Raw genomic sequence first — 230,686 nt, 5'->3', positions numbered from 1 at the left:
ATTGCCGCCGCTGGTCAGAAAGACGATCACGGGCAAAGTCACCTGGCCCGACGGTTCGCCGGTCCGCGGGGCCTGGATCGGAGTCGTCGATATTGAGTTTGACCTCGGCAAGTCGTTTGGAAACGCAAGATCTGACATTAACGGAATTTTCAAGGTGGATGGTTTTGTCGGCCAGCGTTATCAATTTGGGGCGATCATCTTTGAAAAACTAGTGCTTCAACCGTTCGAAGATCCGGGCGAGGTCATCGGTTTTGGTGAGACCGAGATCATCAAATTTGACGGTACTAACACCACGATCGGGATCAAAGTCCGGAGATCCAAACGAAACCAGCAAATAATGGACAAATATCTGGGTTAGATATTCAGGCTTCGTCGACCTCGATAACCACTGAACATGGATTTATCCGCATTTTTGTATGTGGTAATCTCTTGTAAGAGAAAAATGAAGCCCTTTTTTATCCGAAATATCAAGATCGATCCGCCGCTCATCCTGTCGCCCATGGCGGGCGTGACGGACTATACGTTTCGCCGATTGATCAAACGCCGCGGCGGTGTTGGCCTGGTGGTGTCTGAGTTTATATCGGTCGAGGGGTTGACGCGGCATAATCCTAAATCGAAGCGGCAGATGCGTTTTGATGAGGAAGAGAGGCCGTATGCGGTCCAGATATTTGGTGGCAAGGTCGATCGAATGGCGATGGGAGCCGAAATGGCCCAGGAGGTCGGAGCTGATATTCTCGATGTGAACTGCGGCTGCCCGGCGCCGAAGGTCGTAAAGAACGGCGGCGGTTCAGGCCTGCTGCGCGAACCGGCATTGCTCGAATCGATCCTCAAAGAGATAAAGAAAACTATTACGATACCGCTGACGCTCAAATTGAGGACCGGATATACCGAAGCTTCGATAAACGTAGTTGATATTGCCAAAATGGCGGAGCAGTGCGGCGTCGAGCATATTCAGGTCCACGGCCGAACCCGTGAGCAGGGCTATAAGGGCCTCGCGAATTGGGACGTGATCCGTTCAGTAAAAGAGGCCGTCAGCATACCGGTCTCGGGCAATGGCGACATCACGACGATCGAATACGGCATGAAAAAGTGGCGTGAGACCGGCGTTGATGGTATTTTGATCGGCCGCGGGGCGATGCAGAATCCGTGGATATTTCGGCAGTTTGCCGATGTTCTTGCCGGCGGCGAACCGTATCAGCCCGATCTGCAGGAAAAGAAGGATGTTCTGCTCGAATTTTTCTCGATGTGCCGCGAAGAGATGGCCGAGATCATCGCATTGGGAAAGATGAAGCAGCTCGCGGGGCAGTTCACCAAAGGGCTGGTCGGCGGTGCGCAGTTTCGACAGACGCTCTATCATTCGCATTCGGCCGATGAGATATTGGACAATATAACCACGTATTTCGAAACCCTCACCGAACGCGAAACGTTTGGTGACGGATTTGTCGAGGCGGATGCGGACAATGACCTGGAGTTCGAAACGTGTGAGAGTCCTTTGGTAGTGCCGACACGATCCAACGTTATCCAGGCAACGAATCTTTAGACATTTTTCGCATAACTTGAGGTAAATAAAATGAAAAGATCTTCAATCGGAATGACCATGTTTCTGATCATTGTTGGCCTACCGATGTTGATCAGTGCTCAAAAGATGAAGGCGGAAGATGTGATCACAAAACATCTGGAGTCGATCGGGACGTCCCAAGCCAGGGAAGCAACGAAAACATTGATCGCAGTCGGTATGGGCACGAGCAAATTCACCTCGACAAAGGATATCACCTTACAAGGCCGGATCGTGTTGGCCTCTGACGGGGCAAATAATCTTCTCGGGATGAACATGAACTCAAGTCTCTACGCAGGCGAGAAATTTGGTTACAACGGCAAGGACGTTTATGTGGGATTCGTAAACATGTCATCTCGCTCCGTACTCGGTAATTTCGTGCAGGCCAATAGCTCGATCGTTGCCGATGGTATGGTCGGCGGTGTGCTCACGACCTCATGGGCATTGTCACGGCTGTCCACCAACGGCGGAAAGATATCGTACGACGGGACGAAGAAGATCGGCGGAAAAGAACTTTACGCAATTGGCTATTCCCGTAAGGGCGGCGGCGATCTGGATATCACATTCTATTTTGAAAAGGATACTTTTCGTCATGTGCGGTCTGAATATAAGCGTGTTTCGTCGGCGGCAATAGGCGTGTCGCCCGAGCAATCTTCGAGATTTAGTGAAACGCGATTTTTGTTTGTTGAGGAATTTGGCGATTTTAAAGATGAGGCAGGATTAACATTACCGCACTCCTACCGCATGTTCTATTCGACGACCGGAGGGCAGGGAACCACGGGTATTCAATGGGAATTTGTACTGGATGAATTTGCCGCTAATAAAAAATTTGATCCTTCTACTTTTATCGCACCGAAAAATTGATCGCTTTCGAATAAAATGAGATACATTGTTTTCCTGATCGTGATCTTTGTGACGCCGATTGCCGCGATGGCACAGTCCTCCGGGGGCAGCGGTTTACCGGCCGGTGATGTCGGGCCGATCCGTTCGTCGGCTGCTTATGCCGAGGTTTTGCTCCGAAAGACCGAATTACAGGCCGAACTCGAAGCGGTTCTGCCGGATTACACTGAGGAAAACCCAAAGGTGATCGATGCCCGTTTTGAGATCGGCATTCTGACCCGCGACATCGATCGGATCTATGCGGTACGGCCGACAGAGGTCGGCAAGCTCACGCTGGCACTCGGCAAACTCCTTGTCAAACGGGCCGCTCTCGAGACCGAATTACAGCGATTGCAGAGAAGCTACAATAAGGACCACCCTGAGGTGAAACGGGCAAAACGCCGGATCGAGATATTTGAGAGTTCAATTAAGCAGATTTTGGGTTAGTTTCTAAGACCAAATAAAAATGGCAAAGCGAGATAAGTATCGCCTTGCCATTTTTGGTTCAATGAATGATGCGTCTAGTTGCCGGGCTTTTCCTTGCGTTCATCGGCAAAAAGGATAGGCGATACAAGCGGGCGATATGATTCGCTGATCTTGATATACGAATCACTGCGAAGCTGGGACATGAACTTTCGCTGCTCCTCGGGTGCTCGTTCGCGCATGATCTCCAGCCGGACAGCATTTTCATCGTACTGCGATTCATTACTTGCCGCAGTTCGTTCGTCGATCCGAAGGATCGTGACGCCGAGGCCGTCGATCTCGACCGGATCGGTATAACTGCCGGGCTTCAGATCTTTGATAACTTTCGCAAATCTCTCATCCAATTCTTTAACCACAACTGTGTCAGCCTTGCCCTTATTTTGAGCGGCATTTGGACGGTCGGAATTTTGCTCAACGAGCTTAACAAAATCGGCGCCATTTCTGAGCTGGCTCACCAGATCCTTTGCTTTTGCCCGAACGGCCGCTTCGTCACGCCCGGCAAAATTCAAATAGATCTCGCTAAGGGTAACAGTTTCCGGTTTGGTAAATTTCGATTTGTTCTTTTCGTAGTAGTCCTTTAACTGTTTGCCGCTCGAATCCCAATATATTTTAGCTTGTACCTCTCTCTGAATGACCTTTTCGCGAGTAGCCTGTTTCCGCCACATCTCACGCATTTCTACCGGATCGACGTTCTGCTTTCGCATCTCCTCATACAACGAGTCGAGCGTTTTGAGATCGTATTGTTTCATTATCTCGACGAAACGTTGGTTAAGCGTGGCTTCGACCTCATCGGCGACGCCGATCTCCTTGGCCTTTTGGATGAGCAGCTCTTCATTTATCAGATTAGCAATAAGTTCGCCTTGTTTGGCATCAACAGCCTTTTGGGCATCTTCGCGCTTTTCGCCGGCCTGCACCTTACCTTCAACGATGTCTTTTGCTTCGCGGCGAATTCGTGAAAGCGTAATGACGCCGTCATTTACCTGAGCAACGACCTCATCGACAACTTTCGTTTCGGTCTCCTGAGCCAATGCGGCCAGAGGGAATACAGCAAAACAAAGGCCCGCGAGCAGAATATATCTATAAAGTTTCATGAATTACTCCAAAATAGGTCAAAGAAGTTTATATCTTTACCGACCGATATTTGCAAACTATGATGCACAAAAGGGGTCTCGCGTTTATTGTCAGAAGTTACAAAAAATAGTATGAAAGTCGGCCCCATTCGATGTTTCTAACTAATAGAGGGCGAAAACTCCCTCACCGCCCCAAAAGATGTCCAAAAAATGCGTTGAGTGCCGTCTCGTTCATTATTCGTCAGCCGCGACATGCGAACGGTGCGGCGGCGAACTTCGCAATTTGAACGGAACAATGGACCGTTTGAATAATTTTGCAGCGACGATCGCACGGCGGGCCTCGGTCTGTGCGTTGGTCTTGATCATCGTATTGGCCGGCTTTTATCTGTCGCTCATCGGCTCGGCAAGGTCTCTATCATACGACGACAAGCAGACGGTAAAGCGTTCGATCGCCATATTACGCGAAAGAGGATTTACAAACGAGGCTTTTTATCTTGAGAATTTGGCAGCGTTCCGCGGAAGCGACAATTGGTTGAATGCGTCTGTCGCGAAAGAGAATGCATATGCCGCGACCAATTTTCCATTCGAGATCATCACGCTTTATTCCGACTTTTTCACATACCCTGTCGATGACATCGAACGGGCGGCCATATTGCTGCATGAAGCGAAACACCTCGCCGGCGCCGACGAGCGCGAAGCTTACGAATTCGTATGGAAACACCGAGATCAACTTGGCTGGACATTTACCGAATACGCCGAGTCGACGGTTTGGCATAATATCCGAAAACAAACCAAGGAAAACGTGCCGGAGCTATTTACCTGCACAGAGCTCGCTTATTTCGATTGCACCGAACCTCGAATTCGATAGCTATTGACGAACAGATCCCAACACTTCGATCGAACGAACGATCGGGTCATTTCCGTCCGGCAGATCAAACCGAAGGATGCCGCTGGGCGAAAATGTCGAGCCTTCATTGTCGCTGAGGAATTGCATCAATTTTTCAGGCGAAACAATCGCTGATTCACCTAGTTTTATCGCAACACCATTTGCGGCCCGGTCGATCGAGACGATGTGCATTCGCTCGCCGAGTTTTCGCAGACGGCCATAGGCAAAGAGATTTTCGACCGACCGCGGAATACGGCCGTAGCGGTCTTCGATCTCGGCGTGGATCTGTATCAAAGCCTCTTCAGTTTCGGCGGACGAAATTCGCTTGTATGTTCGCAGACGCTGGCTTGCCTCGGAAATGTAATCCTTCGGAATCGAAACATCAACGCCCAGATTGATAGAAACGCTCGTCTCATCGGCGATCTCGTCGCCGCGGATCTCCGCGATCGTCCGCTCGAGCATTTTCGTATACAGGTCAAAGCCAAGAGCATCCAGGTGACCGGATTGCTGACCGCCGAGGATATTTCCGGCACCTCGCAATTCCAAGTCGAGTGCCGCAAGGCGGAAACCGGCGCCGAGGTCCGAGAATTCACGTATTGCGCTCAAACGCCGCCTAGCGATCGGCGTCAGTTCTAATTCACTTGCGATCAGCAAATAGGCGTACGCTCGGCGATTTGAACGGCCGACACGGCCGCGAAGTTGATAGAGCTGCGAGAGGCCGTAGTTGTCGGCTCGATTGATGATGATCGTGTTTGCACGCGGGATGTCGATGCCGTTTTCAATGATCGTCGTAGCTACCAAGATATCGTATTTGTAATCGATGAAATCGAGCATCACCTGTTCCATTTCCTTTTCGTTCATCTGGCCGTGGCCGATGGCGATGCGGGCATTTGGAACTATCTTTTGAACCAATGCGGCGACTTGCTCGATCGTTTCAACGCGATTGTGGATGAAAAAGATCTGACCGTTGCGGGCGAGTTCGAGTTCGATCGCCGAGCGGATAACGCCCTCGGAAAACTGCACGACCTGTGTGTTGATCGCAAGCCGATCACGCGGCGGCGTTTCGATCACCGACATATCTCTCATACCAAGCAGCGACATGTTGAGCGTTCGCGGGATGGGTGTTGCCGATAGCGTCAGAACATCGACCTTTTTCTTAAGCTGTTTCAATTTCTCTTTGTGGCCAACGCCGAAACGCTGCTCTTCGTCAACGACGACAAGCCCGAGTTTTGGCAGTTTCACGTCGTTCGAGAGAATGCGGTGCGTGCCGATGACGACATCGACCTCGCCTTTTGCAGCAGCTTCGGTTACGGCCTTTTGCTCGGCGGTCGAGCGGAAGCGCGATAGCAGTTCGACCTTGACCGGAAACGCCGCGAATCGCTTTTTGAAAGACTCGAAATGTTGATATGCAAGCACAGTCGTCGGTGTCAGCACGGCGGCCTGTTTGCCGTCCATAACCGCCTTAAAGGCTGCGCGCATCGCGACCTCGGTCTTGCCGTAACCAACGTCGCCGATGATGAGGCGGTCCATTGGCATATGCGATTCCATGTCGGATTTGACGTCAACGATCGCCGATGCCTGATCGACGGTCAGGTCGTACGGAAATGCATCCTCGAACTCATGCTGCCACGGTGCGTCTGGCGGAAAGGCATGGCCGCGAACAAGTTTGCGTTCAGCATAAAGCTTTAGCAGCTCGTCCGCCATATCACGCATAGCGCGTTTGGCTTTGGCCTTGGTCTTCTGCCAGCCCATCCCGCCGAGACGGTCGAGCGTTGGCGATGTTGCTTCACCTGATGAATATCGCGACACGAGATCCATTCGCTCGACTGGAACGAAAAGCTTTGCGTTCTCGTTGTAGATCAGCAGCATGAACTCGCGATCCGAGCCCTGCGACGAGATCGTCTGCAAACCGTCAAACCGCCCGATCCCGTGATCGACGTGAACCACGTAATCGCCCTGCTTAAGATCGCGAAAATCAGATATGAACGCGCCGAGTTTGCTCTTAGTACGCTGACCTTTCGGCGTGGCAAGGCGGCGTTCGGCCTGCGTGGTCTCACCAAATATGTCGTTCTCGGTAAAGAGGATCAGATCGAACTCCGGCAGCTCAAAACCGCTCGACAGATCTCCAATAACGATCGACTCCGACAATAACGGAGCGTCGTATTCGCGCAATATTTCCTCGATGCGCTCAGCCATACCGTGCGTTTGCGGAATGATCTTGATATCAGCTTTGGAACTTGTCGCTTTCGCCGTTATTCCATTCACAAATGCCTGAATATCGCCATGATATTTCCGCGTCGAGCGAGACTGCAGATCGATCTCAGTTGACTTCGCAGCCGTTGGAAACAGAAACAGCGGCTCCGAGGCAGAAACACGACCGGTAGGGAGTGTTTTCTTCTCGCCCGACGTCGAGGTGCCATCCACGTCCACGGCAAACTGCTCATCAATTCCTGCCGCCGTTCTCCCCAACGACCGCAGTTCGAGCCGAGCCGACTCGCTTAATACAGTTCTCAACTCTACCGGCATCACAAACAGTTCTTCCGGATCGAGGCCCACATCGCCTGTTTCGCTCAGCGCATCGAAATGCTGTTGCAAATGCTCGTAAAAACCGGTCAACGAATGCTCAATTGCCGTCGGTTCGTCGATAACAAAAACACATTTAGGTAGATGGTCGAAAACAGTCGCATCGAGTGTGCGTACCAGCGGCATGAGGAATTCCCAGCCTGAGAATGTTTCGCCTTCGTCGGCGAAATCTGTGCGGTCCTTGAGGTTTCGTTTGAATTTGTCGTCGGAGAAACGTTCCCGGGCAAAGAATGCCCAGTCCTTAAAATCCTGCGGCGAAACGGCGATCTCACGCATCGGGGCGATGCCGATCTCGGTCAATTGTCCGGTGGAAAGCTGCGTTTCCGCATCAAATGTCCGTATAGAATCGACCGTATCACCAAAGAACTCGACGCGAACCGGAGCATCAGCATCAGGCGACCAAACATCGATGATTCCCCCGCGTACAGAGAACTGGCCTGGGCCGAAAAGAGGTTCTTCGCGGACGTAACCTCCGGCAAACAGCCGTTCGATCAGCTCTTCGGGCGGAAGATCTTTGTCGCGGGTCAACACGCATCCGAGAGCAGCGATCTGGTCCGGCGAAACTGTTCGCTGGATCAGCGAACGGGCTGAAAGGATCACAAGATCATTCCCGCCGCGAAGCATTTGCCACAGTGCCAAAGCACGGCGTTCCTGAGTTTCTGCATGAGGTGAAACGCCGGAATACGGATCGGCTTCGAAGGATGGAAGCGTTATGATTTTGGATTCTGGATTTTGTATTTTGGATTGAAAGAAGTCAAGATCAGCTTCCCAAGATTCCAGTTCCGTATTTGATTCGGTTACAACAGCAAATACCTTACCTGTTTCTGCACGCAGACGCGTCAGGACAAACGCCTTCGCTGCCACAGAGGTCAGTCCGCTGAGGCTGATCACACGTGAACCTTTATCGATCTCACGCTTTAATTTATCGAACTCACTCGCCATAAACGCACTGATGCGCAGAAAACGCTGAGCCACAGGGCGTTGCGTTTTCGTGCAGTGTCACTATTGTGCCATATTCGCGAGATGTTTGCCGTGTTCGCGGCTGTTAACTATAATCAGAGATTCAATTATGAGCATTCCAGCATTTAACGAGATCATCGAACAAAACGACCAGACCGAAGCTCGACGGGCTTCGCTTGACGCAATTGCCGGCTTGGTCGGCAATGTGTATCCGAATAAATTTGCGCGCACTTCGGTCAGCGGCGGCGAAGATACCATCACGGCACTCAAACATTTCGACAAGATAGCCGGCGTCGAAGCGAAGATGGCTGAGATCAAGGCGAGCCTTGCCGAAGGCGAGCGTCCGCCTGCTGAAAAGAAAGATGCGCTCAACGAAGAACTAAAGGCACTCGGAAACGTTCGAATTGCGGGCCGCCTGACTACGCCGACGCGTGGCAATTTTGTCCATCTGACCGATGGAATGTCTAAGCTGCAGGTATATTGCAATAAGAAAGGCCCGCTTGCCCTAGTGCGGAACGATGGTGAGAATACGCTTGACGAAGAAAACGGTTGGGCGTTGTGGCAGCTGCTGGATCACGGCGACTTGATCGGCGTCGAAGGCTATTTATTCGTCACCAACACCGGCGAAGTGAGTGTTCATGTCGAGAAACTCCAGTTCCTCGCCAAAGCGATGCTGCCGATGCCCGACAAAATGCACGGCATCGCCGATCCTGAACTGCAGCGACGCTATCGATACGCTGATCTGATCGCTTCGACGCTGCAGGTCGAGCACGAAGGACTTACGACGCGCGAAGTTTTCGAGCGCCGGGCCAAGTTGATCTCAGGGATGCGTCGGTTTCTAGATGATGCGGGCTTTATCGAGGTCGAGACGCCTATGTTAACGCCAAAGGCGACCGGCGCAGCGGCTAAGCCATTCGAGACGCATCACAATGCGCTCGACATTCCGCTTTATGCACGCGTAGCGCCTGAGCTTTATCTCAAACGTCTGGTCGTCGGCGGCTTTGAAAAGGTTTACGAACTCAACCGCAACTTCCGCAACGAAGGCCTCTCCCAGCGTCACAACCCCGAATTCACCATGCTCGAGTTCTACATCGCCTACATGGATGTGAACGGGATGATGGACTTCGCGGAGAAGATGATAAAAGAAGCAGTCGCGAAGGCGAATGACGGCAATCTTGTCGTGAAATACGGCGAGAACGAGATCGATTTCGGCAACTTTGAGCGGATAACGATGCGGGATGCTGTCGCGAGAGTGTCAGAACCGCCTGCGTCAGCGGGCGGCGTGAACTCGACGGGAACGGAGTCTGATAAAAACGAGACTGGTATGGCTATAACGTCCGTGCCGCCCGCTCACGCAGGCGGTTCTGACCTGCTCGCCGCGTTCGAAGAGCACATCGAGCACACACTTATTCAGCCAACCTTCATCATCGATTACCCGAAATCAATCTCACCGCTTTCGAAGGCTGATCCTTCGAATCCGAACATCGCGGAGCGGTTTGAGTTGTTTATCAATGGTATGGAAGTCGCGAATGGTTTTAGCGAGCTAAACGACCCGAAAGAACAGTACGAACGCTTTGTGGATCAGATGTCGGAGCGTGAGCGCGGTGACGAAGAGGCGATGGTGCTGGACGAAGACTATATTCGCGCGCTTTCTTATGGAATGCCGCCCGCCGCCGGCATCGGTATCGGGATTGACCGGCTCGTCATGCTCCTAACCAACAAACACTCGATCCGCGACGTTATCCTTTTCCCGCACATGCGACCTGATCGGAAAGAAGGGGAGAAGGGGAGTGGAGGAGAAGGGGAGAAAGAGGCGTGAGATCGGTGCTTTAATTGCTCCGTCTCGCCGAGCGGAAAAGCTTTGCTTTTCCGTTGAGCCTCTAATATTCTTCGCGGCTACGCCGCTGCTTTGGATATTGCTTTTTAAGACCGCGGCATAGCCGCCAGAGTCATTCTTCAGACTTTCGGAAAAGCATAGCTTTTCCGCTCGGCGATTTGATCAGTCAGATAAACCGGTCATCTTAGCGACTAGAATGCCCATTCAAGCGGCTAATATGCACAACTTAGTGACTAATATGTCCAACTTAGAGACAAAGTTGTACTACTTTAGAGTTGAAGTTACACAACTTTGAAACAAAGTTACGCAACTTAGCGGCAAAGTTGTACTACTTTAGAGTTAAAGTAGCCCAAGTTAGCGGCTAATGTGTACTACTTTAACGGCAAATATGTACAACTTTTCGGAAAACATGTACTACTTTAGAGTTAAAGTAGCCCAACTAAGCGACAAATCAGCCCAACTTTAGAGCCAAAGCACACCAGTTTTGACCGTTAGATGAAGGTATTTTTCTATACAGCGTTCGCGCTTGTCGCGTTTGCGTTCAACTCGATCCTCTGCCGCCTCGCTTTACGCGGCGAAGAGGCCGATGCTGCGGGTTTTACGGCTGTTCGGCTCGCTTCGGGGGCTGTTGCGTTGGTCGTGATCGGATATTTGGTCACCAAAGGCGGAAACCTGAGCGGTAGCGAGGGTGTTTCTTCGTTCGGCGAAGACGCACGATCGGGTAACGAAGAGGACACACTCCCTACCGGTCGTGTTTCCGCCTCATGGCTGTCTGCCTTTTACTTATTTGCATATGCTGTCTGCTTTTCGTTTGCGTACCTAGGGCTGACGGCGGGGACCGGCGCGCTTGTTTTATTTGGCTCTGTGCAGATGACAATGGTCGCGGCGGCGATCGTTAAGGGCGAGCGCCCGACGCCTTTGGAATGGATCGGACTGAGCATTGCGGTCTGCGGTTTGATATATCTTGTGCTTCCGGGCTTAGCATCGCCGCCGCTCACGAGTTCGATGCTAATGGCGGCCGCAGGAATGGCGTGGGGAGCGTATTCTATTCGCGGCAAGGGCAGCGCCGATCCGCTGCGCGACACCGCAGGCAACTTTGCGCGTTCGTTATTGTTTGTTGTTCCGCTCGTCTTGCTCTACATTCCGGCGTTGCAGCTGACGTTACGCGGCTGGCTGTTCGCTGTTTTGTCCGGTGCGGTCACATCCGGCGTTGGTTATGCCGTTTGGTACGCGGCACTCAAATTTCACACTTCGACTCGAGCGGCTGTTATGCAGCTTTCCGTTCCGGTTGTCGCGGCAGTGTTTGGAATTATCCTGCTCGGTGAGACCGCAACCGCGACCTTGGGCGTCGCGGCGGCGTTGATTTTGGGCGGAATTGGACTTACGATCGTCGGGAAGCGACGCTAATTACTCATTAACCATCACTTCGACAGGATCGATAGCGGATGCGCGCCACGCCGGATACAATGCGCCGATCAAACTGCCGCCGACAGCGATCGCAATTGCCCAGAGTGTCCATTGGAGACTGTATTCGAAAGCCAGTTCAAAATTGCGGCTTATCAACTGCGACGCAATAAACGCCGTCGCAAAGCCAAGAATTATCCCAAGAATGCCGATCATAAGTGCTTCGCCTTCGATCGTCTTGATAATGAATCCGTGCGATGCGCCGAGCGATTTGAGGATACCGATCTCTTTGCGGCGTTCGGTGATGGTCGTGTACATCGAAAGCAGTACGAAGATCGTCGAAACGAACGCTCCGAGGCCGACGAGAACCTTGAGAAATGTGTTGAGGCCCGGAATTCGGTCGCCGGCGTCGATGACGAGATCGCTCGTGATATTGATCTTATTGCCTGGAAGAGCTTCGTTTATCTTGGCCGCGATCGCATTTACATCAGCGCCGTCTTTCACTTTGACAAGGATGTACGTGCATTTGTTTGGAGCCTCAAGTGCAGATTGCAGTGCTGCAAGCGACATTTTGATACGGGCACCTGATGGCGGTTCGAAAACACCAACGACCTTGTAATGCTTGTCGCCGAAGACGTCAACGGTATCTCCAAGGCTGACCTTTTCCTCACGCATCTGCCGATCGTCGAGGATAACTTCGTCTTCAGCGACCGGCGCACGTCCTGCAGTCAAACGCATTTCGTTCATCTCGGCAAACTCTGCCCAGGGTACACCGTCGATCTGCTGTATTCCCCAACGCCCTTTTGAACTTGCCGATATATAACGCCCAACTGGCACGACCGACTTTACGCCTTCGATCTGCTTAAGACGTTCGACGTATCCGACGCTGACGTTCATATTCGAACTCGTCGTCTCCATTCCGCCGGCACGGGCAAAGACTATCTCAGCTTTCCAATTCGACGCACGCTTAGCCATGTCGTTGGTCATGCCGCGTGCAAGGCCGGTGAAAAGCACGACCAAAACAACGCCGAGGGCAACGCCGACCACGCTGATCAGCGTGCGGATGGGGCGGACCTTAAGATTTGCGAATACGAGTTCAAGCATCTGTTAATGGAATATAGTCAAAAGACTTAGCGGCCGCAATGTCGGTAAATAGTTCCTTTCGAGTCTGAAAATCCGCGAACATCTTATCGTACGTCTCGAGCAAACGGTCGGTCGAACGCTCACGGGTGTTTTGCTCGGCAGTTGCGAGTGCGTTGGCGACCTTTTTCACGCGCAAACTGCTGTCGCTGACGATCTGGCGGACAGCGGCGGCGAAGTCCTCGCCCTTTGGCTCGACCAGCCACGCATTGTCATTGGTCGCGTATGAGAGTATGCCGCCGGCATTTGGTGCGAGCGTCGGCACGCCTGACGCCATTGCTTCGAGCGGTGCAATGCCGAACGGTTCTCGCGGATTAGGATGAACAAATACGTCGGCATTCGCATAAAATCCGGCGAGCAGATCTTTATCGAGATGCCCAAGCTGAATGATCTTTCGCGGAGCGTACTTGTCGCCCTGCTTTTTCAGCCAATCGCTTTGCGGACCTGCTCCGGCGACGAGAAGGCGAAAATCATTCTCGCTGTCTTGCGATAATATCTTCATCATATCGACGAGTAGGCCGATATTCTTCTCAGGAGACAGGCGGCCCGCGTAGAGCAGGATCGTCGCTGTTTCGGGAATGTCAGCGAGCTTTCGCATCTCTGCACGAATCTCGTCCGACTTTCGTTTTGGAGAATACTGGGCGATATCAACTCCGCGTGGGCAGACAAAGATGCGTTCGGAGACCGGCACCCGGGGAGCCTTAAAAAACCGCCAGCATGCGTTCAGAAACCAATTCGACCTACGCGGATTTACATCGGTAGTTAGCGAATTGAAGAACTCTTCGGCCGTGTAGGTCGAATTTGCGATGTGGTAGTCAAAATTCGGCATCGTGTAGTTGCCGATCACTCGCCGAGCGAACCATTTCCCGAGCTTGCCGCCGGTGAGGAACGATCCGATATTGTCGTCCATTCGCTCGCATGAAAAATGAACCAGCATTGGGCGGCCAAGCTTTTTGAAGTTGTTTGTGCGGATCATTACGCCGAGCAAGCTGAGCGTGTATTTGTCGGTGACCTCGACGATGTCGGGCATTTCTTCAAGCAAAATGCGGCGAATGACAGTGTCCTTGAGCATGTACTGCCACGGCATCATTACGCGATACCGTTTGTCGAAAACAGGTGAATAACGTGCGGGGACGTAATAGATCCTGGCGTACTCGTTCACGTCCTCGACCGATTCGGTCTCGCCCGGAACTATGAGCCGTACCTCGCGTTTATGACGGTCGGCAGCGGCGAGCAGATTGTTGAACGAAGTACTGATCCCGCCGGAGTTCTTGTGGTAGTAATTCGTGATGTGGACCGATTTGACGGCTTTGCTCATAAACTCCGACCCCGCAGGAAAATATCGAAGTCGGAGTTTAACATTTCGTCAAAGCACCTGCAAAATTGGTGGACGCGGGCGATGCGGTGTAATCGAAAAGTTCCGGGCTCGCGATAAACTCACGGTGCATACGATCGTAGAGTGCAAACAGTGCGTCGGTCGATGTGTCCCAATCATAAAGATCCGCAGTTATTACGCCGGCTTTTAGCTTTGATTCGCGAACCGATTTGTCAGCAAAAACGCTTTCGATCGCCTCGGCGAAACTTGCCGACCTCGGGTCGGAAAGCCACGAGTTTGTATCGTTCGCGTACGACAGCAGGCCGCCCGAATTTGGTGCAACTACCGGCAAGCCTGACGCCATTGCTTCGAGCGGCGTGATGCCGAATGGTTCGTGCGGGTTTGGATGAACGAATACATCACAATTTGCAAAAAGATCGGCGAGTTTTTCTTTATCGGCGATCTGACCGAGCATATGGACACGGCCCGGTGCAAGCCTCTCCGACTGTTCAGCGAAATGTTCAGCACCCGGCCCGCTTCCGGCGACGAGTAGGCGATAGTCATGTTGTTGGCTCTTGCTCAGTCGAGCGATCGTTTTGATCAGCAGGTCGGGGTTCTTTTCGGGTGAAATTCGGCCCGCGTACAGCAGTAAGCGTGCATCAGCAGGAAAGCTAAATTCTTCGGCCAAGTCCCGGCGTTTCGCGTCGTTCCTTCGCCTGTCGTCGAACGTCGTATTGTCGACACCGCATTGATTTATAAAGACCCGATCTTTCAATTTCACCTGAGCGGCCCTCAAATACCGCCAACACCAATTGAACACACGGTCGGAGCGATTAGGATTCTCTAAAGCACACGTCGATTCGAAGAACTCCTGCCCCGTGTATTCGGAATTTGCAAGATGAAAATCGAACATCGGCAAATTATAGTTTGCGGTATACCGGCGGGTGAACCAGTTCGATATTCGTCCTGCTGAGATGAAAGAACTTACGTTGTCGTCCATCCGCTCGCACGAAAACTGCACCAGCATCGGCCGTTTGCTGCCGACGTTCATGATGTGCTTTCTGAGCAATCCGGCCATCAGACTCAATGTATATTTTTCGCCGATCTCGATCAGATCGGGCTGTTCATCGCGGAGGATGGCCTTGATCGGGGAGCTATCGAAAATATAGGTCTTCCACGGCAGCATCAGGCGGTATCGCTTATCAAAAAGCGGCGAGAAATCCGCCTTTACGTAGTAGATCCTGCCAAACTCCCCTACCTCTTCGACCGACGATTCCTCGCCGGGAACTATCAACCGGACATAGCGTTTGCGGCGATTGGCAGCCTCGAGAAGTTTGTTGTAAGCAGTACTGATCCCGCCGGAATTCTTGTGATAGTAGTTGGTAATATGGACAGATTTTAATGGCACGATATTTTAGTTGAAAAGCCCTGAATATTTGATTCGGAATGCCCGGAATGCGTTGGGTCAGGCTCTAACCTTCTTATCGTATGATGCACAAAGATCGTAATAGCCGTAGGTTTTTTTGAAGATCGCGTTCCAAGAATGTTCAATTGCAAATCGTCTTGCTTCGATCCGCATCGGCTGAAGTACATCTTGGTTCTGTATGACCTCGGCGACCCTGACCGCGAGTTCGTCCTCGGTGTTGGCGATAAGCCCGCTTTTGTTGTCCTCGATCAGAAATTTCGGGCCGCCGACGGGGAACGCAATTGCCGGGACCCCTGAGGACATAGCCTCCAGAACAACATTTGCGAAGGCGTCAGTTAACGACGGAAAGACAAAAAGATCCATGTTGGCAAATGCCTCGGCAACTGCTTCGCCGCGAATTTCGCCGGTGAATTCTGCCTTCGACAGGTGCTTTTCGAGCCACGGCCTTTCGTCGCCGTCGCCGACGATCAAAAAGCGGTAGTTCGTCACCCCGGCAGACTGCAATGCGGCGTCCAACCGGCCGAGTGCCCGAACATTTTTCTCGGCCCTGAGCCTGCCGACGAAGCCAAGCACAAATTCATTGTCGTCCGACGTTCTCGTGCGCTTAGCGGGCGTGAGCATCTCGATATCGACTCCGCGTCGAAGTAAGAATGACGGCCTTTTTGTCATTCGGCCGATCTCGTCGACAAGGTCCTGATTTGGCGCTAGCTGCATTTGGGCGAGAAAATAGAGCTTCATCAGGCCAAACATCGTCGCCCTTTCGATCGCCGTGCCGATCTTGCAGCGGACAGTTTTCGGCAGCCAATTGCCGAGGCTCAAAAGGCGTTCGGCAGCATATTCGTGGGTGTTCGTATGCCACGTCGCGACCGCCGGGATGTTCATAAAATGGGCGTGGACAAACCCAAATTGACTGATGTCGTTGAGGCCGGTCAGATGAATAACGTCGGCACCGAATTCCTTCAACGTGCTTTTGACTAGAGCCCTTTTACGCCATAGGAGCGGATCGTACTTAAATTCTCCGTCAAGCGGTATTGACGCCCGGTTTCGTTTGAGATCAAGATAACGGACCGAACCGTCGTTCGTGAGCTTTGTTTCGGCTCCGGATCTAATGCACAAGAGCGGATGGCCGTTGTCCTTGGCATACGACGTCAGCCGCCGCAAGAAGTTCGCGGCGCCGTTTATCTCGTGAAATGTGTCGGCAAACAGGGCTACCCTTGGTGCAATGTCCATATCGCCAGCCTTAAACTCAATGTCATATCTCGCTTCGGCCCATAACCGGGGCGCTAGGAGACACTTACAAAATCCGGGAGGTTTGTCTGGTCAAAATCCAGATGAGGACTATTTAGAATTCTTTTTCTTAGACTTTCGCCATGTCCAGACAAGCGGAAACGACAAGAATTCAAGTGCGAGCCATGGCATTCGTCTAAGGTCGCGCCAGATCGATTGTTGGCTTTCGTCTTTCACCAAAAGTGCCCCGCGGCGCATTGCAAACAGGTTGAATACGGCCGAGATCGCCGAAACAAGCACCGATATGGCGATCGCCTTTCCTTTCCCGTTGACGCCGGTCTGATTGTCGTACAGCGTCTGGACACCGAATTCGATAACGTGGCTGATGGTTGCCAGCACCAGAGGCACCGTCAAGATGGCGTGCCACGGCGGCTCGACCTTACTGAATGATTGAATGATCGCTCCGTTTACACCGCCGAAAATAAAGCGAAAGACCGATTGGGCAACCGCAGCACCGATCGCAAGCTTCAATCCATCCTTCTTGAACAGATATGTAAAAAAGAAGATCGGAGCACGAAGCATCGCGCTCAAAACCGCTGCCTTCCAATTCCATCGAAGCACAAGAGTATCGATCGGATGTCGCAGTAGGTGGAGAAATACTGTTTTTAGGCTTTGTTTGGGGGTTTGGGTGTCCTCGTTACCGAAAACTGGATCTGTCTCTTGATCGATCATTTCTTCAGCGAAGCTTTTTTCTCCTGTTCCAGTTTGATCGCCTCGGCATATCCGTCATAAACGCTCTCGAAGATCGAATCCCACGACTTGGACAATGCGTTCTCACGCGAATCAAGTTTCATCTTAGCTAGTTTTTCACGGTCGCGATACAACTCGAGTGCGTATTTCGCAAAGTCGCTTGTCTCGTGCGCCACAAATCCGCTTATGCCTTCGCTGATAATGAATTTTGGCCCGCCCTTGTCCGAAACGATCGCCGGTACTCCTGACGCGTTAGCTTCCTGAGCGACATTGCCGAATGCATCGGTCTCGGAAGGGAACAGGAAAACGTCCATATTAGCATATGCCTCGGCTAAAGGTTCGCCCTCGATAAAGCCGGTGATCACCTTACGCCTCATATTCTCTTCGAGAAATTGCCGTTCAGTGCCTTCTCCAACGATCAGGAACTCATAATCTTCGATCCCGGCATCGATGAACGCCCTTTCGACATCGACGAGAACTTTGACATTTTTCTCGGCACGAAGCCGGCCGACGGAGCCAAGCCTAAAGATATTGTCATTTACCGTCCGCTTTTGAGGCCCGAAGAACTGAGGATCCACGCCGCGGCCCATCAAACGCGACGCCCGGCCCGTTCGCCTGCCGAGGTCATCGACCAACTCCTGATTGGGCGAGAGGATCACTTTCGGCATTTTGTAGTACAAGATGCAGCCCTGCATGATCTTGTGTTCGGCAAAGCCCGCGATCTTCTTGACAAATCCGCTAGGCAGAAACCCAAACATCCTCTCGATCCGGCTGGCAGCGAATTCGTGGATATTTGTGTGCCACGAGCCAAGCAGCGGTATTTGCAGTTTCCAGGCTAGATAAGCCCCGATGATACTCACATCATTCAGGCCGGTAATGTGTATCACATCGGGCTTGAATTCAAGCAGCTGTTTCATTACGCGCGACGCGTGGCGTTGAAACAGCGGGTCGTATGCAAGTTCTTCATCGAGTGTGATCGCGAGCGGCGAACGCTTTAGGGATAGATGTGTGACGCTGCCATCGACGGTAAGTTCGGTCGCCGGCCCGGCGTGAACGCATAGGTACGGACGGTTCTTTCGACCGGCAAAATCCGTCAGCCGTCTGCATGTCATTGCGGCGCCGTTTACCTCCAGATATGAATCCGGAAAAAAGGCAACGCGTATATTCTCAGTCACAAAATATCCTAATAATTACAAATGGCGGGCTGGGCCCGCCGTATAAATGAACAATCGTAAAATGTTGCCTAGACCGTTTCCGACGAGAGCTCTCTCGAAAGGTCGTCGAGGTCCGGGATCTCAAACTTAGTACCGGCCGCATTTACGGGCACCCGGTCAACCTTCTTTCGTGCAATACGAAATATCGGCCGGGCAGTCGGGCCGCCGAGAAATGCGAGCGTCTTGATCGCCCAACGGAGCCATACCGGACCGCCGAGTTTCCATCCGCGATGCGAAAGCGGCACGAGGCCTTTTTCATCGCCCGTGTCAAAGAAAACGCGGTCGAACCAGCGTCTGCGGTGCTCGGGAAAATCGGGATAAAGCGAGAGTATCTCAGAAAACGACTGCAGTTGACGCGAATGTAGCGGCCGTTCGTACTCGGGCATCAGGGCGACCTGGCTTCGTTTCTCGACGCGGATCTCTTCGACAAATTCTTCGAACGTGGCGGCATTTGTCAGATTGATGACCGTATTCGGACGGCAACCGTGACGATCGCCGCCGGTGGCAATAGGAATACCAAGAGCCTCGGCCATTTCGATGACCTGCTTATTTTCCGACCAGCTTCGAAAGCCATTGATCTCAAAAGCGTGAATCCAGCGGCCGTGTTCGCGGATGAAATTCTTGAGCAGGATCTCGTGCTTTTCCTTGCCGACCATTTCGATATCCCAGATCGGATGATTCAGGATGACCAGAACCTCAGGCATTTCGTTGAGCATCGCAAACAGCTCGTTGAGCCGCTCGACGCTGTGCAGTTCCTTGGTGAATGTATAGTCGATCAGCGTTTTGCTGAGTTCCTCGGCACGGTCCTTGGGCAGGTTATGGACGCCGACGTGAAAGAACCCGTACTCGAAGGGAACTGTCCATTCGAGTGAGATGGGGATGTTCTTTGCTTCGATCGGCTCCGAGACCGTCAGGTTGGCGGCGATGTTGTCGTGGTCTGTGATCGAGACAAAGGCGTCGAGGCCGGCCTCGTTTATCTGTGCCTTTTCGATGTCGTAGACCATTTGACCGGTCAGCGGCGGCGACCAAAATGCCGTCGAGAAATCGGGGAACTTGCCTTCACGCTCAAAGTACTTTTGCTTCTCGCGTTTCCAGAAAAATGAGATGATCGGCAGTTTGTTGGCGTAATGCGGAACAAAATCCAGCATTTCCTTAGAATGTTCCGTGTGGCAATGCAGTGACACACCGGTCTTCGCCCGATCCGATAGATCGGCCGTTTCGCGTAGGATATGTAAGTGCGTTCGTTCTAAGTTCATTTATTTACCGCCTGATCGCGCCATCTAAACACTAGAAAATATCAAATCTGTCGAGCAATGTAAATCACACGTTCACCTCGAAGAGAGGCCTTAAATCAAATTCACTCGCGGAGTAGACAGACGTTTCCCGGAGACCAGAAAGATTAGGATGCGATGAATCGAAATCAGGTAGCCAAGAATGTTTTTTGGGGGAAGACCGAACCTGTATTTTTTACCTCGGGTTTGAATTGTGGTACGTACCACAATTTGATCAGCAAAATTGACGAAAATGCCGTAAAAATGCGTTCTGCCACAGTTTTTAAGGGGGTCAGCGACAGTGTTTTAGGGGGCTTGCGACAGCAAAAAACAGGGTCAGCGACAATAAAAAAGACCCCCAGCGACAATCGTAAAACGGCTGCAGCAAACTGTCGCTAGCCTTGCCGGAGCCCGAGTTCGAGCGAAAGAGCCTTTCTCTGCCTTCCGATAAGAGCGATCAGAACGAAGAAGTTGATCGACCAGAAGAGATCGATAGGATCCGGCAACGAAACCTCACCTCATCCGCATAAAATCGGCCCAAATATCCAAACCGGCCCGCCGCCCGCGAATGATAACAACCACAACGATCGATTCGACTTCGCCGATCACCGCGATCGAGCCTGATGCTGCACGATACGGCTTCACCTGGGGTGAGTAGAGGTTTTTGAAACGATGTTTCTATAAACTTTTGATCCCACCAGGATAGGGCGCGGACTCAGCGAGAAAAAAATCAAGTATTTTCTTCGATGATCTGTCATAAATCATCCAAGTGTGGTGTTTTATTTCCAGAGAGCGGAAAAATTCCACATTTATACGGAGACGGCATCATGAGTTGGTTATATACATTAATTTTTTCAGGGCTTATTTTTTCAACGAATTCGGGAACGGGCCAGAATGCACCGCAGGTCGTTCCGGCGGAGGTCCCGGCGGCGTCCGCACCGTTGGTCCCGGCGGCGGGCGATGAGACCGAGCGGTTCGAGCAGACCTATCCGCTCAGTGCGAACGGCCGTGTGAGCGTTTCAAATGTCAACGGTTCGATCACGATCGAGGCATGGGACCGCAACGAAGTGCAGCTCGTCGCCGTCAAGGTCGCCGACAGCAAAGAACGTCTTGCCGAGGTCGAGATCAAGGTCGATGCAAAGCCCGAGAGCATTTCGATCGAGACCGAATACGGCGATTGGAAACGACGCACCAACGGCGAACGTTGGGGTGAGCGGGGCAAGCTGGAGGTCAACTATAGCCTTAAAGTACCGCGAGGTGCTGTTCTGAACGAGATCGAAACTGTAAACGGGTCGGTCACCGTGTCGAACTTTACCAATATGACCAGGGTCTCGGCAGTGAACGGAATGGTCAAGGCGACGAACCTGCGTGGAACGGCGAGCCTCTCGACCGTCAACGGCGAGGTGGCCGCCGACTTTGACCGGCTCGATGCGGGCAGCAAGATCTCACTCGAGACCGTCAACGGCCGAGTGAATCTTGTGATCCCTTCGGATTCGAACGCCACTATTCGTGCCGAATCAGTGAACGGGAATATCACGAACGAATTCGCATTGCCGGTACGCAAGGGCAAATACGTCGGCCGCGACCTGTACGGCAAGGTCGGCAGCGGTGAAATTCCGATCAAGCTAGAAAGCGGCAACGGAGCATTGACCATCGGACGAAAAAATGACGGCAAGAGCCTCAGTCCGGCCACTGATCTCTTGCCGCAAAAGTCGACCGACGAAGAAAATTGGGACGAGGTCGATGCGGAAAAGATCGCCTCTAATGCCGCAAAGGCCGATAAGGTGATCGCCAAGGCGATGAAGACGCAGGTTCGCGTCTCCGAAAAAGAAATGGAACGGGCTCGCGTCGAAATGGAAAAAGCTCGTGTGGAAATGCAAAGGCTCGGGCCTGAACTGGCGAAGGTCATGTCGGAAAGCGATTTCGCATCTGCCGCGATCGTCAACTCAAAGGCGATCCAGGACGGTCTCGAAAAACAGCGGGCCGCTATCGCAGCATACGCCGACGCCGGATACAGGATCCCGAAGATCGAAAAGCGAAGTGGTGTGTTCCCCGTGAAAGGCGTGCCTAAGATCACCGTTGACGCGACCGGCTGCTCGGTCAAGGTGATCGGCACCGACGCCTCCGAAGTGCGTTATACGGTGACCCAGAGCGTCCAGAGCCGCAGCGGCGAAACTGTGCAGGTCAAAGAGGAACACACCGAGTCGAGCGTCGGGCTAAAGGTGATCAATACCGATCCTGACAATTCGCCAGGCATCTTTTTTCTCGATCGAAGCAAAGTTCGTGTCGAGATCTACGTTCCTAAAAAGACAAATCTTAAGATCGTAACAAACGGCGAGATCCGCCTCGAAGGCGTTTCCGGCGAGATCGACCTGACGGGCGGCGATCAGTCGATCAACGTTCGAGATGGCGATGGTTCGCTTAAGGTCGGGAGCCTCAATGGCCAGATCCGCGTGATCGGTTTCCGCGGGGACATTGACGCGAGGACTGCCGACGGGCAGCTCAATCTCGAAGGTGAATTCTCAAAACTAACGGCTCGTGCCGACACCGGCAATGTGACCCTGACGCTGCCGGACAATGCAAATTTCGATATCGACGCTCCGGGAATGGGCGTCACGTCAGACGGCTTCGAACTGAAACGCACCGGCGGCGACATGAACTCAAAATATCGTGTCGGCAGCGGCGGCAAACAGTATCAGATCAGATCGGACGGTAACGTTCTGATCCGAAGCAAGAGTTCACTAACCTCACAATTTTAACCAAGGAAGCGCAAAAAGGATCCGAACGGGTTCTTTTTTGTTGAAACTAAATGACTGAATTTGCGTTTTAGTCATTGTCCTTTGCTGTCGATCATATATATTCATTCATTTTCGATCGCGGCACTTTATAGGAGCAATAATGAAGAAATTAGCAGTAATTTTGTCGATGCTGTGTTTCGCGTCGATGGTTCGGCCGCAGGAAGGCCCGACCGCAAGCGTTGTATCCGAACCGAATCCGCCGGCAGTTAAACCGGCAGTGACCAAACGATCAAAGGTCGATGTGCCTGCGGAAAAATTGAGGCCGATCACGATCCCAAAGATCAATCCCGGCATCACGATCGACGGGAAACTCGACGAAGAGGACTGGAAGGTCGCCGCCGTCTTCAAGGATTTCTACCAAACGAGTCCGGGCGACAACATTACACCGTCGAAACCGACCGAAACCTACATGATGTACGATGAGAAGCATCTGTACATCGCATTCAAGTGCTGGGACGAAAAGGACAAGGTCCGGGCGACGGTCGCCAAACGCGACGACATATTTGGCGAGGACAATGTCCGGCTTTGGCTGGATACCTATAACGATCAGCGTCGGGCGTACATTCTCGGATTCAATCCGCTCGGAATTCAGCAAGACGGTATTTTTACCGAGGGCCGCGGTGCGGATTTTTCGGTCGATATCATCATGGAATCGAAGGGCGTGATCGAAGATTGGGGCTGGTCGGTCGAGGTCAAGATACCTTTCAAATCGCTGCGCTACTCGGCCGGCAAAGGCAAGATGTGGGGATTCAATGCGGCACGAAACATCGATCGATTCAATGACGAATTTGATCAATGGCTGCCGGATGACCGCAACGTTTCGGGGTTTTTGGTCAAGCACGGCAAGATCACAGGGCTTGATTCGATCAAGTATGAACGCACGCTCGAGGTGGTTCCGAGCATCACCGTCTCAGAGACCGGCAGCCGCAAACGGACACTGCCCAATTCGGCGTTCTCGCAGTTTGGCCGCTATCATCCGATATTTAATCCGATCGGCATCCGCGATCCGGGCAAATTCGTCAACGATCCGATCAAACAGGACCTCAGCGTAAATCTAAAATACACGCTGTCGCCGAATATCACGCTCGATGCGGCGATCAATCCTGATTTTGCCGAGATCGAGGCCGATGCTCCAGTGGTCGCGGCAAACCAGCGGTTCCCGATCTTTTTCGAGGAAAAGCGGCCTTTCTTTCTCGAAGGTAAAGATATTTTCAATTCACCGCTGCAGCCATTCTATTCGCGAACGATCGTCGACCCTGACTTTGCCGCGAAATTGACAGGCAAGATCGGAAAGACGACGTTCGGCTTTCTCGCTGCGTCCGACAATGCCCCGGAAATTATTCGGACGATGAACGCGGCGAACTGATCAACTGCCAGCGTGCCCGTGAATTCGATCCTCCGAATAACAAGCGGCGTTGTGCGATCGAAGATTACGTCGACAAAAATGCGCTCTTTAGCGTGCTGAGGCTAAAGCAGGATCTCGGCCCGGGTAACAACGTCGGTTTTTTTGCAACGGCAAGAATATTTCCGAAGAACCGCAATTTCACCGGCGGATTTGACGGCACATTCAAACTCAAACCAACGACCGTGATGACGTTTCAGGCACTCGGTACTCATTCGCGAAAGACCTTTTACGACCCGAACACCGACAGTGCCAAATACCGCACGGGAAATGGATTTGGATATTATTGGAGTCTCGATTACACGACCGACCGGCACGGCTGGTATGCCGAGGCCTCGGGACGTACCGGCGATTATCGGGCCGATTCGGGATTTACACCCCGGACGGACTCCAACACTTTCTTTTTTGCAAATCGTGTGAGTACCAAGTCCAATCCAAAGGCCGCGCTGATCCGAGCAAACTGGAGCCAATTTGCCCGTTACGGAATGGACTGGAAAGGTAGGACGCAGGAGGCAATGATCGGCAGCAACCTCAATTTCAATCTGCAGGGAAGCCTGTTCATCTACACCGAGTTCGGGCTGCAATACGAAAAGATCTACGAACGGGAATTCGGGGCAATTAGAAATCCCGCCGTGAATCAGCAAGGTGCATTTTTTGGCGAACCAACGCGGTCGGCGACACAGCCGTATTTCAGTGTCAATTTCAACAAAACGGTCAATAAGAAGTTTTCGATCTACGGATTCGTCGGCTCGATCATAAATTCATTCGATTACGATTTTGGCGGCGGCAATCGTTTTCAGCGTGCGAGCCCGGCATTTATCAATTATCTGAACAGCCCGCAGTACCAGAGTTATATCCAGGGCCTATACGCATACCAGGCTGACCCGACAAACAATCCGTATCCGAATTTTGCCGAACCTCCGCAGCTCGATCCCGGCAGAGGCTGGCAGTTTGATGCGGAGGCGGGATTCCAGTACAAACCGATCGATCCGCTGCGAATTTCGGCGAATTATCGAAAGAGCAAGTTAACCCGTAACGACACCGGCGAAACTGCGTATGACACGAACATCTTTACGCTGCGAACGACGTATCAGTTCACACGCTTCATCTATGTTCGGGCGCGGATCGATTACGATACCCTTCGCTCGAACGCCAGCGGCCAGTTCTTGTTCGGCTGGAACCCGACACCGGGCAAGGCCTTGTACGTCGGATATAACGACAACGTCAACTACAACGGATTCAGCCCGTTCACCAATCAGGCCGAGCCCGGATTTATGCGAAACAGCAGGACGTACTTTATCCGAATGTCATATCTGTTTCGGAAGAGTTTCTAGCAGTTGTTCCTCCTGAACGCTGTTTTCGGCAGTTGGCTGTACACAGCCAACTGCCTTTTTCATATTTATCCTATTGATCGAAGGGTGCTTAAGCAGTTCATTATCTTCTTATGCAAAAATAATTTGCGTTTACATCAAAAAACTTCTTGTAAAAGCTGAGGTAATAATGTATAACTTACAGCGGATATTACATTTCTTGCCTTTACCGGCTAAAACAAAGGAGAAACAATGAGATTAAGCAGAAATCTATTCGTAGTGATTCTGAGCCTTTCGTTAAGCAATTTGGCATTGCCAATGCTGTTAGCATCTAACGCTTCTGCTCAAACGGCGAACCTCAACATCGCATTACAGCGTGGTTATCGTACCGGTTATTCTGACGGTTACATGGCCGGCTATCGCGATACCATTGACAGTCTGGCAAAGAGCTTTAGCCGCCATGCCGAATACACCAAGGCCGACCGTGCCTATAACAAGGACTACGGTACGATCGACGAATATCGCGACGGATATCAACAGGGATTTGAGTCGGGCTATAACACCGGTTTTGAAAAGAGGTCGTTCGAATCGAGCCTCCCGACCGATCTGAAACGCCGCGGTGCCGCGACGACAGCCGCGACGATCAACAATAATCTCGCAGAGAACACCACCACCACGAGCAGCCAAAATCAGACCGTCATCGGCACCACCAACGCAGATCTGACGACAAGCGTCGCGACCCAAACGTCGCAGTCGACCTACCAACCGGTTTCCGATGCCGTTATCATCATTCCGCGTGATACGGAGTTGATGCTCGAAATGCAGACCGACGTCAGCACCGAAAAAAGCCGCGAGGGCGACAAATTTACGGCCAAGATCGTTTCCCCGGCCGAGATCGCCGGTGCGACCGTAGAGGGCCGGATCAGCAAAGTAACAAAACCGGGACGCCTCAAACGTCGGAGCGAGCTTTCGCTTTCGTTCGACCGAATAATCCTGACCGACGCCCGCTGGTCGAATTTTAGTGCTGTCCTGACCGAAGTGATGCCCGTGAAAGGCGACAACGTGAAACGCGTCGATGCCGAAGGCACCGCGATCGGCAAGAGCTCGTTCAAAGATGACGGGATCAAGGTCGGAGCGGCAACAGGAGCCGGACTGGTGATCGGAGCGGTTGCGGGCGGGCCCGTCGGAGCTGCGGTCGGAGCCGGTGTCGGAGCCGCATTCGGGGTCGGAGCAGTTGTGATCCAACGGGGCAAGCACGTCAACATCAACCAGAATCAGCAGTTAAGGATCAAGACGAGTTACGAAAGTCAGATCCGTTAGACAGATCTGACTTTTTCGAGCCGTGCGGCAAACCAACCGGCGGCTCTGCTCATCCTAATAATTCTGGCAACTTTTACCCGCGAGATGCGGTGCGGTTCTGTTTGGTTCTCCTTTGGGAACCGGCCGCCCCTCGCGGGTAATGCATTTTAAAAGTGGGCCACGATCAATCTCAATTGGTCAGCCCAATTTTCGCCGCTTAACTTGTGTCTGAAATCGCGCTTAGATAAGATATAAGTTTGGAGATCATATTAGATTTGTAAGGTGTAAAAATGAGTACAGGAACAGAAACTACAGCAGCCGCAGCAGCAGGATTAAGAGGCGTGGTCGCCGCACAAAGTGCGATCGGCGATGTTAATGGCGAGCAGGGAATTTTGATCTATCAGGGCTACGATATCCACGATCTGGCCGAGCATTCGACATTTGAAGAGGTCGTTTATCTTCTCTGGCATGGCCGGTTGCCGAACGCAGCAGAACTTGCTGAACTTAATGCTGAGATCCGTGCGAACTACGAAGTGCCGGCCGAGATCATCACTCTGATGAAGCAGTTCCCGAAGACGGCCGATCCGATGGACGTGCTGCGGACATCGGTCTCGTCGCTCGACTTTTTCGATCCCAACGGACACGGCACCGATCGCGAGAACGCGACCAAAGCCGCGATCAAGCTGACCGCTCAGATCGGAACGATCGCCGCAGCCTGGGATCGCATCCGCAACGGCAAAGAGGTCGTCGCCCCGGACCACACATTGAGCATTGCGGCAAACTTTATGTACATGCTTCGCGGCGAGCGTGCAGATGCCGACGAAGAAAGGATGTTTGACGTCTGCCTGATCCTGCATGCCGATCACGAACTGAACGCCTCGACATTTACGACGCGTGTCGTCTCGGGAACGCTTGCCGGAATGTACGGTGCGGTGACGGCCGGCATCGCGGCTCTCGCCGGCCCGCTCCACGGTGGTGCCAACACCAACGTGATGAAGATGCTCATCGAGATCGGCAGTCTCGAGGCCGTCGACGGCTGGCTCGAAAAGGCCCTTGAAGAAAAACGCAAGATCATGGGCATCGGCCACGCGGTCTATAAGACGGAAGACCCTCGTGCTACCTGGCTACGTAAATATTCGCGTCACATGGGCGAAAAGAAAGGCGAGTTGAAATGGTTTGAGATGTCGCAGCGTATCGAGCAGTTGATGCTCGAAAAGAAGGGAATGCATCCGAACGTTGATTTCTACTCGGCATCAACGTATTACCTGATGGGGATCGCTCTCGACATGTACACACCGATCTTCGCCGTCAGCCGCATCTCAGGCTGGACCGGCCATATTCTCGAGCAGTACAGCCACAATAAACTCATCCGTCCGCGAGCTGAATACATCGGTGCCCGCGACCTGAAATACGTCCCGATCGGGGAACGGTAAGAGTCGTATTAGCTGCAAACAAGCACAACAGGCACGAACAAGAGTCGATCTCGTTCGTGCCTGTTTTATGTATGGTCACGGTTAGACTCCTAGTTCGAACAATACCGCGTCACCAATGTCAGCGGCGGAAAATAATTGTTTGGTGTGCGGACAGCGGTATTTGTTGGTTTGCATGAACGTGATCACGGACGGCAGCGGTCGGTCTTCAAAGGCATCGGCGACCGGCGTACGGTCGAGGCCGCCTTCGTCGAGTTCGAGCTTCACATTTACCGCATGCGGCTGGCCGCATTGGTCGCATACTACGTAGACATCATATTTAGGCATAAAACCGAGTGTACGCTGATTGCCCTCGATTGTCGTTGTCAGGCTTGGGTTTTCGATCTTAGGTCAATGGTCGCTATCTAATATCAAGGATTCAGAATCTGACATATGAAATTTCGAATATGAGATCTGACATATCAAAGACGAAAGGCCAAAAGCCATCCGCTTTGTGCATTCCGAAACAAACCAATAGAATTTAGCGTAATTAGCCACAGAATTTGCCTAATTCAAAGGAGCCTAAAATGATCAAAGGATTGTTGTGTATCGCGTCTCTGTTTATCATTATTGTTATCGGCAACATCACCATCGTTGCTCAAGCTATGAAACCACCCATTGCAAAGAAAGTACCCAAAGTATTGAAGATCCACGGTTATGAGATCACGGATAACTACGCCTGGATGCGCGACCGCAACAAGGAGAAGGATCCCGCGATCATCGAATATCTGACGGCGGAGAACAATTACACCGAGTCATTTATGGGCAATCACCAGCCGCTGGTCGATACGCTCTACAAGGAAATGCTCGGCCGCATCAAACAGACCGACCTCAGCGTGCCGACGAAGATCGGTGACTGGTGGTATTTCAACAAGACCGAGGAAGGCAAGCAATACGCGACCTACCTGCGAAGCAAGACCCGTGACGGTGCGAATCCTGAAACGCTGCTCGATGTCAACGAAATGGCAAAGGGCTTTAAGTTTTTCTCGATCGGAGCATTTGAGGTCAGTGACGATGGCAACGTTCTCGCGTATTCCACCGATACAACGGGTTACAGGCAATACACTTTGCAGTTCAAAGATCTGCGGACGGGCAAGACAATGCCTGAGAAGATCGAGCGCGTCACGTCGACCGAATGGTCGGCTGACGGCAAGTATTTCTTTTACGGGCAGGAAGACGCTGTCTCAAAGCGCAGCGACAAGATCTATCGGCACACCGTCGGCACGACCGACGCCGACACGCTCATTTACGAAGAGAAGGATGTCCTATTCAATTCCGGCATCGGCCGTTCGCGTGATAAAAAGATGATGTTCATCCAGTCCGGTGCGGCGACGATGACGGAATATCGCTATCTGCCCGCCGAAACGCCGCTCGGCGAATGGAAGATACTTAGCCCGCGTCGCCCCGATCACGAATACAGCGCCGATTATGACATGGGCGAGTTCTACATCGTGACCAACAAGGACGCGGAGAATTTTAAGGTGATGCGTGCACCGGCCGCCGATCCATCGGAGGCGAACTGGAAAGATTTTATCGCTCATGATCCGGCGGTCAAGATCGAGGGAATTAGCTTTTTCAAGGACTACGCCGTCGTTTCCGAGCTCGAGAACGGCCTCGAATATCTCAAGGTGATGGACCGCAAAACACGGCGTGCCAATATGCGTATTCCGACTCCCGAGAGCGTTTATGCAATGGGGCTCACCAATAACCCTGAATACGATACGCCGTATGTCCGATACAACTATTCATCAATGATCACGCCGAATTCGACCTTCGAATTCGACCTCAAGACGCGTCAAAGTGAACTCGTCAAACAGCAGGAAATTCCGAGCGGCCACAACAAAGACAATTACGAAACAACGCGCGTATGGGCGATCGCACGCGACGGCGTCAAGGTTCCGGTCTCGATCGTGATGAAAAAGGGCACAAAGCTCGACGGCAAGTCGCCGATGCTGCTTTATGCGTACGGTTCGTATGGTGCGTCGATGACGCCGAACTTTTCGACAGCAAGATTGTCGCTCGTTGATCGCGGCATGATCTACGCGATCGCTCATATCCGAGGCGGATCGGAATTAGGTGAAAAATGGCGGCAGGACGGCCGTATGTTCAAGAAGATGAACACGTTCCACGACTTCATTGATTCGGCAAAATGGCTCATCGCCAATAAATACACGTCGTCCGATCGCCTCGTTATCCAAGGCGGCTCGGCTGGCGGCCTGTTGATGGGCGTCGTCGTCAATCAATCGCCCGAGACGTTCAAGGCTGCGATCGCGCAGGTGCCGTTTGTTGACGTTATGAACACGATGCTCGACGACAGCCTGCCGCTTACAACCGGCGAATGGATCGAATGGGGTAACCCGAACGAGAAGAAAGCGTGGGATTATATGGTCACTTATTCGCCGTATGACAACGTCAAAAAGCAGGCTTACCCGAACATGCTCATCGAGATCTCGCTGAATGACAGCCAGGTCCCGTATTGGGAAGGCGCCAAGTGGGCGGCCAAACTCCGCGATATGAAGACCGACAAGAACGTCATCCTCCTGAAGACCAACATGGGGGCCGGCCACGGCGGAGCCTCAGGCCGCTACGACCGTCTGAAAGAGGTCGCGTTCGATTATGCGTATGCTCTGACACAGGTCGGAATTACAAAGTAGACCTAACTCATCCTGGTTAGAAAGCGGCTTTCGTGATCACGAAAGCCGTTTTTTTTGCGCGAAAAAAGTATTGACACGTTGTTTAACAGTGAGTATTATGTCGGCATAACTATAAACAAAGTTCGATGGGCCGCAATCCTATGACTTGTCGCGCGTCGAACGTCCGGATTCGCTCGTTGCCCCGACGCGCGTCCGGAATCCGTGCCTGTTGAGGCGGCTAACGCCGCTTCGCGTTTATCAGATATTGACGGCGTATCGAAAAGTAATGGCTTTCATTTCAGTATTTGCCGTTCACTCGAATCTGGCGTGATATATCTGGGTTTACGAAGGAGAAGATGTAATATGAGAAAATTTAGTTTTGGTTTTCTAGTCAACATATTGGTATTTGCGTGCATGGCCGCTGCGGCAATGGGGCAGGGCCAAGTCATTTACGATAGTATCCCGAGCCCGCTACCGGGCAACGTTTCGAGCCAGCCATTACAAGCACAGCAAGCTTCAGAAGTGGGGGATAGAATCCAATTTGCATCCGGAGGACGCTCACTATTTAGGGTAACTCAAACCATGAGCAGTTGGGCCTGCCAAAGTGGCGGGTGGAGTACTTTCGACTGTGTCACTACGCCTGGTGCAACTTTCACCCATCCGATAACCCTTAATATTTACAATGTTGGCCCTGCTAATTCAGTCGGATCTTTGATCACTTCGGTCACACAGACTTTTTCGATTCCGTATCGGCCGTCGGCGGATCTGGTCAATTGTACCGGCGGGCGTTGGTACCAGGCATCTACGGGAACTTGCTTCAACGGGTATGCAGCTAATATCACGTTCAATCTGACAGGTCTCGCGATACCAAATGAGGTTATCTACGGAATCGCTTACAACACTTCCAATTATGGATATACACCGATTGGAACTATGCCGTGTTCTGCTACTTCCGAAGGATGTCCATACGACTCGTTAAATGTTGCTTTGGAGGGCGTGACTTCGGTAGGAGTGAACCCTGATCCGGACAGTGCCTATTTTAATACACTAACAGCCGGTTGGTATTGCGATAACGGAGTTGGTGGGGTCGGTTCATTCCGTCTGGACAGTGGGTGTTGGACTGGATACAAACCGTCGGTCAGATTCGCTACGCTTAACATTCCTGCAAATGCAAACCAATGTAAGAACAATGGATGGCAAACGCGTACACGTGCTGACGGTACTCTGTTCAGAAACCAAGGCGATTGCATTCAGTATGTAAATACGGGCAAGTAGTTTGGTGAACTACAATTTCCCATCAAGCGGGCGGCTTTTGGCGGCCCGCTTTTTTTGATGGCTGGTATCAATTAAAAAAAGACGGTGCCGAGAGATTTGCACCGTCTTTTCTGTGAGAACCGTTTTGGCGTTTCCGTTTAGTAATAGACACGGATCCAGCGGTAAACGCGGGTGCCGTTCGTCCAATAAGATCGTCGAACGGTACGGTAGCGGCGGTTGCCGACCTGAGTCTTTCGATACTGGCCGTAGTTACGGTATCCGTGATTCCATTTAGGTCCCTGTCGCTTTCTTTTGCTTCGCCAAACCTGCCGCTGCCGACCCGGTTGGACGTTTGAGCTGACACTGCTGCCGTACCGATCTTTCGCCGAAACGGCGCTATCAAACGGCAGGATCAAAAATGACATAGCGAACATCATCGACAAAATAATTAGCTTTCTTTTCATAATATTCTCTCCCTCTGCGCCATTTCTGGCGACAACATCAATGTAATCACGCCGAAACCCACGAGTATGTACACTTTCGCACATTCGCGTCCAAACGCCGGGATCGCCATGGATCTCGATAGACCGAAATCTGGTCAAGATGAATGAGCAGGTCGGTCAATCTGACAGAAGGGCAAAATGCCCGGCGGCGGCGGTTCGATTCGGAATGCAGTAAATACAGGCATCCGAGCAAATTCCGGCGTGGTGGCACGACCATTGCGATTAGAATCGTGGGAAAGTTCCCTTGAATATCCGCAACGCTCAACGAGCGAAGAGAGGGTACATTATGAAACTTAAAGATCTGACCAAGATGTTGACCGCCGTGATCATCCAATCGATCGTATTCAGTACGATCGCTTTTGGACAGGTTGCGGCCGTCAACACGCCATCAGGCGAAACTGCCGCATCGACAGTGCCTGCTGCAAAATATCTGATCGAGGTTAGTGCTTCCGCCACTGATACCGACAGCAATTCACAGGCGTCCAAACGCATCGTGGATATTTTTGCGGCACGTACAGGTAAGAGTGCAGTTTTGATCGATGAATATGGATATGCACGCGACGGCGTGCTGCAGGCTGTCGCGCAGCGGTTGAACGGCGTCGGCAAGAGAGTATTTCGGGTCGATTGGAACGCGCTATATTCCAATTCGCCTGACCAAGCGGCTCTTGCTTCTGAGATCGACCGCTTCGCGGCATTCACAGCATCGTCCGATTCGGTTCTTTATATAGACGATCTTGCCGGATTTTCTACGGCGACACCGATGTTCGGAATGCAGGCTGCAAAGAGTCTCGGTTCGGCAGTTACGAGCGGAAAACTCCGTGTACTGACCGCATCGAGCGAGTCCGAATATCTCGCGACCACTGCGGACGCAAAGCTTCGCACGAAATTTGAAAGAGTAGATGCCATTGATTCGTCCGACGGATTCGTAGGCGACAAACTTTCACCAGATCTGAGGGAATTAGTAGCTGGCGCCGACCAGGATAGGACCGTTAAGGTTATTCTACAGTCGGATGATATAGACAATCCGCAGCTGCAAGCGGTGCTCAACCGCAATGGTGTGGTCATCGCGGACCGTATCGAATCGCTCAACATGCTGGTTATCGAACTGCCCGTTCGTGTAGCCGAAGAAGTTGCTGCGGTTCAGAGTGCCAAACACCTTTCGCTGGACAAGCAGGTACAACTTCTCGGCCATATAGAGACGACCACTGGGGTCTCGCTTGTCCGGACACAGACGCAGACCGTTTTGAATGCTCTGGGTGTGGCAGTCAACAGTACCTATCAACTCGATGGCACAGGCATTGGCGTCGCTGTTGTTGACTCGGGCGTGTATGAAGGTCACCGTTCATTCTACGATAATGTAAACCTGCTCGGCGGCGACCGTGTCACCAAGCACATGGATTTCACGGTCAGCAGCGGTAGCAATTCGTCGACGAGCCGCGACCCGTTCGGTCACGGTTCACATGTTGCCGGCCTGATCGCAGGCGGCAAGGGACAGAGCGGCGAACTGACGCAGTACCGCAGCATGGCACCGAATGCCAAGATCATCAACGTCCGCGTGCTTGGCAGCAACGGAACTGGTACCTCCGCCGGACTTTTGCAGGGACTCGATTGGATCTACACCAACCGTGCGGCCAACAACATCAAGGTCGTCAACATGAGCCTTGGTACGCCGGCCGTCGAAACATGGCGGAACGATCCGCTTTGCCGTGCAGTACGGAAACTGGTCGACGCCGGGATCGTAGTTGTCGCCGCCGCCGGGAACAACGGCAAAAAATGCCGCCGGGCAGAAACAGTACGGAGCGATCCACAGTCCGGGCAACGACCCGTCGGTCATCACCGTTGGTGCGACCAATACCTTTGGTACAGATTCACGCAGCGACGATGGCATCGCGACATTCAGTTCGCGTGGGCCAACACGTTCGTTCTATACGGATGCTCAGGGCAATAAACAGTACGACCACGTCATTAAGCCTGAGATCGTAGCACCCGGAAACAAGATCGTTTCCGCAGCCGGACGCGACAGCATCCTACTCGAGAACAACCCGACGCTCGGTGTTTATCCGACCAGCTCGAACAACGACGAAGTCACCATGATGTACCTTTCAGGTACGTCGATGGCGACACCGATCGTCGCCGGTACGGCAGCACTGCTGCTTCAGGCGAATCCTAAGCTGACGCCTAACATGGTCAAGATGATCTTGATGTATACGGCCCAGCCGCTCGCGGGATTCAATCATCTCGAACAGGGTGCTGGTCAGGTCAACGTAGAAGGCGCAGTGAGACTCGCAAAGCTAGTACGTCAGGATCATACGAACACGACAGCTCTTGGTTCGCCGATGCTGACAGCCACTACTTTGCCTACACATCAAACGACGATCGCCGGACACACGTTCCTGTGGTCGAGCGGCATGATGGTCGATCGCGGATACGTCTCGGGAACCAAACTGATCTCTGATTATCAGAGAGTTTACGGAACCGGCTATCTGCTGAGCGACGGCCTGCTTGTCAGCGACGGACTGCTCGTCAGCGACGGATTGCTTGTCAGTGATGGATTGCTTGTCAGCGACGGCCTGTTGGTCAGCGACGGCCTCCTCGTGAGCGACGGTGTGCCTTTCATCGACTACAGCCAGATGTTCGGCTCCGGGCTTTTGGTGAGTGATGGATTGCTGGTTAGTGATGGTTTGCTTGTGAGTGATGGTTTGCTTGTGAGCGACGGCTTGTTGGTCAGCGACACAACGTTCGGAAGCAGCAGTCCTTTGATCTCAGGTGACAATACGCCTTCGATGTATTAAAAAAGTTAGTTCTTTAAGTAGACCTACAGTCGGAATAGAAAACAAGACTTCGGGTACGGCAGAATTTTCTGCCGTACCCGTTTTATCTTTTTTCAAAACAACAAAGATTTTTGTTGGCAAATAACAAAGTTTAACGTATGATTATATTTGTCGGATTCCTCCGGCGGTCCGCACTAGGCCCATTCCGGGTCGATATTCCCAAATAGACTGTCGCAATCACAGGCTTTTCACCGGCCACGATGGATAGAAAAGACAAATATATTAATCTCTTCACGGCTATACTCTTGCCGCTCGCGCTATTTGCTCTCGGGTGGGCGTTCGCCGGAAATCCGATCGCGCGTATCGATGCCGGTGTTATTACGCTAACCGTTCTTACGATCTTTTGCAGCTGCTTTTTGCGAATACAATTGCCGCGCATCAACATTCACCTGACGATCTCGGACGCTTTGGTCATTATCGCGATGATCAAATATGGCGGCGAGATCGCCTTGCTCATCGCCATGCTCGACAGTGCTATCGCATCGTTAAATCTACGCCGCAGGGCGTCGCGATCAGAAACGCGAACGATCGCGATCAACACAATGGTCGCGGCGGTCGGTGTATTAATTACCTCGCAGATCGTATTATTCATTTTCGGCCCGACCGATGTGATTCTCGAACGCCATGAGTTGACGGGATTCGTCTGGCTGCTTGTCGTAATGGCGTTGTCTTTGTTTGTTGTCAATTCGGTCGCTGCGTCGGTTTTTTCGGCGATTAAAGAAGAACGCTCGTTCCTGGACGTTTGGACCAAAAACTGTGTCGACGCACTCGTAATGTATTTGAGCGGGGCGTTCATGGAGGGGCTGATACTCAAGGCTCTCGAACAAGTCAATATATTTCTATTTGCAGCTGTCGTAGTATTTTTTGGGATAATGTATCTGACGTTCCGACATTTCGTAAATGACGTGCGGAAAACGTCGGAATATGCGAAAAAATCCGAGCGTGAACGAGCTGAACAGGCCGAAAAACACGTTCGCGAACTCGAGCACTATGTTGAAGAGTTAGAACGCAGCAGTTCGGCACTGCAGGAAAGCCACGAGAATTTTCGTCACGCCGCCTATCACGACGCTTTGACGGGACTTCCGAATCGCAACTTTTTCATCGACAAGCTCAAGGACCTGTTGGTCCAAAGCCGCGAAAACAGCGAGGTCAATTTCGCGGTTCTGCTGCTCGATCTTAATCGATTTAAGACGATCAACGACAGTCTCGGCCACTCGATCGGAGACCGTTTGATCAAGAACGTCGCCAAACGACTGACAAACATGGTTCGCGAAGAGGACATGGTCGGCCGGTTCAGCGGCGACAAATTTGGCATTATCCTGACCGATCTGCTGATGAAGGACGAAGCTACGGCGTTCTCAGAACGACTTGCCAAGCGCATTGCCGAGCCGTACACGCTCGACGGACGTCAGGTCTTTACCAACGTCAAGATCGGCATCGCGTTCGGCAATTCGAAATACGCCGAGGCCGAAGACATCCTTCGCGACGCCGATATCGCGATGTATTACGCCAAGGACCACAACGAAAACCACGTCATCTTTGACCAAAAGATGCACATCCGTGCAGTCACGCGTCTGCAATTGGAGACCGATCTGCGGTTTGCGATCGAGCGTAAGGAATTTGAACTATATTATCAGCCGATCATCGGGCTCGAAACTGCATCGCTCGTCGGCTTCGAGGCCCTCGTCCGCTGGAATCATCCGCAGCGCGGCCTCGTGCCGCCCAATGAATTCATCCCGATCTCGGAGAGCACCGGACTGATCATTCCGATGACGATCCAGATCCTTCACTCGGCATGCAATCAGGTGGTCGCGTGGCAGAAAGAACGTCAGGGCGAAACACCGCTAAGCGTGGCGGTCAACCTCTCGGGCAAACACTTTGCCCATCCCGATCTTGTCCAGCAAATACAGGACGTCCTCGACCAGACAGGCATCGCCCCGTCTTCGTTGAAATTAGAGCTGACCGAAAGTGCGATCATGGAAAACGCCGAGACCGCCATCCTGATGCTCAAACAGATCAAGGAAACCGGCGTGCAAATCAGCATCGACGATTTCGGAACGGGCTATTCGAGCCTCAGCTATCTACAACGCTTCCCGATCGATCTGCTAAAGGTCGACCGTTCGTTCGTCAGTGCGATGGAGGGCAATACTGAGAACGGCGAGATCGTCCGCACCGTCATCGCCCTCGCCAAGGCCCTCAACCTCAAGGTCGTCGCCGAAGGCATCGAGAGCATTCACCAATATCACCAGCTCCGCATCCTCGGCTGCGAATACGGCCAGGGCTACCTCTTCTCAAAACCCTTAAAGGTCGAAGACATCAACCGTCTCCTCGAAGACAAAACCCGCTGGCAAAACATCCTGCCCCCGGCACCAGGCATGATCCCCCAAAACCCGAACATCTCGCACCTCAGACTAGCGCAATAGCGCAAGTAACGGGTCCGCACTTTGATCGCCGGATGTCGGCCTGCCGCGACGGTTCGACACCGTTGCGGTATCGTCGCGTTTAGTGTTACATTTCCGCAGTCCTAATGTTTTGAACCGGAAGGCGAGATCATGTGTTGTCAATGGAGCGGCTGCGACAAGCTTGCAGAAAAACATGTCCAATACGGGCTGCGGGCCTTTGGTGAATTCAAACCGCAGATCCCGCTGAATGTGCCGTTCCAGGTCGAACACCGCAAGCTGTGCGCAGGCCACGTTCACGATACCCAAGTTTTATTTCACTTTGTCTCGACATTCGAAATAAACAAATGCCCCGACAACTGCCAGGATCGGTGATCATTGTCTGCGCTCAAGGTCGCCGTGCCTGACACGTATCTCTCTCCGGAGCGATCTCGTAAAACGCTCTTCGAGCGGAAAGCAGGTGATCGAGCGAAAGTGTGGCATTATTTTCAATTCTCGGAACCTGAATTGGTCATCGATGCGATCCGACAGGTCTTAGAAAATTAATACAGGAGCAAAAAAATGAACCTTGCGATCAAGATCAGTCTCTTATCATCCGGGCTTTTCCTTTTGGCCGGAATGCTCATTGGTATCGTAAAACACCGGCAAATGTTGAGCAGCTCGGACCATATGGCTCCGGCGTACATTGATATCGCCCATCGTGCCGCGTTTCTGTACAGTTTTGCGATGCTCGTCATCGCCAAGCTGCTCGAATACAACCCGTATTCCGAAGGCGTCCAGCTCTTGGCGACGGCGTTGGTGCTGGCATTTCTGAGCATCACGATCGTCGGTTATTTCGTTACCGGCATGATGAATAAGACCGACAACCTGTTTCGGCAACGCGATTTCAGGACGACGTGGTATGTATATATGCTGGCCGCCGGTGAGATCGGCGGGTTATCGATCATCCTCTGGGGCTTTGTTTCGACGCAGTTCCTGGGCGGGAAATAACTAAAGAGGAGTGAATATGGAATATTTGATCGGTGCCGCTGTCGGACTGGGAGTTTGCATCTTTACATCGCTCGTCGGCATGGACCGCGATCGGGCGCTGTACCCGGCAATGTTGATCGTTATCGCGTTGTTATATGATCTCTTTGCCGCGATGGGCGGCTCGAACCAAGCTCTGATCATGGAATTCGCGGCCGGTGTCGTCTTTATCGGCCTCGCCGTGGCCGGTTTTAGATCAACACTCTGGTTCACCGTCATCGGACTAATAGGTCACGGCATCTTCGATCTCTTCCACGGCCAATTCATCCAAAATCCCGGCGTCCCGGCCTGGTGGCCGGCGTTCTGCCTTTCAGCCGATGTCGCGATCGGTGCCTATCTTGCCGTCCTGATCTCGTCGAACCGCATCCGCCCCGTCACATGATCTACGAAACCTCATACTGATCGCAATGAGCAACCTCTTCCCCGCCAAGATCACGGTCGCTGCCCGCATTTAACGTCCGGCTGTAACCCGTCATGGACGGCTTAGAAACGCAACAAAGCAGGAACACCCCCGATTGCTCTCACGGATTTGAGGGGAATGTGCAGGCACAGTATTCCGAAGACCACCAGATCATCTCAGACTATTCCACTCGTCCGCCGAAATATCGCGATCGATAATTTCCGCGACTTCGCGAATCATCATTTTCAATTGCGGGACTGAGAATTCTGAATTTGAGGGGACAGTCAAACGATCTTGACCGATCGTCATGAAATGATGCTTTCAACCGGAATACGGGCCGTCGAACCCGAGCCGCCGCAGTCCCCGGATGAATTCGTTTCGTTTACACGGACTCCAATGGCTCATACACGGGCATTGTATTCAGGTTCAAGCTTCCTAGTAGCGGCAGTTGATGGCCGAGTTTTAGCCCTACCAATACCCAATCTTCTAAGGTCGAATGCAATTCGGCCTCGCATTCACGCAGAGTTGCACCAAATGCAACAACACCTTTGCAAGACGGAATCTTCCCAAAAAAGGTGCCATCTTCGAGTTTGTCGTATTCGGCCTGGGCCAACGCCCTCGCCACATAATCGCTCAAGATATATGTTCCTGCCATAGCAAATATTTTAACACGTCCGCGTCCACGTTTACGAGGCTATTTCGACAAGCGTTTCGGCATTTCGCATGTACCATCGTCGAGCAAACGTCGTTCCTGCGGAATAGATCGTAAAGAGGATGACTAGAGTTAGCGACCAAAATTCGTTCTCTCGTGAAGCATGAACGATGAGCAGGTAACCGACACCAATATCCGCAGCGGCATTGAGAAGCACACAAAAGATCAAAAACAAAGGAACGCCACCACGCCGCACGTAAGTGTAAATCTGAAAAAAGCCGATTCCTATGAAAACAACCGCGGTAACACAATAAAAGTACCCGAGAACCAAAACAATGTAATAAAGCATATCCTAGTTCACCCTCCTTTTATTGACTAGTGCGTACAGACCAAGCGTTAATAAGGCTATTAGGATTCCGAGGGCAAACACCAAAAGAAAGCCCGCGATCTTGGTACTGTAATAAGGGTCAGGCCTTTTTTACTGCTTTTCGGCCGTTATAACCTTCACTAATCTCAGCACACGCGGCCTTAAACTCATTGTCATTCCCGATCCGGAATTCGGTATCGTCTACCCGTCGGCGGCCGGCGGCCGATAGCACAGGTTCAAGTTTATTCTTCGCGTTCCTCGCGGGCAAGAGCGGTGGGCCAGGCTCAGGATGGTTGAACTCGTCGTGTTGCGTGGTCAGTTTGGTCGATCGTCTCGGACTCTTCGAATTCGGTCTTTTGACGGTGATCGAGGACGCTTGATGCTCGCTTGTGGTCGGGGTGTTGAGGTGTCAATAAAATGGACCTCACTTGGTGCTGTTCGCACACCTCCGCTGTGCTGTTCGCGGGGCGAATTCGGCCGCGTCAATAAGTACTTTGGTGCTCTCAAACCTCCGTAAAACGTGCTGTTCAGCTCAAATTGTGGTACGTACCACAATTTTTTTCAATTACTACCTGGCGCGCGTTTCAAAAACACCGAAATTCAGCTTTCCGGAAACCGTATTTTCTGGGTTTGCGACCCCCGATTGGACATCTGCGCGACCGGGATGAAGGCCGTTTTGCCAAAGGCGTAACGCGTCTATTCGATGCCGGCATACACGGGCGGTTTAGCGCCGAGCGGGAATGCGGTCTCGTATTGGTGTGTCAGGTTGAAGAGCGTGGGCTCGGACCAGAAGTTGCCGACTAGCTGAACGCCGATCGGGAGGCCTTCGCCGGAGATCCCGCACGGAACGCTGATCGCCGGAACGCCCGCGAGATTGGCCGAGACCGTGTAAATATCGCTCAGATACATCGCGATCGGATCATCGCTTCGTTCACCGATCTTGAATGCAACATCAGGCGAGGTCGGCGTCAGGATAGCGTCGCAGCTCGCGAATGCTTTGACGTAATCCTGTTTGACGAGATTGCGTACCTTTTGCGCTTTCGAGTAGTAAGCATCGTAATAACCGCTCGACAGCACGTATGTCCCGAGCATGATCCGGCGTTTGACCTCCGCCCCGAACCCTTGCTCGCGCGTCTTGAAATACATTTGCCGCAATTCGTGAGCTTCCTCGGCACGAAAGCCGTATCGAACGCCGTCAAACCGAGCCAGATTGGACGAAGCCTCGGCGGTCGCGATGATGTAATACACAGCGATGCCGTATTTTGCGTAAGGCAGCTCAACATCGACCGTGGTCGCGCCGAGCGACTCGAAATTTGCGATCGACGCCAGCACACTGTCGCGAACTTCGTCGTCGATGCCTTCGCCAAACAACGCACGCGGAATGCCGATCACTTTTCCTTCGAGGCTTTCGTTCAATGCGTCGGAATAGTTTGGCACGGGAACGTCCGCAGATGTCGCGTCGTGTTCGTCACGCCCGGCAATAACACTAAGCACGTCGGATACGTCCTTCGTCGTCTGTCCAAAGATACCAATGTTGTCCAACGAAGAAGCAAACGCCACCAACCCGTAACGCGAAATGCGTCCATAGGTCGGCTTGAACCCGACGATCCCGCACAGCGAGGCCGGCTGACGAACGCTGCCGCCGGTCTCAGATCCCAACGCCGCACGAACGACTCCCGATGCGACCGCAACCGCCGATCCGCCCGAGCTTCCACCCGGAACACGCGTTACATCCCACGGATTTTTCGCCGCACCGAAAGCCGAAGATTCATTAGAAGAGCCCATCGCGAACTCATCCATATTCGTCTTGCCAACAATGATCGCACCCGCGTCGTTTAATCGAGAGATCGCCGTCGCATCGTATTGCGCTTTGTAATTATGCAATATCTGCGACCCGCACGAGGTCCGCATTCCCTTGGTACAAATGTTGTCCTTGACCGCAATTGCCACGCCCTCGAGCAGCCGTTCGCCCGGCTCGGCATCCAGTTCGGCAGCACGCTTGAGCGACGCGTCACGCTCGATCGACAGGAACGAGTTCAGCTCCGGATTCAATCTCTCTGCCGCTTCTATAGTCTTTTCGATGTTTGAAACTATGGTCATAAATTCGATCTTACTTTGCCTTAGCAGGGGAAACACTGTCCACCAGCCATTTATCGTCCTGCTTTACCATTTCTACGGCGATCTCTTTCTGTTCACTGCGTTTATCGTCACGCCAGAGCATAAGAACTTGAAATTCTGTCTTCTCAGGACTTTGGGCCTTACATTCACCAACACGAAACGCCTTTGGAAAATCAGATGCGGCCGTGAAATAGTCTTGAGAGTCCTTTGTCACCGCTGAAACAGAATTAAACAATCTCGCAGTCAAATATTGCTCCCGAGCCTTCAAATTCTCGGTCGAAGGAGTCATGTCGTTGCCAAAATGAAACGAGTAGAACCGTTTGATATGATCGCGAGCCTCGCTGCATTGGGCAGTTTCCAAACTCGGAATACTGCCGCAAGCAACGGTAACGGCGGCACATATCATACTAACGAGAACATATCGCCGCCAACCGGAACCTGACAACCGTCCACTGACAACTGCTTTCATAACACCTTTGGCACCTGAAAATGTCCGGCGACCGGCGACGGAGCCTGATCCAATGCCGCCTTTTGGCCGAGCGAATTGCCGGCGATGTCTTCGCGGATCGTCTGCGTTGCCTTGCCTTCGTCGGTCAGCCCGCCGAGCATCGGTTCGACGTTGTCGGTGTCGAGTTCGTTGAGCTGCTCGATATATTTTACGATGTTAACCATCTGCGGCGTGTACATCGCGACCTCGGCATCGGTTATCTCAAGATGCGCCAGTTTTGCTACTTGTCGTACGTCCATAATTTCTTGGATCCTTAGATATCAAACCTAATATTTGAAATCTGAAATCTCAAATTTGAGATCGATCGGTTCGTTGCCGGTCGAGATAAACACTTGCCGCGGCGAGGAAGTTTTCTCCTGAATACTTCGTCGGCGATCGCATTCGCAGCGTTCTTCAGATCTTTCGATACCGGCGGGACCCTTTTGATCACTGCTTTTTCAGCCGCGTGTTTTGCTTCGAGCGCCTTTTTATCTATACGAAACTCAATGAAAATCACCGTTCCATAGCCGAGTGACGAATTGATCTTGGCGAGCATAGTCGAGCTCAGATCTTCGAGATGCCGCTGCCAGGTCTGGTCTTCGACGGCGATGATCAGGCGTTTCTTTTCAAATGAGAGCGGCACTGTTCTCGCTCGAAGCATTTCTCCGGCGCATCGCGACCAGGCGGCAAATACGATCGCTTCATCTGCTATCGTATCGTGCGGAATATCGGTAAAAACCGCCGGAATTGCACCAAAAAGCTGTTCCATTTGTCATTCGCCGCCAATCAACTATCATTTTAGACGAGATGATAGAACTTCCAAAAGAACTTGATACTTGCATCAGGCAGCCCGCGAAGGTCGGAGATACTGACATCGGTCGGCTGGGATTTTGAAAAACACATCGCCGATATAGACGAAACCTCGCGGAACGGCGAATCACCCGAAGATTACGTTGTTCGCCTGGCGCGCGAAAAGGCTGAGGCCGTAGCGGTCGATTTCCCGGATATGCCTGTTTTAGGTGCGGACACAACGGTCGTTATCGACGGCCAGATCCTCGCAAAACCTACGGATCTCGAAGATGCCCGGAGAATGCTCCGGATGCTTTCGGGCAATTGGCATGTTGTGTTGACCGGCGTTGCAGTGGTTCATGGCGGAATTACTCGTTCCGACATTCAGAGCACACGCGTCAAATTCGCGGAAATGTCTTATGCCGAGATAAACCATCTCGCAATGCTCGGCGATCCGCTCGACAAAGCTGGTGCCTATGCCGTTCAGGCGCAGGCCGCCCTGTTTATCGAAGGGATCGAGGGAGATTATTGGAATGTTGTTGGTTTGCCGATAAGTTTGGTCTACAGACTTCTTTCAAAACCGCCCGCGTAAGCGGGCGGCGAAAAACTCGAAGAAAAATTAGCCGCAGATAAATGCGGAAAACGCAGATCAGAAATGAATTCTGTATCTGCGTCATCCGCGAATATCTGCGGCCAGTTTCGTTTTCACGTCTACGCCGCCCGCTTACGCAGGCGGTTCTGACTCTAGAGCAACTTGTCGATCGCCCTTGATATGGGAACCGTGATGTCGTATTTGGGGTCGATACCGCCGAATGGTTCGCCGGCGACGTTGCCGTTCTTATTCAGAATTACAAATGACGGGACCTGTTCGACATTGTATTTTTTAATGGTTGACGCACCGTCGGGATCGAGCAAAACGGTCGAAGTCAGTTTGTTTACGCCGGCAAATTTGCGAATGTCGGCGATGCTCGTATGGTTGTTAGACCGAGAATTGGCAGAATCCGTCGCGACGAAGTAAAACACTACGTTCTTTCCGGCGTATTTCTTTGCCAACGCATTGGTAAACTCAATTTGTTTGGCCGACAGCGGAAGCCAGGCAGCTCCAACCGCCAAGACGACGACCTTGCCGTCTTGTGATTCGATATCGACCTTTGCGCCGTCAACGGACGTCAAGACCGTCTGAGCAAATGCCGAAGCCGACAAGACCAGCGTGAGAGAAATGGTTGCGATGAAACCTGTAAGGTTTTTCATATATTTAGGGAATCCGACACTGCGGCATTCCCACGTTGGTTTGATGCAAGTTTGATACCAAACTACTGCTTTCGATTGAGTATCACATTATCGATCAATCTGACGCCGCCGATCCGAACTGCGATTGCTATCAAAGTCTCTTCATCTCCAATCCTGTCAACACTTTGCAGTGAATCACGATCGACAACGGCAACATAGTCAAGTTCGGCCGCGGGTTCGGCGGCAATTCGATCTTTGACCATTTCGGTGAGATGCACGGCATTTCGTTCACCCTTTTTGAAAGCCAATTTGGCTTCGCGGAGCGAATCTATGATGACCGCCGCTTTTTTACGGTCTTCGGCGGACAAACGCTCGTTTCGCGACGACATTGCGAGGCCGGATTCCTCGCGGACAGTCGGCACGACGACGATCTCTGTCTCGAAACCAAGATCGGTCGTAAGACGTTTGATCACAGCAACCTGTTGAGCGTCCTTTTGACCAAAATATGCACGATCAGGCCGTACAGTATTAAACAAGATCGTAACAACCGTGGCGACGCCGCGGAAATTGCCGGGCCGCGATTCGCCCTCGAGAGTGTTGGTCAGACCTTCGACATTAACGTAGGTAGCGAATCCGTCGCCATAGATCTCGTGCGGTTCGGGAGCGAAGATATAATCGACCTCGTACTCGGCCAGAATTGCCGCATCGGCGGTCAGATCGCGAGGGTATTTTGCGAGATCGCTCTTGTCATTGAACTGCGTTGGATTAACAAATATCGAGACAATTACAACGTCGTTCGCGGCCCGAGCCTCTTTTACGAGTGTCAGATGACCCTCGTGCAATGCACCCATCGTAGGCACAAATCCGACGGTTTTAGCCTCACGCCGTAATTTGCGCGAGATCGAGAACATTCGTTGGCGGCGGTTTATGATCTCCATTTACGCACCCTTTAATTCGGTCAGGGTTTCTTCGGTCAGGCCATACGATTCTTCATCGTTCGGGTATGCACCGGATTTCACGTCGGCGGTCCAGCGCTGGATGGCGTCGGTCATTACGTCGCGGACGCTGGCGTATTGGCGGACGAAACGCGGTTGACGGCCAAAGGTCATGCCGACGAGATCGTGAAGGACGAGCACCTGAATATCACATTCGAGCCCCGCTCCGATGCCGATGGTGGACATTTCGAGTTCGGCGGTTATCATGGCTGCGACCTCACGCGGGACCAATTCCAGGACGATAGCAAAAGCTCCGGCGTCCTCGAGCATTTTGGCGTCCTCGATCAGTAATTTCGCTTGTTCGGCGGTTCGGCCCTGGACGCGGTAGCCGCCCATTTTATAGACGGATTGCGGCGTTAGGCCGATGTGGGCGACGACCGGTATCTCTTCGCTGACGAGACGCTTTACCAGCTCGACACGGTTGCGGCCGCCTTCAAGTTTAACTGCTTCTGCTCCGCCGTATTTCATCAAACGAAGAGCGTTGCGGACGCTCTCGTCCTCATTGACGTGGTACGTACCAAACGGCATATCGGCGACGACCATTGCCCGTTCGGTGCCGCGTTTGACCGCGATGCAGGCCGATGTGATCTCATCCAGCGAGACCGGTATGGTGTTTCCATAGCCGTGAATGACGTTGCCCATGCTGTCGCCGACGAGGATGATATCGACGCCGGCTTCGTCAACGATACGTGCCGTCGGGTAATCATATGCTGTCAAACACACCAGCTTTTCGCCGGCCTCTTTCGCCGCTCGGATCGCCGGCAAGTAAACTTTGCCCGGTTTGTCAGGCTGTAAATATGCCATAAAAGTGACTCAAGTCTAGCTGTTTGCTATGTTTTAGTCTAGCTGTTTGCGGCAAGTTCGTGTTGGAAGTCCGCGTTTGGGTTCCAGCGTCGAACTTCGCTTGTGTCCTCGAGATCGGCGAGAATATCAATGATTTCGCGGCCGAGGACAGGATGGACAAAATTAGGAGCGATCTTCGACATCGGTTTGAGTACGAATTTGCGGAGATGCATTCGCGGGTGCGGCAATGTCAAAAACTCGGTCTCGATCTGCGTATTACCAAAAAAGAGCATGTCGAGGTCGACAGTTCGCGGTTTTTTCAGGTTCTTGTCCGTTCGGCCAAGCAAGTACTCGATCCGCAGCAGCCGAGCCATCATTTGAGTTGCGCTGACGTTAGTGACACTGATCTCAGCAACCATGTTGAGGAATTTGTTTTCGCTCTCAACTTCGACCGGCTCCGTTTCATAAACAGGTGAAAGGCGGTTGATAACAAAGCTCGCCTCGACGATCGAGCGGACCGAAAGAAGCAGATTGCCTGCCCGATCGCCCAGATTTGAACCCAGACCGATGTATGCTGTTGTGATGCCGTTGTCCATGTGAGATAGCTACATAGTAGATAGAGCAAATGGCGTGGGATGTCAACGCGGGTGGCGGTCAATGACCGGCGTAAATAGAAAAGGCCGTCATTTCGGACGGCCTTCACCGGCAGAAGCAATTGGCCGAAGCCGAAGTTTCAGACCTTAGGGGGAACGAGATCAGTGGTTATCTTCGAAGGTGGAAATGCGAACGCCGCCGTTGGTGGTCGTTACCTTGATCGGTGCACCGCCGCCGTTGAGATTGGTCTGGATCGTTTTATTTTGGGGGCGGTAATAGTCGCCTTTTATGTCTTCGGTCGTGATGGCAAGTGCCGGGATCTCAGTCTTGTAACCGCCATTGATAGTACCGGTTTCGACGTTCGCACTATAGTCCTTGGACATCATCAAATTGACGCCGCCGTTCGAGGTGGTGACCTCGAGGCCGCTGCCGTTCCAACTTCGGCCGGTGAGTTTGATGTTGACGCCGCCGTTCGTCGTTCTGCCTTTGACAGAGCCGTACAGGCCGATGAGCGACACGCTGCCGTTGGTGGTTTCAAATGACATCGCACCGTTAACGTCCGAGATCGAGATCCCGCCGTTGTGGGCCGTGAGATTCAAATTGGTATTCCGCGGGACGCGGATCTCATATGACACCGACCAGTTCTTTTCCTCGACCGAATTATCGGCCTTAATGGTCTGCGAAGTGTTGATCTTGACGCCGTCTGCGATCGCCTTTGCCTCGGCTTCGGTCTTGGCCCAAGCCTGTACACAGGCACGCACGAGAACATCGCTGCGGTCTTCGCCCTTGACGCTGACACCGCCGTTGCGATTGCCGTCAACACTGATCTCGCTGCTCGACGGGATCGTCGTTTCGCGAAGATCCCGAACCGAGACGTTGTCGTCGTTCGACCAATTATTGTTGGAACAGAATTCACGTTGATATGACTTATGTTCCGCTATGTAGGCTTTACTATCGGATCTGACGGGCTGCCCAAAAATAGCGGTTGCGGTTACGCCGATTACCAATGTGAACATCGCCGCGGCGATGTTGGATAAATTACGAGATATGAATTTCATTGAGACAAATTCCTCCGAGATGATTTGGATTAAGAAAACTGTGCTTTCTGTAATCAAAACACCGTGGAGATGAAATTTGTGACAAATACGAAATTCACCAGAGAGGTCACAAAGGTCACAGAGCTAGGAATTTGCACTTTCGGCCGAGTTCATCACTGTGACAATCAATCCATCTGTTTGGAGATTCCAGTCTAAGACTCTCGCTCCGTCGTGAGCTGTTAGAGCGACCTCGACATCGCTGCGTCGGCCTTCTTCGCAATAGAACGCGATGCATCCGCCGCCGCCGGCCCCGCAGACCTTGGTGGCGATGGCTCCATTGGCGTGTGCAGCGTCGATGAGCAAGTCCATTTGGGGCGTGGTGATGTTGGGGCTGAGGCGTTTGCGGTTGGGGAAGGCACGACTCAAAACGCCGCCAAGCTCGTCCCAATCATTTGCGAGCAATGCTTCGCGGGCATTTACTGCGGTGTCGCGAATGCCTTCGAAAATGTCAAAGATCTCGCGGTCGCCGTCGATGTGGCGTTTGGTGATCTCCCAATTATTCGTGCCTGAATTACGCGGTTCGCCTGTATAACAGATAGCGATGCGGCGTTCGAGTGTGTCGGTGTCGATGTCCAATGCCTCGCGGTGCATGCCCGCAGGGCCGAAGTGAATTGCCGAAACGCCCCCGTATTGAGCCGAATAATAGTCCTGATATCCCGTAGGGACCCGAATAACCTGACATTCGACCGCCGCTGCGATCGGTATAAAGCGATCAGGTGTATATCGATCGCCGACAAGCGTATTCAGGGCACCGATGCAGGCGATATTCAGCGTTGACGAACCCGCAAGGCCGGCACCGGCCGGAGCTTCCGATTCGGTAGTCATCGTAAATCCCATTTCCGGGCGGAAGAAATAGACTAGTTTCGACAGTAATTCCAGTTTTGGCTCGTCCTTCAGCGAAGCTATTTCAGCGACGGTTGTCTCGACGCTTGAATCTTGATCAATAGAACGAAGAATTATCCGATCGTCTTCGCGGGTTTCGATACGGCATTTTGCACGCATGCTGACGGCAAAATTCACGGTTGCTGCTCCCTCGTGAAACAGAAAAAGAGGCGGAATATCAATAGTTCCGCCGGCAATGTCAACCCTGGTGGGTGCTGATGATTCGATTATCATGTTCAGTCGTCAATGGTCAGTGGTCAGAGATCAGTGGTCGGGAGGCTCCGTTATGTTTCTCGATCCTACCCCTCTTTTTCTCCCTTTTTTCTCTTTTCCCCTTCTTCCTCTTTCACCTTCTCTCCTTCTTCCTTAGTAGGTTCACGGGTCAAATGCAGGCGTTCGGTGAGATCGTGAAGCGTGGTCAGGCCGATATCTTCAACAGCCTGTAGTTTTTCTTCGATCTTTTGGATCGTCTCCGGATCGGCGTCTTCGACCTTTTCGGAAATGTAGTAGCGCTCTAAAACATAGAACACAATGATACCGAACATTACGACAAAAAACAGGGCGAACCCAACTTGTTTGAAGTCACCTATGATGCCCGTAATAGCGCCGCTGAAGAAATATCCGGTCCCCGACAAGATAAGCACCCACAGGAAACAGCTGAGAGCACTCGCACCAAGAAAACGCCAAAACGGCATTTTACTCACACCGTAGGACAGACAAACCGCGACGCGAATTCCGTAAATATATTTGGAGATGATGATCGCCAGGCTGCCGAACTTCGCTGTGAGCTTTTCGACGCGAGGTTGAGCGACCTGATAAAAGCGGTAATCTTTTGCGTTTTCGTGAAAGACGCGGCCAATACCATATCCAACACAATCGCCGACGACACCGCCCAATGTTCCTGCGACCAACACCTTTGCCCAGCCCCAGTTGCCAAACAAGCCTCCATGGGCCATCGTTCCCGAGATCAACAGCGTGATGTCGCCCTCAACTGTGCAAAGCGCAAAAACGGCGTAAATACCGTATTGTGCAATTACATCATATAGCTGTTGATCCATAAAAAAACGACGACAAGAGTGAGTGCTTTCTTACCCGAAATCTCTCTGCAAGATTAACTTTCCAAAACAGTACAGTCAACGCGGGCTTCTCTACCCGATCCTTATTGACACATGGTTAGCCAGTGTCTAAAATCGCGTTTAGTTTCGGGTTTGACAGTGTTTGTAAAAGGATTCGCTATATGAGTGATGTTGTAGGGAAGTGTGTTGGGATCGAGGTCGGAAAAACCTCGATGACGGCGGTCTGTGTTGACGAAAGCGGTGCGATAACGGGCGTTCAAACGGCTGAAGTGAGTTTTGCCGAGCCGTCATCGAGCCAGTTGATCTACTTCATCTCGAGCCTTAAGTCGAGTTTTGGAGATTTTCAGAGGGGCGGTGTCGCCGTGCCGGGCCTTGTCGATCGCGGTGCACGAAAGGTGGCCTTTTCATCGCATATTCCAGAACATTCGGGAATGGATCTCGGCAGCGAGATCGAAATGGCAGCCGGCGTGCAGGCATACATTGAGAATGACGCAAACGCCGCCGCGTATGCGGAATACCGTTTGGGCGCCGGGCGCGGAAGCGAAAATATGTTTTACGCCACGCTCGGCCTGGGCGTCGGCGGATCTTTTATTTTCGGCGGAGAGATATGGCGCGGCGCGGCAGGCTTTGCGGGCGAGTTCGGGTACGTGCCGATCGACGAAGAGGGAACCCGACTCGAGGAGGTCGCATCGTCACCCAATATCATTCGACGGACCCGGAGCCGATTTCACCAGGACAGCACATCGTCACTTGTCGATCTGGACGAAAACTCGATCACGATCGCCGATATAGTCGCAGCCGCGAATGCCGAGGATGATTTTTCAAAGCTGATGCTCGAGCGGACCGGCCATTATGTCGGCACGGGCATCGCCGCCGTTATTAATCTCCTTAATATTGAGCGGATCGTTATCGGCGGCGACATTATGCAGGCCAAGCACTTGGTGCTTGATGCGGTCATCGATCGAGCCAAAGAACTGTCGTTCGCACCGTCGTTTGGCTCAACGACCATTGTCGAAGGCGAGTTGGGAGCGAATGCCGCTGCTGCGGGTGCGGCTCTTTTGGCTTGTCAGGGTTAGTTTTCTTAATAGATATGAAAGATTTATCCAACTTATGAGGAAAACTAATTAGTGAAAAATTGCACAAGCTGACCTCAGCGCGTTATTTTTTCAATTGTGCAATTTGCGGATTTTAAGAGTTTTAGTAAAATCGTATTCAGTTTTACGGTTCGCATTCTTTAGAAAATAATCTGTTTCGCCGAATTTTCCGAAATTTCGCAAGAAATTTGGGGCTCGGCGGAGTTTAGTTATTGCGGGTTAGCGGAAAGGCAAGAGATATTCAATGGCACAAATTTTTCCTAAAAGTGCAAATAATATCGCCAAGATCAGTATGATCATGGTGGTAGTGCTGGGCGGGACGGCGTTCTTTGCGTACACGCAGCTCGCCCGTTCGTCATATTTAACGAACCAGTATCTGGAAAGGACGCAGCCGGTCCAGTTCAGCCACAAACACCACGTTGGTGACGACGGCATCGATTGCCGGTATTGTCATCAAACGGTCGAGACGACCGCGTCAGCCGGGATGCCTTCAACACAAACGTGTATGAATTGCCACAGTCAGATCTGGGCCGATAGCCCGTATCTTGAACCTGTGAGAGCAAGCTTCCGCGACAATAAACCCATCGAGTGGGAAAGGGTCCACGATCTGCCTGAGTACACCTATTTCAACCACAGTATTCACGTTGCGAAAGGCGTAGGCTGCTCGACCTGCCATGGAGCGATCGACAACATGCCCGTGGTGTTTCAGGAAAATACTCTACAGATGGAATGGTGTCTTGCTTGTCACAAAGCACCTGAGCAGTTCATAAGGCCGAAATCAGAGGTCTTCAATATGAATTATCAGCCCGGCGATATTGACCAAAAGGACCGCGACAAGCTCAAGGTCGACTATAAGATCCGAAGCAGGGAAATGATGACAAGCTGCTCTACATGTCATCGATAAACGGCGAAAAGTTAGAGGAATCAGTAAATAATGCCCAGTCCAGAAAATAAACCAAGCTTTGCAATGCTGCGTGAGCAGGTGCTTGCGCAAAACGGTAAAGAATATTGGCGAAGCATCGAGGAGCATGCCGAGTCGCCTGAGTTTCGCGAATTTGTCTCGCAGGAATATCCTCACGAGATCGAGGAATGGGACAACAGCCTCAGCCGGCGTAATTTTGTTAAGGTGATGGGGGCATCGCTCGCCCTCGCGGGTTTGAGCGGCTGTGTCATTCAGCCTCCTGAAAAGATCGTGCCTTATGTTCGCCCGGTCGAGGGGATGCTGCCGGGCAAGCCTTTGTTCCTGGCAACCGCAATGTCGGTGGGCGGCGTCGCGACGGGATTGTTGGCGAAGGCTTTTGACGGCCGTCCGGTAAAGGTCGAGGGAAACCCTGATCATCCTGGCAGCCGCGGTGCTACAGATATTTTGGCTCAAGCGTCGCTTTTGGGCATGTATGACCCGGATCGATCGCAGGAGATCCTCTTTAGAGGCGGCCCGAAGAGCTGGGAAGCCTTTATGTCCGAGTTTCGGGTGAAGATCGAAGAAAATCGTGCAGACGGCGGGGCCGGAGTTCGATTTTTGACCGAAACAGTGTCGTCACCCACGCTGATCGATCAGTTCAAAAAGGTCAACGCCGAACTGCCCAACGCAAAACTCGTTCAGTACGAACCAATAAACAGCGACAACGCTATGGCGGGAGCCAAAATGGCGTTTGGTTCGCCCGTCAACACGGTGTACAAGTTTGACAAGGCAGAGCGGATACTCTCGCTCGATGCTGATATTTTTTCGGGCTATAACGTTGCGTACATCAAGGATTTCGCAAAGGGCCGTGCCCGCACCGATGAAAAGAAGCAGATCAGCCGCCTGTATTCCATTGAAACGACGGTGACTCTGACGGGAGCTAAGGCAGATCACCGCATCGGTGTTAAGCCAAGCCAGATGCCCGAGATCGCAAAAGCCGTCGCGAAGGCCGTCGGGGTTGCCGGTGCGACATCGACCTACACAGAAAATGCGGCATGGATCGCGGCCATGGCCAAAGATCTGGTCGAGCATAAAGGCAAGTCACTGGTGGTCGCCGGCAACAACCAGCCGCCGATCGTGCATGCTCTGGCTCACGCAATGAATGCGGCACTCGGAAACGCTGGCCAGACCGTTGTCTACACCGACTCGGTTTCCCCAGGTGCTGACAAGCTGCAGATCGAACAGCTTCGCGAACTGATTGCCGATATCGACGGCGGCAAGGTCAAAATGCTTGTTATTCTGGGCGGCAATCCCGTTTACAACACGCCTGCGGACCTCAAATTGAACCTCGAACGGCTGAACAAGATCGGGCTGCGGGTGCACCTCGGGCAGCATTTCGATGAGACCGCAGAGCAGTGCCATTGGCACGTTCACGAGAAGCATTATTTGGAAAGTTGGAGCGACGGACGTGCATTTGACGGCACGGCAACGATCGTTCAGCCGCTCATTGCACCTCTTTACGACGGCAAGAACGCACATGAGTTGGTCCAGCTTTTCATGAAGGAAGGCTTCGATAAGAAAGATTACGACATTGTAAAGGCCTATTGGCAGACGGCGAATATAACGCCGGCAGCCGTGGCAGCAAAGACCGAAGCAAAGGTCGAACCGAAAACGGAAGCAAAGGTTGCCGAGCCTTCGGGAACGGCCCCGAAAGACGCACCGAAGACTGCCTCACCGGCAGCGTTAAAACCCGACACCCCCAAAACCGCGACTCCGGCCGCTGCACCTGCGGCAGCTGTTTCGCCGAAGAGCTTTGAAGATAACTGGCGCAAAGCCGTTCACGACGGCGTTATCCCAAACACGGCAGCCGCTCCGAAGGCGGTCACGGCGACGACTGCATTTTTGAGTCAGCCTGAAGTGAAAACGAACGGTTCGGGAAGTCTGGAAATCTCGATATTGCCCGATCCGTGCGTTTATGACGGCCGTTTTTCGAATAATGGCTGGCTGCAGGAACTGCCGAATCCGCTTAATAAGGTGACATGGGAGAATGTCGCTCTGATCAGCCCGAAAACTGCGATAAAGCTGGGTATCAACAAGAGTAACGATCCGCGTGACCACGTCGGCGGTGCTCAAGGTACGAGTTTTATCAATACAAAGGGCGGCAATCAGTTCTCAGACACCGTTACGGTCAAGTATCAGGGTGCAGAGATCGAGAAACCGGTCCCGATGTGGATCACGCCGGGCCAGCCCGATGATGTGATCACGATCTACATGGGCTATGGACGCACGCGTGCAGGCAAGGTAGGAACGGGCCTTGGCTACAACGCTTTCGACGTCAGACGGTCGGATGCGATGGATCACGGCTTTGGCGAGATCACGAAGCGCAACGAGGCTGCAACGATCGCATCTACGCAGATCCATTTCAATATGGAAGGCCGCGACTTGCTTCGGTCATGGGACATAAATCATTTCGATGAAGAGGTCCATGGCGGCGAGCAGGAAGATTTCTACGACAAATCGATGTACCCGCAGGAGCCGTTCAAGACGCTCTACAATCAGAATACGAAGTGGGGAATGTCGATCGACCTCAATGCGTGTGTCGGCTGTAATGCATGCGTCATCGCCTGCCAATCTGAAAACAATATTCCGGTCGTAGGCAAAGAACAGATCAACCGGAGCCGTGAAATGCACTGGCTGAGGATCGACGCCTATTACGCCGGAAGCGATATCAATAATCCGGAAGGGCCGTATTTCCAGCCGGTTCTTTGCCAACAGTGCGAATTGGCCCCGTGCGAGACCGTATGTCCGGTCCACGCGACGGTTCACAGTGCCGAGGGTCTCAACGACATGGTCTATAACCGCTGTGTCGGAACTCGATATTGTTCAAATAACTGTCCATACAAGGTTCGACGCTTTAACTTCCTGCTTTATCAGGATTGGAATACGCCCCAGTACAAGCTGATGCGCAATCCTGAAGTGTCGATCAGAAGTCGCGGTGTGATGGAAAAATGCACCTACTGCACCCAGCGAATTTCAGCGGCCCGCATCGAATCGCAAAAGGACGGTGCACGTAAGATCCGCGACGGCGAGGTCGTAACTGCGTGTCAGGCGGTTTGCCCGACCGAGGCGATCGTATTCGGTGACATGAGCGATCCGGAAAGTGCAGTTTCGAAAGCCAAGAAGGATGAGCGTGATTATATTCTGCTCAACGAACTGAACACGCAGCCGCGTACGACCTATCTCGCGGGGCTCAGAAATCAGAACAAGGAAATGCCCGATTACATTCCGTTTGTCGCGAAAAAAGGACATTCGACCGAAAAGAAAGCACCGGGAGGCGAGGCACACTAGTCTATGCAGGACGAAAAGGACCTACTTAAAAAACTCCGCCCGGCTATGATCGAGGGCGATCACACGCTGGCCAGCGTCACCGACAAGATCAGTGACGTTACCCTGAAGAAGCGCACGCCGTTCCATTGGTTCATCGGCTTCGCCGTTGCCTTTATGATCGCGCAGGCGTTGCTGTTCTCTACGGTCTGGCTGCTTGCGAACGGTATCGGCGTTTGGGGAAATAACCAGCCGGTCGGTTGGGCGTTCGATATTATCAATTTTGTTTGGTGGATCGGTATCGGCCACGCGGGAACACTGATCTCGGCAATTTTGCTGCTTCTGAACCAGAAATGGCGAACTTCGATCAACCGTTTCGCCGAGGCAATGACGCTGTTCGCCGTGGCCTGCGCCGCGATGTTCCCGTTGTTGCATACAGGCCGGCCTCGGCTTGCTGCTTATTGGCTGTTCCCGTATCCGAATACGATGGGCATCTGGCCCAACTTCAGAAGCCCGCTGATCTGGGACGTTTTTGCTGTATCCACATACGCTACGGTCTCGGCTTTGTTTTGGTACGTCGGCCTGATACCCGATCTCGCGACACTTCGCGACCGGGCCAAGAATAAATATTTCCGCTTTGTTTACGCTGCCCTTTCGTGGGGCTGGCGCGGATCTGCACGGCACTGGCATCGTTATGAGATCACATATTTGATACTCGCCGGTTTGTCCACACCGCTTGTGCTTTCGGTCCACTCGATCGTTTCGTTCGACTTCTCGGTCTCACAAGTGCCCGGTTGGCACGCGACCATCTTCCCGCCGTATTTCGTTGCGGGAGCGATCTTTGCCGGATTTGCAATGGTGCTGATCCTCTGTATCCCGCTCAGACATCTGTACAGGATGCAGGATTTTATCACGCACACGCACCTGGTCTTTATGGGCAAGGTGATGCTCGCGACCGGTTTGATCGTCGTATATGGTTATGCGATGGAAGCGTTCTTTGGCTGGTACAGCGCTTCGCAGTACGAAGTGTTCATGGTCAAGAACCGTATCTGGGAAGGCCCTTATTGGTGGTCTTATTGGCTGCTGATCCTGTGTAACGGCCTTTCGATCCAGTTGTTGTGGTTCAAGCGTTTTAGAGAGAGTGAATTTTGGCTCTTCCTGATCTCGATCGTCGTTAGCGTTGGTATGTGGCTCGAACGCTTCGTCATTATCGTTACAAGCCTGCATCGCGACTTTTTGCCGTCGTCATGGGCAATGTACAGCCCGACGATCATCGATATCTCGATGTTTACGGGTACGATCGGGTTCTTCTTTACACTCATCTATTTGTTTGTTCGATTTGTACCGATCATTTCGATATTCGAGGTCCGGGCTTTGCTTGAGGAATCGAATGTTCACGGCCATCATCAGGATTTTGAGGAGAATGTCAACGAGGTCGAATATACGTACGACCGCACCGATCCTCCTAACGAATAGGCAGGAGTCGGTACACAGTAGGCAGTTAAGCTACTGAATTCAAAGAGCTATGGCAGAAAATATCTACGGAATAATGGCGGAATTCGACACGGCGACCGAGCTCGTCGATGCCGCCCGCGAAGCACGCGACGCCGGCTACACCAAGACGGATGCCTTTTCGCCGTTTCCGCTCCACGAGATCGATGAGGCACTCGGTATAAAACGTAGCATCCTGCCTTACCTAATCTTTGCGGGCGGGTTGACGGGATTGTTATCGGGGCTTGGCCTTGTTTATTTCGTTCACGTTTTTGATTATCCGATCATCGTCGGAGGCAGGCCGCATTTCAGTTTGCCCGCTTTTATTCCGCCGATGTACGAACTGACGATCTTGTTCTCGGCAGCAGTTGCGGTATTCGGGATGTTGTTCCTGAACGGGTTGCCGGCTCCTTACCATCCGGTATTCAACGTCCCGCGATTTGCGTTAGCGACCCGTGAGAAGTTCTTCCTCATCATTGAGGCGAAGGACGAAAAGTACGATTACGAGAAAACACGAAGTTTTATGGAAAGCCTGAAAGCTCAGGAGGTATTTGATGTACCTGAATAGTCAAGAGGCGGGAGTCAAGAGTCGAGGGTCGGTGGCTTTTGGCCGGAAGGCTTTTTACGGCGTACTGCTTGGGGCGTACTGCCTGCTGGCAGTTGGTTGCGGTGTGCGTTTCGATATGCAGGATCAACCTCGTTACAAGACGTACAAGAAGAGTGAGTTTTTCAGCGATAAGCGAGGTTCCCGTGACCTTCCGGCCGGAACCGTTCCTCGCGGCCAATTGAAAGATAATAAGGCGTTCTACACCGGTCAGATAGACAATCCTACGACGACTCCGGTCGAGACAACGACAAACGCGGCAGGAAACACGATCGTTACCAGTTTCCCAAATGCGGTCGACGAATTTCCAATCCCCGTTACTAAAGAATTGGTTGACCGCGGGCAGGAACGATACAACATTTACTGTATCGTCTGCCACGGCCCGGTAGGCAACGGCGACGGTATGATCGTCCGACGCGGATTTTCAATACCGCCGACCTATCACGACGATCGCCTCAGAAATGCACCTGTCGGACATTTCTTTGACGTTATATCGAACGGTTGGGGCAAGATGAGCAGCTACGCCGATGCAATTCAGCCGGCGGATCGATGGGCTATTATTGCGTACATCCGTGCTCTGCAAGTGAGCCAGAATCCGGATCAGAATCTTAAAATGAACAACACGACCACGTCGAACCCTGCTGCTCCTAAAGCAGCGGCGACGCCCGACGCTAACACTCACGGAGGTGGAAAGTAGATGGCGGAACTCGACAAATATTACGCTCCGCAGGAGATCAACCGCTTTCGTTCGCTAGCTCTCGGAGTCGGCGGAATAGCGTTGATCGCCTGGGCGGTCGGCACATATTTTAGCCCGGAACAGGGCCTTCGCTCATGGTTGCTCGGTTTTATTTTCTGGGGCGGCATCACGATCGGCGGTCTGGGTGTTTTGATGCTTCAGTATTTGACCGGAGGTGCATGGGGCGTCGTTATTCGGCGGATCTGCGAGGCCGCATCGCGGACACTGCCGCTGTTGTTCCTCATGTTTATCCCGCTGGCAATAGGCGTCTATACCCATGCATTCATGGAATTTACGCATCTGCCTCCCGATGATCATGCCGTTCTTCATCGTGGTGTATTCATGGCTCCCTGGGCGTGGATCGTGCGAACAGTGATCTATTTCGCACTCTGGGGTGTGATGGTGCATTTGCTCAATAAATGGTCCGCCGCACAGGATCAGACCACAGACCTTGCAGGAGCCGAGCGTTTGCTTGAACGATGTTCACGGTTCTCGGGGCCGACGATGGTCATTTACAGCCTCGTTGTCACGTTTGCTGTGGTCGATTGGGTCATGATGCTCGATCCGCACTGGTTCTCGACCATGTGGGGACTTCTGTTCGTCGCCGGTTGGGCATTGAGCTGTTTTTCGTTTGCGGTGGTCATTCTTGCGTATTTGTCGGACAAGGCACCGATGGACGGCGTAGTGACAAAGCGACATTTTCACGATCTCGGCAAACTCATGCTCGCCCTCGTGATGGTATGGGCGTATTTTAATTTCTCGCAGTTCCTGATCATCTGGTCCGGCAACCTGCCCGAAGAGACGACCTGGTATCTGACGCGTATGAAGGGCGGTTGGGGATACATTGGTGTATTTCTGATCGTGTTCCACTTTGCGTTCCCGTACCTGATCTTGCTGCAGCAGGATTTCAAACGCCGTGCAAAAATGCTCGCGACGCTCGGCGGATTCATCCTGCTGATGCGTCTTGTTGATATGTTTTATCAGATCGCCCCCACGCCACGCGTAACGGCAGGAATCGAGAACGGTGCGTTTATCATCAGTTGGCTCGATTTTGTCGCACCGGCAGCGGTTGGCGGAATTTGGCTTTGGTGGTTCTTCGGCGAATTGATGAAACGTCCGTTGGTTCCGGTGAAGGATCCGTTTTTTGAAAGTGCCGTATCACACGGCCGAGCTCATCAGCATTAAGAAGTTAGTATTAGAACGTTATGTCTTCAAAAAAGCATGAAATGACTCCGGCCGATCTTGAAAAGGCCTATGAGGCAAACGAGATCGGGCTAAAGGGTATCCTTGGCTTTGCGATCGGCCTGTTTTTTCTCATCGTCATTACTTTCGGTTTGATGTACGCGCTGCTTAACGTCTTTATTGACAACAACAAGGCGACTGAGACCGCCGGGCCGCAGAATCCATTACGGATGACGGACAAAGAGAAACTGCCGCCCGAGCCGCGACTTCAGAGTGCACCCGGATTTGGTGTCGATTCGGAAAAGGGCCGCGTCAATTTGGAACTTCGCGAACCGCAAGCAGAATATCGCGAGCTAATGAAACAGTGGGAAGTGATATGGAAGAACGGGAAAAAGGACGCTAAGACCGGTACCGTGACGATGCTTCCCATTGACGAAGCGAAAGCAAAACTTCTGACGCAGAACGTGAAGGCAAAAACGGGGCCGGAAGCAGAGGCCATTTTGAAGTCGTCGCATATGTTCATCTCGGACGCGAGTGCGGGCCGCATGGCATCGGAAACTAGAAGGTAAGAAAGCACAGCATAGTATTGAGCGAAAAGTGAATAGTAAAAGATCAACAGTCTATGGTTTCTTTGCTCGGTGTCGTTCTGGAAAGATGGCTCTTTTCATGGCACTGTTCACTGTTTACTGTTCATTATTCACTGTTTCGGCTCAGAAGAACGAGCATTACAATTCGCCTCTTTACAGTCCGCGGACATACGATCCGAGTGTCGACACGACGACCGGATTGCCGCCGGTACTGGACAAGGTTGGTATCGAGCAGAAATTGGGCGACCGTTTACCCATGGATGCCGTATTCAAGGACGAGAACGGCAACGCCGTTATGTTGAGTGAACTTTTTGGAAAGCGTCCTGTGATACTCGCGCTCGTTTATTACGATTGTCCGATGCTATGCAATCAGGTACTCAACGGCCTGACCGGATCGCTGAAAGGGATGTCGTTGGAGGCCGGAAAAGATTTTGATGTGATCGCATTGAGTTTTGACGCCCGCGAGAACGACAAGCCTGATCTTGCTAAGAATAAGAAAACTAACTACATGGAGCGTTATGCTCATCCGGGCACCGAGAACGGCTGGCATTTTCTGACAGGAACCCAGGATTCGATCGATAAGGTAACTCAGGCAGTCGGGTTTAGTTACAAGTGGGACGAGAAGTCGAAACAATTTGCGCATGCCGGCGGGATCATGATCACGATGGCCGACGGTACTATCGCCCGGTATCTGTACGGCATCGATTATGCTCCCAAAGATCTGAAATTTGCGTTGATGGAATCGGCTCAAAATAAGGTGGGCAATCCGGCAGAGCAGTTGTTGCTTTATTGTTACCATTACGATCCGTCGACTGGTAAGTATGGGCTCTCGATCCTCAGGATAATGCGTTTGGGCGGCATCGCAACGGTTCTCGGGCTTGGTGCAATGCTCCTGGTTTTTTGGCGAAGGAATAAGAGGAAGGCAGTGAATAGTGATGAGTGATCAGTGAAAAGTGATCGGGTTGGGATCGTCGCCCCTTCAATCAACGGTCACCGCTCACCACTAACGAATTATGCAGAGTACAAATTGGGTACCATTATTTCCGGAACAGGCTTCGACATTTGCGTGGCAGGTCGATTATTTATATTTTTATCTGATCCTCGTCAGCGTTGCGTTTTCGATCCCGATCGTCGCAGCGATCTTCTTTTTTGCCCTTAAGTACCGCGAAAAAGAGAAATTTGCCACGCCGGAAGAGATGCACGGTTCGATGGTGCTCGAAACGGTCTGGTCGATAATACCTTTTGTCATTTCGATCACGATCTTTCTCGGCGGTGCGATCGTATATTTTAATCAGTTCACGCCTCCGACCGACACGATGGATATCTATGTCGTCGGCAAACAGTGGATGTGGAAGATCCAGCACGAGACCGGACAGCGTGAGATAAACGAACTCCACGTTCCGGTCGGCCGCAACATCAAGCTGACGATGACCACGGAGGATGTTCTCCACGACTTTGATATCCCTGCTTTCAGAACCAAGGCCGACGTAGTTCCGGGACGCTATACATATATGTGGTTCCAGGCGACAAAGCCGGGCAAATACCATCTCTATTGTGCCGAATACTGCGGCCTGAATCACTCCGGAATGGGCTGTTGGGTCTACGTGATGGAGCAGCGTGATTTTTACAATTGGCTTAGCGGCAACGTCTCGGGCCAAACGCCGGTCGAAATGGGCAAGGACCTATTTGAGACCCGACTCGGTTGTGCATCATGCCATGCGGGCGGCCCGCAGCAGCGTGGGGCAAAGCTAGAGGGTATTTACAATACGCAGGTCAAACTGGTAGGCGGCGACACGGTGTTGGCTGACGACAACTATATTCGCAACTCGATTACAAATCCGGCAGGACAAGTGGTCGAGGGTTATCAGCCGATCATGCCAACGTTCAAGGGGCAGGTCACCGAAGAACAGTTGAACGCCCTGGTCGCATACATCAAATCGTTAAGTCCGAACGCGACGGCCGCTCCCGGTGCAAGACCGGCGGCACCCGCGGCAATGAATACGGCGACACCGGCGGCCAAGCCCGCGGCAAAACCGGCGGCAACAAGCATTAAGTAAGCAGGTTACAAGAAGATTATGCAAACGGAAGAAGCAATAGTAGCGGGAACAGACGCAAAGCCAAAAATGAGTTATATCGCCAACGGCTCGACGCTGCGTTCGTGGCTGCTGACCAAGGATCACAAGCGGATCGCGATCATGTACTTGATCTCGGTCTCGGTGTTCTTTTTTATGGGCGGCCTTTACGCGGCTGCCATCCGTCTGGAACTTCTGACACCGGCGAGCGACCTGCTCGAGTCCGGAACGTACAACAAAGTATTCACGCAGCACGGCATCTTGATGATCTTTTTCTTCCTGATCCCGTCAATACCGGCGATCTTGGGGAATTTTTTGATCCCCTTGATGATCGGGGCAAAGGATCTTGCACTTCCGCGCATCAACCTCTTAAGTCTCTATATTTATTGGATCGGAGGAGCTTTGACGTTGTTTGCTCTGATGCAGGGCGGTGTTGATACGGGTTGGACGTTTTACACACCTTATAGCACGACGTTCTCCAATACGTTCGTCATGGCGGTCGGCCTCGGCATCTTTATCAATGGTTTTTCGTCGATCCTGACAGGATTGAATTTTATTGTCACGATCCACACGATGCGAGCTCCGGGAATGACCTGGTTCCGCATGCCGCTGTTCGTATGGGCGCATTACGCCACCAGCTTGGTCATGGTGCTCGGAACGCCGGTCGTTGCGATCACGATCCTGATGCTTGCACTCGAACGTCTTGGGCGTATCGGTATATTCGATCCGTCGATCGGCGGCGACCCGATCCTTTTCCAGCACTTGTTCTGGTTCTATTCGCATCCGGCCGTATACATCATGATCCTGCCGGGAATGGGCGTGATCTCTGAACTCATATCTAATTTCTCGCGAAAGAAGATATTCGGATACGAATTCATCGCCTTTTCATCGATCGCGATCGCGGTATTTGGTTTCCTCGTTTGGGGACACCATATGTTCGTCAGCGGCCAGTCGATGTACGCAGGAATGGTGTTCTCGTTCCTGACCATGGTCGTAGCCGTTCCGTCGGCGATCAAGATGTTCAACTGGACGGCGACCATGTTCAAAGGATCGATATCCTTTGACACGCCTATGCTTTATGCGATCGGTTTCATGGGATTGTTCCTGATCGGCGGTTTGACCGGATTGTTCCTCGGGGCGATGGGCCTGACGGTTCATTTGACGGATACTTACTTTGTCGTTGCTCACTTTCATTACGTAATGGTGGGCGGACAGGTAATCGCGTATTTGGGCGGCATCCATTACTGGTGGCCAAAAATGACGGGCAGAATGTATTCGGAATTCTGGGGAAAGATCTCGGCGATGCTTGTTTTTGTCGGGTTCAACCTTACGTTCTTCCCGCAGTTCATTCTCGGATACATGGGTATGCCGCGTCGGTATGCATCGTACCCTGAGGAATTGCAGGTACTCAACATATTTTCGACTGCCGGAGCATCGGTGCTTGGCGTCGGACTGATAATGCCGGTGATCTACCTTGGACATTCACTGATCTTTGGCAAAAAGGCAGAGGATAACCCATGGATGCTCCCGGGACTCGAGTGGAGAACCGCGTCACCGCCGCCGACTGAGAATTTTGAAAAGATGCCGGTCGTAACGTGGGAAGCGTACGAATTCGGGGAAGAAAGCGGGCTCGATCTGGAAGCGGCAAAACGGAGGCACGAAGCGGCACCGGCCACATAGAATTTGACAGTTTAGACAGGATGAACTAAATATCCTGATCATCCTGTAAATCCTGTTTGATTTTCTTAGAAACAAATGTCGACACACGAAGACACACACGAACACAGCCACGCACCCGGACTTCAGCATCAGTTTGAGGACATGGGGCAGCAGGAAGAAAGCGTCTCCATCGGGATGTGGATGTTCCTCGTCCAGGAGATCATGTTCTTCGGCGGGCTTTTCACGGCCTATTTGGTATTTCGCTCGAAGTATCCAATGGCGTTTGCGGCCGGCAGTAACCACCTTGACGCTTTTCTGGGCGGACTCAACACGCTAGTCCTCATCGTCAGTTCGCTGACGATGGCGCTGACCGTTTACTACGCACAAAAGAGCAACCGCAACATGCAGGTCATCCTGATAGTGTTGACGATGTTCTTTGGCGCGGTCTTTCTTGGGGTCAAGGCGGTCGAATACACGGATAAGTACAACCACGGCCTTATTCCTGTGACCGGTTTGAACAAGATCGTTCGTGCCGGTGCAAATAGCGAACACGCCAAGCCTGCGGTCGATCATAAAGAAAAGCCTTGTTACGAGGTAACACACGGCGAAGTTCACGAATACATCAATCCGCGTGGCGAATTTAAGTGGACGGATTGTTAGCTGGCAAAGCTTGGGTTGGATGACAAAATACTCACAACTTCGGAGCAGATCGGGTATTTTTCGAACGGCGAGATCGATGCCAACAAATTCCGCGATAAGGTGCGGATCTTTTTCTGGATCTATTTTGTGATGACCGGCCTCCATGCCTTGCATATGGTCGTCGGCCTTGGGCTGATGGCTTGGCTCGGATGGATGGCTTTCCGCAATACCTACAGTTCTGAATATTACATGCCGGTCGAAATGTCCGGCCTCTATTGGCACTTCGTCGATATTGTCTGGATTTTCCTGTTCCCGCTGCTTTATTTGCTCGGGCGACATTTCATGCATTAGGGAGTAAAAGATGTCGGATAACCACAACGATCATCAGCATATGAACATACCCAAGTATATTGGGGTGTTTCTCATACTATTTGTCGGCACGATCATAACCTATTACGTCGCGCTGACGGACCTGGACGGAAAGTTCTTTCCCGGGGCGAACACGCTCGTAGCTCTGTTCATCGCGTTTTTCAAAATGACGTGCGTTATGTTGTTTTTCATGCACGTATATTGGAGCCCGAAGCTGATCAAGCTATCTGCAGTTGCTAGCTTTTTCTGGTTGGCGATAATGTTCGCGTACACGATGCAGGACTATTTCACCCGCGGAACGGGTGTATTTGGCCAATAGATTCAATATTCGTCGAAAACAACGCGGTGCGAGGTGCTGACAATACCCTCGCAACCGCGTTTTTCTTAATAGCGAAACACAAATCGACGTGCTATCATTTTTGGTTTGGTAAGTTCGGTGCGGTTATTATCGTCGGTCACTTTACAAGTACAACGATAAAGCTAATTCCAAACATCACATTGGGATGAAGTTTTTTGGTAGATCAATTATTCGTGTGTCAGTCTTGGCAGCTGTTGTGCTTGTCGTTTTTTCGACAGGATGCATCTCTGTAAAGAAGCCGGACCAGACGGCTCGGTTGCTCAAGGTCGAGGATGCACCGCAATCGCAACTGATGGATGAGGTCAACCGCTTCGCACGCGTCGGTTCGATGCGGGCGAAGATGTATCTGAAATTTGAGGATAATTCGTTCGCCGAATTTGGCAGTAAAGAGGTCTATCGATCCGCAGACGGCGAGATCGTGGTCCAGCGGCCCGCAAACATCCTGATGAAAGTGCAGGTGCCGGTGATCAAATCGGACGTCGCACAGATGACGTCTGACGGCAATTCATTTCGAGTCGCGATACTGCAGGATGGCGGCAGCGGAAAATACAAGAAATTTGTAAAGGGCACTAACGACGCTGATTACTCAAGACTGCAAAAGTCGCTCAAATCTGCCGATCTCGATAACGGGCAGATCATAAAGGAAAGCGTCAATGCATTTGCCAATCTCAGGCCTCAACATTTTACCGATGCGATGCTGGTAAAGCCGACCGTATCCAGCGATGTTTACACGCGGAGCACGATATTCCAGATGGAGACGGACGAATCGCTTTCAAAGAAATCGCCGCTCCGAAACGTCATGCGAGGTTACTATTTGCTTGACGAATTTGTGAAGCAGGCAGATGGCACACTCAAGATCGGCCGTCGTTTTTGGTTCGATAGAGTCGGAGGAATAAGGCTCGCGAGACTTCAGATTTTGATGCGGCCGGCGAGATCGATTCGGACATCATATATGGAAAAGAAGGCAAGCTGACGGAATCGGCCGAATATGCCAATTTGCCGCTTGAGATTCAGGTGACCCGCCCGAAAGAGAAGTATTCGATGAAGCTGACATACCAGACGCCCGAGGCGGTCTCGATCGGCAAGACCTATCCGGCGGCGGCTTTTGTTCTGCAAAATACATGGGGACTCGAAGAGGTCGATCTCGACGAAAATCTTCGAAAGGCGGGCACCGGCCAGCCTAAGGTCGAACCGCCCAAATCCACAACAAAGTTCCAATAACCCCCTAAATGAGCGTCATACTACGCACCGAAAAATTAACTAAATCTTATACCGTCGGCAAAATGAGCGTGACGGCGCTTCGCGGCGTGAATATCGATATCCAGGAAGGTGAGTTTGTCGCGATCATGGGCCCGTCCGGATGCGGCAAATCGACGCTGCTCCATTTGCTCGGCGGATTACTAAGTCCGACATCGGGGAGCATTATCATCGACGGCGAAGATCTCGCTAAGGTCTCGGACTCGCAGCGAACCGACATCAGGCGGCGAAAGATCGGATTTGTATTTCAGCGATTCAACCTGTTTCCGACGCTGACTGCCGAGGGTAACCTGAAACTCGCTGAAAAGATCCACACCGGCAGCGGCAGCAAGAATTCCGACCGCCGCCGCGAGGTCTTGCGTCTATTGAAACTCGAGGATAAAATGCACCATAAACCGCTCGAGATGTCGGGCGGCGAACAACAGCGTGTTGCGTTGGCTCGTGCGGTGGTAAACCAACCGGCGATCATTCTCGCCGACGAACCGACGGGCAACCTCGATACCGAGAATTCGGAGATCGTGCTTGATATGTTCCGCGATCTCAACAAGGAATTCAACCAAACGATCATTATGATCACTCATAATCCTGAAGCAGCGGCGGTTTGTTCGCGGACGATCCGGATGCGTGACGGACGGGTCGAAGACTAAAAGATGAAGAACATCATTCTTTGGAATCATGAACGCGGGAGTTGGCATTACGATATATTCTGTCTGCTGATCATTGCGTTCATCTTTTTGACGCCGAAAGATTGGTTTGAAAAGCCTGATAAGGCAACTCAAACCGTGTCTGCGACCGTCAAATGAAAGGTATCTTTTGAAAGGTAGTTTTATGATCAAAAATATTTTTAAGAGCACTAATATTGTAAGAACGCTGGTATTTTCAGCCGCAATTGGTCTGATGCTTGCAGGTTCGGCGGCGGCACAAGGGCCGCTTGGCAAGATCCTTAACATTATGGACGCCAATTATAAGAACCTCACGTCGCTTAAGTCGAATGTGACGATGGTCAAGACCGATTCGGTGCTTGGCGAATCGGACACGTACGAGGGCAAGACGAGTTTTCTGCCTGAAAGCTACGCCGGCAAAAAGTATGTCCGGATCGATTGGTCGAAACCTGTGGTCGAGAATATCGTCGTGATCGGCGACAGCTATCAGCTTTATCGTCCGAAACTGAATCAGGTAATAAAGGGCCAGACCAGCAGCGCTAAGAGCGGAGCCGCAGCAGGCGGTGCACTGGCGTTTGTCAGCATGTCGAAAGACCAGCTGAAGGCAAATTACAATGTCGTATTTATTGCCGAAGAGGCGATCAGCGGCGGCGTAAAGACCATACATTTGCAGCTGACACCCAAGGTCAAGACCAGCTATAAGACCGCCGACCTCTGGGTCGATGGCGACGGTATGCCGCGGCAGGCAAAGGTCACGGAAAACAACAACGACACGACCACAGTTTTGCTGACGGGCATCGAAAAGAACACGAAGGTCGATTACGGTTTGTTCAAGCTCGCTTTGCCGAAGAACGTCAAGGTTGTCACTAGCTAATTCAGTTTCAACCCGAAAATAGAGTCCCCGGCGTTTCAAGTGCGGCCGGGGATTTTCTTTGATTTGAAAAGGAGCCGATCAGAACCTATAATTAGAGGTTTAGCACGGGCGGTTATTTCAGTTATGCCAAAGGCGAGCAGTTTCAGCAGATTTACACGCGGGGTCAAACATACCGTCAAGGCGTTTGCCTCGACCAAGCATCCGGTACTGGTGCATATTGTGCCGATGCGGCGGTGCAATCTGGCGTGTACGTACTGCAACGAATACGACAAAACCAGCGATCCGGTGCCGATCGACGTGATGCTGAAACGGATCGATAAACTGGCTGAGTTCGGCTCGTCCGTAATAACGATCTCGGGCGGCGAACCGATGATGCACCCGGAGATCTACGAGATCATCGCCCGCATACGGCACCACGGAATGATCGCCGGTCTGATCTCGAACGGGTATTATTTTCAGGTCGATAAGATCAAAAAACTTAACGAGGCCGGTCTCGATTATCTGCAGATCTCGATCGACAACGTGACGCCCGACGACGTTTCGAAAAAGAGCCTCAAGGTGCTCGACGCTAAGCTCGTCAACCTGCGCGACCACGCGAAATTTAAGGTCAACATCAACTCGGTCGTCGGTGGCGGTGTCGCCAATCCGGACGAGGCGTTGGTGATAGCAAACCGTGCCCGCGAACTCGGATTCTCGTCGACGGTCGGCGTTATCCACGACGAAGACGGCCTCAACAAAGGCCTGACGCCCCGGGAAAAGGAAGTTTACAAAGAGATCAAGAGCAAGGGCCAAAGTTCGTATGCCCGTTGGAACTGGTTCCAGGACGATCTTGTCGAAGGCAAGGAATACGAATGGCGTTGCCGTGCAGGTGCGAGATATCTGTACATCGACGAAGGCGGCATTGTCAGTTGGTGTTCGCAGCAGCGGGGCACGCCGGGCATTCCGCTTCTTGAATATAGTCACGCCGACATGCACCGCGAATATAACACCGAAAAATGGTGTGCCCCGACCTGCACTATTCAATGCGTACATCAGGTTGGCCATCTGGACGCATGGCGCGACCCTCAAATATCGCTCGCCGATTACAACAAAAAGAACGGCAGCGGGCTGAAAAAAGAAACCGTCGCACAGGTACTCGGAGCCGATTAGACCTTTCCTCAAAAGATCGCCAATAGGTTATTCTATCTTCGGACGGGAAAACTGATATGATCCACAACGAAATGCACCGTTCGCACCGCATCGGCTGGCTCCGTGCCGCGGTGTTGGGTGCTAACGACGGGATTGTCTCGACCTCGTCATTGGTCATTGGCGTGGCGGCTGCGGCATCTGGGCACGAGGTTGTGATGCTCGCCGGTGTGGCCGGGCTTTTTGCCGGTGCATTGTCGATGGCCGCGGGCGAGTACGTCTCAGTCTACTCTCAGGCCGACACCGAACGCGCCGATATCGAGCTTGAAAAGAAACATCTCGAAGACGAACCGGAATTTGAATTGCGGGAGCTTGCATCGATCTACGAAGGCCGCGGCCTCACACCAGAGCTTGCGATGGAGGTCGCCGAGCAACTGATGGCACACGACGCTCTCGGGGCTCACACACGCGACGAACTTGGCATTTCTGAAGTTACAAGTGCCCGTCCGCTGCAGGCTGCGGTATTTTCGGCCGTTGCATTCTCTGTCGGAGCCGCTTTGCCGCTTGTTGTAACCTGGTTCATGCCGTTTAATTTCATGATCTGGGCAGTCGCTATCAGCTCGCTCGTATTCCTCGCTGTACTCGGTGCCGTCGCCGCAAAGGCCGGCGGAGCCGGAATGCTCAAAGGCTCACTACGCGTCCTATTTTGGGGTGCCATCGCTATGGCCGTTACGGCCGGTGTTGGTAAGCTTTTCGGCGCGGTGGTTTGATCCGGCCGAACCGCAGAAATTAAATAACCGGCCATACTAGCGCTGTTTATCGCTTTGCAATCCGAGCGAGCGCTGATCCAAGCAAAGAAATATTGACATTTCTTCCAAAAGTCAATTAGTCATAGGCATCGGATTCTAATCCATCGGATAATTGTTTGTTTCCTCACGCCGTATTCGTCATTGTTGCTCCCTCGTCGTCTCCCCTTATCGGTAATTGACTGCGAGGGTCAATATGAAATTAAGATCAATGAGATTGGTAGAAACGGCCGCAGAACAAATCCGCCTGAAGCTCGGGCGCTGTCCAAAATGTATGCGTTGGTCGTTTCGCGGCACCGTGATCAGCTGGTTCGGCGTGCTGCTGCTTAGCCAAGGGTTTGTCGGGGTTTGGACGTTTGCCTTGCCCCGTGCTATTGCGTTCACCTTGTTGTGGATGGCGCATATCGGGCGGTTTGGGGCCCGATATGCTGGCGAGCGACCCGAAAATGAGGTGTCACAGAGAGATCGAATATCTCGACGCGCAATGCTTCGCTTCGCTTACGGAGCTGCTTTGGCCGTTTCGGTTTCGGCGATGCTGCCGACACTTGCGAGCGCACAGGAATGCGTGGCCGGATATCATTTATGCGGTGACAGAAAGCACTGTTGTCCTAACGGAGCCAATTACGCTTGTCCATACAATGAATGCACAAAAGCCCAAAATAAGTGCGTCACACTTAAAACCGACGAAGATTTTGCCTACTATCGGCAATGCTGCCCGGGATTATTTACATGCTAGTTTGACGCAGGCATCACCGTCGAGGGATATTTTCGCCGATCGACCACACGATCACCGAACTTGAAAGGCCTTGGCCGGATAGGCGGCCGGCCATCATTATGATGGTTTCGCCTAGGGTTACTACGCCGGCGTCGATCAGCGTCTTCTCGCCGATCTTCAGCAGATCGCCCGTTTTGTCAGGGCTTGTATTCATCAGGTCGAACATGGTCGTACTGCCGATGGAATTGTCGAGATCAACGGTGGCCAGGTCGGCGTGGTAGAACGGCTTCACGCCCCAGATCAACGAAAGCTGGTTTCTGACATCCTTAGACGTAGTCAGTGCGAACGTCTGCAGACCTGACCGTACTGTCGAGAGCCGCCGTGCCATCAGGCCTGATTCAGTGAAGACCGCCACCTTTTCTGTCATCATCTCTTTTGCCGCGTAGGCCGCGGCCTTGCAGAGTGCCTGGCTCGTGCGGCCCGTAGGTTCCTGAGAGAATTTGATCGGTTTTTTGAGCTGTGCCGGGCTGATCGTTTCGGCGGCATCGATTATACGGACCATCGTTTTGATCGATTCGACGGGATGATGGCCCGATGCGGTCTCGGCAGACAGCATTACGGCATCGGTGCCGTCCCAGACGGCGTTTGCAACGTCCGAGGCCTCGGCTCTGGTCGGGAACGGATTGTCGATCATCGATTGCAGCATCTGAGTGGCGGTGATCACGAACTTGTCGTTAGTGACGGCCTTTTCGATGATCAGTTTTTGATAGACGGGCACGAGTTCGACGCTCGTTTCGACGCCGAGATCGCCGCGGGCCACCATTAGACCGTCGGTCTCAGCAATGATGGCGTCGAGATTGGCGATAGCTTCACTCTTCTCGATCTTTGCGACGAGCAGCGGCCGGCCCAATTTTCTCTTGTTGAGTGTTTTGATCTTCGCCTTTGCCTCGCGGCAGTCATCCGCGGTACGGACGAACGAAAGAGCGATGTAATCAACATTCTGTTCCATCGCCCATTCCAGATCTGTGTGATCTTTCTTGGTCATGGATGGGATCGGCAGGGTCGTATTCGGCAGATTGATGCCCTTCCGTTCGCTCAGGACGCCGCCAACGATGACGCGGCAATTAACATCGGTCTCATTTTTTGATTCAACGATCAATTCGATAGCGCCGTCATCGATCAGGATTCGGGCCCCAATATCCACAACGCGGGGTAAGCCCTCGTAATTGGTCCCCACTTCGTGGATATCACCATCGACCTCACGTGTTGTGATCGAAAAAAGATCGCCTTCGTGAATTACTACGCTAGCCCCTTTTATCAGTTTGCCGGTGCGTATCTTCGGGCCTGAGAGATCGACCAGGATCGACAAAGGCATATCCAGAGACTCGGCAGCCGCTCTGGCATTTGCGATCGTCTGTGCGTGCTCGGACTGTATGCCGTGCGACATATTTATCCGCACGGCATTGAGGCCGGAGCGGATCATGGTCTCGATAATTGGTTGAGTATTTGACGCAGGACCAAGCGTCGCGAGTATCTTTGCTTTTCGCATTGCTATGATTTTAACGCAAAGTCGGGGAGACGCGAAAGGTCGGGCCAGATCATTGGCCAAATGCGGCCAGTTTCGAAAGATAGCTGTTTACCGTCGCCACAAACGTCGAGTGCGACCACGTAAGAGGTGAGACGGAGAGGTGCTTGCCGGTGACAGGATCTATCTGCTCGCCAAGTACGCCCGAGGGAAAGGCATGTGCGGCGACCCAATTTATAATATCGACCGCCGGTTGGAGGTCGTTGGAGGACTTAGCCTTTGCAATGTGATATTCGGCAAGCCAAAGCGTGCACATGAACCAGGAATTACCGATGATCCCCTCGCTTTCACGCATGTAACCGTCATTTTCGAAGCGGGCGACGCCGCCTACGCTTCCGCGATTGGTCAGACGCGACTCAACGGCGGTCATCGTGCCGGAAACCATCGGATCGTCAATATCGAAGCAGCCAAAATAGAAGATCCCAAACAACGATGCATCAACCGTCTCATCAGGAGTGAGCGATTCGTCGCCGTTCGAGTGCAGGGAACGTACAAAGCGGCCGATTTGTTCGCTGTAGAGATGTTCACGCATCGCGTCCACCATTTCGTTCGCTGCCTGATCATATTCGCGGGCCTTCTCAGGCTCATCGTAAAGTTTTGCAAAATTCGCGGCCGCCCTTAGGCCGGCGACGACCGTCGAGCAGGTGAAAGTATGAACGCCGAGTCGGTCTTCCCAAAGATTCCAGCTCGGCTTGGGCAGTTTCGTCTCCGGATCGCGAAACTCGACCATAAAATCAGCGCATTTCTTGATCAAATATATATATAGGCCGTCAATTAGACCCTTGTCCCGAAATTTGTCGTAATGTTCCCACAAGGCCCATAAAACAAGAGCCGTCTCGTCTTCCTGGATCGGCACGAGCGGAACGCCGCGGTACTTGTCCCACGAGGCGTGCCATCCGGAACCGACGCTGCCGTCAGGATTATACTTTTGGAGAAAATAGCCGCGTTCGTGGACGATTTTTTGGCACAGGGCAAAGAACATCGACGAGAGATGTTGGTAACCGGCAAGATCAAGGGCATTAGCAACAAACGCCCCGTCACGAGGCCATAGATAGCTGTAGTGGTCGGTTGCCCGTTCGGTCACGTCATGGTCGTTTGCCGCGATGATCGCTCCGCCCTTGTCGATCTGCGAGTTTACAATAAGCAGACTTCGCTTGTATAGATCGACGATCTGAGCGTCCAGGTCATGAAGATCAGACCGGTGCTTTGCAAGCCAAGCTCGCCCTCGTTCGATCGAACGGTCAACGTAATACTGCGGACCGTTTTCACGAAGATGCCGGGCGGCACGTTCCACCTGATAATAAGTAGTGCCTGCCGCGATCCAGTAGTGAAGATCGTATTTCCCTTGGGGCTCGAGTGAAAAATGAACGCCGATGGTCGAATCGACGGAGCCTTCGGTGATCGCTCCGCCGTGGAGGTGGCCGTCCTCGGCGTCACGCCAAGTGCCCTCGCTGTTTCGAAAAGCCTTGCGGCCGGTCGCGAATTCGTCAAAATGCGGCTCGGTATTAATCAGAAAATAGCGGTGCTTTTTGTAATGGATCAAGGAACGGGTCTCGGGATCGTAAAATGCAGTGTCGCCAACCTTGTTCTCGTAGATCCGAAAGTCCTGATGGACAAAGATGCGGACGTTGAGCGCGCGATCAAACAAATTCCGAACCTCGATCCGGCGAATGTAGATGTTTTCCCGTCCGGCTACGGCGTCGTTACAATTGATCTCAATACCGAGCGTTTCGTTTCGCAGCGTAACATCCGTGGCCAAAGTATCGGGCAGATATTTCAGTGTCCGCTGCCATTCGTTCTCATAGACCCACGAAAACTCACCATCGATCCAAACTCCAAACCGAAACGGGAAGCCCTCGGTATGATTCTCCTGTCCGACATGCGGGAAATAAATGTCGCGGATCTGATATTTGTCGTCAAAATTTACAAGAAGGCTGCCGTTACCGACGGGAATATCTCTCATACGGTGTCAGTGTCAACTGCCGGTAACTGCGGCATTGACGACTCTATCCAGTTCGTCCTTTACCGTTGGGCCGTAGCCGATGAATTTTTTGACGAGGCGTCCGGTGCGGTCGAAGATAGCAGTTTGCGGGATCGAACTATCGGTGGCAAATATGAATTGGTTGAGAGCGTCCTCAGGCAGTGCGATCGGGTAGTCGATCTTGGTCGTTTTGGTGAATTCAGGTACGAGTTTGAGATCTTCGTCACCACCGACATTCAAGCCTATTATCACGATGTTTTCGGCTCCGTGTTTAGCCAGGATCGAATTCAAATGCGGGATCTCTTCGCGGCAAGGTCCGCAATATGTCGCCCAAAAATCAAGGATGACGACCTTTCCGGCGTGATCCTTCAGCGTTTGTTCGATGCCGCCGGCCAATGTCCACTTCATTTCGGTTAGTGGCTTTGTCGGGGGCATTTGAACGTTCGTTTGCGGTACGTCGTTGATCGAAACCGGCCGGTTAGAAACAGCGACCGGAGCCGCCGCCCGCTGACAAGAGGTCAAAAAGCAAAAGGCAATAGCCAGGAAGCAAAAAACGCCGATCTTCATATCATTTCAATCGTAAATTGTTAGGCGCAATTTGTAAAAGGGAATACGCCGGGATTTGCGAATCCCCGGATTGCGATTAACATCAAAGGCGTGGTCTATCCGTCAGAAATAGCAGAGCGGCTGAAAGATATCCGGCACCTTCGGCATAGTGGCGACGATCGTGCGAGCGGTACCGGGGCGAGCTTTGCTTGTGGATGCTTTGTCCGGTTCTCCGTTTCGATCGATGACGGAACAAAACTTATCCGCGATATCAGCTTCATGACAAATGGCTGCGGTTATATGTCTGCGGCGGCCGATGTAATAGCCGATGCATTCAACGGCCGGCGTTTGACCGAGCTTCACGGTTTGGATGATATTCAGTTGATCGACTCGATCACAACATCGCTGGGCCCGGTGCCGGCCGACCGACGAGAGTGTTTAGAGGCTTGTTCCCAGGCTTTGCACGGAGCCCTTGCTGACTTTCGAAGGTCGCGTCTTGAAGAGTTTTCGGGCGACAGTGCCCTGATATGTACATGTTTCAGTGTAACGGAGGAGAGCATCGAAACGATAATACTTGAAACGGACGCCCGGTCGGTCGACGATGTCTCGACAGCGTGCAACGCGGGGCTTGGCTGCGGTTCGTGCCGGATGATGATCGATGAAATGATCGATGCCCGGATGCGCTGACCCGCGGCGTCTGGTTGTGAAAATGCGAGATATGCTATACTTTGGACTTTCAGTCGAGCGAAAGTTCTAACAGATCGACGAATACTGACACGATACTAAGATAGATCTAATTCAACATTTTTCCTTAATGGACGACCCTGCCAGTTTGTTTCTTCTTTTTGCCGCCGAGATCGAGACCGCACCCGAAGTGCCAACTCTGCTGTACACGCTTGCCAAAATTTTTTTGGTGGTCTTTCTCGTGCTTGCCAACGGCTTTTTTGTTGCGAGCGAATTTGCTCTGGTCGCGGTTCGTAAATCACGAATTGAGGCCCTCGCTGTGGAAGGCGACACAGCGGCCAAGCGGCTTCTGCGAATGCTCAACAATCTGAGTGCCTACATATCGGCGACACAGCTTGGCATCACATTGTCTTCACTCGGATTGGGTTGGGTTGGCGAACCGGTCGTTGCCGCTTTGCTTGAGCCCGGGCTGATCTATTTGGGAGATGTGACCGGAGCTGCATTCCTATCCTCCGGGCCGATCCTGCATACGATCTCATTTACGATAGCCTTTTCGCTGATAACCTTTCTGCATATTGTATTTGGCGAACTGGCACCGAAAACCGGGCACTCGAACTCTCTGAGCGAGTATCGTTTTTTGTTGCGATGCCGCTCCAATTGTTTTACACGATTTTCAGCTACCCGATCCGTGCCCTTGACTGGACGGGAACAAAGACCGTGCGGCTGTTTGGCCTGAAGGCATCGGGCGAACACGGTTCGAGCTATACCGAAGACGAGATCCGCAGCCTCATCAAGCTGTCACAGGAAAGCGGCCATTTGAACGAGGAAGAGCAGCGGTTGATCAACCGGGTATTTGAGTTTTCGGATACGACCGTCAAAGAAGCGATGATCCCGAGGACCGAGATCGTCGCAATACCTGAAAACAGCACTTTTGATGACATAATCGCTGCATTTCAGGAACACGGTTATTCGCGCCTCCCTGTATTTCGTGAGTCTCTCGATGATATCGCCGGGTTTGTCCACAGCAAAGATCTCGTTACGTATTCAAAGAGGCCAAGATCATTCAAACTCGCTGATATCATTCACAAACCGAATTACGTCGTCGACACTGCTCATCTCGAAGACGTTTTGCGGCAGATGCAGAAAGAGAAATTTCATTTCGGGTTTGTCGTAGACGAACACGGCGGCGTCGAGGGCATCATCACGCTCGACGACCTGCTCGCCGAGATCGTTGGCGAGATATCTGATGAGCATGACGAAGAAGTGAACGAGCAGATCAATGAGCAGACAGACGGCAGCTATCTGCTTGACGGCGGACTTGCGGTACGAGACCTTAATCGCCGCCTTGATATGCATCTGCCGATCTCTGAGAGCTACACGACGGTTGCCGGGTTTCTGATGTCCGAGGCGGGCCAAATATTAAGCGAGGGCGAAACTGTCGGCTTTAACGGTCACAAATTTACCGTCGAAAAGGTCGACAAACGTCGGATCACGAGCGTAAGATTGGCCGCGAACGGTTCGAAGCCTGAGGTTAGTGTTTAGCAACTTTGTTTTTTCGGTATTTTCGCGATAAATTTGTCTTTCGTGCCCCGAACCTGTGTAAAAAACTTGATGAAACTCTCGAAAAACCGTCGAAATTTGCTGACCGCTCTCGTTGGCCTTGTATTCGCCGTGTCGGGCTGCAGCCAGATCGGAACAGGACCCGAATGGACAAAGGGCACGAAGATCGCCGGCAAAGAAAAGGGGCTATCGCATATCTCCAACATCGTCGTTGACGATAAGTTCGCGTACGTCATAATCGGCGGAACGGTTGCCGACTCGAACGCCGGCACGAACGGCCTAAGAAAGATCGATCTCGCGACAGGTGAAGTTAGTGTCCTTGATGACGGCAAACGGATGCCGCAGTCAGAGCAGGGCGGCCTCGTCGCGGATGAGAAATATCTCTATTGGAATGCCGGCGGCAGCATTCTGCGCATCGCCAGAGAGGGCGGAACAGCGGACACCGTCGTGACCGAAAACGTCGGGATCGGCATCGATCTGGCTATCGATAATGAGCGAATTTACTGGACAAATCACGGTTATTATTCGAGCGGTTCGCCTGCGGTGCCGAAACCGGTCCTTTGGGCACCGAAGGGCGGCGGAAAGTCTGAGAAACTTGCCGATGAACAGAACGTTCCGGGCAATGTCGTTGTGGACGACAAATTCGTCTATTGGAAGACCTTCAACAGCGTCGTAAAACAGGCAAAGACCGGCGGAGCCTTGCAGGTCGTTTTTCAGGGCGGCGATGACGAAGGTGTCGTCGAACTTAGCCAGGCAGGAGACGATCTGTATTTTGCCCACCGCTTAAAAGGGAACTCGCGTTGGGCTCTGAAGAAGATCTCAAAGAACGGCGGCGACGCCGTGACGATCGTTAAATCGTATTCTCCGAAGCCGATCGTTGTAGACGATGCGAACATTTATTTCTTCGATGAAGAATCGATATATTCCGAAGCACTTTGCCGCGTTTCTAAGAACGGCGGCGAAGTGACGCGGCTAGATAGCGGCTATTCGAGCGGAGCGATCGCGCAGACTAGGACGTCAGTTTATTTTGCAACGCTTGACGACCTTATAATGTTTACAAAGTAATTTTTCATATTAATTTAGGAGATTTTTCATGAGTTTGATAGATCAGATATGGGCACGCGAGATACTTGATTCACGCGGCAATCCGACAATTGAGGCCGAGGTGATTCTCGAGGACGGCACACAGGGCCGTGCCGCAGTGCCGAGCGGTGCATCGACCGGTGAAAATGAGGCGGTCGAGCTGCGTGACGGTGACGATTACCGCTATTTGGGGAAGGGTGTCGAAAAAGCGGTCGCAAATGTCAACGAAAAGATCACATACGAACTCGAAGGGCTCGATGTACTCGACCAGACGCTGATCGATCAGAAAATGATCGAGCTCGACGGCACCGACAACAAGTCCAATCTCGGAGCAAACGCGATCCTGGCGGTCTCGATGGCGACGGCTAGGGCCGCGGCCGCGTTTCTCGAATTGCCGCTTTATCGATACATCGGCGGAGCCAACGCTAAGAACGCTGCCGGTGCCGATGATGAACATCCTCAACGGCGGCGCTCACGCGGATAACAACGTCGATTTCAGGAATTTATGGTGATGCCTGTTGGTGCGGAGAGCTTTAAGGAAGCCCTGCGGACCGGTGCCGAAATATTTCACACGCTCAAAGGCGTGCTCAAATCGCGCGGTTATTCGACTTCTGTCGGTGACGAAGGCGGGTTTGCTCCGAACCTCAAATCCAATGACGAAGCGGTCGAGACCATCCTCGAAGCGATCGACAAAGCCGGGTACAAGGCCGGTGAGAACGTGATGATAGCCTTGGATCCCGCTGCAAGCGAATTTTTCAAAGACGGCAAGTACATCTTTAAAAAGAGTGACAAGCGCGAACTAACGTCCGATGAAATGGCGGATTACTGGGCCGATTGGTGTTCGAAATATCCGATCATCTCGATCGAGGACGGAATGGGCGAAAACGATTGGGACGGCTGGCGAAACCTCACCATACAGGTTGGCGACAAAGTGCAGCTCGTCGGCGACGACCTCTTTGTGACCAACACCAAGTTCCTGCAAAAGGGAATCGACACCGGGGCCGCAAACTCGATCCTGATCAAGGTAAATCAGATCGGCACGCTTACTGAAACGCTTGATGCCATTGAACTTGCGAAGACGAACAACATGACCGCCGTCATCTCGCACCGTTCGGGCGAGACCGAAGACAGCTTCATCGCCGACCTCGCCGTTGCCACAAATGCCGGCCAGATCAAAACCGGCAGCCTCTGTCGCTCCGACCGCATCGCCAAATACAACCAACTCCTCCGCATCGAAGAAGACCTCGGCGATTCGGCGAGATATCCGGGCCGCAAGGCGTTTTATCAAATTAAGTAGGAACCGATCGCGGATCCGGCGGATCGGGCGGACTACAACGAATAGATCTCTTTAGTTTCGTATTTATCCGCGTTAATCCGCCTAATCCGTTCAATCCGTGTTCCATTTTCCTGAGTACATGAACATTCGCGAGGCATTGCTTGCCGAACATTCCAAGACTCAGACGATGAAGATCGTTGAATATGTCGGCGGCGATACGGAGCGTTTTGGTGAGTTGATGCGGCTCTTCCTCAGCGACACGTATCGGCTCTCGCAGCGGGCGGCGTGGGCGGTGAGTTATTGTGCCGAGCTGCATCCAGAGCTCGTAAAGCCCTATTTCGGTAAACTTATCAACCAACTCGAACGCGACGACGCCCATGTCGCAGTTCGCCGAAATGTGGCTAGAATGCTGCAGTTCGTTGAGATCCCGAAGCGATATCAAGGCCGTGCCTTCGACGCCTGTCTCGCGTTGGTTGACGACCCGTCGGAGCCGGTCGCGGTTCGATGTTTCTCGATGACCGTCGCGGCTCGTTTGGCGGCGGGGAGCCCGGAACTGCTGAACGAACTTCGGCTGGTTGTCGACCAACACTCGGCAAGCATGACGGCCGGCCTCCGTGTCCGTGCCCGCCGTTTAACGGAATCGTAATGAAAAGGGTGATCGTCATCGGTTCGGGAGGGGCTGGAAAATCGACGTTCTCGAAGCGTCTTGGTGACGCACTTGGAATCGAGGTGATCCACCTCGACCAGCTATATTGGCAGCCTAATTGGGTCGAACCGGCAAAAGCAGAATGGGCGGCGAAGATCGAAAGTCTTGTAAAACGGGATTCGTGGATAATGGACGGCAATTTCGGCGGCACACGCACGATACGCGTAAAGGCGTGCGACACGGTAATTTTGTTAGACCTGCCGCGGTCAACATGTACTTTCCGTGTACTGAAACGAAGATGGAAATACCGAGGCCGAAATCGTCCCGAGATGGCCGTCGGCTGTCCGGAGAAAATAGATCTGAAATTTCTACTCTGGGTTTGGAATTTTCCCAAAAAGAAAAAGCCCGGTATCTTGGCCGAGTTTGAACATTTTCCAAATAAGGAAATTGTAATTCTACGCTCGGACCGCGAGGTCGAAGAGTTTCTCAAACTTTGTATCTAGTTGAGTGTTCATATGGATTGGACCAAAGGCGAATTTACGATAGACACCGCAAACGAGCGGTTGGATGTCGATGCAATACAGTCGTTTCTGGGGAACGACTCTTACTGGGCAAAAACGCGGACGCGGGAACAGACCGAGACGGCGATCGCGAATTCGATCTGCTTTGGGCTTTTTCACGGCGAGCGGCAGATAGGATTTGCTCGTGTTGTCAGCGACCGGGCGACGTTTGCGTATATTGGCGACGTGTATGTGCTCGACGAGTTTCGCGGCCGCAGTTTGAGTAAATGGCTGATGGAGACGATCATTTCACATCCGGAACTGCAAGGCCTGCGTCGTTGGGTGCTGGCGACACGCGATGCTCACGGCCTCTATGAAAAATACGGATTTCACGAACTCGTTCACCCCGAACGCTGGATGGAACGACCGGCTCCCAACGCATATTGATATTTATCTTGCCTAACTCCTATCGCTTTCCGCTATAATCATAGTTTGGACCTGTTTAGAGCCTTTCTTTTTCTTATCGATCTCGATGACACCTCCGTTACACAAACCGATCGCGCTGATAATACTCGACGGCTGGGGACATTCCGAGCGGACGGAGGGAAACGCGATCGCTCTCGCACACACACCAAATTACGATGCGATCTGCCGCGAGTTTCCTTCGACGACATTGGTGGCCGCCGGTTCCCGCGTCGGTCAATCGCCGGACGCCAACGGCAATGCCGAAGTCGGGCACCTTAACATTGGCGCGGGACGGGCGGCACAGTCGGAGGGCGATAGGATAGAAATATCGATCAGGTCCGGCGAATTTGCCGAAAATGAGATACTGCGTTCGGCATTCGAAACGGCTCGTGACAACGGGCGAAATGTTCACCTTATCGGCCTTTTGAGTGACGGCGGTGTACATTCTTCGACCGACAGCCTGTTTGCTTTGGTCAGAATGGCAAAGAGCACAGGGCTCGAAGATGTGTTCATTCACGCGATCCTCGACGGTGTCGACGTGCCGACACGGACGGCAGACATTTATGTTGAGGCTCTCGAGATAAAACTCGCAGATATCGGCATCGGCCGCATCGCGACGATGTGCGGCCGGTATTTTGGAATGGACTCTCTGGGCAATTGGGAACGAACAGCCCGAGCTTACACTATGCTCGTGCATGCCGAGGGCGAACGCACAAATGACGCGATGACGGCGATCCGCAATTCATTTTTGCGCGGCATCGCTGACGAATTCGTCGCTCCTGTTGTTGTCGAACGCTCGTCCGGAGTTCCGGTCGCCACTATCAAGACCGGCGACACTGTTATATTTTTCAATCACCGCCCCGAGGCGATACGCCAACTAGTGCGTTCGATCTCGGTGCCGGACGCTGCCGGACTCGCAAAGCCGGTCGTGGAAACGGTCTGTTTGACCGAGTACGACCGGAGTTTCAATTTGCCGGTCGCATTTCGAGCCGACTCCAATACGAATGTGCTGAGCGAAGTGCTGGCTGACGCCGGAGTGCCGAATCTGAAGATAACCCAGACCGAACGGCTTCCGCACCTCACCTATTATTTCAACGGCGGCGATGACATCCAACAGCAGAACGAACAGCACATCCTATTGCCGACGCCGCGTACTGAAACCGCGGAAAATCGGCCCGAGGCACAGAGTTTCAAGATCACCGACAGGGTACTGCGAAGCATCGAGGCGAATGGCGACGGAGTGTTCGTGGTGAATTTGCCGGCCGCCGATCTGGCTGCGGAAACGGGAATGATCCGACGTACTGTCGAAGCCGTGCAGTTTGTTGATACGTGTCTTGGCGGGATCGTCGATAAGATCCGCGAGGCGGGCGGTATTGCACTCATCACCTCATCACATGGCGGCTGCGAAGAAATGTCGCAGGCCGATACCGGCGAGCCGAATTATACGACGACGCCCAATCCTGTTCCTTTCCATTTCGTTTCGGACGCTGCGAACGGGATGAGACTTCGTGACGACGGTTCGCTTTCTGATATCGCCCCGACGATCCTTGGTATATTGAACATTGAAAAGCCGGCCGAAATGACCGGCAGCGACCTTCGAATGGCCTAGTTATTTGACGATCAACATTCCGTATTCGGCACATTTCAACTTCGCAGGATTTTTCCTATAATTGTCTTTCCGCGTAAGTAATGAAAGGAATTTATGGTTGAAGAATTTGCGTTCGACAATACGGAAGAACGCCGAAAGTCGCGTCAAAATGGCACCGGCTGGGTCGAGGTCATCGCCGGTTCGATGTTCTCGGGCAAGTCCGAAGAACTCATCCGCCGATTGAATCGTGCCCGCATCGCACGGCAAAAGGTACAAGTATTCAAACCGCAGATCGACGCCCGATACTCGATCGAGCACATCGCATCGCACTCCGGCCAGAAACACGATTCAACACCGGTTGCGTCAACAGCCGAGATGATGAGTCAGATCGCAGACGACACGCAGGTCGTTGGGATCGACGAAGGGCAGTTCTTCGACATGGAGATCATCGCCGCCGTCAATCGTCTGGCCGAGATCGGAAAACGTGTGATCGTCGCCGGCCTCGATCAGGATTATACCGGACGGCCGTTCGAACCGATGCCGCAGTTGCTGTCAGTCGCTGAGTTCATTACAAAGACCCACGCCATCTGCGTAAAATGCGGCGGCACAGCCAATTATTCGCAGCGTACGGTCGAGTCCGAGGCAAGGGTAGAGGTCGGTGCTGCAGACAAATATGAGGCACGATGCAGGAAATGCTTCGTACCTCATGCTGATTCTCCGACGCTGCACGATTGATCACTTCACGAGTTTCATCGAATAGAGTATCGCCGGGAAATCGTCCTTGTGTTTTTCGAAATTCGTTCCCTTGGTCGATGTCATAACGTTGAGCATCTGTTTCTGTCCCAGGTAGGTCCGGTATGCGATCCATTGGTGACGCCGAGGGTCGTCCTTTCCTTCGGGCGGGGCTTCGGTAAACTCAACGCCCTGGATGCCGTCGATCTCGAGCATTCTCACTGACTCGTATTTGCCGTTCTTCAACTGCTGCATCGCCTGATCGTAATATGCCTTGAGGCTAACGTCCATCGGGAACGTGTCGGGCATGACGGAGATATTTACCAGTAGAAAAGCATTGTCGCCCGACTTATAGTTGAACGATTCTTTCTTTACATCCATCTTAGACCAGCCCATCGGCAGCCGCCACGAAATGCCCTGATCGTCCCATTTTGCCTCGATGCCTGTGTCGAGAATGGTTTGCTGTTCGGCGGTGAGCTTAGGCTTTTCGGCGCTTGGGACGGACGAACTGTTCGGCGGATTTGCCGCGGAATTCGTGCCGGAATTCGAGCTAGAAGTGTTCGAGTTCGATCCGGGCGAGCCGGTAAGTTGTTTCAATCTGTCCCCAAGCCCGCAAAAAGTCAGTGCAAACGAGATAAGTCCTAATGTAAGAATTGTTTTCACGCCAAATCCCTCCGAGGTTCAATTTAGAAAAACTGCCTTATTGTCACCGTATTGACGTGAAAATGCAAAGTGGCTACGGTTGACTTTTAGGGCAAAGGAAGTGCATATTATCGGCATCCGAACTCGCAGCTTTACTTTTCAGAGATCCCAAAAAGGAGAACTCCAAATGCCCAACGTCATCACTCGTTACATTAAGAGAGCATTCGTTTCCGCCCTTGCTGCAAGTGTTTTTCTATTTCCGATCACCTTTGTTTCGCAGGCAAATGCACAATCGGGGCCCAATATTGTCGCGTCGCTTAACTTTACCCCCAAATTCGACGGGTTCGGGTTCGAAAACTATACATCCAAAGAACACGACGGAAGCAAGGACATGAATGCTGCCGATATGGTGCGAATGTTCGGTCCGGCGGCGGTGTGCAAAAATGCCGGAGCGACCGCCGCCAATTGCGTTATGAAGGCTTCGGCCCGCGAGTGGATGGACGGCGAACTTGAATCGATGGGCAGCGGACACTGCGAAGGGATGGCCGTTGCCTGTCTTCGGTTTAATAAGCAGTTGCCTTTCAAAGGCAAGCGGGGAGCGTCGGATTTCAGGCTCGGCGTGAAAAAGCCTTTCGACCTCGAACTCGATCCGCTCCTCGCAAATTACATTGCTTATTATTGGGCTACACAGTCTCTTCCGGAGGTGCAGGAACTCGGCGAAGAGTGGTCAAGAAAGGGTCCGCTCGCTATCGTCAACGAACTGATCCGGTCAATGAATGCCGGCGACGAGACCTATACCTTTGGGATCTGTAAACGTAGCGGAGAAGAATGCGAAGAGGGCCACGCCATCACGCCATTTGCCGTTGAGGACGCGGGCAGCAGTTACAAAGTGCATGTTTATGACAACAATGATCCCGGCGAGACCAAGATCTTGACGATTCAGAAAGGCGGAAAGAATACCTGGAACTATGTTGCGGCGATCAATCCGGGCGCCAAAGCAGACACCTACACCGGCGATAAGACAACAAACTCCCTCGAGATCGTCCCGACCACTAAACGCGAAGGACGCTGTTTCACGGCACCGTTCGACGAATCGGACAAGCTAGCCACCGGATGCGGCATCGAGACCGTCATGCCTGGGGTTGCGGCAAAACCGACACCGATACCGACGAAGCCGACGGCAACGCCGAAACCCGCAGTGACCACGGTCGCTGCACCGGCGGCACGGCCCCGGTTTGCCGACTTCTTTCTGACGGGTGACGGCGACATGATGATCGTTGACGAAAAGGAACGCCGCTTGGGGTACGATCCCGATAGAGATGCCTATTTTAACGAGATCCCGGGAGCAAAAAAGACGAACAACATTGGCGGGAAAGGCTTTGATATGCCGCATTACAATGTTCCGTTCGCCAACGGCGATAAGTTCTATACAGTTGTCTTTTCAGGCGATAATCTCGAAGAGGAAAGCGTGATGGATTTTGTGTTCACCGGCCCCGGCTTTAGCGTCGGGCTCGATGGCATCATGCTCGATCCGGGTGAATTCCTAGTTGCCGCATTTTCGTCAGACGGCGAAAAGATCTCGATGGAAATGTCTAAGGACGGTGAAATGCCGGAGGTATTCTATTCGGTTGACACCCCGAAAAAGAGCTTCAAGGCAGAAATAAAGCCCAGCCGGTCTAAAGCCGCCGGAAGTGTTAAATCTGCGGGCGGCGGCCTCGTATCAAAACGCGAAAAGGATCTTCCGTCGATCTCGATCGATTTTACCGACTCCGACGATCTGCAGATCAGAGATAATATTGACGGAGACGAAGGATACGATGTGGATATCGAGCAGTTCGATGCGAACGGCAAGACTGACAGTATTTCTCTTAACGATGTCGGTGCCGGAGATGGCGGTACCGACGCTTATGAGATCGAGCTCGGCCGCTGGGCCGGCGGCGATAAGATTGGCGTAAAACACGACGATGAAGGTGATGGCTTCGCGAACGATGACGAAGAGTTCGAAGACGATGAGCCTAATGACATTCCCGACGATAGCGGCGAGCAGAGTGATCTGATGCGTTCTATCTACAAGTCGGTTGGGTACTGACACTTTATGAAGATCGGACTATTCGCTTTGCTTTTCGTGGTATCGCTCGGACTTTCGATAACTGCGCAAACCTATGACAACTATCAGAAACAATACACGCTCAATTCGCAGACCGACGGGCAGATCGAATCGGACCGCACGCACAGAATGGTGCTCTGCGATTATCAGCCATCGGGTCTTTATGTGAAACGAGGAGAGCAACTCGGTATAACGGTCACCGGGCTCAAGGCCGGATATCAAGCGTCATCGATGATCGGTTTCAAACCGATGTGGGGCGATCATAATAAAACACAGGAAGACCCGCTCAAGAATGGCGTCAACACGGTAAAAGCAAACCAAGACGGGATCTTATCGTTCATTTTTGTCAAAACCGAAGGTTATGACACCGCTCCGTCAACGATAAATGTCAAGGTAAATGGCGGCAGAGCATTTCCGCTCTTTCAGCTTGGCAGATCGAATCAGGCTAATTGGCAGAACGACCTCAGGACAATGTCCGATGCTCAATTTGTACAGCTCGTGTCGGACAAGGCTCTGATCACAATTACTTACAAAGACTATCTGAAAACACCGATCACAAATATTCAGCGGACGTTTGAAAACCTTCACAAGGTGATTGATTGGGAAGACGAAGCCGCCGGTTTTGACAATAGTTCGCCGGAGAATATGAAGTCGCGAAACCGGATCCACTATGCAGTCGATGTCTTTGCCACCGAAAAGGAACGCGAGGGTTGGTACATGTACGCTTCGAATTACCTGATCGGTATGAAGCGTGACAATTTTACGGATCTCACTGAAAAGCTCAACACCGAATGGGGCATCTGGCATGAGACGGGGCATACGCATCAGCAAAATTCGTGGACGTTCGAGGCGATCGGCGAGGTAAGCGTAAATATCTTCTCGCTATACGTGCAGGAAAAATTCGGCCAACCGCTTAGGCTCGCAAGTTCTGAGAGCGGGGAAGGCGAATCCACATTGGAAAGTGCCCGAAGATTTATCGCCGAACCAAACAAGAACTTCCTTGAGCAAGGAAAGGAAGGTGACGCGGATTACGATGAGTTTTTTGTAAAGCTGGTTATGTTTCACCAGCTCAGGCGAATGTATGGTTGGGATGTTTACAAGAAACTGCACCAGTATTTTCGCAAAACGCCGTATTCAGAGGTCGAAGGCGAAACGGATCAGGACAAGGCAAATAAATTTGTCTATGCGATGTGTTTCGTAACCAAAGACAACCTAATCCCTTTCTTCAAAAAATGGGGTTTATCGGTCGATGCCGACACGGCCAATAAGGTGAACGCCTTGCGACTCAGGCAGCCGGCGACCGACCCGGCTGAGATCTTTGAATAGAATTGCGTGGCCGAAAAGGACAAAATGGCCTGCAATGTTCAGCGGCCAATTCTATTTTTCGCTGTAGGCGAGTTTGATCGAATTCATCCCGCGCAATATGACTTTCTGCCGGCGAACTACTCGTTTTCGATTCTTCACCGGATTAAACACATTGAGCGGGCTCGGGATCATTGCGGAAAGGAAAGCAGCTTCGTCCTTTGTCAGATCCGAAGCTGATTTCTTGAAATATGTCCGAGCGGCGGCTTCGGCACCATAAACGCCGTCGCCCCATTCGATCACGTTGAGATAGATCTCGAGGATGCGTTTTTTCGAAAGCTCACGTTCGAGAAAGTAGGTATATACGGCCTCGCGGCCTTTTCGCAGGAAGTTTCTGTCCTCTGAAAGAAATAGATTTTTCGTCAATTGCTGCGATACGGTCGAAGCTCCACGTTTGAAATTGGGCATCGGCGGTATCCAGTCGTCTTCGCTCGGTTTGCAGTCTGCCTTAGGCGTTCCCGCCGCCTTAGCTGCTTCTTCGCATTCTTCACGAGCTTCTTTTTCACCTTCCTTTACAGCTTCGTCCCACGCGGCCTGGATAGCATCCCAATCAAATCCGTTGTGTTGGAAGAAACGTGAATCTTCACCCGCGAGAACTGCCCGCTGCAAATGCGGGCTAATTTGTTCTATCGGCGTCCAGATCATGAATTTGCGCGGTTCGCGGCCTTCCGTACGGGCCTCGGACAACCGATACTCGATCATTGACGTCGTCGTGGGGTTTTCGTTACGGAGTTTCGAAATACCAGGGAACGTTATCAACTCGTAACCGAGCCAGAGCACGACGGCCCCAGCGAAGATCAGAAACAGAACTTTTATCCAATACCACATCTTTACTGCCCTACATTGTCTATTTTCTGTTTTCTATTGTCCATTTTCCTCTTTCCATTTTACAATGTTTGCATGGGTCAATACGACAATGTTGTGGCAGTGATCTTAGGCGGCGGAGCGGGCTCAAGGTTGTTTCCGTTGACCAGCGAACGTTCGAAACCGGCTGTTCCACTTGGCGGGACATATCGGTTGATCGACGTGCCGGTGTCAAATTGCATCAATTCGGAGATCACACAGATCTTTGTTCTGACGCAGTATAATTCCGCATCGCTTAATCGACATATCTCACGAACTTACCGATTCTCGAGCTTCTCAACGGGCTTTGTTGAGGTATTGGCGGCGGAACAGACGAAGGACAACCCTGAATGGTTCCAGGGCACCGCAGACGCCGTCAGGCAAATGCTGCCGCATCTGCGTGATTGGCGTGTCGATACGCTGCTGATCCTTTCCGGCGATCATCTGTACCGGATGGATTACCGTAATTTCTTGAAGCGCCACTTCGACACCGGTGCTGATCTGACCGTTTCCGTCGTTCCGTGCCGGCCGGACGAAGCGACAGAGTTTGGCTTGCTCAAGACCGATAAGAACGGTGAGATCGTCGAATTCAAAGAAAAGCCAAAGGGCGATGAACTCGAATCGATGCGTGTCGATACTACTAATTTTGGCCTGACCGCTGCCTCGGCCCAAAAGCGCCCGTTTCTTGCCTCGATGGGCATCTACGTTTTCAATTACGCGAAGCTCGTCGAGCTTCTCAAGACCGATCACACCTGGGTCGATTTTGGCCGCGAGATCATACCGGCCGCGATCGAAAAGTTCACGGTTCAAGCGCACTTATTCAAGGACTATTGGGAAGATATCGGTACGATACGGGCTTTTTACGAGGCAAATCTCGATCTTGCTTCGCCGTTGCCGAAATTCAATTTCTTCGATGCCTCGGCACCGATCTACACACGAAGCAGATATTTGCCGCCGTCAAAACTTCACGGCTGCGACATTGATAATTCGATGGTGTCCGAAGGCTGCATTCTCAACGGTGTAAAGCTTCGCAGTTCGATCGTCGGCCTGAGAAGCCGTATCGATAACGGCGTCGATATCGAAGATTCGATCGTAATGGGCTCAGACTTCCTTGAGTCGATCGAAGAGATCAGTGGAAATATCGACCGCGGTGTCCCGCACATGGGAATAGGTGCAAATACGATCATCCGGCGGGCGATCATTGATAAGAATGTCCGGATCGGCAAAAACGTAAAACTCCTGAATCGCTCGGGAGCTGACAATTACGATGCTCCGGACCGATCATATTACGTTCGAGAGGGAATTATCATCATTCCCAAGAATGCCGTAATACCTGACGGAACTGAGATCTAGCGTTTTGTTGTTTCTTTAGTTCGCCGGTTAATATAACCTTCGCGTGCTCGTACGACCAGGCCCGGCTGATCGACACGGACCTTTATATTCGTCTTTTGCCCGGCGACGCGAGTTTTCGTTGGGTAGTACCCAATACTGTAAAATTCACGCAGCTCGCTGGCGATCTTGGCGAAGGCGTCATTCAAATTTCCGAGCGTATCGGCGAGATAATTGCGGCCGCCGGTTCGAATTGACATCTGGTTGAGATAATCTTCAGCCCGCTTGTACTCCTCAGGCGTCGTGCCCGGGCCGCCGGCCGATCCCATTGATGTGAAGATGCTTGGTAATCCGCCCTTATTCTGGCCGGGGATCTCGATCGGCTTTGGTTGTGTGGGCGGGGCATTCAGCATCGCCTGAACGTCGCGGAAGGTATCGTACCTGATCGTATAAATAAGCGAATCGAGCTCCATCGCACCATTCAAATTCTCGACTTCGCTCACACGTTTGCTGGTCGTATCAACGCCGTCGGAAAACAGAATCACCGCTTTTCTGCCCTCGATCCGCCGCATGCTAGCCATAACGACATCAACCGCTTCGTAAAGGCTGGTGCCCGTCTCTATCTTTGTGCTGAGTATCGCCTTGTGGATGATCTTTCGATCCGTCGTTGCCTCGCAAAGTATCCGGACCTCGCCATCGAATGAAACGACCATCACCTTATCATTCGAACGAAGCTGATCGATAAAACTGATCGCCGCACTCTGTATCTCCGTGATCTTGAACTTCGTCGAATAGCTCATGTCGAGCATCAACGCTACCGTGAACGGCTGATGTTCGTTCGAGAACATCGTGATCTCCTGCTCGACACCGTCCTCGACCACCTTGAAATTCTCCTTAGCCAGGCCCGCAACAAATCGATTTTTCTTGTCCAAGACACGAACCGGAACCGAAACGATCTGCGTATCGACCACTATAATTTCGCCGTCGTCAGGAGCGGCCGGATCGCCCGATGAACTGACATCAACCGGAGTCGGTGTCGGCTGCGGCCTCTGATTGATCTTGCCGCCCGTTGTGCCCTTGGTCCCGCCCGATTGAGCGCAGATCGAAGTCCCGGTGATAAAGACCACAAACAACAAGACAAAAATGGAGAGCAGATTTTTCATTTTGTATCGAATGAACTTGATCGTTCGATGCATCGATCGACACAAAAGGATGCAAGAACGAAAAAAGCCGGCATTATGCCGGCTCGATTATACCTGACACGATGAATCATTTGCCGGCTAGATCGCTATTGTTGCGGCCTACGATGTAGCTATTTTTTGCCCTCACGACCACGCCCGGACGCATTACACGTACCTTGATCTGCTTTCGTTCACCGACCTTGCCGACCGTTTCGGGATAGTAGCCGAGCGAATACTGACGCCGCAACTCTTCCGCGATTCCGGAGAATGCGGCCTGGACGTTGGTGATTGATTGAGCCTCAAACTTTCGGCCTCCGCTGTTCTGGGCAATCGTCTCGAGATATTTGCGGCCTGTCTCATATTCGGTCGAACTCGATCCGCCGACCGGCCCGCGTCCACCGCCGCCGACATTAACATTGCCACCGGTCAAGATCGCACCAAGTATATCTGCCATTGTTACTCGACCGCCGCCTCGGCGACGCGGCTGCGACGGCGGATAATATCCTCCGCCGCTCATATCATGAGAGGTATCGTATCTGATCGTGTAAAACAGGGAATCGACTTCTTCGGTGGCCGCGATGGTACTCTGATAGTTTGCACGCCGCGAAGTAGTATCCACGCCATCGGAAAAGATCACGACAGCTTTTCGGCCCTGTATATGCCGCATCTGCTCGTTTATTACGTAATCAACGGCTTCGTACAAGCTGGTGCCGTCGCCGAATTGAGTCTGACGAATGGCGTTCTTTAGCTGATAACGATTATTTGTAACAGGGCTCAAAACGTGTACATCTTGATCGAAGGCGATCACCATCACGCGGTCACTCGGCCGCAGTTGATCCACAAATGCCATTGCGGCGTTCTGGATCTCTTCGATCTGAAATTGTGTCGAAGGGCTTACATCGATCAGCATGATGACGGTGAATGGCTGTTCGGTCGACTGGAAATAATCTATCTTTTGTTGAATTCCATTCTCAAAGATCTGAAAATCACGCTGTTGAAGACCGGAGACAAATCGTCCGTCACGATCGAGAACTGATACAGGCATAGTGACAAGTTCAGTTTCAACCTTGATCACCTCGTTCTCGTCGTCGATCGCCGGCGTTGCGGTCGCAGTCGGCTGCGGACGGTTCGAGCCGCCGATGAGTGTCGGCGGACGGTTAGATGCGTTAGAAGAACTGGATGAGTACGTGTCGTTTTGGATCACGGGCGGAGCGGGCGTGGATGCCACCCGCGGCCTGGTCGTCGTGCTCGTCTGTCCAAAGGCCGCACCAAACAACGCTCCACCAGTAAATATCAGTGCAATTATTCTTTTCATCGACGCCATTTCTCCCTACTCGAACATGCTTTGGGGAAAGCGTCACTTTTGATTGTTTTTTAACTGGATTCGTTGCTAAGAAATTCGGTCAAGATGCTCGATCGCCAGATCGTGAAAGCGTCGGCGGACGGAGTTGATATTTTCGAACGGAAGTTTGCGGTCATGCGTCCGGTTCGTCAGAAGAATGAACACGCGTTGCTTCACCGGATCGATCCATAGGCTCGTCCCTGTAAACCCTAGGTGACCATAGCTTTGCGGCGACATTGCCATTCCCGCTGCCGACTCCGGCGTCGACGCCAACTGGAACGCGAATGAGCGATGTTCATTCGTTCCGGGTGTAAAATTGGTGCGAAACATCTCGCATGTCTCAGGGTCGAACAGCGAAGTATGATTCGGTAAAAATTGTTGGGCGATCTCATACACATCTTTTGCCGTCGAGAACAGCCCGGCATGACCGGCAACGCCACCCATAAAGTATGCATTGTTGTCATGGACCTCGCCCCAGATCACTTCCAAACGGAATTTGTCCCTGCTGCCGGTTGGCTGAAGATAACCTTTCTCAATGCATGTCTGCATCTCAAATCCATTGCCTTTTTCACTTGCGGCGATGCGGTGTTTCGATCCGAACGAAGGGTTAAAACCCGTATCTATTAGTCCGAGCGGCGAGACCACCAACTCCTTTAGCAAAACATCGAGCCGTTTGCCTTCTATCCGCTCGATCAGATTTCCAAGTGCGATAAAATTAAGATCGCTGTACGTAACCGCATTTTGCTCCGGGTCCGACGGCGTCCGGCCTATTTCCCCGATGACCTCTGCGGGATCATCGACAAGTAAGTACATCGGCAGCCAAGCGGGCAAATGCGAAGCGTGCGATAACAACTCACTGACAGTCACCGATCGCTTGTCATCAGTATCAAATTCGTCGAGATAAGTGCTAACACATCTATCCAGACTGAGTTTTCCATCCTCGACCAATTTAGCCGCCAGCAGTCCGGTGACCAGAACCTTTGTCACACTCGCCATGTCGTAGATCGTATCTACGTCGGCTTTGATGCGTTCAGGTTCGACAACCGCAAAGCCCACAGCTTCGTGCAGCTTGATCTCACCCTTTTCGGCGACAAGATAAACAGCCGACGGGAAATCGCCGGCCGAGATGCGTGACAATAGAAACTCTGAGATCTCTCGACACCTCATACTGCAAATAAGCGGTTCGAATGCGCTTCGATCTTCTCCAACACGCCGACCGCTAACGCCAACGCCCGGCGTCCATCCCCGCCGGTTATTGAAGGAGTTTCATCATTCTCGATCGCGTCCAAAAACGCGGTGATCTCTTCGCGAAGCGGTTCGATATCATTGATCTCGAGCCGGTTGATCGAGATGCCAAGCAAAGGATGAGCGGCGTCGGGCATAATGGAAGTAACAGACGCAAACTTTGTCGCGTAATCGAGCACGACATATGATCCTGTCTGATAAAACCGCGTCTTCCGAATTTTCTCGGTGCCGACACGCGAAGCCGTAATATTTGCAACCGCTCCGTTCGCAAACTCGATCCGAGCGTTGGCAGCATCGACCTTGTCCGAGATTATCGGTATGCCGACAGCTCGGATCTCAGTGACGGCGACGTTCGCGCCGACCAGCCATTGGATCGCGTCGAGATCGTGGATCATTACGTCGAGCACGACATCGACATCGAGCGAGCGGTTGGGAAACGGCGAAACACGGTGTATCTCAAAGTAAAGCGGATTCGTCACGTACGGCCGCAAAGCTACCATCGCCGGATTGTAACGCTCTAATTGGCCGACCATTAACTTGGCACCTGAGGCATTCGACGCCGCGATCACCTTATCTGCGTCTTCCAATGTCAGTGCGATCGGCTTCTCTACGAGTACGTGAACACCGCTTTCGAGAAACGCGCAGGCGATCTCGCAGTGCGTTTCGGTCGGTGTCGCGATCGATACGGCATCGACTTTGCCCAGCATGTCACGCCAGTCATTGAATTGGGAACAACCATTATCGGATGACACTTTTTCCGCGGTTTCAGAGTTTGCGTCGCAAACGCCAACCAGATCGACGCGGCCTTCTGCGGCGAGCTCGGCATAATTTCGGGCGTGATGCCGACCGAGACTGCCGACACCGATGACTGCCGCTTTTAGCAGGCGATTTTCACTCATAATTTGATAACAAGCCGTTTTTCAGCAATACTTTACATTCTCATTTAAGATGGCCGAAATTACAAAGAGCGACGCCGAAGCACCGATGTCAGAGAGCAACTATATCAAAATAGTGCTCGGCATTTTGGCAGTGTTTACTTATTTTTTCGGTCTGACGGTACCATTTCTCGGCCCTGACGAAGCCCGTTACGCTCAAGTTGCTCGCGAGATGTTCGAACGCGGCGACTGGATAACGCCCACGCTTGGCGGCTTTAATTGGTTCGAAAAGCCGGCATTACTCTATTGGCTCGAGATCGCGTCGTATCATGTGTTCGGCGTAAGTGAATTTGCGGCTCGTTTCGGGCCCGCTATATTTGGCCTGGGAACCGTATTCAGCCTGTGGCTCCTGGGCAGGAGTCTGACCTCGATAGGTGCCGTACCAAAGAGCTTCCCGACCACGATTGCACTTGTAGCCTCTTCGACCCTTGGCATTGTCGCATTTGCACACGGCGCCAGCTTTGACATAATCGTCACTTTTCCGATCACCGCGGCTATGGCCGGTTTTTTCGTTTGGCACTTTAAGAACGAGTCAAACAGTGCCGAAAGCGATCCGGCCGTTTCATCTGCGCTGGTCCTCTTTTATGTATTTATCGGAATGGCGTTGCTGGCGAAGGGGTTGATCGGAGCCGTATTCCCGTTAGCGATCGTGACGTTTTACTATTCACTTTCACGAAAGCTTCCGAGCCGCGTGTTCATCATAAGCTTGTTTTGGGGTGCCTTGCTATCGCTTGCGATCGCCGCAACATGGTATGTTCCGATGTATCTCAGACATGGCTACGAATTCATTGACGAGTTTTTCGTCCAACACCATTTTCAGAGGTTTACGTCGAATAAATATCAGCACCCACAACCGTCCTATTTCTTCTTCCTCGTGCTTCCGTTGATGACTCTGCCGTGGCTTCCATTTTTTATCGGGTCGGTCTGGACGTTTGTCAGATCACTGCTTCGACGCCATGACGCGGCCGATAAACTCAGTGTTTCCTCTAAACGACTCCTGATCTTTTCAGCCGCCTGGATCCTCGTTCCATTGGTTTTCTTTTCATTCTCCGGTTCGAAACTGCCCGGATATATCCTGCCGGCGGTTCCGGCTGCGGTTGTCTTTGCGGCCGTCTATTTAAGCCGGCTAGGCGACAAAGGCTCGCGATGGCCCTTGGTCACGCGGCTTATTGCTCTATCCGTGTTTATCGGAACTATCATTTTGCAATTAACGGTCATGCCGTATTTTGCCGCGACCGATTCCGTCAAAGCCCTGGTCCGCTCGGCAAACGAACGGGGCTATTCGTCGGAACGCATCCTCGCGTATTACTCGGTTTCACACAATGCCGAATTTTACGCCGTGGGGAGATTGATACGTGATGAACAGGGCAGGCAGCGAGCGTTTTACAGCGTAGAAGAGGTGGTAGAAATTGCGGCGGCGGAAACGAACAGGCGGATATTGGTGCTCGTAAAACTCCGGGATATGAACAAATTGACAACGAGCGGGAAAATTTCGACCGAGTTGATCGGTGACAATACTGAATATGCGATCGTCGCGGTTACTCCGAACTAAGATCAGTCTTCGGCAGATCGCAGCAGACGGTCCATTAATGCCGCTCCGATCCCGGACTCTTCGACTTGTTCACAGTAAATGGTCTCGATATTCTTGCGATCGCATTCACGGAAAAACTCGAATAATGAATGTGCATACTCTTCGACAGAGGTGCATTTCTTGACAAGATCGAAGCCGAAGTCGGGTGGTCGAAAACCAATAAATGAGCTTTGTGAAAGTCCGATCTCTGAGGGCTTTATACCCGCCCCCCTGTCACTTCCTTCGATCAACACCACTTTCGCCCGCGGTGAATAGTGCTTGTGGAGCATTCCGGGACTCCGTGCCTTTTCGCCGGAATCTGACTGAAGGGTTTTGATCTCAGGCATTACCGCGATCAATTGCTCTAACGATATCGAACCGCTGCGCAGCAGGAGCGGCACATCGGCGGTGCAATCCACGACCGTCGATTCAAGTCCGATCTCGGTCGGCTCGCCTTTCAATACGCAATCGATCCGGCCGTCCAGATCTTCGATCACTGCCTCCCAGGTCGTCGGGCTTGGCCGGCCTGACAGATTTGCAGATGGAGCAACGACAGGCACGCCGCACGCCCTCAGAAACTCATTGGCGAGTTCGAACTTCGGCATCCTGATCCCGATCGTATCAAGACCCGCAGTAGCGATCATAGGAACTGTCTCACGTTTCTTTAATACGACCGTCAGCGGACCGGGAAAAAAAATGGCGATGAGCTTTTCCGCACATTGCGTGATCTCAGGCGTCAATTCACTGATCTGGTCGCGAGTTGAAATGTGAGCGATCAACGGATTGTCCGCAGGACGACGCTTCGCCTCGAATATCTTTGCCACTGCGGCGGCATCAAAAACATTTGCTCCCAGTCCGTATACAGTTTCGGTCGGAAACGCCACCACGCCGCCGCGTTTGATGAACGCAGCCGCTTCGATCACCGATGTAGTAACGATCGTTCGCATGAGCCAAAATAATTTCGAAATCGTTTCAGATCTTCCGCAAAAAGTTCAGTTGAAGACGTCTATCAATTGTAACTGATGCGGCAATAAAGTCTCGAAAGTTACAAAATATAATAATAATTTCGGAGGAATCATAAAATGTTTACAATTACTTCAGTCGGTATCATCGCGATCCTGATCGGACTTCTGCTTCCCGCTGTCCAAAAGTGATCACACTAATCCAGCCGCGGCCGCACGAAGGTGCTGCTGCGGCTATCTTGCTTTCCTCACGCTTACATTCGCGAGGACCAATATGGGCGAGACGGTAGTGTGAACAAAACTTGTCGACGGCTTACCGCCGGCAATACCCGAAGTCTCGCCCGCCACCTCTTAAGTTGTTTCGCCGACTTTCCCCGATTCACGCCTCTCTCACATTTCGATCACCTCGTCCGGAGTGCATCTCACGTTCGGTCAACGAACACTTCTAGTTTATCTGAGATTGGGCCGGCCGTTGCATACATAATACCTTCAACGAATAGTGCAAATTGTGATATGATCGATCAGTGCTTGAAGTGACGATTTCGGGTGAAACAGCGGCCTTGATTCCTCAGAGAGGACGAATAACAAAGTGGCAGCGAATGCCGGGATCGCCACTTTAATTTGTCAGCGTAGTCCAGGACGACATACTGTAAGACAAATCAAGTGTTTTTTTTGAAAATCGGCGGGAAAGAGGCAGAAAGGATCCGTAACTTGTGCAAATACACGTACTTGCCTGTCCCGCTGGCATACGGGACAGGTGTGGGACAGGTGCGGGAAAAATGGGACAAGGATTGGCGCCACGATCACGGTAACTAGTTGATATAAAAGGGTATAGAGAGTTTTCACTCTAAGTTAGCCATAGAGCGGGAATCGCGTGGATCTAGTTTCCGTTAAGATGCGGAAATAGATAAAATCAAGACTGTGACGATCGAAGAAAAGCTCAAAACTCTACCGACCTCTGCCGGGATTTACATTCATAAGAATGGTGCCGGAAAGATCGTCTACATTGGCAAGGCAAAGAATTTGCGAAACCGCGTGCGGTCGTATTTTCACGCGAGCCGAAATCACGATCCGAAGACCCAGCAGCTTGTTAAAGTGATCGCCGATTTTGAGTTCATCGTGGTCGACAGTGAGGTCGAGGCTCTCGTACTTGAGTCAAATCTGATCAAAAAGCACAAACCAAAATTCAATATATTTCTCAAGGACGATAAACAATATCCGCATCTGAAACTGACAAATGAACCCTTTCCAAAGGTGGTCGTTACCCGCAAATTGATCCGTGACGGAGGGAGCTATTACGGTCCGTTTCTGCCGGCAGTCATGGCGAGAAACACGTTGAATCTGATCAATCGTGCTTTCCAACTTCGCACTTGCGATATCGAGATCGATGGCAATTTGCCGCGTCCGTGCCTCGAATATCATCTGAAAAGATGTCTCGGCCCGTGCGTCAGAGGGCTTTGTACCAAGCAGGAATATAAGGAAGCCGCTAACGACGTCAAAGTGCTATTGGACGGCAAGAACAAGGAGCTGGCGGTTGAGCTCGAACAGCGAATGTGGCGTTTTTCTGAAGAAGGGAAGTATGAACTTGCGGCAAAATATCGCGACCTGCATCGCACCGTGATATCGCTCGGTGAGACGCAGAAGATGGCGACGACCGCCGACCGCGACGTCGATATCATTGGCTTTTACCGCGAAAATCAGCGGCTAGCCTTGCAGCTGTTCACCATGCGCGAAGGCCGTATCGTCGGCCGCCGTGAGTTCTTTTGGGAAGACCTGCCCGAAGACGACACCTTCGACGCCAAAGAGTTCCTCGGCGAGGTTCTGGCTCAATATTATTCGACCGATTACGTCCCTCTTGAGATCCACGTGCCGCAGGATTTTGACGATCGCGATGTTTTAGAGCGTGCTCTAACGCAAAGACGCGGACGGCGCGTTAAAATTCTCGACCCAAGACGCGGCACAAAGAAAAGCATGGTCGAGCTCGTCGAAACTAACGCCAAGATAGCGTTCGAACAGCGTTTCCGCGTCCTCAAACCGGACAGCGAAAAGGTGCTTGAAGAGCTGCAGGAGATCTTAGAACTGTCCTATTTTCCCGAACGGATCGAGTCGTTCGACATTTCGAACATCTCCGGCTCCGAAAACGTCGCCGGCATCGTCGTTTTCGAAAACGGCAAGCCCGCACGCTACGCGTATCGCCGTTTGATAATCAAATCAGTCGACGGCGCGAACGATTTCGCCTCGATGCACGAGGCCGTATACCGCCGCTACAAACGCATCCTCGACGAAGGCGGCCAGCTTCCTCGCCTCATCTTTATCGACGGCGGCAAAGGCCAGGTCGCCGCCGCAGCAGCCGCGATGGAGGCCCTCGATCTCGAACAGATCATGCTCGTCGGCCTCGTCAAGCCGCCCAAACAGCACAACCAGATCTCGCACCTCATCGTCCACGGCCGCGAAGACCGCCCGATCCCGTTCGACCGCAATTCGCTCGCGTTCCGCCTAATCCTCCAGATCCGCGAAGAAACGCACAAGACGGCGATCGAATTCCACCGCAAACGCCGCGAAAAACGCGACTTCTCATCCGAACTCTCCGAGATCCCGGGCGTCGGCGACAAACGCAAAATGAAGCTATTGAGAGAATTCGGCTCCATCGAACGCATCGCGACAGCCACCATCGAAGCCCTAACGCCCTTCGTCGGATCAATGACCGCCAGCGAGATCGTCAACCATTTTGAAAGGCAGCGAAACTTTGGTTCAGGAAATGAGGAATGAGGTCGGGCGTTCGATCAAATTTCGCGGCACAGCGACGTAAGCCGGGATCTTTGATCGAACGCCCGAATGGGGGTCGAGCTAAGAGTTAATTCTTTTTCACATAGCTCTTGTGGACGACGGTTTTGGATTTTTCGTCCCGAGCCTCGAACATTACGTTCTCTGTGTCTTCGTGGGTACGAAGACTGGCTCCGGCGTTGATCGAACGGTCTTTGGAAGACGCTTTTTCTGCTTCGTCGAGAAATCCTTTTACCGAAGCAGGTTTGACGGGATCCGCCATGCGCACTTCATTTGCGGCAGATACTGCCTCGGTCGCTGTGGCCTTGAGCATCTTTGGCCATAGCTTTTTGAACAGGGCGTTCGACACGTAGATGTCGGCACTATTGATTTTTCCGTTTATTGCGAAAGCGTAGCCGATGATGTCCGATCTGCTATTGATAACGCCGCTTAGCTCTTTGACATATTCATCGATAGTTGCGGAGACCTTCTTGTTTTCGAGACTCAGCTGCAAGCTGGACTTGGAGGTTCCGGCCTGAACTGATCCGCCGACATTCTTAGCGAGACGGGCTTGAGCATTACTGACCTGGTCCCAGACTTCCTGCTGAGAGCGTGCAGCGTTGGCAGCTATCTTCAATTCTTTCGTTACGATCCGTTCGTTTGAGCTGTCGAATTTTGTCGAATCCTCATTACCGCGCTTCGTCCACCGGCCGGACTCAACGCAGAACGATTCGATCTTGACTCGGCCCGAGCTCGCCGGAATTATGATACTTACCGCCAGAACGCGGTCCTGTTTGCCGCCTTTGACGATGTCGCCGGATTGGATGAATACGTCCTGGGTTTTGGAGAGATTCTCGACCTCAAGCTCGTTGACTTCGGACGTCTCATAGACCACGAAGAGCTTTCGTTCCATTGCCTCTTGCAAGGTCATTATGTTGCTTTTAGTACGCTGGTCTTTTCCGTGGATGAGAAAGATGGTCAGATTTTTGTGGGTGTAGGGTGACGAGATCGTGTAATTTGCTGTCTGTGCCGATGCCGCTGCCGCGATAACCGTGGCGATGACGAATGCCAGACAAAGCCTGGCTAAATTGTTGTATTGCATAGTTTACTCCTTGATCGCTTTTTGAAATTTGCCTGGGGAAAGCGTCTCCTTTAATAACGGAACGCATGGCTCGGAGATTTCTTGCAAAACGAAGTGGAACTAGTTGAATTCAGTTTGTTGATTTCATCGCCAGATAGTATTCACGCTGAGACTTATTTAGCTTCTCGATCGAATATCGAAGGAGTACACGCGGCATTGTTGCGGCGTGTTTGTCGAGGAAAGCGATCAAACGCGTTCGGTCAACCTCACCGGCGGACCTGAGCATCCAGCCGGTGCCTTTGTTGACGAGGTCCTCGGGGTCGTTTACCAAGATCTCAGCGATGCGGAATGTGTCTTCGACCTGTTTGAGTTTCAGGATGAAATGAGCGGTCGCAACGATCGCGGTGCGGCGTTCCCATCGATCTTGGGAACGAGCGAGATCAAGGAGTATATCTCGCGACTTGTCGGCTAGGTATTGGCCAACGACGTAATACGCGCCACGGTCGACGAGATCCCAGTTATTTATCCGATCGTGACGGCGGATATAGAGTTCGAAGAGTTCCTTGAGACGTTCGGGCCGGCACCGTTTGCCTTTGGCACATTGCCCCATGATGCTCATTGCACCGACGCGGATCTCATGGATCGGACTTTCCATGAGTTTTTCGATCTCATCAACCGGCATGTGTGAATGCTCTTTGCCAAGTGAGAAAATGCTGCCCATGCGGACGCCGATGAAATAGTTGTCGGTCGGTTGGTTTTCAGGATCGAACTTGAAATAGCGTTTATGCTTGCGCAATTCATCGTCCGACTGTAGTGCCAGCAGTTTTTCGGTGAAATATGCCGCAGTTAGATCCATGCAACGCTCAATCGGCCGCGGCCTCGATCCACTTGCAAACGATCGATTCAAGTATTGCCTTCTTCGCCATTACATCGTCCAGACCCGTGAGTTTCAGCACGGCGCGGTCATTTGCCGGCCATTCAAGAAGGCCCGATTTGTCATCGATCAGACGCCGGCTGCTTTTCGGTGTTTTCGGTTTGGCGCCGCGATGAAAGATCAGCAGTATAAGGCTGTCTTTATGGAGGTTAAACGTCACCCGGTCATCTCCGCTGTGACAGTAGCTCGGTGCGTTCCATTTGATGTGCTCGGTTATCGATTCGTCGATGCCCAAAATGATCTTTCGGATCAGCTCCAATGTAGGTTTCAAAGGGGTGTCGAGCTGATCAAAGAACGCGGAAACCTGCTCGGGGCCTGACAATTTCGAAAGTTTTGTCTTATGAATGTCAGCCGCTCTTAGCCTGCCGCCGCGGCTTCTAGATCGGCAATTATGATCTTTGACATCTTAAACATCGCCTGCGCGACGCGACCTGACTTTTCTCTATCGCTGTCGCCAAGTAGATCCATTAATCGACGCGGCGTGATCTGCCACGATAGTCCAAATTTGTCGACCAACCAACCGCACGGCTGTTGTTCTCCGCTTTCGCTCAAACCGTCATAGAGAAGGTCGATCTCGGATTGCGTGTTTGCTTCGATCATAAGTGAGATCCCCTGGGTCAGCTCGAATTGCGGGTACGTGCCGCCATTGTAACAAAGGAATCGCTGGCTTTCGATCTCAAAGGTTCCGTCGGCGACACTTCCGTCCGGGCCCGGTATCTTAGAAGCGACTCTGCAATCGGGAATCACCGACGCGTAGAATTCCATTGCAGCGCCGGACTGATCTTTGAACATTATGAACGTGGTTACTTTTTGCATTATTGTTCGCCAGTTATATTTAGGACGCCGACATTTTCGAAAGCAGATCGTCGAGTTTTTTGTAACCTTCGCGGACGCCGCGTTCCATGCCTGACTGGATCATTCCATCTCGATCGGTAACTGACTGGAAAACCGATTGATGTACGATGTGGCTGCGGCCATTGCCAAGGTCCTCGGATTTGGTTGTGCCTAAGATAACGTGTCCGCGTTCGGGCAGACCATCGAATTCAAAGGTGCCGATCAAGCGTTCCGGTGCGAGCACCTCGTGATTGACTCCAAAAAATGCATATTTATGGCCGCCCCGTTCGTGAGTGAATCTATAAGAACCTCCGTCACGGCAGTCCCATTCTTCGATCGTCATCGTAAGATCGTTTGGGCCGACCCATTGGACATATAGATCCGGATCGGTATACGCCCTGAATACGAATTCTCGGGGAGCTTCAAATTCGCGAAAGATGAATAATTCCTGCTTACCTTCTTCTGCAGTAACAACAGTCTGGCTTGCCATTATTTTTTCTCCGTTTTGGGGTGTAATTTGGTCTTTTCCTTTTCGAGCAGCTCGTCGAGAGCAGTAAACCGCTCTTCCATTCGGCTTGCAAATTGCTTGATCCATTTTTCGAGTTCACGCATAGGTTCGGGATTGAGATAGTAAATGCGCTGCTGTGCACGTTTCTCAACCCGAACCAAATTAGCCTCACGGAGCACTTTCAGATGCTGCGAGATCGCCGGCGGGCTTGCTCTAAATCCGCGGTAGATATCAGTTGCCGGCATCTTGCCGCGTGCCGCCAACATCTCGAGAATAATCCGGCGTGTCGGCTCGGCAATAGCGGTGAAAGTGTCCATGGTATTTATAATAAAGAGAACACTTAATTACGTCAATGTGCAAATAATAAATTGATGAGCAACGGTCTAAACGGTGAAAGACGCGAATCAGAGAGCAGAGCCTCTGATTCGCGTCTTTCACCAATTGACGATTTGGACAGGAAGGCTGCTATTTGCCGCCTACCAGCTTCATTTCATCGACAACCCATTTAGCGTTCCCGAATTTTTCGGTCACGAACAATACATAGCGAATATCCACCGAGATCGTTCGGTTAGTATTGTAATCATAATAGAAGTCGTTTCCGAGCCCTTCGAAGTTGCCGTCGAAGCAAATTCCTACCTGTTCGCCATTGCCGTTCAAGATAGGACTTCCCGAATTACCACCGATGATGTCCGTTGTAGATAGAAAGTTCACCACAACGCTGTCCCCTTCTCCATATCGCCCAAAGTCCTTGGAAGCCTGAAGATCTTTGAGCTTTTGCGGTGCATCGAACGGAATTTCGCCGGTGTCTTTCTCGATCATACCTTTCATGGTAGTAAACGGTGAACGATACTCTGATTCACGCGACTGATAGCCTTTTACGTTTCCATACGAGAAACGCATTGTGAAATTTGCGTCCGGATAAATCGTTGTGGTCCCCCGCATGCCTGTTAAGGCCTCCATGTAGAGCTGGCGAAGGCGATCAATATTTGCTCCGAATTTGGCTCCACGAGCTCCAAGAGCCTGGCGTTCATCGACGATGGCCGCCATAAACGGATGTTTCGCCTGCATTTCAGCCCACGACAAACTGTACAGAGCGAGAATATTGTCGGCCGAAGCAAAAGGTCCATCGACTATCTCTGCGGCAAATGCGGCTTCGGCATCGCGTCTAGCCTTGCCCTTCTTATTTTCGAATTTCTGATCGGCCGCGGCGAATCGTTCACCAACAGGCAGTTCGTCAAACTTCTTGAAAAAGAATTTGAGCATTTCCCGCTCAAAAAACGGTTCATGATTAGCTAGAGCTTCACGGATCTTTTCAGCATCTCCGTCCTTGAGCTTCCGGCCTTGCTTAACAGCGGTGGCCGCAGCGACCAATTGGCCAGAAACAGCCCCTGAGATCGGATCCGGAAAACGCCGCATCATGACGTCGCGTCTTGCAGTTGCATTGGATTCTTCGGAAAGAGCTTTCAGCTCAGCCAGCACCCCCCCGTATTTCTTTTGACGTGCAGGGTCAGCCGCGATCCAGGTTGCCATCTTCGCCTCTTCGGCTTGTCTTTGCTGCACGACATTTGCTCGTCTTAGGCGAAGATAGCCGCCGCCGTAGGCTTTTCGCGAGTTATCGTAATTTGCAATGTCATCCTGAAACCTAATGCGTTTTTCTTCGTCAGTTGAGCCTATCTGTTTAAGCACTGACGCTAACTGGCCAAGCCACGCGGTGAGAAAGGGAAAGTTTGCATCTCGTGCAAATTGGATCGACTGGCTTTCACGATATCGCGTGGTGCCACCTGGAAACCCGAGGACAAAAACGAAGTCATTTTCTTTGAGTCCGCCGATATTGACGGCTAAGAATTTCTTGGCTTTGTAAGGTACATTATTGGGCGAGTATTCTGCCGGCGAACCATCCGGAGCGGAATAGGCTCGCAAGAAGGCAAAATCACCAGTGTGACGTGTCCACTCAAAATTGTCTGGGTCTCCGCCGAAGACGCCAATATTTCGAGGCGGAGCAAAGACTACACGTATGTCTTTCAACTCGCTCGTTTGATAGAGGTAATAGAAGTAACCGCTGTCGATCATCTGAATGCGAATTGTGGAACCTTTTGGGGCTTTTGCAGTCTCTTCAGCCTGCAATGCGTCGGTATTCCGTTTTATAGCTGCCGCAAGTTCTGCACCCGAAAGATTTTCCGTACCCGCCTTGATCTTCGCAGTAACGTCCTCTATCCGTTGGGTCATCGTTATCGAATAATCTTTTGCAGGGATCTCGCCTGCTCGGCTACCGGCATTAAATCCTGTTTCAACCAGATCCTTCTCCGGCGTTGAAGCCGCGACGATCGCGGAAAATGCACAATGGTGATTTGTTAATATCAAACCGTCAGCCGAAACAAACTCAGCCGAACACCCGCTATCTAATCGAATGATCGCATCAGTCAATCCGCCTCCGGCTGGGTCATAGATCTCGTTCGGCTTGATCTTAAGCCCTTTCTTTTTCAATGGAAGCCCGGCGATCTGGCCGGGAACGAACATTCCCTCATCAATTGCTAATGAGGGTGAGCATGATGAAAGCAAAGTTGCAAGAAGAAATAGATACGAGGCAAAGAGTTTCTTTTTCATGTTAGATCCTTTGTAGAACAATGATAAATTTCCGTACAGGATGTCTCGACATTATATCGGCATACACTGGCGATTGCCAACCAATGAAAAAAAGCGAGATGCAACGTGCAGCCCGCTTTTCAATTCAGAGTCAAAAGATAATTATTTCCCTGCCTTAGCGATTTCGACTGGTTCCTGCGGCAGAAAGTGACGCGGATTGATCGAGCGTTCGTTCAGGCGAAATTCAAAATGAAGATGCGGGCCGGTAGAACGTCCAGTCGAGCCAACGTAGCCGATCAACTGCCCGCGAGTCGCCGATTCTCCAACCGCAACGTCGATCTTTGATAGGTGACCATATCGGGTTGTCAAACCGTTGCCGTGGTCGATCTCGATCATGTTGCCGTAACCGCCTGTCCATCCAGCCTTTATGACTGTGCCGGCACCTGGGGCCACGACGATGTCGCCGCGTTCGCCATCAATGTCCATTCCGGCATGAAACTCATATGAGCGGCCGCCGAACGGATTACGGCGGAAACCGAATTCGTTGTTGATCTTACCGAGGTGAGCCCACATATTCGGGATATTCGCCGCCGGCATTATCGATTGAATTGTTCTGATTTGATTTTCGAGGGCTAGGTCTTCGGCATCGTCTTCGGTTTGATCCTCAGGACCGCCGCTGTTCACCGAATAATCCTGGCCCGAGTTCGGCCGAGAGTAGTCGATGGTCTGGGTCTGCTGCGGGGGTACAGAAGCGAGTTGAGTAGAAACATTGGCCGTTTCAAGATCTTTCGCGAAAGCCGTCGTGCGAACAAAACCACTAACGCCAATACCCAGGCTAAGCATGCCTACGAAAAGAAAAACACCAACTGAACCAAAATGAATAAGACTTTTTGAAATAGATATCCGGCGAATGTAAACGCCTTTTTTTGATGATTGAGATAAAAGAAAAGTATAAAACTTGTCGTTTTTCTGCATTATGCCTTAAAGCTCCTTTTAATGATCTCGCAACAGAAATTTAACGTTCTGTTACGTGGAATCACGCAAGAATAGCCGCGAGCGACTAACGCGAAACCGTTTACAAGAGTGAAATATGCAAAACTAAACTCTCGTTGGCGTGGGAAATCAACTAATTGTAATCTTCCAAATAATTACTAATAAATAAATATGAGGAACCTATATAAGACCACAAGCTGACTGAAAAGGCAAATGACAAAACCAGCCCCTCCAGTCAGCTTATTAAGAACTTTGATCGAAATTGTCGTTCTAATCCGGACGTTTAGCATTGCTCTGCCATGCCCTGAACACTAAGAACGCGACGCCGGCGAATACCGCAACGAATAAAAGTACAATCAATATTTTAAGTGCTAATGTGACAAAACCAACGAATCCGATCAGAGCTTTCATAAGAGCAATGACAAGACCCACCAGAACCACAATGCTTCCCCATTTTGACGCAACTGCTAACCAAACCGGCATATAACTACTCCTTATTTACCGCAAATATTTATCTATCTTTCCAACTGCCAAATCGTGAACGTGTTGCAAAATCTTCGTCCGGGTTGTAGTTCGTCGGCCTGTACTCCGGCTGTGTCAACGCAAAGCTCGTCGATGCCGAATTTGCGGGCCCCGAGACCGTGATATCTGATTTTGGCTTAAAGAGGTAGCCTCGCAAAATGTATGCACCCAAACCGATCAGAAGTACCGGCAAAATGGCTCTCATGAGAAAGCCGGTGTTGAACAATCGCTGGAACAAGAAAGCGACGCCAAGAACAGTCAATATTATGCCCCACAGCTTCGGATTACCCGAAAAACGTTTAACGAGAATGTCTTCGGCAACATCAGGCGTTACACCAGAGCGGATCGCTTGTGCGGTCCTCCATGAATCGAGTGCCGAGAATGCCCACATTCCCATGAATCCAAGTACAAACAACGGCGTCCCCGTCAAAACTGCCATTTGGAACAAACCAACAAAGACGGCGAAGTAGACAATAGCTTTCGTAGTTTGTCCGTTATACGCTGCTCCGAGTCCCGGGCAGATCATCGAAAGAAATGTCGCGATCACGGGTGAAGTCCGCTTTTTGACGAAAGGTGCGTAGTTTGATTGGCTCTGCTGGCGGAGCAGGTCAACGCCCAAAACGATACAGTCCTGACAATAGGGAAAGCCCTTGATACGATGATCGCAAGCGGGGCAAAGCGGTTTGCCGCACCCGTTGCAATTTACCACCGCTCCGTTATGTGTGTGATAAACACAGTTCATTAACGCTTTTCCTCATTCTCCACGTACGTCGTGCCGGTCACCGGCTCTTGTTTCGAGTTTACCTCTTTAGTTCCTGTCCAAACTTCGGTGCTCTGCTTATAAGTTTGCTCAGCCAACTCAAATCCCTGCTGATAAACATTCGACAGCGAACCGTCAGCCGAAACGCTCTGGCTGAAAACCATGAACGCGACCAGCAGCATCATCGCTACCGAAGCGAATTGCGGGATACCGATCGGGACTCGCAGGCCGCGGACGAATTCGCCAACCTGCGAAACCCACGATGCTTTGACTTCTTTTGCAACCAACGTGCCGATCGTCGCCTGCAAAATACTATTGTGCAATCCGGCCGGTACCGGGAGTTCCTCCGTCTTGGACGAATAGCATGCCGCGATCGAACGTACCACCATGCCGGGAAGGTCTTCGCACGTGCCGCAAAGAACAGCGTGGCGTTCCCAGCGGTGGAAAACATTTGCCGGTAAAAATCCGTCGAGATAATCGGTCAAGTAGCCTTCGAAGTCTTCGCAGATCATCGAGGTCTCGGGCATTGTCATCGACAGGACTCGAGCTTCGAGCCGCGTCAATGACACTTTCGGAGCAGAGATCTCATGGCAAATTTCCAGCGATTCACGGACATCATTGAGCAGCGAGTGGCAAAGAGGGCAAGCAAGTGCGTGTTCCGCTACCGATTTATTAACCAAAGGAGCAAGTGCCTTGTCCAAATAATCGGTCAGCAGCTCTTCGAACTGTGAACAATTTACGCTTGTATTCTGCTCCTTGATCATAAATTCTTTAACCCATCGATGGTTCTTATCGCGCCGCTTCTTCTAAACAATGTCCGAGAGATCCAAAAGATCGCCGGCAACCGTTCCAAACATGTCTATTGCGTCTACCACAATCTCAATGGCCGATTCGCTTTCCGTTTCGACTCCCGCTCGTGCAACAGATTCATCGATCGAGGACTTATGTTTGTCAGGCTCATTCATACTAGATCGCCACCACTCTCATCCTTCTTAATATCTTCGCCAGTTCTATTCGTCCTCGGTTTATCCTCGATTTAACCGTTCCTTCTGGTATTTTCAATACATCGACGATCTCCTGATAGGTCAGTTCTTCGATGTCTCTCAATATCACACACGTTCGCAGGTCTTCCGGAAGCTTATCGATGCCCTCTTGCACTTGTCCGGCGAGTTCCTTTCGCTCCATCTCCTTGTGAGCGGAAGTTCCGACCGCACGAAGATGGTAGCTATGATCATCGACGGCATCAGCCATCGAATTTTGCGGATTACGCTGGCGGTGGCGGTAATCGTCGATTATCAAATTGCGTGCGAGCCGCATTAGCCAGTTCGACAGGTCACCTTGTTTTGGATCGTATTGATCGAGTGTTCGATATATACGAATAAAGACTTCCTGCGTGAGGTCCTCGGCCGCGTCGCCGTTCGAAGTGAATCGGTATGCAAGGTTGAATATCCGCCGCGAATACGCAGTGACAATATCTTCCCACGCCGCGCCGTCGCCTGCACGTGCACGCCTGATGAGTTCCGCACCGTTAATTTCGGACACAGCCTTTAATGCTTCCAAAATCGTCTTTCTCCGCTAACCGACTCTCGATCAAAGCACGAAACTCCGCCTTGTCAAGAACAGCTTACGAAGCCCAAAAAACAAAAGTTCCAACAAAAAGATAGCAGAATTCTATGACAAAACCCCAATCTGCGATCCCGAGTCTTTCTACATTCTTGAATGTCCCAACCCCACGGACCGAAATTAAACAATTTTCCGGCATTCCTGACCGATTTGCTGCTTTGTAGTAAAACATGCAATGTGCCGCAGCCATAACGGATTTGTCGGTGTCGGTCGGGCACTTTGTGGGTGCAATGTCGTTTACAACGATAGTGGTTTCGAAGTGACTGTTCGACACAGAGAATGAAGCGACGTAAAATCGGGAAGTAATGAATCAAGCAGGAAGAATAACAGCGGTGGATCCGCCATTTGCTATAGCGGGCGGCGAGATCGCCATTGATTGCGAAGGGTTTCACGTCACACTGGGAAGTGGCCACGGAGTTTACATCGGCGGGGTTCAGTGCGGAATAACAGCGGCATCGTCGTCTCACATCCTCGCGAAAGTGCCGAATGATGTTGCAGGTGAGCACACGCACCTTCACCTAGAGAGCGGCGGTGCGCAGAGTGAGCCATTTGATGTGGTTATCGGCCGTCGGATTGCCGATAATATGCATTTGGTCGCAAATCCGGCGGTCGATCCGAATACGGACGCAATAATTTTGACGCGCAGCGGCGGACGCGGCCAGCAATTGCCGGTTACGCTCTTTCGCCTCGAACCCGACGGCTATCTCGACGAACTGCCGGAGCCGATCCTCAATCCATCCGGCATCGCATTTGACGTCGAAGGCAGGATGTTTGTCACGAATCGAGCCGAGGGCGAGGTCTTTGAGGTTTCTCCGGATGGAAGGGCAACGGTTTATGCGACTGGGCTTGGGATCGCGACGGGCATTGCCTTTGACGCAGAAAACCTGATGTATGTCGGCGACCGTTCCGGCAGGATCCATCGCGTTCGCGATAGTGGCGACGTCGAAATCTTCACGGTGATGGAACCGTCGGTCGCAGCATATCACATGGCATTCGGCATCGACGGCCGTTTGTATGTTACTGCGCCGGGACTTGCGAGCCATGACGCGATCCACGTGGTAGATAGCGAAGGCTTTGATGAGGAGTTTTTCCGCGGATTCGGACGTCCGCAAGGGTTGGCGTTTAGTAGATCCGGAGATCTTTACATTGCAGCATGCTACAAGGGCCGACACGGTGTTGTTCAGGTCTCGGCAGACGGTAAGACGGCCAAGCACTTTGTTGCAGGAAACAATATCGTAGGTTTGTGTTTCACGCGTAAGGGTGATCTGATCGTGGCTACGGGCGACAGTGTATATTCAGTGCCGTGTGGAATACAAGGATTTTTACCTGATCGGTAGATAGTAGAGATTATGCAGTTGAAAAAATTGATACTGCTTGGTTCTTTGTTTGCAGTAGCTGGATGCCGAGCAGGTATTTCGGTGCCAAACGAGTTTCCTACACCCGAGCCTGCTCCTTGGTCAACGCCGTTGCCAAAGACGGTATTGGTTCCGGACTCAGAGCTTGAGAAGCAGATTGCCGAGATCGCGAAGGATACGAAAGGAAAGGTCGGTGTCGCGGCGGTTCTGCTCGAAACCGGTGAAGCGGCCACGCTCAACGCTGATCAGCGGTTTCCAATGCAGAGCGTCTACAAACTGCCGATCGCGATGGCCGTGATGGAACAGATCAAACGCGGCGAACTCGACCTCGACGAGAAGATCGGCGTCACGAGGGAAGATTTTGTGCGTGCGGGCATGCGTTCGCCGCTCCGAGACGCCAACCCAAACGGAGGTGAATTCACCATCCGCGAACTCATCAGGCTGTCATTAGTAGAGTCCGACGGCACCGCTAGTGATGTCCTATTGCGTTTCGCGGGCGGAGCGACTGAGATCCAATCGTACCTTGGCTTGCTCGGCATCCAGGACATGAAGGTCGTTAACACCGAAAAAGAGATAGGTAAGGATTGGCAAACACAATATGACAATTGGGCAACACCGATGGCGAGTGTCGAACTGCTGCGATGGCTGCAATCTGCCCATGGCACCGAGAACGACCGGTTTCGCGACGGTGGGAAACCGGCTGCTCCGACCGGCGGTTACATGTTTATTGTTGCCTCAATGGCGACTTCGCTTCCAGGCCAAAAGCGTCTCAAGGGTAATTTGCCGAAAAACTCAGTTGTCGCACACAAAACCGGCACCGGCGGCACGCAAAACGGTATCACCGGAGCGACAAACGATGTCGGCATTGTCACAATGCCTAACGGCAAGCACATCGCGATCGCCGTCTTCGTCTCCGATTCGCCCGCCGATGAAATGACCCGCGAGGCCGTGATCGCAAGGATTGCAAAGGCATGTTGGGATAATTGGAGCAAGATCTAGTTTTGAATTTTGTATCAAGCTTCGAATAGCAACGTTCACAAATGATTCATGCTTTGTGCAAAACGCCAATAGGCGTATAGTGGAGTTGTCTCCCCACGATTCGGAGATTCACGGCGCGTTTTTCTAATGTGTTCTTATGTCGTTTCAAGGAGGAAGTAGTGATGAAGAAAAATAGTGTTTTGATGCTCACGGCCGGTTTGCTGGCTTTGGGGCTTGTATTTGTTTTGAGTGAATTTGCAAGCATTCCAAGCCTCGCTCAAAAGACGGAAGCCCCAGCAGCTAATGTTAATACTCAGACGATGCCTGAAACCATCATTCTTTCCAAAGACGCCAAACTTGGCCAGGTCACGTTTAGTCACGCCAAGCACAATGGCGGAGCGTACACGATAGATCAGTCCAATGCGATCGCATGTATTGCTTGCCACCATACTGCAAGGCCTGCAGCTGAGATCGCGAAGTTTCCGCCGCTGAAGACCGCCTGGCCGGTTGACCGGACCACAACGTTAACGAGTGAGTTGTTTGGAAAGGATGCAAAGGCTGCTGGAGTTGCGGCATGCCGCGATTGTCATGCAAGAACCGGCGAAAAGCCTAAATTGATCGATGCCATTCCCGAGGTCAAACACGAAGGAAGCCCGGCGATCATAACGCTTAACAACCAAACTGCGTTTCACCGAACATGTGCAGGTTGCCACTCGGAAGTGAAAATGACTCGTCCATTGCAAAAGGGTCCTATCCAAACGCAATGTATGATGTGCCACAAGAAGGCGGCCTAAAAATTGTAAGCCGCCAAATTACACCCAAAAAGACACGAAAGGATCTTTCATTCCGTTCGTGTCTTTTCTTGATTTTTAGTGGTTAGTTCTTGCCGGCTTTAATATCCGCGATCCGTTTCTCGAGCGTGGCGATATCTGTGGCGTTGATCGTCGGATCAGCCTTTCCAACAACGACAGCACGCTCTGCGGCCGCTAGTGCGTCAGCGCTACGACCAAGATTGAGCAGGATCGTTGCCTTACGCTGCAGGTTTTGGAAAGTCTCCTTTATGCCGACCATCGTCTCGTTGATCCTGAGAGCCTCTTCGAACCAAGCATTGGCCTGCTCGATCTGCTTGTTAGCTTTGGCGTAATTGCCGGCGTTGATCCGCGGTCCGGGATCATCGGACTTGGCCGCGGCAACGTAAGCTTTTAGCCGCGTCATTGTCGAGCCAACAACGTCCTTTACCTCAATTGTGAAAGGCACCTTTACCTTTTCCCAACGAAGATACAGAGTAGCCGTTTTCTCACCGACATTTTCGAATCCGAATGTGAGAAGCTCCTTATTGTCAGCGACCCATTCGGCTTTAGCTTTTACACGGAGAGCATCTTTCTGTTTATTATATGTAAAGCTGCCCCATTGACCGTCATCCTTATTAAAGATTATTGTCCAATCGGCTTTCCCAGGGATCATATGCATGCTGTATTTGCCGGCAGCTAGGTGCTGGCCGTTGATCAAAACATCGTCGGCGACTGTAAACAATGTAGCCTCATTAGCTCCCGCACGCCAGATGTGATCGTTCGGAACGAGAGGCGCGCCCTCGGGCCGGATGCGGCCGTCGTCAAGCGTTGCTTCACCCGCAACAGGCGTCGGCCAATCGCCGAAGACTTTGCGGCCCTTTACCGCCGGGCGGCTGTACGAAACAGAAATGTCGGTAGTGCCAACGACCTGCATCACACCCGCCTTCTGGCTTGGACGTGGAAGAGGCGGACGGGCTTGACCGGACGACAATTGGACGCCGCCGGTGAACATGACGAAACAAAGTACAACAATAGAAATAGAACGCGAATTTAGCATGATCAAGATCCCCCTGAATATTTAAAAATCGTATTGCTCTAGATTATACCTTAGGTTCGTGTCTGTTTTCTAGTTTCAGACTATGCCGGCCGGGGCGACCGAAACGAGTGTGATCGCATACCAATTGGTGATGCGTGTGAGCTTTTTACAATCGATCAGTCCGTATTTACGTGCAAATGTCAGTCTGGCACGGCGTTCGCACTAACCGACGCGGAGGTATTGCAAGTAATGAATACAACAAAATTAAATCAACTATTAAAGAGCGTCGGTTTGGCTTCGGCCATGGTACTAGCATTTGTGGCGTTTTCGGTTGTTGGGGCTAATGCTCAGAACCGTCGCGGCGACCGTAATGATCGAAATGACCGATACGAAGATCAGGATCGAAATGGCAATTACGATCAGGACGACCGCTATAACGGTCGTGACCGTCGTGGAAATCAGAGCTATCGTTACGCAATGCAAAAGGGCTACAACGATGGCCTACGGCAGGGAATGCGTGACGCACGGAATCGCCAACGCGGAAATTCCAACGGTAACGGCCGCTATGGCAATGACCAGGGTTACGGAAATAACGGGGGCATTTTCGGGACGATCTTTGGGCAGGGAAATAACGGTAACAACCAGCAGGCCTATCAAGATGGTTATCAACGCGGCTACCGGGAAGGATTGAACCGCGTTCGGAACAAACGCCGCGGAAACAATAACAACGGCGGCTTTTTTGGTTTCTAATTAGCGACCAAGGCTCACGAATATAATAGTGCCCGAACACGTAGTGTCCGGGCACTTTCTTGTATTAATCGTCGTCTTCGTGGGCCCTTACTCGGCCCGACGCGACCGCTTCGTCGACCACCTTTTTAACAAGGTTGCCGGGAAGCGGATCGTAATGTGAGAACTGCATGTGATACGATCCGCGGGCCTGCGTCACGGAATTGAGTTTCGACTGATAATCGAGCATTTCCGAGAGTGGGACCTTGGCTTTGATCACCTGTTGTTTTCCGCGTACTTCCATTCCGCCAACGCGGCCGCGCCGTGAGTTGAGGTCGCCCATAATGTCGCCGGAGACTTCTTGCGGCGTGAATACCTCGACATCCATGATCGGTTCGAGCAGCGTCGGTTTCGCTTTTTCAATCGCCGCACGAAACGCTTTGCGGCCCGCTGCACGGAAACTGTGTTCGTCACTGTCAACTGCGTGATAGCTGCCGTCGATCAGAGTCACCTTAAAATCGATCAGCGGATAACCGGCGACGGCACCACCGGCAGCGGCTTCGATGATGCCTTTTTCGATGGCGGGGCGAAAATTCTGCGGAACCGAACCGCCGAAGATCTTGTCGACCCATTCGAAACCGGCACCGCGTTCGAGCGGCTCAAATATGCATTTGCAATCGCCAAACTGTCCGCGTCCGCCCGACTGTTTCTTATGTCGGCCCTGAACTTCGACCTGTGCCGTGATGGTCTCTTTATACGGAACCTTCGGCGGATGGAGCGTGACTTCGACGTGGTACCGCTGTTCGAGTTTCTTGACGACCGTCTCAATATGAAGCTGCCCACTGCCCGATAGGATAAACTCCTTTGTCTGCGGGTCTCGATCGAAATGCAGGCTTGGGTCTTCTTCTAATATCTTGTGCAATGCGGACGAGATCTTGTCTTCGTCGGCACGCGATTTCGGCTCGATGGCAAATGCGATCGCGGCTTCGGGATATTCGACCTTCGGATAGACGATCGGTTTTGCCTTGTCTGCGAGCGTGTCGCCGGTTTGCGTATCCTTTAGTTTAACTACGGCTATAATGTCGCCGGTCGCAGCTTCGGGAACTTTGTCGAGCGTTTTGCCCGAGATGACGTGCAATGCCCCGAGCCGTTCGGGCGTATCGCGTGTGGTGTTTTGCACAGTTGCATCGGACGTTACACGACCGCTGACGACCTTCATCACATTGATGCGGCCCGCGAATGGATCGGCGATCGTGCGAAAAACGTATGCTGAGAACGGTTCGTTGTTGTTGTATTTGCGGTTGATACGCTCACCCGTCATTTCGTTGTCTTTGAAACCGTACTCCATCTCATGTGTTGCCGGGTTTGGTGCAAACTCGACGAGATGATCGAGCAATATCTGTACTCCAACCAGGTTTGTTGCCGACACAGCGTAGACCGGACAGAGTTTGCTCGAGGCGATCGCACGGGCGAGATTCGGGATGATGTCTTCCTCAGGGAGTGTGCCGCTTTCAAAATATTTCTCCATCAGGGCATCGTCGGATTCGGCGACGATTTCGATAAGACGTTCGCGGGTCGAATCGAGTAGGGCCTTTTCTTCTCCCGGAATGCCGATCGGTTTTGCTTTGCCAGCCGCGTCAAATTCGTACGCTTTTTGATGAACGACGTCGATCACACCGCGGAAGCTGCCTTCGCGGCCGATCGGAAGTGTGAACGGCACGATCGACCGGGCAAACGAATCAGCGGCAGTATCGAGTGCGTGTGTGAAATCCGCATGTTCTTTATCGATCTTGTTGATAACCATGAACCGCGGCAGCATAAACTCGTTTGCGTACTGCCATGTTTTCTCGGTCTGTACTTCGATCCCGTGAACGCCGTCAACCACGACCAAAGCACAGTCGGCCACGCGAAGTGCGGGCCGTGCGTGCGAGACGAACGCGGCGTAGCCGGGCGTGTCGATCAAGTTAATCTTGGTGTCGTTGTACTCGAGGTGGGCGAAATTATTGTTGAGCGAGACTTTCCGTTCTATCGAGTCTTCATCGTAATCGGTAACGGTCGTTCCTTCGTCTACCTTTCCCCAGCGGCCCGGCATTCCCGCGGCGTGCATCATTGAACTTACGAGTTGGGTTTTACCCGCGTCGCCGTGTCCAATGACAGCCAAATTCCTGATGTTCTCAGTTGTAAAAGCTTTCATTTTCGGCAAGATCTCCTTTTCTTGAAGTTTCGAGTTACGATGTCCAAGTTTGGAGGTTGCGGGTACGAATTCGGAACACGAAGAACGAAACCCGAAACCGGTCAAATTGTTGGCTAATCTTGAATGTAAACAACACGCAACAGAATGGCAAGAAGCCACGTTGGGCAACTCCGTTTTTTGGGGTTCTTTATTTTCCTGGATTGAAAAAATTTGGTTTATATTTCTTATCCGATCCTAAATGTTCAAATGGATCCTGCGATGCTGACGAAACTTGGCTTTTGAATGTTGTGACATTTTAGATCTGCTTTGTGGGCCTGGAGCTGTGTCAAATCACTCGGATCGATCGGATGAACCTGCATTCTTTGATAATTCAGAAGTTTCTCCGAGGAACGAGAACATATGTTTCTGCCTTCTCACCTTTTCGGTGGGGCAGGCTCAATTCGAAAAAGATTTAATGATAATGTCCTGTAGGCCTGAACTTAGCGTGCGAAATTGGGGAAGCAGCAATATCTGATGCCGAATTACAGCTATTGACCTACTTTGTTTAGAATTTAGATCTCAAATGCGGTACTCTTTTGTCTTTATCGATTGTGCAGTGTCACTGTGCAAATGATGTCAAAATTGGAGATCTTAATTGCAAGCAGAAGCGAACGGTCATCCGGGTTCGAAACAACGGAATTGCGTAAATACCTCAAGTTCATAATTTTACTACTTGTTGCTGTCTTGATTCTGTGGTTTTTTGGCCGGAATTTGGATTGGCAGTTGGTATCGTCTAGTCTTCGGCGAGCAGACCCGGTCTATTTGGCGGGATCTGTATTTATCATTTGTATAGGCTACTTTTTGCGGGCCGTGCGATGGAAGGTTCTACTGGCACCCGTGACTGAAAGCAGCCTGCGAGAGTTGTTTGCGACGACGACCGTCGGCTTTGCGGCCATATTCTTGATCGGGCGAATGGGTGAGATCGTGCGACCGATGTGGCTGCCGATGCGGGACAAACGTGTCAGGCCATCTGCGGCGTTAGTCACGCTCGGGCTCGAACGGATTTTTGACATGGCTGCGTTAACATGCTTTTTTGCATTTAACCTGTTGCTTTTCTCGGCGCCCGTGGGCCGAGAGACTGAGTTCGAATACGTCGAGATAGTGGGCTGGCTGATGCTCACAGCTGTTGTTGTCGGTTTTGTGGCGTTGGCGATCTACCAGCGTAGGTCCGAGCGGTTTATCGAATGGTTCGACAGATTTACGACCCGAAGATGGATCCCTGCTCGACTTCACGCAATCTTTGTCAGTATATTGAAGCAGCTCTCAGCGGCTCTGGCGATTCTTCGCGATTGGAAAGAGCTCTTAAATGTAACCTTCTGGACGTTTCTGCTGTGGCTTTCGATCGCTATTCCTACTTGGTTGGTGTTGTTGGCATTTGACATGCCGATATCGTTCAGCGACGCTTTGTTTATCATGGGATTTGCGGCGGTAAGCTCGGTTGTGCCGACACCGGGCGGAGCGGCAGGGGCCTTTCATACTGCAACAGCAGCTAGCCTGTTGTTCTTGAAAAATGATATCCAAACGGAGGACGCAGCGGCCGTTTCGATAGCAATGCATCTCGTGTATTTCGCACCGGCGATCTTTTTTGGTATATATTATTTTATTCACGGTGATATCAGCATCGAACGTTTCCGCAGATTACTTTCGGTCGAGAACGCCGAGCGCGAGATCGAATCAGATTCGCCAGGATTCGAAACCAGTAGCCGGTAGTTAGCTGTCAGTAGTCGGCAAACAAATACCGACGTTCCGCGTAACAGTGGATGATAAACGACAAGTTGCGATTGATAAACCGACAACTGACAACTGACAACTGCCTATGCGCTGTCCATTTTGTGCACATATTGAGGACAAGGTCGTCGATTCGCGTGAGGCGAAGGACGGTGATTCGATTCGCCGCCGCCGCGAGTGTTTGGGGTGCGGCCGGCGGTTCACATCTTATGAACGCATCGACGAAATTCCTTATATGGTCGTCAAAAAAGACGGCAAGCGTGAGCAATTTGATCGAAACAAGGTGCTCGCCGGCCTCTTCCGTGCCGCTGAGAAACGTCCTGTTTCGACCGTTCAGCTCGAAAAAGTTGTCGATGAGGTCGAAAAAAACGTACAGGATTCGCTTGACCGCGAACTAGGCACGAGCGAGATCGGGAAGATCATCATGCGTCGACTAAAGGCACTCGACAAAGTCGCTTACGTTCGCTTCGCCTCGGTTTATCTGGAATTTGCCGACGTTTCAGAATTCATGTCCGAACTAAAGGTCCTCGTCGGTTCACGAAGCAGGGCGGCATCCACAGTCGCCGCGAAAAAGAAAAAGAAAAAGTAGCCATCGAAAATAGGGGATATAACATCGATTCGACCATGTCGGACGTAAATTTGTAGTTCGATTGATCGATGTCCTTTCCGATCTGCAACGATGTCCCGCGAATTTTTCATGCTTTGCCCTTTTTGGTCAATTTCCCTAACATAGACTTATGGTCGAGATCGAAGAATTTCCCGTTTCGCTTGGAGAGGGCGAGATCACTGAGCCAATGATGCAGATACCGTCAGAATTGCCGGTTCTGCCGCTGCGCGATATTGTGATTTACCCGTTCATGATCGTGCCGCTATTTGTATCGCGTGATCGATCGATCCGTGCGGTGGAGGAAGCTCTCAAAGAAAACCGAATGATCATGCTTGTATCGCAACGCGATGTCAATAAGGAAGAGCCGGAACAAGCGGACCTGTTTGAGGTCGGTACTGTTGCGATAATCATGAGGATGCTCAAACTGCCTGATGGGCATTCGCATACTCATCCAGGGACTCTCGCGCTGCCAGATCGATTCGGTTTCGGGCAAGGGCGAGTATGTAAAGGCGAAGGTGACGCCGATATCCGAGCCGCTGGCACCAGATAATTCGCTCGAGGTCGAGGCTCTTGTTCGTAATGTGCGGGGTTCGATCGAGCGTGCAGCCTCGTTGGGAAAGAATATCTCGCCGGAGGTTCTGGCAATAATCGCAAATCTTGATGACGCAGGACGTTTGGCTGACCTTTCAGCGTCGAATCTTGAACTCAAGGTTGACGACGCGCAGAGTGTTCTTGATATTCACGATCCGATACCGCGACTTCGGCGGGTCAACGAATTGCTTAGCAAAGAGATCGATGTGCTGACCGTTCAGGCCGAGATAAATACGCAGGCTCGGGCAGATATCGACCGATCCCAGCGCGAATATTTCCTCCGGCAACAGCTCAAGGCTATCCAGGCAGAACTTGGTGAGGGGAATGAACTATACGAGGAGATAGAGCAATATCTCGACAAGATCTTGAAATCAAAAATGCCCGAGTCGGCCGAAGAGGAAGCGCTTCGGCAACTCAAGAAGCTCGAACGGATGCATCCCGATACCGCCGAGACCGCGACCTTGCGCAATTGGCTCGACATTATGACCGATCTGCCTTGGTCGGCCGCATCGAAAGACAATTTGAATCTCGTGAAGGCAGAGAAGATCCTCGACGATGATCATTACGGCCTTGAACGAGTTAAGGAACGGATTGTCGAGTCATTGGCAGTTCGCAAATTGCGAGAGAAGCCAAAGGGGTCGATATTGTGTCTCGTTGGTCCTCCGGGAGTTGGTAAGACCTCGCTCGGACGTTCGGTCGCGAGGGCATTGAACCGTAAATTCGTACGGCTTTCGCTTGGCGGTTTGCATGATGAGGCGGAGATCCGCGGTCATCGGAGGACATACGTCGGTGCCATGCCGGGTCGCATCTTGCAGGCGATCCAACAAGCCGAGACGAACAATCCGCTGATCATGCTCGACGAGATCGACAAGGTCGGAGCGGATTTTCGCGGCGATCCTTCGTCGGCATTGCTCGAAGTGCTCGATCCAGAGCAAAACTTTGCATTTCGCGATAATTATCTGGGTGTGACATTTGATTTGTCGAATGTGATGTTTATGACGACCGCGAATGTGCTGGATACGATCCAGCCTGCTCTGCGGGATCGCATGGAGATAATTTCGCTCTCGGGCTACACCGAGGAGGAAAAGGTCGAGATCGCAAAACGGCATTTGATACCGAAACAGATCGAGGAGAACGGCCTAAAGAAAAAGGACATAAAATTTGAACGAAAGGCGATAGTTCGAACCATAAGCGAATACACTCAGGAAGCAGGACTTCGCCAGTTAGAGCGCGAGTTGGGTAAAGTATGTCGGAAAGTAGCAAGACGAAAAGCTGAGCTTGAAGCGGAATTTATACCAATTGTCATTAATGCTGAGAATCTCAAGGATTATCTGCGAGTGCCGAAGATCCATATCGAAGGGGCACTCAAGAAGGACGAGATCGGTACTGTGACGGGGCTTGCGTGGACCGCAGTCGGCGGGGACATTCTGTTTATCGAGGCATTAAAGACCAAGGGCAAGGGTAAACTGTTGCTTACCGGTCAACTCGGCGAGGTCATGCAGGAATCTGCTCAGGCGGCCTTCTCGTATGCAAAGGCACGTGCCGGCGAGCTCGGCATTCCCGACGATGCTTTTGAGAACTTCGACATTCACATCCATTTGCCGGAAGGTGCGATCCCAAAAGACGGGCCGTCGGCAGGAATTACGATGGCGACGGCGTTGGTGTCGGTCCTCGCCCAGCGGCCTGTCCGCAAGGATGTTGCGATGACCGGCGAAATAACATTGCGCGGCAACGTACTGCCGATCGGAGGCGTCAAAGAAAAGCTTCTTGCGGCACGCAGGGCAAAGATCAAGACCGTTATTATGCCGGCTCCCAATGAACGGGACCTTGAGGATCTTCCGCAGGAAGTTCGAGATGATTTGACATTTATATTTGTTGATAATGTGCGGCAAGTATTTGAAGCCGCACTTAAGCCGACCGTATTACCCTCGGCGAAACCAAAAGGGAAGGCTGTGAAGGCGGGTTAGATCAACGTATGTCCTTATTTTACGGGGAGTTTCGGTTTTGACAGAGTAGTCGGCGAAGTGGTAAATTAGAAACAATAGGTAGCCGAAATCTGCGTCGACCGCGGGTTTGGAACTTTTCAAATATTGAAGCGTTAGACATATTTAGCATTTATTTATAATAAGACATCGGGGATTTTCCATACGGATTAAAAATTACGAGATTTGATGAAAACTAGCATTAATAGGATCCTAAGCTTTACAACATTCCTTATTCTGGCATTTGCGGCGGTTTCGAGCGCTCAAGTGACAAGTACTACCTCAAACAATGGCACAATGACACCTCAAGTTGCGAGGGCACAGGATTCAGTCAACAATGTCTTGCTCGAATCCGGTACAGCGTTTCGGGAAGGCCTTCTTGCATATGTCGATGACAATCGGCAGATGGCAGGCGAGAAATTCAATAAGTCAATCGAGGTCTTCCTATATTCGACTCTCAATATCCAAAAAGATGCGAAACTGCAGGGTTGCTATAATCAACTGATCGAAACGATCTACCGCATCGAATTTCCTGCAGACAATCAGATGCCGAAGGTGCGGGAACTGGCCGCAACGTGCACTTGGAATATTGAAACATCGTTGTCAGACACGGTCGCCCGTATTACACGTCCATCGCAAAACAGATCCGCTGCTGATTCCTCGATGATCACAGCTGCAGTTGCCGGATCTAATGCCGGCGGACCAAAGGTTGGATTTAACAATCAAGAGTTTGAACCTTCACCGCTTGATGAACTTTCGAAGCTTGTGCTCACAAGCGACGAGCTTCAGGTTGATAACAATCCTGTTGCGCAGCAGCAATATCAGTATATTCAGACGGCGGTAGCGAATAAATCACTTGGATTTTCGTTCCAAGTCCATCCGATGATCCAGCAATACATCAACTATTACCGCGGACGCGGTAAGTCAACAATGGAGATCGGCCTCTACCGCTCGGGTATGTTCATGCGCATGGCTCGCCGAATATTTAAGGAAGAAGGCGTGCCGGAAAATGTCGCATGGTTGGGGCAGGTCGAGAGTGCCTGGAAGCCAAGTGCGATGTCCCATATGGCGGCGTCCGGATTGTGGCAATTTATCCCTGGAACCGGATCAAGATTTGGTCTTCAGCGAAACGCGTATGTGGACGAAAGAAATAGTTTTGACGAGGCCACCCGTGCATCGGCACGATATTTGAAATTCCTTGCGAACCGCTACGGCGGCAATTGGGAACTTGCGATGGCGGCATACAATTGTGGGGAAGGTAACACTGACCGTGCCATTCGTCGTGCGGGAGCGACCAATTTTTGGCTCGCGTATCCGTATCTGCCGCAGGAAACAAGGAATTATGTTCCTAATATCCTGGCAACGATCCTGATCGCGAATAATCCAGGTCAATACGGCTTCGGCCACGTACGTCCTGCTCCAAGTTTGGTTTATGACCGTATTAGAATTCCCGGTTCCACAAATTTGGGATTGCTGGCACAGGCGGCGGATACAAGTGTCCAATATCTGAGATATCTCAATCCACACCTTCGCGGCAATGTTACACCTCCAATGCCGTATGTCGTCAATGTGCCCTCCGGGAAAGCTGACGAAGTCGTTGCCTTGTTCCGACGCATTCCCGCATCCAAGATCAACAACACTAATCTCGCGAACTCGACATCCGGTGAGACGTGGCAAACTATTTCGAACCGGACGGGCGTACCTGTGGCTGACTTGATCGCGGCAAATCCTGGTATGGCCAAACCGCAAGGAAAGGTCTTCGTTCCTGTCAAAGGCAATAATGTTGCTGCGATTTCGTATTCTCGTCCGACTAATCAGCCGGCGTCTCTGTCAATTAGCAATATAAGAATTGTTAAAGCAAGATCCGGTGATACGGTCGCGAAAGTTGCGGCCAGGGAGAAGGTCGACGCGACTGAATTAGCGAAGTACAATGGTCTCTTGACAAACTCAGTCTTGGGTGCCGGCCGCGAGATCAGAATACCGACGAAATAGTAACTTTGAAATATACTAAAAGACGCCGGGGTTGATTTGACACCGGCTTTTTTGCGCCGATGATCGAATCGCTTGACATCCCTTTTCATTGTAACTATACTTGTTACAGATATGGCGGCTAACAGTCAATTTTCAATGGCGGTGCATGTGCTGGCGATGTTGGCAAAATCGGGTGACGATAATGTCAAATCCGAGTGCATAGCCGCGAGCGTAAATACCAACGCCGTCGTTATACGCCGACTGCTGGGTCAATTGAACCATGCAAATTTGGTAATGTCGCAGACCGGAGCTTCCGGCGGAACTCGGTTAGCCAAAGCGCCAAAAGACATCAGCCTTTGCGAGATCTATAAGGCAGTATCATGCGGTGAAGTGTTTGCTCTTCATGCAAAATCGCCGAATCAGGATTGCCCCATCGGTAAGAATATAGAAGCAGTGCTCTGCAATCTGCAGAAAGAGATCGAGCAGACAGTTGGCGAAAAGTTGAGGCAGTTCACATTGGCGAGTGTTATCGAAATGGTAGAGACGGCACACGCATAAAATTTTTTTAACCCTATCTGTATCAAATACTGTTACAGATATTACAAGATGGGAGTATATGAACGCATTATTTATTACTTGGACCCCGCGGATCGTCGATCTGATGCGGCTAGTCGCACGATTCTGGGGAATTTGACGGGAGGCGACCGCCATAAAAGAACATTTACACCGGGCGATGACATTTCCCGAGTATATAGATCTGATCGACAGACTCCTTGCCGAAGGGAAGACGACCGGCCCGATCCAGACCGAGGCGAATGTTGAATTCACAAAGCTGAAACGGCACCGGATAAACCGGCTCGAAAATACGATCGCACTTGGAGAGGGAATAAAAGCGGCAGCCACGGGACTGACGCGCAAGATGACGTGGCTGATCATCGCCGAAGCCTGGTGCGGCGATTCCGCCCCAAACGTTCCCGTGGTCGAGAAAAATGCTACGGAAAGCGATAATATTGAAGCAAGATATCGTTTACGTGATGAGAATCTGGATCTCATGGACAGGTGGCTGACCAACGGAGCAAGGTCGATCCCGAAACTGATAGCGATCGATACTTCGTCGGGCAAGGTTCTCGGGACCTGGGGTTCGATGCCAAAGGCGGCACGGGTCGCTTGCGAAGATGTGAAAGCGAACGGCATTGATAAGGATACGATCCTGGAGCAGTTGCAGCGTTGGTGCAGCGCGGACAGATCAATGTCGATACAGGTGGAATTTGAACGATTGAGGATAACTGGAGCAAAGGACGGACGGCTGCTGCCGCTAGATAAATACTGAATATATTTAGGAGAAATTGATGAAGACACTTTACTTAACCATAGTTTTTTCAGGGCTGATGATATCAGCTTGTGCTGATCCGACGGCAAACAAGCCGAAGGCGTCGACCACCGCCCCAAGTACTGCCAACCAGGCAACAACAAAGCAATCCTCTACTGCTCTATCCGAAACAAAAGGGACCGCGATAGCGATCACGCCGGAAAATTCGAAAATCGAGTTTACTGGATCAAAGGTCACCGGAAAGCATGACGGTGGTTTCAAACAGTTCACTGGTACTATAGATATGGTCGGCGAAAAGGCTGAGGCCAGCACCGTAAAAGTCGATATTGAAATGAATTCGCTTTTTACCGATACAGACGGTTTGACCAAACACCTCATGACGGCAGATTTCTTCGAGGTCGAAAAATTTCCCAAGGCGTCATTCGTTTCGACCAAGATCGTTCCTCCTGCCGGGCAGGCCGGACCATTTAATGTGACCGGCGATTTTGAGATTCGCGGTGTCAAAAAATCGATCACGTTCCCAGCGACGATCCGCGTCTTGGCTGACAAGATCATGGTACTGGCCGAGTTCTCGATCAACCGAAAGGATTTCGGCATTGTTTATGCGGGGAAAGCGGACGACCTGATCCGCGATGACGTTTTGATCAGAATGGAACTTAATCCGACGCGGACAAAATGAGAGCTTACGAGATAACCGAATTCGGCATTGATAAACTTACCCTAGCGGAGCGGGAGATACCCGCTCCTTCTGCCGGTGAGGTGTTGGTCAAATTTCATGCAGTTTCACTCAACTACCGAGACGTAATGGTTGTGTCCGGATCATATAATCCTAGAATGAAATTGCCGGCAGTGCCGTTTTCTGACGGAGCCGGTGAGGTCGTCAGCGTCGGTGACGGTACCACAAAATGGAAGGTCGGTGACCGAGTTTCCCCAATTGTCATTCAAGGCTGGGTCGACGGAGAGCCCTCGGCAGAAAAATCGAGAGCGGCGATAGGTGCCGGTTTATTTGAAGGAGTACTTCGCGATTACGGCACGTTCGGCGAGGGGGGGCTTGTGCGCGTGCCAGAGTATCTCTCTTTCGAGGAGGCCTCGACATTGCCATGTGCCGCCGTTACGGCGTGGAACGCTTTGGTTGTATCGGGAAAAATCAAGGCGGGGGATACTGTCTTGACGCTCGGAACCGGCGGTGTTTCGATATTCGCTTTGCAGATCGCAAAACACTTCGGGGCACGTGTGATATCTACTTCGAGCAGTGACGAAAAGCTTGAACGGGCAAAACAGCTCGGTGCGGACGAGACTATCAACTATCGAACGCGTGACGATTGGGACAAGGTAGTAGTCGAATTAACGGGCGGCCTGGGCGTCGATCACGTTGTCGAGGTTGGCGGTACCGGAACGCTTGCTAAGTCAGTTAAGGCCGTTCGGGTCGGGGGGCACATCGCGCTGGTCGGGGCTCTTGATATGGCGGGCGAATTCAACCCAATTCCCGTTTTTATGAAAGGAATCCGGATACAAGGAATTTTTATCGGTTCGCGAGCAATGTTTGAGGATTTGAATATGATGATCTCTGCAACGAAAATGCGACCGGTGATCGATAGAGTATTTGATTTTAATGAAGCGAGTGAAGCTCTCCACTATATGGAAAGCGGCTCACATTTTGGAAAGATCGTAATAAAAACAGGAGAATGATTTCACATGTCGAACAAGATCTATGAGATTCCGGTCCGCCGGATAGATGGAACCGAAACCACACTTTCGGAGTTTAACGGAAAGACGCTTTTGCTTGTCAATGTCGCATCAAAATGCGGACTGACGCCGCAATATGAAGGGCTTGAAAAGCTTTACAGAGAATTCAAGGATCAGGGCTTTGAGGTTCTCGGATTCCCGGCGAACAACTTTCTGGCTCAGGAACCCGGAACAAATGAAGAGATCCAGGAGTTTTGCAAGACAAATTATGACGTGACCTTCCCGCTTTTTGACAAGATCTCGGTCAAGGGGGACGATCAGCATCCGCTTTACGGCCTACTGACCGCAGAAAGAGGTGAAGTTGATATTTCCAACGGCTCGGAATTTGAAGAAAAGCTCGCCGGGTTTGGCCAGAAACGTGAGAATTCGAGAGACCTGTTGTGGAATTTCGAAAAATTCCTGATCGCCAAAGATGGAAGTATCGCCGCTCGTATCGCTCCGGATGTGACCGCCGATGACCCAAGGGTCATGGCAGCGGTCAAGGCAGAGATCGGCCACTGAACATGTGTCAAACGCCTAGGAAAGGCTTAGTCGGGCATTTGAGATCAAGGGGGAAATAGATGACAGGGTTATTTGATGGATTGAAAATAGGTGAACTGGAACTAAGGAACCGTATCGTGATGGCTCCTATGACCAGAAGTAGGGCTAATGACGAAGGAGTTCAGCCGGCATTTGTCGCGAAGTACTATGCGGATCGGGCGTCGGGCGGGCTTTTGATCAGCGAAGCAACGAATGTTTCACCTATGGCTAAGGGTTATGTTCGCACGCCCGGAATTTTCACGCAGGATCAGATTGAATCATGGAAGCCGGTGACGAGGGCAGTCCATTCAAAGGGCGGCAAGATCTTCATGCAGTTGTTTCACACTGGCCGCATTGCACTGCCTGACCTGCTTCCGGACAACGCACAGCCGGTATCGGCCAGTGACGTTAAGGCGAAGGGGCAGAATTATACGGACTCGGGAATGAAGGATTTCGTAGAGCCTCGGCCTCTCACGGCGAAAGAAGTAAAGGCCACGATACACGATTTTGCCGATGCCGCAAGAAATGCGATCGAAGCGGGATTTGACGGTGTTGAACTTCATAGTGCGAGTGGTTATCTGGTCCAGCAGTTTTTGATGAAGCCTGTAAATCTTAGAACGGACGATTATGGCGGAACGATCGAGAATCGTGCCAGATTCCTGTTTGAGGTCCTGGATGCGATGTCTAGAGCGATAGGCAGCGATCGGGTCGGTGTCAAATTTTCTCCTGCTATGCCCTTCAACGACATTCAGGAGCCAGATGCTGACCAGATGTATTCTTACATCGTTCAAAAACTGAACGGGAAGGGGTTGGCGTACATACATGTCGGTGACCATGCAAATGCCGGTTGGCATGAAAAGCTGCGGCCGCTTTACGACGGCGTATATTTTGCCGGTGCTAATTTTGACCGGGAACGGGCCGACGAGTATCTTGCTGCCCGCAAGGCAGACGCGATAGTATTTGGGGCGAAGTTCCTCGCAAATCCTGATCTGCCGGAGAGATTTGAAATGGATTTAGACCTGAACGCTCCGGATCCGTCGACATATTACACTCCCGGCGAAGCCGGATATAATGACTATCCGACCATGTCTCAAGCTGCATCTGCCTGAGAGTTGAACAGTTCCAATGAAATGGCTCGGTACTTGATCCATTCAGAATTACGATGAATTTGGCAAAGGGTTAATGAAAAGATAAGATAAAAAAATCTAGGCGGCAATGACCGCAAAGGTAATATTAAGGAGAGAAGATGGGAAATTTTGCAAAAACAGTAACAGATTCAGGTTTCGACACGGACGTTTTGGGTTCGGACAAGCCCGTATTGGTCGATTTTTGGGCCGAATGGTGCGGCCCCTGCCGGATGATCGCTCCGTCGGTCGAAGCAATTGCTGAGGAATTTAACGGAAAGGCCGGCGTTTTCAAGATGAACGTCGATGAAAACCAGAACGTGCCAAACAAATTCGGCATTCGAGGTATTCCAACATTGATATTGTTCAAGGGCGGCCAGGAACAAGAACGCATCGTCGGTGCCGTGACGCGGGAAGCTATCGCGAAAGTGATCAATAAATACGTTTAATTGATGGTTGCAACTGAGAAAGGCTGGTGTTCGAATGAACACCAGCCTATCTGCATTAAGCATGCACCGCCTTAAAAGCGATTGAAATTAGCAACCGGATAATCACCGTTTTGCCCCCATTCAGCAGCTCCGAAGCCACTGGTTGAGCCTTGGAAATAGAAGAAAGTTGCCGCGGGGTCAGCATTTGGCCGCCAAACCGCGACGTCAGTCTTCCCGTCACCGTCGTAATCACCATGAGTTTGAAAATCCGTTGCAGAATTGCCAAACACCGCAAAGGGCACGGCACTGATAGCACCGGTCGAACTTGGCCTTACGAACCAATTATAGTTTCCACCTGAGCCTCGGACCACCGCGAGATCGGTCTTGCCATCGCCGTCATAGTCGCCAGGGACGATCACGTCAGTCGGTGTACCAAATACGATCGAGGTTTGACCGGCTGTTGTTTGGTTCATCCAAAAACGTGCCTGACCGCCGCCATCATTTCGCTGAATTACAAAATCTCGCTTTCCGTCACCGTCGTAGTCGCCGGGTGCAGGGAAGTCACCGTTCTGTCCCCAAAGAACGTAATTGACGGAGCTTGGTGTTAGAGATCCGCGGTAGAACCAAGTGCTTGGATCGCCGGAATTTGCTCCTCCACGGTATACGCTCGGATCGGCCTTTCCATCGCCGTCATAATCGCCAACTACACGAGGTTCGTCGCCGGTTTGTCCAAATGGATCGATTCGGACGGTGTTTGACTGGCTCTCGAGAATATAAAATGCTGCAACTGTCGGTGCTCCGGCACGCCAAATTGCAATATCGGTCTTGCCGTCGCCGTCATAATCGACCGGCACAAAGAAATCACTGGCAATGCCCCACGCAGTACCCGATGTGGTGCCCGAACCATTAAGGCTCGTGAACCAGGTGATCTGCCCGGTAGGGCCGCCGCCGGTATTGCGAACTACGCTGAAGTCCGTTCTGCCATCACCATTGAAATCAACCGCAGCCGCTGGGGCCGCAGTTAAAAGATCCGCCCATGACTTTGCGATCCTGATCCCGTCTACCCGAGCAGTTGGACTGGTAGCAACTGATCCTTGTCGAAGAGCAAAGGCTCCTGGATTTATATCACTTGCGCCGATATCGGTGGCAACAAGCGTCGCGGCAGGCTCGGCACCGCCGAGTGCCGGATTAATGAACAATGATGCGGTGTCGTTGGTTGCGCCATCAACGATCGTGTATTTAACGATCATCAAATAAGTAGTATTGAGAGCGTAGGTGAAGGGCGTGTAAACAATGTCGGCCGGGGTCGAGGTGCTTGCCTTGGTAAATCCGAATGAAACATTGTTCATTGCGTCTTTCCTAACAAAAATTCGGCCTCGAAATGTTGTGCCTATCGGATTCGGCCCCAAATGAAAAAAGTAACCCCCGGTAGCGTCCAGCGATGCCTCGGATAAGTTAACCAGGATGCCGGCATACACAGATCCCGAGGTCTGGACAGGGAAGGTGCGGTGGGCATCTTCGCCCGATGTGGTCATCGAGACAGCATTTCCCGCCGATGGCCAGCCGGAGTATGTCAATCCCGGCTCCGTAACGGTTAACGGATTGGTACCGCCGGCACTGTGTGCGGTCCAGCCAGCGCTTGTAAGTGCCGTCGCGGCAGGATAGTCAAAATTTTCAACCACAAGCGACGAAGGTGCCGCTACACGTGAGGGCTGACGGGCGCCGTTTGTTGTCGCGCGGTTCTGACCGAACATGGTCGCTGTAAACAAGAAGATCGCAGCAAGCATCACAGTTGCCGCAAAAAAGGGAACACGTATCATTTTCATCTATTACACCTCAATTAATCGGACTATAGTCGGCACAGGATCGCGAAAGTTGGTGATCGCATTCTTTCCTATGCCCAAAACAGAATTTACTTTCTAAGTAACTTTTCCAAATCATAGCACAAATCCACAATATTGCGAGCTTTAAGCGGCATTTGATATCGCGTCGAAACTCAATTCTTTGTTACAATCATAGGCATCGTGGGGTCTCATTCGGTGGTATATAAATGCGTTCTGTTTTTTGCGGCGGCATGTTTTCTCGTAAATGTTCAATTTGCGAGCGGACAGGTGACGAAGGCCGGCGATGATGTCATCCGCGTCGATACGCAGCTGGTTGATGTTCCGGTCGCGATCAACTCGGCCAATGGGACGCCGCTCGCCGGCGTAAAAGCATCAAATTTCATCGTCTACGAAGACGGGAAAAAGCAGGAGGTCGTTGATTTCTCTGCTACTTCAGCTCCGTTTGAGGTTGCCCTGCTGCTCGACACTTCGGGATCAACCCGCGGCGATCTGCAGTTGATCCAAAGCTCAGCATTATATTTTATCAACTCGCTTCGGCCCGGCGATCGCGTTGGCCTGGTCGGTTTCAAGTCAGATCAGCGCGACGGCCAGACCATCGCGGTCTCACAGGTGATGAACGGCCTGACCGACGATCGTGTTAGGCTCAAAACGGCGATCCAAAATGTCCGTATGAGCTTTGGTACTCCTTACTATGATTCGATGCTGGCGGCGGCGGAAAGCCTGTTCCGCGACCAGCCGCAGGAACAGTTTCGCGGCCGTCGGGCGTTGGTCGCTTTGACGGACGGTGTAGATTCCACAAGCCTTGCCGAGTTTGCCGAGATCAAAGATGCCCTTCAGAAGCGAGGTATCATCTGTTTTTTCATTAAGGTCGACACCCGCGACTTTTTTGAAGAAGGCCTACTGGGCGACTGTCAATCTGCGACGCGATTCTCGACGGCTCAGATCCGCCGGTATTACAAGAGCATCAAGGCCGGAAAGAACACTGAAAAAGCTACTACGTTCTGCGGCCTTGGCGATTTTGAGCGCCTTGCCGTCAGCAAACGGCTCTATGAGATCGCCGATGCCGAGATGAGCGAGCTTGCCAAGGCATCGGGCGGAAAAGTATTCCCGGCTGCCGATCTGAACGAAGCTAGAGCGGCATTCAAGAGCGTTGCGGAGGCGATCGGTACGCAATACACACTCGGCTATTATCCTTCGAACGACAAACGCGACGGCACATACCGCAAGATCAAGGTCGAACTCAAAGGCCTGCCCGTCGGCACCCAACTTCGTGCCCGCGAGGGCTACACCGCACCGTCAAATTAAGATCTTAGGCCGCAGATCACACAAATTGCACATACCAAAGGCCGTGTTATTCGTGTTATTCGTGCCATTCGTGGCAAAATCTACTTATGACTTCGAAATTCAATCGCGTTTGTTTAGTGGTCCTCGATAGTGCCGGTATCGGCGAAATGCCGGACGCGGCCGACTGGGGCGATGCCGGTTCGAACACGCTAGGGCATATTCTCGAATCACGAACCGTCAACATACCTAACCTTCAGCGGCTCGGCCTCGGCAATATCACTCCGCTTAGAGGCCTCGCTCCTGTCGAATCGCCAACCGGTGCGTTCGGCAAATGCACGCTCAAATCGGACGGCAAAGACACGACGACCGGACATTGGGAAATGGCCGGGATCATCCTGAAACAAGGTTTTCCGAAGTTTCCCGATGGCTTCCCGCCGCGGATCATTGATGAATTTGTCCGTCAGGCGAACGTGCCGGGCGTACTCGGCAATATCCCCGCGAGCGGAACTGAAATTATCAAAGATCTAGGCGAAGAGCATATTCGCACCGGCAAGCCGATCGTCTACACTTCTGCCGATTCGGTCTTTCAGATCGCGGCTCACGAAGAGGTCGTTCACGTAGATCGTCTGTATGAAATGTGCGAGATCGCCCGCGAACTGCTGCATGGCGAAGACGAGGTCGCCCGCGTGATCGCGAGGCCTTTCTTGGGTGCGACCGCCGAAAGTTTCAAACGTACTGAGAATCGTCACGATTACGCCGTTCCGCCGCCGGGCGGCAATCTGCTGCCGAAGCTCAAGGACGCCGGCCTTGACGTCGTCTGCATTGGCAAGATCGCGTCGATCTACGACAACATGGGCGTGACCGAGGACCTGACCGCTAAGAACAACGATCAGATCATTGACGTCACCATCGAGGCGTTAAACGCCGATTCGCACGGCATAATTTTCAGCAATCTCGTCGAGTTTGATATGCTCTACGGCCATCGACGCGATACCGAGGGCTATGCAAAGGCGTTTGAGCATTTTGATGCCCGCCTGCCCGAGATCTTTGACGCGATGAACGACGACGACCTGCTCATAATGACCGCCGACCACGGCAACGACCCGAGCTATCCCGGCTCGGACCACACCCGCGAATACGTCCCGCTGCTCGTCTACGGCAAAGGTGCAAAACAAAACGTCGCCCTCGGCACGCGTCAATCGCTCTCCGACATCGGCCAAACGATCGCCGAAAACTTCGGCGTCGAGATCGAAGACGGTGTTAGTTTCTTGACCGAGATCTGACCGCCGCCCCGTGATGGCCATTCGGGACACGCATTTCTGCTCAAATCGGCTAACTCGTTGCCCTGCCTAGAGTTGGCAGGATTCGTCCTCAATTCTGTCCCAATCTGTCCCGCACTTGTCCCGCATGCGAGCGGGACAGGCAACTATATGTATTTACAGTGGTTATGTTCGTTTTTTGCCTCTGTCCCGCTGTTTTCAAAAAAAACGTAAGAAATTGTCTTACAGCAGGGTCACGATAGTTGCGTTAATACAAAATTATCAAATATCCACGGCTTGCCGTATTCGGACCTTCTTCGATCTTATCATGGAATGCACACATAGTAAATAACATTATCTATGCAACAAATCCGATTCTCCTAAGGCCGTAGATTGTACCGCAAGCGAATACGTAAAGATCGCGTGCCTATCGCGGTGTCTGCACTTGTCTTATGCGTTGACCACCAACCACCGAAACGACAAGGCCCCCGGCGGCTCCGACGAAATCCATGAGTACGCTACGGTGCCGGTTTATGGTAAGATGGCGCTATCGGAGGCGGATAACGGCATACGTCAATCAACCTTCGACATAGGTCAGACAGTTGCGGAGAATTTTGGTCTGACGATAGCAGACGGTGTGAGTCTATTGAAACGGATCTCACGATAATTCCGGCAAATTTGATAATTAAGGATCTTTACTAAACGGCGCATTTCTCCGCACTTTCCACAGGAGGTAGTCATGTGCGTCAAGAACAAATTTCTAAGTCGCTTAGATCTATTTTCATTTCTTTTATTGCTCGTTCTGGCCGTTTCGGGCACGATCACCGCTCAGGAGATTGATTATGCAAAACGTGAATTAAGCGCCCCGCCGCAGGTCAAACAGAAACTCACCGATCTTCGGACTAAGATCCAACAGCGGAAACTCAATTACACGATCGGTTACACCACGGCTCTCGATCTTCCGATAAAGCAGCTCACCGGATTAAAGATCCCGAAAAATCTACGTTCTCTCGTCATTCAACAAAACACCAGAGCAAAGCAGATGCTGAACGCCGATGAGGTGCTCCGGCTCGATTACGAAAAGCGTGCGGGGGTGCGGGCACACGATTTCATTCTCTCTGCGTCGCCGTACCTCACGGTATTTGACTGGCGCAAGTTCGGCATAGTCACGCGCGTGCAGAATCAGGGAGGTTGCGGCAGCTGTTGGGATTTTGGAGCTCTTGCCGCGTACGAATCCAGCTATCAAAAGCGTAACGGCGAAAAGTGGGACCTTTCAGAACAGGAAATACTCGATTGTGCCAAGGTCGGCAGCTGTGATGGCGGATGGCATACAAGTGTTTTCGATTATATGATCCCGAAAGGAACACTGCTTGAGTCAAATTATTCGCCGTATATCGCTGCAACCAATCCAAATTGCGGCCTCGCACCCGGCTACGCTTCGAATTTTCAGGTTGCCGCTTGGGGAAATGTGACAGACGAAGCGATTCCCGGAACAACCGCGATGCGTATGCCAACGGTCGCGGAACTCAAGAACGCGCTTGTCCAATATGGGCCGATCGCCGTAGGGCTCTGGGTGACGGATGATTTTCAGGCCTATACCGGAGGTGTCTTCGAGGAATGGCGGGCTCCCGGTGCCGTCGTAGATGGCTTGACCGTCCAGTCCGACGGTTCGCTGATGGGCCCGTATGAAGGCCAGACCGTTTATGCCGCCAATCATATCGTCCTGCTTGTTGGTTGGGACGATTCAAAAGGTGCGTGGCTGATCAAGAACTCGTGGGGAACCGGATGGGGTGAGAAGGCCGGTTTCGGTACGGAAAGAGGCTACGCCTGGATCAAATACAAAGCAGACAGCATCGGCGATTACGCCGCATGGGTCATGGCCGCGAAAAAGGAATGGTACAAACCCCAGATCAATACGCCGATCCGAAAGATCGAGCCGTTGATCAAACCAAAACCAAACGAGATCAAAAGACCGATCCTCAAACCATAATAGGTTGGATCGATCGTCGTTAGCTCCAAAGAGGCAGGACCCGTGTCAGGTTCGGCCTCTTTATCTTAATAGGATTTATCTTTACGTTTTTTCAGCCGGTTGGTTTAGAATTCTACTAATCTAGGTCATTTAGAAATATATGAGATCACCATTGCGTCAGGTCATTTATTTATTCGTCGTGTTCTCGATCTTGCTTCAGTCTGTTGCTGCGCAGGCTACGAACGATACGTTGTCGGCGTATAATGATTCGCCATCGCAATTACGGGGTGTTATCGAGAAATTTGATGAGGACCGCGGGATACTCAATCGGTACTATTCAGCACCAACCTCAAGTAATAGATCAACTCGCTTCAAACAGCTGTACGACGATCAATTTCAGCTATTAAACGGCCTCAGCTTTGATATGCTAAATCACAGCGAACAAATAGATTACCTGCTATTTAAGAACTTACTTGAACATGAGCGAAAGGAGCTTTTGCGCGTGGACCGACAGCTTGCCGAAACGGCGGGACTGATACCTTTTGCCAAGACGATCAGCGATCTCGAAGACACACGACGCAAGCTGGAGTTTGCCGATCCGGCGAAGTCCGCAGCGTTGTTGAACGAACTTGCCAAGACGATCGACGCTACGCTGAAAAGTGCGCAAGCGGACACGAGCGGCCGAACACCACGCACGGTCGCGAACCGAGCCGCACGCACCGTCGGCGAACTGCGGAGTACGCTGCGGCGTTGGTACACATTCTATAACGCGTACGATCCGACATTCACGTGGTGGTGCGAATCCCCGTTCAAAGCAGCGGACGAATCGCTCGGCAAGTATCAAAACTTCATCGCTGAAAAGCTGGTCGGCATCAAGCCTGACGACAAGGTAACGATCATCGGCGATCCGATCGGGCGAGAAGCTCTGATCGATGAGTTGAAGTTCGAGATGATCCCATACACGCCCGAGGAACTGGTTCAGATCGCGAATAAGGAATTTGATTGGTGCATCGCCGAGTTTAAAAAGGCGTCACGTGAGATGGGCTACGGCGACGATTATATGAAGGCCATCGAGGCCGTCAAGCAGAAATACGTCGAGCCGGGCAAGCAACCCGAGCTGATCAAAAAACTTGCCTACGAGGCTATCGAATACGTCGAAAAGAACGATCTGGTGACAGTGCCAAAGATCGCACGCGACGGCTGGCGAATGGAAATGATGACGCCCGAGCGGCAGCTCGTCGCTCCTTTCTTTCTCGGCGGCGAGACGATCCTTGTCAGCTATCCGACCGACGGCATGACCCACGAACAAAAACTGATGTCGATGCGCGGCAACAACCCGCATTTTGCCCGTGCCGTGACGCATCACGAGCTAATTCCGGGCCATCATCTACAAGGCTATATGTCACGGCGATATCGCGAGTATCGCGGCGATTTTCGGACGCCTTTCAATACTGAGGGTTGGGCGCTTTATTGGGAGTTCCTGCTGTGGGACCGCGGATTTAACAAAACGCCGGAGGATAAGATCGGCGCGTTGTTCTGGCGTTCTCACCGCGCGGCAAGGATCATTTTTAGTTTGAATTTCCACCTTGGCAATTGGACGCCCGAGCAGTGCGTCGATCTGTTGGTAAACAAGGTGGGCCACGAACGTGACAACGCTTTGGCAGAAGTAAGGCGCTCATTCTCAGGCGACTACGGGCCGCTTTATCAAATGGCGTATATGATGGGCGGGCTGCAGTTCCATCAGCTGCATCGAGATCTGGTCGATACAAAAAAGATGACCGACCGTGATTTTCACGATGCGATCCTCAAGGAAGGTCCAATACCGGTCGAGATGGTCCGTGCCATTCTGACCAAGCAGAAACTGACTCTCGATTTCACGCCGAATTGGCGTTATTACAAGCTCAACTAAAAAAAAAGGCCCCGAAATTTGACCAAAACACGAAGTGGGGCCGAGGTCCACAAAAGGTAAATCATGAAAAATCTAATTTTGAAACTAACGGTGATCGGTGCGGTAATGGTCGCTTCGATCATCATGTTGTGTGGTGCGGCTCAGGCACAAACGCAGGACAAACAGGCGAAGAAGACCGGTGCAGAGATCGCAAAGGCATTTGAGCGGGGGCAATTGCGAAAGCTTGATGTCAAAGATCTGCTCAGGGGAAAGGTCAAATTGACGATCGAGAATTCTATCGGCGATCCGGAATTTGAGTATTACAGCTTCGGTTCATTTGCCGCCATGGGACGCTGGATCAAAAAACAGGAGTTCGACGGCCTGCCGAATAAAGTCGCCTGGCCGCTGGTCGGTTGTCGAAAGGGCGTTTGTACGTTCTTTCGCGATGGCGGAATCCTGCACAATCAGCTTTATCTGAAAAAGGTGACTTATGGCTATCGCAATAAACGAATTTACATCCGCGGAATTCAATTGCTCGCCGGATAAGTGCTTTCCGAAACTTTATTGTGATTGGTTCGTAATCAAGATTCGGCTATTAACATGAGAAGACAAGTATTTCGACATCTACAACTAGTTATTATTCTGTTCGCCGCGTCGTCATTCGGCTTCGGTCAAAAGGCCTCTTCGGCGGCCGTGAACGAACGCGACGTAAGAGCGCAAATGCAGTTTCTCGCAGGCGACGCCCTGCAGGGACGCGGAAGCGGCACGATATTCGAGCGGATAGCGGCCGAGTACATTGGGACGCAGTTCATGCAGTTCGGCCTTGAACCTGCCGGCGAGATAGGGCCTGACGGGAAGCAGACATTCGTTCAAACCGTCACGGTTCCTGGCCGCGAAGCGGTAACCGATGTAAAGTTTGTCAATGCGTTCGCGAAACCACCGGTGTTTGGCACCGATGTGATCGTTTTCGCGATGAACTCGAAGCAGATCTCCGGCCCGCTGCAAAAGTTAAGGCCCGGAACAGCGGCAACAAAGGGCTCGATCGTTCTGTTGATGCTCGGTCCCGACGACAAATTTGACCAGGCGATGATCGGAAAGCTGCAGCAGGACGGCGCCGGTGCTATTTTGATGGCGGAGACTTCGGAGATCCGTGCGAATTGGAGTTCGGTCGCCGGCCGTAAAGTGAATATTTCACGCCGGGGACCAAATCTGCTCGCCCTGTCAAAGGATTCAGCGGCGGCACTTTCGACGGTCGCGGACGGTTCTCAGATCGAGATGACCGCGCTCACAGCAGGTGCACCGGCGACGTTCACGTGGAATGCGATGGGCAAGATCACCGGAACAGACAAGACGCTTGCCGCGGAGGTGATCCTACTGTCATCGCATCTCGATCATTTGGGAGTTCGGGAAAATACGCCGGGCGACGACAAGATCTTCAATGGTGCGGACGACGATGCTTCGGGTTCGGTCGCGGTGCTTGAACTCGCTCGAGTTCTCGGCAGCGGAGCCAAGCCAAAGCGGACGGTCTATTTTGTATGTTTCGGCAGTGAGGAAGCAGGCGGCCACGGAGCACGGCATTTCATCGAGAATATGCCTTTTGCAAAGGACAAGCTGGTCGCGAATCTTGAGTTCGAGATGATCGGCCGGCCGGACGCGAAAGTAAAGGCGGAGGAGCTTTGGCTGACAGGCTACGAGCGTTCAAACCTCGGGCCGGAACTCGCGAAACGCGGAGCAAAGCTCGTTCAGGACCCGCACCCGACGGAGAACTTTTTTATGCGTTCGGATAATTATCAGCTTGCAAGGGCGGGCGTGATCGCTCAAACCGTCTCCAGCTTTGGGCTTCACACGGATTATCACAAAGTAACCGACGAGGTGAAGACGATCGACTTTTCCCACATGACGCGCTCGATCAATTCTATGGTCGAGCCTGTAAAGTGGCTGGTCAATTCAGACTTCAAACCAGTCTGGAACGAGGGGATGAAACCGTAAGAAACATGGCCCGCGAAATGCAGGAAAGCGACAAGATCCGGGAATCTGTCCTTGCTTCGTGTGTTTTGTGGGCAAACTCCTATTTCGCGACTCGGTGGCCGAGGAGCGAGGTCGGGATAAAGATCAAAAGGCCCAAAACTGCAAACCATAACGGCTGGCCGGGCAGCATAAATAGATTCGCGACCATTCCCAACGTCAGGAAAGCTCCGATCACGATAGGAAGCGTCATTGACTGCGTTACCTGATGACTCATTTTGGTAACGATGAACCCGCCGGCAAATGATGCCAGAAAATAGCCGATCAATACGACAACATAGGCTCTCGCCGGACCATTTGCCATATATTCCGCAAGCTTTGCACGGTCAGCCATAACTTCGGCTGAGGGACGTGTGAGTTGGAGCGAATTAAGCATTTCGATGATCATCATCACCGCAAATGCGACGACCAATGCAACGACGACGGAAAGGATCTTTCTACCCATTTTGGAACTCCTTCTGCTGGTCTCTTTTTACCGGATGCTCTCTTTGTAAACCCAAATGGCAATTGAAGTCAAGCAAAATGCTGAACCAACACGGCAGCATTTGACGTAAATAGGCAAGGAGGATGAAAAATAATAAAATATCGGAGTCCGTCCGAGTATAATTGAGCGCTGATTATTGATTTCGATGACACCCGAACGCTGGCAGCAGATCGAGGAGATCTTTCACGAGGCACTGGAACTCGACGCGGCCGAGCGCTCACAATTCATATCCAAAAAAAGCAGGCGACGACAGCGAGTTAAGGGCCGAGGTCGAAAAGCTATTGTCGCAATTTGACGAGGCAAGCAGCTTTATCGAGCAGCCGCTGTACGACAGCGCCAAGAGTAATGTGCTGTCGGCGTTGCTCGATGACGTCGACGAAGATCCGATGGTAGGAACCGTGCTCGGCAATTACCGCATCGAACGCGAGGTGGGCCGCGGCGGAATGGGAGCGGTCTATGAGGCGTACCGTGCCGACGGCGAATTCCGTTTGCGCGTCGCTCTGAAAGTCGTAAAGCGGGGTATCGATACTGATTTCGTGCTGCGGCGTTTTCGCAACGAACGCCAGATCCTCGCGGCTCTCGATCATCCGTTTATCACGCGTCTGATCGATGGCGGCACCACGCCGGATGGGCGGCCGTATTTTGTGATGGAGTTTATCGACGGCCAAGCTCTCTATCGCTACTGCGACAAGCGGCGGCTGACCGTGAAGGAGCGGCTCGAGCTTTTTTGCCGCGTTTGTGAGGCGGTCGAATATGCCCACGAGAAACAGATCATTCATCGTGATCTTAAACCGTCGAACATCTTCGTTACGAATGACGGCCAGCCGAGGTTGCTCGATTTTGGTATCGCGAAACTGCTCGATCCTGAGATGGCATCGGACACGCTGCAACCGACGGCGACGGCGCTGAGAATGATGACGGTGGATTACGCCAGCCCCGAGCAGGTTCGCGGCGAAAAGGTAACATACGCGACCGATGTATACAGCCTGGCCGTGATCCTCTTTGAATTATTAACAGGTCGTCGGCCATATAAGCTAAAGAGCCGTTCGACGCATGATGTTGCCCGTGCGATCTGCGACGACGAGCCCGTCAAGCCGAGCGTCGCCGCAGACAGTGGGGATCCGGACCTTGACTCGGTCAAGGTGAACCCGTCGGCCGCGACGCTTGCCGGAATAGCATCACAGCGGCCCCCAATAGCCGAGCATTTAGCTGAACAGCTCCGCGGAAACCTCGACAATATCATTCTGAAAGCTCTGCAAAAGGACGCCGCCGGTCGATACGGGTCGGTCGCGGAAATGCGAAATGATATTGAACGCCATCTGAAAGGCGAAGCTGTCGCGGTTCAGCTTTCGTTACCCAAACCGCAAGCTTCGACCGCAGATCCCGTTGAGGGAGGGAAATTGGTCGCTGTTTTGCCGCTTAGCATCCTGAGCCCGTCGAGCGGCGAGAATACGGACGAAGCGTACCTCACCGTCGGGCTTGCGGATGCGATAATCACGCGCCTTACAAGCGTGCGGAAATTGACCGTGCGGCCGACGAGTTCGATCACGCGTTACAACGAACATCAGATCAATCCATTTCGTGCCGGCATGGAATTGGGAGTCGAATTTGTCCTTGACGGTCGAATCCGAAGGTTTGGCGATCGCTTGCGGATATCGCTTCAGCTACTCGATGTCAAAAATGTGACGGCGATATGGGCAGGACAGTTCGATGAGAATTTGATCGATGTTCTGGAACTCGAAGACGCGATCGCTGAACAGGTCGCCGCGGCTCTGATCCCACAGCTTACCGGTGAAGAGAAGCAAAAGCTAGCAAAACGCGGGACCAACGATCCCAAGGCATACGAGGCCTATTTGCGCGGGCGTTTCTATTGGAATCAATTCACTATAGCGTCATTTGGCAAAGCGATCGAAGCCTTTAAGGAAGCGGCGATGATCGATCCGGAATACGCACTTGCCCACGTCGGGATCGCGGATTTTTATATTTGGGCCAACATATATGGCCTGATCCCGGCGAGCGAATACCATCACAATGCGATCTCTGCGCTTGAGCGGGCATTGGCAATTGACGATCAATTGGGCGAGGCTTACGCTTCGCTGTCACTGATCACAAATAACAACTTTCGGCCTCTTGAATCCGAACGGCTAATGCTCAAGGCACTTGATCTCGTTCCGCATTATCCGCACGCGTATGAGTGGTACAGTGCCCTTCTTGTAACGACCGGCCGGCCGGACGAAGGGATCAGTGCCGTTCGAAAGGCCGAGGATCTGGATCCGATGTCGTTGCGAACCAAAACACTCGTCGCCTGGACGATCTATCAGACCGGCGATTTTCATACTGCACTTGAGAAGGCCGAAGAGATCATCAGCCTCGACGACAATTATCCGCAGGGCCATTTGCAGCGTGGATACGCGTTGATCGAATTGGGACGAGCCGGTGAGGCTGTCAATGAGATCGAGCGGGCAATGGAGTTGATGCCCGGCTCAGCGATGGCGCAATACTATCTGTGTTTTGCCCTCTCGGCCGCCGGCCGCCGTGATGATGCAATAAAGCTTGCCGACGAGATGGAGGCCTCAGCGTCGGCCGGTTATGTGAAACCAATGTTCCTTGGCCTCTCACGGGTCGCGACCGGACAATTGGATGCTGCCTTCGAGTACCTGAATATCGCCGTCGATGAACATGACCCGTGGATGGTATGGCTCACGACGGAGAAAAAGCTTGATCCGATCCGATCCGACCTCCGATATGCGGAACTTGTTGCACGGACAAGGGTCGACGAAGGTCAAATGACCGATGAACCATTGCGGGGAAGGACCACGGGCGGAACTCGTGCTATTTACGAAGCTCCGACAATTCCGGTGCCGGAAATGCAGACCGGCAGCTTGCCGGCAAGCTTTGGCCGACGGCATCGAGTGAAATTTGCGGTCGCCGGGATATTAGCAGTTCTATTGTCGATCGGATATTTCACGGGATTCATATCGTTTTCGGTAAGTCGCGGCAATCAGATGGTGCTTCGGCCGATCTCGACATCTCCGCGGGCGATCGCGGTACTGCCGTTCGAGAACGCGACCGGTGACGCGGCAAATGACTATATTTCGGACGGTATGAGCGACGCACTTAATAACAGGCTCAGTACATTTCCTGAGATCCGAACAGTTACGCGTGCGTCGGCGTTTCGTTACAAAGCTAATCAAATGGACCCGCAGGAGATCGGCAGGGAACTGGCCGCGGACAGCGTGCTTGTTGGCACGTTGACCAAAAAGGACGATGAGTTTGTGCTTAATACACAGCTTATAAATGTTGCAGACGGCAAGCGGCTTTTTTCAATGTATTTTGCGGACAAGGCCGACAAGATACTTTCGCTCGAAGGCGAAATGATATCGCTTACGATCGAAAAGCTTGAGCTTAAGGCCGACGGCCGGACCGCGATCGCAAAGAAAAGCTACACCGAAAATAACGAAGCCTTTTCGCTTTATTTGAAGGGCGAATTCAGCCGACAGAAGGGAACGCCGGCGGGTACGACCGAAAGCATCGAGTTTTACAAGAACGCACTCAGCTTGGATCCTAACTACGCGCTTGCGTATCAAGGCCTTGCTCTGGCGTATCGATCGGCACCTGCGTACGGATCAATGACGCCGCAGGAAGCATATTCACGTGCAAAGGAAGCAGCGCAAAAGGCATTGGCGATCGACCCGACGCTGAACGCCGCTCATGTTTCGCTGGCATCCGTAAAGGCGACGTACGATTGGGATTTCGAAGGTGCCGAACGCGAGTATAAACAGGCGATCCAGCTCGGTCCCAATAATCCGGAGGCTCATAATTCGTACGGCAATTTCCTCGTTGCAATGGGCCGGACCGACGAGGCTCTTAATGAACTGCGAATCGCTCAGCAGATCGATCCGTTGTCGCTTAATATCCCGACAAACATCGGTTGGGCCCTGTATATCGCAGGTCGAAATGATGAGGCTCTGACGCAGATCAGGCAGGTACTCGCGCGCGATCCGTCGTTTTCGCGGGCGTATATGAACCTCGGCGAAATATTGCAGGAACAGGGCAAATACGATGATGCGATCGCCGCTCTGCAGAAAGCAAAAGAACTGTCGAAAGATCCGCTGGCGGATATGGCCCTTGGCCATGCCTATGCAGTTGCGGGACGACGGAATGAAGCTGTGAAAGTAGCTGTCGATCTGGAGCAGAAAGTGCTTCAGAAGCAGGTCTCGCCGTTTTTGCCCGCGGTCGTTTATGCCGGCTTAAATGAAAAAGACAAGGCATTTTACTGGCTCGAGCGTGCCTTTCAGGAGCGTTCGAACTGGCTGACCCTTATAAAAGTGGGCCGCCGTATGAAGAGCCTTCACAGCGACCCAAGATTTGACGATCTGTTGAAGCGGATCGGATTTTAAAGAACCAAGAAATACTATTTCCCGCTGGCCGCTCTTACAGACAGCCTCCCTCTCAGGGCATCGAGCCGGAGCCTTATGATGCTTATGGAGCGCCTAAATGTCCGCCGAGTTTAAGTAGTGTAAGATGTTTGTCGCGGCGACGGCACGGACCTTGTATTCGTATTTCTGTCCGGGAAATATGCGCGGGTCGATCAGGCTTGAGACTCGTTTTCGGGGAACGACCAAACGTGTATTTTTCACCCCCGCGTTCGAATTGTGGTACGTACCACAATTTCATCAACAAAATTGCGAAAAATGCCGTAAAAATGCGTTCTGCGACAGTTTTTAAGGGGGCCAGCGACAATGTTTTAGGGGGCTTGCGACAGTAAAAAACGGGGTCAGCGACAATAAAAAGACCCCCAGCGACAATCGTAAAACGGGTATAAAAAACTGTCACCTGCCGCCGCTGCGGTCAAATTAAACCAAACACCCATCGCCGCCCAACCTTGTCATTCAAAAGCGCGGTCTACAACTTCCCATCGCCGCCCAACTTCGCACCCATCGGGTGCGAGAGTATCGGCGGCGGTGCGACCGAACCACTCAACTACTTTTCACTTCGCGCCGAGGCTAAACTTTAGGCTCAGGCTTTGGTCTTGCGGGCGATAAGCCAGCCGACAAAAATGCCGAGTCCCATGCCTACGCCAAAGGTGATCCCGACCGATGCGAACGGGTCCTTTTTAATTCGATGAGCCGTGTCCTCGACCAGATCTTCGGCAGCATAAACTCCACGTTTGACCATTCGCTTGGCGTCAACCATGCCGTCTTCGATAGCGAGCGTTGCCCGTTCTTTCAGACGATCGACGTTCAATGCCGCCGGCACGATCCGCTCGGCCAAGTCAACAGCATTTTTCAAAACACCGTTCTTCTTATCTATTATTTCGTTTGCTTGAGCTAACATTTTATCCTCCTTGCCGTGTTGCTAAAACGGCCTGATATTTGTTCCCTCGATAATAAGGCGCGCAAGTCACGTGCCGAATGATAATTCGTTCAAGAGCCCCATATTTGCTGGTTCAGTTGGCTTGACGAGGCGAGTTCTCGCAGGCGGGTATGTAAAAACTCGCGCCCCGTTCGGGTTTGGCCGCTGATCCGTCCTAAACGCCATAACCCGAGGCGTGAAAACGGCTCGTTTACTGGTCTTCGCAATGCGGCAAGTCGGGCACGGCGCTTGCGTTTTATATTTCTGAGGTGATGATATGAACAGCACAAAACGTTATACAGATCAGACCTTTACTAAGCGCGTCGATCATGAGGGCGGTGCCCGGCGGGCGGCCATGAAACTCAGTGAGCCGGCATTTTGCCCGCGGTGCGAGTCGCTCTACAGTGACGGGCATTGGTTCAGTCCGACCATCGCCCGAGAAACTGCCAAGCACGAACATTGGCGGCCTGCGACCGAGGTAATTTGTCCCGCGTGTAAGCAGATCGAGAACCATATTGTCGGCGGTTATGTGACGATGAGCGGCGGGTTTATTGCGAAACACCACGATGAGATCATCAATCTCATTGAGAACGAAGCAAACCGGGCGGCCGAGGACAATCCTCTGTCGCGGGTCATGCAGCTCAGCGACTCCGGCGACAAGACCATAATCGAAACTACGACCGAGCATCTTGCCCAGCGTTTGGGTCATGCTCTTAACAAGGCGTATTCCGGCGAGGTCAAATACGATTTCTCGCATGAGAACAAGGTGGCGAGGGTAAACTGGCATCGCGACTAGATCGCGGTACCGAATTTGGGTGACAGGCAATACTGTGCCGACGAGAGTAAGCAAACAGCTTAATGGCAAAAACATCAACTGATCCTGTTTGCGACACTCAGCGGCCCGGTGGCGGCTTGAGTTGTGCTTACGGGAATTCACATAGCGTCGACGGCCTCATCATCGCTGATGAACTCGGCGTGGATATCGCCGCCGGCCTCTCTTTTAAAGAAGCGGACAAACGTCTAAAACGAGACGGTCCAAACGTTCTTGCAAAAATATCAGGCCCGGGGTTGTTGCGGGTTTTTCTAAGGCAGTTCGCCAATATTGTTGTCTGGCTTTTGCTTGCCGCAAGCGTCGTCGCGTGGTTTACCAACGGCATCCCTGAGGCCGTCGCCATATTTACGGTGTTGATCATCAATGCCGTTGTCGGCTTTGTGATCGAATGGCGTGCCGGAAAGGCCATCGATGCCCTGAAAGATCAGACCCGCATAGCCGCACGGGTTCGGCGTGGAGGATTGGAAAGTGTTGTCGACGCCGTTAACCTCGTCGTCGGGGACATCGTCATTCTGGCGGCCGGCGACCGGGTTCCTGCGGATGCCCGCTTGCTCGAAGCCGTGAATCTACAGGCCGACGAATCCGCCCTGACCGGTGAGAGCTTTCCCGTTTCCAAATCTATCGAGTCGGTCTCGTTTTCGTCGATCCTCACCGAACGCCTTTCGATGCTCCATCTCGGAACGATGGTGACGTCCGGACGTGCATTGGCGATCGTAACTGCGACCGGCCCGCAGACAGAGCTTGGACATGTCGGCCGGTTGTTGGCAGAGACCGAAGATGAACACACGCCACTCGAAAGACGTCTGGCGTGGCTCGGCAAGATCCTCGTCTATATAGTCCTCGCGATCGCGGTAATTGTGATGCTGGCGGGTCTTCTCCGCGGCGATGACCCGGCGATGATGTTGGAGGTATCGATCAGCCTCGCGGTGGCGGCAATACCCGAGGGTCTGCCGGCGATAACCACGCTGATCCTCGCCTTGGGCGTCCTGCGGATGGCCCAAAGGCGTGCGATCGTGCGAAAGCTCTCAGCCGTCGAGGCTCTCGGCAGCACGACCGTCATCTGTACTGATAAGACCGGAACGCTGACCGAGAACCGGATGACCGTGACGGAGTATGGGCTCGCAGACGGAAACGTGGTCGAACCCGGAGAAGGCGAAACCTCTAACGATATTCTGAAACGTCTGATGCTGGTCAGTGTGCTATGCAATGATGCGGCATTCGATAGCGATGCCTCGGGAAAGGAGACGGTAGGCGACCCGACCGAGATCGCTCTGCTGGTTGCGGCTCGGGATCTGCTTCCGGATATGGCTGCCGTGCGAGGGAGTTTTGAAAAGATCCGTGAGTTGCCGTTCGACTCGGCATCGATGCGGATGATCACCGTCTTTAGAGATCAAGCCGCCGGTACGCTGACCGCCATGGCGAAGGGTGCCCCGAGGGTCATCCTTGAGATGTGCTCGGAATACGCGTCGGGCAGGAAATCTGCCGAGGCACTCGACGATGCGGGGCGACAGCGGTTTCTGGCTGTCAACGAAGAGATGGCGGGACGCGGCCTGCGGGTGCTCGCGATCGCAGAAAAAGCGATGGCGGACGAAAGCGGAGATATCGACGTGGGATACACGTTTCTCGGCGTAGCCGGTATGAGCGATCCACCGCGTGCCGGGGTAGGCGAGGCGATCGAAGCTGCACGCTTGGCAGGTATTCGGATCGTAATGCTCACCGGTGATCAGGCGATGACCGCCCGGGCGATCGCCAGGGAGCTAAGGCTTGCCGGCGACGATGAGATATTCTCGATGCACGCCAGCGAGGTTCGGGATGCCGATGACGCCAGCCTAACTGAGGCAGCCCGACGGGTGCATGTATTTTCACGGGTATCGCCGGAGGACAAGCTGCGGATAGTCGAACTGCTGCAGAACGCCGGACAGATCGTCGCGGTCACCGGGGACGGTATAAATGACGCTCCGGCACTGAAAAGAGCGGACATCGGCGTCGCAATGGGAATGCGCGGAACCGAGGTCGCCAAAGAAGCGGCCGATATCGTGCTGACGGACGACAATTTCTCGACGATCATCAACGCTATCGAAGGCGGACGGATGATCTACGCGAATATCACCAAGTTCGTGCATATGATGTTTTCGCACAATCTGGGCGAGGTCCTGGTCATCTTTGTCGCGATCATAACCGGTCTGCCGCTGCCTCTGCTGCCGCTGCAGATACTTTGGATAAACATCGTAACGGACATTTTCCCGGCACTTGCGTTGGCGGTCGAACCGGCGTCGCCGTCAACGATGAAGCGATCTCCACGTTCATCAGACGAGAACCTTCTTTCGGGGAGCTTTCTCCTGCTTATCGGCTGGCAGGGAGTAATGCTCGCAGCCATTACGCTGAGCGCATATTTGTGGGCGCTAAACGAATACGGTCCGGGCTCTCATGCAAGAACGGTGGCGATGCTCGGACTCGTCGGTGTCCAGATCGGACATACATTCAACTGCCGTTCGCGAACGCATTCGGCATTCAGAGGTTTCTTTGGGAACCCATACTTGTTTGGAGCGATCGCAATAGTGATCTTGCTCCAGCTGTCGGCGATATATGTTCCGGCACTTGCTCAACTGCTTGGACTCGTCGAGCCCAACTGGAAAGATCTGATCGCCACGCTCGGATGCGTGATCCTTCCGATCGCGTTAGTCGAAATGTTCAAGTCTTTGCAGCGGCGGCATGCCGGTCGAGATGCGTGATTTCGAACTTTGGCTGGCAGTCGTTTTCGAGAACGCGAGTATCGCGCCCTTTCTCGATCGGTAATACACAAAGCTCTGAGTTACTTAGACCATTTCACAGTCAGTATGACCCAGAATGAAATGGGGTCTCACCCGTTCCGTTAGTTCCCGTATCGAGCCCACGCTCAAAATTGGGCCGCCGTATGAAGGGCCTTCACAGCGAACCGCGGTTTGACGATCTGTTAAAGCGGATCGGGTTTTAGAGATCTCGCCAGATACAAAAATCGGCTGCTGCTCTAAAGCGGCGCGTTTTGGGGTGATAAAAAATGTGTGTTTTTTCACCTCGGTTTCGAATTGTGGTGCGTACTACACACTCGACGATCGGTGGCCATAAAATCGCCATTTTTGCGCAATTCAAAAAACGTGTTTTAGGGTGTCGGAATGGGTGTCGAACTCGGCGGTTCATTAGGCACTTTTCGACCCCTGAAATATTGCTGTTTGTGAAAGATAGTGACCGAGGCCGAAAAGTGTGATTTCGATGATCTCGATAAAGTTGAACATCTTGAAAAGACATATTACCGCGATCACATTGCCGCCGAGGCATTGAATGTACGCCCCCCCGCGGGAAAGTGTCTATTATCCCGACGAATGCGATGAATTTGATCAGAGAGATCGTGACGATAATGGTCTCTGACGCAATTTCAGCATGCATTTGGCGGGAATTCGCGACCTTACAGGCGAGAGTGATCAAACGTCTGACCGGCACTTTGCCGCCGGGGATCGTGGACTGGGAAACGCGACTGTTAAGGAGCGTGCCAACGCGGGCTCTGTGGAATGTGTTCGCGTTTCCCCGGGGCTCACGCCACGGGGCTACATGCTGCCATCCGCTACACGGACTGCGGACTTTTCTATGAATTGCCACTAGGTTCTGGCCTCACGGATCGGCCAGTGCTAAAGCCGTAGCTAGTGGAACGGTAGATGGAAGTCTTGGGCTTTAGCCCAATGTTCGGCTAAAGCCAAGAACCTGTTGGAAGCAAACCACTAGCTAAAGCTAGTGGCAATTCATAGATCCCACGACCCAACCACGCCCCGCCGCCCGCCACTGCCCACCCCGCAAGCCGCCGGTGGTTCTGACTTACTTTTCCTTTCGATAACATGTTTCGCCTTTTTCGTTGGCGAGGCAGATGAATAGTTTGCCGTATTCGTCGGTCTTGGTGGTGATGTCGTAGGTCTCGCGTTCTAGGGTGTAGTTGCGCTCTTTGTTCGACGCGGGGCTGCAGCTGAAGGTCTGACGCCAAAAGTTTTTGGACGGAGTGAGCGTAAGGGTTGAGCCCTCGATGGAATATTTACCTTGCTTGTCGTTGAACAAAGCGGTCGTGCAGCCGTATTGGGTCGATTGCAGATAACCGACAAAGCTAAATCGCCCATCACCCCCGAACTGGTATTTCTGCGTGTTGCCGTTGCTCGGCGTGACCGAACCTGTGACCGTATTGCGGTCGCCGATCATCGACATTCCGCCCGTCGCCCAAGTGCCGTTAATGTCAGTTTGAGCATAACCTGACATCGCTGCCGCGGCTGTAAGTATCAATAGTTGGAATAGATAGCGTATTTTCATTGTGTTTCTCCTTTATTAAGGTTTGGCCCTTGAGGCCGTAGTTATTTATTTGGGAAGTTCCTCCAGCGACCACGAAAATCCGGCAAAGGACTGTTCGAGGTCCGTCGTATTTTCGATCTTAAGTTTCCATACGGACTTCGAAACCGGTTTCAGGGTAAACAGCATTCGCAATAGTTGTGACGCAAGCGGCGACGAGGCCAGGCTACGGCTGACAAGTGTTCCGTTCGGGTCTAAGAGCGAAACTGAAACGCCGGGATCGGCGATCAAGGTGACGCCGAGATTTGGTGCCGCTTCGACAGGCATATCGATCTCGACAGTTTGACGCGGTCCGATCTTGAGCTGTTTTGCAAACGTCTGCTCGACAACCGTGAACGGCGATTCGATAGCGGCTGCATTCGGGCCGGAAATGCGGCTCGTCACGCTGTCGCCAAATAATCCGGCGTAAGCATTGTCAGGTGAATATGCGTTCGTCAACAGATCGCTGCCGCCGTTTGAGCGTGAACCGCTATTTGCGCCGAAATTGCCGTTGTTGACCTGCCAACGCCGCCAGTCGGTCGGGTCATTCCTCACCGGAAGCGGATATGTTCGCTTTGGCCCCGTGACCAGGTGCGGCATGACGAAATTGCCAAAGTTCTTGGCGTTGACGAGTTGATAGTTGAAGTCATTGGCCTCGCCGTTTTCCGCGACACCATATGTCGCCGATTTGACGGTGACAAAGCCATCATTCCACTCGAGCCCGCCGCAGACGATCGGCACAGGATTACCGGCCAGGGCAGAGAGCTTTGTACCGCCGTTGTTGACGACGTACTTGTTAAAATCAAGCATCTCGTCATTGGTCAGTTCTTTCAGCGGACGCTGGTCATGTTTGAACATGCCGAGCTTTGCGACCATTACATCGATACAGGGCACGCCGCCATTCGGCGTGCCGAGCATGATGAGATGTTTGACGAGGGGGCGTGCATCCGGCAAGACCGGCATATGTTTCTGCAAATAGAGCCGGGCGACCAGTCCGCCCGTCGAGTGGGCCACGATATCGACGTGCCAGGCGTTCGATTCCAACTGGGCGTGTTTCACGTATTTTGCGAGCTGCTCGGCATTCTCGTAGACGGAGTAAAAACTCGCGTCGGTCCCGTTCCACTTGCCCATCCGCATCGCCCCGTGCTGCGGTTTGCCGCCGACAAGATAGGCCTTCCACTGATAACTGTGACGATCTCCCATCAAATTTTGATAGAGCGGATCCCAAATATTGTGATCGGAGTACATTCCGTGAGCGAGAACGACCGGTTTGGGTGCGATATGAAGCATCTCTTCCTTTTCGTCCTTCTTCTTGCCGGCCTCGGCGAGTTCGGCCTTGATGCGGTGAAAAAGGTGCGGACGTCCGTCGTCGAACCAAGCCTGGCCATCGCTGTCCCAAATGAATTCGAATTCACGTTCCTCGCCCGCGTCGATCTTGAACGAGATTTGGGGCTCAGGCAGCGGTTCGTCGGGGCGTGAGTAGTTGTATTTGTCACCCTTGTAGGTTTCCACGATCTTGAGATCGGCGTATTTATCTTCGGCTGACATATTCAGGACCTTTGCTTTTACCTTGATCCTGTTGCCGTCGATCGTGCCGTGCGGCATTTCGATCGCTTTCCAGTCCTCGAAGTTGGGAAATTGCGGATGCTCGAATTTCAGCTCGGTGATCAGCAGCTTTTGCGGGCAGCGTGTGAACCGCCAGGTGACTTGATAAATGAACGAACGAACCTGTCCTTTTCCGTCGTCGCCCCAGATCTTAGTTCCGGAAATGTGGTCGGGGTTTTGCGGGTTGAGCTTTTCGCCGGCGATCGAGAAAGTCTCGCCTTTGATCGAGAACGCTTCGTTCGTCGATCGGTCGTACGGAAGATTGTTCTTCGCCTGGCAATGGCCTGAGCGCGTTGTGTGTTCCTCACGTTTGAACGTGCCTTTCGCGTCCGGTAGGGCAAGGTTAAAACTGTAGCTGCCGTTGAGCTCATCGACACTCAGATTGAACGACCTAGCCGGCCCTTCGGCCTGAGCTTGAGTCTGCCGGTCGTCGGTGCCCTCGATGATGAACCAGTGCCCGTTCTCTCGCGAATTGCACGTGTCAAAGACCTTTTCCTGGCCCCAACTCAGATCCGTATCGGAGAATGCGACCTTTGAATTGACGACCGGGTTTTGCGGTGCGGTGCCGTCAACGACCGTTCGTGCCGCATAATCGTAGTTTCGCGAGGTCTTGTGCTTGATGCGGTCCATCGCCTTGCGGATGCCGGGCTCATCGGACTCGAGCGAATCTTTCAGCGTCTTTGAAAAGTTAACAACGCCGCTCCATCCGCCCTGACAGCCGTTTTTCGGCGTTCCCCATTTACCGGAACTGCCTCTTACCGTCCGGGTCGTTTGTCCGATGACCGCACTCCCGGTCAAGAAGTTGAGTAGCAATAGCGAGATCAGGATCTGTTTGAATATTGTGCGTTTCATTTTGCTCACCTTCGAATTTTAGGAACCGCGAGAGAGTTCGCTGCTCTTTGAAATGTAAGGCGAGAAGGAACAGGCGTTGGTATCAAAAAAATGCGGACCGTGAGGCCCGCATAGGTAAGTACAGTTGACAATAAGGTCACTGGGTAACCTCAAGCGTGTATAGCGACACCGTTATCGCCTCGAGATCGAGCGTGTATTCGCCGTCGGCCTTGAGATCAAGACTGAAGTATTTCTCCGGAGCATAGCTCCGGAAACTGCCGTCGGGAGCCTGAACCTTGAGCGAGATCGCTTTTTCCGAGCGGATGACGACCCGTGTTTCCTTGTTTGTGCCCACGCTGAGCGTGTAGGTATCTTTGCCTCCGTTGGCCAGGACTTCGTTGTAGAAGCTATGGTCATCGGCGGCATCGACGTGGATCGTTCTTGTTTTTGCACCTTCGAGCGTCACGGGAGCCGCGAGAAGGGAAGTAGTTGAAATGACCAGGGAAAGAGAGATGATCGGTAGATAATTACGGATTGTTCGAAACATATGATTTACCTCACTAAGTATGTATAGGAAGGCCGAACAGGCCTTCGACTGCCGAAATGGCGGGTTCGAGACCAATCTTAATGAAAGATCAGGTACGAGACCCGATCGAGCGACGAAATTGTCCTCAATGTTTTTACGCAGATAATTGCGGGAAGTTTGCAAAAATTGACCAAAAAGCCAATTTGGTCAATGTGGCCGGCGTGATCGACATCAAACCGGCCACCCATGCGTTTATTTACCAACTGTGTCGACGATAGCTTGGGCCGCTTGTTCGACGACCGTCGAGATAATATCGTCGCCGTTCGATTTGGCCTTTGCTTTGAACTGCTTGGCGAGTACCGAGCTGTTGTTCGCGGTCGAAATGATGGCGAGGTCGAGGGTCAGTTCGTCCTTTGACTTGACGTTTCCCGAAAGCGACGTTGCTGAGACGATCGCAGTTGTTGCCATTTGTCCGGCAATGTTCCCGACCGTGCTGCCCGTCGCTCCGATGCCGGTCTGGCTCACGACAGAGCCGAGCATTTTGCCAAAGCCTCCAAACCCTCCGCCGCCGCCTTTCTTGTGTGAAGCAGTTGCGGTCAAAATGTAGTCGCACTCTTTCTGCTTTGCTTCGTCAGCCTGAGCTGAGGCGAGTTTTGCTTCGAGCGGCACGATCTCTACCTTGGTGCCTTTGAGATAAGAACCGAGCGAATTTTGGATAGCGGCACTAAGATCGGCGGCCGTGATGCCCTCGCCGACCGCTCCGGTCTTGACTCCGGCGAGTCCGATACGGACCGTGCCTTCTTTCTTTGCACCGACCGAGGTTGGTGCGTCGTTGCGAAGATCTGCGGCGTTTCGAATACTCGAACTCATCCCCGAAGACGATGAGCTGCTGCTGCCGGAGCCGTTGATTGGTCCATTGTACGAAACGCCGGATGTGCTTGATGCCGTGTACATTTCCGATGCCGACTTAACTTCGCGATAATCGGCCGGTGCTTCGAAAAGGGCCTGGTCGAGGGTTGCTTTCGAGAGTTCGACGACTTCCTGTGTCATCGAGAAGCTCTCTTTGCCGCTCGCATCGAACGAGGTCATCTTCTGCCACAGTGGATATCCCGATTTGCCTGTACCGAGCGTTTTCTGCACGATCTTGTCTTGACACCCGGCGGACTTGCCGCCGTTATTTCCGTTGTATTGACGCGTCTGTGTGCAGGCGATGCCGAATTCGGCGTCGATCACCCACATGTCCATTTCCATTTTCGTTTTGGACGGGAGACAAGCGTCCGCCGATGAATCGGTCTCGATCGTCTGGATGATATGTCGTGCTGTGAAGCCGAACATCTGTTTGCGTTCGCCGGTGTCCTTGATCGTCGTTGTGACGGTCATCGTGCCGCCTTTGGTAACTGGGCCCGACTGTCCGGTTTTGACCGCTCCGGGGGTGCTTGTTCCGTCGTCGTAATAGGTTACCGTGTAGGTCTTTGTACCGGGATTCATCTGCAGATCGCGACCGAGGTCACACTGTGTAAGCGAGATCATCGTTCCGCCCATCATTTCGGTGCGTTGGCGTTTCCCTTTGATGTAGGTCGTATTTTCCATCGTCTGGCCGCTCATGGTCTGTTTGATCTTGACCTTGGTGTCCGCCAGAGCGGAGCCCGAGACCATTAAGATCGCCGACATTATGTATAAGATCGTGTTTTTCATGATTGCTCTCCTATCCTCTTTTATGAATTAAAGTCGGCGAATGCCGCCGTCAACAGGTAAGGCGAGAGTGGCTGAAAAAAAGTATCAGCGGCTAGCAAATATTCTCTTGCCATGGAAACGGCGAAGTGCTAAGTTCCATATGCTGAATGAGTATTGAGAGGAACGAGCAACAAATGAAAGTAGTTTTGAAGACCGCACTTTTCTTTATCGGAATAATATTTTTCACCGGCGGAGCTTGCCCGTCGAATGACACAACGCCATCGAATAAGGTCGAGCAGACCGAGATCTATCAGAGTTATTCGATCGCACAGAACGGGCAGAATTATGACGTGACAGCTTATTTCAGAATTGGCGGCAAGACCGGGACGACACTCGCATTAAGCCCGCCGAGCAGCGTAACGTTCAACGGCCAGCCGATGAAGGAGAATCTTAATACGACATCGGGAACCTACTACACCACCACGGTCTCGAATAAGACAGTCGAAGGCGTCTTTGCGTTCACGGATCGAAACTCGAAGACGTATACGAATAAGATCGATCTAACGAGGATCGGTTTGACCCCGGCAAAGCTCGCGGTCAACGGCACGACGCCGGTCGCAGTTCCATTGACCGGTACGCCGCCGGATACTGCAGTTCTGAATTTGGAATTGAACAACCAGATGGTGATCGTCAGCTCGGGTCCGGGCGATATGGCCGAGGCGTATTATGACAAGGCAAGGAACTCGATCGTCGTGCTGCCCGCTGCATGGACCAAAGCCGCGAATGGAACGGTGGCGATCGATCTCGAGGTCGGCAATTCGATCTCGACGCAGCAGGGAACTCAGCTAGGCGGCGATATGACGTTTTCTTATGATTCGGCTCCGATCAGTGCGGCTCTCGCTAAGGCAAAAGCTCCTGTGAAAAAAGCGTCAGGAAGCACGACCGGCGGAAAATAGAATATTGGTTGCAATGGAGAGATCGGCCTCGGCCAGTTATTTCTGACGTGACCGAGGCCGTTGCTCATACATTTTTCTGGTTAACCGACCAAGCCTGCATAGTTGTCAGCATACTTTGGCGGCATAGGTGACTGGAGGAAATTTGCCCAATTTTCCGGCGTTGCCATGTTCTGATAGGCCTCGGTCATTTCGGGTGTATTTACCTCGAGCATAAAGCGGTCTTCGATCCAGAATTCGATCAATTGAAACAGTCCGCGGCCGCGGTTTGCGGTAAAACAGCGCCAGCCTTCGCGCTTGGCGATCGCCTTGATCGATTCTTCGTCGAGAGGCGAATTTATATTGAGGTGAACAGAGCCGAAGAGCGACGGTTCGTTTCCCGGAAGGAACGTGCCTTCGAAATCGTCGGTTCTGGTCTCTTTGCTAAATGTCGCCTCATCGGGCAATCCGATCCCGGGCACGAGATTGACGTCGATAGGTACGAGCTCGACAAGCGTTCCTTTACCATCGTCAGCAAACGCCACATAACCGCCGGGGCTCGGCGGGAACGGAAATGCGTAGCCGCCCCAAAGCTCGGCGAGAATATTGGCGACGTGTTCAGGGTTTTTAACTCCGAAAGAAATATGGTTGATCATTGCAGTTTCTCCTAAGTATGAATTTCGAACGAATAGCGTCCGTCGATTGTTAAGGCGAAACTGGATTGAAAAAAGTATCACGACTGGAGTTGCAAGCATCCCCGCTTGCCCTTTATCTGGGTCGTTTTAGTTTTGTGAAAGCACTAATTTTCGAATATTTACGCAGGCAAGCAAGGATGCTTGATCCTCCAGTCATTTCGAGAGTTGCCCGTACAACCACGCCTTGGTCATTTTCCAGTGGCGTTTGACGGTGATGGATGAGACGCCGAGGACCTCGGCGGTTTCGTCCGTGGTGAGGCCGCCGAAATATCGGAGTTCGACGATCTTTGCTTTGGTCGGGTCCATTTTGGCAAGCTCGGTGAGGGCGTCATCGAGGGCGATGAGGTCGGCGGACTGTTCGTCCGAGGCGTCGATCTCTTCGTTGAGGGTCATTATTTGAAATTCGCCGCCGCGTTTTTCGGCGTTGTGTTTGCGGGCGTGATCGACGAGGATCCGCCGCATTTGGTTGGCCGCGACCCCGACGAAATGGGCTTTGTTCTGCCACGAGACCTGCGTAATGTCGACCATCTTCATATAGGCTTCGTTTACAAGGGCTGTCGGCTGGAGCGTATGATCGCTGCGTTCGCGTCGGAGGTAGCTAGCGGCAATGCGCTTGAGTTCGTCGTAGATCATCGGCAAGAGTTCGTCCACGACATCGCGTTTGCCGTCTGACAATTTGATGAGAAGATCTGTAACGCCGTGTGTGTTCATCGGGATGCCAATATTCTAACTTGATGCGGACATTAAAAACAATTTGCTATTAATCTACAATACGTGCATCATAGTAACTGTTAATCCTACTCTCGCGTACGAAAACGGTACGCGCTTCGTCTTTAGCGATTTTGGATAAGTTTGAGAGCGGGCCCTGTATAGTTAATTAGAAGTACGCTCTGTTAGTTTTTTGAGTATCCGAAATCCGTCCATCTGCCTTTAACAAAGCCACTTGTTCGATTCGACGCTTCTTAAGAATTCCCGAGAAGGGAAAAGGTAAATAAAAAAATGTCAATGAAATTATATGTAGGAAATCTTTCCTTCAACACAAGCAACCAGGATCTGAACGACCTTTTTGGTGCGATCGGAACTGTCGAATCGACAAACATCATCGAAGACCGCGAAACGGGCCGCTCACGCGGATTCGCTTTCGTCGAAATGGCTTCGCAGGCTGATGGCGAAAACGCTATCGCACAGCTCAACGGCAAAGAAGTCGATGGCCGTGAACTCAAGGTCAACGAAGCTAAACCGCAGGAAAACCGCTCAGGCGGCGGTGGCGGTGGCGGTCGCGGTGGTAATCGCGGCGGCGGCGGCTACGGCGGCGGCGGCGGCGGTGGATACGGCGGCGGCGGCGGCGGCCGTTGGTAGTTTGCAAAAGATCTAATAGATCTTAAATAAATGCCCGCGAGTGAAAGCTCTGCGGGCATTTTTTATTTTCAGGAGTAAAACCGGGCAAGCGTGGTACAATCAAGGAATGACACAGGGACTCGGACATTATGCTGATGCATACTGTTTTCACCTGCCGGAAGATGTTTGCAAGAAACTTGCCACCGGCCATTATATCTATTCGTTCGATTACGACTACACCGATCCCGATGCCGCACAGTCTCGCGACAGGCGGATCAAACTTAACTTGATCGTCCTGACGGGCCGCAAAGTTCCGACGCCGGCCGTAAGCCGCAGCTCGAAGAAAGCTGCTGCCGCACTCGAAGCCCTCGGCGGCGAAACCACGGCAGATGCCGCAGAAACCGAATCAGCGGGCTGAGTTTATCCGACCGAAACATCCTCACCTAAGTTCTTTAGCCTGGAATATATCTCGACCATTGCCTTTGTGTCCAAATGGCAATAGGCCTCGAGGTCACTAAATATCCGAGCCTTTTCGTCTTCGTCGAGTGTGGTCCAAGTTGCCGCCCGATACCAACTGATCGATGCCGTCATTCCGTCCCCGATACCGAGTTCCTTATACGAAAGTTCGGGAACAATGACCGGCAGGACCTTTTTGATCGAGCTGCTTCCCTTGAATTCCGGGTGTACGTAAAGATTGTCAGCGAAGATCTTCATCAAGTCGTATGTGTGAGCGTTGACGTTTGCAAAGAACTCGGCATATTCAGGAAACATAGCCGCCATTTCGTCATTTCGCGTTTTTTCAAACGGCTCATACCAGACAAAAACTGTACCCAGATCGCCAGCGAGATGTTCATACAGACTCGCGGCGAGGGCACGGGGCGGATCATTTTCGCTTGTCGCAAGAAAATAGTTGTGCTCGATATCGCCGCCTTCATCGCGGATCGTGTGCAGCGAATATTGAAAACACATCTGCTGAAACGGCCTTACGCCGTCAAACTGAGGGATAGCGTACGAGAATGTCTCGTAATCAAGAAAATGCAGCGGATATTCCCAAGATCCGATCTTCTCGGCGATCTTGTCGCGGTCGATATATGTTTGACCCGTCTTGGCCGCTGCCACATGGATCCTCTGCTTGTCTGACAGTTTGAAATCGTCAGGGACATCTCTGATGTCGATAATTTCCGCGTCGAGCAGTTCCTTCAACTTCGCCTTATTGATCCGCGAGATGTTGAAAACCGTATAGTCAGGAAGATCGGGAAAGTGGAGCTTAAGAAACTCGCAATTCAGCTTTTCCGCGCAGTGGTCGGCAAGTGATGGAGCAGGATCTGAATCAGTATAGGCCTTTGCGGCCTCGATCTGCTCTTCTGTGAATGAGATGATCTCCGCGACCTGATCGGTCACGTCATTTATCACGAAGAGCTGTTCGGGGTCGATATCTCCGTTTCTGATATATTCGCCGTTCATAGTAACTACATAACAACGTCCGACCTTGGTGCCGCTGCGTTCGGACACGATTTTCTGAAACGCGACGTCATCGAGATGCTCTTTCTTTACGGACGCCGATGACTTTATTTCATAGATCTCAGCGATGCCGCTCGTTCGATCGGTCACAACGGCGTCACTTCGGGCATAAAGATCGGCCGTTTGGAAAACGCGTTGGAAATCCACCGCCTTTGTCTCGTCGCCCTGAAATCTGGACAGCATTTTTACGTACCGTTCAACTTCGTAACCTTGCTGGCGGAGATGTTCGTGCTCGAGCGTGTCCGGCTGCTTTTCAGGCCTCGACGGCTGGAACGAAAGCCAGAATTCGTTGGGACACGTTAGATACTTCAAATAAGCGGTTTTGGTGAGACGGTCTTTCATTGTGTTTGACGTAGTTTACGCTTATCGTAGAAATAAATCATTTGGAGGATGCGGGAATGGCGAGTGGAGCTTCGATCTTCAGAATATTTATTCCGGTGACGGATTTTGATAAGGCGTTGATATTCTATCAAACGCTCTTCGCCGCCGAGGGCCGTCAGATACACGCTGGACGGCAGTATTTTGATTGTGGTTCGGTGATCATGGCCGTCATCGAGAATGACGGTACACCGATCGGCGATCACGTCTATTTTTCGGTAGCCAATCTCGAAACGTGGTACACACGAGCGAAAGAACTCGATTGCCTCGAGAAAATCGATATGCACGGAGGTCCGCTCGGCGAGATCGTTAGGCGGCCGTGGGGTGAGCGTTCATTTTATGCTCGCGACCCATTTGGCAACGGTTTATGCTTTGTTGACGAAAGTACGGTGTTTACGGGGGTTGATTGAAATGCTGATCTACGAAGTGACTGCCGTTGTTGATGAATCGATCGCTGACGAATACGAAAAATATATGCGTGAGCAGCATATTCCCGATCTGCTGGCAACGAACTATTTTGCGGCAGCATTTTTTGCGAAGAACGGAAATATGTACCGGATCGGATATCATTGCGATTCGCGTGAGGATCTCGAGGCATATTTTGCAAACCATGCCGGACGACTGCGGGCCGACATGGCCGCCCATTTTCCATCAGGTATCGAATTTTCGCGTAATGAACTCGAGATCATCGCTCTTTTCCCGGAGCCTTAACGGGCCGCGATTTGTTAATCTAAACCAGTGTTAGTTTTAGGAATAGAAAGCTCGTGCGACGAGACCGCAGCGGCCGTCGTGAAGGACGGGCGGGAGATATTGTCTTCGGTCATCTCGTCGCAAATTGCAATGCATGCCCCTTGGGGCGGCGTAGTGCCTGAACTTGCATCACGCGAACATTTAGAGAAGATCGAGCCGATAATTGTGGAAGCGTTGGAACGGGCTTCGATCACTCTCGACGATATCGATGCGATCGCAGTGACACAAGGGCCCGGACTGATCGGATCACTGCTCGTTGGGGTATGTTATGCCAAATCGCTGGCATGGGCACGAGACATTCCGTTCGTCGGCGTCAATCATATCGAGGGACATGTCTTCAGCGTTGCGTTCGAAAATCCGGAGGTACGGTATCCTGCTTTGGCATTGATCGTTTCCGGCGGGCACACGAATATTTTTCACGTGCGGGCGGAAGGCGAATACAAAGTTGTTTCGCGAACACGCGATGACGCGGCGGGCGAGGCTTTTGACAAAGTTTCTAAAATGCTTGGGCTCGGATATCCCGGCGGCCCGATAATTGAAAAGATCGCACTCCACGGCGATCCAAAAGCCGTGAAATTTGTCCAGGCGAAGATCTCGGACCGCCGTCCGGATCTCAGCTTTAGCGGCCTCAAGACAGCTGTCGCACGGCATATCCGTGAGAATCGTATCATTCCACTAAATGACGGTGAAGAGCCGTCAGAGGCTATCAGAGACCTCGCAGCAAGCTTTCAGGCAGCTGTTGTTAAGGCGCTCATTGGAACGATGGAGAATCTGGCCATCGAACTTCGGCCGAAAACAATGATCGTCGGCGGGGGCGTCGCGTGTAACCTGGCCTTGAAAGAGGCTGCGGAAGCCGCAGCTCGGCGTCTCGATCTACCGGTCTATTTCCCATCCAAACATCTATCAACGGATAACGCCGCAATGATCGCCGCAGCAGGTCATTATCATTTGAACAAAGGCGAACAGGCCGGTCTGCAAATGACGGCGGACGTTACAATGAGGCTGCAAAACATTGATAATGACGATGATTCTCTCCGCGGTCGCAACGTAAGGTACCGGCTTTAAGTTCATTGCAATATGCATCGCTAAATCGATACAATTCAAATAGACCTAAAAGTTTTTCGATCCTCTCCGCCGGAGCATCATTTGCTCATCAGATTCATTTCAAACTTCTTTTCGGTTATTATTGGAATACATTCGACTCAGTATCAGATTTAAGAATTCAGAAATGGGGAACTAAATGAAAAGATCATCTATTTTATTTGTTTTGGCTATTAGCTTGGCGGCTCTTGCGACGAGTATTTTCGGACAAGGCTCTGCATCACCACTGACCATTCGGTTGCAGCCCTTTTTGTCAGGGTTGAGCTCGCCTGTGCATATTACCAGCTCAAAAGACGGCACCAAGAGGCTGTTCGTCATCCAACAGCGAGGCCTTGTTCGTGTTGTGCAGCCCGGTTCAAACACCGCAACGACTTTCATGGACATAACTTCGAAGGTAAGTTCTTCGGGAAGTGAACGCGGCCTTTTGGGAATTGCCTTCCATCCGCAGTTTGCGACAAACAGTTTTTTCTTCGTCAATTACACCCGGCAGTCCGACGGAGCGACCATTGTAGCTCGGTACAAAGCGATCAACGGAAATACTCAGGGCGATGTCGCCAGCGAAGTAATTCTAATGACGATCGCGCAACCATTTTCAAATCATAACGGCGGGATGATCGCTTTCGGTCCGGATGGAAATCTCTACATCGGAATGGGCGACGGCGGTTCGGGGAACGATCCGGGCAATCGGGCTCAAAATATCAATGAACTTCTAGGGAAAATGCTGCGCATTACGCCAAGCACCGCGGAGCCAGCCCCAAGCCCCGCGTATACGATCCCGCCGACAAATCCGTACGCCGGATCGACCCCCGGAGCCGACGAGATCTATGCAATTGGAATGCGAAATCCATGGCGTTGGTCGTTTGACCGCAGCGGCACTAACCAACTTTATGCAGGCGATGTCGGTCAAGATGCTGTCGAAGAAGTTGACATTGTGACACTTGGCGGAAATTACGGTTGGCGTGTTTATGAGGGCTCTACCTGCACCGGACTCGATCCGACGCTTTGTACGCCGACAAGCTACACGATGCCAATATATCAGTATGCAAATGCCGGATCGCGTTGTGCTGTTACCGGCGGTTATGTCTATCGCGGAACTCAAAATACCTTGGTCCCAGGAACGTATATTTATGCAGACTACTGTTCCGGCGAGATCTTTATCAACGGTCAGCATAGTCCGCCATTGCTCGACACGCCGCGACTTATTTCTTCGTTTGGCGAAGATGACGATGGTGAAATTTATGCTGTCGGTCTTAGCGGGACAGTCGAAAAAATTGTCCGGGCTCGGGCATCAGCTGATTTTGATGGTGATTTTAAGACCGACACGGCTGTATTTCGGCCGTCGACGGGTGTTTGGTATTCGTACAACAGCTCGAACAACTCAGTTCGAATCCAGCAATTTGGTTTGAATGGAGACGTACCGACGAGCGAGGATTTTGATGGCGACAACATTTCGGATGTTGGCGTATTTCGACCTTCGACAAACGTCTGGTATGTCTATCGTTCCAGTGACAACACCGTTGATGTGACAGGGTTTGGGTCGAGCGGCGACATTCCTGCCCAGGGTGATTACGACGGCGATGCGAAGGCGGATCTCGCGGTCTTTCGGCCGTCGACCGGGACGTGGTGGATCCGTCGCACAACCAATCCGAATAATTTCCAAGCCGTGCAGTTTGGCCTCGCCGCCGACAAGCCGACACCCGGAGATTATGACGGTGACGGCAAATATGACATCGCCGTTTGGCGTGCCACAGATGGCGTTTGGTATCGGTTAAATAGTATCAACGGAACTTTTAATGCCGTCGCATTTGGACTTTCGGGCGACGTTCCGACACAGGGTGATTTCGACGGCGATGGCAAGACCGATCAGGCGGTGTTCCGCCCAACATCGGGAATTTGGTACCTCCTGCAGAGCTCAAGCGGCTTCTTTGCGACCAATTGGGGGCTCAATGGCGATGTGCCGACGGTCGGTGACTATGACGGCGACGGACGCGAAGATATCGCTATCTTCAGACCATCGACCGGTGTTTGGTATGCATCGCAAAGCACAAATGGGATATTGATCCGTCAATTCGGCTTGAATGGAGACTTAGCAATACCTGCATACGACGTACCGTAGTTAGGAGTCTATTTCAACACGGCGCGAGCGAGAGTCAACACATTGACCTCGAGTGCGCCGTGTTTCTTTAGCACCTTGGCACACGCCGACGCTGTCGCTCCAGATGTAAATATATCATCGACAAGTAAAACTTTTTGTCCGGCGATCAATTTCGGGCGAGGCACTTCAAACGCATTTACAACCGTTAATTCGCGAGCTTTTTTGTCCATCGCAACGCGGTGCATTGGCGTGTGCCTCACGCGGGCTAGACTGGCTACATCGAGTTTGATCGAAGTGTGTTTGGATATTATGGAAGCAAGAACTTCAGCTTGATTGAATCCACGCTCACTCTGTCGCTTTCGCGAAAGCGGTACCGGAATGATCAGGGTGGTCGACGAAAATTGACTTCGATCAAACGCGGCGAGCAGAGCCTTTTTCAAATACACCGGAACAAACGGCTGACTTTTGAGATGAACTGCAGAAACGGCAAGTGCCTTTTCGTATATGCCTGCGGCCCGAGCGGTATCGAAAAAATGATCTTCGCACTGGTGGCAATAAAGCTCGGTCGTGACGCCTGACTCATTGAAGAACGCTCCACATTTCCTACATAGCATTTCGCTGCCGCTGAAAAGGAGGGTCCCTGTCCAGCAAGCGGAACAGGCAACGCCGTTATCTATACTTTCGACACAGGAGTCGCAAACATGGCAGTACTGCGGATAGATGAGAGAAATCAGTGAGTTTTGTAGAGCGTTCAGCATAGTACAACGGCTCTATGCAAACTATTCGTCGTCCAGCAGGCCCTTTTCCAAAAGCTCTTGGCAATCGAGGCAATAACGCCCCCACGGAATAGCTGCGAGCCGCTTTGGATTGATCTCTTTTTCGCAATTTTGACAAGTGCCGTATTCGTCGTCTTCGATCCGGACCAAAGCCTCGTCAATAAGGGCTAGCTGCTTGCTCTCGTTTTCGGAGACGGCAAGCATAACGTTCTTCGAGTAGTTACGAACAGCCAGATCGACCGGATCAGGCGTCTCTGAATCATCTACAGAAAGGTCGTTGCCTTTTAGTTTTGCGATCAATAATTCGCGTTCGATCAACAGCTTTTCTTTGATTTCTTTTAAGTTCAATTTACTCATTTTTGGTACGGAAAACCCTTAATTATTGTGTAGGCTCGGTATAGTTGTTCCAACATTACAACACGTGCCATTTCGTGAGTAAAAGTCAGAAACGATAAGGATAACCTAAGATCGGCACATGCCGCAACTTCAGCCGAAGCCCCTTCCGCTCCGCCTATTACGAATGCAATTTCCCTGAAGCCGCGATTCTGCCATTTATCGACCTCGTCAGCAAGTTGGTGTGACGAGAAACTATGGCCTTCGACATCTAGCAAACAGACGAATGAACTCTGATTCAATTTCTGCAGAATGCGTTGTCCTTCTTCAGCCTTGCCGCCGCCGTCCTTGACCTCAACTACCTCGCAATTAACAAAATGTGAAAGACGCCGCAGATATTCATCTTGCAGTGCCTTGTAATTCTTGTCACGTGTTTTACCTACCCAGATAACGCGAAATTTCATTGCGGCTACCTTGAAAACTGATAACGATATGATACCCGAAGACTTCGACCCGGGCCGTCGATGCCCCATCCGGGGAGCCGATTTCTCCGGTCAGAGATATTTTCAAGATCGACAGAGATCCGATGACGTTCGTTGATACGATATCCGCCGCGGAGATTGAACAATGTATATTGAGGAATCGACGTAAAAAGCGGAACGGATGTGCTGTCGTCCACTATCAGTACTCCGTTTACCACAGAACCGATCGGCAGTAGGCGGTCTTGAACTTGAGCAAGGGTTTCGCCTGATGCGATCAATGTTCCGCCGGCCGACCCGCATTGGCCGTTCGAACCCGGAGTCGTTAAACCTCGGACGCACGCGCCGCGACGAAAGAAATTTTGGACCTGGGCCCGCGAACGAGCCCCGCCGGTTCGCCGGTCGGCTAGATCCAGCGAGGAGAGACGATCCTGCTTTCCGGCGAAATTGGTCGAAGCCTCGATCCAAAACGGCTTACTAACGGGATCATAACGAACGTGAAAAAATCCCATCGCAGGAGGCATTCCGCCACCGCCAAGATTTGGCGGAAGCTTTGTCGCCCTGTCTTCGGCATAAAGATATGAGAAATTGCCGCCAACTTTCCATTCGGATGTGATCTTAAACTCAGCCGTGATCTCAGCACCATAAAGACGCGAACTATTAAGATTGCTTTGTACCAAGACTGGCGACGTGGACAACGGGACAAATACAGCGCCATTTGCATTCTGACTCGTGATCGTCTGACTACCGAGTTGAGTGCCGACTGCCCCTGGAGGCAAGATCAACGCCTGTCGAACGATCATGTCTTCGTAATTGGTCAGGAAACCGGTGATGCTTGATTCAAAACGCATGTTCCGAAAACGCAGGCTGCCTTCGTAATTGCTGCTGATCTCAGACCGCAACGGTGAAACTGCTATACCGGTCGAAATGGCCGTGGCATCAGCGGTGGTGCCGATCGTTGCACCTAAATGTGCGATCGATGAGGCTGAAACCTGAAAACCGACGCCGACAAGCCCCAGTGACCCAAGACTGGTTGTGTTTGGAGCACGAAATCCGCGTGAATAATTAAAAGTGGCATTGAGTCCCTTGACGAAAGTAATAACCGCGCCGATGCGGCCGGAAAAGTCGGCGAATCGTCCCGAATCGTCAGGGAACAGCGGTTGACCGTTGACTGTGGGAGCTTCTCCGGCGCGCGATCGGTAAACTCCGACGTTGTACCGCAAAGCCCCGCTGACCCGCAAACGATTTGGAATTGCCTCAAACGCATGCTGTACGAACAGTCCGAAAAGGTCATATTTTGCACCGTTCGGGACCCGCGGTCGAGTGATGGTCACTTGGCCATACAAAGATGGCTCGGTTGTAAACGAAGAGGCACTGACAATGTCGCGGTAAATATCTCCGCCGAAAAGAAAATTGTTCCGAGCAAACTGCTTATCCAGGAAAAAGCTGCCACCCCAAGTCGTTGTGCGTTCCTTGTCATTTGTAATTGCCGCCAATGGATTGCCTTGGCCGCCTTGGTTAATTCGTTCTTCGCGTTGGCTATTAAAGGAAAATGTTCCAGAGAAATTGTCAAAGAAGCCTAGCTGTTGCTTGTAATAACGCAGGTACCCGAAATCAAGCATTAGGTTTCGCAAGTCAGCGATCAAATTTCCATCGCCGCCAAGAAGCTGATCGTAACGTTTGCCGCCGTCCTGCTGTGAACGCTGATATCGGGCACTAAAATGTTGATCGTCGGACGGCGAAAAGCTTAGTTGGAGAGTGCCTCCATACTGTGTAAATGAAGTGTCGGGCAGGCGTGTGCTGCCTATCGTGTCAGAGGGTAGCCCCAGAAATCGAGTGACGGCAGAATGTCCATCGATCCCCTCTCCTGGCCGCAAATCGTTAATGCGTCTGGCGACAATGTTGCCCAAAATCCCAAATCGCTTCAAGCCATAGCTTGCAAGGAGGTTTCCGCCAAACGATCGGTCGGAAGTGTTGAACGAGCTGTTATATTCGCCGTTCCAGGCGGGTTTTCCCATTCCAAAGACGGGCTGTCGCGAAATCAACTGAACGTTGCCGCCGAGACCGTCGGAGCCGAACTGTGCGGTATTCGGACTTCGTTGAATTTCTACAGAACGGATCGCTGTGGGCTCATTTAAATTAAAAAAAGTGTTTATGCCGCCACGCTGTGTAGAGTTTGTATAACGTACGCCGTCCACATAAACACCAACCTCCGTCAGTCCGCGTACCAATACGGATCCGATCGTCGGGCTTGTCCGTTGGAGCGAGACCCCTTGCTCTTCATTTGCAACCTGAGCGAGAACAGCCGTAGTTCGCTTCGATATCGTATCTTCGTTGATTATATTTATCTCGGCCGGTATGTTGATCCTGTCCTCAGCCGTATTTGCTTCCGCAGTGACGGTAACATTCGCTGTCGGAGAACTTATCTCCAAGATCAGATCAATATTTGTCGATAGTGAATCAATCTTGACTGATTTGGTTTGTGTGCTGAAGCCGGATCTGTCAGCTCGGATGACGTAGGTGCCGGGAGGAATATTTTCGTAACTAAATCTTCCGTCAGCATCAGTAACTGCGACTTGCAGTACTACTTGCTGAGCATTTAAAAGGGAAACGGCAACGCCGCTGATCGCCGCATCGGCCGGGTCTTTGACAAGTCCTGATAGGCTCCGGGCCGACTGTGCGAAAACCCCAAACGAAAAAAGGGCAAGGGTCGATACGAGAAAAAGAGTCTTCCTGATATCCATCCATCCCTCAGATGTTAGCCGGTAACGAGACCCTCTTGGCGTCGTGCCATAGACGGGTCAGATCGTAGAATTCCCGGGCGTCTTTGTCAAAAATATGAACGACAAAATCACCGTAATCGAGTAAGACCCATTCGGCGGAACTATATCCTTCGATCCGGACGGCATTCGAATTCAACTGCTTCTTAAGCTGTTCATTGATCTCATCTGCGATCGCCTGGACCTGACGCTGATTTGCACCACTGGCGATTATGAAAAACTCCGTGAAACTGGCGATGTCACGAAGATCGAGAGCGACCAAGTCGAACGCCTTTTTTTCACTGGCACATTGGATGGCGAGTCTAACTTCGGGGTCGAGGTCAACGAACGGAGTCGGCGGAACGGCGATTTCTATTTTGACGGCTTCACGCTGAAGCGATTTTTCTTGAATTTCTTCCATTAGTTATAAATCTGATATTTTTCGATATAATTTGCAACTTCGACAGGCACATCGCTCCGCCATGAACCGTCCAGATCGCGGATCTTCTGTCGTATCTCTGTGGCTGAAATGTCGAGGTTGACCGAGTCGGTAAGGTAGATCGTTCGATGTTGGTTGTTCGTCGTTCGTTGTTCAATGTGCGAAAACACACTCCTCAACGGTAGCCCTTCTGATCTTAGGTCGACAATTCGTGAGCGGATCTCGTCGGTAACGTGGTCGGTTGAAATAGGATGACCCGGTCGCGTGACCACGATCTGATTCGTCAGACTTAAAACCGTTTCCCATTCTCGCCACGAAGTGATGTCCATCCATGAGTCTGCACCCATGACGAAAAAGATCTCGTCACTTGGATAGAGCGAATTGAGCCGGGGCAATGTTTCGACCGAGTAAGGCCGTTCAGGCAATTCGATCTCTATCTTTGAAACCGAAATATTTGGATCGTTTACCGTTACAATACACAACATCGCGTAGCGGTCGTACGAGCTTGTAGGTTTTTTTCGCTTTTTGTGCGGGGCATGAAATGCCGGGATAAAAACGAATTCGTCAAGATTGAATTGAGTGATCAGAGCGTGAGCGATCGCAACGTGCCCATTATGCACGGGATCAAAGCTTCCGCCGTAAAATGCTACGCGGCGATCTTCGATCTCTAATGTGGGTGCGTTCTCGTTGACCATTCCTGTTAGACGACAACATTGGTCGCTATTTCACCGAGCCGTTCCTTCTCAGCTTTCGCCTTTGCCTCAGCTTCGTCACGATTAAATTCGTCGAGTGATACTGAAACGGCATTCACAAGTGCTTTGACGCCGACGTTCGTTACCGAAGAGATCTCGAAAAACGCCTTGCCATCCTTTTTAGCACGCTTCTTGAGCTTCTCGAGGCGCTTTGGGTCGTCAAGGGCGTCGATCTTTGTAGCGACAACGATCTGCGGCCGAGCGCCAAGTTCTGCGTCGTAATTTGTCAACTCGCGATTGATGATCTCGTAGTCCTTAACGGGATCGCGACCCGAAAGTGAGGAAACGTCAACGAGGTGCAGAATCAACTTGGTTCGTTCGACATGCCGCAAAAAACGGTCGCCGAGGCCAGCACCGTCCGATGCTCCCTCGATCAAGCCGGGAATATCGGCAACGACAAAAGTGCGAAAATCACCCATGTCGACCACTCCAAGATTTGGCTCAAGTGTCGTGAAAGGATAATCCGCGATCTTTGGTTTTGCCGCCGAAATGACGGAGATCAATGTCGATTTACCAACGTTCGGAAAACCGACGAGGCCAACATCTGCGATCAGCTTTAATTCGAGCTGAAGTTCGCGTTCTTTTCCAGGGCGGCCCATGTAATGGAATTTTGGTGCTCTGCGCGTCGGTGTCGCAAAATGAGAGTTGCCCCAGCCGCCTTTGCCGCCTTTCGCCGCGAGATAGCGTTGTCCGGCCTCGGTAAAATCAAAGAGCAACTCGTTGGTCTCGGCATCGAAAACCTGCGTACCGACCGGTACTCGCACGACATGGTCTGCTCCGTCCTTGCCATACCGGTTCGAGCCTTCGCCGTGGTGGCCGCGTTCCGCCTTGTGTTCGGGGTTGTAACGCAAATGGAGAAGAGTGTTCAATCCTTCAGTCGCTTCCATCCAAACGCTGCCGCCCACTCCGCCGTCACCGCCCGATGGCCCGCCTCGAGGAATGAACTTTTCGCGCCGAAACGCAGTCACACCATTGCCGCCGTCGCCGGCCTTGATCCTTATTTTTACGCGGTCTAGAAACATAAGTAACCCTTAATTGTAGGTTGGCGGGGTGAATGAAGCAAACCGGCTTTTGATCGTAGACGCGGCCGCGAACGAGATCGAATAATAATTGTGCAAAAGTAGCGGCTAGCACCGTCCTCTATTCGCACAGGCTTTTCGAAGCAATCGGGCCTGATAGATAAATAAATATACAGGAGATAGAGCAATGTTAAATAAATATTTCATGGCAATCGCAATCATAGTTTTTGGCGTCGTTTTTTCTCAGGATGCATATGGGCAGAAAGAGATCGTTGTGTGGAAGGGTTCGCCGTCGATCAAATCGCCGCGTGATGTCGCGACAGGGCAGATGTCAAATCGCGGTCAACGATCGTCGAGCGGGTCAGGCGAAAGATCGTTTACGGGCAGTGATGAGGAGCTTGGAGCTCTGATCGCATGGGTCCAGGCACCGCGTGCAACGTCCTCATTGATCGATACCAGCACCGGCGAGGTCGTCTGGGCTGATGAGGTTCGTTCTACCCGCAAACCGTCTACGGCAGGTCGTTCGAGCAACTTGATCGACACGAGCACCGGTGAGATCGTTTGGGCTGTACCGGGCACATCGACACCGCGAAATACGCGCGGAAACGGGCGAACCCGTAATCTGATCGACACGAGCACGGGTGAGATCGTTTGGTAAACAGCTGAATTGAGCTCAAATAAAAACAAAGGCGTCGTGATGATTGCTCATCGCGACGCCCTTATTTTTTATGCCCTTTCGGTCCGCCGAAGCTTGCCGTAAGGGTGGCAGTTCTCGCATGTACACGTTCGAACCGCCGATTTTGTATCCCGAATCCGCTCTGCGGAGAGCCGGTTCCGGTCAGCACCCGATCCGCTTTCGCTTTTCGTGGCTTCTTTCGAAGCCGTGATGCCGTTAGGTCTTTGTTGAGGTGGCTTTTCCTCCACCGCCGGTTACGTTCCCGGCAACGAGGCCCGCGTCTTTCAACGTGAGCGACTGGGCACCTTTCGGGATGATCATTTCCCTCGGGCGTCGTCCGTTTTTATCCGGACAACTTGGTCGGCCTTTCGTTCGACCTCAGCCAAGCCTTTCGGCTTCGGCTCCGGGCGTCATGGACAGCGGCTTTCCGCTCCTTCTGTCCTCGAACGGTGTGTCACCACCTCCGTTCCACCTCCCGGTGCCGGTCAAGTTACCCGTAAGCAATCTCGACTGTGAAACCAGTTTACACCCGTTCTTTTTGATGTCAAGTAGAAAATACTTTAACTATTGCCCTTTGTTTACGGGCATTCTGTGGAAAATCTGTGGATATTTTTTAAGCGGGATTGTGGAAAAAATTGTGGAAAATGTGGCAAGTATTTTGTGGTCAATAGTTATGAAAATGGAGGATTTCCACAGCTTGCTCTGGGCCCGCCGATTTTTTTGGAAAAAGAAAGATGAAAAAAAATTATTTTCGAAATAAAATGTTAAATACCGCCGCATCCACTCGGTCTTTTGGCAAAATAACGTATATTTTCCGTCTAATTTCCGTGTACGATCGTCAAAAGGCGAACGGACGAAGCGGTAAGATAGATAAGGAGATTTGTATGAAGGGAAGAATTTTGGTTTTCACATTTATGATCGCCGCGATCCTTGTGACTGAATATGCGTTGGGTACGGACCAAATGAGTGCGGCCACGCTGATCTCGCCATCGGCTACGCCCAGGAAAGGTGCTAAGCCGAGGCCTACAACACCGCTAACACCGAAGAAAGTGAAGACCTTTATCGGCGGAACAGATGAAGGTTCGAGCATTCGTCCGGCGAGTGCCGGCTCAAGCACAGCGGCGACGCAAAGCACTCCGGCCAGCGTAAATCGAAGGCCACGGAACCAAGACATCGAGGTTGAGAATGATGAGACCCACTGGGTGGGCCACGACAGAACCAGACGAGTACGTACGATCAACAACTCAACAGCCAATCGTTCGACGCCGAAGAAGACCAGAACCGAAACGGTAGATCACAACGAGAGTAGAACCAATATCTCCGGAACCACTGGCTCGGTTAACTCGACCCGAAAACGGAGCGGCCAACGTCTATCCGGCAACAGTACGCCTAAACAAAAAAAGACAAATCGTCCCAGCGTCGTTCCGAAGCCGAAATAGACAGAGATCTTTCGTCGTCAGTTCGCGAATTCGACGCCCCCTTGCTAATAGCTGATTTCGCAACGAAAAAGCACACGCCTGATGACGTGTGCTTTCTAAGTTAATAGTTAAAGTTTATTACGCAGCTGCGTCAGCGGCGACCTTTGGAGCGAGCTCGGCTGCTCCGGCAGCGTAGACGCTAATGAATTTGCCTTTGCGGCCTTTGTCTTCGAACTTGATAAAGCCCTCGATCAGCGAGAACAGCGTGTCGTCCTTACCGCGGCCGACGTTGTTGCCGGGCTTCCATTTGGTGCCGCGTTGACGTGCAATGATGTTGCCGCCGAGAACGTGCTCGCCGCCAAATTTCTTGAGACCAAGCCGCTGTGCATTTGAGTCGCGGCCGTTTCTGGATGAACCTACACCTTTCTTATGTGCCATTTTGTTTGAGTGGCGAGTGACAAGAGATAAGGGCCTAGGCTAAACATAGCCCTTGTCCCTTTTCCCTTAACCCTCGGCTAATCTATTGTAATTTCTGTAAAACCTTGTCTGTGGCCCTGTTTGCGTTTGTACTGCTTACGGCGCTTCTTTTTGAACACGATGATCTTGTCGCCTTTGCCGTGCTTTACGACCGTAGCCTTGATCGTTCCGGCCCCAACCGCACCTGCAGCAAGAAGAGTGTCGATCTCGACCTTCTTTCCCGCATCAGCGCTGATGGTCGGCACGCGAAGTGTCATACCGCTCTCAACCGCAAACTGCTTCCCGCCTGTTTTGATAATTGCGTAACTCATTATTGTGTTAGCTCCCGTTTGACCGTGCAATTATTTGCACAAGTCGAAAAACTCAAATTATACGGAAAAGTTAGTTGAAGGTCAATGGGAGAAGAAGTGTTTCGAGTTTCGAAGTTCAGGACTAAGGTTGTGGGAGGGCCATAAGTGCTAAAGTCCTGCGAATTGGAAGTCGACCCATAGAATTATTTAGGCTGCGGACGGATCCTTTACCACCGCAATGAATGGCAAATTTCGATAACGGCCCGCGGCGTCGAGGCCGTAGCCAACGACAAATTTATTTGGGATCACGAATCCGGTGAAATCGACTACCAACTCTTTTTTAATACGCGGTTCCGGTTTGTCAAGGAATGTGGCGATCTTGATCGACGCTGATCCCCGTGAGCCAAGAATTTCGACGAGTCTAGTCAGAGTTAATCCAGTATCGACAATATCCTCGACTATCAGGACGTGCTTATCACGGATAGAGTTGCTTAGATCTTTTAATATCTCGACGTCGCCCGAAGATTGAGTTCCGTCCTTGTAGCTCGAAACCGACATAAAATCGATCGTCAAACTAAGGTCTATGGCACGCATCAGGTCGGCGAGAAAAACGCACGATCCCTTGAGAACACCCACAAGAACCAAGTCTTTACCTGCATATTCGGAGGTAATCGCAGCACCTAATTCGGATATTCTAGTGCTTATCGCATCTTGCGAATAGAGAACTTCGAGGTTTGGATTGGTAAATTCGGTAGCTGCCATTTGGGTTGATTCTGCGGCCATGTTTTTCTCGTAAGTTGATTGAATTTGTATTTAGAAATACTATCAAACGTAGTTAGATTTTCAAGGTGAGGGTGTTGAATTCCCTCCGAATGAGTATAAAGCCCATTTTACGTCCGGGCTTCCGCGATATGGCCGATTCCAACACAGAAAAGCGCGACCGAATTCGGGCATTGGTGGAGCAGGTGCTTGCTACTGTCCCCACCGAGCCTCAATCCGAGCAGACGGTCGTACCCTCAGGCAATATCGAGCACGTGGTCGTTAATTCACTTCAGAACAAGGTTGGCAAGGCATTTGACCGGGACGAGTCTTCAAAGACGTTGATCACTGAGGACGACCTTCGCGGCCTTGAATCCGGCTCGCGGCTCCGAGTTTCTGAGAACGCACGATTTACCTCACTTGCTGAAGATCTCGTCAAAGAGAGGAATATCGAACTCATTCGCAAGACCTCGCGTCTTAATACGTCCAAGGTCAGATCCGCAGCGATCGGCGGCGATCATGGCGGATTTAGAATGAAGGAACAGCTCAAAGGATATCTTACTGAACTCGGGATCAATGTCCGTGATTTTGGAACGGATAACGAAGACGCGGTCGATTATCCAGATTTCGCTCATGCCGTCGCACGTTCGGTTAGTGGTAAACAGGTCGATATCGGCATCATTATCGACGGAGCAGGGATCGGCAGCGCGATGACTGCGAACAAGGTCCCGAACGTTCGAGCGGCCGCATGCTATTCGATCGCACTCGCCAAGAATTCGCGCGAACACAACGGGGCAAATGTTCTGACCCTTGGTTCCGGACAGAATACTTTTGACGAGATCAAGCAGATCGTCGATGCATTTGTTTCCACAGAGATATCAGAAGAAAGGCACAAGAAACGGGTTGGGAAGATCGATAATATCGAAAAGCAATATCGAAGGTGAACTAAATGCAGCAGAACGGTAATTATCAACAGTTGATCGATCAGATCACGGATCTGGTGCTGGCAAAACTAGGCACTGACGACGATTGTGCGACATTTTGTCATGCGGATGTTCAACGGATCGTTGACGCAGGTGCCGAAAGGATCGGCATTGTGCTCGGTGAGACCGCGACGGCCCACGATTGGGCGAGTCTGATCGACCATACGCTGCTTAAGCCGGAGGCGTCAGAAGCGGATATAAAGAAGCTATGCGCCGAAGCCATCGAATTCGGATTCGCGTCAGTGTGTGTAAATCCAAGCTGGGTCAAGAAAGCCGCGGGATTCCTCAAAGGAAGCGGAGTGCCGGTTTGCACGGTGATCGGATTTCCGCTTGGTGCGACGCTGCCGGATGTGAAAGCATATGAAGCTCGACGCTCCATCTTCAACGGTGCACGCGAGGTTGACATGGTTATAAATATCGGGGCTCTCAAATCGGGTGACGATTGCCTTGTCGAAGATGACATTCGAGCGGTGGTCGAGTCGGCTCACGAGAATGCAATTCTCTGTAAGGTGATCATCGAAACCGCATTGCTTACCGACGAAGAAAAGGTCCGTGCTTGTTTGGCCGCGAAGAATGCCGGAGCTGACTTCGTCAAGACCTCGACCGGTTTTGCAAAAGGCGGTGCGACTGCCAATGACGTTTCGCTGATGCGCCACACGGTCGGTTCGGCTCTTGGCGTAAAGGCATCCGGCGGCGTCAAAGGAATCGAAGACGCACGAGCAATGTTCGAGGCCGGTGCGACTCGCATCGGTGCGTCGGTCGGTGTCAAGATCGCTCAGGAAGCCAGCGGCATAAAGACTGAGGCTAGTGCGAGTTCCTACTAAAATCTCCCAACCTACTTAGCGATAAAATTGTAAGTGATCGATCCCTCGGCCTTGACCGGCCTGCCTTCGACCAAAATCGGATTGAATCTCGATCGTTTGACAGCATCCTCGGCCAGGCCGCGAAGATTCTTCGGCCCGGTCTTGGCTTCGGCCGAGATCACCTTTCCGGTCTCATCGAGCAATATTTGAACGGTCACTTTCCCTTGAAAACCAAGCCGGCGGTCAGACTCTGAATACACCGGAGTTGCAAGACGAGAAGCAAATACATTCAATGCTCCGATCTGGACCGGGCCGGTATCCTGTTGTGTGACGGGCGTTGTCTTTTCGGGTTCGACGGAAGGTTTCACCAACGCCTTTTCCTTTTCCGCAACGAGCCGGCTGAACGACGACTTCGCTGCTTCGTTTTGGGGATCGAGTTCTGCCGCGTTTTGATAATCAGCGATCGCGGCATCTACCCGACCGAGCTTTTCATTTGCCATGGCACGTCCAAGGTATGCCGGGGCATTCGGTTCGATCTTTATCGAACTATCAAGATCTATTATTGCAGCTTCGTATTTCTCTTGTTTGAGAAGGGCATTGCCGCGGGCTAGCCTGGATGGTGCATCGCCCGGCCGAAGCTCGATCGCCCGATGTAGATCAGGTAACGCTGCGTCAATGTCACCCATTTTGATCGCCGAACTTGCACGCCCCCAATAAAAGTCAAAATTCGGTGGAGCCGGTGATGGTTTGGGCATGACGGCGGCGACCTGTTCGGCATCCGGCTTTTTCTCGACCGGTTCCTTGATCACGGGAGCCTTTTCCCTGATAGCGGAAAGCAGTTCGGGGTATGCACCGGTGCCGCTCAGTTCTTTCTCGATCTCGGGCGTGAGGGAGAAAGTGATTCCGCGAGCCTTGACCGCCTCCGAAAGTATCTTGTTCTTTTCCGGGGCCTCAGCTTTTTTTGATCGAAGGGCAATTATGATGTCAGCGAGGCTGAGTTGCTTCGACTGTCCGACGGTTTCGAACAACGAACCGGACGAAAGGATCGTAAGGATGAAGAAAGTCAACGTAATCAGCGTAAGTCGACTGCGGCGGTGAGTGAAGATCAGGGACATTTGAATACTCCTAAACATTGTGTCCGATATTAGTTATCGTTAATGAGGTCATCGACCGTCAGGCTCTTTTTCGGTTTTGCGGTCGGTTTTTGCGGAGCCGCGGGGTCCGAGAGTTTCGGCCGCTTGTTTTCGGCGACAACGGGCCTGGCCTTTCCATTCATCCTGGAATTCGGGCCGATATCGGGTTCATTTGCCGGTACGTCCGGTGTGAATGCCATTTTCTGGAGTTCAACGGTTGGAACGTCCGTCGGTTCCACGGACGGTGCCGGGGCTACGGGCTCAGCGCTTACAGTTGCGGGTGAAGTATCTATCTCAGCCTCGGCCGCCTTGCTTTCATTTGGGCCGAATGTGAATACGCCCCACGCGATCCCTGCCACGAGAGCGATCCCGGCAACGGCAAATGACACGTTTCGAAACAGATTCGAGCTTCCAATTGACGGTGCGGCTGTTTCAGAAAATAGCGTCGAAGCCAGCTGGTGATACTTCGTGATCCGTTCCGGAATGATGATCTCTGCCGGTTCACTGATCAGAAAGTCCTCATCCCTCGATGTATCGGCGATCGACGTGAAAACCTCATCGCTGACCGAAGTTTTGAACTTCGTGTCGACGACTGTTGAGGGAACTTCGAGGAGGTCGAGTTCACCAGGTTGAGACTTCAGCGGGGAATCGAACGTTTTTGGCGCGGTCTTTGGGATCACCACCAAGGCGATTCGAGCTTCGGCGATGGTTTGAAATCGATCCTCACGCTTTAATTGAAGACAGGTGATCAAGAAGTCCGACAGTTCCTTTGGGATCGACGGATCGGCCTGTGCCGGGGCGACGATCGGGTCCTGTTTTCCATCAATAATCTCGATCGATCGCTCCAATGCGTCCACCGGTACCGATCGGGTCAGGATGTAGTAGATCGAAGCTCCGAGGCCGTAGATCGACGATCGAATGTCCGGAGCCGACCCGAGCGTTTCAAGCGACAAGTCGTCGTATCCCTTTGAGATCACATTTTGCGAAGCGTGATCAAGCCCGCTCCAGAACGATTCGAGAGGTTTGTACGGCAGGTCTTCGCGATCGCCGGTACTTCGGGATCGTCTTTGGTCCGCGGGACCAAAATACAACAGCCGATTATTGCCGTCGGATGTCCGTCTGATATGTAAAGGTGTGAGGTCGGTCAACCGGCGGCCGCTGCACAATGTGTTCGTGTGTTCCAGTGCCAGAAGGAGCCGAGAGATCGTCTCAACCGGCTGATCGAGGAATTCTTGCCGCGATGGACGGGCCTCGACCGGCTCGGTAACAAGGTATTGCCGGTCGATCTCAGCAAAACCGTCGCGAACGCGGACAATTCCATCGTGGCGGATATCCTTTAGATTCTGGATGCGGGTTGCGAACGCGGCGTTCCCGGCATTTCTCTCCGCCGACGTGACGACCTTGCCGTGAGCGATCAGAGTTTCATGGATGACGACCTTGTTGCCAAGCAGATTGTCATAGGCATCATATAGATTGAATGGAGCGTTCGAGGCGAACCGGTCGATGATGCGGTAACGGCCCTGACGGAGAATGGTGTTGGTAGAAAGCATAGCATTGTCAATTGCGACCAGCGAAACGTTAAAACAAGTATAACAAACACTCTCGTTGACAAACAATAGTTTTTCACAACGGCTGCTGGCATTTTGGGCCTCCTATCAGAACACGGTTGGACCCAGCCTTCAAAAAACAGCCGGGACAGAGCAACCGCTCTCAATTCGGTAAATCATTGCTATACAGATAGTTACTGCATTTGGTCGAAAGAACGTGTCCCTTGCTGTCCCGCTCTTGTCCCGCTGCCTGGCGGGACAGATAATTCGTGTATTTTCAATATTTACAGTATTTGCCGTGGTTATTTTCGCCGGTTTTCAAAAAAATGTACGAAATTGTCTTACAGCGAACGTTGCATCCATGAAATAGTGTATCATAAACTATTTGCTCAAGGAAGCCTTTTTGCGCGTTCGATCGGGCTCGGGTGTCGAGCGTCGGCACGCAGGACTGGTGAGATAGGTCCGCTGAGAAATGAGCGGCGTTAACGGTTTGCGGCGGCCGTGCGGTTGAAAGTGCGGCGGAAATCATCGCCTTTGATGACGACCGTCTGGCACATTTCATAAAGGCGTGAGCGTGTGCGGATGCCGATCCTGTCTTCGAGCGTTTCGTCGCGGTCGTTTGGACGTTCGTCGAGGTAATTGGTAGTGAAGATAGTGAATTTGTTGTTGTTATAACGGGAATTTATGATGTGTCCGAGCGTGTCGCGAACCCAATCGGTCGGCTTTGATGCACCGAGTTCGTCTAGAACGAGCAGGTCGACGTTCATTATCGGCGACAAGATCTCCATCTCGGAAGCCTGCGTAGCGGGATTGTAGGAACCTTGAATTTCCTTCAATAGAGCATTGAACTCGTAAAACAAACAACGGCAGTTCTTGGTCTCAATCAACTCTTTGAGGATCGAGATCGCAAGATGGGTCTTGCCAACGCCGACCGGACCCATTAGGAGCAATCCCTGCGTGACTTTTGGGTATTGTTTTGTAAAATCAAAAGCCTTTTTTAGTGCCCGTTCCTTGTGTGGGTCGAGAAGAAGAAAACTCTCGAAACTTGCGTTTTGATACTTGGCGGGAATACGCGAAGCCTTTAGCGGGTCCGTGCCGTTAACCGTATTTCGGCATTCGCATTTGCGTGCGCCTTTCCCGGGGATCACTTCCATTCCGGTACCGCCGCAGATCCGGCAAACATTGCTGTCCAAGGCAAGATCACTGACATCGGGCGTAACAGCGAGGCGGGACGGCCTTTAGATTGTGATCTTTTGCTTTTTGCTGAGGCATTTTGGTTTGCTGACCAAACTGGTCAGATGGATTATAACATTCGCAAAATCGAATTCAAGTTGCGTCCGGAGTCGCTCTTATGCGTATTATATATTGTAGGATTAATACAAGAATATGGGCCTCTTACGAAGTATTTTGATCAGACTTGGCATTGCAGATCTGAGTGCCGAAAGGGCACCGATCAGCGTAATGCTGCTTGATGATGATCACCGCCGACACAGATGGTTTACAAAGCGTTTCAACGGGGATGATCTCGCGATAGCGGAAACGGTCGAGGAAGCAAAGGAATTACTCAAGGGCGACAGTTATGATGCGATCTTTCTTGATCACGACCTGTTGCCGCATCATTACGAATCGAACGATCACGATGATTTTCACCAAACGGGTTATGCGGTCGCGCTATGGCTGCATGAGAATCCGGAAATGCAGCGTGCCGCGACGATAATTGTCCACACAAGAAATGCCGACGCTGCAATTAAGATGGTCGAGAAGCTCCGTGAGACCGGCCGAAATGTGGAATACTGCGCATTCCCGATGTTGGACCTAAAGATCAAAAATTATTGGAAACGATAACGACCGGGATTGCTGCTTGTACTTATACAGACGCGATGTTTCTAAGCAGAAACAGCGCCAAAATAAATACGGCAATGATCCGTGCTATCCATACGATAGTTTTCATATAAATGATCTCCTACTAAACACGTCTCTGAACGGCCTAACGCACCCGCAAGCCATCGATCAAAAGGTTCGCGAGCTTATTCGCACGCTCGACGACCTCCTCGCGAGCTCCAAGTTCGATGGCGCTCAGGCTGTAGGGCAATAGCGAGTTTGAACCTGTGATCAACGTATGCGAAAGGTCAAATGAATCGCCGGCGATAAACATTCCCGCGTTCTGGCCCTCGATAACAACGGCATCGATTATGCGGGCCTCTTCGTTAAAGTAACGTTTTCGGCGTTCGAGCAGCTGAGCCCTGAGAGAGCCAAGTATTTCGTTGAGGCTCTTAGTATAGTGCTGCACGCTGTCAAACCTGATCATTACCCGCAGGATCAGCATCTCGCGAAGCCGCTTGTCCGGTGCTCCGCCGCCCTCGGCGACGAAGTGCAAACGCTCTTTGATATGTTCGACCATGCGGTCAATATGGGCGAGTGCGATCTCGTCTTTGCTTTTGAAATGCAGATAAATACTGCCTTTGCCGATGCCGACCTCGCGGGCGAGTTCGTCTATCGTCATTTTCTTGTATCCGTTCCGAGCCAATAGGCGGTCGGTGGCATCGAGGATGGCTTCGCGAGTTGTTTTTGCGGGAAATGTGTCTCTCATAGATCGAACACTGACCGGAATCGTATTTCGGTCAGTATAATATTGCTTTGATGCGAATGTAAAGAACTATTTTAGATCAATGCCGATCAGTCAAAGTACTTTCGTCCGCGAAGCTTGTCCGGCATCAGGTCGTCCTCGGGATCGTTGCCTTCGTCCTTACCGTAGCCCAGATCTTTCATGAGCTTGGTCGGGGCGTTTCGGATCTTCATCGGCACGGGCAGATTACCGAGTTTTTTGGCGTCTTCAATAGCCGCACCGATGGCGTTCGTGGCACTGCGGTCTTTGGCGGCGTTTGCGAGATAAGCGACGCCGTGGGCGAGATTCAGAGCACATTCGGGCATACCGATCGTTGTTACTGCTTGAAATACGGCATTTGCGACGACGAGTGCGGTGGGCTGTGCGATGCCGATGTCCTCAGACGCGAAGATGACCATGCGGCGAGCGATGAACTTGGGGTCCTCGCCCGATTCGATCATGCGTGCGAGGTAGTACATCGCGGCGTCCGCCCGGCTCGCCCGCATCGATTTGATGAATGCCGAGATGACGTTGTAATGTTCCTCGCCCTTTTTGTCATAACGGAGAAACTTGCTCTGCAGCGTTTCTTTGAGGGTTTCGAGCGTGATCGTGTCGTACAGCCGCGAAGTGTTCTCGATCATCGTTATCGCCTGGCGGGCGTCGCCGTTAGCCATTTCGATGAGCCACTGTTTGGCAGTGTCGTCGAGTTCGAAACCGGTGCGGGCGATGATCGCGGCCATGTCGGCGTCGGAGAACTCCTCAAGCACAAAAACACGCAGCCGCGACAGCAACGCCGGTATCACCTCAAAGCTCGGATTCTCGGTCGTCGCACCGATCAATACGAGCCGCCCGCTCTCGACAAAAGGCAGCAAAAAATCCTGCTGAGCCTTATTAAACCGATGGATCTCGTCTAAAAAGAGTACCTTCGGTCTTTGATCTTCAGCTCCCCTCCTTACCAAGGAGGGGCGGCCGCCGCTTTGGGCGGACGGGGTGGTTCTCTCGTCGTCGCCGTCAAACAGCTCCCCAACTCCCTTTCGCCCTTTCTCCCCCACTTCGGCGGCGACGATCTTCCGTATATCATCTTTGCCGGCCGACACAGCCGAGAGTTCGTGAAACTCAGCGTTTATCGCGTTGGCATAAATGCGAGCGAGCGTCGTCTTGCCCGTCCCCGGCGTGCCCCACAGCACGAACGAGAACACATGCCCTTGCTCGATCGCCAGCCGCAGCGGCTTGCCCGCCCCGACAAGGTGCTGCTGCCCGACATATTCGTCCAAGCTCACCGGCCTGATCTGATTAGCGAGAGGTTCCATCGTATTGCATTGATTATAGACCAGCGCTAAGAGTTACGCCTTTGGGCGTGATTCTTCCAAAACATCACTCCTAAAGGCGTAACTCTGAACGCAGACTACTTCACGCTAAATGCATATCCGAATGAGATCACGAGGTTTCCGGTGCGGCTTTTGCCGTCGTTGATGGTGTCTTTTTGTAATGTCGTCAAACCATATGCGACGCGGCCGTCGACGAAGAAGTAATTCTTTTTCTGTTTGAACGTGATGCCGCCGCCGCCCGTGACGCCGAAGTTGAATCTGTTCAAACTATCGGTCACATCGGTCTCAGCATTGAAAGGTATCGACGGAAACGGTGTGTTCGGGCCGATCAGGACGGGGACCGTGCCGCGATTGTCGAGAAACAACGAGCTCGTCCCGCTCGTCACCTGCGTCGCCTTCATCAGATATCCAAAATACGGCCCGCCGTTCAAGTAAAAACCGACTTTCTTCTGCTTTGCGACACGGTATTTCAGCAAAACAGGGAACTCAATGTAGTCGAGCTTCGCAGTATTGTTGAAATTTGCGAAGTAATAATTGCCCGCCGGCAGAACCGGAAGTCCCGGGATCGGCTGCGTCACGGGCTGGATGCCGTTACGCTTGCCGCCCTGCGGTGCATAATCGATCTCAAACTGCAGCGATGTGTTCTTGTGCAGCTGCACATCGACAAAACCGCCGAAATTTGCGGCAAACCGCGATTTGTAATCGCGAGTGATCTCCTGATCGCTGCCGCCGACCAGATTTGGCAGCGAAAAACCGGCCTTCAGACCAACAAATATCTCGCGTTCACCGTTCTGTGCGAACAAGACCGCCGAATTCAGCAAAATTATTGTGAGTACAAGTATAAGTTGACGTGATTTTGACATCGTATCTCCTGTTAGTTGGCCAAACAGTTGTTATTACCGAAATATCGCGCGATTCTACCTCTTTGGCAAGCCCGCGAGCGACATCAACACAATAAAAAAGCCGCGTCGGCGGACGCAGCCTTCTTAGAAATATTGGTGGCCAGAGACGGGGTCGAACCGCCGACACGCGGATTTTCAGTCTTCAAATTCAGATTCCCTGAATTTGGATTAGGTCATAAAACCATTTATACGTAACGGTTTAAGATCATTTCTCATTGGATGGTTAAGCCCCTCTCATTGTTGTTTGGAGGGTTTGTTGCACTTTCATGGTTGGAGAAGTCGTTGGGCGAGAATTGCATCCGAATTTGACCATTTTGGCGGCGATTCCAATTCGTTGAGGTCGAATGTCGGTAAGAAACGGACATTCTTTCGGGTTCTGGCCATTATACCTTCAATGTAATCGGATTCTTAGAGCAGATCCGTTCGGAAGCAAGTTGTGTCAGTGTTTCGATCTCCGTGGCCATTCGTAACCAGCAAATTTGTTTTCAATCGTCCTGAATATCATGCAAATTGGCCCGTCTGAATCGGAATCGTTACTTTCAAACCAGCTACGAAATGAATCAAAAGATGTCCGCGGTGTAAGTGGCTGGCTGTCGAGTAACAAACTCAGAACTTCGTTCGATATTGTAGCTGTATCGTATGGTACCGATTGCCGGCAAATATCGCTTGGATATATGAGTCGATCTATTGCGAATTGACGAAACCACTATTTGAATGCCGATTTGCTGATAACAATTTGATCAACATTTGTATATGATGGAAATCAAGCACATCTATGACCTCACAGCTTCGATTTCTTGTCTTTCTGTCAGCATTAATTCTGGTGGCGACTCAGGATGTGTGGGCGGCGAGCAAATTTATCGGGGCGAAAACGAATGATCTGTTGATCAAGAAGTGGACAACTGAAGACGGATTGCCGCAAAACACGGTCACCTCGATACTTCAAACAAGTGACGGGTATATATGGCTTGGTACGTTCGGTGGATTGGCAAGATTCGATGGCATTAAGTTCACTATTTTCGATTCAACCAATTCACCAGGTCTCGCCAGCAGTCGTGTATTATCGCTTTACGAAGACCGGAGGAAGAACCTCTGGATCGGAACTGAATCGGGCCAGGTATATACGCTTGTTGACGGAAAATTCAGTGAATTTATATCGGCTCCTGATTTCAGACGAGTAACAGTCTGGCAGTTCGTGGAGGACGACGAAGGCAGGCTTTATATTGCATCCGATTCGGGCATCGAGCGGTTCGCCTTTAACGAGGATGGCTCAGTGATAGCTGACTCTGTAAAAATAATATCCAGAGAGCGAGCATTTGGGTTGGCGAAAGGCCCTGGTAACAATGTTTGGACCTCGAACGGAAGGGCTTTCCTTATTCAAGGTGATCATGTGGTTAGGGCAGACTCGTTGGGTCTGCCCCTTCCCATTAACATCCTCAATATCGAATTTGCTGACGATGGCAGGATGATCGTTGAGACGATCTCGTCGCTTGGCTGGTTCGAAGATGGAAAGTACTCCCCGATCCTGCCAAAGAATAGCGATGTCACTCTTGGGGGGTGTACTCCGGCCTTCGAATCCAACGATCTATGGTGTCAGGGAGGGAATCTCTTACACGAGTTTAGCGACGGCGAAATGGTCACCCATGATATTAGGGACTATGTGACCGGAGGTTCACGTGCATTATTTTTCGATAAGGAGGACAACATCTGGCTCGCTACAGAATCCGACGGACTGGTCCGGTTAACCCGAAGGAAGATCGCCATGGTCGGAGACTTTACTGACATGGATGTGTGGGCTCGGTATTCAGTTTCTGAGGACTCGGAGGGCACGGTATGGTTAGCCGGGCATGATTTATTAAAAGTAAAAGGCCGCAAGGTCGAAAAGATAGATATTTCGAGCCCCTCCGGCGGTCCCGAGCTGCTCTCGGCCTTAGCTTTTGACCGCAACAATGTGCTTTGGGTCGGGGGGCGTTCGGGATTATACACCGTAAATAACGGAAGGATCTCGATCCCGCCACAGGTAAGGCTCGGGCAGATCAATTCGTTATATTTCGATCGGAATTCAGGGTTGTGGATCGGAACCCCAAATGGACTTTGGAAATTCGCGGATAATGAGTATACCCATTTCACGACCCATGAAGGACTGGTCGGCAATAGTGTGCACTTCATTACTCAAACAAGAGACAATACTATATGGATCGGTGCAATTGGCGGCGTCAGCAAATTCAAAGACGGCAAATTTGAAAATATCACTCCTGAAAATGGACTATCGGGGAATTAGGTTGGCGAGGTGGTGGAGGACGACGACGGGACAATGTGGCTAGGAACCTATGGCGGCGGGATAAATCGGCTCCGTGAAGGTAAGTTGGAGGCGATTACGACCGCTCAGGGCCTCCATGACAATTTTGTTTCCAGAATCCTCGTAGACGATGCGGGCAGATTTTGGGTTTTGGGAAATCTCGGAATATTTTCGGTTGGCCGCGACGAGTTGAATTCTGTTGCTGATCACGATAAGAGCTCGATCATCGGCTCGGTTTATGGAGTTGCCGATGGCATGAAAAGCAGCGAAGCAAGTGGTGGACATCAATATGCCGGAATCAAAACACGTGACGGTCGACTCTGGTTTCCGACGATCAAAGACGTTGTTATCATCGATCCGACTTTGACCATCCGAACGGCACCCAAGGTTATCATCGAGGGGGCGTCTACCAGGCCCGACGACGGCCGATCACAATCCGCCCCGGTAGAGATCAGCAAAACAAATTCCATGTCGATCCCGATAGGGCAACGAGATTTGGAAATCCGATTTACCGGCCTGAGCTTTTCTAAGCCTGAGAGTATCCGCTTTTTTTACAAGCTGGATGGACTTGACGGTGACTGGACCGATGCGGGTACCCGACGGACAGCGTTCTATCCATATCTGCCCGGAGGCGACTACACATTTCAGGTTCGAGCCGTGAACGCTAACGGGGTTATGAGCGAGAATACGGCGGTCCTTTCGATCGTTGTGGACAAGTATTTTTGGCAGACTTCATGGTTTGCTCTTTTCGGACTATTCGCTCTGTCGATTGTCGCGATCGTGGGTTATAGGATACGAATGGGTCAGCTTGAATCTCGCCGTCTGAAGCAAGTCGAGTTTTCAAAGCAGTTGCTGAATGCACAAGAGAGTGAACGCGGACGCATTGCAACCGAACTTCACGACGGACTTGGCCAAAATCTGCTAATCATCAGGAATTGGGCTCATCTTGGACTTGACGCCTCCGAAGATCCGGCTGAAGTGCAAGAACGATTGCAGCAGATCTCGGAAACGGCGGCTCAAGCTCTCCACGAAACCAGAGCGATCGTTAGAAATCTATCGCCTCAGAATCTTAGACGATTTGGATTGACCGACGCGATCAGAAACATCACCGAGCAGATCGAAAGTGCCACCGGCGTAATTTTTGAACTAAAACTCGATAATATTGACGGTCTTTTCCCGGAGGAGGCCGAGCTGAGCATATATCGGGTCGTCCAAGAATGTCTAAACAATATTATTAAGCATTCCGAAAGTCCGAGGGGCAGAGTATCGATCCTTCGAATGGGCGATACCGTTTCTATTTTGATCGCCGACTATGGCAAGGGTTTTGCGACAAACCAATATTTTGAGTCAAACGGCTCGACCCGAGGGTTCGGCGTGCAGAGCGTTTTGCAGCGGGTAAAGTTGCTGGGCGGCGAGATAAATATCGAATCGCGAGACTCTGATGGAACGCGTATACACATTAGGCTTAAGAAGTAATATGTCGAAGTCAATAAACGTAGTGATCGTCGACGACCACCCGATATTTCGGCAAGGCTTATCGGTTACCATCGAAAAAAATAAGAATCTCAAGGTAATTGGCGAAGCAGACAACGGCGAGACAGCGATCGAGCTTACCCGGGATCTTCGGCCGGACGTATTGATATTGGACGTCGATATGCCGGTAAAGGACGGCATCGAGACCGCCCGTGAGTTAAAAGCACTTGGACTCCCGGTCAAGATCGTCTTTCTGACGATGCACAAAGATAATTCTATTCTGCGTTCACTTAGATCGCTAGGTGTAATTGGTTACGTATTGAAAGATTCGGCCTTGAACGAGATCGGCAACTGCATCAAGCGTGTAGCGGAAGGAAACATCTATCTAAGCCCGGCATTGAACGATCTGATCCTCGAGAACGCCGAAACTCCAAAACGAACAGAAATAGCTCCATTTTTAAGTACCCTTTCACAAGCAGAACGCAATGTACTGAAACTTGTAACGGAATCTATGACGAGCCGAGAGATCGCCGAAGCTCTTTTCGTCACCGTCAGGACAGTAGAAACTCATCGATACAATATCTGCACCAAGCTTGGTCTGAATGGCCCGAACGCCCTCTTTAAGTTTGCTATCCATCATAAGCAAGAGATCAACCGCCTTGCCTGAAAATACGTAGAAACACGTAGGATTTTTCAGTAGTGATTCGTATTTCACTTCAATTTACGTTCGTCTAGACTATCTTTTTTAAGGAACTGTTCGGGCGAGTGTCGTGTCTATCCACCTCACTTAATTTTAGCGATGGAACGGGATCTTATCCTGACCTGGGCTCGATATTGAAACGGAAATTGAATGCAACCGCTCTCGGTCAGTTCGAGGCACCCCTCCAAAACGCATTCAATACTTCTATATCCTTGCAATCTTATTGGAAATTTCTTCGTACGAATCCAGATCGCGTTTGTACCCAAGAAGGTATTTTGCATTTTCTGTTTAGGAGAATCATGAAAGTCAAATATTTAGCAGTCCTGTTGATCCTTTTGTGGTCGATCAACACATATTCACAGGGACTATACATGCCGCGAAATGTGAAGGCTGCTTACAAGGCCGGTTTGCGTTCGATGGACGGCAAGCCAAGTCCGAAGTACTTCCAAAACAAATCAACTCACAACATCAAGATATCAGTTACCCCACCTAGCCGGAGAGTAAATGGCTCACAAGATATAGTTTTCACGAACAATAGCCCTCAGCCCCTTGGCCGACTCATTCTACGTCTCGAGATGAACGCTCACGCACCTGAAGCGGCTCGTGAAAAAAACGTCGATGCTCGGCAGTTGACCGCTGATGCAGTGATCGATGAATTTTCTGAGAATGGGAAGGCCCGACCCTGGAAGCCGCTTATCGACACAAAGGGGCTAACCTTGAACGCGGTCGATCTTGAGAAACCGATCCCGCCGGGTGGCTCAACTACCGTTAGTTTTAGGTGGCACTACGATCTGGCAGAAAAATCTGATCGCGACGGAGCGATCGACGAGACGACCTTTTACATTGCGTACTTCTATCCGCGTGTCGCGGTCCTGGACAACGTAAACGGGTGGGATACTGACCAGCATTTGCTCGGCGGCCACGAATTTTATGCGGAATTTAACGACTACAACGTTGAGGTGACGGTGCCAAAGAACTTCATCGTTTGGGGTACCGGGAATTTGACGAATATCGAGGAGGTCCTGCAACCAAAACACGCCGAACGCCTTAGACGATCACTCACGAGTGATGAGGTGATCAGGGTCGCGTCGGCTGCGGAGATCAAGGCCGGGACGGTCACCGCTCAAACGCCGACGGTCACATGGAAGTGGAGATCTGACTTCGTTCCCGACATAGTATACGGCCTCAGTGACCATTACAATTGGGACGCGAGCAGCCTAATTGTCGATAGAAAGACCGGCCGTCGAGTTGCGACTCAGGCGGCGTATGACGACCCGTCGAAGAATTTCGCCAACATGGTGACGTATATCAAGTCTGCGCTCGATTTTGCTTCAAATGACTGGCCGGGTATTCCCTATCCATATCCGAAGATGACCATTTTCAGAGGAAGTGCGGATATGGAAGCGCCGATGATGGCCAACGACAGCTCGCAAGAAGATCCGCAGATGCAGCATTTCATAGCTGCTCACGAGATATTGCACACATATTTTCCGTTTTACATGGGCATCAACGAGCGCCGCTATTCGTTTATGGAAGAGGGATGGACGACCGCGTTCGAACACATGTTCAATACCAAACGATTTGGCAAGGAGTTTACTGACCCATTGTTTGTTAAGTATCGCGTCAATGGATGGATCAACGGAACCGACTCCTCGACCGATCTGCCGATCATGACGCCGGAGCAGGCCGTTTCAGGACTCTTTCCAGTGTATGGCGATAACAAGTATGGTAAGGCGGCTTTGGGATATCTTGCACTCAAGGAACTCCTCGGCGATTCAGATTTCCGAAAGGGCCTGCACGGTTTCATGAACGACTGGAACGGAAAGCACCCGATCCCGTGGGATATGTTCTATTCGTTCAATACTCACACAGGCAAAGAACTCAATTGGTTCTGGAACGCATGGTTCTTTTCGAACGGCTACATAGACCACGCGATCACTGACGTTAAAACTGAGAGCGGCAGCACTCTTGTGACGATTCAAAACATCGGCGGCTATCCTGCCCCGGCAGATCTGGTCGTGACTTTCAACGATGGTTCGACAGAAACGATCCGCCAAGGGCCGGATGTCTGGAGATTGAACATGAAAGAGACCCTAGTCAGGCTAAGTCAACCAAAAGCCGTCAGGTCATTGGTACTAAACGGTGGAATCTTCATGGACGCGAACCCGGCCGACAATAAGTGGCCAAAGTGATCGCCTGCGATCAAGGTAAATAAATTGGGAGAAAATATGATGTCAATTAACGGAAAAGTTTTGGGTGTTCTTCTGCTGACTGCGATCTTTGCGGTAACCGGGTTTGCCCAGGCTGACAAACTCACGGATCTTGTGGATACGAAGGCTGCGGGCGGCGAGACCGAACTCGAGACGCGTGGGTATGAGCACCACCATACTTCAAAGGACGAGAATGGCAGCTGGAGCTATTGGTGGAACTCAAGCAAAAAGAAATGTGTCATGGTGCTCACGACGGACGGGAAATACAGCAAGATAGACGACGCCGAGAAGGAAGACTGCGGAAAGAAAAGCGGTCTAAGTACCACCAGCAAGGTTGCGATCGCGATCGCCGCGGCCGCGGCGATCGGCGGTACTGCTGCAATCGTCCACAAGGCACACGATCACGACGATGACAGGCATTGGGAAGATGGTAACAGAGAGTCGGAGTATGAGCGTGGTCACCGAGACGGGCTTTACAACACAAGTTATCACAATTGGAACAATTCACGAGATTACAGTTCGGGCTACGCGTCCGGAGTCAGGGAAAGGAACAACAATACCTCATACCATTCGGGTTGGGGCGGGTATCGTCCGCACGTAAACGTGAAAGACCTTCAAGGCGACCGGGCTTCGGGTGCCGAGAATGCGATGAATTCGCGCGGATTTCAGAACCGAAATACATACAAGGTGGGCGACGCAAGTTATCAGATTTGGTTCAACGGCAACTCGCGTCAATGTGTTCAAGTAATCGTTTCTGACGGTCGCTATGAGAACGTCAGGGACATCGGATCTTCGCCGTATTGCCGCTAAGATCCATGGATGGCTATCGCCGACCAGTGATTTGCGATAGCCGTCATTTTTAGCTTTTCAATATTGGGTAGTGGTTCGCTAACAAAACGATTTCGCCAAAGAAGTTTTAATTTTTGAGAGAAGAATATGAAATTACGATATTTACTTTTGTTTACCGCCGTACTCTTGGGGATCGGTAATGTACAGGCCCAAGACACTCCGAGCGAACTGCGAAGCGTTGTCGGAGCTCGAGCGTCGAGCGGAGAGACCACGCTTCAGCGTTTGGGCTACAAATTTGTGAAGACAACCGAAGGTGAAGACCGGAAATGGTCGAACTGGTGGAAGTCCTCGTCTAAAACCTGCATCACTGTGGCCACAGTAGAGGGCCGGTACGATTCTATCGTTATTGCTCCTGCGTTGGATTGCGACCAAGGTAACGGTTCAGGTTCGACGGCCGGAATCGGATCGGACCAATTCGAGGACTTGGTCGGAGCTCGTGCTTCGGGCGGTGAATCTGAACTCAAGAATCGTGGATTCAAATTCATTAAGACAGTGAAACAGGACGGCCGAGCCTACTCAAATTGGTGGAAGGCTTCGAGCAAGGTCTGTTTGACCGTTGCTACCGTAGAAGGCCGATATGATTCGATCGTGAAAGGGCCCGAGGCGGACTGCACTTCGGGCGCCGGTCCTTCGGCGGGTACCTCATCGCAAGTTGACCTTCGCGATCTAGTCGGTTCGAGGGCCCCGGGTGCTGAGACTGAAATGGAATCTCGAGGCTTCCGCAATGTTAAAGGTCGGAAGGTCGGATCGACGAGCTATACATACTGGAAGAATGAAGAGACCGGCCAGTGCGTTCAGTTTGCTGTCAGAAACGGCAAAGTGGGTTCGATTCTGCGCAGCAACATAAAAAACTGTAAGTGATATTGAGCGCGGGTCAGAACAAGCTGCTCTGGCCCGAACCTCAAATTCTTAATGAAGAGGCCCATATGAATAAAAGGTTCGTTATCTCTTTCGTCGTCGTGGTCATTTACCTGGTCATCATATTGGTCGGCGCAAAGTTGGAGGTCGGCGATGGAACCATGAGACAGGCCGAGATGGTCAGCCGACAGATCTCAATAAGTTTGATCCTGGGTCTCATCTTCTTGATCGGCGTCGTTAGGTTCTTTGGTTGGTCTAGCGATTCGGGGCTTACACCCATCCGAAGTACAAAAAGCCTTTTGATCCTTTGGCTGCCCGTGCTGTTCATTCTGGTCTTCTTTATATTGTCCGTATTGCTCGGATTCCCGCCGGCTCAGGCGATCCTTTTCGTTGGGATCAACACCCTGCTTGTTGGGATCTCTGAAGAACTTGCATTTAGAGGCATCTTGTTTAGTGGTGCCAGGTCGGCTCTTCGGCCGATAGGAGCGATCACGCTCACATCCGTCATCTTTGGAGCGGTACACGTTTTTAATGGATTCACAACCGGCGACTGGGGCTCGGCTGCCGTTCAAGCTGTTGCGGCGGCAATGTCCGGGCTTCTGTTCATTGCCATCCTAATACGGACAGGCTCGATCATTCCCGCTATGATCATTCACTGGCTATGGGACTTTGGGATCTTTGCGCTAGGCTCTCGCGGCGGGCATCATGCTGCTCCAGCTCCGGCCGATCCGACTGTCATGTCCGTACTTGCGCCGATATTGTTCGTAATGCCGAATTTCCTGTACGCCCTCTGGCTGTTGCGGGGAATCGGAAATAAATCAAACGAGGAAATCATGGCCTAGAACAAAGTTCTCGACGGCTTTGGTTTCCTTAAATTTCATTAGATCAAAGGAGTTTAGTTATGTTCAAAAAATTACTTTCTATGTGGGCAATTGCACTACTCACAGGGGTTTCAGTAATGTCTCAGAACGCACCGGGTGATGTTGCAGACCTTATTGGTGCACGAGCATCGAGCGGCGAATCTGCGCTCCGTAACCGCGGATATCGGTTCGTTAAAAGAGAAAAGGGCGGTGATCGCTCGTATGCAAATTGGTGGCGATCGAATACCCAGACCTGCCTGTCCGTCGTAACGTATGACGGAAGGTATGAGTCGATCGTTTCGGTCGGAGCCGCCGATTGCAATCAAAGTTCAGGCGGGAACTGGGGCGGCAATAACAACGGCGGACAAGTGAATCCTCCAAGTTGGGCGAAAGGGACATTTTATGCGACCGGCCCACGCGGTGAACAGATCACATTGACGATCAGCAACAATGGCAGCGTGACGGCGAACGTTAACGGCGGCATGAGCTACGGTTCGTTCACACGCGGAAATTACATCACGATTGGCGGATCTACTTCCTCGGTTGTGCGAAACGGCGGGGGCATTGCCACGATCAGCACGAGTGACGGACAAAGGATCGACTACTCAAAGAACAGTTGGGGCAATATTAACAACAACAATAACAACAATAACGCCGGCGGGCAGATCTCGCCCCCGTCATGGGCTCGCGGAACCTTTTATGGACGTGGTCCCGGTGGCGAACAGATCACATTGACGATAGGCAACAATGGCAGCGTGACGGCGAACGTTAACGGAGGCATGAGCTACGGTTCGTTCACACGCGGAAATTACATCACGATTGGCGGGTCCACTTCATCGGTGGTACGAAATGGTGGAGGCATTGCTACCGTCAGTACAAGTGACGGACAAAGGATCGACTATTCAAAGAGCAGCTGGGGCGGTGGTGGCAATACCGATTCAACGCCCGCGTCGTTAAATGACCTGATCGGATACAGAACTGCGGCGGGAGACTCGGTTACGCGCAACCGCGGGTTTCGCAATGTAGATACATTTCGCACCGGCAACTCGACCTACAAGATCTGGTGGCGTCGTCAGAGCAACCAATGTGTACAGGTTACGGTTGTCGATGACCAGTATTTGCACATCAACGATATCGGCAGTCATCCGAAGTGCAGATAATTCCGGGGAAGTTGTTCCCGAACCGGCCGGGCCATTTGGGGAATCGATGGCCTTGGCCGGTCTTGCGAGGACGAAGTTGTCGGGGTTTATATTCAACACAAGTATGTACAGGAACTCGAGCTTCTACCCGATGAAGTCGCTCGATCGGAGTCACTATGAAAATCAAGAATGTAAAAGTTAGAACCGGAATCAGAACGCTATCCGCGTTTGCTGTGATCGTTCTAGTCTCAGTTAGCTTTTTAGCCCAGGCAAACCTAAGTAAGACTGAGATCGATCTCACAAAAAACATAAAGGAAAAGACGATAAAACGGCTAACTTCTGAACTTTCCTCAGATCGTTTTGAAGGGCGTGGAACGCTCCAGCGCGGCGGCGATATGGCGGCGGGCTGGATTGCTGAGCAGATGAAGAACATGGATCTGAAGCCGCTTGGCGACAATGGAACATTTTTGCAATCGATGCCGTTTGTCGAGACCGTTTTTACGGACGAGACCTCGGTTACCCTCAACGGTGAGAAGCTGATCTACGGAAAGGATTGGAGTGCCGGACTTCTGCTCGCGGACATGAGCTCTGAGCGCAAATTGATCTTCGTAGGGCACGGCATGGTGTCCGACGAAATTGGCAGAAATGACCTGAAGGACGCCGACCTAACCGGTAAGATCGCTGTATTGATCGATGGGCCGCCGCTAAAATACACGGCTGAAAAATGGAAGGAGATCACTGATAAGACCTCGGCGATTCCGCTTCTGTTCCAGCGTGGAGCAGTGGGCGTGCTGCTCGTCGGCAACGGCCGCGAACTCTACAAGCACGATTTCATTGTTGATCAGACAGCTCGACGCAACATCGCAACAGTCGCGAAAGCTAAGGAAAGGGCTCCGGTGCCGTTAATGTTTCTGGGGGACAAGGCCGGAGCAAAGCTCTTCGCCGGATCGGGGATGACGATTGCAGAGGCGATGGATGACGCTTCTGATCTCGAATTTCGGCCGATGGTTCTGAAGCCGACCATTAAATTTGATCTGAAATCAAAACAGACCCAGGCAAACTCACATAATGTCGTCGGTTACATCGAGGATCCGACCCGATCCTAAAGAACGAAGCAGTGGTGTTTACAGCTCACTATGACGGGTTCGGAAAGCTGGATGGCAAGATCTACAATGCTGCGGCCGACAACGCGATCGGCAATGGTGAGATGCTCGCTGTGGCAGAGGCCTTTTCAAAGATGAAGGTAAAACCTAAGCGGTCCTTGGTCTTCATCTCGACGACCGCTGAAGAGTATGGCTTGCAGGGCGGCTATTTCTTTGCGCAGAATCCAAAGTGGGATATTACCAAGATCGCTGCTAATCTGAACCTCGACGGCATTGGCACGGAGATCATGGGACCGATCAAGAATATGGTCGGGTTCGGAGCCGAATACTCGTCGCTGGGAGCTATTTTCAATGAAGTCGCCCGCTCCTATAACATCACTCCGATGGAGGACCCCATACCCGAACAGGGAGTTTTTGGGCGATCGGACCACTATCCGTTCGTCACTCGCGGCGTGCCCGCGTTGATGCTGGTTGGCTCGCCGGAATCAACTAAAGAGGGTTTTGTTCGCCGATTCAACGAGTTTGAAGAAACGAAATATCACCAACCGACAGATGACGTTTACAAGGATTGGCACTGGCCCGGAGCCAAGACCGTTGCCGACATGATGGGCATCCTTGGCTATCGCATCGCGCAATCCTCTACTGCTCCAACCTGGCTGCCCGGAAATAAGTACTCAGGTCTGAAGCGCGGCGACACGTTGCCCTAAGGTAACTGGCAATCGAGCTTTCTCGTCGGATTTCGTGGAAGATGCGAAACGGAGGATGTTCTATTCCGATCTTGCTGACATGTTCGCAGGATCGGTCAAAATAGAAACAATATAAATAAGGGAGAACGTAGAAATGAAAATCGTAAAACCATTCCTGGGGTGGACCTTGATCATTGTAGTAGCGCTGTGCGCCTTGGGTACCAATGCGACCGCACAGAAAAAAGATGCGAAAAACCGAGCTGAGGCTGCAACAACCTCCGGTGATGCGACCAAGGCGCTAAATGAGTTGATGAGGATACCCGCCAAGTCGATACCGCAAAGCCTCTTGAAAAAGGCGAAGGCGATCGCCGTCTTTCCTGGTGTGATCAAAGCTGCGTTTATCATCGGCGGACGAGGTGGAAAGGGATTGATCTCGCGTCGTGTTAAAGGCGGTTGGAGTGCCCCCGCGATGTTCAAGATCGGCGGCGGGAGCGTCGGGTTCCAGATCGGCGGATCTTCGACAGATGTCGTGATGCTTTTCATGACGGACGACAGTCTGAAGAACCTGCTCGAGGATAAATTCGAGATCGGCGGTGAGGCCGCCGCCGCCGCCGGCCCTATCGGACGCACAATTCGGGCGACAACTGACGCCCAGCTACAGGCCGAGATCCTTTCCTACTCGCGAAGCAAGGGCTTATTCGCCGGAGTTGCGATCTCGGGTGCGGTTATCAGCCCGGACAACGATACAAATCAGCTTTTGTATTCACTGGAGGCCAAGGAAATGTTAACCGGAGAAAATAAGATCGCGTTCGATTCGATCCCTCCTGCGACGGTTGGGTTTCATAGAGCGTTGACGCGACACGCGAAATAGGTCAAATAGGTCCAACCCGACGACCTTAAGGCGGTCGTCGGGTTATTTTCCCAATAAAGGCCGCGGGCGACACTCGTGTCGACCAGATCGAGTATTCGTCCGGATCCACTCGCCAGAGTCATTGAACGAAACGATCAACAAAAATAGGGCCCCAACAAGTGAGCTGCAACCCGAAGTGTCGTCACGGATTTGTTGCAACTGCGATGAGCCATTGATCGGCGAGTATTGCTATGTCTGTGGTCAGCCGTCAGTTGTTGAGCGTTATACTCCGAAGAACTTATTCTTTGAGATTTATAACAATGCCAGGAAGATCGATATATCAAAAACATTCGCGACATCGATCGAGCTTGCTCGCCGGCCGGGTGAATTTGTACATGCATACCTGGCAGGACAGCGCGTCGGTTATATAAATCCCGTAAAATTTTATTTTTATGCAATGATCGCAAATGCTTTGATTCGCGAGATGCTGCAAATTGCGACTGCCGATCCAATATTTGCCTCTCCGCTGACCGGCAACACCGCCTTTCAAATATTCGGGCTGCTCGCCACTGTTTTTTGGGGCGTTTTATGGAAATTGTTCTACCGTGGAACAGAATTGAACTGGGTCGAATTTGCTGTGTGCGATCTATTTCGAAGCGCAAACGGATATCTTTACCGTTACATTGTTAGTTTTTGTTGCAGTCTTCCGGGAGTATACCCAGTTTGCTTATTCAGCGTTTGTACTGGCGGATCTTCTGGTCACGACCGCTTATGGTATCTACTTTGCCCGCAGAGTCTTTCGTGAATCCTGGCCAATGACAATCGTAAAACAATCAGCCCTTTTGATTCTGTTTGCTGCTCTCCTAGCCTTTGTCGTGAGTGATCAATGAACGGTGATAATTTTAATGCCCCGAAATCGTAAATGATCCGAGGTTTGTAATAAATACTTCGACTGACGAATATTGACGACCCGTTGATCTATTGGTAGCTTTCGCGTGAGCGGAATAGCTATGAGAAAAGAGTAATTTGTGAAGCGGTGTTCTGATAATAGAGCCCGCGGATTTGTGGTTCGGCATTAGTCATCTGATTGTAAGTTGTTGCACAAAATCGAAAGGGCTGCCGGTTTGGCAGCCCTAAGTTGTTGAAAATAATGGTGGCCAGAGACGGGGTCGAACCGCCGACACGCGGATTTTCAGTCCGCTGCTCTACCAACTGAGCTATCTGGCCAACACCCTGCATAAAGCGGAGCGAATTTGTAAGTGTAAATAAGCAGTAATCGGATGTCAAATACCCGATTACCGATTAAAATCAACAAAAGTTTGGGTTAAAACCGTATTGACAACGGCGTGCCGATTCTTATAATCACAATTTAGCGGCTGTTTTTGCCATGTTCGGTCGCGGTTGAGTTTGTTAACTTCCGGTGCCGGTTTGGACGTCGTCGCTGCCCTCCGGGGACGAAGCTTCTGAACCGGCATGACTTTATTTATTATTGGTGACGCACTTATTATGTATAGAATTGTTGCTCTTCTTTCATTGTTGATCACTGCCTCCGTTTTGTTTACGGCTTGTGGTTCTACTCCTTCAAATAACGCTAACAGTAACTCAAATCGCTCGGTTACTCTGGACAATAACAACCTTCCTCCGGGGCTTTCGACAAGTCCGGTGCCGATAACCGGCACGCCGACGCCTGGAATTCCCGCGAGCCCGATGACCGTTCCAAAGGGTGCGACTCCGACACCAGGAATACCGAGCCCGGCAGAGCTTAAGAAACCAATGAAGCCGGGCGTGACTCCGACTCCGGGAATACCCTCGCCCGAGGAACTCCGACGACAAATGGGTATGCAGCCTAAGGTCGGCACGCCTCCTCCCGGAACATCGACCGACATCCCGATGATGAAGAAAAATACCAACAAATTGCCGAGGAAACCTCAGTAATTTGTTTGGCAATAAATGAAATGGGCACAACGAACTTAATGATTCGTTGTGCCCTTTCGCTTTTATTCGAGGGTGTATCTATGCTGAGGCGGCTTCCACCTTGGTAAAGCCGAGGACTTCTTTCACGTCATTTTCAATGCGTTCGAGAAGTTCGGTGTTTTCCTTGAGCATATTCTTGACGTTGTCGCGGCCCTGGCCGAGACGCTCGCCTTTGAACGAGAACCACGCACCACTCTTCTCGACAATATTGTTATTTACGGCCAGATCAAGCAGATCGCCCTCTTTCGAGATGCCTTCGCCATACATGATGTCGAATTCGGACTCGCGAAATGGCGGTGCACATTTGTTCTTGACCACTTTCACGCGGGTGCGGTTGCCGACGACCTTGTCTCCGTCCTTGATCGCACCGATGCGGCGGATGTCGAGTCGGAGGCTGGCGTAGAATTTGAGAGCCTTGCCGCCGGTCGTTGTTTCGGGTGAACCAAAAAACACGCCGATCTTTTCGCGAAGCTGATTGATAAAGATAAAGCACGTGTTCGAACTCGATACGATCGCCGTGATCTTTCTCAAAGCCTGCGACATTAGACGAGCCTGCAATCCAGGCAGAGAATCGCCCATTTCGCCGTCGAGTTCCGCACGCGGCACCAGAGCGGCGACCGAATCGATGACGATCACATCAACACTGTTCGAACGGATCAGTGTTTCAGCGATCTCGAGAGCTTGTTCTCCGGAATCGGGCTGCGAGATGAGCATGTCGTCAATGTTTACGCCGAGCTTGGTCGCATATTCGGGGTCCATCGCATGTTCGGCGTCGATGTATGCACAAACACCGCCGGTCTTTTGTGCCGAGGCGACAACGGTCAGAGCGAGAGTCGTCTTTCCTGAGCTTTCAGGGCCGTACACCTCGATGATCCGCCCGCGTGGGAATCCGCCGACGCCGATCGCCGCGTCGAGGCTTAGACACGTGGTCGAGATCGCACCGATGTCTTCGTGCGGCCTTTCACCCAAACGCATGATGGAACCCTTGCCAAATTTTTTCTCGATCTGCAGCAATGCCGACTCGATCGCTTTACCTTTGTCCAAACTCATAATTAAATTTCTCCCGTCCGGTATTTTTATCAGTAAAAACTACTAAGTTTTTCTCCACGGAAACTAGGCTAACACATGCGATACGACGTTGCACACATAAAACACGCTTTTTCCTTCAAAAAGTGAAAAAAGTGAGCGAAGAGCCGTCGGGTCGATAAAATTTCAGATAGTTTAGGACAGAATCAGAGAAAATTCAATGAAAATTATTGACACCGCCGGAGCATTTTTACCTTTGGGCCGGATATTAGAGGATCGGGCGTTAAAGGTTGGATGGTTCCTCTGAAACGTGTCTTTACAAATCGTTACTCAGATTACAAAACTTAATTGCGATCGAGGTCGTAGTTACTTGCAAATACAAGAGGAAAACCGTTAGAGTTTCCACTTACCCCTTATGAAATACTTGGACTTCGCGGGCCAAACGCTGGACGGAAAATACCATATCGAACGCGAATTGGGACGCGGCGGTATGGGAACGGTCTATCTGGCGACGCATCTTGGTACCGAGCGGCCCGTCGCAGTCAAGATCATCGCTCCGCAATTTATGCAGCGTGCGGAATTTGTCGAGCGATTTCGACGCGAGGCGAGAGCGGCAGGGCGTTTACGGCATCCGAATGTGGTCGATGTCACGGATTTCGGGTTTGCTGATACTCGCGGAGGCCAGGTCGCATATCTCGTCATGGAGTATCTTGACGGCTGCACACTGGGTGAGATACTCGACGAGGAAAGGAATTTGCCCGTCGGCTGGACGCTCGACATCCTCGAGCAGGTTTGCTCGGCGGTACAAGAGGCTCATGAACAGGGCATCATCCACCGGGACCTCAAGCCTGACAACATCTGGCTCGAACCAAATCAACGCGGCGGTTACACGGTCAAGGTCCTCGATTTTGGGATCGCCAAACTCGAAGAACACGAAATTTCAAACGGCGACATTCCGATCGAATTCGTCAGATCGACACATACGCTGGCGGGCGATGCAAAGACGACGATCGGCGGCAACATTTCGACGATTGGGGCCGAAGCCTCGACGATCGTGCAGACGGCGGACCTGGGGACAATGGTCAACGAAGGCGGCACTATCTCGCTCGAACCCTTGGCAGATGAGAATCAAACCGCGATCTACGATGACCGCTCCGATGATCAAGACAGCGTCGGCACACGAATGATCTCAGACGAGATCGATGTCGAAACCGACCGGACCGGCCGGCAGCGGACGACCGGTAAATCACTGATCGATTCTCCAACCACCGCGGGCCTGACCCGAGTCGGTGCCGTGCTCGGTACGCCGCTTTATATGTCGCCTGAGCAATGTCGCGGCGAACATCTCGATCCGCGTTCGGACATTTATAGTCTGGGTGTGATCGCATATCAGATGTTGTCCGGACGGACGCCGTTCGAGGGCGATTTCAAGGATGTAATGGAATCGCATAAGACGGTCGCCCCGCCGCCGCTTGCTGCAAAAAAGGTGCGTCGCAAGATGCAGAAAGCGATCCTTTCGGCTCTTGACAAAGATCCGGGCAATCGTCCGCAAACGGCCGAAGCATTTGCGAGCGTCATGCGTTCGAGGTCCGAAGGATTGTTTGGGCTGCTTCGCAGGGCACTGGTGATCTATAGCGAGCATTTGCCTAAGTTCCTGATGCTGACGACGTTTTTCTCGCTTCCCAGCATTATTCTAACGCTAACCCTTGTTGCGCTTTCATTCTTAAAGGTCAGCGAGATCATCTCCGGGACCAGTGCGAATGTTGCCATCGGCGTCGTGGTCCTTTTGCTGGGGCTCGCCAGCGCATTCAGCACTTATCTTAATATCGGTACCATTACCTGGATCGTCACGCAGTATCTCGCGGTACCGCTGAGGCCTGTCAGATTAAGGCCCGCACTGGTCGAGGCTCGTAAGCGATGGAAGGCGTTTGCCGGTACAGGTATTTTGAGTACGTTTTTGATGTTCGCTATCGGGATCCCGACGTGCGGAATCGGATTTCTCGTCACAAATGTACTTTGGACGCTGGTATCTCCGGTCGTAATGATGGAGAACCGAAGCGGAAAGGCGGCATTGAGGCGTTCCAAAGATCTTGTAAAACGCTCGGTCGGGACGGCGATCGGAGCGGTATTTATGCTGTTCCTGATCCCGGCGATCTTTTCAGGAACGGTTTCGTTTGTCGTAAACATCACTGCAAGGGCGATCGATCCTAAACCGCAAACGCCGGCAGCTGTTACCGAACAGGCAAGAACTGACGGCTCGCCGGTCGTGAGCACAACGGATCCAAATACAAGTGCTGTGCCCCCCGAACCCGCGAAGACGGAGGACGGAGGACTCAACATCAACATCGGCCCCAACCGAACGATCAGGGTCGATGATGACGAAATGGATATGCGCAGCCGTGTCAAAAAGACGATACTCGAATCTCTCGTTCAGGTGATCTGGCTGCCACTGCAGATATTCGTTCTGTCATTTTCTGCTATCATAATCGCGTTGCTCTATTTGAAAACACGGCTCGCCGGCGGCGAATCGATGAATGAACTCATCGAGCGGTTTGAGAGTGACGACGGTCCCCGCAAAAAGTGGCAGGAACGCGTTCGTCAGCGTCTCATCCAATCCGGCCGCATCCCGAGCAAGTCTTAGGACATGCAGCGTAAACTTCGGCAATTATCCAATTTGATCTGCACCGCATTTATCCTGTGCCTGTCGGCATCAGGACAGGATGTAGTGCGCGATCTGAAATTGTCGGCCGGAGGGCATGTTGAGGTCGTCAATCATTTCGGCCGCGTCACGGTGAAAGCGATGCCGCCGGCAAAAGAAGGCGAGATCTTTGGCGGTAAACTCACGGCCGTCTCACCAAAGGGCCTTACGGACAACGAGATAAAATTTACGGCCGGCAAAGGCGGCATGCTCATAGTCGTCACGCCGAATGACCCCAAGAAGCGCGTCGATATCGAATTGACGCTGCCGAATCGATCGTCCGTGAAGATCGAGACGACCGGCGGTGCTGTTGACGTGATGGGCGATCTGGAAAAGGTCGAGGTGTTCACCGACACAGGCACTATCGCGACCGATGTTCCGGATGACGACATCACCTACAATTTCCATTGGACCGAATCTCGACCGCGTTACCTCGCCGATTTCGACATCGCCGAGGTCAAAGAGAAGTCAGGAGGACGCTTCGATATCAGAGGAAGATGGGGAGAAGGGGAGAAAAGGAGAAAGGGAGACAAGGAGAAGGTAATAAAGGAAGGCGAGCAAACGGTTCCTTCCGAAGTACAAAGCGCAAAGACCGACGCCCCAAGGCCCGTCACACTCAATTTCACCACAGCTCGCGGAATTATCCTGCTGAATGTGCCGCCGAGCGAGGTCGGGAGCGATCTGCGTGAACGCCCGCTGACCAATGCAGCGAAAGCGATCGTCCGCAGCGGCGACTCGCTGCTGATGGAAGCGATCCGCCGGGCGGCGCCGAAGTATTACGGCGACTATATGCGTTCGCTGCCGCCGATCAAGCTCGAGCCGCGTTTCTCGGCAAAAACTACGCCGGCCGATCTGCCGACGGCGACGCTGAAACGTGCGACGGTTCGCGTCACCGATCTTGAAAACCGTGCGATTGCCGGACTCAGGGCGGAGGATTTTGAGATCAGCGAAAGCGGAGCCGGCCGCGAGATCGTTTCGGTCGAGCAATCGACAGCACCTTTTAACCTCGTGCTGCTGCTCGACGTTTCGGGGAGCGTTGAGAATTACGTCACCTTTATCCGCAAGGCCGCGCGCAGTTTCGTCGATACTGTGGATGCCAAGGACAAGGTTTCGCTCGTCATCTTTAACGACGACGTCAAGGTCCTCTCGAGGTTCACGACCGACAAAGGCAAGCTGAGCGAGAGCCTCGACACCTTCGACGCAGGGGGCGGAACTGCGTATTACGACGCACTTGCATTTACGATCGCCGATACGCTGCGTCCGCTAAAGGGCGAACGTACCGCGATCGTTATCCTGACGGACGGCGACGACAACCGTTCGTTCCTCGCATTCGATTCGCTTGCTGGATCGATACAAGAGAGCGGAGCACTGATCTATCCGCTTTATGTGCCTTCCGGTTTGATCGCGATGGCTGCTCAGGGTGTGAATGCCGACATCGATCCGATGCGCAAGAAATATATGTCTCTAAGCGCCAAATCCGCGGGCGAAGGCGAACGCCTCGCGAAGATCTCGGGCGGCGTATATTACCCGATCACACGCATCGAACAGATCCAGCAAGCCTACCGCGACATCGCCGTCCAGCTCCGCACCGCCTACGTCATCACCTTCCGCTCGGAACTCGCCGCAACCCCCGGCGACGGCGTCTCGCCCCGCCTAAAGATCAAAGCCAAACGCCCTAACGTCTATACAAATGTAAATTCCGTCGAAGCCGCGCAATAAGTGCGGGACGACGGCGCCGGCCGCGTCGCCATCTCGCCGAAGCCACGCACCGGGCTTTATGAGTTGCCACTAGGTTCTGGCCTCACGGATCGGCCAGTGCTAAAGCCGTAGCTGGTGGATGGTATAGTGTAACACAATGTTGCAATTATGCAACACGATATTTGAAAATTTAAGGTGCGCGCGCCGAGTATGTGGAAAATGGGACACTTCGGTTTGAGGTGCGGACGGCAACTCTTTGGGCTTTGCCCTTATCACAGTGTGGCTGGCCAATGAACTGCCACTAGCTTTAGCTAGTGGAAAAGTTAAATAGAAGCTTTGGGCTTTAGCCCAATGTTCGGCTAAAGCCAAGAATTTGTTGCAAGCAATCCACTAGCTAAAGCTAGTGGCAATTCATAAAAACCGCAGACCCGACAAACCCAACCATGCCCGGGGCTTTAGCACTGGCCGGTCCGCGAGGCGGCGTGGCCATCCGCCCTCCGCAAAAGCCGCGTAAACGCGGCCGATGCACAAGCCGCACGTTAGTAAGGGCGTAACGTCCAAGTTTAGGCTATGGCGGAGCTTGATCGATGCGGCGTATTCTCGTTAGCGTGAGTTCGCGAAACGCCCTTACTATCGTGCGGGCTACGGAGACGGTCGGCATCTCTTCGGGCTTTGCCCTGATCGCACGGCGGCGACGGCTTGCCTCGCCGTGGCGTGCTAAAAAAAGATCTCCGGAGGCGGCTGTGCCGCCGACAAACGCTCTGTCGCCCGCTACCGCGGGCTCCGAAATGGTGTGGGCCGACCAAACGGCGAGGCAAGCCGTCGCCGCACTGCATTCGCGGCAAAGCCGAAGGAAAAAAAGCCCAACCACGCCCTGCCGCTCCACCGCCGCCCGCCCTGCAACCCGCCGCCCCCATTCGCCCTCCGCAAGAGCCGCGTAAACGCGGACGCGGATCGTGTCCGTAGCCCGCACGTAAGTAAGGGCTCAACGTGGTGAGGTATAAACGTCGGTCGGAGCGAATTATCTCGTCGATTGAGTTGAAGAATCCGAAACTTGAGCCCTTACTCACGTGCGGGCTACTGACACGGCTGCCGTGACCCAATCACGCCCCGCCGCTCGACCACCGCCCGCCCCGCAACCCGCCGCCCCCATCCGCTTTCCGCAAAAGCCGCGTAAGCGCGGCTGGCGAGAACATCTAATAGGTGATATCCAGCATCAAAAGGCATATGCATCGTATTGGCTCCCTACTCATCGTTTTTCTCTTGTGTAGTCTTGTTTGCGTTTCCCAAGTCGCATATCGTTCGATAGAGTCCGAGATAAATGCCAAACACCCTGCTCCTCCGCTACTTGTTCTTTATGAATTTAGTGTCTGGTCGAAGGTTTCCGGGGACATGCCGGCTTTTGTGCTTTACGAAGACGGTACTGTGATTTATGACGGAGCAAAGGAACCAGGTTCGTACCAATATTTCACGGTCAAACTGACTCCGGAGGAAGTTGTCACTCTATTAGAGTCTATTCAGTCGGCGAAGTTCGAATCGTACCGTGCTCTGTACACGCACACCGACCGGCTTGCGATTACGGATCTACCTTCTCCTTTTGTGATGCTACGCCGAAAGGACGGTAGCTATAAGACCATCAAAACATATGGGACATTAGGTGAACGCGGAAACCCTGACTACCGTGTGCTCAATATGCCCGATTCCTTAAGAAATGCATTTAACTTCTTGTGGAAGTACGATAATCCTAAGGCGACCAATTGGCAATCCGATTTCGCCGAGTTCGTTTTTTGGAAATATGAAGGCGATTCAAATAAGAACGTAACTTGGCCGAAAATCGAGGATATATACAAAGTCTCGTTCAAGGACGGTGACGAAGAATTCTACTCAATCTTCATTTCTGAATCGATGGAGAAGCCCTATGCACAAGCCTATTGGAAGGCAAGACGGAAAAGGGCCGCTCTTAAAATGGACGGAAAGAGATGGGATTTTCAGCTTAGGTTCCCATTCCCTTGGGAAAGAGTCTGGATGGGCGGTGACGACGGCAAGATCTTTCGTGACGGACGATAATCGGCTCGCGACACGCACGCTCGTTCACACTCGCGTTTCTGCCTTCCTCTTGCGTTCCCGATACGCCCTTACTACCGTGCGGGCTTCTGCATCTCGCGGGATTGATTTAAGATATGTTTTATGACGACTGCTGCATTTGAACGTGTCCAGACGGCGAGGCATCCCGAGCGTAATTACTGATCTGGAACCACCTTTACTACAAATATTGTTCGATGAGGAAGAGCGGCAGCCGATGTCGGTGTCGGAGCTGTCGGCGGGGATCAAGTCGGAGCTTGAGCGGCGGTTTGCGGCGGTTTGGGTCGAGGGCGAGCTGATCGGGTTTACGGCCGCCGCGTCGGGGCATTGGTACATGACGCTGTCGGACGGCGACGCCAAGCTCAAGACCGTGTGCTGGAAATCGACGGCGGCGAGGATGCAGTTTCGCCCGCAGACCGGCATGAGCGTGCGGGTGCGGGGCAAGGTGACGCACTACGCTCCATCGGGCGAGACGCAGTTGACGGTGACCTCGATGGAACCTTCGGGTGCGGGAGCTCTCGCTATAGCGTTCGAGCAGATCAGGTCAAAGCTCGAACGCGAGGGCCTATTCGATGTCAGCTTAAAGCGGCCGATCCCTTTCTTCCCACGAAAGATCGGCATCATCACCAGCCCGAACGGCGCCGCCTATCACGACATTATCCACGTCCTCTCACGGCGAGCCGCATCGATCAGCAGCCTTTTGATCCCGACACGCGTGCAGGGCGAAGGCTCTGCCGACGAGATCCGCAACGCCATCGAGACCGCCAATACCTTTAATCTCACGCTGCCTTTGGCAGAACGGATGGATGTGCTCGTCGTCGGCCGCGGCGGCGGTGCCGCGGAAGATTTGTGGGCGTTCAATGACGAGAATCTCGCTCGGGCCCTGCGAGCGAGCGACATCCCTGTGATCTCCGCCGTCGGGCACGAACCCGACATCACTTGCTCGAAGCGAAAGGCGGGGTCCGTGACCTGCAACAGCGTTTGCACGCCGGTTTCTCCGAAACATACGCGATGGCGGCGAGGCGTTTCGCCAACGTGAATTCGCGGCTCACGCCGGCGACGTTGACGGCAAAGGTCGCTTCGGGCGAGACAAAGCTCTCGGCGATCGTTCAGCGGCAAATAACTGCGGAGCGGCAATTCCTGACCGCGAAGAACGAATACGTCGAGCGTCAGATGGCCAAACTTCACGCACTCTCACCGCTTAACGTGCTCAATCGCGGATTCTCTGTAACGCAATTGGCTGACGGCACCATTCTTCGCGACGCGGCCCAGGCCAAAGCCGGCGATAATTTGAAGATCCGCCTGGCAAATGGGAAACTGAACGCTGAAGTTTTGTCGGCGGAGAGCAATTAATAAGCAATGAACACCCATACGATAGTGTCTTCAGTATCGATCGCTCTTTGCGTTTTGGTATTCGTGACGACTGCGAGTTCACAGACCAAAAGGCCGGACTCGAAGACAGCACCGACCGTGAAAGTTATGAAACGCATTGCAAAAGGAACGTTTGACGTTAAGGTGACGCCGCTCGCGGCTGAGGAAAATGTCGGTGACGCGACGATCGGACGGCTGTCGCTTGCCAAAACGTTCAGCGGCGATCTCGCCGGAACCAGCAAAGGACAAATGCTCGGCAGCCAGTCAGAGGCGGTCGCCGGTTCGGGCGGTTATGTCGCGATGGAACGATTCACGGGAACGCTCGGCGGCAAGAAGGGGAGTTTTACATTGCAGCACATCGGGACAATGCAGGGCGGCAAGTTCGATCTTGATATTATGGTCGTCCCAGATTCGGGGACAGGCGAACTGACCGGCATTTCAGGCACGTGTAAGATCATTATCGACGGGGATAAGCACTTTTACGAGTTTGCATATGCGCTCCCCGCAGGAAAGTAGAAGCATAATTGATGTCAAGTTTTAGAGTCAATATTGAAGACGATCCGCCGAACGAACCGAGAGCAGCTGAACCGATGTTCGCGGCGAGCCGTGAGCCGAGACGGCGTTCGAAGCGGCCGTTCATCATTGCCGGCGGCATCGTGCTGGCGTTGATATTCGTGGTATTTGCCGGCGGATTTATCTACTGGCAGAGCATGAAGGGCACGCCGCAGTATTCCCTCGCTTTGCTCGTAGACGCAGCCAAACGCGATGACAAGGCCGCGATGGACCAACAGATCGATATCGACGCGGTTGTTGATGACTTCGTCCCGCAGATCACGGCAAAGGCTGTCGAATTGTACGGCAAAGGAGTGCCGCCGGCGATCATTGAGAAAATGACGCGTGTCGCTTTGCCGATCTTGCCGGCAGTAAAAGACCGTGCGAGAGCCGAGTTGCCGCGTGTCGTTCGCGATCGGACCGAGCGATTTGGAAATGTGCCGTTCTTTGCGATGGTGCTCGGGGCGAGCCAGTATCTGGACATCAAGGTGACCGGCGACACCGCAATCGTCACCAGCAAACTCGCGGACCGGCCGTTCGATGTCAAGATGAAAAGAAAGGGTGACCGATGGCAGGTCGTCGGGCTGAAAGACGACAAACTTGCAACCGAGATCGCCCGAAAGGTCGGCCAGGAAATGATCGCGATCGCGATGGGCGGCGTCACGAAAGCAGGTAAAACCCTCGGTGTCGGCAACATCGCCGACCTGCTCAAGCAGGCTGAGGAATTGGTTAAATAGTTCGAGCTTTTTAGGAGAGAACCACCCCGTCCGCCCAGAGCGGCGGCCACCCCTCCTTCGTAAGGAAGGGAGCTTAGGAGACTATGGAAAAGACTTTTGAACAATCACTCGTTGAGTTAGAGGAGATCGTCGGAAAGCTCGAGGACGGCGATATGCCGCTCGAGGAAAGCCTTGCGTTATTTGAGCGTGGAATCGCGCTTTCACGCGATTGCCGGGCCCGTTTGAGCAATGCCGAACGGCGTATTGAGATACTGATGCAGGATTCGGACGGCAATCTGACCGCGAACGAGATAGAACCGTCGAGTTTGCGTGAAGAGTAATTGGATAAAAAAGAGGACCGCGTCAAAACGATCCTCGATCCCTTAAGGCTTTGGCGGTTCAACGACGAGTTTCTTTTCCAAAAGGCTGCAGGCCTCGAGCGTGCCGGTCGGATCGATGGCCAGGTTATCAAGGACGATCTGTCTGATCTTGCCTTCCTTGTCCACGACAAAGGTTCCCCTGCTGCCGAAACCTTTCTCTTCGTTGTAAAGCCCGTATTGTTTTGTCACCGTTCGGTCCCAATCGCTCAGTAATTGAAACGACGTAACGCCGATCTTTTCGGCAAATGCTTTGTTTGAAAAACGGGAGTCCATACTGATCCCGAAAACCTTGGTTGCGACCGCCTCGAAGTTGGCTATACCAGCCTGGTAAGCCTGGAGTTCCTTCGTTCAGCCGCCTGTGAATGCAAAAACGTAGAAGGCAAGCACTACATTGTTCTTACCGCGAAAATCGCTGAGCTTTACCTTTGTTCCGGCCGTATCGGTCAGAGTAAAGTCAGGGGCCATATCGCCGACCTTTAGTTTAGAAGGGGTTGCAGTCGGCGTACCCTGGCTAAAGGCCGAAAGTACAAATGCGGCTACCAGGGCCGCGATAACAAGATATCGTTTCATTTCAATTACCTCAGACACAAAAATACCGCCGTTGGTCGCAGAAACCAAACGGCGGTGTTGTTATTTGATCAGTTTTAATCTCGTGAGCTAAATATGCTCAAGATGTACCAGAACAGCAAGGCGACGCTGGCAAACAATGTGAGCGATGCCGCAACGTGCTGTTTAGTGTTGAAACGGTGAAGTACGTTCGATGTCTCGTACAGAATTGCAGTTCCCGCAAACGCCACCATGACGAACGCGAACACCGTTCCGAGCGAAAATCCGAAGATCGCACTCGCAACGATAAATCCTAACGCCGCGAAACCGCCGATCGCCAAGATCGGGCGGAGGAAGGAAAAATCTGTCCGAGTGATGAAAACCGTCATCGTGATACCGAGGAACAGTCCGAGCGTAACGATACCGGCCTTCAACAGCACAGAAGCGTCGCCCGAAACGCTCGTGGCGATCAGGATCAGCGGTACGAAAATGATCGCTTCGGCGATGATAAAAATACCAAGACCGGCATATTGGACGGTGGTCGACGTTTCGGAAGTCGCCCATCGGTTAGCGAGGAACGAAACACCCATGAACAAACCAAGTACGACCAGCCATCCGATCGCTCCCCCGCTAAAGAGAACACTGGCGATAACCACAGCGGCACCGCTGGCAAAGAGAAATCCCTCGACAGCAATAAATGCGAGAATCGCCGCTGCCAAGAGCATATATGTCTTGCGAATAAATGCAGCTCGATCCGCCGGGGCGGCTTCTGCAACTGAATTTCCGTAAGTACTAGTAAAATCTTCCATATTTACCTCAGTCAATTAGATGTAATGTGTTGTGTTTAGTTGGCTGAAATCAGACGCCGCTCGAACTACCGGAGCCTCGGAATATCGAATCGACGCTCCAAACGCCGGAACCGCGTGCAGCAATGTAAAGAAATAGAAAACAATAGACGACCGCAAGTTCTCCTTTGTTCACGATCGGAAGGAGCGCTTGCAGGCTTGAATGAAACATAAAATACGCGACAGCCATCGTCCCGCTCGAAATGAATGCTGCGATCCCAGTGAACAGGCCGATCATTATCAAAAGGCCGCCGATCAACTCGATCGCACCGCCAACCGCCATGAGATTTGTGAATTCGCCGCCGCCCGACGCTGACGGCGGATATCCGAACAACTTTTGAGTTCCGTGCAGCATGAACAAAAATCCGGTAACTATCCTTAAAATTGCGTACACGTAGCTTGCGTACCGGTTGAGAAATCCATCCATTCAGTTAGCTCCTATGGTTAGTTGATCTTGAACAGTATAGCGCATTGGCTCGGATGACTTCTTGATTTGCACATCCCGAAGATCAACGGGTTAAACCAAATGACAAACGGCTTAAAGTAAACATTGGGCACGGCGTCCAGTCGGATAGACCAATTTTGTCGATCGTTGGCTGATGGTACAGAAAAATCCGAAGTGATCCGCACCGATCGACTAACTAAACGTTGTGGCCGTAGTAAATATTGTGTCGTAGGCAAATTGGATAGGACCAATAATGTCGAATAGTTGCGGAGTAGCGACGACCCTTAGAAAATCAATCTATCTGATGGTTGCCTTTGCCACGGGTACGCCCAATTGTCGGAACTGCCGTCAACAACATAGACAACGGCATGTTTGGATTCTAGGATGTGTCGTGACTGAAAGTCGCGTGATCAAGCAACAACAAGAATACACCGATCAAAATAACGTGCCGGCCCATCGACGAATCTGAACAGTATGAGTGTTCATTTCATTAATCCTTACTTTGTAGAGGGTTGTGGCTGCAGCCGGTTGCGATTGTCGGAGCTTTTCGGTGGTCGAAAAGCTCCGATCTGATATAACGGAGATGCCATGATTGTACGGAAATTTGTTCCGGCCCGAATGACCTCTCCGTCATCTATTAAATGACTACGTGACACGTACGGATTGTTCCATCTTTCGATACTGCTCCTGCCACTTATTAGTGACCTTTTCAATTTCGCGTACCCAATTGCGTTGGTGAATTCGATCGAATTTTCCTTGATCCATTTCCTGTTCCATGAGTTGGAGGCGATTGTTAACGCGCTCGCGATACTCATTCATATGGTTGAAACGATGCTCGAATCCACGTCTTTGATCTTCGTTAAGAGCAAGTCGAAATCGCTCATGTTCCTGTTCCATATTTCGGATCTGCTCACGGACTCTCTCGTAATTCTGCTTGCCCTCGGTCAAGCCAAAATTGGCGTTGTTGTATTCCCGGGTCATTGTCCGCAATTTCTGATGGATCTGCTCTGTAGCTTCGGTACGCTGCCGTAGTTGATCGCGCTGAACGTCGCTTAACTGGACATAGTCCCGGTCCCGGTCACGATCCTGATCGCGGTCCCGGTCTCTGTCCGGTGTTTGATCTCTGTCCTGCGTTTTGTCACGGTCCTGTTGCTGGGTTACGTCACCCTTGCCGGCCGCTGGTTTCCCTTTTCCTTGCCCGTAACCAGATATGGCTATGCCAAATATCATGGCGAGGATCGCGGCTATCGTTGTGAATCTATTAAGTCTCATTATAGGACCTCCTTTTCATTCATTCGGTCGAACAGCCATGATCGTGCGGAGACATTTCCATACGATCGAGCCGGCTTGTTCGTTGCCACAATTGATGACGCAAGTTTGATGCCCATGCGGAATCGAAAACGAGTGTTGAAATGACCGATCTCCGGTGGTCAAGTCGGTAGAACCGTGGATCAATTGTCGGAGGCAATCGGTCGTAGGCGATGAAAGTTCCACAGTCGACTGTGAAAAAATTCACGATCTATCAGAACTAATAGTTCGAACCGATCCGGGTTCGCGAAAAGTATCCCCAAAATGCTCCGAATTGCATAAAGATCAAATCAAATTCACAATGAGAGCGGCACATTATTTGCACTAGGTAAGAGCGGAGTTATTTGAATTACTATTTTGTATTTTTTGCTTATTGAACTCTATTTCGGCAACATTGCCGTTCACAAGCCGACCGGGCTTTATATGGAATGTGACCTTCTGGCCCTGACGGCGATCAGTCAATCAATCGATCACGACTATTCACCGGCGCAAGCATGATCGAGGAGGTGAATCATGAAAGTCAAAACAATTTTAATTTCCGCTCTTGTTTTAGCGGTCGGAATCTCAATATTCTATTTCGTCCCAATGTCCGCGGCCAATGACCGCCGGACTTCAGTGTACACTCCGCCACAAAACGGCGTGACGGCGGTGAGATATACGTCAGATCGTTTCGCTCTTGCTCCGATCCAGTGGAGTACGATCGTTAACAATAGCTACACGATGCCAAACAGCGACAGGATCTTTAGCAGTTATGGCCAGCCGTCGATCAATTCGAACGGCACCATCGTGTTTCGAGCCCGCAGCACAGGCAGTGGACAGCGACAGACAGGGATATATTACAGACAATATCCGAAAGGTAAGATCTTCGAAGTTGCGGATCTGAGCACATTTGTCCCGTATCCAAATAATCTGGAAACGCAGTTCCAGGAATTTTCGGCGATACCTAGGATCGCAGCAAACACAGACTACATCGCTACTCGAGGCAACCATAAGCCGATGTATACATATCTACTTCCCGACGGAAGTGAGACCCGGGTCGGCACGACCGGTATTTATGTCCAATACAACGGCGGACTCCTGTTCACCGGAACGGCAAAGATCGGTATGGCTCCAGGTTTTGGCATGCATGCGGTGCCGGGAACGGATCCCGCAGTGGCATTTGATGTTTATCCCGGTTCCCCAGCCATTTCAGACAACGGGAATATTGCATTTAAGGGCAATTTCACGATCAATAATGTTGGCAAAACGGGAATATTCTATCGAGACCTCCTAAACACGCCCGGAGGCGGAAAAGAGTCGGTCGTGATGATCGCGAGTTCCGACACGGACATTCCAAATGCCCCGCCGAGCTTTAGGGCAATGACATTTGGCTCGACAGCACCACCGTCGATCTATGGAAATGAAGTTGTTTTCACGGGACTCGATAATGAGGACAATCCGAATTACGGCGGTATCTACATGGCTCCGCTTGCTCAAGCCCCAAAACTTCGAACTCTGGTCGGCATCGGTGAACCAGTGTCCGGAGTCAAGATGCCGGGCCTGACACGTATAGGCGAAGGCTTAGCGTTTGACGGTCGGTATGTTGCATTCTGGGGAGCATGGGGTTATGAGACCAAGACAGTACGGCTTTTCTGCCCGGCAGATGGAAACGCGGATATTATTGCTTACTGTGAGGGTGTGGACCCAAACAGCATATTCGATCCGGAAACAAACCGCTGGTATCAGGACAAGCAAGTGATGCTGAATCAAGGCATATTTGTTTATGACACTTATACCAATCACGGTTATCTCGTTTCGGATACGAACAGCGATTTCAATGACTTTACGTTTTGGGGTTATTCAGGACGACCTCCGGGAGTCGGCACCGAGGAAGAAGGTGGTGAAGAAGAACCTCCAAGATGGCGTTCCACTGCATTTATCGCTGAATCAGATGGAGTCGTAGTGTTTAAGGCCCGAACCGGCGCCCAGAACGAAGATGGGGAATATATTAATCCGATCGACGGCATCTACATGAGAGATGGAATATCGCAGATGCCGATCACCGTTTTGGTTGAGACCGGAATGAACAGCGATGTTCTTGACCCGTCGATCCCCGGAGGTGTGTTACCGATCGTCGGGGTAGGAATCGAGCGAGATGGTTTCCGCGGAAACAAACTTGCGATCACCGCAAGCATGGCAGACGCGGAAAATGGATGGGGCGGAATCTATATCGCAAATATCGATCGCGGCCCTACGAACCTTATTGATCAAACGATCAAAACGAAGCGCTAATTAAACGCTCGTCAGCGATCGATATACAATGGACCGAGGCCCCGTTTTGCAGACGGGGCCTCTTTTTTATGCTTAATGCCGGGATATGAAATTGTCGACGGGCTATTCAGGCTTTCGAAGCTGCATGCAGATCTCTTGTCCCATTGCCGGAAAAAGAGCAGCAAAGACCTGATTGATCCTGATCCATCCCGCATGGTCTTCGAGCCTGCTGCCCTTTTTCCTGATGATGGCAGTACCGCTCGAGAACTCAACCTCAAAGCCCGAACTTCGAGCCAGGCTTTCCAGCCGTTTTTTCCAGTAAACACGTACGTGCTGCCATTTGGTGCGGGTTCCGGCCTTGAGCTGTTTTCCAAATTGATATTCGCGGATCTTTGCGAATAACTTCAGCTTTACCGGCACACCGACAAGCAGCATGCCGCCGGGCTTCATTATTCGATTGATCTCGGCCATGGTAAATTCAGGCCGCGGCAAATGTTCGAGAACGTGGGAACAAATAACGATGTCGGCGACTCCGTCCGGCAAAGCCAAGCCTGCGTCAAAGTCGCATTTTACCAATTCGTCATACTTAGCGAGTTCGATCCCTTCGCGGGATATGTCTATATCAAGCCCGATCCATTTTGCACCGTCGATCGGTGAAATAAGCCGTTTGATGGTGCCGCGGTCGCTGCCTACATCGACGATCGTCAGCGGACGCCCCAGCTTTTTTGCCTCTTCATGTATCACGAGGTTTAGCCACCAATATCTGAGAATTCGAACGGGAAACCGCCGCTTTGACATCTCTTCGTGAAGCGGAAAGTCAGGTCTACGTGTCTCTTCATTCTCGTAAACAGACGCCAAAGGGCCACGGGCAAATCGAAAGCGGCTATATTTATTGGCGTTGCTCATTGGTATGTAATGTTAAAACGAAAAGGCGGCCTTAACAAAGCCGCCTTTATCGTAATGATGGATCGATGAAGATCTACTGGCTCACTGCCTTGACCGATTCCTCGGCTTCGACACGTGGTGCGGCGAGGCCGAGCTCGGGCGAACGCCAGAGGTTTGAGACAAGCAACTCACGCATAAAGGTCATTTCCTTAGGTAACCGGTCGTATAACTGGAAGAAGAGGTCGTCGTGCATCGCGATCTCCTTGAGCCACAAATCGCGATCGATAGTCATGACCTTGTCAAACTGTTCGCGGCTGAAATCGAGTCCGCGCCAGTCCATATCTTCGTAACGAGGCATCCATCCCAGCGGTGTTTCAGTGCCTTTTGACAGCCCTCGCGAACGTTCGACGATCCACTTGAGGACACGCATGTTTTCGCCGTAGCCAGGCCATGCGAATTTACCATCCTCATCCTTGAGGAACCAATTGACCGAAAAGATCCGCGGAGGATCAGGGATCTGTCGTCCGAAATTAAGCCAATGTGAGAAATAATCACCCATGTGATAACCGGCAAACGGCAGCATGGCGAACGGGTCGCGGCGGACCTCGCCAATATTTCCGAAGGCGGCAGCCGTCTGCTCTGATCCCATGGTCGCGGCCTGATATACCCCAAAGGCCCAATTAAAGGACTGTTGGATAAGCGGAACGACACTGTTGCGCCTTCCGCCGAAGATGAATGCTGAGACCGGCACTCCGTTTGGATCGTTGAAGTTCTCGTCGGCAACAGGGCATTGGTCGATCGGTGCGGTGAATCGCGAATTTGCGTGTGCGGCCTTGCCGTCGCTTGCAGGCGTCCAATCGTTGCCTTGCCAATCGATGGCGTGTGCAGGCGGTTCGCCGTCCATGCCTTCCCACCAGACGTCGCCGTCGTCGGTCAACGCGACGTTGGTGAAGATCGTGTTTTCCTTGATCGACTCCATCGCGTTAGGGTTGGTCGAGTAATTCGTGCCCGGAGCAACGCCGAAGAAGCCGTTCTCCGGGTTAATGGCGTGGAGTTTTCCGTTTTCGTTGGGTTTGATCCAGGCGATATCGTCGCCGACCGTGGTAATCTCCCAGCCTTCTTCGACGAATTCCTTAGGCGGAATGAGCATCGCGAAATTGGTCTTGCCGCACGCCGACGGGAACGCAGCACAGACGTAATCTTTGCGGCCGTCGGGCGATTTAACGCCGACGATCAGCATGTGTTCGGCGAGCCAACCCTGAGCTCTGCCGAGGTTCGAAGCGATGCGCAGGGCAAGGCATTTCTTGCCGAGCAGTGCGTTGCCGCCGTAGCCTGAGCCGTACGAGACGATCGAATTTTCCTCGGGAAAGTGAACGATGTATTTGTCTTTCGGGTCCGGCGAGCAAGGCCACGCGACATCGGCTTGGCCGGCGGCGAGTGGCATGCCAACGGAATGCAGACAGCGTGTAAATTCGCCGTTGCCGAGAGCATCGATGGCCTTGGTACCCATGCGGGTCATGATCTTCATATTGACCGCGACATAGGGCGAATCGGTGATCTCGATACCAAACTGCGAGATCGGCGAACCGATCGGCCCCATGCAAAATGGCACCACATACATGGTCCGGCCCTGCATACAGCCGTTGAATTTTTTCTTGAGAATGGCCTTCATTTCGGTCGGTGCCATCCAATTGTTGGTCGGGCCGGCGTCGCCCTTGGCGAGCGAGCAGATGTATGTGCGGTCCTCGACGCGGGCAACGTCGCTCGGGTGCGAGCGGGCGAGGAATGAATTAGGCCGTTTCGCTTCGTTCAGCTTGATAAATGTACCGGCGGCGACCATCTCCGAACACAATGTGTCGTATTCCCAATCCGAGCCGTCGCACCAGTGTACATTCTCCGGTTTGCACAGCTCGACCGCGTCGGTCACCCAACGGATCAGTTCTTCGTTCGTAACGTTCGACGGGATGTTAAGTTCAGTCATAATAGTTTTCGCTCCAAAGCTATAATTTTGATCTTTTGCTCAGTAAATCAGAAGTACGCGAGGTATAAGCCTCGCTCATCGCAATATTCGCATAGCTTATCACAGCATAAGGGAATCGGGCGAGTGAAGGGAGGTTTTTGGGCTTTGGACTTTGGGATCAGTTTTTGGAGCGTAAAATTCGGGCGACAGTTCTTTGGCCGCCGGTTGCAGCGAAAAACGCCTTGGCTACAGTCAAAACGGGCCTTGGTCACAATAAAAAAGCAGCCAGCCACAATAGCAAAAAGCCCCGTACTCGAAGAAATGGACATTCCATCTTGAGCCCATCTTCGAGACGTTTTGAAGGCCATTCTAATCGAACCACGTGCTAGAGCAACGTGGCTATTTGCCGCGAAACGCGGAAAGACGGCTGAAGCCGCCTCTAAGGAAATTCAGATAGGGAACATCAATTTTTATGGAGCTCTCGGCCTGCCGGCGAAGAATGACGGCTCAACGTCCATTCACTGGGAGCACAATGAAGAGCAAGTTGACGCGACGTGCTATTTTTTGATGGCTCGGACTAGGAGGATCGCGATGATGGCGGCGATGGGGGCGGCGATCATGGCCAGGATGGACTCGGGGCCTTCGCCGACGATTTGGTTGCCGTAGTTTAAGAGCAGCCAACCGGCTATTACGCTTGTCGCGACTCCGAGGCCGACGCTCAGGGGGAAGCCGAGGGCGTTGCCGCGGTTGTTCATGAGCGAATTCATTCCGGCTCCGACGACTACTCCGAGAACCAATAAGGCGATCAAAAATGGCATTAGCGTGCTCCTGTTGTGAACGGACTGGCTGATGATACGTCTATTTTGTGTTTGGGAGCAAGGAGAGAAGGGGAGACACACGGGCAAATGAGGTGGCTTGGCCCGTGAGAGAGAACCACCCCGTCAGCCGAGGCGGCGCCACCCCTCCTTGGTAAGGAGGGGAGCCGGAAAAGTGGTAAGATATTGTTGGATTTTAGATCAAGGAGGAATGGGATTTTATGTTGTGTCCGGTGGATCAGGCTACTTTATTGATGATGGAGAGGCAGGGGATCGAGATCGATTATTGTCCTACTTGCCGTGGGGTTTGGTTGGATAGGGGCGAGTTGGATAAGTTGATCGAGGGCGGCAGGGGAGAGACAGGGAGACCAGGAGCCGAGGAGACAGGGAGAATGGGAGAAAGGGAGATGGGGAGCAGGCCGGAGGAGCGTCCGAGGGTTGAGGAACGGTATCGGCCGGACGAGCGTTATAAGTCGGATGACCGGTATAGGCCGGATGAGCGTTACTCTTCGGATGACCGGTATAAGTATGAGAAGAAGAAAAAGAAAGAGGGGTTTTTGAAGGATCTGTTTGATTTTTAGTACCGGTCAGTAGTCGGTCGTCAGCGGGAGTCTACGATCGAGCAGCGGGGCGTCGATATTGGACGAACGTGTGGGCGACGACGGTGGCGATGATTATTGTGCCGCCGAGGAGTGCCCATTGTGAGGGGCGTTCGCCGACGAAGAGGAAGACCCAGACGGGATTTAGGAGCGGTTCGATGAAGCCGATTATGCTGGCGTCCAGCGGTCTTGTGCCGCCGCGGACGCCTTTTATGAACAGGATGTACGAGATGCCGATCTGGAATATGCCGAGGAAGGCGACGGCGGCAAAATCGAGCCATGTGATCGTCGCGGCGGACGCGATGCCGCTCGGCAGCGTCAGGACGGCGAGGATGAGGTTGCCGTAGATGACCGTTATTACGGGATTGAGGGGCGAAGCAGCGGCAGAAGCAGCGGTACTAGCAGCGGTTTCCGATTCGGAGGAGAGAACCACCCCGTCAGCCGAAGCGGCTGCCACCCCTCCTTGGTAAGGAGGGGAGCCGGAGTCTGGCAGGCTGGCAGCCTGCGTACCGACGGCTTTGGGATGCTTCAGGAGCATTATATAGAGGCCGAGGAAGATGCCGGAGCCGAGGGCGGCGATGTTGCCTTGGTAATCGCCGATCGAGAGGTCGCCGACGAAGAAGAGGCTCATGCCGGCGATGCAGAAGATCACCGTCGCGAGATCGCGGAGGTGAAATTTTTCGCCGATGACGAACGGCGCGAGAATAAGGATATAAACCGGCGCAGTGTATTGGAGAAAGATGGCGTTGGCGGCAGTGGTGTGTTTGGTCGCCCAGACGAACAGGAACAGCAGCACTGCGTAGATCACGCTGCACATTATCCCGAATGCGTTGATCCGCAGGCCATTTTTACGGGTGATGACGAGAACCGTGATCGCGGCCAGCAGCGAACGAAAGAATGTGACCTGATAGGCGTCGAGGTTTGTCGCGAGCTTGATGAACATCCCGCCGGTGCTCCAGAGCAGGACGGCGAAGAGGACGTAGTAGACGGGATTCTTAAGAGGTTTAGCCACGAATTACACGAAGAACACTAATAAACAAGAATAGATCAATTCGTGATATTCGTGTAATTCGTGGCAAAAAATTCCTATTCGCCGGTTGTGGCGGATTTGATGACCTCGCGGAGGCGTTTGGCTGAGGTTGTGTTTGGTTCTAGTTCGACGTCTTCGACGTTGCCGTAGACCTTTTTGCCGAAAACGGCGTTCCAGGGCGGAATGACGATCGTCGCGTCGCCGGTAGCTTTTGCCTGGCAGGCGAGACGGATGAACGGTTTGTCGCCCTCCGGCTGGTTGTAGCCGAAGACCTTCATCGCACGCTGTTCGCGGGGCGTGACGGGCGAGAGCTTTTCTTCGCCGCCAATGACGCCGACCCAGCACGTGCCGCACGCCGCCGATGTGCATTCAACCGGAACGACGCCTTCCCAGCAGCGTTCGTCCTGTGCGTGCCAGTCCTTCGAACGATCGAGAGCCGAAGCACCGGCGATCTCCTGCTCGTTCATGATGTCAAATTCGCCTTGGACGCGGCCGTTGTCGTAATGGATGGCGAATTTTTTGTTGACGGTTTTGAGAAAACCGAGGATGCCCTGCGAGGCGTCTTTTTGCGTTCGGCGATGACGGCGTTGGGCGATTTGGACATGATGCCTTTGGTTTTTCGACCTCGCCGGCGGCGGCTTTGAAGGCTTCAATGCCGACTTGGTTGAGCGTCGCGAGGCCGATGGCGACCATGGCGTTGATCATTTGGCGTTCGACCGCGAGCTTTTCGGCAACGACGATGGCGATCGCCTTGATCTCTTCGACGAGCGTTGCGGGTTCGTCTTTGAAAACGACGGTCTCAGCCTCGATCGCGGCTTTTACCGTTTTCCAATAGCGGTGGCCGTATAAGAAATGATGCGAAGTGTCGATCTGATCTTTCAGTTCGAACTGTCCCTGCATCGCAAATCCGTGCAGCGTCGCGTCGCGGTCTTCGGCGGCTTCGACAAACCGATGCAGATCGACCGGATAAAAGCGGAACCAGATCTGAACCGCATTGCGGTCAACCTCATGAATGCACGGCAGCATCTCTTCGACCGCAGCAAGCCACTCGGTTCCCGTGAATTTTGCTAAATAAGTTTCTAAGTTGGTCATACGTATAATTACTGATTATATAGGTGCGGATGTTGCTCCGCTGACGAAAAGAGAAAGTTTACAAATTTTTCGTGATTTGTGCAAAAGGTGACCAAAGCAGCTTGACAGAGGGCACTCAAATTCATAATATCTAAAGTTTCGGACTTTACTGTCTGGGTTTCCTTGTGGTTCGAATACGGATTCACGGGGCTGATGTTTGAGAATTGAAACACGGATTGTTGCGTAAAAGTGTCCATCACAGGGCAGCGGCGAATTTAACATATCTAATATGCCACGCTACAGCAAAGTTTCTTTTCTCTGAGTTGTTAGTACATTTTAAGTAATTCATTCAGCGAGAGCTGCTTGAGCTAACTGCCGGATCTAATTCGGCAAGAGTCAGGTAAGACGGTAGTTTTGCCGTCAAAACGGTTTTTTGGCCACAGGCCAGGTTTAGAAGATATGCCGACAATCAACCAATTAGTACGAAAGGGACGCCAACGCGTTAAGTATAAGACGGCCAGTCCTGCTCTGCAGGCCAATCCGCAGAAACGCGGCGTTTGCACGCGTGTTTACACATCGACCCCGAAAAAGCCTAACTCGGCTCTTCGTAAGGTCGCCCGTGTGCGTTTGACCAACCAGATCGAAGTTACTACATACATCCCGGGAATCGGGCATAACTTGCAGGAACACTCGATCGTGTTGATCCGCGGCGGCCGTGTCAAGGATCTTCCGGGTGTTCGTTATCACGTTATCCGCGGAACGCTGGATGCCTCGGGCGTCGCGAACCGCAACCAGTCGCGTTCGAAGTACGGTGCAAAACGTCCGAAGGGAGCGAAATAATTAGTTATGCCAAGACGTAGAGTTGCAGGAAAAAGAGAAGTTTTACCGGATCCGATCTATAACAGCATCGCCGTGACCAAGTTTATCAACGGTCTGATGTGGGAAGGCAAGAAAACCGTCGCTGAGCAGATCTTTTATGCCGCGATGACAAAGCTTGAAGAAAAGACCGGCGAAGAAGCATTGAAAGTATGTAAGAAAGCGCTTGACGGCGTCGCACCGACCCTCGAGGTCAAATCGCGGCGTATCGGCGGTGCGACCTATCAGGTCCCGCTCGAAGTCAGCCGCGACCGCCGCAATACGCTGGCGATCCGCTGGATCGTGCTGAATGCACGCAACCGCAGCGAGAAAACGATGGAAGACCGCCTAGTCGGCGAACTTCTCGATTCAGTGAACGGCCGCGGCGGAGCGATGAAGAAAAAGGACGACGTCCACCGCATGGCAGAAGCGAACAAGGCGTTCGCGCATTACAGATTTTAAGTGGCCAGTCAGTGGTCGGTGGTCAGATTCAACTGACCACCGACCACCGACCACCGACAACTGATTATGGCAAACATTAGCTTAGACAAATTTAGAAACATCGGCATCATGGCCCATATCGACGCGGGTAAGACCACGGCGACGGAGCGCATTTTGTATTACACCGGTGTTTCGCACAAGATCGGCGAAGTTCACGAAGGAACGGCGACGATGGACTGGATGGAGCAGGAGCAGGAACGCGGTATTACAATTACCTCGGCTGCGACGACCTGTTTCTGGACACGCAATAATACCGAGCACCGCATTAACATTATCGATACACCGGGACACGTTGACTTCACGATGGAAGTTGAGCGGTCTCTTCGTGTTTTGGATGGTGCGGTCTGTGTTTTTGACGGCGTTGCAGGTGTTGAGCCCCAGTCGGAAACAGTTTGGCGGCAGGCCGACAAATACGGCGTGCCGCGTATCTGCTTTATCAACAAATTGGATCGTGCAGGTGCGTCGTTCGACCGGAGCTTCCAGTCGATCCTCGATCGCCTCGGTGCCAATGCCGTTGCAATGCAGGTTCCTATCGGTATCGAAGAGCACTTTCAGGGCGTTGTCGATCTGATCACGATGAAGGCGTTCGTTTGGAGCAACGAGGCAAAGGGAGCGAATTACGACATCGTCGATATTCCTGCCGACCTTGTTGAGGTTTCGAAAGCTCAACGCGAGAAACTCGTCGAAGCAGTTTCGGCGATCGACGACGACTTGATGATGAAATACCTCGAAGGCGAGGAGATCTCGGAACAGGAAATTCGCGTCGCTTTGAGAAAGGGAACGCTGGCAATGAAGATCGTTCCGGTTTTCACCGGTTCGGCATTTAAGAATAAAGGTGTACAGACGCTGCTTGATGCAGTTGTCGATTTTCTTCCGAGCCCGCTCGATATTCCTGCGATCGAAGGCGAAAATCCGAAAACGCAAGAAGTTGAAACTCGTCCGCCGGATGCAAAAGCTCCGTTCTCGGGCCTTGTTTTCAAGCTCATGGCCGACAAGCACCTCGGACAGCTCGCATTCGTGCGTATCTATTCGGGAACGGTCACTTCGGGTTCGTATGTGACGAACACGATCAAAGATTCAAAAGAACGTGTCGGGCGTTTGATGCTCATGCACGCTAACAAGCGTGAAGACGTCGAAACGGCATCGGCAGGCGAGATCGTTGCCATCGGCGGTATGAAAAATACCACGACCGGCGACACTGTCTCGGACGAGTCGAAACCGATCATTCTTGAGTCGATGGACTTTCCGGAACCGGTCGTGCGTGTCGCGGTCGAACCTAAAACCCGTCAGGACCAAGACAAAATGGGCATCGCTCTCAACCGTCTTGCTCAGGAAGACCCTTCGTTCCAGGTCACGACCGACCATGAAACGGGCCAGACGATCATCGCCGGAATGGGCGAACTTCACCTTGAGATCATCGTTGATCGCATGAAGCGTGAGTTCGGCGTCGAAGCGAATGTCGGCAAACCGCAAGTTGCTTACCGCGAAACGATCACTCAGGGAGCACCGGGCAAAGAGATCTACAAGAAACAGTCGGGCGGCCGTGGAAAATTTGGCCACGTCGAGCTCGAGATCGAGCCGGCTCCGGGCGAAGGTTTTGTCTTCGAGGACAAGATCACCGGTGGATCGATCCCGCGTCAGTTCATCAAGCCGACCATGGAAGGCGTTCGCGATGCGATGCTTCGCGGTTACCTCGCCGGCTACGAACTGGTCGACATCAAGGTCAGACTTCTGTTCGGTTCGTATCACGAAGTCGACTCGGACGAAATTTCATTCAAACTGGCCGGTTCGTATGCGTTCCAAGACGCTGTGAAAAAGGCAAAACCGGTCCTGCTCGAGCCCATCATGCGTATCGAGGTCGTTACGCCTGAAGAATATATGGGTGCGGTCAACGGCGATCTTAACCGACGCCGCGGCCAGATCGACAAGATGGAGCCGCGTCCGGGCAATGTTTCGGTCGTGACGGCATTTGTGCCGCTGTCGGAAATGTTTGGATACACGACCGATCTGAGAAGTTCGACACAGGGACGTGCGACTTCGAGTATGCATTTTGAGCGATATGCCGAGGCGCCGCGAAACGTTGCCGAGGAAGTTATTGCAAAGATCAAGGGAACGGGTGCAAGCACCTAAAGAAGTTTGAAATTTGAGATTTGAGATCTGAAATTTAGGAGAAGCTATGAGCAAAGAGAAATTCGACCGCAGTAAGCCGCACGTGAACATTGGAACTATCGGACACGTTGATCACGGCAAGACGACATTGACGGCAGCGATCACAAAGGTGATGTCGAAGCACAACGCCAAGATGGTAGTACGTGCATTCGATTCGATCGACAACGCGCCTGAAGAGAAAGCACGCGGTATCACAATTGCGACGGCTCACGTTGAGTATGAGACGGCAAACCGCCACTACGCACACGTCGACTGCCCGGGCCACGCTGACTATGTCAAGAACATGATCACTGGAGCGGCACAGATGGACGGAGCTATTCTTGTAGTAGCTGCGACGGACGGCCCGATGCCTCAGACCCGCGAGCACATCCTGCTTGCACGTCAGGTCGGTGTGCCTTCGATGGTCGTGTTCATGAATAAGGTCGACGCAGTTGACGATCCTGAATTGCTCGAACTCGTCGATATGGAGATCCGTGAACTTCTCAGTTCGTACGAATTCCCCGGCGACGATACACCGATCACGCAAGGGTCGGCACTGAAAGCTCTCGAAGGCGACCCGGCATGGGAATCGAAGATCGACGAGCTGATGCAGACGGTGGATGATTTCATCCCGACGCCTGCACGTGAGACGGACAAGCCGTTCCTGATGCCGGTCGAAGATATCTTCACCATCCAGGGCCGCGGAACAGTTGCGACGGGACGAATCGAGCGTGGAGTGATCAACGTCAACGAACCTGTCGAGATCGTCGGTATCAAAGACACGAGAAACTCGGTCGTCACCGGCGTCGAAATGTTCAAGAAGCTTCTTGATTCGGGAATGGCAGGCGACAACGTCGGACTGCTGCTCCGCGGAGTTGAGCGTAAGGAAATTGAACGCGGACAGGTCATCGCCAAACCGGGCTCGATCACACCGCACACCAAGTTCAAGGCTGAGGCATATGTCCTCACCAAAGAAGAAGGCGGACGCCACACCCCGTTCTTTACGGGATACCGCCCGCAGTTCTACTTCAGAACAACGGACGTGACGGGCGTTGCACACCTTCCGGCAGGAGTCGAGATGGTGATGCCCGGCGACAACATCCAGATGGAGATCGAACTGATCGCCCCCATCGCAATGGAAAAGGGCCTCCGCTTCGCTATCCGCGAAGGCGGCCGCACGGTCGGAGCCGGAACCGTTTCGGAAGTGGTGGAATAGAAATATGTTAAACGAAAAGATTCGCATCAAGTTGAAAGCTTACGATCACCGCGTTTTGGACCAGTCCACCGCTGAGATCGTAGATACGGCAAAGAGAACGGGAGCAAGGATCGCAGGGCCGATCCCCCTTCCTACCATCAAGAACAAATGGACGGTTCTCCGCTCGCCCCACGTCGATAAGAAATCGCGTGAGCAGTTTGAGATCAGAACGCACAAGCGTTTGATGGACATTCTTGATCCGACCGCCGAAACGGTCGATGCATTGATGAAATTGGATCTGCCGGCCGGTGTTGATGTCGAGATCAAGGCGTTCGGGAAAAACTAGTCGAGGAAGTCAAGAAAGTGGAGAAAGTCAAGAAAGTCTTGGAAGCAAGAAAGCGTCCAAGACTACCAAGACTTCCAAGACAGACCAGACTGACCAGACTCACGAAAGATTATGATTAGCGGAATCATTGGTAGAAAAATGGGAATGACGCAGCTTTTTGCGGAAGATGGCACGGTAACACCGGTTACGGTCATCAAAGCGGGGCCATGTGTCGTCATCCAAACCAAAAGTGCGGCAGGCCGCGACGGTTACAATGCCGTTCAGTTGGGCCTCGTCGAAGACAAGCCTATTCGCATTAAGAATGTGACAAAGCCTCTTCGCGGACACTTTGAAAAGACTGGCGGCGGCGTGCCTCCGACCCGAGTGCTTAAGGAGATCCGTCTGACGGATGAGCCGGAAGCATCGATCGGTGATCAGGTCAAGGTCGACGTATTTGCTGACGGCGACATCATTGATGTCGTTGGAAAGTCGAAAGGACGCGGTTTTGCCGGTACGATCAAGCGGCATAAATTTGCCCGCGGCCCTGAGTCGCACGGTTCGATGAACGTTCGTGAACCGGGATCGATCGGCCAGTCGGCCTATCCTTCGCGTGTTATCAAAGGAACGCGTTCGTCAGGCCACATGGGCGACGCCCGCGTGACGGTACAGAATTTGACGGTCGTCAAGGTCGATGTCGAGAACAATCTGCTGATGGTTCGCGGCGCGGTTCCGGGACCGAATGGCGGACTTATTATAGTCAAGAAAGCCTAGGAGTCGAGAAAGTCTAGAAGGTCTAGGAAGTATTGGAAGTCTGGGTAAGTTTGAGGGGTGGGATCTTCCTAGACTTTCGAGACTGACTCGACTTCCTAGACTAAAACGGAGTGAGAATATTATGCCTACCGTAAAGGTTCGCAATTTGAAGAATAAAGAGGTCGGGGATGTAGAGCTTTCGGATGCCGTTTTTGGTGTCGAATTGAACGAAGCTTTGATCCACTCGGCTGTGATGAATTATCAGGCCAACGGCCGACAGGGAACGTCAGCGACCAAAACTCGCGGTAACGTCTCGGGTTCGGGCCGCAAGCTCTGGAAGCAGAAGGGAACAGGCCGTGCGCGTATCGCGTCGCTTCGTTCCCCGCTGTGGAAAGGCGGCGGTAACGTTCACGGACCTCAGCCGCGCGACTGGTCATATGAGATGCCCAAGAAAATGCGCCGCGGTGCATTGCGTTCGGCTTTGTCAGAGCGTTTGCGTGAAGGCAACCTGATCATCATCGACGAATTTGGTATCTCGAATCCGAAGACCAGTGAGTTTTTGGGTGTAATGGATACGCTTGGCCTGGTCGAGAACAAAAAGCGTGCGAAAACGCTGATCATTGATTCGTTGGATAACGCAAATCTGATCCTTTCGTCGCGGAACGTTCAGAAGACCAAGGTGACCAATAGCTTCGGGCTGAATATCTACGACATCATCTATCACGAAAAGCTTTTGATCTCAAAGGCAGCGGTGGCGGAGCTTAACACTTTGCTAGACCCGAAACGTGAAAAGATGAGCGCAGGCGATCTGGTCGAGACGGCAGCAACGGCTGCACCGGCACCGAAAGCGAAAGCTAAGAAAGAAGCTGCACCTGCAGAAGCAGGCGAAGACAAGCCTAAAGCCAAGAAGGAAGCCAAGCCGAAAGCGGAGAAAGCTCCGAAGGCAGAAGCGGCTCCTGTAGAGGAAACTCCGGCAGTTGACGAAGCTCCGGCCGTAGAAACAAGCGAGGAGGCGACCACCAATGAGTAATTTAGGCGTTTGGGATATTTTGAAATCGCCGGTCGTTACCGAAAAGAGCGTAATTCTTAAGGAAGATTCGACCGACGAGAACAGCGACCGCAAGGCGGGACAGGTTTTGACATTCAAGGTCGACAAAAAAGCGACCAAGCCGGCGATAAAGGCCGCGATCGAAGAGATCTTTAGTGTAAAGGTCGCAGCGGTCCGCACGGTCCAGTACGAAGGCAAAACTAAACGGCGTGGCCGCCAGGAAGGCCGCCGTCCGAGCTGGAAGAAGGCTTACGTTACCCTCCGAAAGGGCGAGCCGATGGTTGATTACGCAGAAGCAATATAGCAGTGGTCAGTTGTCAGTGGTCAGTGTTCAGAAGAATCGAACAGCCGACCACCGAACACTGATCACCGACCACTAAGATTATGGGAATCAAGAGATTAAAACCGACATCACCGGCGAGACGTTACCAAACGTATTTGACGCGGGATGAGCTCACGAAAGGGGCAGTACCCGAGAAATCACTGCTCGAGCCGAAAAAGAGAATTTCAGGCCACAATAACGACGGCCGGATCACGATCCGCCGCCGCGGCGGAGGCCACAAGCGTCATTACCGTATTATCGACTTCAAACGCGATAAATCGGGAATTCCCGGAAAGGTCGCTCAGCTCGAATACGATCCGAACCGCTCGGCCCATATCGCGCTGATCAATTATCTCGACGGCGAAAAGCGTTACATTATCGCACCTGTCGGATTGACGGTTGGAACGATGATCCTGAGCGGCGAAGAGGCCGATATTTTGCCGGGAAATGCGCTGCCGATCAAGAATATACCGCTCGGTACACAGGTTCACAACATTGAGCTCCGTCCGGGAAAAGGCGGCCAGATGGTCCGCTCGGCCGGTGGTTTTGCACAGATCGTCGCTAAAGAAGGCGATTATGCACAGCTCAGAATGCCCTCAGGTGAAGTTCGCAAAGTTCCTGTCGTCTGTATGGCAACCGTTGGACAGGTCGGCAACACCGAGCATGAGAACGTCTCGCTTGGTAAGGCCGGACGTTCACGCTGGATGGGCAGACGTCCTAAGGTTCGCGGCGTCGCCATGAACCCGGTCGATCACCCGCACGGCGGTGGTGAAGGTAAGACCTCGGGCGGACGTAATCCGGTAACCCCGTGGGGACAGCCGACTCGCGGATACAAAACGCGACGCAACAAACGCACGACGAATATGATCGTGAAGGATAGAAGAAGGAAATAGCGTTTGGAGTACCGCCCTTAGGCGGCTCAGACGCGGAATAGAGGCCGCCTAAAGGCGGGACTCCAAACGAAAAAGATATGCCACGTTCATTAAAAAAAGGACCGTTTATCGATCTAAGCGTTCAGAAGATGCTTCGCCGCATCGCTGACGGAGCGATGAAACCGCCTGCGATCAAAACATGGTCGCGCCGCTCGACGATCACGCCTGAAATGGTCGGTTTGACCTTTGGCGTCCACAATGGCAAACGCCACATTCCGGTATTTGTTACCGAGAACATGGTCGGCCACAAGTTGGGAGAGTTTTCGCCGACGAGAATGTTTAAGGGCCACCCGGGAACGAAAGCGGAGAAGATGGCTAAGAGGAAATAGTGGACAGTGGACAGTGGGCAGTGGTCAGTAAGACCGCTGTCTGACCACTGGCCACCGACCACAGACAACTGTTATGGAAGCTGTAGCAAAAACAAAATATCTGAAAGGCAGCCCTCGTAAGGCACGGCTCGTGGTCGATATGATCCGCGGCGTGAACGTTTCACGGGCACTTTCGATCCTGAAATTTACCGACAAGCGGGCCGCCGAGCCGATCGCGAAGTGTTTGAATTCCGCGATCGCCAACGCAACGTTCAAGGCCGAGCAGCAGAATATCGCTATCGACCCGGACGATCTGTGGGTCAAGACGATCTTCGTCGATATGGGGCCGCACAAACATCGCAGCCGTATGCGTCCTGCTCCGCAGGGCCGTGCATATCGCGAACAGCGTCACTATTGCCACATCACCATTGAGGTGACCAGCGAAGAGCGTGCCAAGAGCGAAGATATGTTCCGACTCGACGAAGCACGTGCCGCACGTATCGCCGCGAAGAAAGAAGCCAACGAAAAGGCTAAAGCGGCAAAGGTATATACGAAGGTCGCAGCACCGGAGGTCGAGGAAGTCGAGACTCCGATTGTTGAGACGGCGGCGGAAACGGTCGAGGCTCCGGTCGAGACGGTTGAAGCGGCTCCGGTCGAAGAAAACAACGGTGAGGCCATTGTCGACGAAACTCCTGCCGAGATCGTCGAAGAAGCGGCCGCCAAGGTCGACGCTGAACAAGCGGCGGCTCACGAAACATCGACCCACACAACGGCTGAAGAAAATGCTCATAAGCCTGCGGACGAAGTGATGGAGAAAACGAACGAGGATCTAGAGCGACAATAAATAGGTTTTTAATATGGGACAGAAAGTTCATCCATACGGCTTTAGGGTCGGATACAACAAAGATTGGCACTCGCACTGGTTTGCGAAACATCAGTTTGCTGAATTTCTTGCAGAGGACCTCAAGCTTAAGCGCGAACTCAAGCGGAAATTCGGCGGCGGCGGCGTCTCGCATATCGATATCGAGCGAGCAGCGGCTAGGCTCAAGATCATCATATATACCTCGCGTCCGGGCATCATCATCGGCCGCAAGGGTGCAGAGATCGAAAAGCTCCGCGAGGATTATTCGCGAAAGACCGGGCGCGAGGTTTTGATCTCGATCCAGGAAATTCGCCACCCTGAGCTGAACGCTCAGCTTCAGGCAGAGAAGATCGCTCAACAGCTCGAGAAACGCATCATGTTTCGCCGTGCGATGAAAAAGACGATCGAAGAATCACAGCGATTCGGAGCACAGGGCATCAAGGTGATGATCGCCGGCCGCCTGAACGGAGCCGAAATTGCACGTACCGAATGGAACCTGCAGGGCCGCCTGCCGCTGCACACGCTGCGTGCGGATATCGACTACGGATTTGCCGAAGCATTGACGACATTCGGCATCATCGGTATCAAAGTTTGGATCTATCGCGGTGAGATCCTCGATCCTAACGCCTCGATGGCACGCGGAACAACGACCGACCCGATGAATGAGGTCAAGGTCGAACGCGGTGCACGACGCAATGATCGCGGACCACGCAGAGACGACCGCCGGTAGGCAGTTGGCAGAAAGCAGTAAGCAGAGATTGAACGAGGTTTAGAGAGTTATGTTACAGCCAAAAAAGGTCAAGCACCGGAGAGTAATGAAAGGCCGTATGCGCGGCAAAGCGACACGCGGCGAAAAGCTGAGCTTTGGTGATTTTGGTCTCAAAACATTAGAAGCGGCGTGGATCACTGACCGCCAGATCGAAGCGGCCCGTATCGCCATGACGCGTCACGTAAAACGTGGCGGTAAGATCTGGATCCGCATTTTCCCGGACAAGCCGATCACCAAGAAACCGGCTGAAACGCGTATGGGATCGGGTAAGGGAGCTCCTGATCACTGGGTCGCGGTCGTGAAGCCGGGCCGCGTTCTCTATGAGATCCAGGGCGTTGAAGAAGGATTGGCACGCGAGGCGATGGCGCTAGCGGCACAGAAACTGCCGATCAAGGTCAAATTTGTGACCCGTGCAGACCTCGAAGGAGG

At 52.1% G+C, this 230,686-nt stretch carries 218 protein-coding genes, 1 tRNA gene and 2 pseudogenes (2 of these 221 only partly in view); 132 read left to right on the top strand and 89 right to left on the bottom strand.

The window, feature by feature from the left end; genetic code table 11:
- The 4 genes from IPK01_16315 to IPK01_16300 all read left to right on the top strand — a co-directional run.
- A protein-coding gene (locus IPK01_16315; GenBank protein MBK7935002.1) for a carboxypeptidase regulatory-like domain-containing protein crosses the window boundary here: on the top strand, positions 1-358 show its 3' end. The gene continues 398 nt to the left of window position 1, outside the view; only the last 358 of its 756 coding nucleotides appear in the window; the start codon falls outside the window, past its left edge; it ends in the stop codon at positions 356-358.
- A gap of 84 nt (positions 359-442) precedes the next feature.
- Entirely contained in the window at positions 443-1,540 is a 1,098-nt protein-coding gene (dusB, locus tag IPK01_16310) for a tRNA dihydrouridine synthase DusB (GenBank protein MBK7935001.1), read from the top strand.
- A gap of 30 nt (positions 1,541-1,570) precedes the next feature.
- Positions 1,571-2,419, top strand: coding sequence for a hypothetical protein (locus IPK01_16305; protein MBK7935000.1), 849 nt, complete (start codon positions 1,571-1,573; stop codon positions 2,417-2,419).
- A 15-nt stretch (positions 2,420-2,434) separates the two neighbouring features.
- Positions 2,435-2,881 (top strand): hypothetical protein, encoded by a 447-nt coding sequence (locus tag IPK01_16300; protein ID MBK7934999.1) that lies wholly within the window; start codon positions 2,435-2,437, stop codon positions 2,879-2,881.
- 74 nt (positions 2,882-2,955) lie between these two features.
- On the opposite strand, the gene IPK01_16295 is transcribed toward IPK01_16300, so the two are convergent.
- On the bottom strand, positions 2,956-4,008 hold the full coding sequence (locus IPK01_16295; protein ID MBK7934998.1) for a peptidylprolyl isomerase: 1,053 nt from the start codon (positions 4,006-4,008) through the stop codon (positions 2,956-2,958).
- A 178-nt stretch (positions 4,009-4,186) separates the two neighbouring features.
- Here IPK01_16295 and IPK01_16290 point away from each other — a divergent pair, with 178 nt between their 5' ends.
- Complete coding sequence (locus tag IPK01_16290) at positions 4,187-4,855, top strand: hypothetical protein (protein MBK7934997.1); 669 nt, start codon at positions 4,187-4,189, stop codon at positions 4,853-4,855.
- Here IPK01_16290 and mfd read toward each other — a convergent pair whose 3' ends face one another.
- On the bottom strand, positions 4,856-8,431 hold the full coding sequence (gene mfd, locus IPK01_16285) for a transcription-repair coupling factor (protein MBK7934996.1): 3,576 nt from the start codon (positions 8,429-8,431) through the stop codon (positions 4,856-4,858).
- A gap of 94 nt (positions 8,432-8,525) precedes the next feature.
- On the opposite strand from mfd, the gene lysS reads away from it, so the two are divergent.
- On the top strand, positions 8,526-10,235 hold the full coding sequence (gene lysS / locus IPK01_16280; protein ID MBK7934995.1) for a lysine--tRNA ligase: 1,710 nt from the start codon (positions 8,526-8,528) through the stop codon (positions 10,233-10,235).
- A 513-nt stretch (positions 10,236-10,748) separates the two neighbouring features.
- The gene (locus tag IPK01_16275) at positions 10,749-11,660 is read left to right on the top strand and encodes a DMT family transporter (protein ID MBK7934994.1); all 912 of its coding nucleotides are present in this window, start codon (positions 10,749-10,751) and stop codon (positions 11,658-11,660) included.
- Here the strand turns inward: IPK01_16275 and IPK01_16270 are convergent, their stop codons facing one another.
- The 7 genes from IPK01_16270 to IPK01_16240 form a co-directional block, all read right to left on the bottom strand.
- A complete protein-coding gene (locus IPK01_16270; protein ID MBK7934993.1) occupies positions 11,661-12,761 on the bottom strand; it encodes an ABC transporter permease in 1,101 nt (366 codons plus the stop codon). It abuts the gene before it with no gap.
- Positions 12,754-14,115, bottom strand: a complete 1,362-nt coding sequence (locus IPK01_16265; protein ID MBK7934992.1) for a glycosyltransferase — start codon at positions 14,113-14,115, stop codon at positions 12,754-12,756. Before IPK01_16265 ends, IPK01_16270 begins: the two co-directional genes overlap by 8 nt.
- Positions 14,116-14,152: 37 nt before the next feature.
- Positions 14,153-15,520: a glycosyltransferase gene (locus IPK01_16260; GenBank protein MBK7934991.1), complete on the bottom strand. Its 1,368-nt coding sequence runs from the start codon at positions 15,518-15,520 to the stop codon at positions 14,153-14,155.
- Between the two features lie 57 nt (positions 15,521-15,577).
- Positions 15,578-16,768 carry a glycosyltransferase gene (locus IPK01_16255; GenBank protein ID MBK7934990.1) on the bottom strand — a complete coding sequence of 397 codons (1,191 nt, stop codon included), beginning with the start codon at positions 16,766-16,768 and terminating at the stop codon, positions 15,578-15,580.
- A 108-nt stretch (positions 16,769-16,876) separates the two neighbouring features.
- Positions 16,877-17,497, bottom strand: coding sequence for a hypothetical protein (locus IPK01_16250; protein MBK7934989.1), 621 nt, complete (start codon positions 17,495-17,497; stop codon positions 16,877-16,879).
- Complete coding sequence (locus IPK01_16245) at positions 17,494-18,627, bottom strand: glycosyltransferase (protein ID MBK7934988.1); 1,134 nt, start codon at positions 18,625-18,627, stop codon at positions 17,494-17,496. Before IPK01_16245 ends, IPK01_16250 begins: the two co-directional genes overlap by 4 nt.
- A 131-nt stretch (positions 18,628-18,758) precedes the next feature.
- The gene (locus IPK01_16240) at positions 18,759-19,985 is read right to left on the bottom strand and encodes a hypothetical protein (protein MBK7934987.1); all 1,227 of its coding nucleotides are present in this window, start codon (positions 19,983-19,985) and stop codon (positions 18,759-18,761) included.
- A gap of 842 nt (positions 19,986-20,827) precedes the next feature.
- Between IPK01_16240 and IPK01_16235 the strand changes: the two genes are divergently transcribed.
- The 5 genes from IPK01_16235 (at position 20,828) to IPK01_16215 (ending at position 28,242) form a co-directional block, all read left to right on the top strand.
- On the top strand, positions 20,828-22,759 hold the full coding sequence (locus IPK01_16235) for a DUF4097 family beta strand repeat protein (protein ID MBK7934986.1): 1,932 nt from the start codon (positions 20,828-20,830) through the stop codon (positions 22,757-22,759).
- A 139-nt stretch (positions 22,760-22,898) separates the two neighbouring features.
- Positions 22,899-24,164 (top strand): carbohydrate binding family 9 domain-containing protein, encoded by a 1,266-nt coding sequence (locus IPK01_16230; protein MBK7934985.1) that lies wholly within the window; start codon positions 22,899-22,901, stop codon positions 24,162-24,164.
- Between the two features lie 92 nt (positions 24,165-24,256).
- Positions 24,257-25,534, top strand: a complete 1,278-nt coding sequence (locus IPK01_16225; protein ID MBK7934984.1) for a hypothetical protein — start codon at positions 24,257-24,259, stop codon at positions 25,532-25,534.
- A 228-nt stretch (positions 25,535-25,762) separates the two neighbouring features.
- Positions 25,763-26,830 carry a hypothetical protein gene (locus IPK01_16220; protein MBK7934983.1) on the top strand — a complete coding sequence of 356 codons (1,068 nt, stop codon included), beginning with the start codon at positions 25,763-25,765 and terminating at the stop codon, positions 26,828-26,830.
- Between the two features lie 269 nt (positions 26,831-27,099).
- Positions 27,100-28,242: a citrate synthase gene (locus IPK01_16215; protein MBK7934982.1), complete on the top strand. Its 1,143-nt coding sequence runs from the start codon at positions 27,100-27,102 to the stop codon at positions 28,240-28,242.
- A gap of 81 nt (positions 28,243-28,323) precedes the next feature.
- Here IPK01_16215 and IPK01_16210 read toward each other — a convergent pair whose 3' ends face one another.
- The gene (locus IPK01_16210; protein MBK7934981.1) at positions 28,324-28,566 is read right to left on the bottom strand and encodes a hypothetical protein; all 243 of its coding nucleotides are present in this window, start codon (positions 28,564-28,566) and stop codon (positions 28,324-28,326) included.
- Between the two features lie 239 nt (positions 28,567-28,805).
- Between IPK01_16210 and IPK01_16205 the strand changes: the two genes are divergently transcribed.
- Both IPK01_16205 and IPK01_16200 read left to right on the top strand, forming a co-directional pair.
- Positions 28,806-30,932, top strand: coding sequence for a S9 family peptidase (locus tag IPK01_16205; GenBank protein ID MBK7934980.1), 2,127 nt, complete (start codon positions 28,806-28,808; stop codon positions 30,930-30,932).
- 561 nt (positions 30,933-31,493) lie between these two features.
- Positions 31,494-32,186, top strand: a complete 693-nt coding sequence (locus IPK01_16200) for a hypothetical protein (protein MBK7934979.1) — start codon at positions 31,494-31,496, stop codon at positions 32,184-32,186.
- Between the two features lie 137 nt (positions 32,187-32,323).
- Here IPK01_16200 and IPK01_16195 read toward each other — a convergent pair whose 3' ends face one another.
- Positions 32,324-32,629 (bottom strand): hypothetical protein, encoded by a 306-nt coding sequence (locus tag IPK01_16195; protein ID MBK7934978.1) that lies wholly within the window; start codon positions 32,627-32,629, stop codon positions 32,324-32,326.
- A gap of 325 nt (positions 32,630-32,954) precedes the next feature.
- On the opposite strand from IPK01_16195, the gene IPK01_16190 reads away from it, so the two are divergent.
- From IPK01_16190 to IPK01_16170, 5 genes are all read left to right on the top strand, one after another.
- Entirely contained in the window at positions 32,955-34,616 is a 1,662-nt protein-coding gene (locus IPK01_16190; GenBank protein MBK7934977.1) for a S8 family serine peptidase, read from the top strand.
- A 1,083-nt stretch (positions 34,617-35,699) separates the two neighbouring features.
- Positions 35,700-37,922 carry a bifunctional diguanylate cyclase/phosphodiesterase gene (locus IPK01_16185; GenBank protein ID MBK7934976.1) on the top strand — a complete coding sequence of 741 codons (2,223 nt, stop codon included), beginning with the start codon at positions 35,700-35,702 and terminating at the stop codon, positions 37,920-37,922.
- 129 nt (positions 37,923-38,051) lie between these two features.
- The gene (locus IPK01_16180) at positions 38,052-38,273 is read left to right on the top strand and encodes a hypothetical protein (GenBank protein ID MBK7934975.1); all 222 of its coding nucleotides are present in this window, start codon (positions 38,052-38,054) and stop codon (positions 38,271-38,273) included.
- A gap of 186 nt (positions 38,274-38,459) precedes the next feature.
- Positions 38,460-38,888, top strand: coding sequence for a hypothetical protein (locus IPK01_16175; protein ID MBK7934974.1), 429 nt, complete (start codon positions 38,460-38,462; stop codon positions 38,886-38,888).
- 16 nt (positions 38,889-38,904) lie between these two features.
- Positions 38,905-39,306, top strand: a complete 402-nt coding sequence (locus tag IPK01_16170; protein MBK7934973.1) for a hypothetical protein — start codon at positions 38,905-38,907, stop codon at positions 39,304-39,306.
- A 400-nt stretch (positions 39,307-39,706) separates the two neighbouring features.
- Here IPK01_16170 and IPK01_16165 read toward each other — a convergent pair whose 3' ends face one another.
- The 4 genes from IPK01_16165 to IPK01_16150 form a co-directional block, all read right to left on the bottom strand.
- Complete coding sequence (locus tag IPK01_16165; GenBank protein MBK7934972.1) at positions 39,707-39,979, bottom strand: type II toxin-antitoxin system HicB family antitoxin; 273 nt, start codon at positions 39,977-39,979, stop codon at positions 39,707-39,709.
- A 31-nt stretch (positions 39,980-40,010) separates the two neighbouring features.
- Positions 40,011-40,205: a hypothetical protein gene (locus IPK01_16160; GenBank protein MBK7934971.1), complete on the bottom strand. Its 195-nt coding sequence runs from the start codon at positions 40,203-40,205 to the stop codon at positions 40,011-40,013.
- A gap of 834 nt (positions 40,206-41,039) precedes the next feature.
- The gene (gatA, locus tag IPK01_16155; GenBank protein MBK7934970.1) at positions 41,040-42,443 is read right to left on the bottom strand and encodes an Asp-tRNA(Asn)/Glu-tRNA(Gln) amidotransferase subunit GatA; all 1,404 of its coding nucleotides are present in this window, start codon (positions 42,441-42,443) and stop codon (positions 41,040-41,042) included.
- Positions 42,444-42,453: 10 nt separating this feature from the next.
- A complete protein-coding gene (locus IPK01_16150) occupies positions 42,454-42,708 on the bottom strand; it encodes a hypothetical protein (GenBank protein MBK7934969.1) in 255 nt (84 codons plus the stop codon).
- 54 nt (positions 42,709-42,762) lie between these two features.
- On the opposite strand from IPK01_16150, the gene IPK01_16145 reads away from it, so the two are divergent.
- Complete coding sequence (locus tag IPK01_16145; GenBank protein MBK7934968.1) at positions 42,763-42,903, top strand: hypothetical protein; 141 nt, start codon at positions 42,763-42,765, stop codon at positions 42,901-42,903.
- 23 nt (positions 42,904-42,926) lie between these two features.
- Here the strand turns inward: IPK01_16145 and gatC are convergent, their stop codons facing one another.
- Together gatC and IPK01_16135 are read right to left on the bottom strand one after the other, a co-directional pair.
- A complete protein-coding gene (gene gatC / locus IPK01_16140) occupies positions 42,927-43,208 on the bottom strand; it encodes an Asp-tRNA(Asn)/Glu-tRNA(Gln) amidotransferase subunit GatC (GenBank protein MBK7934967.1) in 282 nt (93 codons plus the stop codon).
- Between the two features lie 14 nt (positions 43,209-43,222).
- Positions 43,223-43,717, bottom strand: a complete 495-nt coding sequence (locus IPK01_16135) for a DUF721 domain-containing protein (GenBank protein ID MBK7934966.1) — start codon at positions 43,715-43,717, stop codon at positions 43,223-43,225.
- Positions 43,718-43,777: 60 nt separating this feature from the next.
- Here IPK01_16135 and maf point away from each other — a divergent pair, with 60 nt between their 5' ends.
- On the top strand, positions 43,778-44,329 hold the full coding sequence (gene maf / locus IPK01_16130; protein MBK7934965.1) for a septum formation inhibitor Maf: 552 nt from the start codon (positions 43,778-43,780) through the stop codon (positions 44,327-44,329).
- A gap of 152 nt (positions 44,330-44,481) precedes the next feature.
- Here maf and IPK01_16125 read toward each other — a convergent pair whose 3' ends face one another.
- The 7 genes from IPK01_16125 to IPK01_16095 form a co-directional block, all read right to left on the bottom strand.
- Positions 44,482-44,988, bottom strand: coding sequence for a TlpA family protein disulfide reductase (locus IPK01_16125; protein ID MBK7934964.1), 507 nt, complete (start codon positions 44,986-44,988; stop codon positions 44,482-44,484).
- 62 nt (positions 44,989-45,050) lie between these two features.
- Positions 45,051-45,905, bottom strand: a complete 855-nt coding sequence (locus IPK01_16120; GenBank protein MBK7934963.1) for a pantoate--beta-alanine ligase — start codon at positions 45,903-45,905, stop codon at positions 45,051-45,053.
- Entirely contained in the window at positions 45,906-46,766 is an 861-nt protein-coding gene (gene panB / locus IPK01_16115; protein MBK7934962.1) for a 3-methyl-2-oxobutanoate hydroxymethyltransferase, read from the bottom strand.
- A 38-nt stretch (positions 46,767-46,804) separates the two neighbouring features.
- Positions 46,805-47,341 carry a 2-amino-4-hydroxy-6-hydroxymethyldihydropteridine diphosphokinase gene (gene folK / locus IPK01_16110; protein MBK7934961.1) on the bottom strand — a complete coding sequence of 179 codons (537 nt, stop codon included), beginning with the start codon at positions 47,339-47,341 and terminating at the stop codon, positions 46,805-46,807.
- Between the two features lie 159 nt (positions 47,342-47,500).
- Positions 47,501-48,397, bottom strand: coding sequence for a hypothetical protein (locus IPK01_16105; protein ID MBK7934960.1), 897 nt, complete (start codon positions 48,395-48,397; stop codon positions 47,501-47,503).
- Positions 48,398-48,520: 123 nt separating this feature from the next.
- Complete coding sequence (locus IPK01_16100; GenBank protein ID MBK7934959.1) at positions 48,521-49,552, bottom strand: hypothetical protein; 1,032 nt, start codon at positions 49,550-49,552, stop codon at positions 48,521-48,523.
- Between the two features lie 65 nt (positions 49,553-49,617).
- Entirely contained in the window at positions 49,618-50,376 is a 759-nt protein-coding gene (locus IPK01_16095; GenBank protein ID MBK7934958.1) for a DedA family protein, read from the bottom strand.
- Between the two features lie 179 nt (positions 50,377-50,555).
- Between IPK01_16095 and IPK01_16090 the strand changes: the two genes are divergently transcribed.
- The 22 genes from IPK01_16090 (at position 50,556) to IPK01_15985 (ending at position 70,870) form a co-directional block, all read left to right on the top strand.
- A complete protein-coding gene (locus tag IPK01_16090) occupies positions 50,556-51,470 on the top strand; it encodes an ROK family protein (GenBank protein ID MBK7934957.1) in 915 nt (304 codons plus the stop codon).
- A gap of 262 nt (positions 51,471-51,732) precedes the next feature.
- The gene (locus tag IPK01_16085; GenBank protein ID MBK7934956.1) at positions 51,733-52,392 is read left to right on the top strand and encodes a cytochrome c3 family protein; all 660 of its coding nucleotides are present in this window, start codon (positions 51,733-51,735) and stop codon (positions 52,390-52,392) included.
- A 30-nt stretch (positions 52,393-52,422) separates the two neighbouring features.
- Positions 52,423-55,737 (top strand): TAT-variant-translocated molybdopterin oxidoreductase, encoded by a 3,315-nt coding sequence (locus IPK01_16080; GenBank protein MBK7934955.1) that lies wholly within the window; start codon positions 52,423-52,425, stop codon positions 55,735-55,737.
- Between the two features lie 3 nt (positions 55,738-55,740).
- A complete protein-coding gene (gene nrfD / locus IPK01_16075; protein MBK7934954.1) occupies positions 55,741-57,189 on the top strand; it encodes a polysulfide reductase NrfD in 1,449 nt (482 codons plus the stop codon).
- Positions 57,190-57,238: 49 nt separating this feature from the next.
- Positions 57,239-57,772: a DUF3341 domain-containing protein gene (locus IPK01_16070; GenBank protein ID MBK7934953.1), complete on the top strand. Its 534-nt coding sequence runs from the start codon at positions 57,239-57,241 to the stop codon at positions 57,770-57,772.
- A gap of 115 nt (positions 57,773-57,887) precedes the next feature.
- A complete protein-coding gene (locus IPK01_16065; GenBank protein ID MBK7934952.1) occupies positions 57,888-58,505 on the top strand; it encodes a cytochrome c in 618 nt (205 codons plus the stop codon).
- Positions 58,506-59,729 carry a hypothetical protein gene (locus IPK01_16060; protein ID MBK7934951.1) on the top strand — a complete coding sequence of 408 codons (1,224 nt, stop codon included), beginning with the start codon at positions 58,506-58,508 and terminating at the stop codon, positions 59,727-59,729.
- Positions 59,730-59,749: 20 nt separating this feature from the next.
- Entirely contained in the window at positions 59,750-60,295 is a 546-nt protein-coding gene (locus tag IPK01_16055) for a hypothetical protein (GenBank protein ID MBK7934950.1), read from the top strand.
- Between the two features lie 85 nt (positions 60,296-60,380).
- The gene (locus IPK01_16050; GenBank protein ID MBK7934949.1) at positions 60,381-61,256 is read left to right on the top strand and encodes an SCO family protein; all 876 of its coding nucleotides are present in this window, start codon (positions 60,381-60,383) and stop codon (positions 61,254-61,256) included.
- Positions 61,257-61,326: 70 nt separating this feature from the next.
- Positions 61,327-62,370, top strand: coding sequence for a cytochrome c oxidase subunit II (gene coxB / locus IPK01_16045; protein ID MBK7934948.1), 1,044 nt, complete (start codon positions 61,327-61,329; stop codon positions 62,368-62,370).
- An 18-nt stretch (positions 62,371-62,388) separates the two neighbouring features.
- Complete coding sequence (locus IPK01_16040; GenBank protein MBK7934947.1) at positions 62,389-64,065, top strand: cbb3-type cytochrome c oxidase subunit I; 1,677 nt, start codon at positions 62,389-62,391, stop codon at positions 64,063-64,065.
- Positions 64,066-64,140: 75 nt separating this feature from the next.
- On the top strand, positions 64,141-64,704 hold the full coding sequence (locus tag IPK01_16035; GenBank protein MBK7934946.1) for a cytochrome c oxidase subunit 3: 564 nt from the start codon (positions 64,141-64,143) through the stop codon (positions 64,702-64,704).
- Between the two features lie 129 nt (positions 64,705-64,833).
- A complete protein-coding gene (locus IPK01_16030) occupies positions 64,834-65,034 on the top strand; it encodes a cytochrome c oxidase subunit 3 (GenBank protein ID MBK7934945.1) in 201 nt (66 codons plus the stop codon).
- A 10-nt stretch (positions 65,035-65,044) separates the two neighbouring features.
- Positions 65,045-65,371, top strand: a complete 327-nt coding sequence (locus IPK01_16025) for a cytochrome C oxidase subunit IV family protein (GenBank protein ID MBK7934944.1) — start codon at positions 65,045-65,047, stop codon at positions 65,369-65,371.
- A gap of 214 nt (positions 65,372-65,585) precedes the next feature.
- Positions 65,586-66,383: a hypothetical protein gene (locus IPK01_16020; protein MBK7934943.1), complete on the top strand. Its 798-nt coding sequence runs from the start codon at positions 65,586-65,588 to the stop codon at positions 66,381-66,383.
- A gap of 23 nt (positions 66,384-66,406) precedes the next feature.
- Entirely contained in the window at positions 66,407-66,631 is a 225-nt protein-coding gene (locus IPK01_16015) for a hypothetical protein (GenBank protein ID MBK7934942.1), read from the top strand.
- An 8-nt stretch (positions 66,632-66,639) separates the two neighbouring features.
- Positions 66,640-67,314: an ABC transporter ATP-binding protein gene (locus IPK01_16010; protein ID MBK7934941.1), complete on the top strand. Its 675-nt coding sequence runs from the start codon at positions 66,640-66,642 to the stop codon at positions 67,312-67,314.
- Between the two features lie 3 nt (positions 67,315-67,317).
- The gene (locus IPK01_16005) at positions 67,318-67,470 is read left to right on the top strand and encodes a hypothetical protein (protein ID MBK7934940.1); all 153 of its coding nucleotides are present in this window, start codon (positions 67,318-67,320) and stop codon (positions 67,468-67,470) included.
- 25 nt (positions 67,471-67,495) lie between these two features.
- Positions 67,496-68,203 carry an outer membrane lipoprotein carrier protein LolA gene (locus IPK01_16000; GenBank protein ID MBK7934939.1) on the top strand — a complete coding sequence of 236 codons (708 nt, stop codon included), beginning with the start codon at positions 67,496-67,498 and terminating at the stop codon, positions 68,201-68,203.
- 123 nt (positions 68,204-68,326) lie between these two features.
- Positions 68,327-69,352 (top strand): radical SAM protein, encoded by a 1,026-nt coding sequence (locus IPK01_15995; protein MBK7934938.1) that lies wholly within the window; start codon positions 68,327-68,329, stop codon positions 69,350-69,352.
- Between the two features lie 56 nt (positions 69,353-69,408).
- Complete coding sequence (locus IPK01_15990) at positions 69,409-70,098, top strand: VIT family protein (protein MBK7934937.1); 690 nt, start codon at positions 69,409-69,411, stop codon at positions 70,096-70,098.
- 247 nt (positions 70,099-70,345) lie between these two features.
- The gene (locus IPK01_15985; GenBank protein MBK7934936.1) at positions 70,346-70,870 is read left to right on the top strand and encodes a hypothetical protein; all 525 of its coding nucleotides are present in this window, start codon (positions 70,346-70,348) and stop codon (positions 70,868-70,870) included.
- Positions 70,871-70,883: 13 nt separating this feature from the next.
- Here IPK01_15985 and pyk read toward each other — a convergent pair whose 3' ends face one another.
- From pyk to IPK01_15970, 3 genes are read right to left on the bottom strand one after another with little or no spacing between them, the layout of a single operon-like run.
- Positions 70,884-72,398 (bottom strand): pyruvate kinase, encoded by a 1,515-nt coding sequence (gene pyk / locus IPK01_15980; GenBank protein MBK7934935.1) that lies wholly within the window; start codon positions 72,396-72,398, stop codon positions 70,884-70,886.
- A 49-nt stretch (positions 72,399-72,447) separates the two neighbouring features.
- Positions 72,448-74,397 carry a glycoside hydrolase family 15 protein gene (locus IPK01_15975; protein MBK7934934.1) on the bottom strand — a complete coding sequence of 650 codons (1,950 nt, stop codon included), beginning with the start codon at positions 74,395-74,397 and terminating at the stop codon, positions 72,448-72,450.
- Between the two features lie 12 nt (positions 74,398-74,409).
- Positions 74,410-74,982 carry a redoxin family protein gene (locus IPK01_15970; GenBank protein MBK7934933.1) on the bottom strand — a complete coding sequence of 191 codons (573 nt, stop codon included), beginning with the start codon at positions 74,980-74,982 and terminating at the stop codon, positions 74,410-74,412.
- Positions 74,983-75,072: 90 nt separating this feature from the next.
- Here IPK01_15970 and IPK01_15965 point away from each other — a divergent pair, with 90 nt between their 5' ends.
- From IPK01_15965 to IPK01_15920, 10 genes and pseudogenes are all read left to right on the top strand, one after another.
- On the top strand, positions 75,073-75,648 hold the full coding sequence (locus IPK01_15965; protein ID MBK7934932.1) for an iron-sulfur cluster assembly scaffold protein: 576 nt from the start codon (positions 75,073-75,075) through the stop codon (positions 75,646-75,648).
- Positions 75,649-75,793: 145 nt separating this feature from the next.
- Positions 75,794-76,381, top strand: a complete 588-nt coding sequence (locus IPK01_15960; GenBank protein MBK7934931.1) for a DUF21 domain-containing protein — start codon at positions 75,794-75,796, stop codon at positions 76,379-76,381.
- The gene (locus tag IPK01_15955; GenBank protein ID MBK7934930.1) at positions 76,291-77,187 is read left to right on the top strand and encodes an HlyC/CorC family transporter; all 897 of its coding nucleotides are present in this window, start codon (positions 76,291-76,293) and stop codon (positions 77,185-77,187) included. The genes IPK01_15960 and IPK01_15955 overlap by 91 nt, the downstream gene beginning before the upstream one ends.
- Before the next feature lie 69 nt (positions 77,188-77,256).
- Entirely contained in the window at positions 77,257-78,270 is a 1,014-nt protein-coding gene (locus IPK01_15950) for a hypothetical protein (protein ID MBK7934929.1), read from the top strand.
- A 28-nt stretch (positions 78,271-78,298) separates the two neighbouring features.
- Positions 78,299-79,585, top strand: a pseudogene (gene eno / locus IPK01_15945) (phosphopyruvate hydratase).
- A gap of 118 nt (positions 79,586-79,703) precedes the next feature.
- Positions 79,704-80,210 carry a hypothetical protein gene (locus IPK01_15940; GenBank protein ID MBK7934928.1) on the top strand — a complete coding sequence of 169 codons (507 nt, stop codon included), beginning with the start codon at positions 79,704-79,706 and terminating at the stop codon, positions 80,208-80,210.
- On the top strand, positions 80,210-80,713 hold the full coding sequence (locus IPK01_15935) for a DNA topology modulation protein (protein ID MBK7934927.1): 504 nt from the start codon (positions 80,210-80,212) through the stop codon (positions 80,711-80,713). The genes IPK01_15940 and IPK01_15935 overlap by 1 nt, the downstream gene beginning before the upstream one ends.
- Before the next feature lie 12 nt (positions 80,714-80,725).
- On the top strand, positions 80,726-81,157 hold the full coding sequence (locus IPK01_15930; protein MBK7934926.1) for a GNAT family N-acetyltransferase: 432 nt from the start codon (positions 80,726-80,728) through the stop codon (positions 81,155-81,157).
- An 85-nt stretch (positions 81,158-81,242) separates the two neighbouring features.
- Entirely contained in the window at positions 81,243-82,784 is a 1,542-nt protein-coding gene (locus tag IPK01_15925) for a 2,3-bisphosphoglycerate-independent phosphoglycerate mutase (protein ID MBK7934925.1), read from the top strand.
- 93 nt (positions 82,785-82,877) lie between these two features.
- The gene (locus IPK01_15920; GenBank protein MBK7934924.1) at positions 82,878-83,498 is read left to right on the top strand and encodes a thymidine kinase; all 621 of its coding nucleotides are present in this window, start codon (positions 82,878-82,880) and stop codon (positions 83,496-83,498) included.
- On the opposite strand, the gene IPK01_15915 is transcribed toward IPK01_15920, so the two are convergent.
- Complete coding sequence (locus tag IPK01_15915) at positions 83,499-84,158, bottom strand: hypothetical protein (GenBank protein MBK7934923.1); 660 nt, start codon at positions 84,156-84,158, stop codon at positions 83,499-83,501.
- Positions 84,159-84,324: 166 nt separating this feature from the next.
- On the opposite strand from IPK01_15915, the gene IPK01_15910 reads away from it, so the two are divergent.
- Positions 84,325-86,226, top strand: a complete 1,902-nt coding sequence (locus IPK01_15910; GenBank protein ID MBK7934922.1) for a hypothetical protein — start codon at positions 84,325-84,327, stop codon at positions 86,224-86,226.
- A 6-nt stretch (positions 86,227-86,232) separates the two neighbouring features.
- On the top strand, positions 86,233-87,570 hold the full coding sequence (locus IPK01_15905; GenBank protein MBK7934921.1) for an S-layer protein: 1,338 nt from the start codon (positions 86,233-86,235) through the stop codon (positions 87,568-87,570).
- A 51-nt stretch (positions 87,571-87,621) separates the two neighbouring features.
- Here IPK01_15905 and IPK01_15900 read toward each other — a convergent pair whose 3' ends face one another.
- The gene (locus IPK01_15900; protein ID MBK7934920.1) at positions 87,622-88,434 is read right to left on the bottom strand and encodes a transglycosylase domain-containing protein; all 813 of its coding nucleotides are present in this window, start codon (positions 88,432-88,434) and stop codon (positions 87,622-87,624) included.
- Between the two features lie 72 nt (positions 88,435-88,506).
- On the opposite strand from IPK01_15900, the gene IPK01_15895 reads away from it, so the two are divergent.
- Positions 88,507-89,802: a glucose-1-phosphate adenylyltransferase gene (locus IPK01_15895; GenBank protein ID MBK7934919.1), complete on the top strand. Its 1,296-nt coding sequence runs from the start codon at positions 88,507-88,509 to the stop codon at positions 89,800-89,802.
- Here the strand turns inward: IPK01_15895 and IPK01_15890 are convergent.
- The 4 genes from IPK01_15890 to IPK01_15875 form a co-directional block, all read right to left on the bottom strand.
- Positions 89,799-90,941, bottom strand: a complete 1,143-nt coding sequence (locus IPK01_15890; protein MBK7934918.1) for a VWA domain-containing protein — start codon at positions 90,939-90,941, stop codon at positions 89,799-89,801. The genes IPK01_15895 and IPK01_15890 overlap by 4 nt on opposite strands.
- Positions 90,942-91,047: 106 nt before the next feature.
- Positions 91,048-92,274 carry a VWA domain-containing protein gene (locus IPK01_15885; protein MBK7934917.1) on the bottom strand — a complete coding sequence of 409 codons (1,227 nt, stop codon included), beginning with the start codon at positions 92,272-92,274 and terminating at the stop codon, positions 91,048-91,050.
- A 75-nt stretch (positions 92,275-92,349) separates the two neighbouring features.
- Positions 92,350-93,468 (bottom strand): serine hydrolase, encoded by a 1,119-nt coding sequence (locus IPK01_15880; protein ID MBK7934916.1) that lies wholly within the window; start codon positions 93,466-93,468, stop codon positions 92,350-92,352.
- Positions 93,465-94,445 (bottom strand): Gfo/Idh/MocA family oxidoreductase, encoded by a 981-nt coding sequence (locus IPK01_15875; GenBank protein MBK7934915.1) that lies wholly within the window; start codon positions 94,443-94,445, stop codon positions 93,465-93,467. Before IPK01_15875 ends, IPK01_15880 begins: the two co-directional genes overlap by 4 nt.
- Positions 94,446-94,494: 49 nt before the next feature.
- On the opposite strand from IPK01_15875, the gene IPK01_15870 reads away from it, so the two are divergent.
- Entirely contained in the window at positions 94,495-96,033 is a 1,539-nt protein-coding gene (locus tag IPK01_15870) for a glycosyltransferase family 39 protein (protein MBK7934914.1), read from the top strand.
- Between the two features lie 2 nt (positions 96,034-96,035).
- Here IPK01_15870 and IPK01_15865 read toward each other — a convergent pair whose 3' ends face one another.
- On the bottom strand, positions 96,036-96,998 hold the full coding sequence (locus tag IPK01_15865; GenBank protein ID MBK7934913.1) for a threonylcarbamoyl-AMP synthase: 963 nt from the start codon (positions 96,996-96,998) through the stop codon (positions 96,036-96,038).
- Between the two features lie 936 nt (positions 96,999-97,934).
- Between IPK01_15865 and uvrC the strand changes: the two genes are divergently transcribed.
- The gene (gene uvrC, locus IPK01_15860; protein MBK7934912.1) at positions 97,935-99,782 is read left to right on the top strand and encodes an excinuclease ABC subunit UvrC; all 1,848 of its coding nucleotides are present in this window, start codon (positions 97,935-97,937) and stop codon (positions 99,780-99,782) included.
- An 85-nt stretch (positions 99,783-99,867) separates the two neighbouring features.
- Here the strand turns inward: uvrC and IPK01_15855 are convergent, their stop codons facing one another.
- The 13 genes from IPK01_15855 to IPK01_15795 all read right to left on the bottom strand — a co-directional run bounded on the left by IPK01_15855 (position 99,868) and on the right by IPK01_15795 (position 109,551).
- Complete coding sequence (locus IPK01_15855) at positions 99,868-100,878, bottom strand: hypothetical protein (GenBank protein MBK7934911.1); 1,011 nt, start codon at positions 100,876-100,878, stop codon at positions 99,868-99,870.
- 109 nt (positions 100,879-100,987) lie between these two features.
- The gene (locus IPK01_15850) at positions 100,988-101,713 is read right to left on the bottom strand and encodes a DNA alkylation repair protein (protein ID MBK7934910.1); all 726 of its coding nucleotides are present in this window, start codon (positions 101,711-101,713) and stop codon (positions 100,988-100,990) included.
- Positions 101,714-101,720: 7 nt separating this feature from the next.
- Entirely contained in the window at positions 101,721-102,137 is a 417-nt protein-coding gene (locus IPK01_15845) for a DUF1801 domain-containing protein (protein MBK7934909.1), read from the bottom strand.
- Between the two features lie 11 nt (positions 102,138-102,148).
- Complete coding sequence (locus tag IPK01_15840; protein ID MBK7934908.1) at positions 102,149-102,607, bottom strand: VOC family protein; 459 nt, start codon at positions 102,605-102,607, stop codon at positions 102,149-102,151.
- Between the two features lie 19 nt (positions 102,608-102,626).
- Positions 102,627-103,115 carry an SRPBCC family protein gene (locus IPK01_15835; protein ID MBK7934907.1) on the bottom strand — a complete coding sequence of 163 codons (489 nt, stop codon included), beginning with the start codon at positions 103,113-103,115 and terminating at the stop codon, positions 102,627-102,629.
- Positions 103,115-103,459, bottom strand: a complete 345-nt coding sequence (locus tag IPK01_15830; GenBank protein ID MBK7934906.1) for a winged helix-turn-helix transcriptional regulator — start codon at positions 103,457-103,459, stop codon at positions 103,115-103,117. Before IPK01_15830 ends, IPK01_15835 begins: the two co-directional genes overlap by 1 nt.
- A gap of 139 nt (positions 103,460-103,598) precedes the next feature.
- Positions 103,599-105,737: a S46 family peptidase gene (locus IPK01_15825; protein ID MBK7934905.1), complete on the bottom strand. Its 2,139-nt coding sequence runs from the start codon at positions 105,735-105,737 to the stop codon at positions 103,599-103,601.
- Between the two features lie 141 nt (positions 105,738-105,878).
- The gene (locus IPK01_15820) at positions 105,879-106,559 is read right to left on the bottom strand and encodes a M23 family metallopeptidase (protein ID MBK7934904.1); all 681 of its coding nucleotides are present in this window, start codon (positions 106,557-106,559) and stop codon (positions 105,879-105,881) included.
- Positions 106,560-106,979: 420 nt separating this feature from the next.
- Positions 106,980-107,192 (bottom strand): hypothetical protein, encoded by a 213-nt coding sequence (locus IPK01_15815; GenBank protein MBK7934903.1) that lies wholly within the window; start codon positions 107,190-107,192, stop codon positions 106,980-106,982.
- Positions 107,193-107,220: 28 nt separating this feature from the next.
- On the bottom strand, positions 107,221-107,973 hold the full coding sequence (locus tag IPK01_15810) for a hypothetical protein (protein MBK7934902.1): 753 nt from the start codon (positions 107,971-107,973) through the stop codon (positions 107,221-107,223).
- Positions 107,973-108,755 (bottom strand): zf-HC2 domain-containing protein, encoded by a 783-nt coding sequence (locus IPK01_15805; GenBank protein ID MBK7934901.1) that lies wholly within the window; start codon positions 108,753-108,755, stop codon positions 107,973-107,975. Before IPK01_15805 ends, IPK01_15810 begins: the two co-directional genes overlap by 1 nt.
- A 42-nt stretch (positions 108,756-108,797) precedes the next feature.
- Positions 108,798-108,956 carry a hypothetical protein gene (locus IPK01_15800; protein ID MBK7934900.1) on the bottom strand — a complete coding sequence of 53 codons (159 nt, stop codon included), beginning with the start codon at positions 108,954-108,956 and terminating at the stop codon, positions 108,798-108,800.
- Between the two features lies 1 nt (position 108,957).
- Positions 108,958-109,551, bottom strand: a complete 594-nt coding sequence (locus IPK01_15795) for a sigma-70 family RNA polymerase sigma factor (GenBank protein MBK7934899.1) — start codon at positions 109,549-109,551, stop codon at positions 108,958-108,960.
- Between the two features lie 368 nt (positions 109,552-109,919).
- Between IPK01_15795 and IPK01_15790 the strand changes: the two genes are divergently transcribed.
- The 3 genes from IPK01_15790 to IPK01_15780 all read left to right on the top strand — a co-directional run bounded on the left by IPK01_15790 (position 109,920) and on the right by IPK01_15780 (position 112,741).
- A complete protein-coding gene (locus IPK01_15790) occupies positions 109,920-110,951 on the top strand; it encodes a gluconolaconase (GenBank protein ID MBK7934898.1) in 1,032 nt (343 codons plus the stop codon).
- A 12-nt stretch (positions 110,952-110,963) separates the two neighbouring features.
- Positions 110,964-111,968, top strand: coding sequence for a class A beta-lactamase (gene bla, locus IPK01_15785; protein ID MBK7934897.1), 1,005 nt, complete (start codon positions 110,964-110,966; stop codon positions 111,966-111,968).
- Between the two features lie 161 nt (positions 111,969-112,129).
- Entirely contained in the window at positions 112,130-112,741 is a 612-nt protein-coding gene (locus tag IPK01_15780) for a cytochrome c3 family protein (GenBank protein ID MBK7934896.1), read from the top strand.
- Positions 112,742-112,823: 82 nt separating this feature from the next.
- Here IPK01_15780 and IPK01_15775 read toward each other — a convergent pair whose 3' ends face one another.
- Positions 112,824-113,795, bottom strand: coding sequence for a DUF2911 domain-containing protein (locus IPK01_15775; GenBank protein MBK7934895.1), 972 nt, complete (start codon positions 113,793-113,795; stop codon positions 112,824-112,826).
- A gap of 228 nt (positions 113,796-114,023) precedes the next feature.
- Between IPK01_15775 and IPK01_15770 the strand changes: the two genes are divergently transcribed.
- The gene (locus tag IPK01_15770) at positions 114,024-114,524 is read left to right on the top strand and encodes a hypothetical protein (GenBank protein MBK7934894.1); all 501 of its coding nucleotides are present in this window, start codon (positions 114,024-114,026) and stop codon (positions 114,522-114,524) included.
- A gap of 64 nt (positions 114,525-114,588) precedes the next feature.
- On the opposite strand, the gene IPK01_15765 is transcribed toward IPK01_15770, so the two are convergent.
- On the bottom strand, positions 114,589-116,694 hold the full coding sequence (locus IPK01_15765) for an elongation factor G (protein MBK7934893.1): 2,106 nt from the start codon (positions 116,692-116,694) through the stop codon (positions 114,589-114,591).
- A gap of 723 nt (positions 116,695-117,417) precedes the next feature.
- Between IPK01_15765 and IPK01_15760 the strand changes: the two genes are divergently transcribed.
- The 11 genes and pseudogenes from IPK01_15760 to trxA all read left to right on the top strand — a co-directional run bounded on the left by IPK01_15760 (position 117,418) and on the right by trxA (position 128,780).
- Complete coding sequence (locus tag IPK01_15760) at positions 117,418-118,443, top strand: flippase-like domain-containing protein (GenBank protein MBK7934892.1); 1,026 nt, start codon at positions 117,418-117,420, stop codon at positions 118,441-118,443.
- Between the two features lie 106 nt (positions 118,444-118,549).
- The gene (nrdR, locus tag IPK01_15755; protein ID MBK7934891.1) at positions 118,550-119,050 is read left to right on the top strand and encodes a transcriptional repressor NrdR; all 501 of its coding nucleotides are present in this window, start codon (positions 118,550-118,552) and stop codon (positions 119,048-119,050) included.
- Between the two features lie 148 nt (positions 119,051-119,198).
- Positions 119,199-121,626, top strand: a pseudogene (lon, locus tag IPK01_15750) (endopeptidase La).
- 204 nt (positions 121,627-121,830) lie between these two features.
- The gene (locus tag IPK01_15745) at positions 121,831-123,633 is read left to right on the top strand and encodes a transglycosylase SLT domain-containing protein (protein ID MBK7934890.1); all 1,803 of its coding nucleotides are present in this window, start codon (positions 121,831-121,833) and stop codon (positions 123,631-123,633) included.
- 111 nt (positions 123,634-123,744) lie between these two features.
- Positions 123,745-124,170: an Rrf2 family transcriptional regulator gene (locus IPK01_15740; protein MBK7934889.1), complete on the top strand. Its 426-nt coding sequence runs from the start codon at positions 123,745-123,747 to the stop codon at positions 124,168-124,170.
- Positions 124,171-124,345: 175 nt separating this feature from the next.
- Positions 124,346-124,942: a thioredoxin family protein gene (locus IPK01_15735; GenBank protein MBK7934888.1), complete on the top strand. Its 597-nt coding sequence runs from the start codon at positions 124,346-124,348 to the stop codon at positions 124,940-124,942.
- Between the two features lie 19 nt (positions 124,943-124,961).
- The gene (locus IPK01_15730; protein MBK7934887.1) at positions 124,962-125,621 is read left to right on the top strand and encodes a YceI family protein; all 660 of its coding nucleotides are present in this window, start codon (positions 124,962-124,964) and stop codon (positions 125,619-125,621) included.
- A complete protein-coding gene (locus IPK01_15725) occupies positions 125,618-126,631 on the top strand; it encodes an NAD(P)-dependent alcohol dehydrogenase (GenBank protein MBK7934886.1) in 1,014 nt (337 codons plus the stop codon). The genes IPK01_15730 and IPK01_15725 overlap by 4 nt, the downstream gene beginning before the upstream one ends.
- Before the next feature lie 6 nt (positions 126,632-126,637).
- Complete coding sequence (locus IPK01_15720) at positions 126,638-127,189, top strand: redoxin domain-containing protein (GenBank protein ID MBK7934885.1); 552 nt, start codon at positions 126,638-126,640, stop codon at positions 127,187-127,189.
- Between the two features lie 59 nt (positions 127,190-127,248).
- Positions 127,249-128,316 carry an alkene reductase gene (locus IPK01_15715; protein MBK7934884.1) on the top strand — a complete coding sequence of 356 codons (1,068 nt, stop codon included), beginning with the start codon at positions 127,249-127,251 and terminating at the stop codon, positions 128,314-128,316.
- A 137-nt stretch (positions 128,317-128,453) separates the two neighbouring features.
- Positions 128,454-128,780 carry a thioredoxin gene (gene trxA / locus IPK01_15710; protein MBK7934883.1) on the top strand — a complete coding sequence of 109 codons (327 nt, stop codon included), beginning with the start codon at positions 128,454-128,456 and terminating at the stop codon, positions 128,778-128,780.
- 71 nt (positions 128,781-128,851) lie between these two features.
- On the opposite strand, the gene IPK01_15705 is transcribed toward trxA, so the two are convergent.
- On the bottom strand, positions 128,852-130,585 hold the full coding sequence (locus tag IPK01_15705; protein MBK7934882.1) for a VCBS repeat-containing protein: 1,734 nt from the start codon (positions 130,583-130,585) through the stop codon (positions 128,852-128,854).
- Between the two features lie 198 nt (positions 130,586-130,783).
- Between IPK01_15705 and IPK01_15700 the strand changes: the two genes are divergently transcribed.
- The 6 genes from IPK01_15700 to IPK01_15675 all read left to right on the top strand — a co-directional run bounded on the left by IPK01_15700 (position 130,784) and on the right by IPK01_15675 (position 138,992).
- Entirely contained in the window at positions 130,784-131,908 is a 1,125-nt protein-coding gene (locus tag IPK01_15700) for a VWA domain-containing protein (protein MBK7934881.1), read from the top strand.
- A gap of 86 nt (positions 131,909-131,994) precedes the next feature.
- Positions 131,995-133,170, top strand: coding sequence for a phosphopentomutase (locus tag IPK01_15695; protein ID MBK7934880.1), 1,176 nt, complete (start codon positions 131,995-131,997; stop codon positions 133,168-133,170).
- Between the two features lie 715 nt (positions 133,171-133,885).
- Entirely contained in the window at positions 133,886-135,136 is a 1,251-nt protein-coding gene (locus IPK01_15690) for a Cathepsin L (GenBank protein MBK7934879.1), read from the top strand.
- A gap of 139 nt (positions 135,137-135,275) precedes the next feature.
- The gene (locus tag IPK01_15685; protein MBK7934878.1) at positions 135,276-137,024 is read left to right on the top strand and encodes a DUF885 family protein; all 1,749 of its coding nucleotides are present in this window, start codon (positions 135,276-135,278) and stop codon (positions 137,022-137,024) included.
- 63 nt (positions 137,025-137,087) lie between these two features.
- Positions 137,088-137,549 carry a hypothetical protein gene (locus tag IPK01_15680; GenBank protein MBK7934877.1) on the top strand — a complete coding sequence of 154 codons (462 nt, stop codon included), beginning with the start codon at positions 137,088-137,090 and terminating at the stop codon, positions 137,547-137,549.
- Between the two features lie 582 nt (positions 137,550-138,131).
- Positions 138,132-138,992 (top strand): M20/M25/M40 family metallo-hydrolase, encoded by an 861-nt coding sequence (locus IPK01_15675; protein MBK7934876.1) that lies wholly within the window; start codon positions 138,132-138,134, stop codon positions 138,990-138,992.
- Between the two features lie 79 nt (positions 138,993-139,071).
- Here the strand turns inward: IPK01_15675 and IPK01_15670 are convergent, their stop codons facing one another.
- Positions 139,072-139,473, bottom strand: a complete 402-nt coding sequence (locus IPK01_15670; protein ID MBK7934875.1) for a hypothetical protein — start codon at positions 139,471-139,473, stop codon at positions 139,072-139,074.
- Positions 139,474-139,793: 320 nt separating this feature from the next.
- Here IPK01_15670 and IPK01_15665 point away from each other — a divergent pair, with 320 nt between their 5' ends.
- Positions 139,794-143,912 carry a protein kinase gene (locus IPK01_15665; protein MBK7934874.1) on the top strand — a complete coding sequence of 1,373 codons (4,119 nt, stop codon included), beginning with the start codon at positions 139,794-139,796 and terminating at the stop codon, positions 143,910-143,912.
- Positions 143,913-144,531: 619 nt separating this feature from the next.
- Here IPK01_15665 and IPK01_15660 read toward each other — a convergent pair.
- A complete protein-coding gene (locus IPK01_15660; protein ID MBK7934873.1) occupies positions 144,532-144,849 on the bottom strand; it encodes a hypothetical protein in 318 nt (105 codons plus the stop codon).
- 295 nt (positions 144,850-145,144) lie between these two features.
- Here IPK01_15660 and IPK01_15655 point away from each other — a divergent pair, with 295 nt between their 5' ends.
- From IPK01_15655 to IPK01_15645, 3 genes are all read left to right on the top strand, one after another.
- Entirely contained in the window at positions 145,145-145,663 is a 519-nt protein-coding gene (locus IPK01_15655; GenBank protein MBK7934872.1) for an ATPase, read from the top strand.
- Between the two features lie 62 nt (positions 145,664-145,725).
- On the top strand, positions 145,726-148,431 hold the full coding sequence (locus IPK01_15650) for an HAD-IC family P-type ATPase (protein ID MBK7934871.1): 2,706 nt from the start codon (positions 145,726-145,728) through the stop codon (positions 148,429-148,431).
- Positions 148,432-149,063: 632 nt separating this feature from the next.
- Positions 149,064-149,324, top strand: coding sequence for a hypothetical protein (locus IPK01_15645; protein ID MBK7934870.1), 261 nt, complete (start codon positions 149,064-149,066; stop codon positions 149,322-149,324).
- A 221-nt stretch (positions 149,325-149,545) separates the two neighbouring features.
- On the opposite strand, the gene IPK01_15640 is transcribed toward IPK01_15645, so the two are convergent.
- The 4 genes from IPK01_15640 to IPK01_15625 form a co-directional block, all read right to left on the bottom strand.
- On the bottom strand, positions 149,546-150,025 hold the full coding sequence (locus IPK01_15640; protein ID MBK7934869.1) for a hypothetical protein: 480 nt from the start codon (positions 150,023-150,025) through the stop codon (positions 149,546-149,548).
- A 45-nt stretch (positions 150,026-150,070) separates the two neighbouring features.
- A complete protein-coding gene (locus IPK01_15635; protein ID MBK7934868.1) occupies positions 150,071-152,497 on the bottom strand; it encodes a hypothetical protein in 2,427 nt (808 codons plus the stop codon).
- Positions 152,498-152,633: 136 nt separating this feature from the next.
- A complete protein-coding gene (locus tag IPK01_15630; protein ID MBK7934867.1) occupies positions 152,634-153,023 on the bottom strand; it encodes a hypothetical protein in 390 nt (129 codons plus the stop codon).
- Between the two features lie 231 nt (positions 153,024-153,254).
- Positions 153,255-154,697 carry a DUF4412 domain-containing protein gene (locus tag IPK01_15625; GenBank protein ID MBK7934866.1) on the bottom strand — a complete coding sequence of 481 codons (1,443 nt, stop codon included), beginning with the start codon at positions 154,695-154,697 and terminating at the stop codon, positions 153,255-153,257.
- 173 nt (positions 154,698-154,870) lie between these two features.
- Here IPK01_15625 and IPK01_15620 point away from each other — a divergent pair, with 173 nt between their 5' ends.
- A complete protein-coding gene (locus tag IPK01_15620; protein ID MBK7934865.1) occupies positions 154,871-155,632 on the top strand; it encodes a hypothetical protein in 762 nt (253 codons plus the stop codon).
- 80 nt (positions 155,633-155,712) lie between these two features.
- Here the strand turns inward: IPK01_15620 and IPK01_15615 are convergent, their stop codons facing one another.
- Positions 155,713-156,264: a hypothetical protein gene (locus IPK01_15615; GenBank protein ID MBK7934864.1), complete on the bottom strand. Its 552-nt coding sequence runs from the start codon at positions 156,262-156,264 to the stop codon at positions 155,713-155,715.
- Positions 156,265-156,456: 192 nt separating this feature from the next.
- The gene (locus tag IPK01_15610) at positions 156,457-157,014 is read right to left on the bottom strand and encodes a sigma-70 family RNA polymerase sigma factor (protein MBK7934863.1); all 558 of its coding nucleotides are present in this window, start codon (positions 157,012-157,014) and stop codon (positions 156,457-156,459) included.
- A gap of 288 nt (positions 157,015-157,302) precedes the next feature.
- On the opposite strand from IPK01_15610, the gene IPK01_15605 reads away from it, so the two are divergent.
- Both IPK01_15605 and IPK01_15600 read left to right on the top strand, forming a co-directional pair.
- On the top strand, positions 157,303-157,662 hold the full coding sequence (locus IPK01_15605) for an RNA-binding protein (protein MBK7934862.1): 360 nt from the start codon (positions 157,303-157,305) through the stop codon (positions 157,660-157,662).
- A 106-nt stretch (positions 157,663-157,768) separates the two neighbouring features.
- The gene (locus IPK01_15600; protein MBK7934861.1) at positions 157,769-158,059 is read left to right on the top strand and encodes a hypothetical protein; all 291 of its coding nucleotides are present in this window, start codon (positions 157,769-157,771) and stop codon (positions 158,057-158,059) included.
- 2 nt (positions 158,060-158,061) lie between these two features.
- On the opposite strand, the gene IPK01_15595 is transcribed toward IPK01_15600, so the two are convergent.
- Positions 158,062-159,504 (bottom strand): DUF2779 domain-containing protein, encoded by a 1,443-nt coding sequence (locus IPK01_15595; GenBank protein ID MBK7934860.1) that lies wholly within the window; start codon positions 159,502-159,504, stop codon positions 158,062-158,064.
- 56 nt (positions 159,505-159,560) lie between these two features.
- Between IPK01_15595 and IPK01_15590 the strand changes: the two genes are divergently transcribed.
- The 4 genes from IPK01_15590 to IPK01_15575 all read left to right on the top strand — a co-directional run bounded on the left by IPK01_15590 (position 159,561) and on the right by IPK01_15575 (position 163,507).
- Positions 159,561-159,950 (top strand): VOC family protein, encoded by a 390-nt coding sequence (locus IPK01_15590; protein ID MBK7934859.1) that lies wholly within the window; start codon positions 159,561-159,563, stop codon positions 159,948-159,950.
- Between the two features lies 1 nt (position 159,951).
- Complete coding sequence (locus IPK01_15585; protein MBK7934858.1) at positions 159,952-160,251, top strand: DUF4286 family protein; 300 nt, start codon at positions 159,952-159,954, stop codon at positions 160,249-160,251.
- Between the two features lie 27 nt (positions 160,252-160,278).
- Positions 160,279-161,355, top strand: coding sequence for a tRNA (adenosine(37)-N6)-threonylcarbamoyltransferase complex transferase subunit TsaD (tsaD, locus tag IPK01_15580; GenBank protein ID MBK7934857.1), 1,077 nt, complete (start codon positions 160,279-160,281; stop codon positions 161,353-161,355).
- Between the two features lie 175 nt (positions 161,356-161,530).
- Positions 161,531-163,507, top strand: coding sequence for a PQQ-dependent sugar dehydrogenase (locus IPK01_15575; GenBank protein MBK7934856.1), 1,977 nt, complete (start codon positions 161,531-161,533; stop codon positions 163,505-163,507).
- An 8-nt stretch (positions 163,508-163,515) separates the two neighbouring features.
- Here IPK01_15575 and IPK01_15570 read toward each other — a convergent pair whose 3' ends face one another.
- The 7 genes from IPK01_15570 to obgE all read right to left on the bottom strand — a co-directional run bounded on the left by IPK01_15570 (position 163,516) and on the right by obgE (position 170,046).
- On the bottom strand, positions 163,516-164,100 hold the full coding sequence (locus IPK01_15570) for a ComF family protein (protein MBK7934855.1): 585 nt from the start codon (positions 164,098-164,100) through the stop codon (positions 163,516-163,518).
- Between the two features lie 165 nt (positions 164,101-164,265).
- Positions 164,266-164,610, bottom strand: coding sequence for a TraR/DksA family transcriptional regulator (locus IPK01_15565; GenBank protein ID MBK7934854.1), 345 nt, complete (start codon positions 164,608-164,610; stop codon positions 164,266-164,268).
- 5 nt (positions 164,611-164,615) lie between these two features.
- Positions 164,616-165,059: a 23S rRNA (pseudouridine(1915)-N(3))-methyltransferase RlmH gene (locus IPK01_15560; protein MBK7934853.1), complete on the bottom strand. Its 444-nt coding sequence runs from the start codon at positions 165,057-165,059 to the stop codon at positions 164,616-164,618.
- Positions 165,060-165,064: 5 nt separating this feature from the next.
- Positions 165,065-167,818 (bottom strand): TonB-dependent receptor, encoded by a 2,754-nt coding sequence (locus tag IPK01_15555; protein ID MBK7934852.1) that lies wholly within the window; start codon positions 167,816-167,818, stop codon positions 165,065-165,067.
- A 7-nt stretch (positions 167,819-167,825) separates the two neighbouring features.
- Complete coding sequence (rsfS, locus tag IPK01_15550) at positions 167,826-168,254, bottom strand: ribosome silencing factor (protein ID MBK7934851.1); 429 nt, start codon at positions 168,252-168,254, stop codon at positions 167,826-167,828.
- Positions 168,254-168,967: a nicotinate (nicotinamide) nucleotide adenylyltransferase gene (gene nadD, locus IPK01_15545; protein ID MBK7934850.1), complete on the bottom strand. Its 714-nt coding sequence runs from the start codon at positions 168,965-168,967 to the stop codon at positions 168,254-168,256. The genes rsfS and nadD overlap by 1 nt, the downstream gene beginning before the upstream one ends.
- Positions 168,968-168,972: 5 nt before the next feature.
- Complete coding sequence (gene obgE / locus IPK01_15540) at positions 168,973-170,046, bottom strand: GTPase ObgE (protein ID MBK7934849.1); 1,074 nt, start codon at positions 170,044-170,046, stop codon at positions 168,973-168,975.
- Between the two features lie 184 nt (positions 170,047-170,230).
- On the opposite strand from obgE, the gene IPK01_15535 reads away from it, so the two are divergent.
- The 3 genes from IPK01_15535 to IPK01_15525 all read left to right on the top strand — a co-directional run bounded on the left by IPK01_15535 (position 170,231) and on the right by IPK01_15525 (position 172,158).
- Entirely contained in the window at positions 170,231-170,701 is a 471-nt protein-coding gene (locus IPK01_15535; GenBank protein MBK7934848.1) for a hypothetical protein, read from the top strand.
- 307 nt (positions 170,702-171,008) lie between these two features.
- Positions 171,009-171,479 (top strand): hypothetical protein, encoded by a 471-nt coding sequence (locus IPK01_15530; protein MBK7934847.1) that lies wholly within the window; start codon positions 171,009-171,011, stop codon positions 171,477-171,479.
- Between the two features lie 124 nt (positions 171,480-171,603).
- Positions 171,604-172,158 (top strand): hypothetical protein, encoded by a 555-nt coding sequence (locus IPK01_15525; protein ID MBK7934846.1) that lies wholly within the window; start codon positions 171,604-171,606, stop codon positions 172,156-172,158.
- 117 nt (positions 172,159-172,275) lie between these two features.
- Here IPK01_15525 and rpmA read toward each other — a convergent pair whose 3' ends face one another.
- From rpmA to hpt, 3 genes are all read right to left on the bottom strand, one after another.
- On the bottom strand, positions 172,276-172,575 hold the full coding sequence (gene rpmA, locus IPK01_15520) for a 50S ribosomal protein L27 (protein MBK7934845.1): 300 nt from the start codon (positions 172,573-172,575) through the stop codon (positions 172,276-172,278).
- A gap of 77 nt (positions 172,576-172,652) precedes the next feature.
- A complete protein-coding gene (rplU, locus tag IPK01_15515; GenBank protein MBK7934844.1) occupies positions 172,653-172,925 on the bottom strand; it encodes a 50S ribosomal protein L21 in 273 nt (90 codons plus the stop codon).
- A 186-nt stretch (positions 172,926-173,111) separates the two neighbouring features.
- Entirely contained in the window at positions 173,112-173,666 is a 555-nt protein-coding gene (gene hpt, locus IPK01_15510) for a hypoxanthine phosphoribosyltransferase (protein ID MBK7934843.1), read from the bottom strand.
- A gap of 149 nt (positions 173,667-173,815) precedes the next feature.
- Between hpt and IPK01_15505 the strand changes: the two genes are divergently transcribed.
- Together IPK01_15505 and deoC are read left to right on the top strand one after the other, a co-directional pair.
- Positions 173,816-174,607, top strand: a complete 792-nt coding sequence (locus IPK01_15505) for an RpiB/LacA/LacB family sugar-phosphate isomerase (GenBank protein MBK7934842.1) — start codon at positions 173,816-173,818, stop codon at positions 174,605-174,607.
- 5 nt (positions 174,608-174,612) lie between these two features.
- On the top strand, positions 174,613-175,470 hold the full coding sequence (gene deoC / locus IPK01_15500) for a deoxyribose-phosphate aldolase (protein ID MBK7934841.1): 858 nt from the start codon (positions 174,613-174,615) through the stop codon (positions 175,468-175,470).
- 11 nt (positions 175,471-175,481) lie between these two features.
- Here deoC and IPK01_15495 read toward each other — a convergent pair whose 3' ends face one another.
- The 3 genes from IPK01_15495 to IPK01_15485 form a co-directional block, all read right to left on the bottom strand.
- Complete coding sequence (locus IPK01_15495; GenBank protein ID MBK7934840.1) at positions 175,482-176,564, bottom strand: tetratricopeptide repeat protein; 1,083 nt, start codon at positions 176,562-176,564, stop codon at positions 175,482-175,484.
- Positions 176,565-176,593: 29 nt separating this feature from the next.
- The gene (locus IPK01_15490; protein ID MBK7934839.1) at positions 176,594-178,132 is read right to left on the bottom strand and encodes a hypothetical protein; all 1,539 of its coding nucleotides are present in this window, start codon (positions 178,130-178,132) and stop codon (positions 176,594-176,596) included.
- Between the two features lie 479 nt (positions 178,133-178,611).
- Positions 178,612-179,283, bottom strand: a complete 672-nt coding sequence (locus tag IPK01_15485; protein ID MBK7934838.1) for an ATP-binding protein — start codon at positions 179,281-179,283, stop codon at positions 178,612-178,614.
- A 232-nt stretch (positions 179,284-179,515) separates the two neighbouring features.
- On the opposite strand from IPK01_15485, the gene IPK01_15480 reads away from it, so the two are divergent.
- Positions 179,516-179,974 carry a hypothetical protein gene (locus IPK01_15480; protein MBK7934837.1) on the top strand — a complete coding sequence of 153 codons (459 nt, stop codon included), beginning with the start codon at positions 179,516-179,518 and terminating at the stop codon, positions 179,972-179,974.
- A 142-nt stretch (positions 179,975-180,116) separates the two neighbouring features.
- Here the strand turns inward: IPK01_15480 and IPK01_15475 are convergent, their stop codons facing one another.
- The 3 genes from IPK01_15475 to IPK01_15465 all read right to left on the bottom strand — a co-directional run bounded on the left by IPK01_15475 (position 180,117) and on the right by IPK01_15465 (position 182,925).
- The gene (locus tag IPK01_15475) at positions 180,117-180,719 is read right to left on the bottom strand and encodes a TetR/AcrR family transcriptional regulator (protein ID MBK7934836.1); all 603 of its coding nucleotides are present in this window, start codon (positions 180,717-180,719) and stop codon (positions 180,117-180,119) included.
- Between the two features lie 86 nt (positions 180,720-180,805).
- On the bottom strand, positions 180,806-182,044 hold the full coding sequence (locus IPK01_15470) for a replication-associated recombination protein A (protein MBK7934835.1): 1,239 nt from the start codon (positions 182,042-182,044) through the stop codon (positions 180,806-180,808).
- 95 nt (positions 182,045-182,139) lie between these two features.
- The gene (locus tag IPK01_15465; protein ID MBK7934834.1) at positions 182,140-182,925 is read right to left on the bottom strand and encodes a PorT family protein; all 786 of its coding nucleotides are present in this window, start codon (positions 182,923-182,925) and stop codon (positions 182,140-182,142) included.
- An 814-nt stretch (positions 182,926-183,739) separates the two neighbouring features.
- Between IPK01_15465 and IPK01_15460 the strand changes: the two genes are divergently transcribed.
- The 12 genes from IPK01_15460 (at position 183,740) to IPK01_15405 (ending at position 196,796) form a co-directional block, all read left to right on the top strand.
- Positions 183,740-185,245 carry a hypothetical protein gene (locus tag IPK01_15460; protein ID MBK7934833.1) on the top strand — a complete coding sequence of 502 codons (1,506 nt, stop codon included), beginning with the start codon at positions 183,740-183,742 and terminating at the stop codon, positions 185,243-185,245.
- Between the two features lie 33 nt (positions 185,246-185,278).
- Positions 185,279-186,739, top strand: a complete 1,461-nt coding sequence (locus IPK01_15455) for a hypothetical protein (protein MBK7934832.1) — start codon at positions 185,279-185,281, stop codon at positions 186,737-186,739.
- Between the two features lies 1 nt (position 186,740).
- The gene (locus IPK01_15450; GenBank protein ID MBK7934831.1) at positions 186,741-187,403 is read left to right on the top strand and encodes a response regulator transcription factor; all 663 of its coding nucleotides are present in this window, start codon (positions 186,741-186,743) and stop codon (positions 187,401-187,403) included.
- A 332-nt stretch (positions 187,404-187,735) separates the two neighbouring features.
- On the top strand, positions 187,736-189,628 hold the full coding sequence (locus IPK01_15445) for a M1 family metallopeptidase (protein MBK7934830.1): 1,893 nt from the start codon (positions 187,736-187,738) through the stop codon (positions 189,626-189,628).
- A gap of 36 nt (positions 189,629-189,664) precedes the next feature.
- Positions 189,665-190,456 carry a hypothetical protein gene (locus tag IPK01_15440; GenBank protein ID MBK7934829.1) on the top strand — a complete coding sequence of 264 codons (792 nt, stop codon included), beginning with the start codon at positions 189,665-189,667 and terminating at the stop codon, positions 190,454-190,456.
- Between the two features lie 126 nt (positions 190,457-190,582).
- Positions 190,583-191,356, top strand: a complete 774-nt coding sequence (locus IPK01_15435; GenBank protein ID MBK7934828.1) for a hypothetical protein — start codon at positions 190,583-190,585, stop codon at positions 191,354-191,356.
- Between the two features lie 65 nt (positions 191,357-191,421).
- Positions 191,422-192,195, top strand: a complete 774-nt coding sequence (locus IPK01_15430) for a CPBP family intramembrane metalloprotease (protein ID MBK7934827.1) — start codon at positions 191,422-191,424, stop codon at positions 192,193-192,195.
- Between the two features lie 59 nt (positions 192,196-192,254).
- The gene (locus tag IPK01_15425; GenBank protein MBK7934826.1) at positions 192,255-193,373 is read left to right on the top strand and encodes a hypothetical protein; all 1,119 of its coding nucleotides are present in this window, start codon (positions 192,255-192,257) and stop codon (positions 193,371-193,373) included.
- Between the two features lie 155 nt (positions 193,374-193,528).
- Positions 193,529-194,458, top strand: a complete 930-nt coding sequence (locus tag IPK01_15420) for a hypothetical protein (GenBank protein ID MBK7934825.1) — start codon at positions 193,529-193,531, stop codon at positions 194,456-194,458.
- Positions 194,459-194,469: 11 nt separating this feature from the next.
- Entirely contained in the window at positions 194,470-195,162 is a 693-nt protein-coding gene (locus IPK01_15415; GenBank protein MBK7934824.1) for a M28 family peptidase, read from the top strand.
- Positions 195,163-195,295: 133 nt separating this feature from the next.
- Positions 195,296-196,012 (top strand): lipid-binding SYLF domain-containing protein, encoded by a 717-nt coding sequence (locus IPK01_15410; protein MBK7934823.1) that lies wholly within the window; start codon positions 195,296-195,298, stop codon positions 196,010-196,012.
- Between the two features lie 121 nt (positions 196,013-196,133).
- On the top strand, positions 196,134-196,796 hold the full coding sequence (locus tag IPK01_15405) for a DUF3667 domain-containing protein (GenBank protein MBK7934822.1): 663 nt from the start codon (positions 196,134-196,136) through the stop codon (positions 196,794-196,796).
- Positions 196,797-197,142: 346 nt separating this feature from the next.
- Here the strand turns inward: IPK01_15405 and IPK01_15400 are convergent.
- A tRNA-Phe gene (locus IPK01_15400) sits at positions 197,143-197,218 on the bottom strand.
- Between the two features lie 279 nt (positions 197,219-197,497).
- Between IPK01_15400 and IPK01_15395 the strand changes: the two genes are divergently transcribed.
- Positions 197,498-197,926, top strand: coding sequence for a hypothetical protein (locus IPK01_15395; GenBank protein ID MBK7934821.1), 429 nt, complete (start codon positions 197,498-197,500; stop codon positions 197,924-197,926).
- A gap of 78 nt (positions 197,927-198,004) precedes the next feature.
- Here the strand turns inward: IPK01_15395 and recA are convergent, their stop codons facing one another.
- Positions 198,005-199,015, bottom strand: a complete 1,011-nt coding sequence (gene recA / locus IPK01_15390) for a recombinase RecA (protein ID MBK7934820.1) — start codon at positions 199,013-199,015, stop codon at positions 198,005-198,007.
- Positions 199,016-199,406: 391 nt separating this feature from the next.
- On the opposite strand from recA, the gene IPK01_15385 reads away from it, so the two are divergent.
- The gene (locus tag IPK01_15385; GenBank protein MBK7934819.1) at positions 199,407-201,632 is read left to right on the top strand and encodes a serine/threonine protein kinase; all 2,226 of its coding nucleotides are present in this window, start codon (positions 199,407-199,409) and stop codon (positions 201,630-201,632) included.
- A gap of 3 nt (positions 201,633-201,635) precedes the next feature.
- Entirely contained in the window at positions 201,636-203,408 is a 1,773-nt protein-coding gene (locus IPK01_15380; GenBank protein MBK7934818.1) for a VWA domain-containing protein, read from the top strand.
- A gap of 547 nt (positions 203,409-203,955) precedes the next feature.
- On the opposite strand, the gene IPK01_15375 is transcribed toward IPK01_15380, so the two are convergent.
- The gene (locus tag IPK01_15375; protein MBK7934817.1) at positions 203,956-204,360 is read right to left on the bottom strand and encodes a hypothetical protein; all 405 of its coding nucleotides are present in this window, start codon (positions 204,358-204,360) and stop codon (positions 203,956-203,958) included.
- Between the two features lie 419 nt (positions 204,361-204,779).
- Between IPK01_15375 and IPK01_15370 the strand changes: the two genes are divergently transcribed.
- The 6 genes from IPK01_15370 to xseB all read left to right on the top strand — a co-directional run bounded on the left by IPK01_15370 (position 204,780) and on the right by xseB (position 208,449).
- The gene (locus IPK01_15370; protein ID MBK7934816.1) at positions 204,780-205,454 is read left to right on the top strand and encodes a hypothetical protein; all 675 of its coding nucleotides are present in this window, start codon (positions 204,780-204,782) and stop codon (positions 205,452-205,454) included.
- A gap of 142 nt (positions 205,455-205,596) precedes the next feature.
- Entirely contained in the window at positions 205,597-206,508 is a 912-nt protein-coding gene (xseA, locus tag IPK01_15365) for an exodeoxyribonuclease VII large subunit (protein MBK7934815.1), read from the top strand.
- Positions 206,481-206,822 (top strand): hypothetical protein, encoded by a 342-nt coding sequence (locus IPK01_15360; GenBank protein MBK7934814.1) that lies wholly within the window; start codon positions 206,481-206,483, stop codon positions 206,820-206,822. The genes xseA and IPK01_15360 overlap by 28 nt, the downstream gene beginning before the upstream one ends.
- A 126-nt stretch (positions 206,823-206,948) precedes the next feature.
- Positions 206,949-207,356, top strand: coding sequence for a DUF3224 domain-containing protein (locus IPK01_15355; GenBank protein MBK7934813.1), 408 nt, complete (start codon positions 206,949-206,951; stop codon positions 207,354-207,356).
- 11 nt (positions 207,357-207,367) lie between these two features.
- On the top strand, positions 207,368-208,129 hold the full coding sequence (locus IPK01_15350; protein ID MBK7934812.1) for a hypothetical protein: 762 nt from the start codon (positions 207,368-207,370) through the stop codon (positions 208,127-208,129).
- A gap of 83 nt (positions 208,130-208,212) precedes the next feature.
- Positions 208,213-208,449, top strand: a complete 237-nt coding sequence (gene xseB, locus IPK01_15345) for an exodeoxyribonuclease VII small subunit (protein ID MBK7934811.1) — start codon at positions 208,213-208,215, stop codon at positions 208,447-208,449.
- A 42-nt stretch (positions 208,450-208,491) separates the two neighbouring features.
- Here the strand turns inward: xseB and IPK01_15340 are convergent, their stop codons facing one another.
- The 5 genes from IPK01_15340 to IPK01_15320 all read right to left on the bottom strand — a co-directional run bounded on the left by IPK01_15340 (position 208,492) and on the right by IPK01_15320 (position 211,596).
- Positions 208,492-208,806 (bottom strand): redoxin domain-containing protein, encoded by a 315-nt coding sequence (locus IPK01_15340; GenBank protein MBK7934810.1) that lies wholly within the window; start codon positions 208,804-208,806, stop codon positions 208,492-208,494.
- A gap of 30 nt (positions 208,807-208,836) precedes the next feature.
- Positions 208,837-209,058, bottom strand: coding sequence for a redoxin domain-containing protein (locus tag IPK01_15335; protein ID MBK7934809.1), 222 nt, complete (start codon positions 209,056-209,058; stop codon positions 208,837-208,839).
- A 74-nt stretch (positions 209,059-209,132) separates the two neighbouring features.
- Entirely contained in the window at positions 209,133-209,843 is a 711-nt protein-coding gene (locus IPK01_15330) for a Bax inhibitor-1 family protein (GenBank protein MBK7934808.1), read from the bottom strand.
- A 49-nt stretch (positions 209,844-209,892) separates the two neighbouring features.
- Positions 209,893-210,306, bottom strand: coding sequence for a DoxX family protein (locus IPK01_15325; GenBank protein MBK7934807.1), 414 nt, complete (start codon positions 210,304-210,306; stop codon positions 209,893-209,895).
- Between the two features lie 663 nt (positions 210,307-210,969).
- Positions 210,970-211,596, bottom strand: a complete 627-nt coding sequence (locus IPK01_15320) for a hypothetical protein (GenBank protein MBK7934806.1) — start codon at positions 211,594-211,596, stop codon at positions 210,970-210,972.
- A 549-nt stretch (positions 211,597-212,145) separates the two neighbouring features.
- Between IPK01_15320 and IPK01_15315 the strand changes: the two genes are divergently transcribed.
- Positions 212,146-213,903 carry a hypothetical protein gene (locus IPK01_15315; protein ID MBK7934805.1) on the top strand — a complete coding sequence of 586 codons (1,758 nt, stop codon included), beginning with the start codon at positions 212,146-212,148 and terminating at the stop codon, positions 213,901-213,903.
- Between the two features lie 102 nt (positions 213,904-214,005).
- On the opposite strand, the gene IPK01_15310 is transcribed toward IPK01_15315, so the two are convergent.
- From IPK01_15310 to IPK01_15300, 3 genes are all read right to left on the bottom strand, one after another.
- A complete protein-coding gene (locus IPK01_15310; GenBank protein ID MBK7934804.1) occupies positions 214,006-214,788 on the bottom strand; it encodes a methyltransferase domain-containing protein in 783 nt (260 codons plus the stop codon).
- A gap of 73 nt (positions 214,789-214,861) precedes the next feature.
- Positions 214,862-216,748, bottom strand: coding sequence for a phosphoenolpyruvate carboxykinase (GTP) (locus IPK01_15305; protein MBK7934803.1), 1,887 nt, complete (start codon positions 216,746-216,748; stop codon positions 214,862-214,864).
- Between the two features lie 536 nt (positions 216,749-217,284).
- The gene (locus IPK01_15300) at positions 217,285-217,545 is read right to left on the bottom strand and encodes a hypothetical protein (protein ID MBK7934802.1); all 261 of its coding nucleotides are present in this window, start codon (positions 217,543-217,545) and stop codon (positions 217,285-217,287) included.
- A gap of 218 nt (positions 217,546-217,763) precedes the next feature.
- Between IPK01_15300 and IPK01_15295 the strand changes: the two genes are divergently transcribed.
- Entirely contained in the window at positions 217,764-218,123 is a 360-nt protein-coding gene (locus IPK01_15295; protein MBK7934801.1) for a zf-TFIIB domain-containing protein, read from the top strand.
- A 31-nt stretch (positions 218,124-218,154) separates the two neighbouring features.
- Here the strand turns inward: IPK01_15295 and IPK01_15290 are convergent, their stop codons facing one another.
- From IPK01_15290 to IPK01_15280, 3 genes are all read right to left on the bottom strand, one after another.
- On the bottom strand, positions 218,155-219,153 hold the full coding sequence (locus tag IPK01_15290) for an EamA family transporter (GenBank protein ID MBK7934800.1): 999 nt from the start codon (positions 219,151-219,153) through the stop codon (positions 218,155-218,157).
- Positions 219,154-219,227: 74 nt separating this feature from the next.
- The gene (locus tag IPK01_15285; protein MBK7934799.1) at positions 219,228-219,638 is read right to left on the bottom strand and encodes a (2Fe-2S)-binding protein; all 411 of its coding nucleotides are present in this window, start codon (positions 219,636-219,638) and stop codon (positions 219,228-219,230) included.
- A gap of 4 nt (positions 219,639-219,642) precedes the next feature.
- Positions 219,643-220,263 carry a hypothetical protein gene (locus IPK01_15280; GenBank protein MBK7934798.1) on the bottom strand — a complete coding sequence of 207 codons (621 nt, stop codon included), beginning with the start codon at positions 220,261-220,263 and terminating at the stop codon, positions 219,643-219,645.
- Positions 220,264-220,701: 438 nt separating this feature from the next.
- Here IPK01_15280 and IPK01_15275 point away from each other — a divergent pair, with 438 nt between their 5' ends.
- From IPK01_15275 to rplP, 13 genes are all read left to right on the top strand, one after another.
- Positions 220,702-221,082, top strand: coding sequence for a 30S ribosomal protein S12 (locus IPK01_15275; GenBank protein MBK7934797.1), 381 nt, complete (start codon positions 220,702-220,704; stop codon positions 221,080-221,082).
- A 6-nt stretch (positions 221,083-221,088) separates the two neighbouring features.
- Positions 221,089-221,559: a 30S ribosomal protein S7 gene (gene rpsG / locus IPK01_15270; protein MBK7934796.1), complete on the top strand. Its 471-nt coding sequence runs from the start codon at positions 221,089-221,091 to the stop codon at positions 221,557-221,559.
- Between the two features lie 66 nt (positions 221,560-221,625).
- Positions 221,626-223,728, top strand: a complete 2,103-nt coding sequence (fusA, locus tag IPK01_15265; protein ID MBK7934795.1) for an elongation factor G — start codon at positions 221,626-221,628, stop codon at positions 223,726-223,728.
- A 46-nt stretch (positions 223,729-223,774) separates the two neighbouring features.
- Complete coding sequence (tuf, locus tag IPK01_15260) at positions 223,775-224,962, top strand: elongation factor Tu (GenBank protein MBK7934794.1); 1,188 nt, start codon at positions 223,775-223,777, stop codon at positions 224,960-224,962.
- A gap of 4 nt (positions 224,963-224,966) precedes the next feature.
- A complete protein-coding gene (gene rpsJ, locus IPK01_15255) occupies positions 224,967-225,287 on the top strand; it encodes a 30S ribosomal protein S10 (GenBank protein ID MBK7934793.1) in 321 nt (106 codons plus the stop codon).
- 111 nt (positions 225,288-225,398) lie between these two features.
- Complete coding sequence (gene rplC, locus IPK01_15250) at positions 225,399-226,037, top strand: 50S ribosomal protein L3 (GenBank protein ID MBK7934792.1); 639 nt, start codon at positions 225,399-225,401, stop codon at positions 226,035-226,037.
- Positions 226,038-226,158: 121 nt separating this feature from the next.
- On the top strand, positions 226,159-227,046 hold the full coding sequence (rplD, locus tag IPK01_15245) for a 50S ribosomal protein L4 (GenBank protein ID MBK7934791.1): 888 nt from the start codon (positions 226,159-226,161) through the stop codon (positions 227,044-227,046).
- Positions 227,039-227,368 (top strand): 50S ribosomal protein L23, encoded by a 330-nt coding sequence (gene rplW, locus IPK01_15240; GenBank protein MBK7934790.1) that lies wholly within the window; start codon positions 227,039-227,041, stop codon positions 227,366-227,368. Before rplD ends, rplW begins: the two co-directional genes overlap by 8 nt.
- 80 nt (positions 227,369-227,448) lie before the next feature.
- A complete protein-coding gene (gene rplB / locus IPK01_15235; GenBank protein MBK7934789.1) occupies positions 227,449-228,279 on the top strand; it encodes a 50S ribosomal protein L2 in 831 nt (276 codons plus the stop codon).
- Positions 228,280-228,356: 77 nt separating this feature from the next.
- Positions 228,357-228,647 (top strand): 30S ribosomal protein S19, encoded by a 291-nt coding sequence (gene rpsS / locus IPK01_15230; protein ID MBK7934788.1) that lies wholly within the window; start codon positions 228,357-228,359, stop codon positions 228,645-228,647.
- Between the two features lie 73 nt (positions 228,648-228,720).
- Positions 228,721-229,470, top strand: a complete 750-nt coding sequence (gene rplV, locus IPK01_15225; GenBank protein MBK7934787.1) for a 50S ribosomal protein L22 — start codon at positions 228,721-228,723, stop codon at positions 229,468-229,470.
- A gap of 13 nt (positions 229,471-229,483) precedes the next feature.
- The gene (gene rpsC / locus IPK01_15220) at positions 229,484-230,218 is read left to right on the top strand and encodes a 30S ribosomal protein S3 (protein ID MBK7934786.1); all 735 of its coding nucleotides are present in this window, start codon (positions 229,484-229,486) and stop codon (positions 230,216-230,218) included.
- A 49-nt stretch (positions 230,219-230,267) separates the two neighbouring features.
- Positions 230,268-230,686, top strand: the 5' portion of a protein-coding gene (rplP, locus tag IPK01_15215; protein MBK7934785.1) for a 50S ribosomal protein L16. 10 nt of this gene lie beyond the right edge of the window; only the first 419 of its 429 coding nucleotides appear in the window; the start codon lies at positions 230,268-230,270; the stop codon falls past the right edge of the window.

It is taken from the genome of Acidobacteriota bacterium, assembly GCA_016713675.1.
Classification (GTDB): domain Bacteria; phylum Acidobacteriota; class Blastocatellia; order Pyrinomonadales; family Pyrinomonadaceae; genus OLB17.
Note: the sequence above shows the minus strand (reverse complement) of the source record. Positions and strands in the feature narration are given on the sequence as shown.

What these genes read in the sequence shown, in the direction of transcription:
- IPK01_15935 (MBK7934927.1), top strand. Translation starts at nt 80,210, where the DNA reads ATGAAAAGGGTGATCGTCATCGGTTCGGGAGGGGCTGGAAAATCGACG.
- IPK01_15310 (MBK7934804.1), bottom strand. Translation starts at nt 214,788, where the DNA reads ATGAGCAACGCCAATAAATATAGCCGCTTTCGATTTGCCCGTGGCCCT.
- IPK01_15490 (MBK7934839.1), bottom strand. Translation starts at nt 178,132, where the DNA reads ATGCTTTCTACCAACACCATTCTCCGTCAGGGCCGTTACCGCATCATC.
- IPK01_15835 (MBK7934907.1), bottom strand. Translation starts at nt 103,115, where the DNA reads ATGGCAAGCCAGACTGTTGTTACTGCAGAAGAAGGTAAGCAGGAATTA.
- IPK01_15455 (MBK7934832.1), top strand. Translation starts at nt 185,279, where the DNA reads ATGTGGCTAGGAACCTATGGCGGCGGGATAAATCGGCTCCGTGAAGGT.
- IPK01_15815 (MBK7934903.1), bottom strand. Translation starts at nt 107,192, where the DNA reads ATGCCGGTTTGGTTAGCAGTTGCGTCAAAATGGGGAAGCATTGTGGTT.
- IPK01_15705 (MBK7934882.1), bottom strand. Translation starts at nt 130,585, where the DNA reads ATGAAAATGATACGTGTTCCCTTTTTTGCGGCAACTGTGATGCTTGCT.
- IPK01_15810 (MBK7934902.1), bottom strand. Translation starts at nt 107,973, where the DNA reads ATGAACTGTGTTTATCACACACATAACGGAGCGGTGGTAAATTGCAAC.
- IPK01_15450 (MBK7934831.1), top strand. Translation starts at nt 186,741, where the DNA reads ATGTCGAAGTCAATAAACGTAGTGATCGTCGACGACCACCCGATATTT.
- IPK01_15425 (MBK7934826.1), top strand. Translation starts at nt 192,255, where the DNA reads ATGTTCAAAAAATTACTTTCTATGTGGGCAATTGCACTACTCACAGGG.
- IPK01_15930 (MBK7934926.1), top strand. Translation starts at nt 80,726, where the DNA reads ATGGATTGGACCAAAGGCGAATTTACGATAGACACCGCAAACGAGCGG.
- IPK01_16250 (MBK7934989.1), bottom strand. Translation starts at nt 17,497, where the DNA reads ATGATCGATCAAGAGACAGATCCAGTTTTCGGTAACGAGGACACCCAA.
- IPK01_15440 (MBK7934829.1), top strand. Translation starts at nt 189,665, where the DNA reads ATGATGTCAATTAACGGAAAAGTTTTGGGTGTTCTTCTGCTGACTGCG.
- bla (MBK7934897.1), top strand. Translation starts at nt 110,964, where the DNA reads ATGCAGTTGAAAAAATTGATACTGCTTGGTTCTTTGTTTGCAGTAGCT.
- folK (MBK7934961.1), bottom strand. Translation starts at nt 47,341, where the DNA reads ATGGACAACGGCATCACAACAGCATACATCGGTCTGGGTTCAAATCTG.
- IPK01_16030 (MBK7934945.1), top strand. Translation starts at nt 64,834, where the DNA reads ATGACCGGCCTCCATGCCTTGCATATGGTCGTCGGCCTTGGGCTGATG.
- IPK01_15680 (MBK7934877.1), top strand. Translation starts at nt 137,088, where the DNA reads ATGAAAAATCTAATTTTGAAACTAACGGTGATCGGTGCGGTAATGGTC.
- IPK01_16135 (MBK7934966.1), bottom strand. Translation starts at nt 43,717, where the DNA reads ATGGAACAGCTTTTTGGTGCAATTCCGGCGGTTTTTACCGATATTCCG.
- IPK01_15735 (MBK7934888.1), top strand. Translation starts at nt 124,346, where the DNA reads ATGACATTTCCCGAGTATATAGATCTGATCGACAGACTCCTTGCCGAA.
- IPK01_15325 (MBK7934807.1), bottom strand. Translation starts at nt 210,306, where the DNA reads ATGGATGGATTTCTCAACCGGTACGCAAGCTACGTGTACGCAATTTTA.
- IPK01_16105 (MBK7934960.1), bottom strand. Translation starts at nt 48,397, where the DNA reads ATGAAATTCATATCTCGTAATTTATCCAACATCGCCGCGGCGATGTTC.
- rplU (MBK7934844.1), bottom strand. Translation starts at nt 172,925, where the DNA reads ATGAGTTACGCAATTATCAAAACAGGCGGGAAGCAGTTTGCGGTTGAG.
- IPK01_15465 (MBK7934834.1), bottom strand. Translation starts at nt 182,925, where the DNA reads ATGTCAAAATCACGTCAACTTATACTTGTACTCACAATAATTTTGCTG.
- rpsJ (MBK7934793.1), top strand. Translation starts at nt 224,967, where the DNA reads ATGTTAAACGAAAAGATTCGCATCAAGTTGAAAGCTTACGATCACCGC.
- IPK01_15395 (MBK7934821.1), top strand. Translation starts at nt 197,498, where the DNA reads ATGTATAGAATTGTTGCTCTTCTTTCATTGTTGATCACTGCCTCCGTT.
- IPK01_16270 (MBK7934993.1), bottom strand. Translation starts at nt 12,761, where the DNA reads ATGCTTGAACTCGTATTCGCAAATCTTAAGGTCCGCCCCATCCGCACG.
- rpsC (MBK7934786.1), top strand. Translation starts at nt 229,484, where the DNA reads ATGGGACAGAAAGTTCATCCATACGGCTTTAGGGTCGGATACAACAAA.
- IPK01_16235 (MBK7934986.1), top strand. Translation starts at nt 20,828, where the DNA reads ATGAGTTGGTTATATACATTAATTTTTTCAGGGCTTATTTTTTCAACG.
- IPK01_15585 (MBK7934858.1), top strand. Translation starts at nt 159,952, where the DNA reads ATGCTGATCTACGAAGTGACTGCCGTTGTTGATGAATCGATCGCTGAC.
- IPK01_16175 (MBK7934974.1), top strand. Translation starts at nt 38,460, where the DNA reads ATGAACCTTGCGATCAAGATCAGTCTCTTATCATCCGGGCTTTTCCTT.
- IPK01_15355 (MBK7934813.1), top strand. Translation starts at nt 206,949, where the DNA reads ATGAAACGCATTGCAAAAGGAACGTTTGACGTTAAGGTGACGCCGCTC.
- IPK01_16240 (MBK7934987.1), bottom strand. Translation starts at nt 19,985, where the DNA reads ATGAACTTAGAACGAACGCACTTACATATCCTACGCGAAACGGCCGAT.
- rplW (MBK7934790.1), top strand. Translation starts at nt 227,039, where the DNA reads ATGAGTAATTTAGGCGTTTGGGATATTTTGAAATCGCCGGTCGTTACC.
- IPK01_15955 (MBK7934930.1), top strand. Translation starts at nt 76,291, where the DNA reads ATGCCGCTCCAATTGTTTTACACGATTTTCAGCTACCCGATCCGTGCC.
- IPK01_15370 (MBK7934816.1), top strand. Translation starts at nt 204,780, where the DNA reads ATGCCGGCTTTTGTGCTTTACGAAGACGGTACTGTGATTTATGACGGA.
- IPK01_15775 (MBK7934895.1), bottom strand. Translation starts at nt 113,795, where the DNA reads ATGCTAAATTCGCGTTCTATTTCTATTGTTGTACTTTGTTTCGTCATG.
- IPK01_16000 (MBK7934939.1), top strand. Translation starts at nt 67,496, where the DNA reads ATGATCAAAAATATTTTTAAGAGCACTAATATTGTAAGAACGCTGGTA.
- IPK01_16185 (MBK7934976.1), top strand. Translation starts at nt 35,700, where the DNA reads ATGGATAGAAAAGACAAATATATTAATCTCTTCACGGCTATACTCTTG.
- IPK01_16060 (MBK7934951.1), top strand. Translation starts at nt 58,506, where the DNA reads ATGGCGGAACTCGACAAATATTACGCTCCGCAGGAGATCAACCGCTTT.
- IPK01_15470 (MBK7934835.1), bottom strand. Translation starts at nt 182,044, where the DNA reads ATGGAACCTCTCGCTAATCAGATCAGGCCGGTGAGCTTGGACGAATAT.
- IPK01_16255 (MBK7934990.1), bottom strand. Translation starts at nt 16,768, where the DNA reads ATGGACATTGCACCAAGGGTAGCCCTGTTTGCCGACACATTTCACGAG.
- IPK01_16170 (MBK7934973.1), top strand. Translation starts at nt 38,905, where the DNA reads ATGGAATATTTGATCGGTGCCGCTGTCGGACTGGGAGTTTGCATCTTT.
- IPK01_16055 (MBK7934950.1), top strand. Translation starts at nt 59,750, where the DNA reads ATGTCTTCAAAAAAGCATGAAATGACTCCGGCCGATCTTGAAAAGGCC.
- IPK01_16210 (MBK7934981.1), bottom strand. Translation starts at nt 28,566, where the DNA reads ATGCCTAAATATGATGTCTACGTAGTATGCGACCAATGCGGCCAGCCG.
- IPK01_16200 (MBK7934979.1), top strand. Translation starts at nt 31,494, where the DNA reads ATGAGCAGTTGGGCCTGCCAAAGTGGCGGGTGGAGTACTTTCGACTGT.
- IPK01_15295 (MBK7934801.1), top strand. Translation starts at nt 217,764, where the DNA reads ATGTTGTGTCCGGTGGATCAGGCTACTTTATTGATGATGGAGAGGCAG.
- hpt (MBK7934843.1), bottom strand. Translation starts at nt 173,666, where the DNA reads ATGGCAGCTACCGAATTTACCAATCCAAACCTCGAAGTTCTCTATTCG.
- IPK01_16220 (MBK7934983.1), top strand. Translation starts at nt 25,763, where the DNA reads ATGAGATTAAGCAGAAATCTATTCGTAGTGATTCTGAGCCTTTCGTTA.
- IPK01_15825 (MBK7934905.1), bottom strand. Translation starts at nt 105,737, where the DNA reads ATGAAAAAGAAACTCTTTGCCTCGTATCTATTTCTTCTTGCAACTTTG.
- IPK01_15900 (MBK7934920.1), bottom strand. Translation starts at nt 88,434, where the DNA reads ATGTGGTATTGGATAAAAGTTCTGTTTCTGATCTTCGCTGGGGCCGTC.
- IPK01_15320 (MBK7934806.1), bottom strand. Translation starts at nt 211,596, where the DNA reads ATGAGACTTAATAGATTCACAACGATAGCCGCGATCCTCGCCATGATA.
- IPK01_15525 (MBK7934846.1), top strand. Translation starts at nt 171,604, where the DNA reads ATGAAGGGAAGAATTTTGGTTTTCACATTTATGATCGCCGCGATCCTT.
- deoC (MBK7934841.1), top strand. Translation starts at nt 174,613, where the DNA reads ATGCAGCAGAACGGTAATTATCAACAGTTGATCGATCAGATCACGGAT.
- dusB (MBK7935001.1), top strand. Translation starts at nt 443, where the DNA reads ATGAAGCCCTTTTTTATCCGAAATATCAAGATCGATCCGCCGCTCATC.
- IPK01_15675 (MBK7934876.1), top strand. Translation starts at nt 138,132, where the DNA reads ATGGCGGAGACTTCGGAGATCCGTGCGAATTGGAGTTCGGTCGCCGGC.
- nrfD (MBK7934954.1), top strand. Translation starts at nt 55,741, where the DNA reads ATGCAGGACGAAAAGGACCTACTTAAAAAACTCCGCCCGGCTATGATC.
- IPK01_15300 (MBK7934802.1), bottom strand. Translation starts at nt 217,545, where the DNA reads ATGCCATTTTTGATCGCCTTATTGGTTCTCGGAGTAGTCGTCGGAGCC.
- IPK01_16095 (MBK7934958.1), bottom strand. Translation starts at nt 50,376, where the DNA reads ATGGATCAACAGCTATATGATGTAATTGCACAATACGGTATTTACGCC.
- panB (MBK7934962.1), bottom strand. Translation starts at nt 46,766, where the DNA reads ATGGCATATTTACAGCCTGACAAACCGGGCAAAGTTTACTTGCCGGCG.
- IPK01_15555 (MBK7934852.1), bottom strand. Translation starts at nt 167,818, where the DNA reads ATGGATATCAGGAAGACTCTTTTTCTCGTATCGACCCTTGCCCTTTTT.
- IPK01_16190 (MBK7934977.1), top strand. Translation starts at nt 32,955, where the DNA reads ATGAAACTTAAAGATCTGACCAAGATGTTGACCGCCGTGATCATCCAA.
- IPK01_15570 (MBK7934855.1), bottom strand. Translation starts at nt 164,100, where the DNA reads ATGCTATGTAGGAAATGTGGAGCGTTCTTCAATGAGTCAGGCGTCACG.
- lysS (MBK7934995.1), top strand. Translation starts at nt 8,526, where the DNA reads ATGAGCATTCCAGCATTTAACGAGATCATCGAACAAAACGACCAGACC.
- IPK01_16070 (MBK7934953.1), top strand. Translation starts at nt 57,239, where the DNA reads ATGGCAGAAAATATCTACGGAATAATGGCGGAATTCGACACGGCGACC.
- IPK01_15430 (MBK7934827.1), top strand. Translation starts at nt 191,422, where the DNA reads ATGAATAAAAGGTTCGTTATCTCTTTCGTCGTCGTGGTCATTTACCTG.
- gatA (MBK7934970.1), bottom strand. Translation starts at nt 42,443, where the DNA reads ATGACCATAGTTTCAAACATCGAAAAGACTATAGAAGCGGCAGAGAGA.
- IPK01_16010 (MBK7934941.1), top strand. Translation starts at nt 66,640, where the DNA reads ATGAGCGTCATACTACGCACCGAAAAATTAACTAAATCTTATACCGTC.
- IPK01_15560 (MBK7934853.1), bottom strand. Translation starts at nt 165,059, where the DNA reads ATGAAATTTCGCGTTATCTGGGTAGGTAAAACACGTGACAAGAATTAC.
- IPK01_15575 (MBK7934856.1), top strand. Translation starts at nt 161,531, where the DNA reads ATGAAAAGATCATCTATTTTATTTGTTTTGGCTATTAGCTTGGCGGCT.
- IPK01_15870 (MBK7934914.1), top strand. Translation starts at nt 94,495, where the DNA reads ATGGCCGAAATTACAAAGAGCGACGCCGAAGCACCGATGTCAGAGAGC.
- IPK01_15605 (MBK7934862.1), top strand. Translation starts at nt 157,303, where the DNA reads ATGTCAATGAAATTATATGTAGGAAATCTTTCCTTCAACACAAGCAAC.
- IPK01_16035 (MBK7934946.1), top strand. Translation starts at nt 64,141, where the DNA reads ATGTCGACACACGAAGACACACACGAACACAGCCACGCACCCGGACTT.
- IPK01_15820 (MBK7934904.1), bottom strand. Translation starts at nt 106,559, where the DNA reads ATGCTTAGCCTGGGTATTGGCGTTAGTGGTTTTGTTCGCACGACGGCT.
- obgE (MBK7934849.1), bottom strand. Translation starts at nt 170,046, where the DNA reads ATGTTTCTAGACCGCGTAAAAATAAGGATCAAGGCCGGCGACGGCGGC.
- IPK01_15660 (MBK7934873.1), bottom strand. Translation starts at nt 144,849, where the DNA reads ATGTTAGCTCAAGCAAACGAAATAATAGATAAGAAGAACGGTGTTTTG.
- IPK01_16295 (MBK7934998.1), bottom strand. Translation starts at nt 4,008, where the DNA reads ATGAAACTTTATAGATATATTCTGCTCGCGGGCCTTTGTTTTGCTGTA.
- IPK01_15910 (MBK7934922.1), top strand. Translation starts at nt 84,325, where the DNA reads ATGCCCAACGTCATCACTCGTTACATTAAGAGAGCATTCGTTTCCGCC.
- IPK01_15360 (MBK7934814.1), top strand. Translation starts at nt 206,481, where the DNA reads ATGGCGGCGAGGCGTTTCGCCAACGTGAATTCGCGGCTCACGCCGGCG.
- IPK01_15895 (MBK7934919.1), top strand. Translation starts at nt 88,507, where the DNA reads ATGGGTCAATACGACAATGTTGTGGCAGTGATCTTAGGCGGCGGAGCG.
- IPK01_15850 (MBK7934910.1), bottom strand. Translation starts at nt 101,713, where the DNA reads ATGGATCTAACTGCGGCATATTTCACCGAAAAACTGCTGGCACTACAG.
- IPK01_15690 (MBK7934879.1), top strand. Translation starts at nt 133,886, where the DNA reads ATGTGCGTCAAGAACAAATTTCTAAGTCGCTTAGATCTATTTTCATTT.
- IPK01_15460 (MBK7934833.1), top strand. Translation starts at nt 183,740, where the DNA reads ATGACCTCACAGCTTCGATTTCTTGTCTTTCTGTCAGCATTAATTCTG.
- IPK01_15770 (MBK7934894.1), top strand. Translation starts at nt 114,024, where the DNA reads ATGAATACAACAAAATTAAATCAACTATTAAAGAGCGTCGGTTTGGCT.
- IPK01_15350 (MBK7934812.1), top strand. Translation starts at nt 207,368, where the DNA reads ATGTCAAGTTTTAGAGTCAATATTGAAGACGATCCGCCGAACGAACCG.
- IPK01_15975 (MBK7934934.1), bottom strand. Translation starts at nt 74,397, where the DNA reads ATGAGAGATATTCCCGTCGGTAACGGCAGCCTTCTTGTAAATTTTGAC.
- IPK01_16080 (MBK7934955.1), top strand. Translation starts at nt 52,423, where the DNA reads ATGCCCAGTCCAGAAAATAAACCAAGCTTTGCAATGCTGCGTGAGCAG.
- IPK01_15535 (MBK7934848.1), top strand. Translation starts at nt 170,231, where the DNA reads ATGTTAAATAAATATTTCATGGCAATCGCAATCATAGTTTTTGGCGTC.
- IPK01_15330 (MBK7934808.1), bottom strand. Translation starts at nt 209,843, where the DNA reads ATGGAAGATTTTACTAGTACTTACGGAAATTCAGTTGCAGAAGCCGCC.
- pyk (MBK7934935.1), bottom strand. Translation starts at nt 72,398, where the DNA reads ATGCGAAAAGCAAAGATACTCGCGACGCTTGGTCCTGCGTCAAATACT.
- recA (MBK7934820.1), bottom strand. Translation starts at nt 199,015, where the DNA reads ATGAGTTTGGACAAAGGTAAAGCGATCGAGTCGGCATTGCTGCAGATC.
- IPK01_15970 (MBK7934933.1), bottom strand. Translation starts at nt 74,982, where the DNA reads ATGAAGATCGGCGTTTTTTGCTTCCTGGCTATTGCCTTTTGCTTTTTG.
- rpsG (MBK7934796.1), top strand. Translation starts at nt 221,089, where the DNA reads ATGCCAAGACGTAGAGTTGCAGGAAAAAGAGAAGTTTTACCGGATCCG.
- IPK01_15635 (MBK7934868.1), bottom strand. Translation starts at nt 152,497, where the DNA reads ATGAAACGCACAATATTCAAACAGATCCTGATCTCGCTATTGCTACTC.
- IPK01_15505 (MBK7934842.1), top strand. Translation starts at nt 173,816, where the DNA reads ATGGCCGATTCCAACACAGAAAAGCGCGACCGAATTCGGGCATTGGTG.
- IPK01_16290 (MBK7934997.1), top strand. Translation starts at nt 4,187, where the DNA reads ATGTCCAAAAAATGCGTTGAGTGCCGTCTCGTTCATTATTCGTCAGCC.
- IPK01_16305 (MBK7935000.1), top strand. Translation starts at nt 1,571, where the DNA reads ATGAAAAGATCTTCAATCGGAATGACCATGTTTCTGATCATTGTTGGC.
- IPK01_15275 (MBK7934797.1), top strand. Translation starts at nt 220,702, where the DNA reads ATGCCGACAATCAACCAATTAGTACGAAAGGGACGCCAACGCGTTAAG.
- IPK01_16275 (MBK7934994.1), top strand. Translation starts at nt 10,749, where the DNA reads ATGAAGGTATTTTTCTATACAGCGTTCGCGCTTGTCGCGTTTGCGTTC.
- trxA (MBK7934883.1), top strand. Translation starts at nt 128,454, where the DNA reads ATGGGAAATTTTGCAAAAACAGTAACAGATTCAGGTTTCGACACGGAC.
- IPK01_15640 (MBK7934869.1), bottom strand. Translation starts at nt 150,025, where the DNA reads ATGAAAATACGCTATCTATTCCAACTATTGATACTTACAGCCGCGGCA.
- rpsS (MBK7934788.1), top strand. Translation starts at nt 228,357, where the DNA reads ATGCCACGTTCATTAAAAAAAGGACCGTTTATCGATCTAAGCGTTCAG.
- IPK01_15720 (MBK7934885.1), top strand. Translation starts at nt 126,638, where the DNA reads ATGTCGAACAAGATCTATGAGATTCCGGTCCGCCGGATAGATGGAACC.
- nrdR (MBK7934891.1), top strand. Translation starts at nt 118,550, where the DNA reads ATGCGCTGTCCATTTTGTGCACATATTGAGGACAAGGTCGTCGATTCG.
- IPK01_15885 (MBK7934917.1), bottom strand. Translation starts at nt 92,274, where the DNA reads ATGAAAAGAATAATTGCACTGATATTTACTGGTGGAGCGTTGTTTGGT.
- IPK01_15995 (MBK7934938.1), top strand. Translation starts at nt 68,327, where the DNA reads ATGCCAAAGGCGAGCAGTTTCAGCAGATTTACACGCGGGGTCAAACAT.
- IPK01_15420 (MBK7934825.1), top strand. Translation starts at nt 193,529, where the DNA reads ATGAAAATCAAGAATGTAAAAGTTAGAACCGGAATCAGAACGCTATCC.
- IPK01_15670 (MBK7934875.1), bottom strand. Translation starts at nt 139,473, where the DNA reads ATGGGTAGAAAGATCCTTTCCGTCGTCGTTGCATTGGTCGTCGCATTT.
- IPK01_15745 (MBK7934890.1), top strand. Translation starts at nt 121,831, where the DNA reads ATGAAAACTAGCATTAATAGGATCCTAAGCTTTACAACATTCCTTATT.
- IPK01_16005 (MBK7934940.1), top strand. Translation starts at nt 67,318, where the DNA reads ATGAAGAACATCATTCTTTGGAATCATGAACGCGGGAGTTGGCATTAC.
- IPK01_15800 (MBK7934900.1), bottom strand. Translation starts at nt 108,956, where the DNA reads ATGAATGAGCCTGACAAACATAAGTCCTCGATCGATGAATCTGTTGCA.
- IPK01_16265 (MBK7934992.1), bottom strand. Translation starts at nt 14,115, where the DNA reads ATGAGCAAAGCCGTCAAATCGGTCCACATCACGAATTACTACCACAAG.
- IPK01_15840 (MBK7934908.1), bottom strand. Translation starts at nt 102,607, where the DNA reads ATGCAAAAAGTAACCACGTTCATAATGTTCAAAGATCAGTCCGGCGCT.
- rsfS (MBK7934851.1), bottom strand. Translation starts at nt 168,254, where the DNA reads ATGGAAGAAATTCAAGAAAAATCGCTTCAGCGTGAAGCCGTCAAAATA.
- IPK01_16125 (MBK7934964.1), bottom strand. Translation starts at nt 44,988, where the DNA reads ATGAAAAACCTTACAGGTTTCATCGCAACCATTTCTCTCACGCTGGTC.
- IPK01_15620 (MBK7934865.1), top strand. Translation starts at nt 154,871, where the DNA reads ATGAAAGTAGTTTTGAAGACCGCACTTTTCTTTATCGGAATAATATTT.
- IPK01_15730 (MBK7934887.1), top strand. Translation starts at nt 124,962, where the DNA reads ATGAAGACACTTTACTTAACCATAGTTTTTTCAGGGCTGATGATATCA.
- IPK01_15305 (MBK7934803.1), bottom strand. Translation starts at nt 216,748, where the DNA reads ATGACTGAACTTAACATCCCGTCGAACGTTACGAACGAAGAACTGATC.
- IPK01_16090 (MBK7934957.1), top strand. Translation starts at nt 50,556, where the DNA reads ATGAGTGATGTTGTAGGGAAGTGTGTTGGGATCGAGGTCGGAAAAACC.
- IPK01_15950 (MBK7934929.1), top strand. Translation starts at nt 77,257, where the DNA reads ATGAAACTCTCGAAAAACCGTCGAAATTTGCTGACCGCTCTCGTTGGC.
- rplV (MBK7934787.1), top strand. Translation starts at nt 228,721, where the DNA reads ATGGAAGCTGTAGCAAAAACAAAATATCTGAAAGGCAGCCCTCGTAAG.
- IPK01_15985 (MBK7934936.1), top strand. Translation starts at nt 70,346, where the DNA reads ATGAGATTGGTAGAAACGGCCGCAGAACAAATCCGCCTGAAGCTCGGG.
- IPK01_15280 (MBK7934798.1), bottom strand. Translation starts at nt 220,263, where the DNA reads ATGACCAACTTAGAAACTTATTTAGCAAAATTCACGGGAACCGAGTGG.
- IPK01_16040 (MBK7934947.1), top strand. Translation starts at nt 62,389, where the DNA reads ATGCAAACGGAAGAAGCAATAGTAGCGGGAACAGACGCAAAGCCAAAA.
- IPK01_15285 (MBK7934799.1), bottom strand. Translation starts at nt 219,638, where the DNA reads ATGAACGAGCAGGAGATCGCCGGTGCTTCGGCTCTCGATCGTTCGAAG.
- IPK01_15650 (MBK7934871.1), top strand. Translation starts at nt 145,726, where the DNA reads ATGGCAAAAACATCAACTGATCCTGTTTGCGACACTCAGCGGCCCGGT.
- IPK01_16085 (MBK7934956.1), top strand. Translation starts at nt 51,733, where the DNA reads ATGGCACAAATTTTTCCTAAAAGTGCAAATAATATCGCCAAGATCAGT.
- fusA (MBK7934795.1), top strand. Translation starts at nt 221,626, where the DNA reads ATGGCAAACATTAGCTTAGACAAATTTAGAAACATCGGCATCATGGCC.
- IPK01_15740 (MBK7934889.1), top strand. Translation starts at nt 123,745, where the DNA reads ATGGCGGCTAACAGTCAATTTTCAATGGCGGTGCATGTGCTGGCGATG.
- IPK01_16205 (MBK7934980.1), top strand. Translation starts at nt 28,806, where the DNA reads ATGATCAAAGGATTGTTGTGTATCGCGTCTCTGTTTATCATTATTGTT.
- IPK01_15725 (MBK7934886.1), top strand. Translation starts at nt 125,618, where the DNA reads ATGAGAGCTTACGAGATAACCGAATTCGGCATTGATAAACTTACCCTA.
- IPK01_16300 (MBK7934999.1), top strand. Translation starts at nt 2,435, where the DNA reads ATGAGATACATTGTTTTCCTGATCGTGATCTTTGTGACGCCGATTGCC.
- IPK01_16230 (MBK7934985.1), top strand. Translation starts at nt 22,899, where the DNA reads ATGAAGAAATTAGCAGTAATTTTGTCGATGCTGTGTTTCGCGTCGATG.
- IPK01_15865 (MBK7934913.1), bottom strand. Translation starts at nt 96,998, where the DNA reads ATGCGAACGATCGTTACTACATCGGTGATCGAAGCGGCTGCGTTCATC.
- IPK01_15480 (MBK7934837.1), top strand. Translation starts at nt 179,516, where the DNA reads ATGGGCCTCTTACGAAGTATTTTGATCAGACTTGGCATTGCAGATCTG.
- IPK01_15655 (MBK7934872.1), top strand. Translation starts at nt 145,145, where the DNA reads ATGAACAGCACAAAACGTTATACAGATCAGACCTTTACTAAGCGCGTC.
- IPK01_16120 (MBK7934963.1), bottom strand. Translation starts at nt 45,905, where the DNA reads ATGGAGATCATAAACCGCCGCCAACGAATGTTCTCGATCTCGCGCAAA.
- nadD (MBK7934850.1), bottom strand. Translation starts at nt 168,967, where the DNA reads ATGGTCAACGAGAACGCACCCACATTAGAGATCGAAGATCGCCGCGTA.
- IPK01_16100 (MBK7934959.1), bottom strand. Translation starts at nt 49,552, where the DNA reads ATGATAATCGAATCATCAGCACCCACCAGGGTTGACATTGCCGGCGGA.
- tuf (MBK7934794.1), top strand. Translation starts at nt 223,775, where the DNA reads ATGAGCAAAGAGAAATTCGACCGCAGTAAGCCGCACGTGAACATTGGA.
- IPK01_15435 (MBK7934828.1), top strand. Translation starts at nt 190,583, where the DNA reads ATGAAATTACGATATTTACTTTTGTTTACCGCCGTACTCTTGGGGATC.
- IPK01_15715 (MBK7934884.1), top strand. Translation starts at nt 127,249, where the DNA reads ATGACAGGGTTATTTGATGGATTGAAAATAGGTGAACTGGAACTAAGG.
- IPK01_15590 (MBK7934859.1), top strand. Translation starts at nt 159,561, where the DNA reads ATGGCGAGTGGAGCTTCGATCTTCAGAATATTTATTCCGGTGACGGAT.
- IPK01_15790 (MBK7934898.1), top strand. Translation starts at nt 109,920, where the DNA reads ATGAATCAAGCAGGAAGAATAACAGCGGTGGATCCGCCATTTGCTATA.
- IPK01_16165 (MBK7934972.1), bottom strand. Translation starts at nt 39,979, where the DNA reads ATGGCAGGAACATATATCTTGAGCGATTATGTGGCGAGGGCGTTGGCC.
- IPK01_15990 (MBK7934937.1), top strand. Translation starts at nt 69,409, where the DNA reads ATGATCCACAACGAAATGCACCGTTCGCACCGCATCGGCTGGCTCCGT.
- IPK01_15315 (MBK7934805.1), top strand. Translation starts at nt 212,146, where the DNA reads ATGAAAGTCAAAACAATTTTAATTTCCGCTCTTGTTTTAGCGGTCGGA.
- IPK01_15920 (MBK7934924.1), top strand. Translation starts at nt 82,878, where the DNA reads ATGGTTGAAGAATTTGCGTTCGACAATACGGAAGAACGCCGAAAGTCG.
- rplB (MBK7934789.1), top strand. Translation starts at nt 227,449, where the DNA reads ATGGGAATCAAGAGATTAAAACCGACATCACCGGCGAGACGTTACCAA.
- IPK01_15495 (MBK7934840.1), bottom strand. Translation starts at nt 176,564, where the DNA reads ATGTCCCTGATCTTCACTCACCGCCGCAGTCGACTTACGCTGATTACG.
- IPK01_16195 (MBK7934978.1), bottom strand. Translation starts at nt 32,629, where the DNA reads ATGAAAAGAAAGCTAATTATTTTGTCGATGATGTTCGCTATGTCATTT.
- IPK01_15645 (MBK7934870.1), top strand. Translation starts at nt 149,064, where the DNA reads ATGAATTTGATCAGAGAGATCGTGACGATAATGGTCTCTGACGCAATT.
- IPK01_15475 (MBK7934836.1), bottom strand. Translation starts at nt 180,719, where the DNA reads ATGAGAGACACATTTCCCGCAAAAACAACTCGCGAAGCCATCCTCGAT.
- IPK01_15685 (MBK7934878.1), top strand. Translation starts at nt 135,276, where the DNA reads ATGAGATCACCATTGCGTCAGGTCATTTATTTATTCGTCGTGTTCTCG.
- IPK01_15805 (MBK7934901.1), bottom strand. Translation starts at nt 108,755, where the DNA reads ATGATCAAGGAGCAGAATACAAGCGTAAATTGTTCACAGTTCGAAGAG.
- IPK01_16215 (MBK7934982.1), top strand. Translation starts at nt 27,100, where the DNA reads ATGAGTACAGGAACAGAAACTACAGCAGCCGCAGCAGCAGGATTAAGA.
- IPK01_15410 (MBK7934823.1), top strand. Translation starts at nt 195,296, where the DNA reads ATGAAAATCGTAAAACCATTCCTGGGGTGGACCTTGATCATTGTAGTA.
- IPK01_15765 (MBK7934893.1), bottom strand. Translation starts at nt 116,694, where the DNA reads ATGAAAGCTTTTACAACTGAGAACATCAGGAATTTGGCTGTCATTGGA.
- rpmA (MBK7934845.1), bottom strand. Translation starts at nt 172,575, where the DNA reads ATGGCACATAAGAAAGGTGTAGGTTCATCCAGAAACGGCCGCGACTCA.
- IPK01_16145 (MBK7934968.1), top strand. Translation starts at nt 42,763, where the DNA reads ATGAAACGAGTAGAACCGTTTGATATGATCGCGAGCCTCGCTGCATTG.
- IPK01_15880 (MBK7934916.1), bottom strand. Translation starts at nt 93,468, where the DNA reads ATGAGGTGTCGAGAGATCTCAGAGTTTCTATTGTCACGCATCTCGGCC.
- coxB (MBK7934948.1), top strand. Translation starts at nt 61,327, where the DNA reads ATGCAGAGTACAAATTGGGTACCATTATTTCCGGAACAGGCTTCGACA.
- IPK01_16180 (MBK7934975.1), top strand. Translation starts at nt 38,052, where the DNA reads ATGTGTTGTCAATGGAGCGGCTGCGACAAGCTTGCAGAAAAACATGTC.
- IPK01_15630 (MBK7934867.1), bottom strand. Translation starts at nt 153,023, where the DNA reads ATGTTTCGAACAATCCGTAATTATCTACCGATCATCTCTCTTTCCCTG.
- gatC (MBK7934967.1), bottom strand. Translation starts at nt 43,208, where the DNA reads ATGGACGTACGACAAGTAGCAAAACTGGCGCATCTTGAGATAACCGAT.
- IPK01_15595 (MBK7934860.1), bottom strand. Translation starts at nt 159,504, where the DNA reads ATGAAAGACCGTCTCACCAAAACCGCTTATTTGAAGTATCTAACGTGT.
- IPK01_15905 (MBK7934921.1), top strand. Translation starts at nt 86,233, where the DNA reads ATGAAGATCGGACTATTCGCTTTGCTTTTCGTGGTATCGCTCGGACTT.
- IPK01_16025 (MBK7934944.1), top strand. Translation starts at nt 65,045, where the DNA reads ATGTCGGATAACCACAACGATCATCAGCATATGAACATACCCAAGTAT.
- IPK01_15625 (MBK7934866.1), bottom strand. Translation starts at nt 154,697, where the DNA reads ATGAAAAACACGATCTTATACATAATGTCGGCGATCTTAATGGTCTCG.
- rplD (MBK7934791.1), top strand. Translation starts at nt 226,159, where the DNA reads ATGCCTACCGTAAAGGTTCGCAATTTGAAGAATAAAGAGGTCGGGGAT.
- IPK01_16050 (MBK7934949.1), top strand. Translation starts at nt 60,381, where the DNA reads ATGGCTCTTTTCATGGCACTGTTCACTGTTTACTGTTCATTATTCACT.
- IPK01_15615 (MBK7934864.1), bottom strand. Translation starts at nt 156,264, where the DNA reads ATGATCAACCATATTTCTTTCGGAGTTAAAAACCCTGAACACGTCGCC.
- IPK01_15600 (MBK7934861.1), top strand. Translation starts at nt 157,769, where the DNA reads ATGACACAGGGACTCGGACATTATGCTGATGCATACTGTTTTCACCTG.
- IPK01_15855 (MBK7934911.1), bottom strand. Translation starts at nt 100,878, where the DNA reads ATGCAATACAACAATTTAGCCAGGCTTTGTCTGGCATTCGTCATCGCC.
- IPK01_15890 (MBK7934918.1), bottom strand. Translation starts at nt 90,941, where the DNA reads ATGAAAAATCTGCTCTCCATTTTTGTCTTGTTGTTTGTGGTCTTTATC.
- IPK01_15610 (MBK7934863.1), bottom strand. Translation starts at nt 157,014, where the DNA reads ATGAACACACACGGCGTTACAGATCTTCTCATCAAATTGTCAGACGGC.
- IPK01_15695 (MBK7934880.1), top strand. Translation starts at nt 131,995, where the DNA reads ATGACTTCGAAATTCAATCGCGTTTGTTTAGTGGTCCTCGATAGTGCC.
- IPK01_16245 (MBK7934988.1), bottom strand. Translation starts at nt 18,627, where the DNA reads ATGACATGCAGACGGCTGACGGATTTTGCCGGTCGAAAGAACCGTCCG.
- IPK01_15780 (MBK7934896.1), top strand. Translation starts at nt 112,130, where the DNA reads ATGAAGAAAAATAGTGTTTTGATGCTCACGGCCGGTTTGCTGGCTTTG.
- IPK01_15335 (MBK7934809.1), bottom strand. Translation starts at nt 209,058, where the DNA reads ATGAAACGATATCTTGTTATCGCGGCCCTGGTAGCCGCATTTGTACTT.
- IPK01_15485 (MBK7934838.1), bottom strand. Translation starts at nt 179,283, where the DNA reads ATGGAAGTGATCCCCGGGAAAGGCGCACGCAAATGCGAATGCCGAAAT.
- IPK01_15380 (MBK7934818.1), top strand. Translation starts at nt 201,636, where the DNA reads ATGCAGCGTAAACTTCGGCAATTATCCAATTTGATCTGCACCGCATTT.
- IPK01_15445 (MBK7934830.1), top strand. Translation starts at nt 187,736, where the DNA reads ATGAAAGTCAAATATTTAGCAGTCCTGTTGATCCTTTTGTGGTCGATC.
- rplC (MBK7934792.1), top strand. Translation starts at nt 225,399, where the DNA reads ATGATTAGCGGAATCATTGGTAGAAAAATGGGAATGACGCAGCTTTTT.
- IPK01_15385 (MBK7934819.1), top strand. Translation starts at nt 199,407, where the DNA reads ATGAAATACTTGGACTTCGCGGGCCAAACGCTGGACGGAAAATACCAT.
- IPK01_15940 (MBK7934928.1), top strand. Translation starts at nt 79,704, where the DNA reads ATGAACATTCGCGAGGCATTGCTTGCCGAACATTCCAAGACTCAGACG.
- IPK01_16065 (MBK7934952.1), top strand. Translation starts at nt 57,888, where the DNA reads ATGCAGGATCAACCTCGTTACAAGACGTACAAGAAGAGTGAGTTTTTC.
- IPK01_15925 (MBK7934925.1), top strand. Translation starts at nt 81,243, where the DNA reads ATGACACCTCCGTTACACAAACCGATCGCGCTGATAATACTCGACGGC.
- xseB (MBK7934811.1), top strand. Translation starts at nt 208,213, where the DNA reads ATGGAAAAGACTTTTGAACAATCACTCGTTGAGTTAGAGGAGATCGTC.
- IPK01_15875 (MBK7934915.1), bottom strand. Translation starts at nt 94,445, where the DNA reads ATGAGTGAAAATCGCCTGCTAAAAGCGGCAGTCATCGGTGTCGGCAGT.